This is a genomic window from Leucobacter muris, assembly GCF_004028235.1.
Taxonomy (GTDB): Bacteria; Actinomycetota; Actinomycetes; order Actinomycetales; family Microbacteriaceae; genus Leucobacter; species Leucobacter muris.
Genome location: NZ_CP035037.1, coordinates 2,537,786 through 2,767,002, shown reverse-complemented (window position 1 = coordinate 2,767,002; position 229,217 = coordinate 2,537,786). Strand labels below are relative to the sequence as shown.

Below are 229,217 nucleotides of genomic sequence, written 5' to 3'. Positions count from 1 at the left end.
GCCGCACCACGACGATGAGCGATCGGAGCGCTTCGACCCCTTCGACCTCGACGCGTCTGATCCCGAGCTGCTGAACACGGGCAGGATCCCCGATCCGCGGCCCGAGCACACCGCGCTCTTCCGATGGCTCGCCGGCGTGCTCACGGCCGTCGAGGCCCGCCTGCGGGCGGTCGGCGGCGTCTCGCTGCGATGGGTGATCCGGCTCGCGTGCGGGCTGATCGCGGCGATCGGCGTCTTCTTGCTCGTCGGGCCGGTCATCAACGAGCCCCTCGACTTCGACGACGTGATCGCGTCGGCGAAGGTCGACGAGGTCGACTGGATCGCGCGCGATGTCGAGGTCGACTACGTCGTCGAGCGCGACGACCAGGGTGCGTTCGTCGCGCGCGTCGAGGAGAGCTACACCGCCGATTTCAGGAACGGGCCCGAGGCGGCGGTCGAGCGCACCATCGTCACGGAGTTCGAGGGCCACGACGTCGAGTTCGCCCTGCACGCCGCCACCGTCGACGGCGAAGCGGCCACGGCAGCGGTCGAACCGGCGGCGACCACCACCACGGTGCGCCTCACGAGGCCCGACGGCGAGCGCTTCGCGGGGCAGCAGCGCATCACGATCGCCTACGACCTGCACCACCTCATCGCCCCCGAACTCGACGAGGCGACCGGCCGCACCGTCGATGCGCTGTCGTGGCCGCTCTTCGCGCCCACGTGGCCGCAGGCGACGAAGGGCATCGAGGTCTCGCTCGCGCTCGCCCCCGAACTCGATGATGCCCTCGTGCGTCAGCCGCGGGCCTACGTCGGCTGGCTGCTCATCAGCGACACCGAGTGGCTGACGCCCGAGGGCGAGTCTGCCGAGGGCGTGCGCTACTCCTTCACGAACGACGACACGCTGCCGCCCAACGCCGACATCTGGGTCGACGCGAGCTTCCGCGAGGGCACCTTCGAGTTGCCGCCGAAGACGACGCTGTTCTGGGTGCAGAGCTACGGACCGCTGCTGCCGCTCGCCCTGCTCGCCGTGCTGCTGCTCTTCTCCCTCGCAGCGCGCCGCGTCGTCTGGGCCGACAGCGCCGGAGACCCCTGGTATCTGTCGCGCAGCGAGCCGCCCGAGCGCATCACCCCCGAGTTCGCGGCGCAGCTGCTGCGACGGCCGCGGCACGCCGAGCTGATGAACGCGCTCGAGCGCCCGCCCGCGTCGGCCAGCCGCGGCCGTTCGAGGCCCAAGACCGGGGGTGCGGCTCGCGCGCGCTGGATCGCCCGTGCAGCCCGGGCCGGGCATCGCGCAGGGCGCCTCGGCAACCTGCCGTCGATGTGGAAGTGGAGGGCGCGCTGGAGGCTGAGCGGCGCCGTCGAGGCCCGTGGCCTGCGCTGGGCTCCCGACAGCTACGTGCGAGACGTGTTCCTGTTCGCGCCCGTCGCCATCGCGCTCGTGCAGTGGGGGCTGCTGCGGCAGCTGTCGCATCAGGTCGTCCTGCTGGTCGTGTGGTGGCCGTTCGCGTTCGTGATGGCCTCGACGCTGCTCGCCGTCGTCACCGTTGCGGCCGTGTGGCGGCCCCGGCCGCTCACCCGCGACGGCGCGCTCGCGGTGCAGCAGCTCAAAGGCATCGATGTCTTCGCACGGGCGACCCGGCTGCGGGATCGCGGCCCGCTCGACGACCCGCTGCTGCCGTACGCGCTGCTCTTCGAGGGAGCCCGCGACGCCGGCCGAGCGGTCGTGCTGCACGCCGCCGGCGAGACCGGAGACGACGAGCCCGGCCGCGGATGGCGCACCGACCACTTCATCTCGGCCCCGGCCCTGCTCGCGATCGTCGCCGCGATCTTCGTGCTCGCCGGATCCATCTTCACGGTCTCCGCGCAACCGCCCCCGTACGACAGCTCGATCGATCGTGTCACCAGGCACGATGAGCTGCCGGGCACCTTCTACTCCGAGGTGCAGGGCTTCGAGATCGAGGCGGAGCTCTCACGAGACGAATCGGGCCGCGCGCGGCTGAGCGTCACCGAGACGAACACCGTGCGCTTCGACGGCTCGGCCTCGCGAGTGCCGCAGTTCGCCCGCGAGTGGCCCAGCGCGCGCCTCGGCCAGCGGCTCGGCGTCGAGGTCGGGTCCGTGCGCATCGACGGCGACCCCGCTCCGTTCCGCGAGGTGCCGCAGCGCGAGAGCCTGGCGGTCGTGACCCAATTCGAGCAGGTGCTCGACGGCACGCACGAGATCGAGATCGAGTACACGCTCTCGGACGCCGCCGTCGAGGCCCCGAAGGCGGGCGGCCCGGTCGAGCAGGTGCGCTGGACCGCCCTCTACTCCTTCTGGGACGACGAGTACTACACCACGGCCGGCGCCTACTTCGACGGCAGATCGCCGGTGCGGCCCATCCGGGTGCAGCTCGTGGTCGCACCGGATCTCGTCGACGAGATCGTCGACGCCGGCTGGATCGTCTCCGACCACGACCTGCGCAAGCAGCCGGGCGAGCACGGCAACTGGATGCGGCCCTGGGTCTACGAGAACCGCGTCTACGACGACCGCAGCGGCGCGCACGAACTGCGGATCGGCTCGCAGCAGCGGCGCGACGACGCGGCCCTCGTCGTCGAACTCGACGTCGACGAGGTCAAGTCGCGCCCCGGCTCTTCGAGCGCGCTCGAAGAGCCCGCCGAGCCGTTCGCAGTCGACCCCGACCTCAACTCCTGGCTCGGCAAACACGAGCTCAACCAGAACACCGACCTCGGCGCCAGACTCGACTTCGCACCCGGCACCTTCGCGCGGGTCGACGCGGGGGCCTACGGGCGATACCTCAACTCCTACCGGCTGCCGTTCACCGCGCTGCTCGCCCTGGCCGGAGCAGTCGTCGCCGCCTCGGTCGGCGTGATCGCCTTCCTCGTGCGCACCGGCCGCCGCACCAGCCTCTCCCTGGCCGCGATCTCCTTCGTCGCGATCCCAGTCGCGGCGCTCGCGCAGTGCGTGCTCTTCTTCTGGGTGGTGCCCACCATGAGCGGTAGCGATGTCCGCGGCGGGCTCGGTGTCGCGATGGGCGGTCTCATGCTCGCCGCCGTGATCGTGCAGCTCGTGTTCGCACTCAGGCGCCGCACCGCCGAAACCGACCCCGCGGTGAGCGTGCGGCGACCCGAAACCGGCTTCCGGCCCGCGTCGCGCCGCGCATCCCGGTCGAGGGGCTGAAGAGAAGGGCAGAATAGTGACCATGACCGACATCGACGCCACGCGCGCATTCTTCGACGCCCGCGACCAACTGCTCGACCTCGCAGGCGACCCGGCCCGCGCCCGCGCCGAATTCCGATGGCCCGACGTCGGGCCGAGCTTCAACTGGGCGCACGACGTCTTCGATGTGATCGCCGAGGGCAACGACGACACCGCGCTGTGGATCGTCGACGCCGACGGCGGCGAGCAGAAGCGCAGCTTCGCGCAGATGAAGCGACGCTCCGACCAGGTCGCCAACTGGATGCGCGGCATCGGCGCGCGCAAGGGCGACGTCGCGATGCTGATGCTCGACAACCGCATCGAGCTCTGGGAGATCATGCTCGCCGCCCTGAAACTCGGCGTCGTGATCCTGCCCACCTCCGTGGTGCTCGGCGCGCACGAACTGCGCGACCGCATCGAGCGCGGCCGCGTGCGCTGGGTGTTCGCCGCGGCCGACGACGCCCTCAAATTCGCCGACGTGCCCGGCGACTACGGGCGCGTCGGCGTCGGTCTCGAGCAGGCGCACCGCGACCAGCGCGCCGCCCTCTTCGACTGGCTGCGCTACGAGGAGTCGAGCGCCGCCTCGCTCGCGGTGATCCCGCACACCACCGCCAGCGCTGATCCCTCGCTCATCTACTTCACCTCGGGCACCACGAGCCTGCCCAAGATCGTCGAGCACTCCCACACCAGCTACCCGCTCGGGCACCTCACCACCACGGCCTGGATCGGGGTGCGCCCCGGCGACGTGCACTCCGTGGTGAGCGCACCCGGCTGGGGCAAGCGCGCCTGGTCGAGCTTCTTCTCGCCCTGGAACGTGGGCGCCACCATCTTCGTGCTCGGCTACACGCGCTTCGACGCCGAGCACTTCGTCTCCGAACTCGACCGCGCAGGGGTCAACACCTTCTGCGCGCCGCCCACCGTGTGGCGCATGCTCATCCAGCACCGCCTCGACCGCAAGCCGCGCGCGCTCCGAGAACTGCTCTCGGCAGGCGAGCCGCTCAACCCAGAGGTGATCGCCCGCATCCGAGAATGGTGGGGCCTCGACATCCGCGACGGCTACGGCCAGACCGAGACCACCGCCCTGATCGCCAACATGCCGGGTGACCCCATCGTGCCGGGCGCCATGGGCATCCCGCTGCCCGGCGTCGACGCGGTGCTCGTCGACCCGCTCACCGGAGCCGAGACGCAGGAGGGCGAGATCTGCCTGCGGCTCACCCCCGAGCGGCCGAAGAACCTCATGCCCGGCTACTTCGGCAATCCCGAGGCGACCGAGAGAGCGACCTCGGGTGGGCTCTTCCACACGGGTGACGTCGCCCAGCGCGATCCCGAGACGGGGGTGCTCACCTTCGTCGGGCGCACCGACGACATCTTCAAGTCGAGCGACTTCAAGGTGTCCCCCTTCGAGGTCGAGAGCGCGCTCATCGAACACGAGCTCGTGGCCGAGGCCGCCGTGGTCGGCGCCCCCGACGACACCCGGCTCAACGTCACGAAGGCGTACGTCGCGCTCGCCGCCGGGGCCTCCGCCGACGCCGACACCGCCCGCGCGATCCTCGCTCACGCCCGAGCCGCTCTGCCGCCCTACATGCGCGTGCGCCGGGTCGAGTTCTTCGAACTGCCCAAGACCTCGTCGGGCAAGATCCGCCGAGTCGAGCTGCGGGAGCGCGAGCTGGCCGCGCACCGGCAGGGGCAGCGGATCGCCACCGAGTGGCGCGAGGAGGATTTCCCGGGGCTCAAAGGCTGAGCGCCCGCCCGCGGTGCTCGCCGCGCGGTTGCGATCACCGGGAGGCGCTGAGCAGCGCGTGGCAGCGGGCCACGCGCTCCCGCCACCACCGTTCGCGCGCGGCGGGAGCCGCGTAACGGGCGAGCAGTTCGGGATCGAGCTCTGGGCGCCGCACCTCGATCGCGCCGTCGCGCGGCAGCAGCGGATCGGAGCACACGTCGCCCTCGAGCAGCGCCACCGTGCCGAGGCCGCACGCGCCGGCGAGCACCGCACCCTGCGCCCCGTCGCGCTCGGCGAGCGGCAGCCCCGCCGCGAGGTGCAGCCCCATCGCGATGCCGACCGAGGTGTCGAGCGCGCTCGACACGACCACCGGCAGACCGGCCTCGGCCACGATCCCGACCGCGCGTCGGATGCCCCCGAGCGGTTGCGCCTTCACGATCAGCAGATCCGCCGCGCCGGCCCGCGCCACCGCGAGCGGGTCGGCCGCCTTGCGCACGCTCTCATCGGCCGCGATGCGCACGAGGGGTGAGGTGCGGACCGTTGATCCCGAGGTTGCAGTGGCTTCGCCGAGCAGCGGATCGGGTATCTCACCGGCATCGCCCGTGCTCAGCCGCCGCCGCACCTCGACCAGCTCGTCGACGCCTCCGCACGGTTGCTCGGCGTAGTCGAGGTCGAACTCGGCGAGCGCACGCAGCGCCGTCACGGCCTCGTCGACGCCCCAGCCCCCGTTCGCGTCCACGCGCACGAGCGCATCCGGCCCCATCGCCTCGCGCACCGCCCGCACCCGCGCCACGTCGTCGGCGAGATCCTGACTCCGCTCGGCGACCTTCACCTTCGCGGTGCGGCATCCCGGGAAGCGGGCGAGGATCTCGGGCACACGATCCGCCGCCACCGCGGGCACCGTCGCGTTCACCTCGACGCGATCCCGCAACGGCGCCGGCTGCTCGCGCCAGCCGAAGTCGAGGGCGGCCGCGAGCCACGCCGACGCCTCGCCGTCACCGTACTCGGGGAAGGGCGAGAACTCGCTCGCCCCCAGCGGGGAATCGAGGATCGCCGCCTCCCGCACCGAGATGCCGCGGAACCGGGTGCGGGTGGGGATCGCGACCACGCGCAGTGCCGCGAGCACCTCGTCGAGCGGGGGGAGGGCGGCCGTCTCGGGATCGGGGGCATCACTCATGCTCCGATCCTCCCACCTCGTGCGCTCGACGCGCAGTGGATCCGCCGCCGTACGGACGGATGGCGGGGAACTCATCCGAACAGCGGATCATCTACTGCGCGACGGGTGAGGGAGGTACCCTGGCGGCATGAGCACCCGGGCCGAGACCGTCGAGTTCCTCACCGACCAGCTGAGCGCGCTGCCCACCATCCGCAGCCGCAAGATGTTCGGTGAGTACTGCCTGTACTGCGATGACAAGCCCGTCGCCTTCGTGTGCGACGACGAGCTGTTCGTGAAACCCACCGACGCCGGCCGGGGGTACCTCGGCGATCCCGATGAGGCGCCCGCCTATCCGGGATCGAAGCTCTACTTCCGGGTGAGCGGCGACCGCTGGGAGGACCGCGAGTGGCTCACCGCGCTCATCGACCTGACGGCGGCGGCGCTGCCCGCCCCCAGGCCGAAGAAGCCGCGCAAGTAGGCTGGGGGCATGACGCAGCAGCCTCCGCAGAGTTCGTCCGCATCACCCTCCCCGCAGGGCGCGCAGCACGAACCGCCTCGCCCCGTCTCCGACCTCTTCGACCCCGCCGAATGGCAGACCGCACCGGGGGCCGAAGGCTACACCGACATCACCGCGCACCTCAGCCTCGACGGCCGAATCGCGCGCATCGCCTTCGACCGGCCCGAGGTGCGCAACGCGTTCCGCCCCCACACGGTCGACGAGCTCTACGACGCGCTCGAGCGGGTGCGGGTGAACCCCCGTGTGGGCGTGGTGCTGCTCACCGGCAACGGGCCCTCGCCGCGCGACGGCGGCTGGGCGTTCTGCTCGGGCGGCGATCAGCGCATCCGCGGCCGCGACGGCTACAAGTACAGCGACTCCGAGACGACCGTGGGGCCCGAGGCGCAGGCCCGTGCCGGCCGTCTGCACATCCTCGAGGTGCAGCGGCTCATCCGCTTCATGCCGAAGGTCGTCATCGCGCTCGTGCCCGGCTGGGCGGCGGGCGGCGGGCACTCGCTCAACGTGGTGTGCGACCTCACGATCGCGAGCCGCGAGCACGCGAAGTTCAAGCAGACCGACGCCGACGTGGGCTCGTTCGACGCCGGCTACGGCAGCGCCTACTTCGCCCGCCAGGTCGGGCAGAAAAACGCGCGCGAGATCTTCTTCCTCGCCCGCGAGTACGACGCGGATCGCGCCCGCGAGATCGGCGCGGTCAACGAGGTCGTCCCGCACGACGAGCTCGAGCGCACCGGCATCGAGTGGGCGCGCACCATCCTCGGCAAGTCGCCCACCGCGATCCGCATGCTCAAGTACGCGATGAACGCCGTCGACGACGGAATCGTGGGCCAGCAGCTCTTCGCCGGTGAGACCACGCGTCTCGCCTACGGCACCGATGAGGCCGTCGAGGGGCGCGACTCGTTCCTCGAGAAGCGCGAGCCCGACTGGAGCCCGTTCCCGTACCACTACTAGTCCTCGCTGGCGCTCCGGCGCGGTGCTCGCCCGCCCGGGCGCGAGTTGCGTCGGGTTGGCGTGCCGAGCGGGTGCTTCAGGCCCGATGCTCGGAGTCGGCGCTTCAGGTCAGTGCTTCAGGTCGGCGCTCGGAGTCTGCGCTCCAGGCCGGTGTTCTGACCTGCCTCGCGCCCGTCCACCCCCCTGCCGCACCGATCGACCCTCAAGCACCGCTTTCGGGCGGATCGGGGTGTGTGAGCGTCGATGGGTGCGCGTGGGTTGGGAGAGGTCGCGCGGGTCGGCACCGTCGGGGCGTGGAGGTCGGGTCCTGTCGGGTCGCCGCGCCGCCGGGGCCGCTGTGCCCCGGCGCCCCGAACACGCGTGTCGGATCCGCGTCTCGCGTGTCGAACCCGCGCCTCGTGCCCCGGATCCGCGCCCCGGATCCGCGCGTCGGGCCCGCGGATCAGTCTGCCTCCCGCCCGTCCACCGCTCCTGCCGCACCGATCGATCGTCCGGCACCGGTTTCTGGCGAATCGGGGTGTGTGAGCGTCGATCGGTGCACCTGGAGGTGGGGGATCGGGTTGCCACCACCTCCCGCACCCGCCCCCACTCCGGCACCGCAATTCCGATCCGTCCCCCCGCCCCGACCCCGCCCCGACCCCACCCCGCACCCCGTCCCAACCCAACCCACCCCACCCCACCCCACCCCGGCGACCGGGGCGCGAGCAGGCGGTGTAGCCTTGCAGGTGATGACGAGGCTCAGCAGACGACCACCGGGTTGGGCGACTGTCGGCGCACTCGCGTTCGTGGGTCTCACCTCGGCGTTCATGTTCACGCTGGTCGTGCCGTTGCAGGGCGAGCTGCCCGAGCTGTTGCACGCGTCGCGCGAGGACACCACCTGGGTGGTGACGATCACGCTGCTCGTGGCGGCGGTGGCGACGCCCATCTCGGGGCGGCTCGGCGACATGTACGGCAAGCGGCGCGTGGTGTTCGTGCTGCTCGCGGCGCTGATCGTGGGCTCGCTGGTCGCGGCGCTCTCGTCGTCGATCATCGGCGTGATCATCGGGCGCGGCCTGCAGGGCATCACGACCGGTGTGATCCCGCTCGGGATCGCAATCATGCGCGACGTGCTCCCGCCCGCACGGCTCGGCACGGCGGTGGCGCTCATGAGCGCCACGATGGGCGTGGGCGGCGCCGTCGGCATGCCGCTCGCCGCGCTGGTCGCCGAGAACGCCGACTGGCACGCGCTGTTCTGGATGTCGGCGGGGCTCGGTGCGCTCGGCATCGCGGCCGTGGTGGTCGCGGTGCCCGAGGACACGCTCATCTCGGGCGGGCGCCTCGACGTGGTGGGTGCGATCGGGCTGGCGATCGGGCTGACCGGGCTGCTGCTGTTCGTGTCGCGCGGGGCCGACTGGGGGTGGGGCTCGCCGCTCGCGCTCGGCTCGATGGGCGTCGGGGTGGTCGTGCTGCTGGTGTGGGGCGTCTACCAGCTGCGCACGAGCGACCCGCTGGTCGATCTTCGCGTGGCGGCCCGCCCGACGGTGCTGCTGACGAACCTCGCCGCGATCGGCATGGGGTTCTCGCTCTTCGGATCCAACGTGACGTTCCCGCAGCTGCTCGAGATGCCGCGCGAGACCGGTGCGGGCTTCGGCCTCACGATGCTCGAGGCGGCGATCTGCATCATGCCGGCCGGCCTCATCATGATGGTGCTGTCTCCGCTCTCGGGCAAGCTGGAGCGCGTCTTCGGGCCGCGGCCGCTCTTCACGGTCGGCACGTCGTCGATCGTGATCGCCTACGTGTTCGTGCTGCTGTGGTCGAGCGAGGTCTGGCACATCGTGGTCGCGAACGCCATCATCGGCGTGGGGATCGCGTTCTCGTTCGCGGCGATGCCGATGATCATCATGGGGGCGGTGCCGGCGCACGAGACGGGCGTCTCGAACGGTTTGAACGCGCTGTTCCGCTCGGTCGGCACGTCGAGCGCGTCGGCCGTGATGGGCGGTGTGCTCGCGGCGATGAGCGTGGAGCACGAGGGCCGCGCGGTGCCCACGGCGGGCGCGTTCGCGACCTGCTTCTGGATCGCGATCGCGGCGGCGGCGGTGGCGACGGTGCTCACGCTGCTCATCCCCAGGGGGCCGTGCCCCGAGCCGCGCCCGTCCCTGCCCAGGCCGAGCGAGTAGCCTGGAACGGTGACTGCGCCCAACGGACTCCGCACCATCCCCACCGATGATCGAGCCTGGCTCATGGCCGCGCTCGGCGACGCGCTGAGCGGCGGCGCCCCCATCCTCCCGGTCGCAGACGAGCAGGCGGATGCGCAGGCGATCGAAGCGCTGCAGGGCGCCGAGCTGCCCGAGCGCACCGCCGTCGTGGTGCGCACCTCGGGTTCGCGGGGTGTGCCGAAGGCGGTCGCGCTGTCGGCCGGGGCGCTGCGCGCGGGCGCCGAGGCGACGCACGAGCGGCTGGGCGGTGACGGCCAGTGGCTCGTCGCGCTGCCGGCGCACCTGATCTCGGGGTTGCAGATGCTGGTGCGCAGTGAGGTGTCGGGCATCGCGCCGCGCTTCTTCGACGTCGCGGGCGGCTTCGACCCGGCGGCGCTGCTCGAGGCCGCCGACGGGCTCGAGACCCGTCGCCGCTACGTGTCGCTCGTGCCGGTGCAGTTCTCGCGCCTGCTCGACCTGGCCGAGCGGGATCTCGATGCCGCCGATGCGCTGCGCCGCTTCGACGCCGTGCTGGTGGGCGGGCAGGCCGTGACGCTCGAGATGCGCCGACGGGCGCACGAGCTCGGGGTCGCGCTGAAGCGCAGCTACGGCATGACCGAGACGGCGGGCGGCTGCGTCTACGACGGGGTCGAGATCGGCGATACGCGCGTGCGAATCCGAGGGGGCGAGGTGCAGTTGGCCGGTTCGTCGCTGGCACTGGGATACGTGGGCGATCCCGAGCTCACCGCGCAGCGGTTCGTCGAGGATCGGGATCGCGACGGATCGGCGACCCGCTGGTATCGCACGGGCGACGCCGGCGAGCTGCTCGGCGGCATGCTCACGGTCACGGGCCGCATCGACCGGGTGATCATCTCGGGCGGCGTCAACGTGTCGCTCGACGAGGTCGAGCGCGCGGTGCGCGAGTTCGAGGGCTGGGCGAGCGCGGTCGCGGTGGGCACACCGCACCCGGAGTGGGGGGAGCGTGTGAGCCTCGTGGTCGAGACCCCGGCCGTCGAGGCCGCGGGCGCAACGGTTCCGTCGCGCAGCGGCGCCTCGCGCGCTGCCTTCGAGGAGGTGCGCGCCGCGATCCGGGATCGCCTCGGCCCCGCGGCCGCCCCCGAGTGGGCCACCGAGACCGACGAGCTGCCGCGCCTCGCGGGCGGCAAGCCCGATCTGCGGGCGATCGAGGAGTGGCTGAATCGGCTGCGGGCGAGCTTCCGGGAGACCCGGATCGCCGCGGGGGAGGAGCAGGAGTGAACGCGAAGGATCGGCGCAGATCGGGCAACCCCGCGGTGCGGGCGGCCGCCGAACGGCAGGTGAGCTCGGGCGAGGCGCCGCGCATCACGTGGCGCAACTGGGTGGGCGGTGCGCGCCTGCGCACACTCCCGCTGGCGGTCGCCCCGGTGGCGGCCGGCTCGGGCGTCGCGCACATGGTGCAGGGCTTCTCGCTGCCGCTCGCGCTGCTCGCGCTCGCCGTCGCCGTGTTCCTGCAGATCGGCGTGAACTACGCCAACGACTACTCCGACGGCATCCGCGGCACCGACGAGTTCCGGGTCGGCCCGGCCAGGCTCACGGGATCGGGCCTCGTGAACCCGAAGCGGGTGCTCGCGACCGCGCTGGTGTTCTTCGCGCTGGCGGCGGTCGCCGGGCTGGTGGCGGTGGTGCTGAGCGAGCGCTGGTGGTTCCTGGCGCTCGGTGTGCTCGCGATCCTCGCCGCCTGGTTCTACACGGGGGGCAAGCGGCCCTACGGCTATGCCGGTCTCGGCGAGGTGATGGTGTTCATCTTCTTCGGGCTCGTGGCGACCGTGGGCACGGTCTACCTGCAGACCGACGTGCAGACCCAGGAGGCGTGGGTGACCGGCGCAGGCGTCGGTTTCTTCGCGGTGGCCGTGCTCGTGATCAACAACGTGCGCGACATCCCCACCGACCGTCTCGCGGGCAAGAGGACCCTCGCGGTGCGCATGGGCGACCGCGCCTCGCGCGCGCTCTACATCGTCTGCGTGCTGCTGCCGTTCGCGGTGCCGGCGCTCTACGGCTTCGTGAACCCCGGCATGGTGCTCGTGTGGTTCGTGCTGCTGATCGTGGCGCCCTGCGTGCTCATCGCGATCACGGCGAAGACCCCGCGCGAGCTGATCCTCGTGCTGCAGCTCACGAGCCTCGCGGCGCTCGTCTACGGCGTGCTCGTGGGCGTCGCGTTCGCCTTCTGAGGCGCTCTCGCCGCTTCGCCGGCCGGGGTGCTCACTCCTTGCTCGCCCGCTCGGCGACGCGCACGTCGAGCGGGAAGTCGACGGGGGTCTCGCCGAAGAGCAGCCGACCCGCTGCCTCGGCCGAGGCCCGCACGGCGTCTGCGACGGCTTGAGCCTGCTCGCTCGGGGCGTGCACGATGACCTCGTCGTGCAGGAAGAACACGAGGTGCGGGCGGTACTCGAAGACCGGGCCCGACGCCGTCGCGGGGGCGGGCGCCGCGGCGGGCATGGCGGCGAGCCTGAGGCGCAGCTCCGCGAGCCAGGCGAGCGCCCACTCGGCGGCCGTGCCCTGCACCACGAAGTTGCGGGTGAAGCGCCCGAAGTCGCGGGCGGCGCGGCAGGCGCGGGCCTCGTCACGCGGCGTGGCCGAGGGCAGGCTCGCGAGCGACTGCGTCTCGGTCCACTCGGCGCCGGGGACGGGCGACGAGCGACCGAGCCAGGTCGAGACCGTGCCGCCCTGCTCGCCGACCTCGGCGGCCCGATCCACCAGCCGCATCGCGGCGGGGAAGCCGCGCCGCAGTCGAGGCACCAGCCGACCGCTGTCGCCCGTGGTGGAGCCGTACATCGCGCCGAGCACCGCGAACTTCGCCTCCTGCCGCGTCGAGACGAGGCCGCTCTGCACGATGCCGGAGTAGAGATCCTTGCCGGAGCCCGCGGCGGCCATCGCCCGGTCTCCGGACATCGCGGCGAGCACGCGCGGCTCGAGCTGTGCGACGTCGGCCGACACGAGCATCCAGCCGGGGTCGGCGCGCAGGGCGGGGCGCAGCCCGCGCGGCACCTGCAGAGCGCCCCCGCCGCTCGACGCCCATCGTCCGGTGACCACGCCGCCCGGCACGTAGACGGGTCGGTACCTGCCGTCGCGCACCCACTCGTCGATCCACGCCCAGCCGTTGGCGGTCAGCAGGCGCGAGAGCTTCTTGTAGCGCAGCAGCGGTTCGATCGCCGGGTGCTCGATCTCCATGAGCTCCCACTGCGAGGTCGATTCGACGTCGATGCCCGCCCGCTTGAGCGCGCGCAGCAGCTTGGGCGGGGAGTCGAGGCTCGCCTCGGGCTGGGCGAGCGCCGCGCGCACCTCGTCGGCCAGCGCGAGCATCTTCGCCGGCTTCGCGCCGCCGGCGGGGCGCGGGCCCAGCTGCTCGCGCAGCAGGCGGTCGTGCTCGGCGGCGTCCCAGGGCACCCCGGCTGATCGCATCTCGACGGCAACGAGCGCTCCGGCCGATTCGGCGGCGAGCAGCAGGCGCAGCCGGTTCGGGTCGGCGCTGGACGAGATCGCCGCCAGCTGCCGTTCGAACTCGGCGCTCGCCGATTCGGGATCGTGCGGCACGGTGGGCGCGGCCGCGCCTGCCCCCTCGAACTCGAAGAGCGCCGAGTCTTCGGGCGCCTCTTCGGCCTCGAGACCCGGCGCCGCGTCCCACTCCTCTGCCGCGAGCAGGGCTCCGCGCTCGCGCACCAGCTCCGACCGCCGCAGGATGGCGTGCGACAGCCGCAGGTCGTGGCACCGTTCCACCCGCACCCCGGTGGCGAGCAGCTGCGGATACCAGCTCGGGGCGTCGCTCCACACCCAGCGCGGCGGTGAGGCGCTGCGCTCGCGCCGCGCGATGAAGCCGGTCAGGTCGTGCGGCTCGACAGGGACGGGCTCGCCGCGCGACCCGTCGGCGCGCACGTCGATCACGGTCGCGGCGCCGTCGTCGTCGCGACCGAGGACGCTCCACCGGGGCGCCTTCTGCGCCGTCGTCTCGCTCACGGTTCAACGCTACTGCGCACCACCGACGTCGAGGGTGGGCTCGGGGCCGGGCTCGGCTCTCAGCGGTGCCGGCCGGCCGGTGCCGGCCGCGAGTGCCGGTGCGCGTCGCGGGCGGCGACGTCCGACGGCTGCGGACGCTAGGCGCGCTCGGGGCGCGCGGCATCCGTCTCGTCATCGGCGACCGCGGTGCCGGTCGCCTCCGCCGCCCGGGCGTCCGCTGCGGTCTCCGCGACAGGGGTTTCGGTCTCGGCCGGGGTGCCCGCGTCGGAGACGGGGCCGGCGGTCTCCGAGGCCTCGATCGCCTCGTCCTCGACGATGTCGTCGGCGGTGCGCTCGCGGTTGCGCCACTCGTAGATGCTCTCGGACGCCGCCTCGCGCGGCTTCGAGAGCAGCAGCACCGACAGGGACACGCTGATGAGCGCGGACAGCACCGCAGCGATGAGCGCCGACAGCATCATCGAGAACTGCAGCGAGAGCCCCAGCGCGTAGATGAGGGCGAACGGTGCCGCGAAGAACAGCAGGCGCAGTGCGGTGTAGGTGATCCAGGCGGAGCGGGGGGTCTTCACCCGCACGAGTGTACCGGCGGCGGCTGAGCCGTCGCCGAGGGGCCGGCGGGTGCTCCCGTCGATGCGCTCGGATGACGGAGGGGAGACGGGATCGGGAATCGGCAGTGCTCCCGCCGCCCGAATCAAGGGTCGGAATCGACACAGTCGGGATCGGTACCATGGGTGTATGGTGCGATTCGTGATTATCGGGATCGTCATCGCCGTGGCGTTCACGCTGTACGCTCTCGTCGATGCGGCGATGACTGATGGATCGCGCGCGCGCGGCGTCTCGAAGCCCGTGTGGGTCGTGCTCGTGGTGCTGCTGCCGGTGATCGGCGGGGTGCTCTGGTTCATGATCGGCAAGGGGGCGACGCCGGCCAAGCGGCCTGCTGCGCCCGACGATGACCCTCGATTCGCGGGGACCCGCATGTCGTCGGCCGACCTCGACTCGCACATGCGCGATCTCGAACAGCGGCTGCGCGAGCTCGACGACGAGAAGTTCCCGGGCGAAGAGGCATCCGATCCCGATGCCGAGCCGCGCGGTGAGGAGCAGCCGGGCCCCGACGACGACGCGGCGCAGAAGTGAGCGCCGGGCCGCACGGCTCGGGCTCGCCTGGCGGTGACGGGTCGGGAGCCCCCGCGGGGCCGGCCGCGTCTTCGGTGTTCGCGGTGGAACTGCTCGGAGAGCTGATCCGCCGCGGCGTGCGCGACATCGTGGTGTGCCCGGGGTCGCGCTCGCAGGCGCTCGCCCTCGCGGCGGCCGCGGCCGAGCGGGCCGACGCGATCCGTCTGCACGTGCGCCTCGACGAGCGCTCGGCGGCGTTCTTCGCGCTGGGCGTTGCACGTGAAACGGGGGTGCCCGCCCCGGTCATCGTGACGAGCGGCACGGCCGTCGCCAACCTGTCCCCCGCGGTGCTCGAGGCGCATGAGGCCCGGGTGCCGCTGATGCTCATCACCGCGGACCGCCCCGACGAGTTGCGCGGCATCCGCAGCAATCAGACCACGAGCCAGGCCGGCCTCTTCGGCTCAGTCGCCCGCCTGTCACTCGATGTGCCCGCTCCCGAGTTCGAAGCGGGCGGCGACCTGCCGCGGGATCCGGGCCGCGACCCCGGCGCCCTCGCCCAGGCCGCGCTGCGGGCCTCGCTCGGGGCGCCGGGAGCGGCCCCCGCCGGTCCGGTGCAGCTCAACATCGCGTTCCGAGAGCCGCTCTCGGGAACGCGCGGCTTCGACGCGATGATCGGCCGCGGCTTCGAGGTCGCCGCCGACGAGGGGTCGGCGATCCGGGCCGCGTCGGTCACGCCGCGCGACGGTGCAGTCGACTCCGCGGATGCCGACGCCTACGTGCACCGGGGCGACGCACTCGCGGTGGTGATCGCGGGGGAGGGCGCGGGACCCGAGGCCGAGGCCTTCGCCCACGCCGCGGGGCTGCCGCTGCTCGCCGAGGTGGTGAGCGGCTCGCGCTTCGGGCGCGAGACGATCGCGGCCTACGCCACCCTGCTCACCGCTCCGCGCGAGGACGGCCCGCCCCTCGGCGAGCTCGTGGAGCAGGCCGTCGTGTTCGGCCACCCCACGCTCACCCGCCAGGTGCCCGCTCTGCTTCGACGCGACGACGTCGACGTGGTCGTGGTCGATCCGCACCCCCGCGCCGATCACTACGATCCCGCCCGCGCCGCCCGCGTCGTGCCGCGCGTGCGGGTCGCCGATGATCACGATCCGCGCGCGCTGCGCCGCTGGCTGGGGGCCTGGGTGCTGGCCGACCGCGAGCTGCTGCGCGAGCGCACCACCGTGCACGAGCCCGACCTCGAGGCGGCCCTCGCCACCGGCTACAAGGAGCGCAGCGCGTATGCGCGCGCCGAGGTCGCCGCGATGCGCGAGCCGATCTCGCGAGAGCTGCTCGTCGAGAGCGTGTGGCGCGCCACCTGGCCGCACGACCGGTTGGTGCTCGCCGCCTCGCGACTCGTGCGGGTGCTCGACGGCCTCGCCGCCGCGCGCAAGGTCGACGTCCACGCCAACCGCGGCCTCGCCGGCATCGACGGCACGGTCGCGACGGCGCTCGGGATCGCCGCAGCCAGTCAGGGCGACGCGGATCCCGCGCGGGCCGCTGGCACCACGCGCGTGCTGATCGGCGACCTCGCGCTGCTGCACGACGCGGGCTCCCTGCTGCTGCCCGAGGGAGAGCCGACCCCGCGCATCCAGCTCTTCGTCGGCAACGACGGCGGCGGAACCATCTTCGACGGCCTCGAGGTCGCCGGTGCGGCCGATCCCGAGCTCTTCACCCGTGTGATGCGCACGCCGCAGCGGGCCGATCTCGAGTCGCTCGCCCGCGCCTACGGCTGGGAGTACCGCTGCGTCGCCACGCGCGGCGAGCTCGAGAACCTGCTCACGGAGCCGGTGACGGGCCCGAGCCTCGTCGAGATTCCGCTGGCGCCATAGCTCCGTCGGAGCGCGGCTGCGGGCGATACTCCCAGCGGGAGGCGCGCGCCGCGGCGGCGAGGACGGTCCGACGGCGCGGCGGCGAGGACGGTCCGACGGCGCGGCGGGCATACAGTGGAGGGGACGCCGACGGAGGAGGACGCATGACCGGGGGATTCTGGACCGACGATGTGACGCGGCTGCTGCGGGTGGGGCCCGGCTTCGACCTGCGCGACGTGGATCCCGACGCGAAACCCGGCACCGAGGCCCGCAAGCGGGAGGGGATCGAAGAGCTGGTCCGTTCGGCGCAGCAGCTGCGCGGCCTGCAGGAGAAGCTCTTCGCCCAGAGCCGGCTCGGGGCGCGCGACCGGCTGCTCGTGGTGCTGCAGGCGATGGACGCGGCGGGCAAGGGCGGCATCGTGAACCACGTGTTCAGCCAGGTCGAGCCCTACGGGCTCGCGCTCTCGGCGTTCAAGGCCCCCACGGAGGAGGAGCGCGCCCACGACTTCCTGTGGCGGATCGAGCCGCGCGTGCCCGCGCCCGGCATGATCGGCGTGTTCGACCGCTCGCACTACGAGGACGTGCTGATCCAGCGCGTGCGCGGATTCGCGCCTCCCGAGGAGATCGAGCGCCGCTACGGCGCGATCGTCGACTTCGAGCGGCGGCTCGTCGACGACGGCGTGCGCGTCGTGAAGATCATGCTGCACATCTCTCCCGAGGAGCAGGCCGAGCGCCTGCTCGCCCGTCTCGACGACCCCGAGAAGCACTGGAAGTACAACGCGGGCGACGTCGACGAGCGCGAGTTCTGGCCCGAATACATGGACGCCTTCGGCATCGCGATCGAGCGCACCGCCACCGAGCGGGCGCCCTGGTACGTGGTGCCGGCGAACGCGAAGTGGTATGCGCGAGCCGCGGTGCAGCGCATCGTGATCTCGGAGTTGCAGCGGATCGATCCGCGGTGGCCCGAGGCCGACTTCGACGTCGCGGCCGAGCGCGCCCGCATCGAGCGCACCGCCGGCATGCGCTGGCCCGCCTGAGCCTTCCGCACGCCGAGGCGGCCTGACCCCGCCGAGGGGCGAGGCGCGGAGCCTACTCGGCGAAGGCCTCGGTGATGGGGCGCAGCTTCGAGACCGTCTCGCCGAGCTCGTGCTCGGGATCCGAGCCCGCCACGATGCCGCCGCCGGCGCTCGCCACGATCGGGCGCGACCCGTCGGCGGCGGGCTCGCCCAGCTGCGCGCACCGCAGCGCGATCACCCACTCGCCGTCGCCGGCGGCGTCGATCCAGCCGACGGCGCCCGAGTAGCGGCCGCGGTCGAAGGGCTCGAGCTCGGCGATCGACTCGACCGCGGCCGCGGTCGGCGTGCCCGCGACGGCGGCGGTCGGGTGCAGTGCGCCGACCAGCTCGATCGCCGAGCTGAGCTCGTCGAGCGTCGCGCCGAGGTCGGTCGCGAGGTGCCACACGTTCGGCAGGCGCAGCGGGAAGGGCTCCTCGCTCGTGCGCAGATCGCGAACGTGGGGCGACAGCGCCGTCACCACGCTCTGCACGGCGAAGGCGTGCTCGTGCTGCTCCTTCGCGCTCGTCAGCAGCTGGGCGCGGGCGCGGGCGTCGCGCTGCGGGTCGTCGTCGTGCCTGGCGCGGGTGCCGGCGAGCACGCGGGCGGAGACGGCGCCGCCCGTCGAGCGGATCAGCGTCTCGGGGCTCGCGCCGACGAGGCCGTCGACCGCGAAGGTCCAGCAGTCGAGGTAGCGCTCGGCGAGCCGCCGCAGCGGCACCCGCAGATCGGCCCCGGCTTCGACGCGCCCCTCGATCTGGCGGGCGAGCACGATCTTCTCGGCCTCGCCTCGGGTGATGCGCTCCACCGCCTCGTGCACGCCCGAGATGTAGGCGTCGACCGAGTCGCGCGTCGACCGCCCGCTGCCGTGGGGGAGGGCCCGCGGCGCGAAGGCGGTGCCCCGCCACTCGCCTGGCGCGGCAGCGGCGGGGAGCTCGGGCGCCGACGATCGCGCAGGGGAGCCCGGGGCTTCGGCACCGGGCACTTCGACGCCGGGGGCTTCGACGCCCGTGATCTCGGAGCCCCCTGCCTCGTCGACTCTCGAGATCTCGGTGATCCAGGCGGCGTCGCGATGCCGGGCCACGACGAGGCGGGGCACCACCAGCACGCTCTCGGCGGTGCTGCGGTCGTCGAAGGCGAAGGCGCCGAGCGCGACGAGGCCCGTGCCGGGCAGACCCACCGGATCGTCGATCTCGGCGGCCGCGGCGAGGCGGCGCCAGTGCTCGGCGGCGTCGCGGAAGCGGTTCGGCCCGCGGAAGCCGAGGCGCAGCACTTCGCCGAGGCCGACGCTGCCGCGGTCGTCGCGGTGCCAGAGCATGGGCCGCTGCGGGTCGGCGAGGGAGAGCAGATCCGGGATGCCGGCGAGACTGCGGGTCACCGCACGCAGCCGGGGCACCTCGGGATCGCTCGTCACCCGCACCAATCTACCGGCTCGGCCTGGGTGCCGCCGAGGCGCCCGGACCGGGCCGACGCTCTCCGCGGAGACGACGCCACGAGTCGGCCCGGGCGAACGCGCGAGCGCGTGCGGTTCGCGCGGGCATCGCGCGCGGTGTCGGACGGCGGCGGGCTCCATGCCAGTCCCGAGGTGCGAAGGACTAGCATGGAGGGGTGACCCGACCCGACACCGAGACCAAGCATGCGGCCGATGTTTCAGCCATGTTCGACGAGGTGTCCCCTCGCTACGACCTGATCAATGACGTGCTCACCGTCGGCAACGACCGGCTGTGGCGCATCGCCACGACTCGTGCGATCGCCCCGCGCAAGGGCATGCGGATCCTCGACCTCGCCGCGGGCACGGGCACCTCGTCGGCCGCTCTGGCCGCGCACGGCGCGCACGTCACGGCCGCCGACTTCTCGGAGGGCATGCTCGCCGAGGGGCGCCGCCGTCACGCCGATAACGACCTGATCGACTTCGTGTGGGCCGACGCCACGCAGCTGCCCTTCGACGACGACAGCTTCGACGCGGCCACCATCTCCTACGGGCTGCGCAACGTGAGCGATCCGCGCAAGGCGCTCGCCGAGATGAGCCGCGTCGTGAAGCCGGGCGGGCGGGTGGTGATCGCGGAGTTCTCGACGCCTCCGTCGTCGCTGATCCGGAGTCCCTACCAGTGGTACGGCCGCCATGTGCTGCCCCGCATCGCGGGCCTCATCAACCGCGAGGCGGCCGAGGCGTACCGCTATCTCAACGAGTCGATCGAGGCGTGGCCGGATCAGGCCGAGCTCTGCCGGTGGATGCGCGGGGCCGGCCTCGACCGCGTCGCCTACCGCAACCTCACCTTCGGCATCGTGGCGCTGCACCGCGGCTTCGTATCCAGGGCCTCGACCGACGCTTCGAAGACCGACACCCCGAAGGGCGGAGCCACCCAGTGAGCCGTTCCATGGCCGAAGACACTGCGACCCAGGCGTTGCCCATGCGCCTCTTCCGTGGCGTGCAGGATCGCCGGCACGCGAAGGAGCTGCAGCAGCAGCTCGAGCTGATCGAGTCCGAGCTGACCGAGCACCTGCGCTTCGCGTCGCCGGTAGCCGACGCGCCTGCGCGGTACCTCATGGAGGCCGGCGGCAAGCGGATCCGACCCATGCTGACCCTGCTCACGAGCGAGCTCGGCAGCGGCCCGAACGAGCAGGTGCGCCGCGCCGCGCAGGCGGTGGAGATGACGCACCTGGCGTCGCTGTACCACGACGACGTGATGGACGACGCGAAGCTGCGCCGGGGGGTGCCGGCGGCCCAGACGGTGTGGTCGAACTCGGTGGCGATCCTCGCCGGAGATCTGCTCTTCGCGCGAGCCTCGACGCTCGTCTCCGGCATGGGCGAGGAGGCGATCCTGCTGCAGGCGCGCACCTTCGAGCGCCTCTGCCTGGGCCAGCTGCACGAGACGGTGGGACCGCAGCCGGGCGACGAGCCGATCGAGCACTACATCCAGGTGCTCGCCGACAAGACGGGCGCGCTGATCGCGACGGCGGCCCGCATGGGCGTGATGTTCGGCGGTGCTCCGGCCGAGTACGCCGACCCGGTGATGGAGTACGGCGAGCGCATCGGCGTGGCGTTCCAGCTGATCGACGACGTGATCGATCTGTCTCCGAAGAAGGAGCAGACGGGCAAGCGCGCCGGCACCGACCTGCGCGCGGGTGTCGCGACGCTGCCGCTGCTGCTGCTGCAGCAGCGGGCCGCGGCGGGCGGCGCCTCGGACGCCGAGCTGCTGGGCAGGATCGAGACGGGCGTCTCGGCCATCCGCGAGGGCGCGGATCCGGCCATGCTCGACCCCGAGGTCGAAGAGCTGCGGGCCCACGAGGTGACCCGCGAGACGGAGGCCACGGCGCACCGCTGGGCCGAGGATGCGAAGGCCGTGCTCGAGGTGCTGCCGAAGACCTCGGTGCGGCGCGCGCTCGAGCGCATGGCCGATTCGATCGTGAACAGGGAAGGCTGAGAATGAGCAAGATGCGACTGGCGATCGTCGGGGCAGGGCCGGCGGGGATCTACGCCGCCGATCTGCTGCTGAAGGCGGAGCGCGACTTCGAGGTCGAGATCGACCTGTTCGAGCAGCTTCCGGCGCCGTACGGCCTCGTGCGCTACGGCGTCTCGCCCGATCACCCGCGCATCAAGGGCATCATCACCGCGCTGCGCGAGGTGCTCGACAGCGGTGACATCCGCTACTTCGGCAACGTGCGCTACGGCGAGGACATCACGCTGGCAGACCTCAAGAAGCACTACCACGCGGTGATCTTCGCGACGGGCGCGATCCGCGACGCCTCGCTGAACATCCCCGGCATCGACGCCGAGGGCTCCTACGGCGCCGCCGACTTCGTGAGCTGGTTCGACGGGCACCCCGACGTGCCCCGCACCTGGCCGCTCGAGGCGCGCGAGGTGGGCGTCGTCGGCAACGGCAACGTGGCGCTCGACATCTCGCGCATGCTGATCAAGCACGCCGACGACCTGCTGCCCACCGAGATCCCCGACAACGTGTACGCGGGGCTCAAGCAGAACCCGATCGAGGAGCTGCACCTCTTCGGCCGCCGCGGCCCCAAGTACGTGAAGTTCACGCCGCTCGAACTGCGCGAGCTCGGCGAGGTGCGCGACGTCGACATGGTGGTGGACGAGCGCGACTTCGACGTCGACGACGCCTACGCCGACGAGACGCTCTCGAAGAACAAGCAGGTCGTGGTGATGACCCGCATCATGGACAAGTGGCGGGCCGAGCAGCAGCAGCGCGAGGCCGGCGAGGTCGAGCCGGCGTCGCGCCGCCTGCACCTGCACTTCTGGTCGAAGCCGGTCGAGGTGGTCGTCGAAGACGGTCGCGTGGCCGGCCTGCGCGTCGAGCGCACCGCGCCCGACGGGCAGGGCGGCGTGATCGACACGGGCGAGTTCGAGGTGATCCCGATGCAGTCGCTCTACCGCGCGGTCGGCTACTTCGGTTCGCCGCTCGACGAGATCCCCTTCGACGACGCCCGCGGCGTGATCCCGAACGCGCAGGGCCGCGTGCAGGATCTCGAGGGCGAGCAGATCCCCGGCGTCTACGCGACGGGCTGGATCAAGCGCGGACCGGTCGGTCTCATCGGTCACACGAAGAGCGACGCCATGGAGACCCTCGAGTGCCTCATGGAGGATCGGGCGAACTGGTGGCAGCCCGAGGCTCCCGAGGCGGAGGCGATCCCCGAGCTGCTGCACGCGCGCGAGGTGCCGTACACGACGATCGAGGGCTGGCACCGGCTCGACGACCACGAGCTCGGCCTCGGCGAGCAGGCCGGCCGCACCCGCGTCAAGGTGGTGCCGCGCGACGAGATGACGCGCATCGCACGCGCCGAGTAGCGCACCGCGCCCTCGCGGGTTCCTTCGGGTCAGACGGCCCCGACTCCGCAGCGCAGCTGCAGCCACGCTGCGAGCAGCGTATCCGGATCGTAGAGGTCGACGCCGTGGTGCTCGTGCGCCCGCTTCAGGCGGTAGCGCACCGTGTTCTCGTGGATGCCGAGTTCGCGCGCCGTGCGAGCGACGTTGCCGAAGGCGCCGCACCAGGCGATGAGGGTGTCGGCCACGAGGGGGTCGGTCTCGCGCAGGAGCCCGATCGCCGGCGACCCCAGTTCGGAGGCTTCGGCGAAGAGGGCGGCGGCCCGCTCGAAGACGAGCGCGGGTCGCAGGGCCTCGACGGTGAGCAGGCGCGCGTCGGGCGCGTCGGCGGGCGCCGCGGGCGCGACGTCGAAGAGGCGTGTCGCGAGGTCGCGCAGCGGTGCGATCTCGCCGGGCCTCGACGCGACGCCCGGCAGCGCGACGCGCACGCCGGGCCCGAGCAGCCGGTCGATGACCGGCAGTACGGGCTCGACGAGATCTCGCGGCGACCGGGATCCGGCGTGCTCGACGAGCGCGTAGACGCGGCCGCCGCGCACGGCCGTGACCGCCTCGGGGCGCTGGAGCACGAGGTGGCGCTGCAGGAGGGAGCGCAGCTGCGCCGGGAGGGGCGAGTGCTCGCGCTGCTCGGGGAAGAACACGAGGAGCTCTGCGCCGTGCTCTTCGGAGATGCCGAGTTCGGCGAACTCCGAGCCGCCGGCGTCGTCGCCGTCGAGCAGGGTGCGAAACCGGTCCTCGCGGGGCTGCTGGGTGGCGCGTCGCACGCGCAGGTCGTCGAGCATGTGCGATGCGGCGAGGGCTGCGGCGGTGCGCATGCGCTCCTCCTGCTCGGCGGTGAGCTCCGGGGCGCCGCTCGCATCGATCGCCCACACGGTGCCGAGGGGCAGGGTGCCGGCGTGGATGGCGAAGGCGACGCGCGGCTCCTCGTCGTCGAGGCGCGGGTACTTGATCGGCTCCGTCGACCGGAGCACGGTGCGGTACTGGTCGTCGTTGAACGGGGAGTCCGGCACCTTCCGGGTGAGGATGCCCTGGGTGCGGAGGCGGTCGATGACCTGCCCGGGCACTGAGGAGTAGGCGATGATGCGACGGCCGAGGTCTTCGATGGCGACGGATCCGCCGAAGAACTCGGCGAGCTCGTTCGCCAGCGCGAAGAGCGGTTCTGCGCCCTGGTCGCGGTGGGTGTCCTCGCTGTAGCGGTGCTCGCCGAGCAGCTGGGCGATGAGCGCGTCGAAGATGCGCCAGCTCACCCGCTCGCCGACGCGGATGAGGGGGATTCCGGTGCGGCGCGAGATCCCCGCCAGCGCGTCGACGTCGGCGTCGCGGCACTTCAGCGCGATGGCGGCGTAGCCGAGTCGCGCCGCGAGAACGGCGAGCGCCTCGAACTCGGCCGCCGCGGCCTGCGTGGTCGAGGGGGCCAGGAGGAGCGTGTCGGGCTCGTCGGGCAGCTCCTCGAGCGCGTCGTGGAACTCGGCGGCGCGCACGGTGCGGCCGGCCGGGTCTGCGCCGACCGCGGTCGCCGTGTGCGGGCCCAGCTCCGAGACCAGGGCCTCGAGTCGCAGCGCACCGTCCGCAGGACTTGTCGAAATCTTGGATTCCATGCCGTAAATATATAAGAAAACCACAATATAGGCGGGGGCCTAGGTGCCTAAAGTGGGTGTCACGACGACGTGAACGGAGATCCCAGTGGCCCACACACAGACGCTTGCCCGCACCGCCCCCGACGGCACCAGGCTCGATGACCTCTGGAGCATCCTCCCCGAGGAGTCCGCTCGCATCGACGGCCCGCGCGGCGGCGAGCTCGCGATCGGCGGCGTCGGGGTCACCGAGCTCGCCGAGACGTACGGCACCCCGCTGCACATCATGGACGAAGCCGGGCTGCGGCGCCAGATCCGCCGCTTCATCGACGGCCTCGCCGAGCGCTGGCCGAACTCCGAGGTGCTCTTCGCCTCCAAGTCGCTGCCGGTGCCGGGCATGTACCGCATCGCGCACGAGGAGGGCCTCTCGGTCGACGTCGCAGGCGGTGGCGAGCTGCGGCTCGCGCTCGCGGCCGGCGTGCGGCCCGAGAAGCTCCACTTCCACGGCAACGCGAAGACCGACGCCGAACTCCGCATGGCGCTCGAGGCGGGCGTCGGGGCGATCATCGTCGACAACGAGGACGAGCTGGATCGGCTCGAGCGGCTGCTCGAGCGCCCGCAGGCCCTGCTCCTGCGAGTGATCCCCGGCGTCGAGGCCGAGACCCACGCCTCCCAGGCGACCGGCGGCGCGAAGTCGAAGTTCGGCCTGCCGATGGACCAGGCGAAGCGGGCCATCGCCCGGATGCAGGCGCACCCGCTCATGCACTTCGAAGGGGTGCACCTGCACATCGGCTCGCAGATCCTGAACACCCGGCAGTTCGCCGAGGCGGTCGCCAACATCTCGACCGTCGGCACCTTCGGCACCTACGACGTGGGCGGCGGGCTCGGGGTGCAGTACACCTACGACGAGACCCCGCCGTCCGTCGACGAGTACCTCGACGCGATCGTCGCCGCGGCTCGCGAGCACCTGCCGGCAGACGCCCGCCTCATGATCGAGCCGGGCCGATCGGTCGTCGCGCGCGGGGGTCACCCTGTACCGCGTGGTGTCGGTGAAGCGCACGGGCGACGTCTTCGTGGCGATCGACGGAGGCCTCGCCGACAACCTCGACATCGCCCTCACCGCGCAGCGCTACGAGGCGCTGCTCGCCGACCGCATCGACGAGCCGTGGACCGAGACGGTGCAGCTCGTCGGTCGCCAGTGCGAGTCGGGCGACCTGTTCATCGACGGCGCCCCGATGCCCGCGGCGCGGGTGGGCGACCTCGTGGTGATGCCCGGCACGGGCGCCTACAACTACACCCTCGCGAACAACTACAACGGCGCCCTCAAGCCCGCCATCGTGCTCGTGCGAGACGGGGGGCCCGCCTCGTCACCCGACGCGAGACCTACGACGACCTGTTGCGCCTGCACGAGCCGGTGCTCGGCGCGCGCGACTGACGCCGGGCGCGGCGTCCGCCGCGCCCTCCGACCCCCATCCTCCTCCAACGACGAAGGACCCCCATGAAGAAGACATCCCTCACCCTGCTCGCAGCTGCGGCCGCGCTCGCGCTGGTCGTCACCGGCTGCTCGAACACGACGACCTCGGGAGCCGGCGCCGCGAGCGGGTCGGGCGCCGATGACGGTCTGCCCGTCGGCGATGAGATCAGCACGACGACCGACGCTGCGCTCACCGAGCTGCTGCCGGAGGAGATCGTCGAGAAAGGGCGGATCGACATCGCCGTCGACATCCCCTTCCCGCCGATGGCGATGTACGACGAGACCAACCGTGCGGTCGGCTTCGATCCCGAGCTCGGCCGGCTCATCGGGCAGTAGCTCGGCATCGACGTCTCGCTCAACAAGCAGGCCTTCGACTCGGTGATCCCGTCGCTGCAGGCGGGCAAGAACGACATCATCATGTCGGGCATGAACGACACCCCGGAGCGCCAGGAGACCCTGAGCTTCGTCGACTACACCCACGGCGGCTTCGCCATCGCCGTGAAGCACGGCAACCCGGAGGGCATCACCACCCAGCGCGATCTCTGCGGGCTCACGGTGTCGGTGCAGAAGGCGACCATCCAGGGCGAGCTGCTGCGCGCGATGGACTGCGGCATCAACGTCATGGAGCTCCCCTCGGATCTCGACGCGCAGACCGCCCTCCGCGCGGGCAAGAGCCAGGCCTATACCGCCGACGCCGTCGTCGCCGAGTACGTCGTCGCGACGACCGACGACGGGAAGGCGTTCGAGATCGTGCGCGACCCCGAGAACCCCTCCGGCTTCAATCCCGTGTTCAGCGGTATCGGGATCCTCAAGGACGACACCGAGCTCGTCGAGGCCGTGCGCGCCGCACTCCAGGCGCTCATCGAGGAGGGCGCCTACCAGCAGGTGCTCGACCGCAACAACATCGGCGCCTACGCGGTGGAGACCGCCGCGGTGAACCAGGGGAAGGCCGCCTCGTGACCGCGCCGACGATCTCACGAGGCTCGGCTGCGGCAGACCAGGGGTTCTCCACCGACGACGACGTCGAGGCGATTCCGCTCCGGCGCCCCTGGCGCTGGATCAGCGCGGTCGTCGTGCTCGCCCTGATCGTGTGGTTCGTCGGGATCATCGCGACGAACCCGAACCTCGACTTCACGACGGTCGGCGCGTTCCTCTTCGACGCCCGCATCCTCGAGGGGGTCTGGCTCACGATCCTCATCACGGTGATCTCGATGGCGGTGTCGACGGTGCTCGCGATCGTCATCGCCGCGATGCGGCTCTCCTCGAACCCGGTGCTGCTCAGCGTCGCCTGGTTCTACGTGTGGGCGTTCCGCGGCACGCCGGTGCTCGTGCAGATCGTACTCTGGGGCTACCTCGGGCTGCTGTTCGACCAGATCCGCCTCGGCATCCCACTCACCGACGTCGTCTTCTGGTCGATGGACACGAACGCGCTCGTCACGCCGTTCATCGCCGGCCTGCTCGCGCTGACGCTCAACCAGGCGGCCTACTCCTCCGAGATCGTGCGCGCCGGCATGATGTCCGTCGACGAGGGGCAGCGCGAGGCCGCCTACTCGCTCGGCATGTCGCCGCTCTACACCTTCCGGCGGGTGCTCCTGCCGCAGGCGATGCGCGTGATCATCCCGCCGATGGGCAACGAGCTCATCTCGATGCTCAAGAACACGTCGCTGCTGTCGGTGATCGCGGTGATGGAGCTCTACACCCAGGCCTCGGTGATCTCCTCGTCGAACCTCAAGCAGGTCGAGCTGCTCATCGTGGTGAGCATCTGGTATCTGCTCATGACGAGCGTGCTCTCGGTACCGCAGTACTACCTCGAGCGCCGCTTCGGCCGGGGCAGCACCCGCAATCTCCCGCCCACTCCGCTGCAGCGCCTCCGGGCGGCGCTGCAGAGCCGCAAGCCGGGCCCCGCGCCCGCGCCACCCACCCACGCCGTCGAGGTGATCGGAGCATGACCATGACGCAGACCACGACCGCGCCCGAGACTTCGCCGGCCGAAGCCCTCGTGCAGATCCGCCGCGTGCGCAAGAGCTTCGGAGCCCACGAGGTGCTCCGCGACATCTCCCTCGCCGTGCCCGCGGGCTCGGTGACCGTGCTCCTCGGCCCGTCGGGCTCCGGGAAGTCGACGCTGCTGCGCTGCGTGAACCACCTCGAGACGATCGACGGCGGCCGCATCATCGTCGACGGCGAGCTCATCGGCTATCGACAGGCGGGGAACAAGACCCACGAGATGACCCCGCGGCAGATCGCGAGGCAGCGTCAGGGCATCGGCATGGTGTTCCAGCGTTTCAACCTCTTCCCGCACCTGACCGCGCTCGAGAACATCATGGAGGCGCCGGTGGGCGTCGCGGGGCGCTCCCGGGCGATGGCGAAGGGCCGGGCGCTCGAACTGCTCGACCGCGTCGGCCTCGGCGACTTCGCGGGCCACTACCCGGCGCAGCTCTCGGGCGGCCAGCAGCAGCGGATCGCTATCGCACGGGCGCTCGCGATGGATCCGAAGCTGATGCTGTTCGACGAGCCGACCTCGGCGCTGGATCCTGAGCTCGTCGGCGACGTGCTCGACGTGATGCGCGAGCTCGCCCGGGACGGCATGACGATGATCGTCGTGACGCACGAGATCGGCTTCGCGCGAGGCGTGGCGGACCAGGTGGTGTTCATGGACGGCGGCGTCGTCGTCGAGGCCGGACCGCCCCACGAGGTGCTCGACCGCCCGCAGCGGCAGCGGACGCGCAACTTCCTCGAGAGCGTCAAGTGACGGAGGCGGCCCGTGCCGCGGGAACGACTCGCGGGCGGGCCGCCGCCGTCAGACGCGGACGTCGAGTGCGGAGGCCAGAGCGCTGAGCGTCTCGCTCGTGCCCCCCTCGATGCGCACGGCGACCGAGTCGCGGCGGTCGACCGCGGTCGGCCCGCGGTTGATGACCGCGATGGGGATCCCGCGCCGTTCGGCGCGATGCAGCAGCCGCATGCCGGTGTTCACCGCGAGCGAGGTGCCGACGAGCAGCAGCGCGCTCGCGTCGCGCACGAGCGTCTCGGCGGCGCTGAACACCGCCGGCGGCACGGTCTCGCCGAAGTAGACCACGTCGGGGCGCAGCAGCCCGCCGCACGGGGCGCCGCGGCCCGGGCACGACGGCACGACGACACGCTCGGTGCCGGAGACCCTGGCGTCGCCGTCGGGTGCGATCTCGGCGTGCGCGTTGCGCTCCGCGAAGCCGGGGTTGAGGTCGTCGAACCAGCCGAGCACGTCGGCCCGGCTCCAGCGCGCGCCGCACCGCAGGCAGCGGATCACGCGGCCGTTGCCGTGCAGCTCGACGACGGTGCGGGATCCGCTGCGCCGGTGCAGGTCGTCGACGTTCTGGGTGATGACCCCGCCGATGCGGCCCGCCGCCTCGAGCCGCGCGAGGGCGAGGTGGCCGGCGTTGGGGGCGACCCCGCTCGATCGCAGGAAGCCGATGCGGGCCCCGGCCCAGAAGCGGCGCCGGTAGGCCTCGTTGTCCATGAACTGCGCGATGCTCATGGGGGTGCGCGGGGGCGTGCCCGCGCCGCGGTAGTCGGGGATGCCCGAGTCGGTGCTGATCCCCGCGCCCGTCAGCACGGCGGCCGGGCCCTCTGCGAAGAGCCGGGCCAGTTCCGCGGTGGCCTGCGGCTCACCGGCCTGCAGTGGTGACATGAACCCTCCCTGCACTCGAATCTAGGGCACGGGGCTGGGCGCGCCCGCTGCACCGGCGGCGATCCGAGCGCGAGTAGGATCTTCTGCATGACGACTGCGCGCGAACAGCTCATCGACCTCATCAAGAGCGAGGCCGTGTTCCACGGCGATTTCACGCTCACGAGCGGCAAGAAGGCCACGTACTACATCGATCTGCGGAAGCTGAGCCTCGACCATCGCGCGGCTCCGCTCATCGGCCAGGTGATGCTCGACCTCATCGACGACATCGATGGCGTGGTCGCCGTGGGCGGGCTCACGATGGGCGCCGATCCGATCGCGTCGGCGATCATGCACCAGGGCGTCGCGCGCGGCAGGGTCTACGACTCGTTCGTGGTGCGAAAGGAGCCGAAGGATCACGGCCGCGGCCGCCAGGTCGAGGGGCCCGACCTCGAGGGCAAGCGCGTCGTGGTGGTCGAGGACACCTCGACGACCGGCGGTTCGCCGCTCGCGGCCATCGAGGCGCTGAAGAAGGTGGGCGCCGAGGTCGTCGCGGTGGCCGTGGTGGTGGATCGCCAGGCGCCGGCGAAGGCGCGCATCGAGGGCGAGGGATACGAGTACCGCTTCGCGATCGGGCTCGAAGACCTCGGCCTGCAGCCGCAGTAGCCGTCGCTCTCCAGGCTCAGGAGGGGCTCCGCGATGTATCGCGGGGCCCCTCTTCTGCGTGCCCGGGCGGTGCCGAGAGGCGGATTTCGCATGAGACCGGTCTGCGCGGCGTGCGGAACCCGCCTCTCGGCCGCAGGTGCCTCGGTCTCAGGGTGACTCGGGCGCGGGGAGCCGCGGGCGCAAGGCGCTTCCCGAGGGGTGCTGTGTGACGACTTCGTTGCGGTCTCGAAAAATCTCCGCTGAAGGCTTCCCCTTCCGCTTCCGCCGCTATAAGCTCATGGACAGTCGGTCATTCGGTCAGACCAATAGTCCTGACTCAGCCGACACCTCAAGGACGAGAAGAAGGAGAAATATAGTGTCTGTCTCATGCGAAGCCCGCGTGGCCGAGCTTGGTCTCGATATCCCCGACTACAGCGACGGCGGCTACCACGGCACCTACTACGGCACGATGAAGGCGTTCCACAAGACCGGGAACCTGCTCTTCCTCTCGGGCCACGTCGCCGACATCGTGGGCCACAACGGCCAGCCCACCCACGCCGGCCGTCTCGGCGCCGAGGTCACCGTCGAGCAGGGCTACGCCGAGGCTCGGCAGACCGCGCTGAACTGCCTGGGTACGATGCGCCTCGCGCTCGGCTCGCTCGACCGCGTGAAGTGCCTCGTGAACTCTCTGAACTTCGTGGTCGCGGCGCCCGACTTCGTCGACGTGAACCTGGTCTCGTGCGGCGCCACCGACCTCTTCCGCGACGTGTTCGGCGAGGAGAACGGACTCGGCGGCCGCGCCACGATCGGCGTCACGTCGCTCGCCGCGAACCACTGCTTCGAAAACTGGATGACGATCGAGACGGTCGACTGACCTCCGAACCGACGGATGTGATGAGAATGTTGAGCAAGAGAACAGCCAAACTGGCGGTCGTGACGGGCGTTGCGCTCCTCACGCTGAGCGCGTGCTCCTCGGGCGGCTCTGGCGGCTCTGGCGAGGGAGGCGGCTCCGAGGGCGCGATCCCGATCGGATACACGGCGACCCTCTCGGGCGACTTCGCGAGCTACGGGCTCGAGATGCGCGAGGGCATCGACCTGGCGATCGAGGAGATCAACGCCGACGGCGGCGTGCTCGATCGCGACCTCACCCTCGAAGGCGTGGACGACGAGGGCAAGCCCGCCAACGGCCCCGTGGTCGCGCAGGAGTTCTGCGACGACGCCGAAGTGCCGGTCGTTCTCGGCTTCAGCTTCTCGAGCGTCGCGCTGTCGGGCCTGCCCATCTACACGCAGTGCGGCCTGCCGATCATCGCGTCGGCTGTCACGTCTCCCGAGCTGAGCGGCGCGAGCGACATCTTCTTCCGCACCGTGTTCACCGACGCCTACCAAGGCGCCGAGGCGGCGAAGTTCATCGCCGAGAACCGGGGCGTGGAGAAGGTCGCCGTGCTGTATCAGCAGGACGACTACGGCAAGGGCGTCGCCGACGCGTTCAGTGAGGGCTTCGAGGAGGCCGGCGGCACCGTCACCAGCTCCCAGGCCTACCAGCTGGGCACGGTGAACTTCGCGAGCACGGTCGACACCGCACTGCGCGACGACCCCGACGCGGTCTTCATCGGCGGCTTCTACACCGAGGCCGGCAAGATCGTGAACCAGGTGCGCGACGCCGGATCCGACGCGCCGATCTTCGCCTCCGACGGTGCCGCGAGCCCGCTCTTCATCGACCTCGCAGGCGCCAACGCCGAGGGCGTCGAGGTCTACTCGGCCTTCTCGGCGAGCGACGACAGCCCCGAGGCCGCCGCGTTCGTCGAGGCCTTCACGGCCAAGTACGACAAGGAGCCGAGCTCGTGGGCCGCACTCGCCTATGACGCCACGTACATCGCGGCACAGGCGATGGAGACCGCCGGATCGACCGATCGTGCGGCCGTGGCCGAGGCGATCGCGGCCACCGAGGGCTTCCCCGGGGTCTCGGGCGAGATCAGCTTCGACGACGAGGGGAACCGTGTGGGCAACCTCACCTTCCAGCGCATCGAAGACGGCGCCTTCGTGGTCATCAAGGAGTAGCACCGCCCCGGTGGGCGCCGGCGACGGCGCCCACCGGGATCCTCATCCGGTTCCCCAGCAGGCTACGGAGATTAGGCAATGCAGGAAATCATCAACGGGCTCGCCGTCGGCGGCATCTACAGGCTTCTCGCCGTCGCGTTCAGCGTGGTCTACGGCGTCCTCGGCATGGTGAACTTCGCCTTCGGCGAGATCTTCATGTTCGGCGCCATCGGAGCCCTCGTCGCGGGCCAGACCAACATCCTCATCGCGGACGCGAGCGTCGACGGCCCGGGCCTCCCCGGCTGGGCGGCGATCCTCTTCGGGCTCGTCGTCGGCTCGCTCATCGGCTGGCTCATCGAGAGGATCGCGTATCGGCCGCTGCGCAACGCGCCGATCCTCTCCATGCTCATCACCGCGATCGCGGTGTCCATGCTGCTGCGCGCGGTCGCGACCTTCCTCTTCGGCGCCGCGCAGCTGCCGGTGCCCCGCCCCGACCTCGGGGAGTCGCTCAACATCCTCGGAGCGAGGGTGCAGCGCATCGACCTCATCGTGCTCGGCGTCGCGGTCGCAGTGACCCTCGCCTTCTGGGCCGTGATCCGCTTCACCCCCATCGGCCGCGCGATCCGCGCGACCGCCGAGGACAAGGACGCGGCGAGGCTCATGGGCATCGGCGTCGACCGGGTCATCTCGACGACGTTCGTGCTCGGCTCGGCGCTGGCCGCGGTCGCCGGCCTCCTCTACTCGCAGCGGTACGGATTCGCGGCCGCCACGATGGGCTTCCTGCCGGGGCTCACAAGGCACTGGTCGCGGCCGTGCTCGGCGGCATCGGCAGCATCCCGGGCGCCTTCGTGGGCGGCCTCGTGCTGGGCGTGAGCGAGGAGCTCGCCGCGTCCTACGTCCCGCAGGGATCTGCCTACCGCGACGTCATCGCGTTCGGGATCCTCGTGATCATCCTGTGGCTGCGCCCGCAGGGGCTGCTCGGCCGCCGAGAGGTACAGAAGGTCTAACGATGTCGAACACGTACACCGCCCCCATCGTCATCCTCAAGCAGGATCACGGCCTCAAGCGCTGGATCTGGCCCGCGGTCTTCCTCTTCGTGGGGTTGCTCGCACCGCTCGCGCTGCCCGGCGACAAGTGGATCCGAGTGGCGGCCCTCGCCCTCGTCTACGTCGCCCTCGCCTCCGGCCTGAACATCCTCGTCGGCATCACCGGCCTGCTCGACCTCGGCTTCATCGCGTTCTTCATCGTGGGCGCCTACACGACGGCCATATTCTGCACGAGAACGTTCGGCGTCGACCTCGCCGACAATCCCGCGGCGCTCGCGTGGGTGCTTCCACTGAGCGTGGTCGCCGCGATCGTGTTCGCGGGGATAGCGGGATCGATCATCGGCTATCCCACGCTGCGCGCCCGCGGCGACTACCTCGCCATCATGACCCTCGCCTTCGGCGAGATCGTGCGCATCGTCTCCATCAACTGGACCGAGTTCACCGGCGGCGCGGTCGGCATCCGCAACATCCCGGCGCTCACGCTCACCGGTAAGATCGTGCGGCCCCTGACGACGTACTACATCGTCTTCCTCATCGTGGTGATCCTCGTCGTGGCGCTCGCCTCGCTCATCGCGTCGCCCGTCGGCCGCGCCTGGGTCGCGATCCGCGAGGACGAGCTCGTCGCCTCGTCGATGGGCATCCGCACCCGCCGCTACAAGCTGCTCGCCTACGTGGTGGGGGCGTCGACCGCCGGTGTCATCGGCGTGTTCTTCGCCCACATGAACCAGTTCGTGAACCCCGACAGCTTCACGCTCGAGGACAACTTCATCGTGCTGAGCCTCGTGATCCTCGGCGGCGCCGGCACCCTGTGGGGGCCGGTGACCGGGGCGGTGCTGTGGATCTTCTTCCAGGCCGTCGCGAAGGACATCCCGCTCATCCAGGCCCACCCCGAGTTCCGCACGGGCTTCCTCGCCCTCATCGTCGTGATCCTCATGATCCTGCGGCCCGGCGGCATCATCTCCAAGCGCCTCGAGCTCACCCGGGCGCGGGGCCGCACCGAGGCGCCCGAGGGCGAGCTCATCGTGAACGAGCGCGACACCCCCGTCGCCGCCGGGGAGCCGGTGCTGAAAGTCGAGAACGTCAAACCGGTCTTCGGCGGCCTCGTCGCCCTCGAAGCGGTGACGTTCGAGCTCAGGCACGGCGAGGTGCTCGGCCTCATGGGCCCGAACGGCGCCGGCAAGTCGACGCTGCTCAACGCGATCTCGGGCGTCACCCGGGCGACCTCCGGCACCATCGAGCTGGGCGGCGAGCAGACGCAGAGCCTCGAGTCGAGCGCGGTATCGATGCGCGGCATCGCGAGAACCTTCCAGACCGTGCGCCTCTTCTGGGACATGACGGTGCTCGAGAACCTGCTCGTGGGCGGGCACTCGCGACTCGCGGGGTTCGCGCCGAAGTTCCTCTCGCCGTTCCCGTTCGTGCGGAAGCCGGAGCGGGCCACGGTCGACGAGGCCGAAGAAGTGCTCGCGTTCATGGACGTGTGGGACAGCCGCGACAAGCGCGCCTCGTCGCTCGACGCCTACCAGCAGCGCCGCGTCGAGATCGCCCGCGCCCTCATGACCCGACCGAACGTACTGCTGCTCGACGAGCCCGCAGCGGGCCTCAACGAGAGCGAGACCCGCGATCTCGCCCGCCTCATCAAGCGGATCCGCGAGCGCGGCATCGACGTGATCCTCATCGAGCACGACATGGATCTGCTCATGGGGGTCTCGGACCGGATCATCGTGCTCGACCACGGCGTGATCATCGCCGACGGCACGCCCGCCGAGATCCGGGTCAATCCGGAAGTGCTCGAGGCCTACCTGGGGAGTGATGCGAAGTGAGAATTCTCGAGGTCGAAGGCCTGAACGTGCGCTACGGCGTCGTCAGGGCGGTCACCGACGTCGACATGCACGTCGACGAGGGCGAACTCGTCGTCGTGGTCGGCGCGAACGGCGCGGGCAAGAGCAGCCTGCTGCGCTCGATCGCCGGGCTCAACAAGAGCCGCGGCAGGATCTCCTTCCTGGAGAAGGACGTGTCGTCGAGTCGAGCCGAGCAGCGCGTGCGCGCGGGGCTGTCGCTCGTGCCCGAGGGCCGGCACATCTTCGGGCGCATGACGGTGTTCGAGAATCTGCAGATCGCCCACTGGGGCGCGTCGACCGATTTCTCCGCCGAGGTCGCGAGCGTCTTCGAGCTCTTCCCGCGGCTCGAGGAGCGCCGGCACCAGACCGCCGCGACGCTCTCGGGCGGCGAGCAGCAGATGCTCGCGCTCTCCCGAGCGCTCATCAGGCGCCCGCGATTGCTTATGCTTGATGAACCGTCGATGGGTCTCGCCCCGAAGGTGGTCGCGCAGATGTTCGAGGTGATCGAGGAGATCAACCGCTCGGGCACGAGTGTGCTGCTCATCGAGCAGAACGCCAGGATGGCGCTCGCGATCGCGCATCGGGGCTACCTCATGGAGACCGGCAGGATCTCGGGCGGCGGCGACGCGAAGGCCATGCTCGAGGACGAGCAGCTGCACGAGGCCTACTTCGGCAAGAGCACGGACACGTGATGATGCTCGGAGTGGACGAGTGCGGCCGGGCGGGCCGGCGGCGAGGCTAGCGAAGTGAGAATGGAAGTGCGCAATGGACTGGGATTCGATCAACAGGGGGGCGACCCTCTCGGTGCCCGACCGGCTCTCGGTCGACCTTGAACGCCTGATCCTCGAGGGCGAGCTCGCGCCGGGCGAGAAGCTTCCGGCCGAGCGCGAGCTCGCGCAGCACCTCGGCGTCTCGCGCGTCTCGATCCGGGAGGCGCTGCGGGAGCTCGAGAACCGCGGGCTCATCGACCGCAAGCCCGGGCGGGGCACGATCGTGCTGCGCCCCGGGGAGCGGGCCACGATCGCCGACGATCTGCTCGACACGGTCGCGGCGCTGCGGCCCGAGATCCACGACATCATGGAGCTGCGCGCCATCGTCGAGCCGCCCATCGCCCGCCTCACCGCCAGCCGGGCGACGCAGCGCGATCTGGCGCAGCTGCGGGAGCTCGTCGAGTCGATGGAGAAGGACGTCACGAAGGAGCGGTACGCCGAACTCGACCGCGCCTTCCACCAGTCCATCGCGCAGTACACCCACAACCCGCTGCTCGCGCTCATCAACGAGCAGATCGCGCAGCAGATCGCTCCGAGCCGTGCGAGCCGCTACCAGACGAAGGAGCGCCGCGAGGCGTCGAGCATCGCGCACCGGCGCATCTTCGAGGCGATCGCGGAGGGCGACGGAGACCTCGCCGAGAGCGAGGCCCGGGCGCACGTGCTCGACATCGCGCAGCAGATCGCCCTGGCCGGGCGAGAGAAGGGAGCGAAGCAGTCATGACCGGAGCAGGCGGAGCGATCTCCACCTCTCACCACCTCGCCACCGAGGCCGGCGCCGCCGCCCTCGAGGCCGGCGGCAACGCGATCGACGCGGCCCTCGCCGCCGCGGCCGCCCTGTGCGTGGTGTACCCGAACAACGTCGCGCTCGGGGGCGACCTCATGGCGCTCGTGCGCAGCCCCGACGGCGAGGTGCGCTTCCTCAACGCCACGGGCACCGCACCGGCGGGGCAGTCGCTCGACGCGCTTCGAGCGTCGTACGGCGAGATGCTTCCGCTGCGCGGCATCGACACCGTGACGGTGCCAGGTGGCGTGCGGGGCTGGGAGGCGCTGCACGAGCTCGGGGCGACGCGCACTTGGGCGCAGCACCTCGAGGCCGCCGTCCGGTACGCCGCAGAGGGGGTGCCCACCGCCCGGTCGGTCGCCGCTGCCATCGTCGAGGAGCGCGAGGTGCTCGAGCTCGACGCGGGCTGCCGCGGCGTGTTCATCCCGGAGGGCCTGCCGCTCGTGCAGGGGCAGCCGCTCGTGCAGCCCGCGCTGGCCGCCTCGCTTCGCCGGCTCGCCGAGCGCGGGGCCTCGGAGTTCTACGAGGGCGAGCTCGCGCAGCGCTGGGTCGCCGGGCTCCAGGAACTCGGGTCGAAGATCGCGCTCGAGGACGCCGCCTCCTACGCCGCCTTCTGGGACGATCCGCTCGAGGGCGACTACGCCGGGCACCGCGTCATCACCGGGCCGCCGAACACCTCGGGGTTCATCCTGCTGCGCGCCCTCGAGGCCATCGCGGGCGGCATCGAGGATCCTCTCGAGTCCGGCGCCGGGGCGCTCGCCGACTCCTTCCGCGGCGGCAACGCCGTGCGGGCGGCGTTCCTCGCGGATCCCACGGCGGGAGGCCCCACCGGCGCCGAGCTCATCGCGATGCGCCGCCCCGAGCACCCGCCGCCGCGCGAGGCGAAGCCGAGCGGCGATACCGTCGGCCTCAGCGCCGTCAGCGCCGACGGCTGGGCGATCTCGCTCATCAACTCGGTGTACTTCGGCTTCGGCGCGGCGGTGCTCGAGCCCGAGACGGGCATCCTGTTCCAGAACCGCGGCACCTCCTTCTCCCTCGACCCCGCCTCGCCCAACGCGTTCGCGCCGGGCCGTCGGCCGCGCCACACCCTCATGCCGGTGCTGATCCTGCGCGACGGCGAGCTCGCGTGGGTGCCGGCGACGATGGGCGGATCGGCGCAGCCCCAGATCCATACCCAGCTGCTGCTGCGCTCGCTCGCGGGCAGCACGCCGCACGAGGCGACGCACGCCCCGCGCTGGATCGTCGAGGAGCCCGGCGCCGACGGGGTGGTGCGCGTGCTCATCGAGGAGGACGTGGCCGTGGAGGCTCGTGACGCCATCGCCGCTGCGGGGTTCCCGCTCAAGACGGTGCCCGCGTACAGCGAGGATCTGGGACACTCGAATCTGATCCGCGTCACGCCGCAGGGGTACGAGGCGGCGAGCGATCCGAGGTCGGACGGGTCGGCGATCGTGGTCGACGGCACCGGCTGAGCCGGGCCGTACGCTCCGCCCGCAGATCAGCCACACCCTCGAGAGAACGAATTCCATGACTCAGCCCAGCCGTCCCAGCATCCTCATCCTCGCCGTCCTCGGGGCGGTCACGGGCCTGCTCTCAGGCCTCTTCGGCATCGGGGGCGGTGTGGTGCTCGTGCCGATGCTGGTGATGTTCCTCGGCTTCCAGCAGCGTCTCGCCGCGGGCACCTCGGTGGCCGCCATCCTGCCGGCGGCGGTCGTGGGCGGCATCGGCTACTCGCTGCAGGGCAACGTCGACTGGTTGGCGGCGCTGCTGCTCGCCGCCGGTATCGTCGTCGGCGCGCAGATCGGCAGCTACCTGCTGTCGCGCATCCCGACGGGCTTCCTGCGCTGGATGTTCATGGCGTTCCTGCTGGGCGTGGTGATCAGCCTGTGGTTCGTGATCCCGCAGCGTGACGCGGTGATCGACGTCACCCTGCTCACCGGTGCACTGCTCGTGGTGACGGGCCTGATCACGGGCGTGCTCTCGGGGCTGCTGGGCGTGGGCGGCGGTGTGGTCGTCGTGCCGGTGCTGATGTTCTTCTTCGGCGCGAGCGACCTCGTCGCGAAGGGCACGTCGCTCATCATGCTCATCCCGGGCTCCATCTCGGGCACGCTCGGCAACGCGCGACGCCGCAACGTCGACCTGCGTTCGGCGGCCGTGCTCGGCATCGCGGCGAGCGTGCTGTCGCCGCTCGGCTCGGTGATCGCCACCCACATTCCGCCGTTCTGGTCGAACGTGGCGTTCTCGGTGCTGCTGGCCTTCATCCTCGGCCAGATGCTGTTCAAGACGCTGCGCTCCGGCAAGAAGTAGCTCGGCGGCACTCTCTCCCGGGTACTGCCCGCCGAAGGGCGCGCACCGTCTCGCGCCGCGGGTGTCGACACCTCCTGCGAGCTGCAGGCGCGGTGACGGGTCAGCCCTTCGGCTTCGCCGGCGCCTTGCCCGTCTGCGGCAGCAGCTCGGCGACCGACGAGAGGATCTCATCCGGCCGGAACGGGAACCTCTCGATCTCGCGGCGGTCCGAGATGCCCGTCATCACGAGCACCGTGTGCAGCCCGGCCTCCATGCCGGCCACCACATCGGTGTCCATGCGGTCGCCGATCATGCCGGTGTTGTGCGAGTGCGCGCCGATCTGGTTGAGCGCCGAGCGGAACATCATCGGGTTCGGCTTGCCCACGATGTAGGGCACCTTGCCGGTCACCTTCGTGATGAGCGCGTTGATCGCGCCCGTCGCGGGCAGCGGGCCGTCGGCGCTCGGGCCGGTCGCGTCGGGGTTCGTCGAGATGAATCGCGCGCCGTTCATGATGAGGCGCACCGCCTTCGTGATCGCCTCGAAGGAGTAGTTGCGGGTCTCGCCCACCACCACGAAGTCGGGGTTCGACTCTGTCATCACGTAGCCCGCGTCGTGCAGGGCGGTCAGGATGCCGGCCTCGCCGATCACGAACGCCGAGCCGCCGGGCTTCTGCTGCTTGAGGAACGCGGCGGTGGCGAGCGCGCTCGTCCAGATCCGCTCCTCGGGCACGTCGATCCCGGAGGCGGCCAGCCGGGCGCTGAGGTCGCGGGCCGTGAAGATCGAGTTGTTGGTGAGCACGAGGTAGGGGATCTCCTGGGTGCGCCAGTGCTGGATCAGCTCCGCGGCGCCCGGGATCGCGCGCTCCTCGTGCACCAGCACGCCGTCCATGTCGGTGAGCCAGCATTCGATCTCGTCGCGCCTGGAGGTGATCACGCTCTCGTCCATGCCTCCAGAGTAGTCGGGGTCTGTGAACGAGCGGTATCGCCGAGTGCCTGCGATCCGGCCCCGCCCGACGCCGGCCTCGCCCGTGCCCGCTCGACGCCGCCTCGCCCGTGCCCGCCGCTCTGCTCGCTTTGCCCCGCTCCCTCCCCACCCCCTGTGCTCAGGGCGGCCCGCTCCGGGCCGCTCCGCTCCCTCTGCCCCGCTCCGCTCTGCCCCTTCTGCTCCGCTCTGCTCCCTCTGCTCCGTTCCCTCCGCTCCCTCCGCCCCGCTCGGCGCACCGATCGAGCTTCAGGCACCCGATCTCCGCCGATCGGGGTGTTTGAACGTCGATCGGTGTCTTTGGAGGTGGGACTGTCTGAATAATGGTGTGTGAGGGTCCGGCCTGATCCGAAAGGAGATGGCCGTGGCTGACACGACCACTGTCGTTGTTGACGACGAGATGATTGATCCCGTGACCGGGGAGATCATCGATCAGAAAGAACTCGCAGAACGCTTGCTCGCGCAGGCGAAGGAGCAGGGCGTGAGCCTGACGGGGCCGGGCGGCCTGCTCAGCCAGCTCACGAAGAACGTCCTCGAGACCGCGCTGAATGCCGAGTTGACCGAGCACCTCGGCCACGAGCACGGCGGGACCCCAATCGGCGAGAACATGCGTAACGGGACGCGGGTCAAGACGGTGCTGACAGAGATCGGCCCCGTCGAGATCGAAGTCCCGCGAGATCGAGACGGGTCGTTCGAGCCGGTGATCGTCCCCAAGCGGAAACGCCGACTGGACGGCATCGATCAGATCGTTCTGTCCCTTTCCGCTCGGGGGTTGACGACCGGTGAGATCGCTGCGCATTTCGACGAGGTCTATGGGGCGAAGGTCTCCAAGGACACGATCAGCCGGATCACCGAGAAGGTCGCCGGGGAACTCGCCGAATGGTCGAGCAGGCCGTTGGATGCGCTCTACCCGGTGATCTTCGTCGACGCGATCGTGGTGAAGGTCCGTGACGGGCAGGTGAGGAACACCCCGTTCTATGTCGTGATGGGCGTCACCGTGAACGGGGAACGCGACATCCTCGGCATCTGGGCCGGTGACGGTCAGGAGGGTGCGAGGTTCTGGCTGCAGGTGTTCACCGAGCTGAAGAACCGGGGTGTCGAGGACGTGCTCATCGCGGTCTGCGACGGGCTGAAGGGTCTCCCGGAGGCGATCAACACCACTTGGGAGCAAACGGTCGTCCAGCAGTGCATCGTCCATCTGATCCGCAACAGCTTCCGCTACGCCGGGCGGCAACACCGCGACGCGATCGTCCGTTCCCTCAAACCCGTCTACACGGCCCCGTCGGAGCAGGCGGCGAAGGATCGGTTCGAGGAGTTCGCCGCCGAGTGGGGCGGACGGTATCCGGCGATCGTGCAGCTCTGGAAGAACAGCTGGGCGGAGTTCGTGCCGTTCCTCGAGTATGACGTCGAGATCCGGCGGGTGATCTGCACGACCAACGCGATCGAGTCAATCAACGCTCGCTATCGGCGCGCCGTGAGAGCTCGGGGGCACTTTCCCAACGAGGCCGCCGCGCTGAAATGTCTCTACCTCGTGACGCGGTCGCTTGACCCGACTGGCGGCGGAAGGGCACGCTGGGTGATGAGGTGGAAGCCCGCGCTGAACGCGTTCGCGATCACCTTCGCCGGACGGTTCGAGAAAACCACTCACGAATGAAAACCGCCGGATCCCACACACCGTTTATCGGACAGACCCTTGGAGGTGGCTTTGGAGAAGTCGGGGGTGGGGTTCGGGGAAGAGGGGAAGGGAAGGGGCGGGTTGGGAGAAGCCGGGGCGGAGGTTCGGGGAAGGGCGGGGCGGGGTTCGGTGAAGGGAAGGGGGCGGGCTCGGAGGAGGAAAGCGGATGGGGCGGACCCGGGGCCGGCGGGATACGGCGCGAGGTGGGGCGGGCGGGATGCGGCGCGAGGCGGGGCGGGGAATGCGGCGTGGGGTGAGGTGGTGAAGACGCCACGTGCGGGCCGCCGCGGGGGCTGGCACACTGGAGACATGCATGAGAGAGCAGGGCAGCCCGCGCAGCAGGACGACCTCATCGACGTCGAGGCGCTGCTGGCCGCGTACACCGACGTGGTTCCGGATCCCACCGACGAGTCCCAGCGGGTCGTGTTCGGCACCTCGGGCCACCGGGGCTCGTCGCTGCGGGGCTCCTTCAACGAGGCGCACATCGTCGCGATCAGCGCGGCCATCGCCGAGTATCGCGCGGCGCAGGGCATCGAGGGCCCGCTCTTCATCGGCTCCGACACGCATCCCCTGTCGTCCCCGGCCGAGCACACGGCCCGGGAGGTCCTGTCCGCCGCGGGCGTGAAGGTGCTCGCGAAGGCGGGAACGGGCGACGAGGTCTTCGTGCCGACGCCCGCGGTGAGCCACGCGATCCTCACCCACAACCGCGGCCGCACGGCCGACGACCCCGGCCGCGCCGACGGCATCGTCGTCACCCCGAGCCACAACCCGCCGGCCGACGGGGGCTTCAAGTACAACCCGCCGCACGGCGGGCCCGCCGACACCGACGCGACGAACTGGATCGCCGCCCGCGCCAACGAACTGCTCGCGGGCGGGCCGGCCCCTGCCGCCGACGGCCCGGCTGAGCGGAGCGGCGGGCGGCGCGGCGTCGATGCGATCCCGCGGGCCTCCGAGGACGGCCTCGGCGGAGAGCCGGTGGGGCGCTACGACTTCCTGGGCGAGTACGTCGAGGCGCTCGGCGAGGTCATCGACGTCGACGCGATCCGCGAGGCCGGCGTGCGCATGGCCGCGCACCCGCTCGGCGGCGCGAGCGTGGCCTACTGGGCCGCGATCCGGGATCGCTTCGACCTCGACCTGACCGTGCTCGGCCCGGGCGTCGACCCGCAGTGGGGCTTCATGCACCTCGACTGGGACGGCAAGATCCGCATGGATCCCTCCTCGCGCCACGTCATGTCGACGGTGGCCGACTACCAGCCGCTCTACGACCTCGTCACGGGCAACGACGCCGACGCCGACCGGCACGGCATCGTCACCCGCGACGGCGGGCTCATGAACCCCAACCACTACCTGGCCGTCGCCATCGACTACCTGCTGACGCGCCGGCCCGGCTGGGCGGCGTCGGCCAGGATCGGCAAGACCCTCGTCTCGTCGGCGCTCATCGACCGCGTCGTGGCCTCGCACGGGCGCGAGCTGCTCGAGGTGCCCGTGGGGTTCAAGTGGTTCGTGCCCGGCCTGTCGTCGGGCGAGGTGGTGTTCGGCGGGGAGGAGAGCGCCGGCGCCTCGTTCCAGCGCTTCGACGGCAGCGCGTGGAGCACCGACAAGGACGGCATCCTGCTCGCCCTGCTCGCCGCCGAGATCCGCGCGGTCACCGGCCAGTCGCCGTCCGAGCGCTACCGCGAGCTGACCGAGCGCTTCGGCGATCCCGCCTACGCCCGCGTCGACGCGGCCGCGACGCCCGAGCAGAAGGGCCGCCTCGGCGGGCTCTCGCCCGACGACGTGACCGACACCGAACTGGCGGGCGACCCGATCACGGCGATCCTCACCCGCGCCTCGGGCAACGACGCCCCCATCGGCGGCCTCAAAGTGCAGACCGAGCACGCCTGGTTCGCGGCGCGCCCCTCGGGCACCGAGGACGTCATGAAGATCTACGCCGAGTCGTTCCGCGGCCCCGAGCACCTCGCCGAGGTGCAGCGGGCGGCGCAGCAGCTCGTGCAGCGGGTGCTCGGCTGACCCGAGGCCACAGGCGGCGCCGACCCCGTCGTCAGATCGGGAGCGCGAGATCGTCGAGCTCGGTGACCGTGCCTCCGGACGCGAGGACCTTCTCGTACGCGGCGAGCCGCTCGGCGTCGATCTGCGTATTGGTCGTGCCACGCTTCCAGTAGCCGAACACCGCGACGTCCTCCTTCGCGAGGCCCGCCCCGGTGCGGAAGAACCGCCGCACCTCGCGCATCTCGTCGCGCTCTCCCGCACCCCAGACCACCGCGGCAGACGGATCCGCGACGGTGGCGAGCTGGGAGCCGAATCCGACGCCGGGCCGGATCCGGGAGAGGGGCAGGCCGGGCAGCTGCGGCAGTTCCGCGAACGCCGTCTCGTCGTCGGTCGCGATCCAGCCCCGACCCGTCAGCGACTCATCCGCCTGCTGCAGGATCGCGTACAGCGCGGGAAGCGAGGTCGCGTCCGCGAAGATCAGGGCTTCGCGCCCATCGACGTCGGGGATCGTGAAGTGGGGGCGCGGGCCGCCGAACTGCACGGCGTCCCCGATCTGCAGCGCCTCGAGCCAGCGCATCATCGGGCTCGCGGCGCCGTGCCGCACCACGTCGACCTCCACGGTGCCCGCCGCGGGGTCCGCCGAGCGCACGGTGTACACCCGGGAGGCCGCCTCGAAACGGTCCTCGAGGTAGAACCGCAGCGCCGTGTTCGGTCGCTCCCAGAGCGGCTCGGCGGCGAGGTCGGGGATGCGGAGCACGACCCGGACGAGGTGCGCGGAGATGTCGTGCAGCTCGTGCACCGTGGCGGTGCCCAGCACGAGGCCGCGGTTGTGGTCGTCGGACTGGATCGCGGCGGAGCGGTGCAGCGGGGTCTGGGAAGTCATGGGTTCTCCTGATCTGTCGGGGTCGGTCGAGCCGCGCGCCGGTCGCGCGGGATGATGAGCGGCCGCCCGGTCTCGGGGTCGGGGATGATCCGCGCGCCGAGATCGAAGACGGTGCGCAGGAGCTCGACCGTGATGACCTCGTCGGGCGCGCCCTGGGCGACGATCGCTCCGTCGCGCATCGCCACGACGTGCGATGCGTATCTGCCTGCGAGGTTCAGGTCGTGCAGCACCGCCACCAGCGTGCGACCCTGCTCGTGCAGGCGGGAGCACAGATCCAGCACGTCGATCTGATGGGCCACGTCGAGGTAGGTGGTGGGCTCGTCGAGCAGCAGGATCGGGGTCTCCTGCGCGAGCGCCATCGCGATCCAGGCCCGCTGCCGCTGCCCCCCGCTCAACTCCTCGACGAGGCGGTCGGCGTGAGCGGTCATGCCCACCTCGTCGAGCGCGGCCGCGACGGCGCGCTCGTCATCCCGGCTCCACTGCCGCAGCAGCGTCTGATGAGGGTTCCTGCCGCGCGCGACGAGGTCGGCCACCGTGATCGCGGCCGGCGTGGTCGGCGCCTGCGCGAGCGTGCCGACGCGTCGCGCGATCTGCTTGGCGCGCAGAGCGGCGAGATCCCGCCCGTCGAGCAGCACCGATCCTCGACTCGGGCGGATCATGCGCGAGAGCGATCTCAGCAGCGTCGACTTGCCGCAGCCGTTCGGCCCGATGATCACCGTGAAGCCCCCGGTCGGCACTGCGAGATCCAGCCGGGAGACGACCTCGTGACCGCCGTAGCCGACCGTGAGACCCCGTGCCGAGAGGGCCGCGGGTGCCACGGTGGCCGTGGTCGGAGCGGGCGGCGCGCCGACCGCCGCGGGCGCGCGGCCGAGGTCGGATGGGACGTTCGCCTCCGCGATCGGAGGGGGTGCGGTGAGAGGGTGTTCAGCCATGAGGATCCGTTCAGATGCGGCGGGCCAGCAGCCACAGCAGGTAGAGGCCGCCGAGCACGCTCGTGACGAGCCCCACGGGTGTGCGCAGCCCGACATCGAGGTTCTGCGAGAGGAGGTCGGCGCCCGCGAGCAGCGCGGCGCCGATGAGGGCGGAGAGCCCGAGCAGCACGCCCGGCACCGGGGCGAGGCGTCGGGCGATCTGCCCGGCGGCGAAGGCGATGAAGGCGATGGGGCCCGTCGCAGCGGTCGCGGCCGCTGCGGCGGCGACCGCGACGATCACGGCGACGAACCGGGTGCGCTCGACCTGCACGCCCACGCCGTGCGCGCTGTCGTCGCCCATCTCGATGAGCGCGAGATCGCGGCCGAGCCGTAGCAGCACCGGTCCGACCACCGCGAGCGCCGCGAGGGTCGCCCAGACGTGCGGCCAGCCGCGGCCCGTGAGCGAGCCGGAGCTCCAGAGCTGCGCGAGCAGGGCGTCGTCGATGTCGGCGCGCGCGATGAGCAGCGCCGATATCGCGCTGACGACCGCACCCACCCCGATGCCGACGAGCACGAGGCGCAGCCCGCCCGTGATCCCGTCCCGGCGGGCGAGGAGGTAGACGATCAGCGCCGTGACGATGCCGCCCAGCACCGCCGCGATCGCCGTGGCGATCATGCCGCCGCTGAGCACCACGATCTGGAACACCGCAGCTGTCGCGGCCCCCGAGGTGAATCCGATGATGTCGGGGGAGCCGAGCGGATTGCGGGAGAGCGACTGGAAGGCGGCCCCGCTCATTCCGAGGAGCGCGCCGACGAGCGCGGCGGTGAGCGCGCGCGGCAGCCGTCGCCCCAGCACCGAGCGGGTGAGCGACGGCCGCGCCTCACCCGTGACGACCGCCGCCAGATCGGAGAAGCCGAGCCGTTGCGATCCGATCAGCAGCGACGCGGTGACGATCGCGAGCAGCACGAGGAGCAGGAGCGCGCCGACGAGCAGCACCCGGGGCCGCACGCGCAGCGACAGCGGGCCGACGCGCAGCACCCGACCGCTCGGAACGGAGAGCGCAGCCGCGCTCACAGCGACGCCACCCGTCGCGAACGCACGAGTGCGATGAAGAGCGGGCCGCCGAAGAGGGCGGCCGCGATGCCCGTCTGCAGCTCGGACGGCGCGACGATGGCGCGGCCCGCCGTATCGGCGGCCACGAGCAGCGCGGCGCCGACGAGGGTCGCCGCGGGGATGAGGCGGCGGTGCTCGTTGCCGGTGAAGTGGCGCGAGATGTGCGCCGCGCCGAGGCTGATGAAGCCGATGGGCCCCGCCGCCGCCGTGGCCGATCCGGCGAGCAGCACGACCGCGAGGGCGGTTCCCGCGCGACCGGCGGCGACTCGCGTGCCGAGCGCCGCGGCCGTCTCGTCGCCCAGGCTGATGGCGTTGAGCGGGCCGATCAGCACCAGTGCGGCGAGGATGCCGACCGCGATGAAGGGCAGCACGGTGAGGATGACCTCGGCCCCGCGCCCCTGGAGCGAGCCGACCACCCAGTACCGGTAGGTGTTGAAGGAGGTCTCGTTGCTGATCAGGATCATCTGGGTGACGGCGCCGAGCACGATGCTCACGGCGGTGCCCGCGAGTGCGATCCGCACGGGGGTCGCTGCGCTGCGCCGAGCCGATCCGAGGAGGTAGACCACCACCGCGGCGGCGGCCGCTCCGAGGAACGCGAACCAGATGTACCCGCCGATGCCCGTCACACCGAGATAGGCGATGGCGATGGTCACGAGCAGTGACGCTCCCGCGTTGACGCCGAGGATCCCGGGGTCGGCCAGCGGGTTGCGGGTGACCGACTGCATGAGCGCGCCGGCGAGGCCGAGGGCCGCGCCGACGATGATCCCGAGCACGACTCGGGGCAGTCTCGACTGCACGACGACGAGGTGGGCGTCGTCGGAGGGGTCGTACGCCGTCAGCGCCGCGACCACCGTCGCGGGATCGATCCGGTTCGAGCCGAGTCCCAGGCCGAGCACCGCCGAGACCGCGAGCGCGATCCCCGCGACGGCGATCAGCGCCGCGGTGCGGCGGACCGGAGCGGGGCGGCGCTCGCGCGCCGCCCCGCTCTCGGCTCGAACCGTCAGGGTCATCGGCTCAGCCCGCGAAGGTGTCGACGAGCAGCTCGACGGTCAGCTTGGCGCTGTAGTAGTCGAGGCGGAACGACTGGGTGCCGAGGGAGAAGACGCGGTCGTTCGCGACGGCGGGCTGATTGGCGAGCAGGGGATCCCCGGTGAAGTCGGCGACCGGGTCGCCGCCGCCCATGGCGACCGTGAGAATGGTCTCGGCCCCGGCGAGGCCCGCCGCGGAGTTCTCGCTGGTGAGCACGTCGACGCCTCGACCGCTCTGGTCGTCGGCGCGGTACTCGGCCGCGACCGGCTCGTAGGTGAACCCGAGCGATGTGAGGAGCTCGGCCTGGGGGCTGTCGGCGGTGAAGGCCCACGAGCCGTCGGCCCCCATGTAGACGAGGGCGGTGACGGGCTGCTCCGGCAGCGAGATCTGCTTCGCCTGCTCGGCGACCCAGTCGTCGTACTCGGCGATGCGCTCGGCGGCCTCCGCTTCCATGCCCGTGATCTCGCCGAGCTCGGTGGTGAGCTCCTGCCAGGTGATGCTGCTGTAGTCGAGCATCACGGTGGGTGCGATCTCCGAGAGCTGCTCGTAGGCGTCGCCCGTGGCGTCGCCGCCGTTCGACGAGCCGATGATGAGGTCGGGCTCGAACGCGTCGACGGCGTCGACGTCGAGGGTGAGGTTCTTGTAGGCGACCTCGACGCCGCGCTCCTCGGCGGTCTCCGCCCACTGGGTGAAGAAGCCCTGGTCGTCGGTGAGCGGGGTCACGGTCGCCGCCCCGGATGCGATGAGCGGGGCGTCGATCGCCAGCAGGCTTCCGGTGATCGAGGGCGAGGTGGAGACGATGCGCAGCGGCTTCTCGGGGATCTCGGTGGTGCCGAGCTCGTGCTCGACGGAGCGGGGCCAGCCCGCGGCGTCGGCCGAGCCCGTGGCGGTGTCGGATGCGGGGGTGGCCGCACCGGGTGCGCTGCATCCGGTGAGCAGGGCTGCGACGGCAGCGGCGACGATGAGGGCAGACAGGTGTCTCGCCATGCGGGGACCTCCGGGCGGTGTGGGGTTCTGGGCGCGGTCGGATCACCGCGCGGTACTATCAAGTTAGCCAACCCTTGCTAACGTCTGTTGATTGAGGACGACACCGTGTTACCACCCCGAGCCACTCGGCTTCCGGAGCCCCTGCTCTACGCCGTCGTGCGCGGTTCGGCGAGGATCATTGCGGACGGCGACCGCCACCTGATCCAGAGCGGGACCGCGCTCTGGGCACCCGCCGGAGCGACGGTCGAGGTGCGCGCCTCGTCGGAGGCGATCGTCATCCCCGTGCCCGCCGCATCGACCGGGCCCGTGAGGCCCGCGAGCGTCAGAGTGGATCCGGCTCACCTCCCCGGCCTCCTCCATGAGTTCTCACGCGCGCTCGGCCACCTGGATGCGGCGCACGAGGACGCGGCCCCCTCCGAGCCGGGCGTGCGGGTGCGGACCGCGACGCGGAGCCGCGCCGGCCACGGCCTCTCCGCTCCGCCCGCTCCCGCCTCACCCGAACTCCAGGACCTCGCCGAGATGCTCGCCGACGACCCCCACCTCGATCTCGCGAGCGCGGTCGAGGCCGCCGTTACCGGCTGGAGCGTGCGCACCGCGCAGCGCCGCTTCGCTGCCGAGACGGGGCTCACGCTGAGCGCGTGGGTGCGCCGCGCACGGGCCTGGACGGCAGCGGAGCTGCTCGCCGAGGGACGCGACATCGAATGGGTGGCCCACCGTGTCGGGTACCACAGCAGCGCGGCGTTCGTGCGCGGCTTCGCCGAGGTCGTGGGGACGACCCCCGGGCGGTGGCGGCGCTCCCCGGACGCCGAGGAGCCCGCGGCCGAGCTCGTCGTCTCCTCGGCGTGGCGTCGCCGCACGCACCGTACCTGGGCCCGCGTGAACGGCGGGCACGTCGCGGTCTGGGTGGCCGTCGGCTCCGCCGCGATCGCGGTCGGCGGCCGAGAGCTGCGCCTCCGCGCCGGAGAGGCCGTCGTGCTGCCCGCGGGGGTGCGCAACGACATCGGCATCGAGCCGGGATCGCTGCTGCTCCCCGTCGGATTCCGCTCGGGGCGCACCGGGGCGATCGGAGCGCCGCTCGCCCCCGCCCAGGTGGGCGGCATCGACTCTTGGCACATGGTGTCCGCCATGCTCGCCGCATACACCGGCACGGGCGGAGGCGGCGCCGACCCCTCACGAGGATTCGACGCGGTGCTGCGGGGGTCGACGCGTGCCGACGTCGGCGACGACGACACGGGGCTCGCCGCGCTCGCGAGCCTCATCGCCCTCGAGCCTCACCTCACCATCGAGGAAGCCGGGCGCCGACTGGGGCGCGGCGAGCGGGACCTGCGCAGGATCGTGCGCGAGCGCAGCGGCGAGACACCGGCCGCGTGGTCGCGGATGGTGCGGATGACTCGGGCCCGCAATCGCCTCGGCCTCGGGGAGACGGCGACCGAGGTGTCGCGGGAGCTCGGATACGCGCACCTCCCCGCATTCTCGCGGGCCTTCCGCGCGGTGCACGGCACGGCCCCGGCCTCGGTCGGATGCCGCGCGCCCTCGGCGCTCCTCCCCGCCCGCTCGGCGCAGCGCGTGCTCGCGCCGCACGAGCGGTAATCTGGTGAGCATGTCGCAGAGCCCCGCCCCCGCCCGCCGCTACTCCTACCTGGGGCCGGTGGGAACCTTCACCGAGGCGGCGCTCAAGCAGGTGCCCGAGGCCGTCGGCCAGCAGTGGAACCCCGTCGCGAACCTCGGCGAGGCGCTGAACGACGTCGTCACCGGCTACAGCGACGCCGCCATGATCGCGATCGAGAACTCGATCGACGGCGGTGTGACGGTCGCGCAGGACGCCCTCGCGACCATCCCGGGCCTGCGCATCATCGGCGAGTACCTCGTGCCCGTGCGCTTCGTGCTCGTCGCCCGCCCGGGCACCGGTCTCGAGGACATCGCGGTCGTCTCGGGGCACCCCGTCGCCTACGGTCAGTGCCGCGCCTGGCTCGACGACCAGGTGCCGAGGCATCGCCACCTGCCCGCGACGTCGAACGTGCAGGCCGCGCGCGACCTCTTCGACCCCGAGAAGGGCATCGACGCGGCCATCGCGCCCCCCGGCATCGAGGAGCACTACGACGTGGAGGTGCTCGCCGAAGGCATCGCCGAGAACCCCGACGCCGTCACCCGCTTCGTGCTCGTCAGCCGCACTCAGCCGGTCGGCGAGCCGACCGGGGCCGACAAGACCAGCCTCATCGTCGAGCTGCCCGAGGATCGCGCCGGTGCGCTGCTCGAGCTGCTCGAGCAGTTCTCCACGCGCGGCGTGAACCTGACGCTGCTCGCCTCGCGTCCCATCGGCGACCGCATGGGGCGCTACCGCTTCGTGATCGACGCCGAGGGGCACGTGGCGGACGAGCGGGTGGCCGATGCCCTGCTCGGGGTGAAGCGGTTCAGCCCCCGCGTCGTCTTCCTCGGCTCGTACCCGCGCGCCGACCGCGTCGTCGCGTCCATCCGCGACGCCCACGACGACGAGACCTTCCGCGACGCGCGCGACTGGCTGAGCAAGATCCGCTCGGGTGAGGACGCGTAGACCCGCGCTCGACGCCGACGCCGCGCGGGATCGGGGGCCGCGCCCGACGGCACGGGCCGGTCGCAGCGGTCCCGCCGCAGGCGAGCGGATCCGGCCCCCACCTCAGCGCGATCCCGCGCCGCGGGCGGATCAGACGGGGGCGTTCCACTCCGGCAGCACGCGCACCGTCAGGGCGCCGGGATCGACGGTGCCGTTCACCGCGAGTGCGAGGCCGAAGTCGTCGCCGTCGAGCTGCACCGGCTCGGGCCGCGGCACCGACAGCGCGTAGCGGGTGGCGCGCAGGTAGTTGACGCTCTTCGTGTCGTTGACGAGGTCGATGATGCGCCGCCCGGCCTTCGTCTTGCGCAGCACCCCGTTCTCCCAGCCGATCTTGTTCCAGATGCGCAGCCACGAGAAGGGACCGAGCGGTCGCAGCGCCACCACGTCGAGCTTGCCGTCGTCGAGCTTCGCGTCGGGGATGAGCAGCACCCCGCCGGGCATCAGGCCGCAGTTGCCGATCATCACGGTGTAGACCGACAGCGATTTCACGGGCGAGCGGTCGACCGAGTAGTGGATCTGCAGCGGACGGTCCTTGAGCATGGTGCGCACGCCCGCGTCCACGTAGGCGAGCCAGCCCAGGCGCTTCTTCAGCGTCGCCCGGGTGGCCGAGATCGCCCGGGCGTCGAGTCCCATACCGGTGAGCACGAGGAACACGTGCTCGTCCTCGCTCTCGTCCTCGCGCACGATCCGCAGCACTCCGAGATCGATGGGGCGCCCGCGCCCGTAGAACGCCGCGCGCACCGCCTCGTCGGGTCGGCCGAGTGGCATGCCCAGGTTGCGGGCGAGCAGGTTGCCGGTGCCCTGCGGCACGATGGCGAGCGGGATCCCCGTTCCCCTCAGCGCCTCGGCCACCGCCCGCACGGTGCCGTCGCCGCCGCTCGCGAGCACGACGCTCGCCCCCTCGGTCAGCGCCCTGCGCGTCGCCGCCGTTCCGGCGTCCTCGGCCGCGGTCTCGTACCAGCGCGTCGGCGCCCAGCCCGACTGGCGCTCGTGATGCGCGATCGCGCTGCGCAGCGCCGCGAGGTCGGTCTTGAACGGGTGGTAGACCACGGCGGCGACGGGCAGGCTGCGCGCGGGGGTCTGAGACATGCAACCAGGGTAGCGGGGGAGTGCGCCGCGCAGCTGACGGCGCGACCTCCGCGCACGGGTAAGCTGGGGGCGTGATCGATCCAGTCCTGCTCCGCACCGATCCCGAGGCCGTCAAGCGCTCCCAGCGCGCGCGAGGAAACGATGAGGCGGTGGTAGACCAGGCGCTCGCCGCGGATGCGGCCCGTCGCGCCGCGCTCACCGAGTTCGAGGGGTTGCGCGCCGAGCAGAAGGAGTTCGGCGGTCGCGTCAAGGCCGCCTCGAAGGACGAGAAGCCCGCGCTCATCGCGCAGGCCCAGCGGCTCGCGGCCGGTGTGAAGGCGGCCGAGGCCCGCGCGAAGGAGGCGGAGGCCGAGTTCGAGGCCGTCGCCGTGCGCATCGAGAACGTCGTGATCGAGGGTGTGCCCGAAGGCGGCGAAGAGAACTTCGTCACACTGCGCGAGGTTGGCGAGCGCGCCGAGTTCGACTTCGAGGCCCGCGATCACCTCGAGCTCGGCGAGCTGCTCGGCGCGATCGACATGGAGCGGGGCGCGAAGGTGTCGGGGGCGCGCTTCTACTTCCTGCGGGGCGTGGGCGCGCGGCTCGAGCTGGCGCTCATGAACCTCGCCCTCGACCGGGCGCTGCAGCACGGCTTCACGCCCCTCATCACGCCCACGCTCGTCAAGCCCGAGGTGATGCGCGGCACCGGCTTCCTCGGCGAGCACGCCGCCGAGGTCTACCACCTGCCCGAAGACGACCTCTTCCTCACCGGCACCAGCGAGGTCGCCCTCGCGGGCTACCACGCCGACGAGATCGTCGACCTGTCGAACGGCCCGCTGCGCTACGCCGGCTGGTCGACCTGCTACCGGCGCGAGGCCGGTTCGCACGGCAAGGACACCCGCGGCATCCTGCGCGTGCACCAGTTCAACAAGCTCGAGATGTTCGTGTACACCGACCCGGCCGAGGCCGAGGCCGAGCACGACCGCCTCGTCGCCTGGCAGGAGGACATGCTGCAGTCGCTCGGCCTGCACTACCGCGTGATCGACGTGGCCGCGGGCGACCTCGGGTCGAGCGCGGCCCGAAAGTTCGACATCGAGGCCTGGGTGCCCACGCAGGGCGCCTACCGCGAGCTCACCTCGACCTCGAACTGCACGACCTACCAGTCGCGACGGCTCGCCACGCGCTTCCGCGGCGAGAACGGCAAGACCGCGCCGGTCGCCACGCTCAACGGCACGCTCGCGACCACCCGCTGGCTCGTCGCGATCCTCGAGACCCACCAGCAGGCCGACGGCAGCGTGATCGTGCCCGAGGCGCTGCGACCTTACCTGGGCGGTCTCGAGCGGCTCACGCCGGTGGTCGGAGCCTGAGATGACCCCCGGATCCGCCTCACCCGTCAAGGTCGCCGCGGAGCAGCGGCACATCATCGCCCTCGATCTCGACGGCACCGTGCTCGACCACGGCTTCCACGGCGCCGGCGACGACCCCGATGGGGGCCGCATCGACCCCGATCTCGCCGAGGCGATCCGCGCCCTCCACGAGGCGGGGCACGAGGTCGTCATCGCGACCGGCCGATCGGTGGACGCGACGCTGCCGATCGTGGAGCGGCTGCGCATCCGCCCCGACTGGGTGATCGCCGCCAACGGCGCGGTGACCCTGCGCCGCGATCCGCTCGCGCACCGCGCCTATCGCCGCGAGTACGTCGAGGCCTTCGACCCGAGCGACGCGCTGCGCAAGATCCGCACCCAGCTCGTCACGGCGCGCTTCGCGGTCGAGCTCGCCGACGGCGGCTTCCTGTACACCGAGCCCATCCCCACCGGCACGCTGCCGTCTCGGCAGCGCATGGTGCCGTTCGAGCAGCTGCTCGGCGTGCAGGCCTCGCGCGTCGTCGTGGTGTCGCCCGACCACCGGCTCGAGGAGTTCCTCGACGCGGTCGAGACGCTCGGCCTCACGCACGTCTCCTACGCGGTCGGCAACACGTCGTGGCTCGACATCGCCCCCGACGGCGTGACGAAGGCGAGCGCGCTCGAGGTGGTCGCCGCGCGCCTCGGCATCGACCGCTCGCGGGTGTTCGCCGCCGGCGACGGCCGCAACGACATCGACATGCTGCGCTGGGCCGCGCACTCGGGCGACTCCGTCGCGATGGGGCAGGCCGTCCCCGAGGTGCAGGCCGCCGCGGGCCGCGTGACCGGCACGGTCGAGCAGGGCGGTCTGCTGTCGGCGCTGCGGGTGCGCTTCCCCGAGCTGCTGGGATAGCGGCCGGGCCCGCCGGGGAGGTGGGCTCGGATGTCGGGCAGACGTGGACGTCGGGCAGACGTGGATGTCGGCCGGGAAGCGCCTTGCGCGAGCTCGGGATCGTCCCGGCCCGCGCCCGCTCGGGGAGCCCGTGCTCGCCCGCGAGCGGTCGAAAAGTGCTGTGCTCTCGGCAATCGCGAACCCTTTTCGACCTCTCGCGCGGCTGCCAGGCCCGCGCGGTCGCCCGGCGCCGCCCCGGTGGCGGCTTTGCTAAGCTCTTCGGCGGAGGGTTGTCCGAGCGGCCGAAGGAACTTGTCTTGAAAACAAGCAGGCGGTAACCCCGTCTCAGGGGTTCAAATCCCCTACCCTCCGCCAGCACGGCAAAGGCCCCCAGCCCGGGCGAACCGGGTCGGGGGCCTCTGCGCAGGAGCCTCGGGTCAGTCCGCGGCGCCCTTGCGGCCGACGATGAGGCCGTAGATCAGCAGCACCACGATGGAGCCGCCGATTGCGAGCAGCCACGTCTGCAGCGACCAGAAGTCCTCGAGGCTCGCCCCGAAGATCACCGAGCCCAGCCAGCCGCCGAGCATCGCTCCCACGACGCCGAGAAGCAGCGTCACGATCCAGCCGCCGCCCTGCCGACCCGGAAGGATCGCCTTCGCGATCGCGCCGGCGATCAGGCCGAGCACGAGAAAAGCAATGAAACCCATGTCCTGCTCCTTTCCATGAGGCGGCCCGCATCTGAGCAGGACCGCTCGTGTGCACTCGACGCTACTCCCGTCGTGGAACACGCTCCAGGGGCTTGCGCAGCGCCTTCGAAGTGCGGTAGATGCACGAGACACGCGAGCGCGGCGGCCGCGAAGGGGGGGGGGAGGAGAGGAGCGGGCAGGGCGGAACGGAAGAGACCCTCGAGCCGCGGGCGCGGATCGAGGGCCTCTTCCGGGATCAGCTGGGCTGCGGCGGTTCCTCGACGAGTCGCAGCCCGCCCTGGGAGTTCGCGAAGGCGAGCAGTTGCTCGATCCAAGCGGGGTTCAGTTCATCGGTCGAGCGCTCGTCGAACTCGAAGTGCACCGGCACCGAGGGGTGCAGCCAGATGCTGTGCTGCTGCTGGTCGTCGCTCCACGTGAAGACGAGGCTCTCCTGCAGGTTCAGCTTTGCGAGGATGACGGTGCGCAGGTGCGTGAGCAGGCGGTCGTCGAAGGTGAACCTCGCGCCGCTGCCGTAGTTCAGATGGCCCATGTGTGCTTCCCCTATTTCTGATCGCTCATGTGCTGCTGGGCCTCTTGCTCGGAGACCACGATGAGCCCCCTCGGAGTGTTCGACAGCTCGTTCAGCACCGCGAGCCACTGCTTGTCGAGCTGCGGTGCGCGGCTGCCGGCGAAGCGGAAGGCCAGCGGGATCGATGGCGTGAGCCAGATCGAGACCCGCCCGCCGCCGCGCTCCGCTGGAACGGTCCAGCTCATGAGGAAGCTCTCCTGCCTGCGCAGCTTGATCGTGATGGCGACTTTGAGGTGCGCGAGCGTGCGATCGTCGAACTCGTACTCCTGCACGCCGCCGTATGTGAGGAAGCCCATACCCCCCATCGTGGCACCTTTCCGGGGCGTACGGGAGCGCCTCGCCGAAAGAAAGTGTCACACCGGTCTCAGCCGAGGGGGTGCGGCACCATCCCGCCCTCGCCCGGGTGCTCATCCTCTTCGGGCTTCGGATCGCGGGCGTCGGCGTAGGCGAACACGATCGAGGCGATGAGGAGCGCGAACGCGAGGATGCCGAGCGGGTTGCAGAGCGCGATCGACATCTCGCCCGAGAACGCGGATCCGGCGGCGAGGCTCAGCACCGACACGAGCCGGTCGTCGACGAGATCTGGCACGGTGAGGCCGAAGCCGATCGCGCAGGCCCAGGAGAGCGCGAGGGAGACGACGGTGCTGCGGCTCGTGCGGCGCCCGCGATCCCGAGTGATCCGCACCCGCCGCGCCATCCAGAGCTGCAGCGCGATGAACACGAGCCCGATGGTGGGCAGGTACCACCAGGTCAGCGGGCCGCCGATGCCGAACAGCCACCGCCCGACGCACATCCACAGGGCGAGCACCACTCCGACGACGGCGAAGACGCGGTTCATCGCAGAGGCTCCCGGCCGGCGCCGCCCAGCTCGCGCAGCCGCTCGACCGCGGTGCGCAGGGTCCGCTCGTCCTTCACGAAGGTGAAGCGCACCCAGGAGGAGAGCGCCTGCGCCGCAGCCGACCCCTCGTGGCAGAACGCGCTGATCGGCACCCCTGCCACGCCGATGCGGCCCGGCAGGGCGCGCGCGAACGCGGCGCCGTCGTCGCCCTCGGCGAGGAACGGCGCCGCGTCGGCGCAGACGAAGTAGGTGCCGCCCGGCACGACCACCTCGAAGCCCGCCTCGCGCAGACCGGCCACGAGCAGGTCGCGGCGGGCGGAGAGCGAGTCGCGCAGCTCGGCGATGTCGGCGTCGCCGTCGACGAGGGCGCGCGCGATCGCGGGCTGGAAGGGTGCGCCGCCGGCGTAGGTGAGGAACTGCTTGATCGCGGTGACCGCCTCGATGAGCTCGGCGGGGCCGGCGATCCAGCCGATCTTCCAGCCCGTCAGCGAGAACGTCTTGCCCGCCGATGAGATGGTGAGGGTGCGCTCGGCCATGCCGGGCAGCGTCGCCACCGGCGTGTGCGCGTCGCCGTCGAAGGTGAGGTGCTCGTAGACCTCGTCGGTCACGAGCAGCGCGTCGGCCCGCCGGGCCGCGTCGGCGACGAGCTGCAGCTCGTCGCGGGAGAGCACGGTGCCGGTCGGGTTGTGCGGGGTGTTGAGCAGGATCAGGCGCGTGCGCTCGGAGACCGCCGCGTCGAGGGCGGCGGAGTCGAGGCGGAAGCCGTCGGGGCCTGGCACGAGGGGCACGGTGACGTGCGCGGCGCCGGCCATCGCGATCGCGGCGGCGTAGGAGTCGTAGAAGGGCTCGAGCGTCACCACCTCGTCGCCCGGGCCCGCGAAGGCGAGCACCGCAGCGGCGATCGCCTCGGTGGCGCCGGCGGTGACGAGCACCTCGCGCTCCGGATCGAGCTCGATGCCGTAGTGGCGCAGCTGGTGCGCCGCGATCGCCTGGCGCAGCTCGGGAATGCCGCGCCCCGGCGGGTACTGGTTGGCCCCGTCGCGGATCGCGGCCGAAGCGATCTCGCGGATCCACTCGGGACCGTCGCCGTCGGGGAAGCCCTGGCCGAGGTTCGCGGCGCCGGTGCTCTGCGCGAGCGCTGTCATCTCGGCGAAGATCGTCGGCCTCGTCGAGCCGTCGGGGGAGGCGAGACCGCTCGCCCGGGCCACATCTCGCCATCTCTGCAACACCCCTCCAGTCTAGGCCGCGGATCGGCGTCGTCTCTGGTCGCGTGTCGTCGCGGGACACGGCCCCGGGCGCCCCGGATCCGGGGCGCCCGGGGGCCGAGCACGAGCGGGATCCGGGCGGGCTCGGGCGGCCCGTGCCGCGGTGAGCCTCAGGCCGCTGCAACGGGGCGTAACGCGTGGGCGGGAGCGCGCGGTGCGGTGGTAGCTTGGCGCATCAGAGTGCACGCTCGCGGGCGGGCGGGTCTCCCGCCGCGAGCCCGGATCCGCAATCCGCTACGTTCCACGGAGGTACGATGCCCGCGACGATTCCAGTGACCGCCGACGCGGTGGTCGTCGACCTCGAGGGGACGACGAGCGCGGCGGGGTTCATCCTGGGCGACCTGTACGACTACGCGCGGCCCCGCCTCGAGGAGGTGCTGGGGCGCGACGACGGAACGGTGCGCGAGGCGCGGAGGCAGGCGATCGCCGAGACCGGGATCGCCGAGGACGCCTCCGACGCCGAGGTCGCCGACGCGCTGCGCGCGCTGATGGCGTCCGACGTGAAGTCGACGCCGCTGAAGACGCTGCAGGGCATCATCTGGGCCGAGGGCTTCGCGGCGGGCGAGATCACGTCGCACTTCTTCGACGACGCGCCCCCGCGGCTGCGCGCCTGGCACGAGCGCGGCATCCGCCTGGCCGTGTACTCGTCGGGGTCGATCGCTTCGCAGAAGCCGTGGTTCCGCCACGCCCCGCAGGGCGACCTCTCGGCCATCGTCGAGGCCTGGTTCGACACCGTCAACGCGGGTCCCAAGAAGGAGCCCGCCTCGTACGAGCGGATCGCAGAGGCGCTCGGCACGGATCCGGGTCGCACCCTCTTCCTCACCGACCACCCCGAGGAGGTCGCCGCCGCGCGGGCCGCGGGCTGGCAGGTCGTCGCCCTCGATCGCGAGGGCGAGCCGTGGGCGGGATCCGACTTCGCCGCCGCCGGGGCGCCGGCGGTCGCGAGCTTCGACGAGATCGAGGTGGCGTCGTGAGCATCATCGCCCCCGAACTGGTCTCGCGCGAGCGCGTGCGCGAGGCGGGCCGAGCCCTGGCCGCCGAGTCGGCGCGCTTCGCCGGCTACGGCTGGATGCGCGGCACCGGCGGCAACCTGTCGGTGGTGGTGGAACGGCACCCGCTGCTGCTCGCCGTCACCGCATCGGGACTCGACAAGTCGGAGCTCACCGAGCGAGACGTGGTGCTCGTGGGCGAGGACGGCGGATCGGCCGATCCCGGCGATCCCCGGCCGCCGTCGGCGGAGGCCGGCCTGCACGCCCACATCGCGGCCCGCACCGGGGCCGAAGCGGTGTTCCACGTGCACGCGATCGACGCCGTCATCGCCGGCCATCGCTGGCCCGACGGCGTGGAGATCCGGGATCTCGAGATGCTGAAGGGCATCGGCCACCCCGCCCACGACGCGGTCGTGCGGATCCCGGTGATCCAGAACCACCAGGACATGGCGGTCGAGGCCGCCCGCTTCGACGAGGTCTACCGCACGCCCACCGACGAGGTGCCCGAGGTGCCCGCGCTCATCGTCGCCGGCCACGGCATGTACGCGTGGGGCGGCAGCATCTCGGCGGCGCGACGCCACCTCGAGGTCGGCGAGTGGCTGCTGCGCTACCTCGTGGACGTCACCGGCTGAGCGCGTCCGCGAAGCGCGGCCCGGGGCGCGCGGCCGCGGCGGGCGCGAGACGCGAGCCGCCCGGGCGGCGACCGGGCGGCGCGCGGCGCGAAGCCCTTCGGAATGTTACGCCGGGGCGTCGTTGTGTTACCTCCTCCGTGCGGGCCGAGGGCGCCGGGTGAGAGGATGGGCCCGGAATCAGCGCTCGTTGGTGGCCATCGGGTGCCCGCACACAGAGGAGACACCATGACGCTGCTCACGGTCTGGAACGAGAACGACCCTGAGACCCCCGTGCTCGAGACCACCGACGACGCCGAGATCCTCGCGGAGCTGACGAAGCTCGGCGCGCGCTTCTCGCACTGGGAGGTCAAGGACTTCGCCGACGACGCGACGCTCGACGAGATCTTCGCGCTCTACACCGACGAGATCGAGGCCGTGAAGCAGCAGGAGGGGTACACCCTCGTCGACATCATGGGTCTGACCCCGGGCCAGCAGGGCTACGACGAGGCGAAGGGCCCCGCCCGCGAGAAGTTCCTCTCGGAGCACCGGCACGACGACGATGAGGACCGCTTCTTCGCGAAGGGCGCGGGGGTGTTCTACCTGCACGTGAACGGCCGGGTGCACGCGCTCTACTGCGAGCCGGGCGACCTCGTGTCGGTGCCCGCCAACACGACCCACTGGTTCGACATGGGCACCGAGCCCGAGTTCACCTCGATCCGCTTCTTCCACGAGCACGACGGCTGGGTCGGCCACTTCACCGGCAGCCCCATCGCCGAGAAGTTCGCGACCTTCGACCAGCTGCACGCGCGCCGCAAGGAGCTGGCCGCCGCCTGAGCGGACGCGCACGCGGAACGGCCGCGGCTCCCCCGAGAGACGGGGAGCCGCGGCCGTTCGCTTCCCTGCCGGAAACGGTGCCGGATCGGGCGCGGGCGCCGACCGGCTCAGGCGCCGGGGGCGGCGATCCGCACCGACGCCAGCTGCTCGGCGCGCGTCGGCGCCGCGTGCACGGTGATGAGCTCGTCGGCGTCGGCGAAGCGCGCGAACGCCTCGAGCTCGTCGCGCACCCGGTCGGGGCCGCCGATGGCCGTGTACTTGAGCATGCCGCGGATCTCGAGCCCCGCGGGGGTGTCGACGAGGGTCGACGCCTCGTCGGCGGTGAGCTCGCGCTCGCGGCCCCGCGACAGGAAGCGCCGCACCCGGTCGACCTCGGCGCGCGCGAACAGCGCCTCGGCCTGTTCGTCGGTCTCGGCCGCGACCACGTTGACACCGGCGCTCACGTAGGGCTCGGGGTGGGCCTCGCTCGGCACGTAGTGCGAGCGGTAGTGCTGCACGGCCGAGGTGAGCTGCTGCGGGGCGAAGTGGGAGGCGAAGGAGTAGGGCAGGCCGAGCTGCGCGGCGAGGCTCGCGCCGAAGAGGCTGGATCCGAGGATCGTGAGGGGCACCCGCGTGCCGCGCCCCGGGTATGCGTTGACCGCGTTTCGGGGCAGGTCGTCCGAGAGGTAGCGCTGCAGCTCGATCACATCGCTCGGGAAGCTCTCGGCGGCCTGGTGGGTGCGGCGCAGCGCGCGGAAGGTGGCGCCGTCGGTGCCCGGCGCCCGCCCGAGGCCGAGATCGATGCGGCCGGGGTGCAGCTCGGCCAGGGTGCCGAACTGCTCGGCGATGACGAGCGGCGAGTGGTTCGGCAGCATGACGCCGCCGGCACCGAGCCCGATCGTGTCGGTGCGCGCCGCGATGTGCGCGATGAGCACGGCCGTGGCGCTCGAAGCGATCGACGGCATGTTGTGGTGCTCGGCGTACCAGATGCGGCGGTAGCCGCTGCGCTCGGCGAGGCGGGCCACCTCGACGGAGTGCCGGAACGCGTCGGCGATGCTGCCGTCGGCCTCCACGGTCGCGAGATCGAGGATCGAGAGCGGGGTGCGTGCCATGAGGGGTGCAACCGCCGGGGGCGCGCTGCTATTCCGGGGACGCGAACGGCGGGGCGGATCCGCTCTCGGGATCCGCCCCGCCGTGGCTCGCGAGACGCGCGTTCGCGCGGCTCGCGCGAAGGGGCCCTAGCGCTTCGCGGGCGTCCAGGTGTGGATGAGGCCGCTGTGCTCGAACTCGGGATCGAGCGGGATGTTCGAGCGGTCCTTGAGCAGCGTGCTCGCCAGCAGACCGAGGCCGGTCATGATGAGCAGGTACACCACGATGGCCCAGGTGGAGCCGAAGGTCTGCAGCAGGATCTGCGCGATCGTGGGCGCGAACGCGCCGCCGATGACGCCGCCGATCGCGTAGCTGATCGAGATGCCCGAGTAGCGGATCGAGGCCGGGAAGGTCTCGGCGTACCAGACCGCGGTGGGGCCGTAGGTGAGGCCGAGGCCGATCGCCAGCAGGCTGGTGCCGATGAGCACGCCGCCCACGCCGCCGTTGAAGACGAACTGGAAGAGTGGGATGACGGCGGCGGCCTGCAGGAACCAGCCGACGGTCATGACCGGCTTGCGGCCGAAGCGGTCGCTCAGCGGGCCGGATACGAAGGTGAAGATCGCCCACACGACCGCCGAGGCGAGCACTGCGAGCTGCACCTGCACGGGGTCGTAGCCGAGGCCGCCGTCGGCCTCGGGGCGCGACGCGAGGCCCTGCACGTAGCCGCCGGTGAGCATGTAGCCCACGGCGTTGTTGCCCGCGAACAGCAGCGCGGCGAGGATCACGAGCGGCGTGTGCGCCTTGAAGACCTGCACGATGGGCGCGGAGGCCTGCTTCTTGGTCTCCTTGATCTCACTGAACACGGGCGACTCGTCGACGGTGCGGCGGATGATGAAGCCCACCACGATAAGCACGACCGAGAAGAGGAACGGCACGCGCCAGCCCCACTCCTCGAACGCCTCGCCGGGGGCGATCACGCGCATGAGCGCCAGCATCGCCGAGGCGAGCAGCATGCCGAACGGCACACCCAGCTGCGGGAACACGCCGAAGAGGCCGCGCTTGCCCTCGGGGGCGTGCTCGACCGACATGAGCACCGCGCCGCCCCACTCGCCGCCGGCCGAGAGGCCCTGCAGGATGCGCAGCACGATGAGGATGATCGGCGCCATGATGCCGATCGACTGGTAGGTGGGCAGCAGGCCGATGCCCACGGTCGCGACGCCCATGAGCAGCAGGGTGATGACGAGCATCGGCTGACGGCCGAGCTTGTCGCCGAAGTGGCCGGCGAGGAACGCGCCGAGCGGGCGGAAGAGGAACGAGAGGCCGATCGTCACGAGCGAGAGGATCTGCATCATGCCGGGGCCGGCGGGCTCGAAGAAGAGCTTCGCGAGCACGAGGTTGGCGGCGAAGGCGTAGATGAAGAAGTCGTACCACTCGATGGTGGTGCCGATGATGGAGGCTGCCACCACCTTGCGGCGCTCGTGCGGGGTGCTCGCGGGTCGAGCTGACGCGGTTGTTGTCATTATTTGACGTCCTTGTCCAAATATCGGATGAAATGATGCCGAGGAGCATTCTACGCCCTTCGAGGCGAGTGTCGCGCATCTCGCTCCGGGGCACAACGCCTCACGGGCCCTCCGCGGTCGGAGGCGCGGCCCGGGCGCCCCGGTTCGGGGCCCGGTTTGAGGCGCTCCCGGTCGGAGGCGATCCCGGCTCGAGGCGCCCCGGACGCGCGAAGGGCCGCCCCGGTACGGGACGGCCCTTCGCGAAGCGGCTGAAGACGCGCAGCGCTACTCGGAGTCGACGATGCTGAGCAGCACATGCCCGTTCGGCACGGTCTGCCCGACCGGCGCGTCGATGTTCACCACGACGCCGTCGCGGTGGGCGTAGAGCGACTGCTCCATCTTCATGGCCTCGAGCACCGCCACGAGGTCGCCCTCGGCGACCTGCTGGCCATCCTCGACGGCCACCTTCACGACCGTGGCCTGCATCGGCGCGGCGACCGCGTCGCCCGTCGCGGTCGCGACGCCGGCGCCCTTCGCGCGCCTCGGCGCCGGCCCGCGGGTGACCTCCTGGTCGACGAGCGGCAGCAGCGTCGCGGGCATCGACACCTCGACGCGTCGGCCGGCGACCTCGACGACCACGGTCTGGCGCTTCGGATCCTGGCCGATCGGCGGCACCTCGCCCTCCCAGGGCTCGATGTCGTTCTCGAACTCGCTCTCGATCCACAGCGTGTACACGCCGAACCTGCCGTCGGGGGCGGTGAACGCGGGATCGCGCACGATCTTGCGATGGAAGGGCAGCACGGTGGGCAGGCCCTGGATCTCGAACTCGTCGAGGGCGCGGCGGGCGCGATCGAGCGCCTCCTCGCGCGTCGAGCCCGTGACGATGAGCTTGCCGAGCATCGAGTCGAAGGAGCCCGAGACCACGTCGCCCGACTGCACGCCCGTGTCGATGCGCACGCCCGGGCCCGCGGCGGGCTTGAACAGCGCGACCGGTCCGGGGGCGGGCAGGAAGCCGTTGCCGGGATCCTCGCCGTTGAGCCGGAACTCGAAGGAGTGGCCCCTGGTCACCGGGTCGTCGTAGTCGATGACGCCGCCCTCGGCGATCCGGAACTGCTCGCGCACCAGGTCGATACCCGTGACCTCCTCGGAGACTGGGTGCTCGACCTGCAGACGCGTGTTCACCTCGAGGAACGAGACCGTGCCGTCTTTCGCCACCAGGAACTCGCAGGTGCCGGCACCCACGTAGCCGACCTCCTTGAGGATCGCCTTCGACGCCGAGTAGAGCTTCTCGTTCTGCGCGTCGGTGAGGAACGGCGCGGGCGCCTCCTCCACGAGCTTCTGGTGCCGGCGCTGCAGCGAGCAGTCGCGGGTCGAGACGACCACGACGTTGCCGTGCTGATCGGCGAGGCACTGGGTCTCGACGTGGCGCGGCTTCTCGAGGTACTTCTCGACGAAGCACTCGCCGCGGCCGAACGCCGCGACCGCCTCGCGGGTGGCTGACTCGAAGAGCTCGGCGACCTCGTCGCGCTCGTAGGCGACCTTGAGGCCGCGGCCGCCACCGCCGAACGCGGCCTTGATGGCGATGGGCAGGCCCACCTCGTCGGCGAACGCGAGCACCTCGTCGGCGTTCGCGACGGGGTCGCTCGTGCCCGCCGCGAGCGGGGCGCCCACCTTCTCGGCGACGTGACGGGCCGAGACCTTGTCGCCCAGCCGCTCGAGCGCCTCGGGGCTCGGTCCGATCCAGGTGAGTCCCGCCTCGGCGACGGCGCGGGCGAAGTCGGCGTTCTCGGCGAGGAAGCCGTAACCCGGGTGCACGGCGTCGGCGCCCGAGCGGCGGGCGACGCCGAGGATCTTGTCGATCACGAGGTAGGTCTCGGCGCTGGTGGTGCCGTTCAGGGCGTACGCCTCGTCGGCGAGCTGCGCGTGCATCGCGTCCCGATCCTGGTCGGCGTAGACGGCGACGGAGGCGATGCCGCTGTCTGCGGCGGCCCGGATGATGCGAACGGCGATTTCGCCACGGTTGGCGATGAGCACTTTACGAATGCGCGACATGGGGTACAGCCTATTCCAGGACCCGGGGCGAGCCTTGGATATAAGGCACAAACCTTTTCCCGTTTCGTTGCCGATGCGCATAGGTCGGCTCGGGATCCGCCGCCCTTCGGGACGTCCGCGATCCGCCCCTCCCCGGCGTCCGCCGCCAGGCGCCCGCCCTGCCTCGGCGCCCGCCCACGGTACCCCGACCCCCGGCCCCACCCCGGCGCCTGCCCCGCGCCCTCAGGCGTCCCCGGCCCTACCCCGGCGCCTGCCACCTTCCCGCGATCGCCCCGGTACCGGTACCTGCCGTCCCTGCTCCCCGCGCCCCGCGCCCCGGCGCCCTCAGGTGCCCGCTCCTGCCGACTCCACCCACCCCTGCACCCGCACCGATCGACGTTCAAGCACCTCGATCCGGGTTGTCGGGGGACTGTCTGAATAATGGTGTGTGAGGGTCCGGCCTGATCCGAAAGGAGATGGCCGTGGCTGACACGACCACTGTCGTTGTTGACGACGAGATGATTGATCCCGTGACCGGGGAGATCATCGATCAGAAAGAACTCGCAGAACGCTTGCTCGCGCAGGCGAAGGAGCAGGGCGTGAGCCTGACGGGGCCGGGCGGCCTGCTCAGCCAGCTCACGAAGAACGTCCTCGAGACCGCGCTGAATGCCGAGTTGACCGAGCACCTCGGCCACGAGCACGGCGGGACCCCAATCGGCGAGAACATGCGTAACGGGACGCGGGTCAAGACGGTGCTGACAGAGATCGGCCCCGTCGAGATCGAAGTCCCGCGAGATCGAGACGGGTCGTTCGAGCCGGTGATCGTCCCCAAGCGGAAACGCCGACTGGACGGCATCGATCAGATCGTTCTGTCCCTTTCCGCTCGGGGGTTGACGACCGGTGAGATCGCTGCGCATTTCGACGAGGTCTATGGGGCGAAGGTCTCCAAGGACACGATCAGCCGGATCACCGAGAAGGTCGCCGGGGAACTCGCCGAATGGTCGAGCAGGCCGTTGGATGCGCTCTACCCGGTGATCTTCGTCGACGCGATCGTGGTGAAGGTCCGTGACGGGCAGGTGAGGAACACCCCGTTCTATGTCGTGATGGGCGTCACCGTGAACGGGGAACGCGACATCCTCGGCATCTGGGCCGGTGACGGTCAGGAGGGTGCGAGGTTCTGGCTGCAGGTGTTCACCGAGCTGAAGAACCGGGGTGTCGAGGACGTGCTCATCGCGGTCTGCGACGGGCTGAAGGGTCTCCCGGAGGCGATCAACACCACTTGGGAGCAAACGGTCGTCCAGCAGTGCATCGTCCATCTGATCCGCAACAGCTTCCGCTACGCCGGGCGGCAACACCGCGACGCGATCGTCCGTTCCCTCAAACCCGTCTACACGGCCCCGTCGGAGCAGGCGGCGAAGGATCGGTTCGAGGAGTTCGCCGCCGAGTGGGGCGGACGGTATCCGGCGATCGTGCAGCTCTGGAAGAACAGCTGGGCGGAGTTCGTGCCGTTCCTCGAGTATGACGTCGAGATCCGGCGGGTGATCTGCACGACCAACGCGATCGAGTCAATCAACGCTCGCTATCGGCGCGCCGTGAGAGCTCGGGGGCACTTTCCCAACGAGGCCGCCGCGCTGAAATGTCTCTACCTCGTGACGCGGTCGCTTGACCCGACTGGCGGCGGAAGGGCACGCTGGGTGATGAGGTGGAAGCCCGCGCTGAACGCGTTCGCGATCACCTTCGCCGGACGGTTCGAGAAAACCACTCACGAATGAAAACCGCCGGATCCCACACACCGTTTATCGGACAGACCCGTTGTCGGGGTGCTTGAACGTCGATCGGTGCGGGTGAGAAGGGGGGGAGGAGAGAAAGCCGGGAAAGGGGAGAGGGATGAGGAGGGCGAGAGGGAAGAGGGGAGAGGGATGAGGAGTGCGAGAGGGCGAGAGGGGAGAGGGGAGAGGGGAGAGAAGGCGGGGAGAAGGGAGAGATGAGGAGGGAGAGCGGCCGGGGCGGGGAATCGAGGAGGGCGGAGGCGGGACGGAGCGAGGAGGGAACGCGGGCCGGGGAGAGAAGGGAGGCAGAGGAGGGGGCGGGAGGAGGGGGCGGGAGGAGCGGCGCTGTAGACTGGCGCCGTGGTGAATCCAGAGATCCAAGGCCGGGTGTACCCGCCGACCGCCCCGTATCTGGTGGGTCGCGAGAAGGTGCGCGAGTTCGCGCGCGCCGTGCAGAGCGACTCCCCGCTGCACCTCGACCCCGAGGCCGCCCGCGCCGCCGGGTACGCCGACGTCGTGGCGCCCCCCACCTTCGCCGTGGTGGTGCAGGAGTCGACGCTGGCCCAGCTGCTCGCCGACGAAGAAGCGGGCGTCGATTTCTCGCGCGTCGTGCACGGGGATCAGCGCTTCAGCTACACCCGCCCGATCGTCGCGGGCGACGAGCTGACCGCGACCCTCACGATCGCCGCGGTCAAGCAGCTCGGCGGCAACTCGATGGTCACGGCGTCGAGCAGCATCTCCGACGCCTCCGGAGCGCACGTGGTCACAGCGATCTCGACGCTCGTGGTGAGAGGGGAAGACGCATGAGCGCGGCACCGGTCTTCGAGCAGCTGAGCGTGGGCGACGTGGTCGCCGAGCGCGAGTCGCGCCTCACCCGCGACAGCCTCGTGCGCTACGCGGGCGCATCGGGCGACTTCAACCCCATCCACTACCGCGACGACGTGGCGCAGTCGGTCGGGCTGCCCGGCGTGCTCGCCCACGGCATGCTCACCATGGGGGCGGCCGGTTCGGTCGTCACCGACTGGCTGGGCGCCGCGGCCTGGGTGGCTGACTTCCAGTCGCGCTTCACGCGCCCCGTTCCCGTCGATGCGAGCGAGGGCGCCGCGATCGCGGTCACCGCGACCGTCGCCGCCATCGACGCCGAGGCGCGCACCGCCCGCATCGACCTCAAGGTCGTCTTCGACGGATCGACGGTGCTGGGCAAGGCCCAGCTGCTGGCGGCGTTCGCGTGACTCGGCCCTCGGCCGCGGATGCGGCGGAATCCGACCCGGGCGCCTCTGAGACGATCGGCGACGACACGCCTCTCTCGCAGCTGACCACGATGCGCGTCGGCGGCCCCGCCGAGCGCATCCTGGTCGCCCGCAGCGGCGACGAGCTCGTGCGCTGCGCGACCGAGCTCTGGCATGGCGACGAGCCCTGGCTGCTGCTCGGTGGCGGATCGAACACGGTGATGAACGACGAGGGATTCCCGGGCGCGGTGCTGCTCGTGCGCAGCACGGGCATGGAGGTCGTGGACGACCCCGAGCAGCCCGAGGGTCGCGTTCGGCTGCGCGTGCAGGCCGGGCACGACTGGGACGCGCTCGTCGCGGCGTGCGTCGAGCGCGGCTGGTCGGGCGTCGAGGCGCTGTCGGGCATCCCCGGCCTCGCGGGAGCGGCTCCCGTGCAGAACATCGGCGCGTACGGCCAGGAGCTCTCCGATGTGCTGCACTCGATCGAGTTCCTCGACCGCGAGAGCGGAGAAGTGCAGCGCCTCGCCGCGGAGCAGCTGCAGCTGGGCTACCGCGACTCCGCGATCAAGCGCGGTCTCGAGGGCGTCGTGCTCTCCATCGACCTGCTGCTCTCGGCGGGTGCGGCCGTCGAGCCGGCCGCACCCGCCGGGCGGCACGCCGCGCCCATCGAGGCCCCCGCGGCGGGCGAGGCGCTCTCCGAGCCCGTGCGCTACGCCCAGCTCGCCGCGGCCCTCGGCGTCGAGACGGGCGACCGCGTGCCGGTGCGGCGGCTCAGGGACGCGGTGCTGCGGCTGCGGGCCTCGAAGGGTGTGGTGCTCGATCCTGACGATCACGACACCTGGAGCGCCGGATCGTTCTTCACCAACCCCATCGTCACCGAGCGCTTCGCGCGTACGCTCCCCGAGAACGCCCCCCGCTTCCCGGTCGGCGACGACGAGCCCGCCCCCGCCGTCACCACGCTCGAGGAGCTGGCCGCGGGGGTGCCGATGCGCTTCCCGCAGCCCGCCCCCGAGCGCCGCATCAAGCTCTCCGCAGCCTGGCTGATCGAGAACTCGGGGGTGCCGCGCGGGTTCCGCCTGCCGGGATCCGGCGCGGCGATCTCGTCGAAGCACACGCTCGCCATCACCAACCGCGGCGGGGCCACCGCCGCGCAGGTGGCCGAGCTCGCGCGCTTCGTGGTGCAGCGGGTGCAGCAGGAGTTCGGCGTGATCCTCGCCCCCGAGCCCAACCTCTACGGGCTGGAGCTGTAGCGGGCATGCGCGTGCAGGTCGTCGGACGCGGCCGCGTGGGCTCAGCGCTCGCGCACGCGCTGGGAGAGGCCGGCATCGACGTGCTGCCCCTCGGGGGCAGGGGCGCCGACGGCACCGATGCCGACGGCCGCCCGGTCGACGCCGTGCTGCTGGCCGTACCCGACGCCGCGATCGCCGAGGCCGCGGGGCTCATCGCCCCCGGCCCCGTGGTGGGGCACTGCTCCGGGGCGACGGGGCTCGACGCGTTGCGGCCCCACCCGGCCTTCTCGCTGCATCCGCTGCTCACCGTGCTGGGGGCGGGTACCTCCTTCTCCGGGGCGCACGCCGCGGTCGACGGCTCCGATGAGCGGGCGCTCGCCGTCGCGCAGCGGCTCGCCGTCGCGCTCGGGCTCGAGGCTTTCCGGGTGCGGGACGAGGATCGCGCCGCGTACCACGCGGCGGCGGCGATCGCCTCGAACTTCCTCGTCGCACTCGAGGGCTTCGCCGAGCAGCTCGCGGCCGGTGCGGGGGTGCCGCGAGACGCCCTGCGGCCGCTCGCGGAGGCGGCGCTGCGCAACTGGGGCGAGCGCGGCGCCGAGGCCGCGCTCACCGGGCCGATCGCGCGCGGAGACGAGGCGACCGTGCAGCTGCAGCGCGCGGCGGTCGCAGAGCGGATGCCGGATCGGCTGCGCCTGTTCGACGCGCTCGCTGCGGAGACGCGCCGACTCGCGGGCCGGCCCGCCGATCCGGATCCCGCTGTCACCGAGGCGTCGTCACCAGGCTCGCCCGATCCCGCGCCCTCCCGTTCGTCGGGTCGCTCCCGTGTCTCGGACGAGGGTCGAGGATCGGATCCGAGGCACGGGGGAGCCCCGACGAACGGCACGCCGCCCGCAGACAAGGAGACACCCGCATGAGGATCGTTCGCACCGTGCGCGAGCTGCGCGAGGCCGTCGCCGCGGCGAGGGCCGCCGGCTCGACCGCGGCCCTCGTGCCGACGATGGGCGCCCTGCACGAGGGGCACCTCTCGCTCGTGCGGGCCGCGCGCTCCGAGCACGGCTTCGTGATGCTCTCGATCTTCGTGAACCCCAAGCAGTTCACCGACGCCGCCGACCTCGCCGCCTACCCGCGGGAGGAGGGGCGCGACGCCGCCCTCGCCGAGGGCGCGGGAGTCGACCTCGTCTTCGCGCCCGACGCGGCCGAGCTCTACCCCGGCGGCTTCGCGACGACCGTGCACGTCTCGGGCGCCATCACCGAGACGCTCGAGGGCGCCGGCCGCGGATCCGCGCACTTCGACGGCGTCGCGACCGTCGTCTCGAAGCTGCTCATCGCCGCGGCGCCGGACGCCGCCTACTTCGGGCAGAAGGACGCGCAGCAGCTCGTCGTCGTGCGCCGCATGGTCGCCGACCTCGGCCTCCCCGTGCGCATCGTCGCCTGCCCCACCTCGCGCGACGAAGACGGTCTCGCGCGCTCCAGCCGCAACGTGCGCCTCGGCGCCGAGCAGCGAATCCGGGCCCTCGCGATCCCGCGCGCGCTCGACGCGATCGCGGAGGCCGCGCGAGCCGGCGAGACCGACGCCGCCGCCCTGCTCGCCCGCGGCGAGGCCGTGCTCGCGCAGAGCGGTGTCGACGCGGAGTACCTCGCCCTCGTGCAGCCCGATACCCTGGAGGCGGTGCAGCGGGTGACGGAGCCGACGCTCTGCGCCATCGCCGCGCGCGTCGGCGACGTGCGGCTCATCGACAACGTGCTGCTGGGCGACGGGCCCGGGCGGCGGTAGGGAGTGCTGAGATGCCCAAGGTGACCATCCCGAGCCTGCTCGAGCGGGGCCGCACCGGCGAGGCGATCGTCATGGTGACGGCCTACGACTTCCCCGGTGCGCGAGCCGCCGAGCGCGCCGGCGTCGACATGGTGCTCGTCGGAGACTCCGGCGCGCAGGTGGTGCTCGGCTACCCGTCGACCGCCGAGGTGACCGTCGACGAGATGCTCACCCTCGCGAAGGCCGTGCGCCGGGGCACCGAGAGCGCCTTCCTCGTGTGCGACGTGCCTTTCGGATCGACCGAACAGAGCGACGCCCAGGCCGTCGCCACCGCGGTGCGCTTCGTCAAGGAGGCCGGCGCCGACGCCGTCAAGCTCGAGGGCGGCGGCGCTGCGCAGCTGAGCCGCATCGGAGCCATCGTCGCCGCGGGCATCCCGGTGGTGGGGCACGTGGGCCTCACCCCGCAGACCGCGACCGCGCTCGGTGGTCTGCGCGCCCAGGGCCGCACCGAGGCGAGCGCCGCACGCGTGGTCGAGGAGGCGATCGGCGTGCAGCGGGCGGGTGCCTTCTGCGTGGTCGCCGAGGCCGTGCCCCACCGAGGTGACCGCGGTGCTGCGCGAGGCGCTCGAGATCCCGGTCATCGGCATCGGCGCGGGGCCCGCGGAGGGGCAGGTGCTCGTGCTGCACGACCTGCTCGGGGTGACCGAGGGGCGCACCGCCAAGTTCGTGAAGCGCTACGGGTCGATCGGGGACGACACGGTCGCCGCCATCTCGGCTTACGCCGACGACGTGCGCTCGGGCGGGTTCCCCGGGCCCGAGCACCAGTACACGGCGAGTCCCGAGGCCGTCGCCGCGGCGCGGGCCGCCGCCCGCGACGCGTAGCGCCCGCGACGCGTCGGGTCCGCGGGCCGATCGCCCCGGGCTCCGGTTACAGCGCGGCGACGCGGTCGAGCGCGCTCCGCAGGTCTCGGATCAGGTCGTCGGCCGACTCGAGCCCGACCGACAGTCGCAGGAGGCCGGGGGTGATCCCGAGCCGCTCGTTGATCTCGGGTGAGAACGTGCCGTGGGTCGAGGTGAGCGGGTGGATGATCATCGAGCGCGTGTCGCCGATGCCGGTCATGCGCGAGAAGACGCGCACCCCGTTGACGAGTGCTCGCGCCCCGTCGACGCCGCCGCGCACGGTCACGCCGAACACCGAGCCGGTGCGGCCGCGGCCCGCGTCGTCGGCGCCGTAGTTGCGCACCGCGAGCTCGTGCAGGGGGCTCGAGGGCAGTCCGGCGTAGTCGACCGAGAGCACCTCGGGCTGCTGCTCCAGCCAGGCGGCGACCCGCAGCGATGAGGTGACGTGGCGCTCCATGCGCAGCGACAGCGTCTCCATGCCCTGGTGCAGCAGGAATCCGTGCAGGGGCGACAGCGTCGGGCCGATGTCGTTGACGACCGACTCGCGTACGGCGCGCGCGTAGGCGCCCCTGCCGAAGCGATCCAGCATCGAGGGCACTCCCGGCCGCGACGACTGCGTGATGAGCGGGTAGCTGCGACCCGCGCGCTCGGCGGCGTCCCAGTCGAAGTTGCCGCCGTCGATCACGGCTCCGCCCACCGCGGCGCCGTGCCCGGTGAGGAACTTCGTCGTCGAGTGCACCACGATGTTCGCGCCGTGCTCGAACGGTCGGATCAGCGCGGGCGTGCCGACGGTGTTGTCGACCACGACCGGCAGGTTGTGGCGGGCTGCGACCTCGGCGATGCGGCGCAGGTCGGTGATGTCGTTGCGGGGGTTCGGGATCGTCTCGGTGTAGATCGCCTTCGTGCTCGGACGGATCGCGCGCTCCCACTCGGCGTCGTCGTCGGCGTCCCACACGTAGTCGAACTCGATGCCGAAGCGCTTGAAGCTGCGGCCGAACAGGATGCGGGTGCCGCCGTAGATCGATCCGGTCGAGACGATGTGTTCGCCCTGCTGCGCGAGTGCGAAGAGCGCCGCCGAGATGGCGGCCTGCCCGCTCGCCACGGCCACCGACACGGTGCCGCCCTCGAGCGAGGCGAGCCGCTCCTCGGCCACCCAGTTGGTAGGGTTGCCCTGCCGCGAGTAGATCGGAGCGTGCTCGCTGGGGGAGAAGCCGCCGGGCTCTCCGTGGCCGGGATGCTCGTCGGATCGCCAGTGGATGCTGCCGTTGAAGCGGTTCACCTGGTCGTCGAAGTCGTCGAAGAGGTATCCGGCGGAGAGCGCGATCGGCGGCACGCGCAGCCCGCTGTTCTTGTCGGGGTACTCGCCGGCGTGCACCTGTCGGGTGTCGAAGCCGAAGCCCTCCCAGTCGTAGATCGGCTGCGCAACGTTCTCGGTCATCGGGGCTCCTTCGAGGAGTGGGGCAGGATCGCCGAGATGCGCGCGACGGCCTCTCGGATCGTGTCGGGGGCGCAGGCGAGGTTGAGGCGCACGTGCCCCGCCCCGCCGGCGCCGAAGTGGCGGCCGTCATTCAGCGCCACCCGCGCCTCCTCGAGGATGCGCGAGCAGGGGTCGCCGCCGAGGTCGGCCTCTCGGAGGTCGAGCCAGGCCAGGTAGCCGGCCCGGGGCCGGGTGAGCCGCACCCCCGGCAGGCGCTCGGCCGCCAGTTCGCCGAGCAGCCGCTCGTTCCGCTCGACCTGCGCGATGGCGCGGTCGAGCCAGTCGCGGGCCTCGGAGAACGCCGCGACCCCGGCGTGGAGGCCGAGGATGCTGGCGCGGGTGACGGTCTCGGGAGGCAGCCCGCGCAGCACCGCGTTCGCGCGCTCGTCGGCGGCCACGATCACCGAGCACTTGGCGCCGGCCAGGTTCCAGCCCTTGCTGGCGGAGGTGGCGATCGCGGCCAGGGCGCCGGCCTCGGCGGCGAGCGGGGCGAACGGTGTGAATGGCTCGCCGGCGAAGGCGAGCGGGGCGTGGATCTCGTCGGAGAGCACGAAGACGTCGTGCTCGGCCGCGAGGCGCGCCAGCGCGGCGAGGTCTTCCGCTCGGTGCGCGAGACCGTGGGGGTTGTGCGGGTTGCAGAGCAGGAAGGCGTCGATGCCGGGATCGTCGGCGAAGGCGCGCTCGATCGCGGCGAGGTCGAGGCGGGGCGCGGTCCCGTTCGCGGTCGGGCTGCCGTGCTCGGGGCGGGGCCCGCGCTCGGGGGCCGGCTCGGGTTCGCGCGACGGCACGAGCGGGATCTCGACGATCTCGAACGGCACCTCCTCGAGCATCTCGAAGAAGCCGGGGTAGACGGGGGTGGGCAGCGCGATGCGGCCGCCGTTCGGTCTGAAGACTCGCAGCGATTCGACGATGCCGGTGGCGACGTCGGTGGCCAGGTGCACGTGATCGTGCGGCACCTCCCAGCCCCAGCGGTCGCGAGCGAAGCCGGCGAAGGCGGGGGCGAGGGGGCCGGGGCCGTCGAGGTAGCCGATGTCGGAGGCCTCGATGCGGGCGGTGAGCGCGTCGCGGATCTCGGGGGCGACGGCGAAGTCCATCTCGGCGACGAAGAGCGGCAGCACGTCGGCGGGGAAGCGGGTCCACTTGATGCTGGTGCGCCGCTCGCGCAGCAGGGCCGGGTCGAGCTCGGCGAAGGGCACCCCGCTGGGGTCGGCCTGCGCGGCTCGGGCGTCGGCGCTGCGGAGACAGTCGGCTGCGGTCATGCCCCCATGCTGCCCCGCGGTGCGGTGGCGGCGCGAGCCGGCGAGTAAAGCGGCGTCACACTCGCCGTCACTGCATGTGGCCGCCTCCGTTGACGTCGGTCGTGGTGCCGGTGATGAAGCCGGACTCCGCGTCGGTGAGGAATGCGACGGCGCGCGCGACGTCGGCGGCGGTGCCGAGGCGGCCCACGGGGATCGAGGCGCGGTAGTCGTCGTTGAACCGCGTCGAGGTCATGGCGACCATGCCTGCGTCGATGCGCCCGGGGGCGACGGCGTTGACGGTGATGCCGCACGCGGCGAGCTCGCGGGCGAAGGATCGAGTGAGGCCGAGCAGGCCGGTCTTGGTGGCGGCGTAGTGGACGCCGCCGATGCGTCCCCCGTTGCGGGCGGCGAGCGAGGCCACGTTGACGATGCGGCCGTAGCCGCCGCGCTGCATGGCGGGGGCGAGTGCGCGGATGCCGAGGAAGGCGCCGGTGAGGTTGACGGCGAGCACGGCGTTCCACTCGTCGAGGGGGGATGTCGACGCCGTCGAGCTTGGCGCCGTCGTGCTTGGGGGAGATGCCGGCGTTGTTGACGAGCACGTCGGGTGCGCCGAAGGTCGTGTCAGCTCGGTGGCGGAGCTCGTCCCATCCCGCCTCGTCGGCGACGTCGTGGGCGACCGTGAGCAGTCGCTCGCGGGCGGGCTCATCTCCGAGCGACGCGGTGACGCGCTCGCCGAGGGTCGCGAGGGCGGCCTCGCTGACGTCGCTCGCGATGACGCGATCACCGCGGCGCAGCAGGGTTTCGACGATGACGGTCCCGAGGCCGCCTGCGGCGCCGGTGACGACTGAGACGTGCGGGGTTCGGGGCATGGGGGCTCCTGTGGGACGGGCCTGCGCGGGGCGCGGCTGATGTGCGGTTCGTTCCGGATCGGCCCGAGGGCCGCCGTAACATTGGTGAGAGTATACTCTCAAGTGAGAGTGCGCTCTCAAACTCTGCGCCCCGCGCTCCGCCGACCGGAGAACGGCCGCGATCAGGGACAATGGGAACCGACAGAGGCTGAGCCGGGGAGCGGAGAAGCGGAATGGCTGAAAAAGCAGTGAACAAGCCCGGAGGTCTCCGTGCCCAGGCGAAGGCCGACGTGACCCGGCGCATCCGAGAGGCTGCCGAGACGCTCTTCATGACCCGCGACTTCGGCGACGTCACGACGCGCGAGATCGCGCAGCAGGCCGGTATCGGGGAGGCCACGCTCTTCCGCTACGTCGCCTCCAAGGACGAACTGCTCACCATGATCTACGGCGATCAGATGCAGACGCTCGTCGATCGGCTCGAGGCCGCGGACGACGCCCTCGCAAAGCTGCCGCTCACCGTCGATCGCGTCCTCCAGCGCATCTACGCCTTCTACGAGGGGCGCTCCGAGTTCTTCCTGCTGCACCCCGACAACGCGGCGCGCTACCTGCGGCAGTCGTACGACCTCTCGAGCTCGGGCCGCGAGCGCGCGATGGCGCTCGGCGACCGGGTCGTCACCCGGGTCACGACAATCCTGGAGAAGGGGCAGCGCGAGGGGCTGGTCAGCGACGTCGTCGAGGCCTCGCTCGTGGCGCTCAACTGCCACGGCGCGTTCCTGCACGAGGTGAACCGCACGCGCACCCGAGGATTCGAACCCGAGACGATCTGGGAGCGGGTGCTGGTGCGTCTCGACGCGCAGCTGCTGCCTCTCATGCGCTCGGAAGAGGCCGGGGAGCGGTGAGCGCCGGATCGGGGCCGACCGCGCCGCCGCCGGGAGGCCTCCGCGCGTGAACTTCTGGCGCCTGCAGTGCTTCGTCGCGCTCGCCGAGGCGCGGCACTTCGGGCGCGCCGCCGACCGGCTCTTCATCTCGCAGCCGGCCCTCTCCGCGCAGATCCGCCAGCTCGAGGAGGCGCTCGGGGTGGTGCTCGTCGTACGGCAGCCGCGGGTGGCGCTTACCGCGGCAGGCACGACGCTCTACGCCGAGGCGCTCAAGATCCTCGAACTCGTGCACCGCGCCGAGCGGCTCGTCTCCCCGGGAGGCACCGCGACCGCGGGCACCCTGCGCCTGCTCTACACCCGCTCCGTGCCCGCTGAGCGAACCTTCGACCTCATCGAGGGGTTCCGCGCCGAGGCGCCGCGCGTGGAGATCGACCCGCACACCGTGTGGACCTCCGACAGCGTGGAGCGCATCCGCGCGGGCTCCGCCGACGCCGCCTTCGTGCGACTGCCGCTCGCCGATCCCGGTTCGCTCGAGGTCGTGGTGCTCGGCTCCGACGTGCAGTGCGTCGCGCTGCGCCGCGGCCATCCGCTCGCGGCGCTCGACCGGCTCGACGTCGACGATCTGCTCGCCTACCCACTCGTGCACTGGCCCCGCCGGGAGGCGCCCGGCAACCACGACGCGGTGCTCGCGCAGTTCTCCGGCGGGCGGCGGCTCGGTCTCGGGTCGCCGCAGCCCGACCAGCACCGCTTCGCCGCGGTGGCCCGCAGCGACGGTTACGCGCTCGCGCACGAGGCGGCGATCCCGCTGCTCCCGGACACGCTCGTCCCGAGGCCCCTCGAGACGCCTCCGCGCAGCGAGTGGGGCCTCGTGTGGGACGGCGCGGCCTCGCACGACGGCGCGCGCATCGCCGCCGCCCTCGGCGACTATCTCAGGCGGACCTCGGAGCAGGCCGATCCGCCTGCCGGATGAGGGCATAAGCCGAACCCCGTTGCCCCGGGCCGAGCGCCCTCCGTAGCGTGAGAGCGTTCACGGCTCGCGGCGGATCCCGCCGCGACGCCGCAGGGAAGCGAAGGAGTGCTCATGTCTCAGACGGTGGTTCAGGCGATCGCGAAGGCGCTGGTGCGTCACGGTGTGACCGAGGTGTTCGGGCAGAGCCTGCCCTCAGCGTTCTTCCTGGAGGCCGAGAAGGCGGGCATCCGCCAGGTGATGTACCGCACGGAGAACGCGGGCGGCGCGATGGCCGACGGCTACGCCCGGGTGAGCAACCGCATCGGCATCATCGGCGCGCAGAACGGGCCCGCGGCGACGCTGCTCGTGCCGCCGATGACCGAGGCCATGCTGAGCTCGGTGCCGATGCTGGCGGTGGTGCAGGACGTGCCGACGCCCACTCGCGACCGCAACGCCTTCCAGGAGCTCGACCACCACGAGCTCTATTCGGGGTGCAGCAAGTGGACCCGCCGCGTCACCGACCTCTCCCGGGTCGACGACTACCTCGACATGGCGCTCACCGCGGCGACCTCGGGCCGCCCCGGCCCCGTCGTGCTGCTGCTGCCGAAGGACGTGATGATCGCCGACGCGCTGCCGCGGCCCCACGCCCGCGACGCTTCGCTCGGGCGGTTCCCGCTCGACCGCCCCCGCCCGGATCGGGCCGCGCTCGCCGAGGCGGCGCGGCTCATCGCCGAGGCGGACGCACCGGTGCTCATCGCGGGCGGCGGCGTGCAGCGCTCGGTCGCGTGCGACGTGCTCGCGAGCCTGCAGGATCGCGCCTCGCTGCCGGTGGCCACGACGAACATGGGCAAGGGGTCGGTCGACGAGCGGCACCCGCTCTCGATCGGAGTGATCGGCAACGTGATGGGCCGTCGCAGTTCCACGGCGTTCCAGCGCGACCTGCTCGCGTCGGCCGATGTCGTGGTGCTCGCAGGCAACCGCACGAACGAGAACGGCACCGACGGCTGGAGCCTCGTGCCGCCCGGAGCGCGGGTGATCCACCTCGACATCGACGGCACCGAGATCGGCCGCACCTACGAGGCGCTGCGACTCGTGGGCGATGTGCGCGCCGGTCTCGAGGATCTGCTCGAGGCCCTCGACGACGACGCGTGGCTCGAGCGCCGATCCGCGGCGCGGCCGGCGGTGGAGCAGCGGATCGCCGCGGCGCGCGAGGCGCACCGCGAGGAGTTCGCTCGGCTCGTCGACCTCGACGCGACCCCCATCCGCCCCGAGCGGGTGATGCGCGAGCTCGACGAGCGCCTCGCCGACGACACGATCGTCGTGGCCGATGCGAGCTACTCGACGATCTGGATGAACAACTACCTGACGGCGCGCCGCCCGGGCCAGCAGTTCCTCTCCCCGCGCGGCATGGCCGGCCTCGGCTGGGGTTTCCCGATGGCCCTGGGAGCGAAGCTCGCCCGGCCCGGCAGCGAGGTCGTGTGCATCAGCGGCGACGGCGGCTTCGGCCACGTGTGGCAGGAGATCGAGACCGCGGTGCGCGAGGAGCTGCCGCTCACCGTGCTGCTGCTGAACAACTCGATCCTGGGGTTTCAGAAGCACTCCGAGCTGGTGCAGTTCTCTGAGACCACCTCGGCGATCCGCTTCGCCGAGGTCGACCACGCCGCGATCGCGCGAGCGTGCGGCGCAGAGGGCGTGCGGGTGTCGAATCCCGATGAGATCGGGGCCGCGCTCGACGCGGCGCTCGGCAGCGGCTCGGTCACGGTGATCGAGATCATCACCGACTCCGACGCGTTCCCTCCCGTGACCGCGTGGGAGAAGCGGGCCGAGGTGCTGCCTGCGGTGGGCGAGCGATGACGATCGCCCACGAGATGCGCGTCGTCGAGCTCGACGGCTTCGGCGGCCCCGAGGTGCTCGGCATCGGGCGGGCTCCCGTGCCCGTGCCCGGAGAGGGGGAGGTGCTGATCCGCGTCGTCGCGGCGGGGTTCAACCGCGCCGACCTCGTGCAGCGCGAGGGCGGGTATCCGCCGCCGCCGGGCATCACCGACGTGCTCGGCCTCGAGTGCTCGGGAACCGTGGTCGCCCTGGGACCCGGCGCCCGGCGTTTCGGCGTGGGCGACGCGGTCTGCGCGCTGCTCGCCGGCGGCGGCTATGCGGAGTACGCGGCCGTGCCCGAGGCCCAGGTGCTGCCCGTGCCCGGCGGCGTCGACCTGGTCGAGGCCGCGGGGCTGCCCGAGGTGGCGTGCACGCTGCTCTCCAACTTCGCGCACCCCGAGCTGCCCCCGGCGGGCAGCTCGCTGCTCGTGCACGGCGGCAGCGGCGGGCTCGGCGGCTTCGCCGTGCAGCTCGGTGCGGCGCTCGGCTGGCGGGTCTTCGCGACCGCGGGCTCGGAGGGCGGCGTCGAGCACAGCCTCGCGGCGGGCGCCGAGGCGGCGTCCAACTACCGCGAGGAGGACTTCGTGGAGTTCGTGCGCGAGCGCACCGGGGGGCGCGGGGTCGACCTCGTGCTCGACGTGGTGGGCGGGTCGTACCTGCAGCGCAACCTCGCCGCGCTCGCCGTCGGGGGACGGCTGGCGATGGTGGCGGCGCTCGGAGGGGCGACGGCGGAGATCGACCTGCGCGTGCTCATGCGGCGACGGCTCACGGTGCACGGCTCGACGCTGCGCGCTCGGCCGGTGCACGGACCGGGCTCGAAGGAGGAGACCGTGCGCGCGGTCGAGCGCACGGTGTGGCCCCTGATCGAGAGCGGAGCGCTCAGGCCGCTGGCGGTGCACCGCGTGCCGTTCGCGCGGGTGCGCGAGCTGCACGAGCGGCACGGCGACCGCACCGTGCCGCCGGGGAAATCGGTGCTCGTGCTGGGGGAGTGACGGGGGGTGACGGCCCGGGGATCCGATGGATCTCCGGGCCGCTGCGCTGCTCGGGGTGCCGCCGTCACCCCTCGTCGTCGAAGCGGATGATCTGGCGGATCGCCTGGCCCGCTTCGAGCCGGTCGAGCGCCTCGTTGAGCTGGCCGAGCCGGATGGTCGACGTGGTGAGCTTCTCGACCGGCAGCGCGCCCGCTCTCCAGAGCCGCTCGTATTCCGGGATGTCGCGCGAGGGCACGGCCGAGCCGAGGTAGCAGCCGACGATCGATCGGGCCTCGGCGGTGATGCCGAGGGGGGCGATCGTAGAGGTGGCGTTCGGCGCGGGCAGCCCGGCGGTGACCGTCACACCGCCGGGCGCGGTCAGGGCGACCGCGGTCTCGAACGCGCGGGGGTGGCCGGCGGCCTCGACGACGACCGGGGCCTTGAGCCCGCGCTCGGCGGCCTGCGCGGGTGAGGCCGTCTCGTGGGCGCCCAGCTCGCGAGCCGTTTCGAGCTTCTCGTCGTTGGCGTCGACGCCGATCACGCGGCCACCGGCGGGCGCGGTGATGGCGATCGCGGTGAGCAGCGCCGCCATGCCGACGCCGCCGAGGCCGACGACGATCACGTCCTGCCCGGGCTCGAGCGATCCCGCGTTCTTCACGGCGCCGCCCCCGGTGAGCACGGCGCAGCCGAGCACCGCCGCGACCTCGGGCGGAACGTCGTCGCCGACCGGCACGACCGAGCGGCGATCGACGACCGCTCGGGTGGCGAAGCCGGAGACGCCGAGGTGATGGTTGACGGCCCCCCGAGCGTCGCGCAGACGGGACGCGCCCGAGGGGAGCACTCCGGCGGTGTTCGTGGCCGTGCCCTCGGTGCAGGGCATCTTGCCGCCGGTACGGCACGCGTCGCAGCGCTCGCAGCGGGGGAGGAAGACGGTGACGACGCGCTGGCCCTCGCGCAGATCGGAGACGCCGCCGCCCACGGCTTCGACGATGCCCGCCGCCTCGTGCCCGAGCAGCATGGGGAGTGGCCGCGGGCGGTTGCCGTTGATCACGGAGAGGTCGGAGTGGCAGAGGCCCGCGGCCTCGACGCGGATGAGCACCTCGCCATCGCCCGGAGGCTCGAGCTCGAGCTCCGTGATCTCGAGCGGGCGCGTCTGCGCGTAGGGCTGGGGAGCGGGTGAGGTGCGGAGCACGGCGCCGGTGATCTTCATCGTCGCTTCCTTGTCTTCTCGGGGCTGGGGTCGGGTGGCCCGGCGCGCTCCGAGTCGCCCCGCTGCAGCGGGAAACGGTTCTCGAACCCGAATTGCGGAGCGCGCCGGAGGGATCTATAGTGAGAGCGTACTCCGATCGGAGTGCACTCTCAATGAGGAGAAAGGCTCCTCATCCTGTGCCGGGCGACAGCCCGCGGAACAGCCCGAGTCAGACAGCGAAAGAGCAGCAGAAGTGAAGCTTCACCCCGACTCCGAAATGGGAGCCGTCGAACACGACGGCCGCACCATCGCCTTCCACGACACCGGCGCGCCGAACGACGGCCGCGTGCCCATCGTGCTCGTGCACGGCACCGGCGGAACCGCGGAGGCGCACTTCCGCACGGTCTACCCCATGCTCGCCGCACGCCACCGCGTGATCGCGCTCGACCTCGTGGTCTCGGACGACGACGAGCTGGATCACCTCATCGCCCAGGTGGTCGCGGTCATCGAGTCGCGCTCGCCCGGCGCGCCCGTGCACCTCGTCGGGTACTCGCTCGGATCCGTCGTCGTCGCCGCACTCGCGGGCCGACGCGCCGACCTCGTCGAGACCCTCACCCTGCTCGCGGGCTGGGTCGCCACCGACAAGCAGCAGCGACTGCGCTACGACGTGTGGGAGGCGCTGCGCGCCTCCGGCGGTCGAGCCCTGCAGGAGTTCCAGACCCTCATGGCCTTCGGATCGCGCTTCCTGCGCTCGCGATCCGACCGCGACCTCGAGCAGCTCATCACGAGCCGCGCCTTCCGCGACGGCATCGACGCCGAGATGCGGATCAACCGCACCGTCGACATCTCCGCCGACATCGCCCGCATCACCGCCCCCACCCTCGTGGTCGGCTGCGCCGGCGACCAGATGGTGCCGATCACCCACGCCTACATGCTGCTCGGCGGCATCGAGAACGCCCGCTTCGTCGAGATCGACTCCGGCCACGCCGTCACGGTCGAGCGCCCCGCGCAGGTCTTCATGCTGATCGACAACTTCGTCAAGAACCCGGACGAGCACGCAGCGGGCGAGACGATCCCGCAGCTCACGATCTGAATCGCAGTCAGGAGAAACACGAGCCATGACCCCCGCACCCTCCAGAACCGATGTCATCATCGTCGGCGCCGGCTTCGCCGGCGTCGGAATCGCCGTGCACCTGCGGCGCGAGACCGAGCAGAGCTTCGTCGTGCTCGAGCGCGGCCGCACCGTCGGCGGCGCCTGGCGCGACAACACCTATCCCGGCGCCGAGTGCGACGTGCCCTCGCACCTGTACTCCTACTCGTTCAGCCTCAACCCCCGCTGGACCAAGATGCACGCCCGCCAGCCCGAGATCCTCGAGTACATCGAGCGCGTGGCCGAGGAGGAGGGCGTCACCCCGCACATCCGCTTCGATCACAACGTCGACGACATCCGCTGGGACGAGGAGCGCTCGCTCTGGATCGCGCGCAGCGGCGACGCCGTCTTCGAGGCTCCGGCCATCGTGATGGCCGTCGGCTACCTCTCGGACGCGAAGTTCCCCGTCATCGAGGGCCTCGACAGCTTCGAGGGCCGCCTCTTCCACTCAGCCGAGTGGGATCACTCGGTCGACCTCGACGGCAAGCGCGTGGCCGTGATCGGCTCGGGCGCGAGCGCCATCCAGGTGATCCCCGAGGTCGCGAAGACCGCCGGCCGCCTCACGGTCTTCCAGCGCTCGGCCGCCTACGTGACCCCGCGCCACGACCCGGCCTACACCGAGGCGGAGAAGCGCATGTTCTCGCGCAATCCCGAACTCATGAAGCAGATCCGCGCCGACCTCTTCTGGGCGAACGAGGAGCGCTACGCGCAGCGCCGCGGCACCGAGACCCTCGTGGCGACCGTCACCAGGCAGGCGCTCGACCACCTCGCCGCGCAGATCCCCGAGGGCGAGCTGCGCGACCGGCTCACCCCCGACTACACGATCGGCTGCAAGCGCATCCTCAAGTCGAACGACTACTACCCCGCGTTCCTGCGCGACAACGTCACGCTCGTCTCCGACGGCATCGCCCGCGTCACGCCCCGCGGCGTCGTCTCCCCCGACGGCACGGAGCACGAGGCCGACGTGATCATCGCCTGCACCGGATTCGAGGCGACCGACATCCCCATGGCGCACCGAACCTTCGGACGCGGCGGCGTGTCGCTCCACGAGCGCTGGGACCGCGGCATGGAGGCCTACAAGACCACGGCCGTGAGCGGCTTCCCGAACCTGTGGTTCATCAAGGGTCCGAACACCGGCCTCGGCCACAACTCGGCCATCTACATCGCCGAGGCGCAGATGGACTACGTGCTCGAAGCGCTGAAGCGTATCGCCGCCGGTGAGACCCTCGAGATCCCGGCCGACGAGCAGGAGGCCTACATGGCCGAGGTCGAGCGCCTGAGCGCGGGCACCGTCTGGCTCTCCGGCGGATGCCGCAGCTGGTACGTCGACCCCCGCAGCAACCGCCTCACGACGCTGTGGCCCGACTTCTCGTTCACGTTCCGCGAGGTCAACAGCACCTTCGACGCCCAGCCCTACCGCCTCGAGACCGCCGAGGCGAACGCGTGAGCGCCGCTCAGCCGCCACTCGTCTCGGTCGTGACCGGCGCGGCCGGCGGGCTCGGAACCGCGATCGTCGAGCAGCTGCTCGACCGCGGAGACCTCGTCGTCGCGGTCGACACCTCCGAGGGGGCCCTGGACGCACTCGTGCAGCGCACGGGTTTCGGGCCCGACCGCCTGCTCGCCCTCGAGGCCGACGTCGCCTCGGCGGCCGACTGGCAGCGCGTGCGCGAGGCCGCGGTCGCTGAGTTCGGGGCACCGACCGTGCTGGTCAACAACGCCGGCATCTCGCCGAAGCACGACGGCGCCAAGCTGCTCGGCGTCGACATCCCGCTCGAGGAGTGGAACGCCGTGCTCGACGTCAACCTGACCGGCCCCTTCCTCGGCATCCAGGAGCTCGCCACCGGCATGGCGGAGGCCGGATTCGGCCGCATCGTCAACATGGCCTCGCTCGCGGCCCGCAGCGGTGGGCTCGTCGCCGGCGTGCACTACGCTGCAACCAAGACCGGACTCCTCGGCGTCACGCGCAGCTTCGCGCGCGAGCTCGCGCCGAGCGGGATCACCGTCAACGCCGTCGCCCCGGGGCGCATCGACAGCGGCATGGCGGGCATGGTCAGCGATCAGGTCAACGCCGACTACGCCGCGCGCATCCCCGCCGGGCGCCTCGGCACCGCCGAGGACATCGCGCGCACGGTGCGATTCCTGAGCGATCGCGACGCCGGCTTCATCACCGGCGCCACGATCGACGTGAACGGCGGATCGCACATGCAGTAGCGCCCCTCGGGTGCGAACGCGCGACGGCAGACGATGACAGACATGCAGAGGAAGAGGCAGACGGTGAAGACCAGCGGGGCAGTGAACTCCGGCGGAGACCGGGTGGTACTCGTCACGGGCGGCGCCAGCGGCATCGGCCTGGAGACCGCGCGTCGCCTCGCGGCGGCCGGGTACCGCGCGGTGCTCGTCGACCGCGATGGCGAGCAGGTGCGCGCCGCGGCCGCAGCGCTCGGGGAGCGGCACCTCGGCGTGGCCGCCGACGTCACCGACGAGGCATCGCTCGAGCGCGCCGTGGAACTCGCCGTGGAGCGCTTCGGCGGCATCGACGCGGTGATCGCCAACGCCGGGATCGGCAGCGCCTCGACGGTGCGCGCCTCGAGCACCGAGCAGCTGCTGCGCATCGTCGACGTCAACCTCTCCGGGCAGATCCGCACCGTGAAGGCCGTGCTCGAGCAGATCATCGCCAGCCGCGGCTACATCGCCTTCACCTGCTCGGCCGCGGTGCTCAAGAACACTCCCAAGTCGTCCGCCTACGCCGCCGCCAAGGCCGGCGTCGAGGCCTTCGCCGGCGCGCTGCGGCAGGAGGTCGCCCACCGCGGCGTCGACGTGGGCGTGTTCTACCCGGGCTGGACCCGCACCCCGCTGATCCAGAACGCTGGCTCCCGTGCTGCCGAGGGCAGCAAGAGCCTGCCCTGGCCCCTCAGCGTCACGAGCGAGGTCGACGAGGTTGCCGATGCGTACGCGCACGCCGTCGAGCAGCGTTCCCGCACCGCCTACTACCCCCGCGCGCACCGCTTCGTGCACTGGCTGCGACCGCTCTACACCGGGGCCGCCTGGGACCGCCGGCTCAGCCGCGACACCGAGCGCAAGGTGCGGGCGTGGGAGGCGGACTTCCTGCGCGAAGCAGGTAGCAGATGAACCGAACGGGATCCGCAGCCGCGGCCCGCGAACCATGGAAGGACCGCGTGCCGATGACGTCACGTAGACACCTCCGGGATAAACCCGGAGCCCAAGAACCGCACACACCAACTTCGATTCCACAGGAAGGAGCCGCCCTATGTGGGACCTGCTCGTTCTCGGCGTGATGGCCGGCGGAGTGCTCGCCCTCATCGCGGTCGGCCTCACCCTCATCTTCGGCGTGATGGACGTGATGAACTTCGCGCACGGCGAGTTCGTCATGCTCGGCATGCTCGCCACGACCGTCATCGTGCTCGGCACCGGGATGAACCCGTATCTGGTGGGCCTGCTCGTGCTGCTCGCCTCGCTGCCGATCTCGTACCTCATCTACATCGGCATCATCAGGCAGACGCTGGGCAAGTCGCTCAACGTGCAGATCTTCACGACGCTGGGTCTCAGCATCGTGCTGCAGGCGTCGGCGCTCATGTTCTTCGGCTCGCGCACCTTCGCGTTCTCCGACCCGTTCGCCTCCGAGCGCATCCGCGTGCTCGGCGTACCCGTCGAGATCGGGCGTGTCATCGCCTTCGTCGGCGGCATCCTGCTCGTCGCCGCGCTGTGGTTCTTCCTGTACCGCACCCGCTTCGGCAAGTCGATCCGCGCGGTCTCCGAGGACAACTACGCGGCGAAGGTCGTCGGCCTGCGCATCAACCGGGCCTACGCGACCGTGTTCGTGCTGGGCAGCGCATTCGCGGTCGCGGCCGGCGTGCTCATCGCGCCCTTCACCGCGGTCTCGTCGACCACGGGCCTCAACTACGTGCTCACGAGCTTCGTGATCGTGGTGCTCGGCGGCTTCGGCTCGGTGGGCGGCGCCTTCCTCGGCGGCCTGCTGGTGGGCATCATCGAAACCTTCGTGGGGTACTACTTCGGAACCCAGTGGATGCAGGCGTCGGTCTTCGTGCTCTTCGTACTCATCCTGGCGCTCCGCCCGCAGGGCTTCTTCGGCAAGAAGTCGCTCGACTCGGCGATGGTGGGTGGTTGATCATGCAGACGATCCGTCCCTACCTGCCGCTGGTCGCCATCGTGGTGCTCGTGATCGGCTACACCCTCACGGGCCCCAGCCGCATGAACCTCGACCTGCTCAACACGATCCTGATCTTCGCGACCTTCGCGACGGCCTGGAACATCGCGGGCGGCATGACCGGCCTCTTCTCGCTGGGCCACGGCGCGCTCTTCGCGATCGGAGCCTTCGGAACGACGATCCTGCGCCTCAGCCTCGGCGTGCCGACGCTGCTGGCGGTCCTCATCTCCGCAGCGGTCGCGGTGCTCGTCGCCCTGTTCATCGGCGCGATCAGCCTGCGCCTGCGCGGCCACTACTTCGGCCTCGCGACGCTCGGTCTCGCCGCGATCATGTTCATCGCCCTGCAGAACCTGTCGGACATCACCGGCGGCGACGAGGGCATCACGATCCCGAAGGACGTCTCGCCCGCGAACCTGATCTTCCAGACGAAGGACCAGTACGTCTTCCTGACGCTCGGCCTGTACGCCGTGACGGCGCTCGTGGTGATCATGCTCAGCCGCTCGAAGCGCGGCTACCAGATGCTCGCCGTGAAGGAGGACGAGGTGAGCGCCCGCTCCATCGGCATCCCCGCCGTGCGGGTGAAGCTGTTCGCCGTGGGGCTCTCGGGCTTCTTCTCGGCGCTGGCGGGCGCCGTGTTCGCGCAGTACACGCTCTACATCACGCCCTCCAACGTGGGATCCATCGCGGTCACCTGGGAACCGGCGCTCATGGCCATCATCGGCGGCATGGTCGGCGTGTTCGGGCCGCTCATCGGCGCCGCGCTGATCACGCTGCTCGAGCACTACGTCATCGAGGCGGTCGGATCGTCGATCCCCGGCCTCTCCAACTTCCTCTACGGCGCGCTGCTCATCATCTGCATCCTGCTGCTGCCGAACGGCGTCATGGGGATCCTGCGATCCGCGGCCGACTGGGTGCGGCGCAAGCTGAAGCGCGAGCCGAAGCCCGCCGACCGGATCGACACCGTGGCCGTGCCCCTGCCCGCCGCGGAGGACCCCATCGAAGCGAAGGAGGAGCACCGTGAGCGATAACGTGCTCGAAGTGCAGGGCGTCAGCATCGCCCTCGGAGGGCTGCAGATCCTCGACGACGTGCACCTCACCGCCGAGCGCGGTCAGATCACCGGTGTGATCGGCCCGAACGGCGCGGGGAAGACGACGCTCTTCAACATCGTCTCCGGCTTCATGAAACCAACCGCGGGCTCCGTGGTGTTCGACGGAGAGGAACTGGTCGGCAAGCTGCCCGAGCAGATCGCCCGCATGGGGCTCGTGCGCACCTTCCAGAAGGTGCGCGGCCTACCGCAGCTCAGCGTGCGCGAGAACGTCATGATCGGCGCTCTCAACCACCGGCACCGGCTGCAGGACACCGACGAGGTCGTGAACCGCCTGCTGAACGACCTCGGACTCACGGCCTACGCCGAGGCCACCGCAGCGTCGCTGCCCATCGGCCTGCGGAAGCGGCTCGAGGTGGCGCGCGTGCTCGCGGCCGAACCGCAGCTCGTGCTGCTGGACGAGGTCATGGGCGGTCTCGTGCCGTCCGAGATCAACGAGATGATGCAGCTCATCCGCCGACTCGCCGACTCGGGCACCTCGGTGGTCCTCATCGAGCACCACATGAAGGCCGTGATGGGGCTCTCGAAGCACGTCATCGTGCTCGAGCGCGGCCGCAACCTCGCAGAGGGCACACCCTCCGAGGTCACGAGCGATCCCGGGGTGCTGACCGCCTACCTCGGAGAGGGGTACCAGCATGTTGCGCATTGAACATCTCGCGGTGTCGTACGGCCGCGCGAAGGTGCTCACCGACCTCAGCCTGAACGTCGAACAGGGTGAGATCGTCGCCCTGCTCGGCGGAAACGGCGTCGGCAAGACCACCACGCTGAAGGCCGTGTCGGGGCTCGTGCGCCCGCGCGGCGGGCGCATCACCTTCGAGGGCAGGCCGATCACGGGCCTCCCCACCCACACGATCGCGCAGATGGGGATCGCCCACTGCCCCGAGGGGAGACGGCTCTTCGGCGGCATGACCGTCGAGGACAACCTGCTGCTCGGCGCCGTGACCCGAGCCGCCCGCGAGAAGCAGCGGGACGGGCTCGAGCGCATCTTCGAGCTCTTCCCGATCCTGCTCGAGCGCCGCAAGCAGCACGCCGGCCTGCTTTCGGGCGGTCAGCAGCAGATGGTCGCCATCGGTCGCGCGCTGATGGCCGACCCTCGGCTGCTGATCCTCGACGAGCCCTCGCTCGGCCTCGCCCCGAAGGTGGTCACCGAGGTGTTCGAGGTGCTCCAGTCGGTGCGCGACACCGGGGTCACCGTGCTGCTCGTGGAACAGAACGTCGCCCAGGCGCTTGGCATGGCCGATCGAGGCTATGTGATCGAGCAGGGCGAGATCGCTCTCCAGGGCGAGGCGCAGGCGCTCCTCGACGACGAAGAGCTGCAAAAGGCCTATCTCGGCATTTGAACCAACACACGAAAGGTTATCGACGAATGAAGAAGAAGTTCCTGACCGGAATGGCGCTCGCGGTGAGCGCCACCCTGGCGGTCGGCCTCGCCGGCTGCTCCTCGGGCGGATCGGAGGGCGCCGATGGCGACGTCATCACGATCGGTCGCATCCTCCCCCTGAGCGGCCCGCTCGCCGGCACCGGCACCCGAGTCGCCGAGGGCAGCGAGATCGCGCGCCAGCTCGTCAACGAGGACGGCGGCATCAACGGCATGCAGGTGGAGTACACCGACATCGACGCCCCCGACGAGGAGGGCGCCCGCCGCGGCGCCGAGCGCCTGCTGAACGAGGACATCGATGTCGTGCTCGGCACCTTCGGCTCGGCGCTCGCGCTCGCCGCGATCCCCGTGATCACCGGCGAGGGCGGCCTCTACTGGGAGACCGGCGCCTCGGCCGTCGCCATCACCAACGGCGACAACGACAACATCTACCGCGTCTCGAGCACCGCCGCGCAGATCGGCAGCGACGCCGTCGACTTCGCCGCCGACGTGCTGGCCGAGAAGCTGGGCAAGGCGCCCGGGGACCTCACCGTCGCCTGGGCCGGGGTCAACAACACCTACGGTTCCGACGTGCTCGCCGGCGTGCAGGAATCGGCCGACGAGAACGGCATGGACATCGTGCTCGAGGAGGCGTATCCGATGGACAGCGCCGACCTCACGAGCGTCGCCCTCAAGATCCGCGACGCCGCGCCCGACGTGCTCGTGCTCACCAGCTACGACGCCGACGCCGCGGCCCTCGGCCGCGCGATGCGCGCCGCCGACGTGGCTCCCCCCCCCGCCGTGATCGGCTCGGGCGGCGGCCACGTCAACGAAGCGTGGATGGAGTCGATGGGCGACAGCGGCAACGGCTTCTTCAACGTCGGCTTCACCTCGCAGCTCAACCCCGAGGGTCTGGAGCCCGAGGCGAAGGAGCTCTACGACCGCTTCGTCGCGCGCTTCGCCGAGGAGAACGACGGCGCCGAGCCGGGCGCGTTCGACATGAACGGCTTCGTGGGCGCCATGGCGCTCTTCGACACCATGCAGCAGGCCGACGAGATCACCCCCGAGGCCATCGCCGCCGCGGCCGACGAGATGTCGCTCGAGGAGCGCACCCTCATCGACGGCACCGGCCTGGCATTCGACGAGAACGGCCAGAACGAGCGGGCGTTCTACTTCGTGAGCCAGTGGCAGAACGGCGAGATCGTGCCCGTCTACCCGGCCGATCTCGCACTCTCCGAGCCGGCGAACGTGCCCCTCCCCGCCTGGGGCGAAGCGCGCTGATCCGCGCTAGGGTGCGACTGGACTGAAAGGCGGCGGCATGTCGAAGCAGGTAACCGATCTCACGCACACGATCCGGGAGGGCATGGCGGGGCACCCCACCCACGGCAGAACCCCGGTGAAGCTCGTGGGATCGCTCAACCACTGGGCCTACGCGCACGCTGAGCGCTTCAACCCCTACGACGGCCGCCGCCTCTCATTCCAGAACGAGCAGTGGGTGATGAACGGCAACACCGGCACCCACATGGACTCGGTCTTCCACGGCGACCCCGACACCGAGTACTCGGCGGAGCGCATGCCGATCGAGTGCGGGTACGGCACCGCCGTGTGGCTCGACTGCACGGCGGTGTTCGGGCCGCGCGGCGAGATCACGCCCGAGGTGCTCGAGCGCGCCGAGCAGGCCTCGGGCGAGCGCATCCGGCCGGGTGACATCGTGCTGATCCACACGGGCTGGTCGCGTTACTACGAGAGCGATCCCCGGAAGTACCTCGATGAGCACATGGGCCTCACGCAGGAGGCCGGCGAGTGGCTGCGCGGGCGCGGCGCCCGCACCGTGGGCATCGACTGCGCGACGGTCGAGACCACGGCCGGCGCGCTCTCCGCCCCCGTGCACATGAACTACCTGCGGCCGGGGTCGCTCGGGCTCGCCCCCGACGACTTCATCGCCATCATCGAGAACCTCACGGGCATCGACCGGATCCCCGCGCACCGCTTCGAGTTCGTGGGGATGCCCCTGCCGCTCGAGGGGTCGAGCGCGAGCCCCATCCGGGCGATCGCGATCACGCAGTAGAGGGGCCGCTCGGCCCGACTCCCGCGCAGAGCGGACGTTCTTCGCCGTGCAAGGCCGCACCGATCCGAGCCGCCGAGGACGACCCGGCTAGGCCCGCACCGCGACGCGCACCGCGCCCGAGAGCACCGCCTCGAGCGGGCCGCGACGGCCGGTCGCCGACAGGATCGCGCCGATCCCGAGCACACCGGCCAGCTGCAGCAGGAAGGCCCCGAGCCCCGCGGTCCACCACGGCAGCCCGTCGAGCAGCAGGCCGGGATCCTCCATCACCGGCCCCAGCAGCCAGCCGGTCGCGATCACGTGCAGCGCGTAGATCGTGAGCGGCGCCGCACCCGCGGCGCGCACGGCGTCGAGCAGGCGCCCCGGCGCGCGCCGGGCGACGGCCGTGCCGGCCCGGCCTCCGCTGTCGCACAGCAGCACGAGCAGGCCGATCACGGCGAACGCGATGCCGAGGGTGCGCAGCAGATCGACGGGCGAACCCGAGTGGGGCGTCGCGAGCAGTTGCGCCCACAGCTCGGGCGCGAGCGGCGCTCCGGAGGCGGACTCGACGAGCAGCTCGGGATCGGCCGCGGCGGCGCCCCCGGTCAGCCCGAACGAGGCCGGCTCCGAGATCACCAGGTTCGAGACCAGCTGGGCCACGACCGCGAGCAGCGCACCGCCCCCGGCGAGCACGGCCGAGACCCGGCCCAGCCGCCCCCGCAGAGCGCCCGCCACGAGCAGCCGGCCGACGAGCGCACCCACCAGCAGGTAGACCGACCAGGTGATCGCCGGGTAGACGCCCGTGAGCAGCAGCGCGCGCACCGCCTCGACCCAGTCGTCGCCGAACGTCTCGAAGGTGACGGACCGGCCCTCGAAGCCGTCGACGTCGAGGGCCGCCCGGGCGGCCGAGTTCCACGTCCCGCCCGCGATCCCGAGCACCGCCGCGACCGCGCCGATCAGCCAGCCGCGCGCCGCGATCAACGGCGCGACCAGCATCATCGCCGCCCCGTAGTAGGCGAGCACCACCACGACGGGGTTCTCGATCATGCCGAGCAGCAGGCCGATGAGCACGAGCAGCGCGCCGCGCAGCGCTACGGCGGCGACCGCCGCCCCCGTGCGGTGCTCGCGCAGCAGCCGGCGCGTCGCGAAGACCGAACTTAGCCCGCCGAGCACGGCGAAGAGCGGCGCGGCGATCCCCTCCGTGAGCGTGTCCGTGAACTCCGCCGCATCGAGTGCGAACTGTGAGGCGGCGGGATCCCAGACGGCGAAGCCGACGAGGTGCGCCGCCATCATGCCGACGATGGCGAGAAAGCGCGCGAGGTCGACGCCGACGTAGCGCACCGGTCGACCCCTAGGCGCGGCCGCGATTGCGGCGCCGGATGCCCCGCGGCGGCTTGCCGCCCAGGAACGACGCGGCCGAGTCGACGACGAACCCCCGGCGCAGCGCCTCGCGGCCGATGAGCATGCGGAACACCATCTCGTCGCGATCCGTCAGCGTCACCTCGGCCTCGATGACCCGGCCCGCGAGGCCGACGTCCATCAGCACCACCGGTCGCAGCTGCGAGTGCCCCGACGAGCTGCGCACCGTGCGGCGGTCGTGCACCGGCAGCTCGACCGCGACCGCGTCCTCCTCGGTGAGCTGCCACGGCTGCACCAGGAATCGTACCCACGACTCGCCGTCGCGCTCGAACTCCTCGATCTCCGTCGCGTGCAGCGCCGAGGTCTGCGCGCCGGTGTCCACCTTCGCCTTGACCCACGGAACGCCGATGCCCGGCAGCGACACCCATTCACGCCAGCCCGTGAGGGTGCTTGAATGGTCGGGTACGGTCACGCATCTATCTTGGCAGGAAATCACGGTGAAACTCGCGATTCTTTCGCGCGCCCCGCAGGCGTACTCGACGCAGCGGCTGCAGGCAGCAGCCGAGCAGCGCGGACACACGGCCAGGGTGCTCAACACGCTGCGCTTCGCCATCGACCTCGCCGGCGACGAGCCCGATCTGCTGTACCGCGGCAAACAGCTGAGCGACTACGACGCGATCCTGCCCCGCATCGGCAGCTCCATCACCTACTTCGGCACCGCGGTCGTGCGCCAGTTCGAGCAGATGGACGTCTACACCCCGAACACCGCGGGCGGCATCTCGAACGCGCGCGACAAGCTGCGCGCCATCCAGATCCTCTCCCGCCACAACATCGACATGCCCGCGACCGCGTTCGTGCGCAACCGCGCCGACGTGCGGGCGGCGATCGAGAGCGTGGGCGGCGCGCCCGTCGTGATCAAGCTGCTCGAGGGCACCCAGGGCATCGGCGTGATCCTCGCGCCGCAGGTGAAGGTGGCCGAGGCCATCATCGAGACGCTCCACTCCACTCGTCAGAACGTGCTCATCCAGCGCTTCGTCGCCGAGAGCCGCGGGCGGGACGTGCGCGCGCTCGTGGTCGGGGATCGTGTCGTCGCCGCCATGCGCCGCCGCGCCAGCGGGGACGAGTTCCGCTCGAACGTGCACCGCGGCGGCACCGTCGAGCCCGTGCAGCTCGACCCCGCCTACGAGCAGGTCGCCGTGCGCGCCGCCCAGATCATGGGGCTGCGCGTGGCGGGCGTCGACATGCTCGAGGGCGATGAGGGCCCGCTCGTGATGGAGGTCAACTCCTCGCCGGGTCTGCAGGGCATCGAGCAGGCCACCGGCCTCGACGTCGCCGGCGCGAACATCGACTACATCGGGGGGGGGGCAGGTCGACTTCCCCGAGATCGACGTGCGGCAGCGCCTGAGCGTCTCCACCGGGTACGGCGTGGCCGAGCTCACCATGCACGGCTCCGAGCACGTCGGCAAGACGCTCGGAGATCTCGGGCTGTGGGATCGCGACATCACCGTGCTCACGCTGCACCGCGGGGTGCAGGTGATCCCGAACCCTCGCAAGCACGTGGTGCTCGAGGCCGAGGACCGTCTGCTGTGCTTCGGCAGGCTCGAGGAGATGCGCTCGATGATCCCCGAGCGCCGCCGGCGGCGCGCCCGCGTGCGCAAGCTGCCGAAGTCGGCGCAGGATCTCGCGGACGGATAGGGCTCACGCGGGGTCGCTCCATCGAGTCGACCTATTCGTATCGAGCCGGCCTGTTCTTCGCGCAAATCATAGGCCGACTCGATACGAATAGGCCGAGTCGGCGAACTCGGGGGAGCGCGATCACCCCTGCTCGGCGGTGAGCTGGAACTCGACGAAGCCCTCGGGCTCCACCTGCACGAAGCCGAGGCTCGGCGCCTCGACGCCGAAGTCGGCGAAGACGATGGGGATGCTGCCCGCGATCTCGGCCACGGCGCCCGCGCCGTCGACTCCCGCGGAGCCCCGCACCTGCACCTCGGCGGTGACGAGCTGCGTGACCCCGGCGATCGTGAGCTCGCCGGTCGCGGTGGCCTGCGCCACGTCGCCCTCCTCGGGGGCCGCGTCGAGGGTGACGGGCTCGGTGAGGGTGAACGTGGCCGTCGGGTGCTTGGAGGCGCGCAGCGCGCTGTCGCGGAAGTACGCGTCGCGCTGCGGGCTGTCGGTGCTGATCGAGGCGACGTCGACCGTGAGCTCGGCGGCCTCGAGGGTGAGGCCGTCCTCGCCGACCGTGAACGTCCCCGAGACGTCGCTCGTGCGCCCGGTCACCGTGACGTCGGTGCCGTTCAGCACCTCGTCGACGCGGTACCCCGCCTCCGAACCGTCTGCGACGCTCCACTCCCCGACCAGGGCGGCGGGGTCGAGCGGTCCGCCGGTCGGCTCCAGCATGCTCGAGTCGCCGCTGAGGCTCGGCGCATCGGCGGCGGGAGGGGCGATGAAGTCGCGGTAGATGATGGGCCCCGCGACGGCCGCGGCCACGGCGAGCGCGAGCACGCCGGCTCCGGCGCCGATGAGGATCTTCTGGGACTTCTGCACGGGCTGCTCCTCTGCGCTGCGGACGATCTGCGATGGGCGGGATGCATCCCACCCTCGCAGCCGCCCCGATGAGGAAGCTCGGAACCGCTGGAGAGCCGGCTGGGAGTCGCGGATCGCCCGGGCTCAGCGCACCCGCAGCGCGGACGGCAGGATCCGCACCTCGAACGCGGTCACCTCGCCCACATCGTCGCCGTCGACCTCGAACGCGAGCGGCTGCGGCAGTTCGGCGCGCACCGTGCGGGCGCGCAGGTGCGCGGTGGATCCCGAGCTCTCGGCCGTGCCCCCGCCCCTGATGAGCCGCTTGAGGCCGTTGTCCCACACCATGTTCTTCATCGTGTCGAGCCACGCGCCGGCGTCGTCGGCGCGCAGCACCAGCAGGTCGAGTTCGCCGTCGTCGGGGAGCGCGTCGGGCAGCAGCGTGATCCCGCCCTGGATGCTGCCGCAGTTCGCGACCAGCACCGTGTGGGCGCTCTCGACGGCGGGCTCGTCGTCGTCGAGCCGCAGCGAGAGCTCCACGACCTCGGTGCCCGTCGCGGCGCGCCCCAGCGACTCGACGTAGGCCAGCCAGCCGGTCTTCGCCTTGAGCTCGTCGTCGGTCTCCACGATCATCTGCGCGTCGATGCCGAAGCCCACCATCACCACGAAGCCGTGGCGCTCGGAAACGACCTCGCGCCCGCCGCCCTCGGCGCGCGCGATGCGCACCTCGCCCAGATCCAGCGGAGATCCGGTGCCGGTCAGCGCCCGCGCGAACGCCGCCCGGGGATTGCCGAGCGGCACCCCCAGGTTGCGGGCGAGCAGGTTTCCGGTGCCGAGGGGCACGACGCCCAGGTCGGCCGCCGGCGATCCGGACTCCCCGAGCCGCTCGGCCACCGCGCGCACCGTGCCGTCGCCGCCGGCCGCGATCACGACCGTGCATCCCGCTTCGAGCGCGGTCGACGCGGCTCCCTGGCCCGGATCCTGCTCGGTCGTCTCGAACCACAGGCACTCGGGGCGCTCGTGCGGCGCCGCGAAGGCGCTCGCGAGGGCGCGGTCGAGCGCCGCGCGCAGCTTCTCGCCCTCGACCTTCGAGGGGTTCCAGACGATCCCGACCTTCTCGCTCATGGGTGTTCTCCTCGGGGTTCGGGGTTTGGGGTTCGGGTGCGGTGTTCGGGTGTGCTCTGCTCGGTGGGGCTGCGGCGCCGGATGCTCGGTCCTCGTGACCCCGGCACCGGGATCCGCAGCCGCGGTCGGGATCGCGACCTCGAGCCTGCGGCTCGGCGCCGACCGTTCGGCGCCTACAGCTCGGCGAGCAGCGACTTCCAGTGCGCCCGCCACTCCTCGATGCGCTCGCCGTCGGCGAGGCCGTCGTGCGACACAGCCAGTGAGGTCTTCTCGCCCTTCGGCGTCGCGGCCACCTCGACGCGGCCCGCCCCGTCGAGATCGAAGCGCAGGAAGCTGCGCTTGTCGGTGCGGGATCGCCGCGGCTCGCCAGCGGCGTGCCCCAGGTGCTCGGCGCGGTCGCCGTGCGCGTCGTCCCAGGCCTCGATCGCGGCGTCCCGGTCGAGGGGGAGCGTGCGACTGGCCCCCACCCGGAAGCCGCCCGACGACGACTGCCCGGGCACGCGCAGTCCGGCGTGCTGCTCGTAGGCGATGGCGGCGCCCTGCGCCCACCAGTCGGGGTTCTGCAGCTCGGCGGGCATCGCGGCCCGGGCGACGCCGACGATCCCGGCGTGCCCGAGGCCGCTCGCGCCCGCCGCCTCGAAGATGCGCAACCACTCGTGCCAGGGGCGGCCGGTCGCCCGTTCGAGGGCGGGCACATTGCCCGCCCGGGTGCGGTTGCCGGGCCGGTCTTCGGCTGCGGAGTCGGTGCGCGCTGCGGCGGTCATGGCATCAGGGTACCGCTGCTCGGCGCGACCGGGGGAGATCTCGGTCGAGAGCGGGCGCCCGTTCCGCGCAGCGACCGGCATCCCGTCGTGCGTCGGCGTTCCGTCGTACGCTCGGCGTGCGCTCGTGCGCTCGTGCGACGGGCGCCCCTCGATGGCGGCGCGGCGCACGGCGGATGCTTGAATGGGGTGCATGACTGAGGAGAGCAACCGCGAGGCGCGCCGGCACGTCGAGCACGTCTCGTCGCAGCACCGCTCGGCGGGCATCGACGACGGCTCCCGCGAGCACGCGGGGGCCCGGCCGGGGCGGGTGCCTGGGCGCCCGGGACGGGCCCCGCCGCCGGAACGCTCGAGGCCGTCGCAGCGGCGGGATCCGCGGCCCCCGCGAGGCCCGACAGCGAGAGCGACGTGCACGGGGTGCAGGGCGGCGATGCCGTCGCCGCCACCGACGCCGTGAGCCCCGAGCTGGCGGGCGCCCAGGAGTACCGCATCGATCTCGAGCGCATCCGCTTCTCCTCCTACTTCGCGCGCCTCTCCGACGTGACCCAGGTCGTGCCGCGATCCGGCGTGGGACCCGTCATGCACAACCGGCTCACGCACTCGCTCAAGGTGAGCGCGGTCGCGCGGGTCATCGCGGCGCAGCTCGCCGGGCACGAGGCCCGGCACCGCGCACACCTGAGCGGGGTGCGCGGCGAAGACGACGCGACGGGTGCGATCGTGGCTCGGCTCGGCGGCTGCGACACGGTGGTCGCGCAGGCCGCGGCGCACGCGCACGACCTCGGACACCCGCCCTTCGGGCACCTGGGGGAGCGGGTGCTGGATCGTGTGGCGCGCGAGCGGCTCGGCCTGCTCGAGGGCTTCGAGGGCAATGCGCAGAGCTTCCGCATCCTCACCCAGCTCGACACGCTCGGGCGCGACTTCCCGGGACTCAACCTCACCGCCGCCACCCGTGCGGCCACCCTCAAGTACCCGTGGACGCGGGCGTCGTGGATCGGTGTCACCGCAGCGCAACGCCCCGTCACCGAGCGACCGCGCGGGGTGGGGGCCGATGCGGTGCACGGCGCCGAGAAGTTCTCGGCCTACGCGCTCGACGCGGTCGAGATGGAGGGCGCGCTCGCCGCGTTCCCGCGGGTCTCCGAGGGGATGCAGACCGTGGAGTGCGCCGTCATGGACCTCGCCGACGACATCGCCTACGCTGTGCACGACCTCGACGACTTCACCCGCGCGGGGGTGCTGCAGCAGGCCGCGGTCGCGGGGGAGTTCCGGGCCTGGCTCGCCGACGTGGGCCGCTTCGCGCGCATGGCGCCGCAGGAGCTCGCCGGGTCGGGGGCGCTGCGCGTGCCCGGCCACGCGCTCGAGCAGCTGTGGCGGCGTCTCGCCCTGAAGGACGCATGGATCGCGGACCGCGAGGCGTTCACCGCCGCGGTGCACCGCGTGAGCGCCGAGGTGGGCGACGCGCTGCTCGGGGTGCCCTACGACGGCGGCATCGACAGCGAGCGCGCGGTCTCCGACTTCACACGGCGCTGGATCGAGCACCTGCGCACCTCGATCGTGGTCGAGGAGCGGCCGCATGTGCGCAGCGGCTACGTGCGGCTCGATCAGCAGGCGTGGCACGAGGTGATGGTGCTCAAGTTCGTGCACGCGCACTTCGTGCTCGAACGGCCCGAGCTGGGTCAGCCGCAGCGCGGGCAGGCCCGCGTGGTCGAGGATCTCGTGCTGGGCTTCGACGCGTGGCTCTCCGACCGGGTCGACGCGGGGCGGGCGCCGCGGCGTCTGCTGGAGTGGGCGGACGAGGCGGTCGCCGCGTACTTCGAGTTGCGCGGCGACCGGCCCGAGCTGCTGTCGGGCGACACGAGCGATCCGGGGCTGCGGCGTCAGGGGCGCACGCGGGCGATTCTCGACTACGTGGCGTCGTTGACCGATCAGCAGGCGATCTCGACGCATCGCGAGCTGACGGGCGCGGCCTGAGCAGAACGCGCCAGCGTTATGCCGGGGCGCGGCGCCGCACACGGCGCGGCCCACGGAGCGCAGCGCGGGGTCGGCCGGAGCGGTGCGCGGGAGGGGTACGGTTGGTGGCATGAGTGCGAAACGTGATCGGGACCGGCTGGTGCAGGAGCTGATCGAGGTGGGGCGCGATGCCTCGCGGCGCGGCCTCGTGCTGGCGAGCGCCGGGAACCTCTCGGCCCGCGTCGCCGACGACCGCTTCGTGGTGTCGGCGAGCGGCGCGTGGTTCGACCGTCTCACCCCGGACGACTTCGTCGAGCTCGGCCTCGACGACCTCGAGACGGGCGCCGCCGTGAACGGCGTGAAGCCCTCGAGCGAGTGGAAGCTGCACCATCGCGCCTACCGCGCTCGCCCCGACGTCGAGTGCGTGCTGCACCTGCATCCGCGCACGGCGATCGTGCTCGCGAGCCTGGGCCGTGAGATCCGGCGCCTCACCCTCGACCACGCCTACTACCTCGGTTCCATCGGGGTCACCCCGTTCTTCCACAACGGCACCGACGAGCTCGCCGACACGGCCGCCGAGCAGCTGCGGCATCACGACTGCGTCGTGATGCGCCATCACGGTTGCTCGGTCGTGGCGGGCACGGTCGAGATGGCCTATCGCCGGGCCCTCAATCTCGAGGACGCGGCCCAGGCCACGGCGCTCGCGCTGCAGCTGGGAGACACCGGCACGGTGTTCCCGGACGACGGCGCCCGCCACGCCTGAACGAGCCGGGCGCGGGGCGCGAGCGCTCGCGGCCGACGGCGCATTGCGGTGGGGCGCGGCCGGGCATCTGCCCGGGGGCGGGCTCAATCGAAGATGTCGTCGAGCAGGCCGCCCAGGATCACCCCGCCGATGACGGGTCCGAGGATCCCGGCGGCCCCGCCGCCCCCGCCCTGGTTCCTGCCGCGGTTGCCCCAGCCCCAGTCGTCGTTGTCGGGGCGGGAGGAGTCGATGTCGCGCTGCGCGAGCTGCACGGCCTCGTTCGCGAGGTGGGCGGTGCGGCGGGCGAGCTGCTGCACGTGCTCGCGGGTCTCCTCGGAGTCGGGCACGCCGCCGATCTCGGCGCGCAGCCGCTGGGCTTCCGCGAGCCGAGTGCGGGCGTCGGCGCCGATCCAGCCGCGGTGCCCGTTGATCAGGCCGGCGGCGACGCCGATCGAGCGGTCGGCGGTGTCGACGTCGTGCTGCACGTGCTGGCGCGACGGGATCGGTCGGGCGGCGCGCTCACGGGCGGCGTCGAGCGCGGCGTTCGCCTCTGAGACCAGGGCCAGGTCGGCGAAGGGGTCGCGGCGCGTTCCCGCGGCCACGCTCGCGAGTGCCGCCTCGAGACGGTTGACGGCGTCGTCGACGGCCCCGGTGCGCGACCCGCGGCGGGCCTCCGCGAGGTCGCCGCGCGAGTCGGCGATGACGTCGGAGAGCGTGGTCTGCGCGCGCAGCGCCTCGATCTCGAATCCGTCGACCTCGTCGATGATCGACTCGGCGCGGCGCACGGTCTCGGTGGCCGCCTCGAGCGCCAGGTTGGCGTCCTCGGGCTTGCCCGCGGCGCGCCGCCGCTCCGAGACGTCGGCCGAGTGCTGCGCGAAGTCGAGCAGCTGCTCGACCTCGCCGGTGGTCATGCGCAGCCGCTGCAGCGCTGCGGTGCTGTAGCGCTCGGCGAGCCGTTCGACGGTCGTGGCGGTCTCGGGCAGCCGTTCGCGCAGCCGAGCGACGTCGGCGCGCACCCGCTGCAGGATCTCGGGCGCCCGCCGCACGCGGGCGATGCGCTCCTGCAGCGCTGAGGTGCGCTCGTCGAGCACCCCCTCGGCCCAGTCGCACAGCTGCACGATACGGGCGTTGCGGGTGCGCAGCTCCTCGGGGGTGTCGGGCACCTCGTCGTGGTTGAGCTGGTGCAGCTGGAAGGCCTCGGTCAGGTGCGTGCGCACGGCTTCGAGGCCGGCGCGCAGGTCGGCGGTGGCCGCGTCGCCCAGTTCGGCGGCGGCGAAGGCGAGCTCGTCGCCGGTGGCGCGGATGCGCTCGTCGGCCGCGACGAACGCGGTGCGCGCGCGGCGCGAGAGCTCGGTGTCCGCCGTGTCCTGCTGCCCCTGCTCTTCGCGCGTCCTGCGCCCCCAGAAAGCCACGTTCTCTCCGATCCTCGAACGGGGTCGCCCCCGATGCTTCTCTGCTCCACACCGCAACGTCGGGATCGAGCCGCGATCCCGACCGGGCCCCGGGCACCGGTCGGGCAGCCCCCCGGTCCCGTCGCACCGCCCTCCGGAACGGCGGCGGGAGGGAGGCGCCGCGCGCCCGCCCTCCCGCCCCGGCCGGCTACTGCTCGATCGCCTGCGCGGTGCGTCCGCTCTTGAGCGCGGCGAGGCGCGCCTCCACCTCGGTGACGGCCTCGAAGTTCTCGAGCTCGTTGAACTGGGCGTCGAGGGTCGAGGCGGCGATCTCCTGCTTGCCGCGGGCGAGGGCCTCCTGGCGGCGGATCTTCTCCTCGAAGCGGCCGAGGTCGCTGGTGGGGTCGAGCACGTCGATCGACTTGACGGCGTCGGCGACGCGGTTCTGGGCCTCGGCGGTCTTGGCGCGGGCGACCAGCTCGGCGCGCTTCGAGTGGAGCTGCTTGAGCTTCTCCTTCATGCCGTTGAGGCCGTCCTTGAGCTTCGCCGTGACCTCCTGCTGGGCGGCGATGGTGGGCTCGGCGGTCTTCGCCTCGTTCTCGGCCGAGATCTGGCGCTGCAGCGCCACCTTGGCGAGGTTGTCGAACTTGTCGGCGTCGACGGTGTTGCCCGCGGTGCGCAGCTCGTCGGCCTTGCCGCTCGCCGCGATCGCCTTGCGGCCCCACTCCTCGGCGGTCTTGACGTCCTCGCGGTAGTCCTGCTCGAGCAGCCGCAGGTTGCCGATGGTCTCGGCGATCGCCGACTCGGCGTCGGCGATGTTGTTGGTGTAGTCGCGGATGAGCTGGTCGATCATCTTCTGCGGATCCTCGGCGGAGTCGAGGATCGAGTTGATGTTCGCGCGCACGAGGGTGGTGATGCGCCCGAAGATGGATTGTTTGGTCATGCTGGGTTCCTTTCGCCGGAGGGCCTTGGGGTGAGTCTAGGGATCGGTGCTCGGAGTTCGCAGAGATCGGATCGGGTGGGCGAGATCGGTGTCAGAAGCGGCCGCCTCCGCTGCTGCGGCGCGAACCGCCGCCGCTGCGGGAACTGCTGCGCCGGGATCCGCCGGAGCTGCTGCGCCTCGATCCGCTGCTGCGGGATCCGCTGCGGGAGCCGCCGCCCCAGGCGCCGCCGCCCCAGGAGCCGCCCGAGCCGCCGTAGCCGCCCCGGCCGCTGCCCAGGATGCCGCCGAGCACTGCGGCGAGATCGGAGCCGAGGTCGCCCGACGAGACGGTTCCCCGACCGCCGAGGCCGTCGTAGCCGTCGTAGCCGCTCACGTCGAGCTGCGCCGAGGTGAGCGCCTCGGCCGCGAGCCGGATCGCGCGCTGGGCCTCGTTCAGCGCTGCGCGCGCGTCGGCGCCCTGCGCCGACCGGGCTTGCGCGAGCGCTGCGCGTGCCTCGGAGACGCGCGTGCGCGCGACGGCCCCGACGGCTCCGCGGCGCGAGGCGATGTAGTGCTCGGCCTGGCGCACGTCGTCGTCGGCCTGCGTGAGCCGGGCTCCGAGCAATTGCCGCGCGCGCTGCTCGTCGCGAGCCGCCTGCAGTACGCCGTCGATGTGCGCGTTCGCCGCCTCGAGCGTCTGCAGGGCGCGGCTCGGACGGCGCGCCGCGCCGTCGAGGTCGGCCCGCGCGCTCGCGAGCTGCTGCTCGGTGGCGAGGGCGGCGGCGGTGATGCCGCCGCTCGTGTCGGTCATGCCGCGGGCCGCTGCCACGTCGCCCTCGAGGTCGGCGATCAGCTCGGCGCAGCGCTGCTCGACCGCGGCGATGGCCTCGCCGTGCGAGGCGACCGCCTGCCGCAGCTGATCGGCCTGCGCCGCTGCTGTCTCGGCCTCGCGGATGGCGACCGCCGCCTCGCCCGAGCGACCCGCGCCGATCGCTCGCTCGGCCGCCGCGGTGCGCTCTCTCGCGAATGCGAGCAGACCCGCGGCCTGCTCGTCGTGCCCGGCGACCGCGAGCATCTCGTCGGCCGCGTAGGTCGAGCCCAGCCGCACCAGCTCGGCTGCGATGGATCCGTCGTCGGCGGTCGCGAGTCGTCCCCTCGCCGCCTCGAGGGCGGCGGGGGCGTCGCGCTCGATGTCGCGCAGCTCGGCGAAGGCCCCGGCCTGCGCGTCGAGTGCGGCGTCGGCCGCCCCGCACAGTTCGATGATGTGGCCCAGCCATTCGCGCCGCTGGGCGTCGGTGTCGGGTACCTCGTCGTCGAGCTGCTGCCGCAGCGAGAAGGCCTCCATGAGCTGCGCCTGGCGCCGTCGAGCGCCGTCGCGAACTCGGCGACGGCCCCGTCCCCGAACTGCGCCCGCGCGAACTCGAGTTCCTGCTCGCTCGTCTTCACCGCGTCGTCGGCGGCCACGAGCGCGAGGCCCGAGGTCTGTTCGAGGTGCGCGAGCTGCTGCTGCGCCTCCTGTCTGGCGCGCTTGCCGCGGCGCATCTTCACGACGCCGAACGAGGCGCCCGCGATCCCTGCCGCGCCCACGACCGAGCCGACCACGATCGCCGCCGTCCGGCCGCCGGCGCCGTGCTCCGACTCCAGCCGGTCGGCCGCGGCCTCGACCGCGCCGAGCCAGTCGCTGTCGCGCAGCTCGGGCAGGATCTCCTCCTCGATCCGGCCGACCTGCGCGTCGCTGAGCGGCCCGCCGTCGAGGGCCGAGATGAAGTACTGCCGGCCCTCGGTCGACACCGCGAGCAGGTACTGCGACTCGCCGAGCCCGTTCAGGTCGGCGGTCTGGTTCGCCCACGCGATGCGGTCTGCGGGGTCGGTGAACTCGTCGACGAAGACCACGTAGAGGTCGCTGCCGGTCTGATCGAAGGCTTCGGCGAGGCGGGCGTTCGCGCGCTGCTCGTCCGAAGCGTCGAGCACGTCGGCGGTGTCGGTCACGTACGTGTCGCCGAGGGTCACGGGGGAGGTCGCCCACGCCGCGGCTCCCGAGAGCAGCCCCCATGTCGCACCGAGGGCCGCCCCGACCAGCCATCTTCGAGCTCGGATCCGCGCGCTGTCCACACTCGGAGTGTATTGCGGCTCGCCTGCGAGGTCCATGGGTCGGGGCAGGCGGCTCCGCCCTCACCCGTCCCCGACCTCGCCCACCCCCGCCCCCGCCGAGCTGACGCGTGCGGTCGCTCCCGCAGCGCGCGGCGACCACACGCGTCAGCTCGGCAGGGGTGGGGGTGCAGGTGGGGTGCGGGGTGCGGGGCAGGCGGGGTGCCGGGTAGGCGGGACAGGAGGCGGGCGCGCTCAGGGGTCGACGGCGAACACCTGTCGGGCGTCCCACGGCACGGCCCAGCCCAGCTCCTCGAAGAGCGCGGCGAGCAGGATCCCCGTGAAGCCCCACACGACGTGGCCGCCGAGGCGGTCGTGCAGCCGGAACGCGGGGCCCCGGTAGGTGGAGGCGCCCCGCCGCAGCACCGAGGTGCCGCGCGCCGCTGGGTCCAGCAGCTCCGCGACGGGCGCGCGGAATACGTCGACCGACTCCGTGCGATCGGCCGCGACGTCGCTCGGCAGCCGCCACCATCCGACCACCGGCGTCACGAGGTTGTTGCTCACGGGGATGTGCACCTGCTGCAGCGAGCCCAGCACCTCGACTCCTTCGGGCACGAGACCCGTCTCCTCGACGGCCTCGCGCAGGGCGGTGCGCGCGGGATCGCCGCGGTCGGCCGGCTCGGCGCCGCCGCCGGGAAAAGCGATCTCGCCGGCGTGGTGACGCATGCCGGTGGCGCGTCTGATGAGCAGCACGTCGAGCTCGGCGGGCATGCCGCTCGCCTCCGCGCCGGTGTGCGACGCGGGGGTGCGGTCGAGGGCGCCGAACAGGATGAGCACGGCCGAGCGGCGCAGCGGGCGGTCGGAGAGTGCGCCCTGGGGGTCGAAGGGGAACGAGAAGCCGCGGAGCATCAGCTCGCGCAGCTCGCGCTCCGCGTCGGCGACCGTCCTTCCCATGCCTGCCGCGCCCCTGTTCCGGTCAGCCCTCGAACAGCAGCTCGGCGATGCCCTCGGGCACCCGCTGGGAGCGCGACCACGGCTCGCGGTCCCGCCGTGCCACGCGCTTGCGCCGCTGGGTCTCCTCGCTGCGCACCCGCGTGAGCACCGCGATCACCGCGGCCCGCTCGTCGTCGCTCACCCGGCGGGTCGCGAAGCGGATGTCGTCGCCGTGCAGCGCGTCGTCGAGCTCTCCGAGCGCCTGGCGTCGGGCGGCGTCGCGCGCCGCGGCGTCGGGCGGCAGCAGGGGATCGTTCACGGTGGGTTCCTCTCGGTCGAGGGCGCGGCTGAGCGCGATCCCTCGAGAATACCTGGATGAGGCGCGGCGCGCTGCCGCGTGCGGCCCTACAGCGGGATGTTGCCGTGCTTCTTGGCCGGCAGCTCGTCGCGCTTGCCGCGCAGACCGCGCAGGGCCTTGATGACCGCGAGGCGGGTGCCGGCGGGTTCGAGCACGTTGTCGAGCTCGCCGCGCTCGGCCGCGAGGAACGGCGACGACACGTCGGCCGTGTACTTCGCGGTGAGCTCGGCGCGCAGCGCCTCGACGTCCTCGCCGCGCTCGGCGGCCGCGGCCAGCTCCTTGCGGTAGAGGATGTTCACGGCGCCCGCACCGCCCATGACGGCGATCTCGGCGGTGGGCCACGCGATGTTGAAGTCGGCGCCCATCTCCTTCGAGCCCATCACGATGTACGCGCCGCCGTAGGCCTTGCGCGTGATGATCGTGACGAGCGGCACCGTGGCCTCGGCGTAGGCGTAGAGCAGTTTCGCGCCGCGTCGGATGACGCCCTGGAACTCCTGATCGGTGCCGGGAAGGTAGCCGGGCACGTCGACGAGGGTGAGGATGGGGATCGAGAACGCGTCGCAGAAGCGCACGAAGCGGGCGGCCTTCTCGCTGGCGTCGATGTTGAGGGTGCCCGCCATCTGGTTGGGCTGGTTGGCGACGACGCCCACGGTGCGGCCCTCGACGCGGCCGAAGCCGATGAGGATGTTGGGCGCGAACAGCGGCTGCACCTCGAGGAAGTCGCCGCCGTCGAGGATCGCCTCGATGATCACCTTCATGTCGTACGGCTGGTTGGGGCTGTCCGGGATGATGGTGTTGAGCCTGCGGTCGGCGCTCGTGATCTCGAGCGCGGTGTCGCTGTCGTAGACCGGGGCCTCGGCGAGATTGTTGTCGGGCAGGTAGCTGATGAGCGTGCGCGCGTAGTCGAGCGCGTCGAGCTCGTCGCTGGCGAGGTAGTGGCTCACGCCGCTCGTCTTGTTGTGGGTGAGCGCGCCGCCGAGCTCCTCGAAGCCGACGTCCTCGCCGGTGACGGTCTTGATGACGTCGGGGCCGGTGACGAACATGTGGCTGGTCTTGTCGACCATGATGACGAAGTCGGTGAGGGCGGGGGAGTAGACCGCGCCGCCGGCCGACGGGCCCATCACGATGGAGATTTGCGGGATCACGCCCGAGCACGCGGTGTTGAGGCGGAAGATCTTCGCGTACTTGCTGAGCGCGACGACCCCCTCCTGGATGCGGGCGCCGCCCGAGTCGAGGATGCCGAGCAGCGGTGCGCCCGTCTTGAGGGCGAACTCCATCGCCTTCACGATCTTCTCGCCGGCGACCTCGCCGAGCGAGCCGCCGAAAGTGGTGAAGTCCTGCGAGAACACGACCACCTGGCGGCCGTGGATGGTGCCGGCTCCCGTGACGACCGAGTCGCCGAAGGGGCGGCTGTTCTCCATGCCGAAGCCCTGGGTGCGGTGCTTCACGTACTTGTCGAACTCGACGAAGGAGCCCGGGTCGAGCAGCGCCGAGATGCGCTCGCGCGCCGTCATCTTGCCGCGGGGGTGCTGCTTCGCGGCGGCGGCGGCGTCGCGGTCTCCCACGGCCTCCTGGTACTTGCGGCGGTGGTCTGCGATGCGGCCCGCGGTGGTCGCGAGCGAGTCTGCTCCCGGCGAGGCGGGCGCAGCTGCGGTGGCGTTCTCTTCGATCACGCCTGCCAGCCTAGCGCGGGCCTCTGACGGATGGTTCATGGACACCTCCAACTGAGCTGGAAATTCGTAGTCGATTCCATACGAAACGCGGCGGTGTTGGGCGGTGTTGCTTGCGGGGGAGCGGCTCGCGGGCGGGGGTGCGGGCCGGGCGGGGCGAGGGGGTAGCGTGGTGCGCATGGAACTGCGGCGCACGCGCGAACTTCTGCCCGAGGTGATCTGGCGGGAGAGCTCGCCCTCGACGAACGCCGAGCTGCGCGCGCTCGCGACCGGCGCCGGAGGCGGCGCGCTGCCCCACGGCACCCTGCTGGCGACCTCGGATCAGACGGCGGGCCGCGGTCGGCTCGACCGCGGCTGGGTGACACCGCCCGACACCGCGATCGCGGCCTCGCTGCTGATCCGGAGCTTCGAGGGGCTCGGGATCGGCTGGCTGCCGCTGATCACCGGGTCCGCCGCCACGGCGGCCCTGCAGCCGTTCTTCGGCGAGGGCCTGCGCGTCGGCGTGAAGTGGCCGAACGACGTGCACGTGCGCGACGAGGACGACGCGATCGCAGGCCGCCCGGGGAAGAAGCTCTGCGGGATCCTCTGCGAGATGCTGCCCGACGGGGCGGTGGTGGTGGGCACCGGCATCAACCTGCTCATCCCCGAGTGGGAGCTGCCTACGGAGCGGGCCACCTCGCTGCTGGCCGCGGGCGCCGATGTGACTGCGGGCGCCGATTTGAGCGCGGGCGCCGACGGGCGCGGCGGGGCGGGTGCGGATCCGACCCTCGCCGACGAGGTGGGCCGCGACCTCGCGGATCGTGTGCTGGCCGCCTACGCGGCCGAGCTGCTGCGGCTGATCGCGCTCGCCGCGAGCGACCCCGACACCGCCCGCGCCCGCGTGGCGCGGCACTCCCTGACGCTCGGCACCGAGGTGCGGGTGCATCTGCCCGGCGGCGAGGTGGTGGACGGCCGGGCGCGACGGCTCGCGGAGGACGGTTCGCTGGTGGTGGATCTGCCGACGGGCGGCGTGCTCACGGTCTCCGCGGGAGACGTCGAACACCTGCGCTGACCGCAGAGGGGCGGTCGCGGGGGAGAACCCCCGCGACCGCCCCTCTGGCCGGCGACGCGTCAGCGGCGCGGGTCGATCGGGTACTCCTCGCCGAGCTGGTCGATCTGCTCGGTGGTGGGGTCGTTCTCGGAGAAGTCCATCTTGGGCACGGGCCGCTTGAAGCCCCCGGTCACGATCGCGATGATGATGACGCCGACCACGAGCCAGATGCCGCCCACGAGCCAGGTGCCCGGCTCGAGCGAGGTCCACAGCCAGATGGTGAGGCCGAAGCCGATGAGGGGTGCGACGCCGTGCGTCAGGATCTCGCGCGCGGTGAGGGGCTGCTTGCGGCCGCCCTTCGGGAACAGGTAGGTGCGGATCACCGACAGGTTGACCATCGCGAACGCCGCGAGCGCGCCGAAGCTGATCATGAACGCCACGGTGTCGAGCGAGAGGAAGAGGCTCGACAGCGCGAACACCGACACGGTGACGGCGGCGACGATCGGGGTGCCGAAGCGGCGGTGCAGACGCGAGAGGGGCTTCGGCAGCATGCCGTCGCGGCCCATCGCGTAGAGGATGCGCGAGACCGACACCTGGCCGGTCATGCCCGAGCCGAACGCTCCCACCACGTAGACCGCGACGAAGAACGCGGTGAACGCCTCGCCGCCGATGTTGTTCATCACCGTGACGCCGGCGGCGTCGACCTCGCCCGCGGTGAGCGACTCCCAGTCCGGCTGGTAGGCCATGGCGCCGGCCCACGAGACGAGGATGAAGAAGAGGCCTCCCACCATCGTCGCGAGCACGATCGCGCGCGGGATGTCCTTGCGGGGCCGCTTGGCCTCCTCGGAGAGCGTGGAGACCGCGTCGAAGCCGAGGAACGAGAGCGCGAGGATCGCGGCGCCGGAGGCGACCGCGCCGATCCCGCCCTCTCCGAAGGTGAAAGGCTCGATGAGGCTGATCTCGGTGTTGCCGCCGAGCGAGTGCTTGAAGGCGAGCACCATGAACAGCACCACGAGCACCACGGAGAGCGCGATGATCACCATGTTGGCCCGGTTCACGAGCGTGATGCCGAGCACGTTGAAGAGGAGCACGATGAGCAGCGCCGCGAGGGTGAAGATCCACGCGGGGATCGCGGGGAACTGCGTGTTCAGGTAGATGCCGATGAGCATGAAGTTGATCATCGGGATGAACAGGTAGTCGAGCAGCATGACCCAGCCGGTGAGGAAGCCCGCGGCACCGCCGAACGACTGCTGCGAGTAGGTGTAGGCGGAGCCCGCCACGGGGTAGCGGCGCACCATCGCACCGTAGCTGGCGGCGGTGAAGAGCATCGTGACGACCGCGACGACGTAGGCCGCGGGGAGGTGGCCGTCGGTGACCTGGTTGACGATGCCGTAGGTCGTGAAGACCGTGATCACCGTCATGTAGGTCACGCCGAACAGCGTGAGGCCGGTGAGGCCGAGTGCCCGCTTGAGATGCGGCTGGGATGAATCGCTCACAGTGTCTCCTTTGAATCGAGTGAAGCGGTTGTGATGAAGATTACGCCCGATATGTTTCGTCGCCCGCGAGCCACGTGCCGTGCACGGCGAGGTCGGCGATCGCCTCGGGGGCGATCGAGAGCGGATCGGCGGAGAGCCACACGGCGTCGGCGATGCGGCCGGTCTCGAGGGTGCCGCGATCCGCGCCCGCAAGGGCCTGGCGGGCGATGCCGGAGGTGTACGCCGCGTAGGCGGTACCCGCGTCGACGCGCTCGGCGGGCAGCCAGGCGGGGGCGCCGGGCTCCGCGTGGCTGTGCCGCGTGATCGCGGTCGAGAGCGCGGGGCGCCAGTCGCGCGTGGTCACGGGCCAGTCGCTGCCGAACGACACGGTGGCGCCGCTGCGGTGCACCGAACCGATGAGGTACTGCCACTCGTCGCGGGGATGGCCGAGATGCGGAATCGTGAGGTCGCGCATCACGGCGTCGCACTGCGCCCAGTAGGGCTCGAAGTTGGCGATGACGCCGAGCTCGGCGAAGCGTGCGATGTCGGCGGGATCGAGCACGGCGACGTGCGCGACGACGTGGTGCCGTTCGCGGGCGGGATCGTCTCGGATCGCCGCCTCGAGCGCGTCGAGGGCGTCGCGGTTCGCGGCGTCGCCGATGGCGTGGATGTGGAGCTGGAACCCCTCGGCGTCGAACGCGGCGGCGGCCTCTGCGAGCTCCGAGGCCGTCCAGTTCGGCAGGCCGCGCTCGTCGGGACGGTCGGCGTAGGGGGCGATCATGGCGGCCGTGTGGCTCTCGATCACCCCATCGGCGAAGAACTTGACGGTCTCCGCGGTGAGGCGATCCGCGCCCAGCGCCCGCACCTCGGCGCGGGCCGCGACGAACTCCTCGACCTGCCGGCGCCAGCGGGCCGGGTCGGCGCGGAAGGCCAGATTGAGGCGCGTGTGCAGGCGGCCGGATTCGGCTGCGGCGACGTAGACGGGCAGGGTGTCGAGCTCGACCCACGCGTCCTGCACCCAGGTGGTGCCCTGGGCGGCGTACCCGAGGGTGGCCTGCTCGAGGGCGGCGACCCGCTGCGCGAGCGAGAACGGGGGCACGACGTCGGCGAGGAAGTCGTTCGCCGCGGCCTCCTGCAGGGTGCCGAGCGGCGCGCCGTCCTCGCGTCGCACGATGCGTCCGAGGGCGGGGTCCGGGGTCTCGGCGGTGATGCCGCCCGCCCGCAGCGCTGCGGAGTTGGCCCACGCGGTGTGGTAGTCCCAGGCGCGCAGGATCGTGGGGGTGTCGCCCGTCGCCTCGTCGAGCCATCGGGCGTCGAAGAGGCCGCCCTCGGCGAAGGTGGCGTCGTAGCTGCCGCCCACGATCCATTCGGTCTCGGGATGCTCGGCCTTCCACGCCGCCACGGCCTCGAGGATGCCCGCGAGATCGGAGGCGTCGCGCACGTTCGGCCCGAGCGCCTCGAGCCCGCCGAGCAGCGGGTGGGCGTGGCCGTCACCGGGCGCCGGCGCCAGCACGCCGCCCGCGAGGTCGACGCGCACCGCGCCCGGCTCCGAGGCCAGCGCCTCGGCCGCCGCGCCGTGGGCCGCGACTCGGTCCTCTCTGAACGCGATCGCGGTGGTCGTGACGGGGCCGTGCTCGCCCGCGGGGTCGACGATCACGGTGCCGCCGGTGAAGATCGTGAGGCTCATGGGTGCGTCCTTCTCTGCGTGGGGGCTGCGAAGGCGAGAGCGGCGCGCCGAGCGGCGGTGCCGGCGTCGGGGGCAGCGGCCACGGGATCTCCTTCGATGTGTGCTCGGCCTCGCGACGAATCGCTCTCGCCGCGACGCGGCACGCAAAATGAACGGGGTTCTTTTCGGGTGCCGCGTCGAGAATAGTACGGAACGGGGCGTTGCGCTAGCGTGAACCGGGACCGGTGCGCGGCAGCCGCGGGGCGCCGCGGCTCACCGCCGCGAACGGGCGGCTCGGAGCGGCGCCGGCGACGGAGGGGGAGTGCGATGGCAGCAGCAGCCGACGGGGCGGGATCCCCCCAACGGCCCGCTCCGGCGCGACGCAGGGCCGGACGGCCGAGCGTGCGCGTGCTCTCGCGACGCCTCATCATCGAGACCGGCCTGCGGCTCATCGACGAACGCGGTGCCGACGGCGCCGGCATGCGCGCGATCGCCGCCGAGCTCGGCGTGCGGCCCTCCGCGCTGTACAACCACGTCGCCGGCCGCGCCGAGCTCATCGCCGGGGTGCGGGAGCTGCTCAGCGACCGCATTCCCACCGGCGTGTTCGAGCACGAGCCGTGGGACGAGGCGCTCGAGGAATGGGCCCACCACTACCGCGTCGCCTTCGCCGCCCACCCCTCGACGGTCGCGCTGCTCGCGGTGCTGCCCCTCGCCGAGGAGTCGGCGACGACGCGCATGTACGAGGCCGTCATCGCCGCGATGCTGCGGGCCGGTTGGCCGCGGGATCGCGCGCTCACGGCGCTCGTCGCGCTCGAATCGTTCATACTCGGCTCGGCCCTCGATCTCGCCGCCGCCGACGACATGCTCGATCCCGGCCCCCGCACCGACGTGCCCGCGTTCGCCGTCGCCTACGAAGCGCGGCGTGCGGCGCTCGCGGCCGCCGGGCAGCGGCCCGCGGACGCGGCGTTTGAGCTGGGTCTCCGCGCGCTGCTCGCAGGTCTGCGGGCCGAACTCGCAGCCGTGCGCGAGGAGGCCGGATCCGGACCGGCGAGGCCGTCGGCGCCGAACGCGCCGCGACCCGCTACTGGAAGATGATGGTGCGGTCGCCGTCGGCCAGAATGCGGTTCTCGGCGAACCAGTTGACCGCGTGCCGCAGCACGCGCGCCTCGATGTCCTGCCCCAGCTGCACGAGCTCGCGCGGCGAATAGGAGTGGTCGACGCGGGTGGTGTCCTGCTCGATGATCGGGCCCTCGTCGAGGTCGGTGGTGACGAAGTGCGCGGTCGCGCCGATGAGTTTCACGCCGCGCTGATGCGCCTGCTTGTAGGGGTTGGCGCCCTTGAACCCGGGCAGGAACGAGTGGTGGATGTTGATCGCGCGCCCCTCGAGCGCCTCGCACAGCTCCGGCGACAGGATCTGCATGTAGCGGGCCAGCACCACGAGCTCGATGTCGAGTTCTTCGACGGCCTCGAGCACGCGACGCTCGAACGCGGCCTTGTCGTCGGCGCCCGCGATGGGGCGGTGCTCGAAGGGCACCCCGTAGAACTCGGCGATGTCGCGCATGGTCTCGTGGTTCGAGAGCACGAGGGGCACCTCGATCGGCAGCTGGCCCGCGCGGCGGCGGTAGAGCAGATCGTTGACGCAGTGGGTCGCGGTGGAGGCGAGGAGCAGCGTGCGCACGGGACGGCCCACCGTGTCGAGGCGCCAGGTCATGTGGTAGCGCTCGGTGACGGGCGCGAGGGCGCCCGTGAACCGCTGCTCGAAGGTCTCGGGCTGCGCCACCGCCTCGACCTGCAGGCGCATGAAGAACCGACCCGTGTCCGCCGAGGCGAACTGCTGGCTCTCGGCGATGTTGCCGCCGGCGGCGACGATTGCCCCGCTGATCGCGTGCACGATGCCCGGACCGTCGATGCACGAGAGGGTGAGCACCCACTGGGTGCTGTCGGTGGTCTCTGCGGGGGCGATCGTGTTGGTGCTCACGGAGTACAAGGGTAGTGGATCCGCGCTAAACTGATGGCTGTCGTGACTGGCGTGCAGATGGGACACCATCGGGGAACGACGTTTCGCATCAATTGGCCGCTCGCCTGGGTCGTATTTCTCTGGAATCTCCGTGTGCCACGGAGACGAAGACAGAAGGAGCACACAATGTCCACCCAGTCCGCATTCTTCAACGAGCCGCTCGAGGCGGTCGATCCCGAGATCGCCGAGGTGCTCAAGAACGAGCTCGGCCGCCAGCGCGGCACCCTCGAGATGATCGCCAGCGAGAACTTCGTGCCCCGCGCCGTGCTCGAGGCGCAGGGCTCCGTGCTCACCAACAAGTACGCCGAGGGCTACCCGGGCCGCCGCTACTACGGCGGCTGCGAGTTCGTCGACGTCGCCGAGGATCTGGCCCGCGAGCGCGCCAAGTCGCTGTTCGGCGCGAAGTACGCGAACGTGCAGCCCCACTCGGGCGCGAGCGCCAACGCCGCCGTGCTCAGCGCCATCGCCGAGCCCGGCGACACCATCCTGGGCCTCGAGCTCGCCCACGGCGGCCACCTCACCCACGGCATGAAGCTCAACTTCTCGGGCAAGCTCTACAACGTCGCGCACTACGGCGTCGACCCCGAGACCTTCCTCATCGACATGGACGTCGTGCGCGAGCAGGCGCTCGAGCACAAGCCGAAGGTGATCATCGCCGGCTGGTCGGCCTATCCCCGCACGCTCGACTTCGCGAAGTTCCGCGAGATCGCCGACGAGGTGGGCGCGACCCTGTGGGTCGACATGGCGCACTTCGCGGGCCTCGTCGCCGCGGGCCTCTACCCCAACCCGGTGCCGCACGCCCACGTCGTCTCGTCGACTGTGCACAAGACCATCGGCGGCCCCCGCTCGGGCTTCATCCTCACGAACGACCTCGAGATCTACAAGCGTCTCAACTCGAACGTGTTCCCCGGCCAGCAGGGCGGCCCGCTCATGCACGTGATCGCCGCCAAGGCGACCGCCTTCAAGCTCGCCGCCACCGACGAGTTCAAGGATCGCCAGGTGCGCACCCTCTCGGGCGCCAAGCTCGTGGCCGAGTCCCTGACGAGCGAGGCCTCGAAGAGCGCCGGCGTCGACGTGCTGACCGGCGGCACCGACGTGCACCTGGTGCTCGCCGACCTGCGCCACAGCGAGCTCGACGGCCAGCAGGCCGAGGACGCGCTGCACGCGGTGGGCATCACCGTCAACCGCAACGCCGTGCCCTTCGACCCGCGGCCCCCGATGGTCACGAGCGGCCTGCGCATCGGCACGCCCGCGCTCGCGACCCGCGGCTTCGGCGACGCCGAGTTCGCCGAGGTGGCCGACATCATCGCGCAGACCCTGCAGCAGTCCGGCGACATCGAGGCCCTCAAGGCCCGGGTCACCGCGCTCGCAGAGGCCTTCCCGCTGTACCCCGGCCTCGAGACCTGGTAAACCCGTTCGCCGGGCCCGTCGAAGCGGGCGGCGCTCGCCGCCCATCGACGGGCCCGGACACGGCTCACAAGAGGAGTCAGTCATGTCTGCAAACATCCTCGACGGCACGGCCGCGGCCGCCGCGATCAAGAGCGAGCTGACGCAGCGGGTGGCCGCGCTGCGCGAGCGCGGCATCGTGCCCGGTCTCGCCACCGTGCTCGTGGGCGAGGATCCCGGCTCGCAGTGGTACGTGGCGGGCAAGCACCGCGACTGCGCCGAGGTCGGCATCGCCTCGATCAAGCGCGAGCTGCCCGAGACGGTGACCCAGCAGGAGCTGGAGGCGGTGCTCGACGAGCTCAACGCCGATCCCGAGTGCACGGGCTACATCGTGCAGCTGCCGCTGCCGAAGCACATCGACACCGACCGCATCCTCGAGCGCATCGATCCCGGCAAGGACGCCGACGGTCTGCACCCGACGAACCTCGGGCGTCTCGTGCTCAACGCTAACACCGAGATCACGAGCCCCCTCCCCTGCACCCCGCGCGGCGTGATCGAGCTGGTCGAGCGCAACGGCCTGTCGTGGGCCGGTCAGCACGTGGTGGTCGTGGGTCGGGGCGTGACCGTCGGCCGGCCGATCGGCCCCCTGCTCACGCGCCGCGAGTACAACGCGACCGTCACGCTGACGCACACCGGCACGAAGGATCTCGCCGCCGAGCTGCGCCGCGCCGACGTGATCGTCGCCGCAGCCGGCGTCGAGGGCATCGTCGCCGCCGAGCACGTGAAGCCCGGCGCGATCGTGCTCGACGTGGGAGTCTCGCGCAAGACCGACCCCGAGACCGGCAAGAGCCGCGTGGTGGGCGATGTCGACCCGGGCGTCGCCAAGGTGGCGGGCTGGGTCTCGCCGAACCCCGGGGGGGTCGGCCCCATGACGCGCGCGCTGCTGCTGCAGAACGTGGTGGAGATGGCCGAGCGGGCCTGACCGCCGCGCGTCCGACGGAGGCCCCGGAGCGTACGCGATCCGGGGCCTCCGTCGGTTCGGCGGCGCGGGCGCTTCCGCATCGGGAGTGGTCGTACAGCAGCGGCGGGCATACTAGAAGGCGTCGTGCCCGCCTGATCCGATCGAAAGCAGAGCCCCACACGTGACTCTCACCTCCTCTTCGCTGAGCGCACTCGTCGTCCCCGCGCTGCTCGGCATCGACTGGCTCGACCCCGAGACGCTGCTGGAGGCGGGGGGCTGGGCCGCGCTCGTGCTCGCGTGCCTGTTCGTGTTCCTCGAGACCGGCGTGGTGGTGCTCGCCTTCCTGCCCGGCGACTCGCTGCTGTTCACCGTGGGGCTCTTCAGCGCGACCGGGCCGGGCGGCGTGCCGATCATCGACATCCCGATCTGGATCACCTGCACGGTGCTGTTCATCTGCGCGTTCCTGGGCGACCAGATGGGCTTCATGCTCGGCCGCAAGATCGGCCCGGCCATCTTCAACCGCCCGAAGAGTCGGCTCTTCAACCCCGAGAACGTGGCGCGCACGCACGCGTTCTTCGAGAAGCACGGCCCGAAGGCGATCATCATCGCGCGCTTCCTGCCGATCATCCGCGGGTTCGTGCCCGCCGCGGCGGGCGTCGGCAACATGACGTACCGCCGCTTCGTCGTCTACAACGCGGTCGGCGGGCTGCTCTGGGCGGTGGGGGTGACGCTGCTCGGCTACTTCCTCGGGCAGATCCCGTTCGTGCAGCAGTACAGCGAGGTCTTCATCATCGTGCTGGTGCTGATCCCGGGCATCCCGATCCTGGTCGAGATGTGGCGCGCGTTCTCGTCGTGGCGGGCGAAGCGCCGGGCGGCGAAGAGCGGAACCGCCCCCGAGTCCCCCCAGGCGCCGGCCGCCGAGTAGCGACGCGCCCGAACAGCCCCGCACGAGGCGGGTGCCGAGTTCGCTTGCGCAAGCGGGAGCCGCGGGGAGCCCGGGGTTGACCCGGGCGCCCGCGTGACTTAATATGCAACTAAATGGTTTCATATTGAGGAGGCGCTCATAAAGACCGCTCCCGACCGCCAGCCCACCGCCATCGGCGAACTCGACGACGCCGAGGTCGACCGCGTCTTCCGGGCGCTCGCCGACGCCACGCGCCGCGACATCGTGCGCCGCACGCTCGGCGCAGAGGCGTCGATCTCGCAACTCGCCGACCGCTACGAGATGTCGTTCGCGGCCGTGCAGAAGCACATCGCCGTGCTCGAGGCCGCCGACCTCGTCGAACGCATCCCCCGAGGAAGGGAGCGCATCATCCGAGGCAACCCCGACACCATCCGCCGCGCCCAGCAGCTGCTGGGCCGCTTCGAGCAGATCTGGCGCGGGCGCATCGAACGTCTCGACGCGCTCCTCGCCGAGGATCCGCCCGCCAGCTGACCCCGGGCCGGCGCAACGCGGCGCCGACCCCCACCCGCGTCCCGCACGGCGCACCACGAAAGGCCCGAATCATGCCCATCACCGCAGTCACCACCGATCCCGAAGCGCTCACCCTCACCGTGATCGCCGACTTCACCGTCCCCGTGCGCAGACTCTGGGACGCCTACACCGACCCGCGCCAGATCGAGCGCTTCTGGGGGCCGCCCGAGTATCCCGCCACCTTCCTGCGTCACGACGCCCACCCCGGCGGGCTCAGCCAGTACTACATGACCGGCCCCGAGGGCGACCGCAGCTGCGGCTACTGGGAGTGGGACGCCGTCGACGCGCCGCACTCGTTCGAGGTGCGCGACGGCTTCGCCCACGAGGACGGCACGCCCAACCCCGACCTGCCGAGCATGCGCATGGTGTTCGAGTTCGCCGAGACCGCGCTCGGCTCGCGACTCACCACGACCACGCACTTCGGCTCGCTCGACGAGCTCGAGCAGCTGCAGGGCATGGGCATGGTCGAGGGCATGAGCGCCGCGATGGGGCAGATCGACGCCGTGGTCGAGGATCTCGCGTCGTTCGCCGCCGGACGCGGCACCGAGCTGCAGCTGATCGGCGACCGCCAGGCCCGCGTCTCTCGGGTGATCCGAGGCACGGTCGAGCAGGTGTGGCGGGCGCACATGGACCCCGAACTGCTGCGGCGCTGGCAGCTCGGCCCCGACGGCTGGACCATGCCGATCTGCGAGGTCGCCGCCGAAGCCGGCGAGCGGTACCGCAGCGGCTGGGAGAACACGGCCGACGGCCAGCGGTTCGGGTTCACCGGCGTCGCCCGCGAGGTGTCGGCGCCGTACCGCTCGGTCACGACCGAGGCGATGTGGACGCCCGACGACCCCGATGCGGCGAACAGCGCCGAGACGATCAACGAGATGACGCTCACCCCCGTCGAGGGCGGCACCCTGCTGTCGCTGCTCATCACCTACCCCGACGAGGCGACCCGCGAGATGATCCTCGCCACCGGCATGGTCGACGGCATGGAGACGAGCTACGCGCGCCTCGAGGGCCAGGTGCTCGGGGTCTAGGCCGTGCGCGGAGAGCCCGCGCCTAGACGACCTTCACGAAGCGGGTGACGGCGTCGACCAGCACGTCGGCCAGCCCGGTCTCCTGCTGCATCTCGGCGCGCAGGGCGAGCACCCGGTCGGGGTGATCGGTGATGATGCCATCGGCGCTGCGCCGCAGCTGCTCTCGCATGCCGGCCTCGTCGTTCAGGGTCCACACCATGAAGCCGAGGCCCGACTCGGCAGCCGACCGCTGCAGCTGCTCGGTCGCGCTCCACTCCTCGGGCACGATGAAGTCGGCCGGGGTGTCGGGCGCCGCGACAGCGGCGAACGCCATCGTGTAGCCGACCGTGAGGTCGGGGCGCAGCTGCTTCAGGCGGGCCACGCTCGGGGCGTCGAGCGAGTGGTAGATGTTGCTCTCGAGCGCGTCGAGCGCCTCGAGCTCGGCCACCAGCCGTTCGACGTGGTCGGGGGTGTCGGCGCCGCCGAGCTTGATCTCGATGAGCAGCGGCATGCCGAGCTGCTGCGCACGCGTCACGTAGTCGGCGAAGCTCGGAATGAGATCCTCGTGCCCGTGCTGATCGTGCACGGTGATCGCGGTCAGCTCGGCGAGGGTGAGATCCTTCACGGCGTCGGGCCGCCCGGCGAGACGGCCGAGGGTCGCGTCGTGCATCGCGACGAACTCGCCGTCGGCCGTCTGCATGACGTCCATCTCGACGAGGTCGGCGCCCGCGGCGTGCGCGGCATCGAGCCCGCCGAGGGTGTTCTCCACGCCGCCGTCCGAGAAGCCGCGGTGCGCGAGCACGAGGGTCTCGGGGGCGTCGGAGAGCCGCTGCATGGTGTCGACGGCCACCGTGCCGAGACCGAGCGCGGTGACGAGGGCGATCGCGCCGGCGAGCAGCGCCGGGCGCCGCGATCGACGCGCGGGCCGGCCCTCGGGGGAGGGGGCGGGCCGCGTCCGATCCACGAGCGTTACGCCCGGCGCGAGCCGATCGGCTCGCCGCCGCACGCTCATGATCAGGATCGACGCGACGAACGCCGTCGCCAGGCCGCTGAGCAGGAAGCCGATCACCTGCGCCGCCCCGAGCGAGTAGGCCGCGACGAACGGTGAGGCGCCGGGTGCGAGCTCGTCGGTCAGCGCGGTCGGCACGACGGCGGCCACGGTCAGCGCGAGCGCCGCGAGCCCGGCGAGCAGCATCACGGCGGCGACCGCCAGCACGAGCGGCAGCCAGCTCCGAACGCCGCGGGTGAGGCGCCAACTGCACCGCGACGCCCGCCCGCCGTCGGTCAGCACGAAGACGGGCACGGTGAGCGAGAGGCGCACGTTGAGCACCGCGAGCACCAGCAGGAAGGCTCCGAGCGCGACCGCGCTCGACGCGCTCTTGAGCAGCTCGCCCGAGACGAACGAGGGGATCGCGATGCCCCGGGTGAAGGTCGAGGTGAAGCCGAAGCCTGTGAGGGGCAGCAGCAGGAACAGGTAGCAGAGCAGCGGGAGGGAGCTCGGTCGCAGCAGCTTGCGCGCGACCCGGCCGAGTTCGGCCGCGAAGCCCCGCCAGCCGATGCCGGGCCACTGCAGCAGCACCACGAGAGCGGTGAACTGCAGCGAGATCAGCCAGAACGCGAGGGCGATGATCACCGCGATCAGCCCGATCGTGAGCGGGAGCCCCCGGCCGGGCGCGAGGGCGCCCAGATCGAGGCCCGTCATGCCGCTCGCGCGCAGTGCCTCGCGGAACAGCCACCCGATCACGGGCAGCGCGATTCCCAGGATGACGAGCTGGGAGACGAGGATCAGCCCGAGCAGCCGCGTCCCGCCCGAGCGCACGAGACCCCACCCCAGGGCGAACAGCGTCGCGCTCTCGCGCCAGATGCCGGGTTTGGACGGTGTCTCGATTTGCATGGTCTCAGTGTATGGCGATGCGGGTGCGCGGGCCCGGCGCCCCGTGCGCGGACTGCGGCTGCGGCGCCGCCGTTCTCGCGGGGCTCACGGTCGTCGCGGGGCGATGCCGATAAGTCGACCAGGGGGGTGCGGGCCCGGAGCGGGGGATCAGCGCCGGCGCACCTTGCGATAGGGGTGGGTCTGCACGCGCTCGGCCACCTCGGAGATCAGGTCCTCGCTCGAGCGCCCCGCGCGGGCTGCGGCGGTGAGCCGCCGCGTCACGCGCGCGGCGGCGCGCAGGCTCATGGGGCGTCCCTCGACGCCGAACAGCAGCCGCGCCCAGTCGGGCAGCAGGGAGAGGATGCCGTCCTGGATGTTGACCGCGGCCCACACCTTGACCGGGTTTCCGCGGAGCGCGGGTGCGCGCAGCTCTCGGGAGAGCTCGGCGGCGGGCAGCGTGAGCGCCATCCACCCGCGGTTGTCGTCGATGTAGCGGTCGAGCTCGAAACGGCTGCCCGGCAGCAGCGATGCGTCGGTGATGCCGACGATGCGAGCCGCCTCGTGCTGCTCGACCACGAATCGATCCTGCTCGGCCACGGTGAGCGTCGGACCGAAGGCGTCGGAGGCGCGCAGCACGCCGTAGACGATCGCGTTGTGGGTCCAGGCGAGCCACTCCTGGGTGTCTGCGCGCAGCTCCTCGCCGGTGCGCGGGTCGGTCCAGACGCTCGCCGCGTGCAGCCGCTGCACCGCTTCGCCCGCCGCGTCGGCGTGGGCCCGATCGCCGAAGACGGTCGTGTCGATGTACCTGCCGGTGCGCTCGGCGCGGCCCTCCGCGTCCGAGGCGTACCCGCTCGTCCCGTCGAACACGCGCATCATCATCGGGTTGAGCGACTGGAGCAGCAGCGCGGCGACGCCGCCGAGCTTCGAACTGGGGTCGGAGAAGAGCCGCCAGCTGACGCTGCCCGGGCCGAAGTAGCCGTCGTCGGCGGGGGGAGTGCTCGCGGTGGCTCCCGCAGCGGCTCCGGAGGTGCTCGCCGCGCTCGTGCCGCCCGCGTGCGCGACGGGGCAGCCGCCGGGTCGTGGGCCGTCGGCCGTCGATTCGGCGGTGTCGATGCCGGTGCCGGTGATGCTCATGGTGCTCCCCTGTCGTGCGCGGGTCCGGGAGGTGATCTCCGGACAACTCTTGGATAGTGTCCAATGTTAACCATGATTCGATGTGCGGGGAAGCTGCGGATCGGCGGCGCTCGGACTCGATGCGGGGAACCGCCGCCGGGGTCGGTGGCCCGGACGCCGGCCGGTGCGTCTCGCCCCCGATGCTGCGAAGTCGCCGAGGCCGCTTGGGGGCGCGCTGCGGAGATGCCACACTGATGCCATGAGAACGAAGAACTGGGCCGCTCTCGGAGCCGCCGCCCTGCTGGCACTGACGCTCGCCGGCTGCGGCGGGAGCGCCGAGACCGCCGACGACTCGGGCGGCGGCACCGCCTCCGAGCCGATCGGCAAGGACACGATCGCGCCCGTCACGATGAGCGCGAACGACCTGCAGGGCGCGCGCGTCGAGCTCGTGGTCGGCCAGGTGCTCAACATCAACACCGACAGCCTCGCGGTCGACAGCTACGCGGGCGAGGTCGCCGATCCCGGGATCGCCGAGTTCACCCCCGGCCGCGTGGGCGACAGCGCCGAGTTCAATCCGGGCGTCACCGCGCTCTCGCCCGGTTCGACCGAGGTCACCATGACGAACGAGCAGGGCGGCATCCAGCCGCTCACCTTCACGGTCGAGGTGACGGAGCGCGACTGAGCCCGGCCGGTCGGGCGGGGGCCGGGGCCGGCGCCCGTGAGTTCCCAGGCACGCAGGGTACCCTGATGCACTGTGCTGAGTGAGCTGGAACACTACTCGACGATCGCGCTGTATTCCGCAATGATCGTGTACTCGATCGCGTTCGTCTTCTACGCGGTCGACCTCGCCAACCGCAGCGGCGACGCCTCGCAGCAGGCGGTGCGCGGCGATGCGCGGCAGGCGGCAGCGGGGGCCGGCGGCGTCGCGACGCTCACCCGCACCGCGTCCGCCGCCCGCACCGCGACGAAGCAGCCCCGCTCCCGCTCGCTGCGCATCGGCTTCTCGCTCACCGTGCTCGCCTTCCTGCTGCACCTCGGCGCCACCGTGCTGCGCGGCATCGCCGCCGAGCGCGTGCCGTGGGCCAACATGTACGAGTTCGCGCTGACGGCGACGTGCGCGATCGTGCTCGTCTTCCTGCTGGTGCAGTTCTTCGTCGACCTGCGCTTCCTCGGCACGCTCATCACGGGCATGACGGTGCTGTTCCTCGGCATCACCAAGATCAACTACTACGTCGAGATCGTGCCCCTGCAGCCCGCGCTCGACTCGTACTGGCTGGTGATCCACATCCTCGTCGCCGTGCTGGCCGTCGCGTTCCTCACGCTGTCGTTCGGGCTCTCGATCCTGCAGCTGCTGCAAACCCGTCGCGACAGCCGCGTCGCCGCGGGGGAGCCCGGCGGATTCGCCTTCATGGGCAGCCTGCCCGGGGCGGTGCGGCTCGAGGATCTGGCCTACCGCCTCGCGATCATCGGCTTCGTGTTCTGGACCTTCACGCTCATCGCGGGTGCGATCTGGGCCGAGCGCGCCTGGAGCCGCTACTGGGGCTGGGACACGAAGGAGGTCTGGACGTTCGTGATCTGGGTGCTCTACGCCGGCTTCATCCACGCGCGTGCGACGCGCGGCTGGCGCGGCACCCGCTCGGCGTGGCTGAACGTCATCGCCTACGCCGCGGTGATCTTCAACTTCACGATCGTGAACGTCTTCTTCAAGGGCCTGCACGCCTACTCGGGGTTGTGACCCCGTGTCGGGCGACGGCGCCGACGCACCGCCCCTGGCGGTGAGCGGCGCCGCCCCGCCCGCGACTCGATCCGCGGTCGCCCCGCGCCGGCCGGCGGTCACCGCCCGAGTGTGGGCCGGGATCCTCGGCCTGCTCGCCGGAGCGACGCTCGTGACGGCGGTCACACTGAACCCGGCTCCCGTCGATCGCGGCCACCGGGCGCTGGTGCGGGAGGCGCTCGCTCTGCTGCACGGCCTCGGCGTGCCCGAGAGGTTCGGCTACGCGGAGCTCGAGTTCACCGCGAACATCGTGATGTTCGTGCCGCTCGGATTCTTCGCGGCGCTGCTGCTGCCGCTCGGCCGCGCCTGGCTCGCCGCGCTGCTCGGCGCGGGGTTCTCGGCGGCGGTCGAGATCGCGCAGTTCGCACTGCTGCCCGAGCGGTTCGCCAGCGTGCTCGACGTGGTCGCGAACACGACCGGCGCCGGCGTCGGCGTGGGCCTCGCGGTGCTGCTGCGCGTCTGCGTCGCCGCCCGCGACAGGCGTCTGCTGCGCGAAGCGGGGATCCCCGAGGCCGCCCCGCCCCCGCCCAGCGCCCCCTCGCACTCGAACTGACGCGCGCGGTCGCTCCCGCCCGCGCGGAACGACCGCGCGCGTCAGCTCGTCGCGGGCTGTGTCGAGAAGAGCTGCGGCTCCGCCTCGCGCAGCGCCTCGAGCAGCGCCGGCTCGGTGGTGCGGGCGTAGGTGCTCGTCATGTGCCCGTCATCGCGGTAGACGAGCACGTTGCCGACGATCGGCTCGCAGACGGCCGGCCCGCACAGCGCGTCGGAGAGGTCGAGGATGCTGAGGTTCGCCGGCAGATCGGCCGCCAGCGTCTCGAAGAAGTCGGAGGCGAGCTTCTGCGACCGGGGCAGGGAGCAGGCCTCGGGATCGCCCCCGTGCTCGACGAGGCACTCGGGCACGTCGAAGGGGAACTTCGGGGTGCCCCGGATCCCCACCACCTCGATGCCGAGCTCGCCGAGCTTCTCGACCTGCTCGACCATGCCCGTCGGAATCTCCTCCGGGGTGTCCGCCTCGAAGGAGACGACGCTGCCGAGAGTGAAGACGAGGTCGGGATCATACGACGCGATCGTGCGGATGACGTCGCCGTTCCAGTCGCTGCAGGTGTCCCCGGTCTGCTCGGTGGTGAGCCGGCAGCCGTCCTTCTCGATGACGATCAGGCGCCAGTGGTGCTGCTCGGCGATGCTGCGCAGCGCGGGATACCACTGCACCGAGAACGACCCGCCGGTGAGCACCACCGTGCGCTCGGCGCCGAAGTCGTCGACGTCGCAGACCAGCACCTCGCCCGCCCCGGGCTCGTCGCGGTGCGACTGGATGCAGCCCTCGTGGTAGATCGGGGCGAGATCGATGAAGGCCGATGTGGGCGTGGGCAGGAAGCGCGCCTCGGGATCGACCCGCACCGCCGGGTGCGGGCCGGCGAGCGCGCCCGCCCCGACCTGCTCGGGCGAGAGCTGAGCGGCCGCCGCGAGATCCGCCTTGCGCTGCTGGTTCACGGCCTGCGCCCACCCCACGGTCACCGTCGAGAGCAGCATGAGGGGCACCAGGGGCACGGCGGCGGCCCGCGGCCACGACCACTCCTGCAGCGATCGTCGCGAGACCGACGAGACGAGCCGCTCGGTGAGGATCGAGAGCACGAACGACACGGCCGCCACGAAGATCGCGACGTCCCAGCCCACCGACGTCTCGTCCCGCGCGCGCATGGTGAAGACCAGCACGGGCCAGTGCCAGAGGTACAGCTGGTAGGTGATCCTGGCGAGGAACTTGACGGGGCCCACGCTGAGCGCCCGCGCGGCCCACCCGTCGGGGGCGCCGCGAGTCGCGCCGAAGAGCACGAGCAGCGACGCCCCCACCGGCCAGAGGGCCGGCACCCCCGGGAACTCGCGCGCGCCGTCGAAGATGAAGCCGCACACGAGGATCATGCCGAGCCCGACCCAGATGCCGCCCTCCCGCACCCACGACCGAGCGCAGAAGGCAGCGGGGATGAACGCGATCAGCGCCCCCGCACCCAGCTCCCAGAACCGGCTGAACGTGTTGAAGTAGGCGACGGTCTGATCGGCATCGACCAGGATGAGCGCCCAGACGAACGACACGACCGTCAGCACGACGGTCGTCGCGAGGAACACCGCTCGGAACGAGAAGCCGCCCGCACCCGCGGCACGGGCATCGCCGGCGCCGGCGCCCCTGCGGCGCCCGAAGGCCGCGTAGAGCGCGAGCGCCAGGAACGGCCAGACCAGGAAGAACTGCCCCTGCACGGCCAGCGACCAGAAATGCTGCACGGGGCTCGAATCGGGCCCCGCGGCGCCGTACGAGAGCTGCGACGAGATGAGCTCCCAGTTCTCGTAATACAGCGCCGAGGCGAACACCTCGCGGAAGGTCTGCAGGTACCGGGTCGCCGGAACCCACAGCCAGGTGCCGATCAGCACCGCGGAGAGCACGATGACCGAGCTCGGGATCAGCCGCGTCGAGACGCCGATGAAGTGCTTGCGCAGCCAGGCCGCAGGTCGCTTGCGCCCGCCGCCCGGCTCGGGCCGGTCGAAGTAGCCGAGCAGCTTGCGCGTGAGGAAGTAGGCCGACAGCACGAGGAAGACGTCGACCCCGCCCGAGACCCGGCCGTTGCCGAAGACGTGGAACAGCATGACGAGCGTGAGCGCGATGCCGCGCACACCGTCGATCTCGTGCATGTACCCGGCCTTGGCGCCGGGGCGCACGGCCGTCTGCTGCTGTACTGCGAATGCTCCCACACGCCAGATGGTAGGTCGCGTGCCCGGCGGGGGCGGACAAAAGCCGTGATTCCTACTCACCCCGCTCGGGGCGGAGCGCAGTCGCTACTGCAGCACCTCGACGATCTCGACGGTCTCGATGCGCCGACCCGTGTAGAACGGGGTCTCGAGGTGCACGTAGTTGCGGGCGTCCACGCCGCGCAGATCCCGCATCATGTCCACCAGCTCGGTGAGGTCGTCGGCCTCCATCGGCAGCAGCCACTCGTAGTCGCCGAGTGCGAAGGCCGACACCGTGTTCGACACGACGCCCGCGTGCTGCGCGCCCGCGCGGCCGTGCTCGGCGAGCATTGTGCGCCGATCCTCGGGAGGCAGCAGGTACCATTCAGGCGACCGCACGAACGGGTAGACGGCGAGCCACTGCTGAGCCGGCACGCCGCGCACGAAGCCCGGCAGATGGCCGCGGTTGAACTCGGCGTCGCGGTGCACGCCGACGGCGCTCCACGTGCGGATGAGCGGGCTGAGCAGCGTCGAGCGGCGCAGCTCGCGCAGGGCCCACTGCAGATCCTCGGCCGCAGTGCCGTGCAGCCAGACCATGAGGTCGGCGTCGGACCGCATGCCGCTGACGTCGTACCAGCCGCGCAGGGCGACGCCCTCCTCCTCGATGACCTCGACCACGCCCTCGAGCTCCTGCACCGCGTCCGGCACGTCGCGGCCGTCGATCGTGACGGGGTGCGACGAGCTGACGCGGAACACCGCGAAGAGGGTGAAGGCGGGGTCTTCGGCGCTGTTCTCGAAGTCGACGTCGATGGCGGTGCTGCGGTCGGGGACGGCGTGGAGCGGCGAGGAGTTCATGCTCTCATCGTGGTGCCTCGCCCGTGCGGATGCAAGGGCGTCAGGCGATCGGCGAGGCGAATTCGACGATCCGGCGCCACGCGTCGGCCCAGGTGGGCACCCGCTGGGGGGCCGCGTCGCCGCCGCGTTCGATCGCGGCGATCGCCGCCTCGGCGACCGATGCCGCGTCGTCGAGCGGCACGGTGTGCTGCGCGATCCCGTCGGGGAGCGCCAGCCCGAGGGTGAGCACCGGGCGACGGCTGGCGAGCGAGTTCCAGATCTTCGCCGGCACGAGGGTCTCCCTGCGGTCGCCCACGCGGTAGGGGAGCAGGATCGCGCTCCAGCGGTCGATGATCGGCGGCAGCTCGGCGACGGGCACCGGAGCGGCGAGAATCGCGCCGGCATCGCGCAGCACGGCCCGCGAGGCCTCGTCGACCTCGCCCACGACCTCGACGGGGTGCGCCCGCGCGACGGCGGCGACGGCGGGCAGGTCGATGATGCCCTCCTGCACCGTGCCGAAGTAGCCGATCGGGGCGTCGGCGCGCGGGCTCGACCAGGGGTGCCGGGTGAACTCGTCGTCGGCGGCGGGCAGCACGAGGATCGAGTCGAGGCCTCGCTCGGCCCACTTCCGTTGCATGGCGGCGGAGTCGGTGACGAGGCGCGCCTCGCGCTCGAGGGCGTTCTCGACCCGGCGCCAGCCGCGCGGCGGGAACCAGTTCGCGGGCACCCTCGACCAGTCGAGCACGCGGTCGTAGACGTGCCGGCCCCGGCCGAGCCGCCGGGCCAGCGCCAGACCTCGTCGCGAGGGCACGTACTGCAGCACCATCGTCTCGTCGGCCGCAGCGGAGCCCAGCAGCCGACGGATGCGGCGCAGGGTCGCGCCGGGCAGCAGGTCGACCGGCGACCAGCGCAGGATCCGCACGCCCTCGGGCACCTGCTGCGTCGGGGGAGCGGCACCGCTGCCGCGCCGCAGCCGGGCCACGACCTGCCGCGCGTCTCTGAGCTGCGGCTCGACGAACACGACCGCCGTGCCCGACGCCGCCGCCGCGCGAGCGAGCGAGTGGTGGCGCTGCCAGGCGAAGTTCCACTTCACGGAGCTGAGGATCACGAGGGCCGCGGGAGGCCGCGCGGAGCCCGCCGCGTGAGCGGGGCGGTGCGACGCCGCCTCGCGCGCGGCGGCGGAGCCGGCCTGCTCGGCGCTCGCGGCCCCCTCGCCGCTGTCTGCGTGCTGGGCCATGACTCTCCTTCGAATCGTGATGACCGGGCCCTCATCTTTGCATGTCCGCCCACCGTTGGCTGCGAAAGCATGACGCATTTATCACATAGTTAACAATTTCCCAAAACCCCCATTGACGTGTCGCGAGTTCCGGGCGGAGACTTACGTACGTGCGAAACACGTAATGTCGAGTGCAGGGTGAAAAAACTCGGCCTACTCTGAGGGGGCTTTCGGGCGGCAGTGGGGGCCGACTGGCTCCCCTGGGGGAGTCGAGTGATGGAACTATTCAATGCAGACGGGGTGGAGCGCGAATTCACGATCTCAGCTGAATCGCGCGCGACGGTCGAGGAGAGCAGCACTCCCGAACGTCTCGAGATGCTGCTGGAGGCCCTCGGGCCGCCCGGCAGCGTCGCACTGCTGATCGGCGAGGCCGGAACGGGCAAGAACCGGCTCGCCCAGGAGGCGGCGGGCGCCCTGGCGGGACGGCTCGGCGAGCCGGTCTCGGTGATCGCGCTGGAGCCGCCGCCGAGCCCGCTCACGGGTATCGCCACCCACTTCGGCTTCCACTTCCCCGAACTCTTCGGCGCCTCCGACGCGCTCGAGAACAGCGACCACTTCAACATCGAGGAGCCCGAGGTGCTGGCCGCCCGGCTCATCGAGGCGGTCGAGCGCGACAGCGAGAACGGCACGCCGCTGCTCATCGCGCAGGGCCTCGACCAGTACTCGCCGATGGCGTCCATGATGCTCGACCGGCTCGTGCGTTCGCATCGGATCCGCGTCGTCGGCACCACCCGCCAGCTCAGCGGCGCCGCGGGTCAGCTCGCCCGCGACCCCCAGGTGCGCAAGATCTCCGTGCCCCCGCTCTCGGTGGCCGAGGCGCAGCGCTTCATCGTGCAGCTGCTCGGGGCCGAGTACGTCGAACTGCAGACGCTGCGCCGCTGGTACCGGGTGACCGAGGGCAACTCGCTGTCGCTCACGCTGCTCGCGCTCACCCTCGACCGTCGCGGCCTCGTGGGCCGCAAGCGGGGAGTCGTCTACGAGCTGCCGGGCGCCGAGGCGGTGCCGACGGAGTTCCGCGAGTTCCTGCACAGCACGTGCACCGCAGCCGAACTGCGCACGCTCGAGCTGGTCGCGCACGTCGAGCCCATGTTCGAGAACGCCTTCATCCAGCTGCTCGACCCGGTGCACGTGGCGCACCTCACCGAGCAGGGACTGCTGGTCGCGGGCACCGGGCCGAGCGGCCGGCTGACGCTCAGCCTCAAGCACCAGCTGCTCACCAAGGCGGTGCGGGAGCAGATGACCCCCGCGCGTCTGGTCGAGGTGAGCAATCAGCTGTTCGACGCGCTGCACGACGAGCTGGGGTCCGAGGATCCGTACCGCTCGCCCCGCCTGCTGTTCCGCATGGTGGCGATGGGGCTCGACGCCGATCGCAGCGTGCCCCTCGGCTGGCTGTGGGAGGCGCTCGAGATCCTGCGCAGCGGGCACGAGCTGCAGCTGCGGCTGCGCGTCGCGCTCGCGGTCGCCGCGCACCCCGACGCGTCCACCCTGCAGCTGACCATCGGCGCACAGCAGGCGAGCCAGATCGCGCGCTTCATCGGGGATCGCGCCCGTCTCGCCGAGGCCCTCGACCACGTGCGCACCGCGGTCGAACGCACGCGACGCGTCTCGGGTGTGCCCGCGCTGCTGCGCGCGAAGCTGCGGCTCGCGCTCGTCGAGCACCTCACGCTCGACCGGGAGGACGCCGAGGGCGCCGAGGTGCTGCTCGACGAGCTCGAACGGGAGTTCGCCGAGGCCGACGCGCGCGTGGTGGAGATCGTGCGCAACGCCCGCGTGCTCTTCCTGGGACGCTCGGGACGCCTGCGCGAAGCGGCCGAGCTGGTGCCGGATCCCGGCCGCTTCGGCACGATGCCGATCGAGTGGGAGCGCACCTTCGGACGCGCGATCTCGTCGCTGATCCTCGCGCAGCGCGGGCGGCAGGAGGACGCGGTTCAGGTGGCGGAGTACGCCGAGTCGTTCGCGTCGCTCGGCGAGCAGCCGCAGATCGACAGCGCCGACCTGCTGCGCTTCTGCGGCTTCATCGGCGCGTGGGGCTGCGGCGCCCTCGAGTCGGCGCGGCAGATGCTCGGCGAGGCCGTGCGGCAGTCGTTCTCGGACGTGCACTACTCGGGGCTCGTCGACACCTGCGCGGTGCTGATGAGCCTCTCCGACGGCAAGTGGCGGCTGGCCGCGCAGCGGGCGGAGCGCCTGCGCGAGCGGCTCGCGGCGTACGATCGGCACGGCGTCGCGGCGCTCGTGAACGCCGCCCTCTCGCTGGCGCTCGCCGCCCTCGGCGAGCACGCGGCGAGCCGCCGGGCGATCCGCCTCGCCGAGAGCCGGCACTCCGGCATCTCTCAGGCCGTGACCGGGTACCTGCGGCTGCTGACCCTGCAGGCCCGCCAGTGGAACGGCGACGAGGAGAAGGCGGAGCTCGCGCTGCGACTCGCCTCGTGGGCGCGCACGCAGCAGCTCGAGGCGATCGAACTGCGCGCGCTGCGCCTGCTCGCGGTCGAGGATCGCGCCGAGGCGGCGCCCTACCGGGGGCGCATCGAGGCTCTCGCGGCCTCGATGGACCCCCCCGTTCGGCGAGGCCCTGCTCGCCCACTGCGAGGAGCTGCTGGACGGGCGGGACGGGTGGGACACCCCCGCGTCGAGACGGCTCACGGAATACGGCATCTGGATGCCGCTGCCCCTCACCGAGGAGCTGTCGTCGCGGGAGCGGGAGATCGCGCTCTTCGCCTCGCTGGGCTACTCGAGCCGATGGATCGCCGAGCAGTTCCACCTCTCGGTGCGCACGGTCGACACGCACCTGCGGCACGTGTTCACGAAGCTGCGGGTGAGCGGTCGCGACGAACTGCGGCAGTGGTTCCGACGCGAGCACGTCTCCCGGTAGGCGCGGGCCGGTCGCAGGGCCAGGCCGGGGGATTGCGTAGCTGGAGGAGGTTTCCGCGAGAGGCCCCGGGAACCGCGCCGAACCCCTCCGTAGGGCTTGCGTAACTTCCCCCCGCGACGGCCCCCGATCTTCTTAGCCTGACTCCACATTCACGATGGAGTGCAAGCTAGGGGAGTCGGCATGCTGGTGGAGAGCGGGCTGGATACGTTCACGGGAGCGGTGGCGCTGTCGCCGCGGCGCACGCCCACGCTGGAGCGCAGGCGGCGCTGGGAGCGGAACTTCCGGTGGTGCCTGCGCACGTCCGACACGCTGGTGATCCTCGCCTCGGTGGGGGCCTCGCTGCTGCTGCAGTCGCTGCTCGTGGGCACGAGCCGCTCGACCCCGATCGTGGCGGTCGCGCTCGTGACGCTCTGGATCCTCGCCCTCACCGGCATGCGCAGCCGCGACCTCGGCTGCCTCGGAGCGGGCGCGCTCGAGTACCGCCGGGTGGCGCACGGCACCGGCCTCGCCTTCGGCGCGGTCGCCATCGCCGCGCTCATCGCCGACTGGAGCGGCGACCGGGTGCTCATCTTCGCCGCGCTGCCGATCGGGCTCGTCGCGCTGCTCGTCTCGCGCTGGGAGTGGCGGCGCTGGCTGCGCGAGCAGCGCCGCATCGGCCACTACGCCTCGCGCACCCTCGTCGTGGGGGAGCGGGCCGACGTCGAGTACGTGATCCGCACGCTGCAGGCGGATCGCGGCAGCGGCTACCAGGTGGTCGCGGCCACGCTCTTCGGCGCCGACCGGGGCCCGCTCGTCGTGGGCGGCCGGCGCTACCAGGTGCGCGGCAGCGCCGACCAGGTGGCCGCGGTCGCCTCGCAGGCGGGGGCCGACACGATCATCGTCGCCAGTCAGCCGGAGAACGCGCCCTCCTTCGTGCGCGAGCTCAGCTGGCGGCTCGAGGGCACGGCGGCGAACCTCGTGCTCTCGAACCGGGTCACCGACGTGGTCGGCCCGCGCATCTCGTTCCGCCCGGTCGAGGGGCTGCCGATGCTGCAGATCAAGATCCCCTCCTACGAGGGCGGGCACCACCTGCTGAAGCGAGGCCTAGACGTGAGCGTCGCCGCGCTCGCGCTCGCCGCGATCGCGCTCATCACCCCCGTGCTGGCGCTGCTGATCAAGCTCGACTCGCCCGGCTCCGTGTTCTTCTCCCAGCAGCGGGTGGGGCGCGACGGGCGCGTGTTCACCATGTTCAAGTTCCGCACCATGGCGGTCGACGCCGAGCAGCGCCTCTCGGAGCTGCGGGAGCGGAACGAGGGATCCGGCCCGCTCTTCAAGATGAAGCAGGATCCGCGCGTCACCCGCGTGGGGCGGGTGCTGCGCAAGCTCTCGCTCGATGAGCTGCCCCAGTTCTGGAACGTGCTGCGCGGCGACATGAGCGTGGTCGGCCCGCGGCCGCCGCTGCCCGCCGAGGTCACCGCCTACGACGGCACCGTCGTGCGCCGGCTCTATGTGAAGCCGGGCATCACGGGCCTCTGGCAGGTGAGCGGTCGCAGCGACCTCTCGTGGGACGAGAGCGTGCGGCTCGACCTCAGCTACGTCGAGAACTGGTCGCTGATGAACGACCTGCAGATCATGTGGCGCACCGCGCGCGTCATGGTGCACCGCGAAGGAGCGTACTGATCATGTCGCACCTCAACGTGCACCCGCACGGCAGCGCCTCGGTCGAGGTGGCGGGCGTGGCGGTCGACTCGTTCACGGAGCGCTCGTTCGCCGAGACCGTCATCGAGTGGGCCGGCAAGCCGGGCGTCGATGTCGCCGTGGGCGTGAACGCCCACGTCTGCAACCTGGCCCGCAAGGACGCGCAACTGCGCGGCTTCCTGCAGCGGCACACCACGTACGCCGACGGGCAGTCGATCGTGTGGGGGGCGCGTCTGCTCGGCCGTCGCCTGCCCGAGCGCCTCGCGACCACCGACGTCGCGGAGCCCGTGCTGCGGGCCGCCGCCGACGCCGGCATCCCCGTCTACTTCCTCGGCGCGGCCGAAGGGGTGGCTGAGGCGGCGGCCGAACGGTTGCGCGCCCGCATCCCGGGCGCGCGGATCCGCACCCACCACGGCTACTTCGGCGAGCACGACGTGCCGCGCATCGCGGCCGACATCGCCGACCACGGCACGGGCATCCTCTTCGTCGGCATGGGCGACCCGGTGCAGGAGCGCTGGGTGCAGGAGCACGAGGAGCTGCTGCCGCCGGCCGTGCTCACCTGCGGCGGGCTGTTCGACTGGCTGAGCGGCTCGAACCGCCGCGCGCCTCGGTGGATGATCCGCGCCGGGCTCGAGTGGTTCTGGCGGCTGGGCCTCGAACCGAGGCGTCTGGCCAAGCGCTACCTGCTCGGCAACGTGCAGTTCATCGCCGCACTCGCGCGGCAGCGCCTGACTGCGAGCATCGCATGACCGCCGTCGCGGCCCCCCTGCGCGAGGAGCGGACCCTGGGCCGCCGCAGCATGCTCAGCTTCGCGGGCTCGGCGACGAGCGCCCTGCTCGGCTTCCTGCTGGTCGTGGTGCTCGCCCGCTTCCTCGGCGACGCCGACTCCGGGATCGTGCTGCAGGCCATCGCGGTCCTCATGATCGCGCTCGGCTTCGCGCGCTTCGGCATGGACTCGACCGCGGTGTGGCTGCTGCCGCGCCTCGCCGACGACCAGCCGCAGCAGGTGCGCGCCACCTCCTGGTTCCTCATCGCGGTCTCGGGAGTCGCGGGCACGGTCTGCGCCGCGGCGGTGTGGATCGGCGCCGCGCTCGCCGCCGAGGCGAACCCCTCGGACCCGCTGCCCGCCGCGATCCGGATCAGCGCCGTCCTCCTGCCCTTCGCGGCGATGCTGCTGACGTCGCTCGCCGTGAGCCGAGCGCTGGGACGCATCGCCGAGTACGTGCTGATCGGCAGCGTCGGGCTGCCCGCCGCCCGGCTGCTGGCGGTGCTCGCGGCGATGCTGCTCGGCCTCACGCTGAGCGGCGTCGTGCTGGCGTGGGCGCTGCCCGCGGCGGCCGCGCTCGCCATCGCACTCGCGGTCGTGGCGCGCCAGATGCGCGGCCTCGGCTACGGGCGGGGCGCGCGCTTCTTCGGCACCGCGCTGCCGGCCCGCACCCTCGGCTTCGCCGGCCCGCGCGTGATCTCGGCCGCGCTCGAGCAGATGCTGCTCTGGATCTCCGTGCTCGTCGTGGGCGCCGTCGCCGGTCCGGCCGCCGCCGGCGTCTACGGCGCCGCGAGCCGCTTCGTCGCCGCCGGCATGATCGTCGACTCGGCGATCCGCGTGGTCTTCGCCCCGATCTTCAGCCGCATGCAGCACCGCGGAGCCGAGCACGACGTGCGCGAGCTGCACCGCACCGCCACGAGCTGGCTCGTGCTCTTCAGCGCCCCCGTCTTCATACTGCTCGCCGTCTTCGCCCCCGTCGCCCTCGCGGTGCTCGGCCCCGACTTCGTCTCGGGCGCCTCGACGCTCGCCGTGATGTGCCTCGGCGCGCTGGTCGCCTTCCTGGCGGGCAACGTGCAGACGATCCTGCTCACCGCAGGACGCAGCGGCCTCGCCGCCATCAACAAGGCCGTGGTCGTCGCCATCAACGTGGCGCTGATCCCGCCGTTCGTCGCGGCCTGGGGCATCGTCGGAGCCGCGTGGGCCTGGACCATCGCGTGCGTCGTCGACGCGCTGCTCGCCTGGTGCGAGATCCGGTTCGTGCTGCGGCTGCGCATCGCCCCCGCCGCGGGGCTCTTCGCCTTCGTCGTCTGCCTGGGCAGCGTCGGCGCCCCCGCCCTGCTCGCCAGGCTGCTGCTCGGACCGGGCTTCGTCGGCCTCGTCGTCGCAGCGGGCGTCGGTCTCGCGCTCTTCGCCGCCTGCGGCCGCCTCGCCCGAGCCCGGCTCAGACTGCCGGGGGGCCCCAGAGCTCCGGAGTGAACCTCTCCGGAATCCACCGCCGGCGATCCGCTCGCCCGGCACCACCACACGCAGAGATCAGGGACACCATGAACCACGAACCAGCAGGCCCGGCAGGGCCCCCGCGCAGGCGGTGGGCACTGACCGCGACCATTGCGGCCGCACTCGCCGTCGCAGCCGGAGGCATCTGGCTGAGCACGGCAGGGGCAGAGCAGCCGGACGGATCCGCCTCACCCGTCGACGGGATCGAGCGCGAGACCGAGGGCACCGCCTCGCCCACCGAAGCCCCCGCATCCTCCGAGACGCCGAACTCCCCTGAAACTGCGGGCGGCTCGGGGGATGCGGGTTCAATCACCGAGGATACCGCGAGCGAGCTCATCGCGGCAGCCATCAGCGCACCTCTGACCCGCAGCGGGGACGACGGAGCCCTCGCCAAGCAGATCGAGGGGTTCGCGGCCGGCGCCTACGCCGCCGAACTCGAAGCGCAGTGGCAGGAGCTCGTGGTCAACGGCTGGAGCATCTCCGGCGCGCCCGAAATCGTCAAGACCTCGGTCGAGACCGCCGCCGACGAGCGCAGCGCCGTCGCCGTGAGCTGCGTCGACGCCACCGCGGTGCGCATGCTCGACTCGGCCGGAGTCCCCATCGGCGCAGACGCCGCGAGCACCAACCGCGCCCTGCACCGCTTCACCCTCACACGCGGAGACGACGACGTCTGGCGCGTGACGAACCACGACTTCCCCGACGATCCGGCCTGCTGAGCCGCAGCAAGGAAAGAGACACGACGATGTTCGACAACCGCACACCGCTGACAGGCTCAGCCCCGGGGCAGCGCCTGCTCCGCCACTCCGCGCACGGCCGCGGAGCCCCGCCGGTGAATCCGGCGGTTCCCCGGCCGGGCTGGAGGACGGGAAGGCTCACCGCAGCCCTCGCACTGGCCGGCGCGCTCGCCGCGAGCCTGCTCGCGGCCCCGACCGCCGCAGCAGCGGCCGACCCCACTCCGCCCGTCATCGACGGGCTGAGCGAGGCGACCGCCGCCGCGTCCTGCTGGGAGATCAAGCAGACCACACCCTCGGCTCCGAGCGGCGTCTACTGGCTCGCGACACCGGCCATGGGCGGAGCGCAGCAGTTCTACTGCGACCAGGAGCGGGCCGGCGGCGGCTGGGTGCTCGTCGGTCGCGGCAGGGACGGCTGGGGTGTGGCGAACGCCGGATCCGGCACCCCGGAGCAGGTGCGCAGCGCCGTCACCGGCACCGAGGCGTTCCTCCCCCGGCAGCTCTCGTCCGAGCTCATCGGACAGCTCGCGAACAACACCCCCATCAAGAACCTGCCCGACGGCATCCGCCTCGTGCGCGCCACCAACCAGCAGGGCACCTCGTGGCAGGAGCTCACCTTCACCTTCGCGAGCCCCCGCGCCGACTGGACCTGGCAGTTCAACAACAAGCAGCGCGTCGCCAGCTACAAGATCGGCAGCACGACCCGCACCGGCGGCGAGACGAGCAACTTCGGCAGTGACAACTCGTACAACCGGGTGCGCACCGTCACCGGCAGCAACGAGGGATGGAAGATGGGCTTCGGCTTCGGGTCCCAGATCCGCGGCAACCCGGCCGCCACGAGCTACCTCTGGTCGAAGGACACCTCCACCGGCTACGCGCGGCCCTTCACCCAGGTCTTCATCAGGCCCCAGCTCAAGAGCAGCGACATCTACCAGGCGATCCCCGACACCGGCACCCCCGCCGTCACCACCACGTCGGTCGCCGACAGCTTCGCGCTGCCGCAGCCGTGGAGCGTCGCCGGGATCGGCAACGGTCCCAGTTCGATCGAGGGCAACAACGAGGTGGCCGCCTTCACCGAGGACAACGGCAAGGTCTACGTCGGGGGCAACTTCACCACCGTGCAGAAGACCGCGGCCGGAGGCAGCGCCCAGCAGCAGTCCTACCTCGCCGCGTTCAACCGCGACACGGGCGAGTGGGATCCCGCGTTCAGGCCGACGTTCAACAACGCGATCCGGGCCCTCGCGACCCTGCCGGGCAACCGCATCGCCGTCGGCGGCTTCTTCACCGAGGTGAACGGCGAGCCCCGCGACGGCCTCGCGGTGCTCAACGGCACCACGGGCCAGCTCGACCCTCAGTTCACCGGGCGGCTCATCAACCACCTGAGCGGGGGCTTCCCGCTCGTGCGCGCCCTCGACGTGCAGGACGGCTGGCTGTACGTCGGCGGATCCTTCACCCACGGCACCGGCGGCTCCACCACCCAGGAGCGCTATATGCGGGCCGGCGGGCGCCTCTCGGTGACCGACGGCACCCCCGACCTCTGGAACCCCGAGTTCAACGGCACCGTGATGGCAGTCGACGCCTCCCCGAGGGGCGACCGCGCCTACTTCGCCGGCCACTTCAACAAGTCGCGCGGACGCGACTCCGACAAGGCCGCCGCGATCTCGGCCACGAGCACCGACCTCTTCACCTGGAACGTGCTCTTCTCGAACCGCAGCGGCGGCCGCACCGGCTACCAGCAGGCGGTCAAAGAGGTGGGCGACCGGGTGTGGCTCGGTGGCGCCGAGCACTCGCTCTTCAGCTACTCGCGCGACGACTTCTCGCTGCTGAGCACCACGATCGGCAACGCGGGCGGCGACTTCCAGGCCATCGCCGAGTACAACGGCGTCGTCTACGGCGGCTGCCACTGCTTCGAGACGCAGTACGAGGGCGAGACCCGGTGGCCCGAGATCGGCACCGGCTGGACCTCGGCCAACGCGGTCTGGGGCACGGGCGCGTGGAGCGCGAGCACGGGCGAGCGGATCCCCCAGTTCAACGGAACGTTCAGCACCTATCGCGGCGCCGGTTCCTGGGCGCTCATGGTCGACTCGAACGGCACCCTCTGGCAGGGCGGCGACTGGTCGTACTCGACGCGGGCCGGCTACGTGCGGCAGTGGACGAGCGGCTTCACGCGGCACGGTCAGCGAGACGTCACGCCGCCCGAGACACCCACGGCGCTCACCGCGACCGGCGACGTCACCGCGGTCTCCCTCAGCTGGCAGGCGGCGGCCGACAACACCGGCGTCACCGGCTACGAGGTGATGCGCGACGACCGGGTCGTCGCGACGGTCACCGGCACGAGCGCCGAGCTGCCGCCGTCGGCGTCGGGGGCGAAGTACTTCGTGCGAGCCGTCGACGCGGCGGGCAACAAGTCGGCCTCGACCGCGGCCGTGCTGGCGCAGGAGCCCCCCGAGACGCCGGACACCGTCAACTACATCAACTCCGGCGACGAGTGGGCCTACCTCTTCAACGCGGCGGGCCCGAGCGCGGGCTGGACGGGCATCTCGGCCGACACGACGGGCTGGTCGACGGGGCTCGCCCCGTTCGGCTGGGGGCACGCCGGCATCGCGACGCCGCTGTCGGCGCCGGCTCCGATGCCCTACGCCTCCTTCTACCGCAAGGCCTTCGAAGTCGAGGACGCGACGCGGGTCGAGTCGATGGAGATCACCACGCGCGCCGACGACGGCATCGTGGTCTACGTGAACGGCACCGAAGTGGGGCGGCAGAACGTCTCGGCGAACCCTGCGGGCGTGAACAACTACGCGACGAGCTCGCCGAACGCCGCGACCGCGCTGGCGAACCCGGTGACGATCACCGTTCCGGGCGAGCTGCTGGTCGCGGGCGCCAACGTGGTCTCGGTGTCGATGCACTCGGGCTACCGCACGACGCCGAGCCACAGCTTCGACCTGCAGGCGATCGGCACGCTGAGCACCGAGCCGGTGCGCAACGAGACGGTCTCGTACGTGGCGCCCGCCTCCGAGTGGGCGTACCTGTACAGCGCGGCCGGGCCGAGCGGCGACTGGGTGAGCGCCGGAGCCGACACGACGGGCTGGTCGACGGGACTCGCCCCGTTCGGCTGGGGGCACGCCGGCATCGCGACGCCGCTGTCGTCGCCGGCTCCGATGCCCTACGCCTCCTTCTACCGCAAGGCCTTCGAGGTGGCCGACGCGACCAGGGTGGAGTCCATGCAGGTCACCACCCGGGCCGACGACGGCATCGTGGTCTACGTGAACGGCACCGAAGTGGGGCGGCAGAACGTCACCGCGAACCCGGCCGGTGTGAACAACTACGCGACGAGCTCGCCGAACGCGGCGACCGCGCTGGCGAACCCGGTGACGATCACCGTTCCGGGCGAGCTGCTGGTCACCGGCACCAACGTGATCGCCGTGTCCGTGCACTCGGGCTACCGCACGACGCCGAGTCACAGTTTCGAGCTGCAGGCCATCGGCACCGTGAGCCCGACCCCGCTGCGGGCGGCCGTCGCGCCGCCCGCGCCGCTCGAGGTCCCGGCCGAGGCCCCGGTCGAGGCGCCCGCCGAGGTCGCGCCCGACGCGACGCAGGGCGGCGAACCCGCCCCCGTCGCGCCCCAGGCCGAAACCCCGACCACCCCGACCCCTCGGGTCCCCCAATCACCCGAGGAGACAGAGGATCCCGCCGCATCTTCCCCAGCCGTACCCCCGGTTGCCGGCGGACCCTCGCCCGAGGGCTGGGGGCGATTCCTGATCGCCCCCGCCCCCGCGGTTCCCGAAGAGGAGTGAGATGATGCTCGAACGCAGCCCGCTGAGGTACCGCGAGAGCGTCGCGACCCTGCGGAGCGCGCAGAAGAGCGGCGCCGGGGTGCCCGCCTACATGCGCTGGGTGAACCGCTGGCTCGGGCGCCGGATCGCGGCCGCCGCCGCGGTGATCGGCCTCACCCCCAACGGGGTGACGGCGGTCAGCGCGCTCTGCTCGCTGGCGGGGCTCGTGCTGCTCGTCGTCGCCGAGCCCGGCCTCGGGGTCGGCGTCGCGGTGGCGCTGCTGCTGGCGCTCGGCTTCGCCTGCGACTCGGCGGACGGGCAGCTCGCCCGACTGACGGGTGCGGGCGGACCGGCCGGGGAGTGGGTGGATCACGTCGTCGATGCGATCCGCACGCCGCTCACCCACGTCGCGGTGGCGGTCGCCATCGCGGCGCACCGGCCCGAACTGATCTGGCTGGCCGGCGTCGCCCTCGCCTACGCGGTGGTCTCGGCCGGACAGTTCATGAGTCAGATCCTCGCCGAGCAGCTGGTGCGCCAGCGCGGCGGCGAGGCCCCCGAGCCGTAGGGGGTGCGCAAGTCGATCGCCCTCATCCCGACCGACACCGGCACGCTCTGCTGGAGCTTCGCGCTGTGGGGCCTGCCCGCCGTGTTCGCAGCCGTCTACGCGGTGCTGTTCGCGGTGAACGCCGTGTACGCGGCCGTGTCGATGCGGCGCAAGTACCGCAAGCTGCGCGCGCTCTGAGGCCCGTCACCCGGGCCGGCACCGCGGCGAGGCCGCGTGATCCGGGACGCCGGATCGGGCGGCCTCGCCGCCGCGTCGGCTGCGCGGCGGCCGTCCCCGAGCCTCGGCTGCGCGGTCACGCCTCTGAGACGAAGCCGACCACCGGGGCGCCCGCGCGCTGCGCCTCCTGAGCGATCCAGCGCAGATCCTCGACCAGCGCGGTGCGATGCGAGCAGAGCACCAGCACGGCCGCCGCCTCCCGCAGCATCGCGAGGCCGTCGGCGCGACTCGCGCCCGCATCGATCCGCTCGAACTCGACCGCGCCGTCCGAGATCTGCCGCAGCTGCCGCAGCGCGCGCGACTCGTCCGAGGAGCGTCGCGCATCGAACACCATCACCGGGCCGCCGGACGAGTCGAGGCTGCGCAGCCGCTCGTAGATGACGCGCATCTGCTCGTGAGCGTCGTCGTCGGACACCTCGCCCTTGCGCGGCTCGAGGTCGGCGAGCAGGGGCGCCCCCAGCACCTCCGCGACGTCGGTCGAGGAACGCAGCCGCCGATCGAAGGGGTTGCGCGCGAAGGCCGCGACGATCCCGAGCACCAGCCCGCCCGCGAGCCCGGTCGCGAGCGCCATCCTGCTCGACGGGCTCCGCTCGAACTGGCTGTCGCGCGCGGAGGTGAGCACGATGCCCCCGGTCGTGTCGACACTGGTGAGGGCGTTGCGCTGCGAGAGCAGGCTGTCGAGCTCGACCTGGATCTGCTGCTGCTGCGAGACGGCCTGCGCGTAGTCGGTCGTGCCGGGTTCGGCCGACACGAGTTCGCGGTTGGCCTGCAGCAGGGCCTCGTTGAGCTTCTCGATGCGCGTGTTCATGCTGGTCAGCATCGTGTCGATGCGCTGCTCGGCCTGATCGCTGCGGAACTCGAGATAGGCCTGCGCGATCGCGTCGGCGCCGCGCACCGCCTCCTGCTCGGTCGGCGCCGTGAACGCGACGCGCACCACCGACGCGCCGCCCGAGGACGAGACCTGCGACGACTGCCGCACCTGTGAGGCCGTCAGCTCGCCGCCCAGCAGCTCGGCCGCCCCCTCGGCGACCGCGTGCGAGCTCGCGATGTCGGCCTCGGTCGGGGCGTCGAGCAGCCCCGAGGCGGGCCGCTGCTGGTTGAAGGGCTCGGTGGTGATCACGTTGAGGTTCACCGCCGTGGTCGCCGTGACCGTGTGCGGGGCGATCAGCAGGTAGAGGCAGGCCGCGAGCACCCCGAAGACGACGCCCGCGACGGCCACCCGGCGCTGCCGGCGCAGCACCGAGAGATACCGCGAGACCCCGAGGGTCTGCTCGTACGCTGCGCTGCCGCCCATTGACTCTCCGCCTCCTTCGGCAGGGGATCTCGGGGCAAACCGCCCGAGAACCCGATGGTGTGCTTATCCTAAGGGAAAGCAGCGGAATGGGAAGAGCATGCGATCAGGGGCCGTGAGCGGGGGCGGGGCGAGCGCCGACCGCGCTCTGCTGCCGAGATGGCCCCTCACCGCGATGATCGTCTGGTTCCCCCTCTGGTGGGTGCTCGGCATCGCCGAGATGGCGTGGATCCCGCTCGCCGCCTGCATGCTGCTGCTCATGATCCGGCGGGGCGGCATCCGGGCGCCGCGCGGGTTCGGGATCTGGCTGCTCTTCCTCGTGCTCATGCTCGTGTCGGTGATCGGCATCGACACGAGCGGGCGTCTGATCGGCTTCGTCTACCGGGCGATGCTCTACCTCGTGGTGACGCTGGTGTTCGTGTACGTCTACAACGCGCGCGAGCAGCTCACGAGGCGCTACGTGCTCGGCGTCTTCACCGCGTTCTGGATCTACACGTGGCTCGGCGGCTACGCCGGGGTGTTCTTCCCCGAGTTCTCCTTCAAGTCGCCGCTCGCCTACGTGCTGCCGCAGTCGCTGCTGCAGAACGAGCTGATCGACGAGATGGCCGTGCGGCGCACCGCCCAGTACAACCCCGACGGCTGGCTGGAGCTCGCGCCCCGACCCTCCGCCCCCTTCCTCTACACGAACGCGTGGGGCAACGTGTACTCCATCACGCTGCCGCTCGCGATCGCCTACCTCGACGAGGTGCGGCGCGGCTGGCGGTTCTGGTGCGTGCTCATCGCCGTGCCGGTGTCGCTCGTGCCCGCGATCCTCTCGCTCAACCGGGGCATGTTCATCGGCCTCGCCGTCGGGGGCGTCTACTGCTTCGTGCGCTTCGTGCTGGCCGGCCGCACGCGCGAGGTGCTGGCGCTCGGTGCGCTCGGCGTGCTCGGCATCGGCCTCGCGGTGGGCCTCGACCTGTTCTCCCGCCTCTCCGACAGGGTCGAGGTGAGCGCATCGACCACGACGCGCTCGATGATCTACGAGGAGACGTGGGTGCGCACGCTCGACTCGCCCCTCTTCGGCTACGGCGCCCCGCGCCCCTCCTTCACCTCGCCGCCGTCGGTGGGCACCCAGGGGCACGTGTGGATGGTGATGTTCTCGCACGGCCTCCCCGCGCTGCTCTGCTTCATGCTCGCGCTCACCTGGCTGGTCGTGGCGACCGCTCGATGGCGCGGCCCCGTGGTGCTCGTGCTGCACACCGTGCAGCTCGTGACCCTGGTCGAGAGCGCCTATTACGGTCTGCTGCCGAACGGGCTCATCGTCTCGTTCGCGGTGGCGGCGCTCGCGCTGCGGGAGCGGGACGACGAGGTCGACGGCGGAGGCGACGCCGCGAGGGAGGAGCCGTCGGCGGTGGCGCGCCTCGGCGGAGGCGCGCCCAGCGCCGCGATCGAGCCCAGCGCCGCGATCGAGCCCAGCGCCGCGATCGAGCCCCGCGCCGCGATCGAGTCCCGCGCCGCGATCGAGCCCCGCGCCGCGAACGAGCCCCGCGCCGCGGGCGGAGGTTACGTAGTTCCCGCCGATGCGGAACGGCCGTCGTCGAACCTACGCTGACGTGAAGCGCGCGGTACGCGACGGGGCGGCCGGCGCTCGGCGAAGGGGAGCACCATGACGCGCATCGGTTATGCAGCGGGAGCATTCGACCTGTTCCACATCGGCCACCTGAACCTGCTGCGGCACGCGAAGCAGCACTGCGACTACCTCGTCGCGGGAGTGGTGAGCGACGAGATGCTGCGCGAGGTGAAGGGCAGCGAGCCCGTGATCCCCACGGCCGAGCGCGAGGAGATCGTGCGCCACGTCGACTTCGTCGACGAGGTCTACGTCGAGCGGGTGCCCGACAAGCTCGAGGTGTGGCGCGAGGTGGGATTCACCCACTTCTTCAAGGGCGACGACTGGCGCGGCACCGAGCAGGGGCTGCAGCTCGAGTGCCGCTTCGCCCGGGTGGGCGTCGAGGTCGTCTACTTCCCCTACACCGCGCACACCTCGAGCACCGCGCTGCGTCGCGCCCTCGAACTGCTCGAGACGCCGGCGGCGCGCCTCGAACCGGCCCCGGTCGCCGTGCTGCAGGGATAGCGTTCGTCCGTCGGGACGGCCTCCTCGTGCCGAGTCGGCCTATTCGTGCCGAGAGGGCCTGCTTTTCGCGCGAATCATAGGCCGACTCGGTACGAAGGGGCCGACTGAACGAGCGCGGGGGAGTGCCGGTGAGGCGCCGCCTCAGCTCTGCGGCAGCTCGGACCCCGCCGCGCGCGTCGCCGCGTACTCGTCGAGGGTGCCGCTCTGGAACGCGGCCCGCACGTTCGCCATCTCGGCCCAATCGGGCAGCACGATCGACTGCCCGTCGGCCGAGGTGCCGGTGCCGAGTGTGGGACTCGTGAAGAACTCGATGTCGTCGCTGCGCAGATCGCGCATGTCGTAGCCGAGGGCGACGGCGGCGCCGAGGTCGAGGCCCTGATCGAGGATGAGGTGGGGCTTCAGCGCCTGGAAGGTGTCGACGAGCCGCCCGGGATTGCGCAGCGTCTCCGAACTCATCACCTTCTGCGTGAGCCCCTTGAGGTAGGCCTGCTGATTGCGGGCCCGCTGGTAGTCCCCGTCGGCGAACGCGTAGCGCTCCCGCACGAATCCGAGGGCCTGCTCGCCGTTCAGCTCGACGTCGCCCTGCTCGAACGCGAAGCCGCCGTGCCGCGAGGTGAACGCGACGTCGTTGCGCACGGTGACGCCGCCGACCGCGTCGGTGAGACCCTTGAACGACTCGAAGTCGATGAGCGCGACGTGGTCGATGCGCGCCCCGATGAAGTTCTCGACGGTGTTGACCGCGAGCGGCAGTCCGCCGTACGCGACCGCGGCGTTGATCTTCGCCTCGCCGTGGCCCTGGATCTCGACCCAGTTGTCGCGCATGATCGACATCACGGTGAGGTGCCGCCGATCGGGCGAGATCTGCGCGACCATGATGGCGTCGCTGCGGAAGCCCTGGAGATCCTCGGCCACCGCGTTCCGATCCGTGGTCTCGCGCGAGTCGGAGCCGAGCAGCAGGATGTTGATCGGCGCCTGCTCCCCGGCCGCGAGCTGCACCGCGGCCGGCCGTTCGAGCGACGGATCCTGCTCGATGCTGACGCGCTGCACCTCGTTGAAGGTGCTCGCGAGCAGGGCGTAGGCGACGCCCGCGGCGATGCCGAGCAGCACGACGAGCGTGCCGAGCGCGATGAGCGTGTTGCGCAGGCCGCGGCGCCTCCGCCGGGGAGCGGCTGTGCGCCGGCCGGATTGCGTTGACGATGCGGGGGTTCGATCATCGGTCATGTGGCCTGCTCCTCGGGTGCTAGCGGGCGCCGAGTGAGCGAGCTCGGCTACCTCGGCGAGCCCACCACCGGGAAGGTGCCGGTGGGAGTCTCACCCTCATCGTAAACCGTGGCGGGCGAGCCGATGATCTTGGAATCGGGATCGCCGACGAGCTTGAAATCCTTGTCGGGGTAGTCGAAGCGCGAGAGCACCCAGCGCATCGCCTCGAGACGGGCCCGCTTCTTGTCGTTCGACTTCACGACGGTCCAGGGCGCGTGCGGCGTATCGGTGTAGAAGAACATCGCCTCCTTCGCCTCGGTGTACGCGTCCCACTTGTCGAGCGAGGCGAGGTCGGTGGGCGACAGCTTCCACTGCTTCACCTCGTCGGAGGAGCGCGAGACGAAGCGATCGTGCTGCTCGGCCTTGCCGACCGAGAACCAGAACTTGATGAGGTGCACGCCCGAGTTCACGAGCATGCGCTCGAACTCGGGGGCCGAGCGGGTGAACTCGAGGTACTGCTGCGGCGTGCAGTACCCCATGACGCGCTCGACGCCGGCCCGGTTGTACCAGGAGCGGTCGAACATCACGATCTCGCCGGCCGCGGGCAGGTGCGCGACGTAGCGCTGGAAGTACCACTGGGTCTGCTCGCGCTCGGTGGGGATCTCGAGCGCCACGACCCGGGCGCCGCGGGGGTTCATGTGCTCGGTGAAGCGCTTGATCGCGCCGCCCTTGCCGGCGGCGTCGCGGCCCTCGAAGAGGATCACGATCTTCTGGCCCGTCTCTTTCACCCAGGCCTGCAGCTTGAGCAGCTCGATCTGCAGCTTGCGCTTCTCGCGCTCGTAGCTGCGCCGGGAGATCTTCGTGTCGTACGGGTAGCCCTGCCGCCACGGCGCCTCGGGGCCGTCGTCGGCTCTCGCCCCGCGGCCCGTGCGCCTGAGCTCCGCGATCTCGTCGATCTCGGGCGTGACGTCGACCTGGCCGGGCGCGGCCATCTCGAAGCTCTCGTCTGCGGGCGCGTGTTCGGGGCCGTTGACCATAGGGGTTCCTTCGGGTTGAGCGGATCAGCGCGGGCGCGCTTCCCAGTCTACGCCGCTCATGGCGACCTCACAGATGCCTCCGAAGATACCTCCAACGCGCACCCCTGCAGGGCCGCGCCGCTTGTAGGGGAGCCGCAGACGGATCAGCGCACGAGGCGCGCGATCGCCGCCGAGGCCTCGTGCAGCTTCTCGGCAGCCACCTCGCCGCCCTCCGCGGCGGCCGAGGCGACGCAGTGCGCCAGGTGGTCGTCGAGCAGCGCGAGGGCCACCCGCTCGAGCGCCTTCGTCGCCGCCGACACCTGCGTGAGGATGTCGATGCAGTACTCGTCGTTCTCGACCATGCGGTGCACGCCGCGCACCTGCCCCTCGGCGCGACGCAGCCGCTTCAGCAGATCGTCCTTGTGGTCGATGTAGCCGTGGGTCTCGTGCTCGCAGGAGGCGCCGGTCGCTTCGCTCATGCGAGAACCTTACACGCGATCTCGCGGGGGCTCCGAGGACCCCGATCCCCGGTTCGCTCTCAGCTGCGCGATCCCGCCCGTCACGAGCACGAGCACCGCCACCCAGATGGCGCCGTAGATGACGAGCTCCCCGGCCGCGATCCGCTCGCCGTTCAGCATCGACGCCACCATCAGCAGTGCCGGTTCGAGGTAGCTCAGCAGGCCGAACAGGCTCATCGTGAGCAGCCGCGACGCGGCGAGGTAGAACATGAGCGCCACCCCCGAGGCGACGGCGAACAGCGGGGCGGCCCACCACAGGGCGGGGTTCGCGGCCGTCGCGGAACCGTCGGCGATCTCGAGCCCCAGCAGCACGACCGCCACGGGCGCGAGGGCCAGGAACTCCCAGAACATGCCGCCCAGGTGGCCGATCCCGAGCGCGCGCCGCAGCACGAAGTAGAGAGGATAGCCGAGCGCCACGAGCAGCGTCTCCCACGAGACGCCGCCCACGCGGATCAGCTCGAAGCCGACGCCCACGGCCGCGCAGCCCGCGGCGAGCCACTGCCACCACGCCAGGCGATCCTTGTAGAGGAGACGGCCCACCACCACGAGCACGAGCGGCAGCAGGAAGTAACCGAGCGCGACCTGCATGCCGCGGCCGTGCAGCGGCGCCCAGCTGAACACCCACAGCTGCGCCGCGACGAGCACCCCGCAGACGAGGATCCCGAGCAGCAGCACCGGCTTGCGCCGGATGCGGCGACCCACCTCGGTGATGAGGTGCCATTGCCGGATCGCCAGCAGCGCGAGGGCGATCACCGGGATCGTGATGAGGTTGCGGATGCCCCAGATCGACTCGGCCGACGCCGGTGCGAGCATCGGCGTGACGAAGTAGATGCCGCCGAAGAGCACCGACGACGCGACCGACGTCAGAATGCCGCGCCCGCCCGAGCCGAGCGGGCCCGAGCGGAGCGGGCGGGTCAATCTGCGAGGTCGATTGCGCCGATGACCTCGCCGTACGGCGTCTCGCCGATCGGGCTGAAGCCCATGTGCAGGAAGAAGCCCTCGGGGCCGTCCTCGCCCGGCTCCCACAGCACGGTGAGGCGACCGACGCCGCGGCGTCGCGCCTCCTCGACGAGCGCGTTCACCGCGAAGGTGCCGACGCCCATGCCCTGCGCCTCGGCGTCGACGTTGATGCGCCAGAGCGCGGCCCGGAACTCCTCCTGCGGGGCGTCGGGATCGAAGTTGCCGTGGATGAAGCCGACCACGCGGTCGCCGTCGAGCACGACGCGCTGCCACGCGGTGTGCGCCGGGGTGACGGCGGCGGCTGCAGCGTAGGAGACGGGAGTGATGAACTGCTCCTGGCCGGGCTTCAGGCCGAGCGTGTTCACGGCCACGATGGTCGCAGCGGAAAGTTCTTCGAGTCTCAGAGCGCTCATGGTCCCAGGCTAGCGCCTCCGGCCTTCGCTGGCGAGTGCTGCCCCGACCGCGGCCGCCGAGGAGTCGGCGGCGAGCAGCTGCACCCGCCCGGAGAGCTCGAGCATGTCGATGAAGGGGGACTGGGTGGCCCACGAATCGAGTGCGGTGCGGATGCCGTCGAGCAGGCGCGGGCCCAGCAGACGCAGGCCGCCGCCCACGATCACGGTGTGCGGATCGAGCGTCAGGGCGAGCAGGCGCACGCAGCTCGCAGCCCCGCGCACGAGCTGTTCGAACGCGTGCTCGGCCTCGGCGTCTCCGGCGTCGATCGCGGCGAGCAGCAGGCGGCCGGGGTGGTCGCCGCCGGCCGGCCAGTACCGCTTCAGCGCCGAACCGCTCGCCACCGTCTCGAGACAGCCGCGCTGCCCGCACGGGCAGGGGCGCTCGAGCGGGTCGACCGGCAGGTGGCCGATCTCGCCCGTGACGCCGTGCGCCCCGCGGATCGGAGTGCCGTCGATCACGAGCCCCGCCGCGAGGCCGGTGCCGAGGTTCAGGTAGGCCACCACACCGTCGAGGCCCATGAGGTGCGCGGCGCCGATGGCGGCCGCCGTCACGTCGTTGTCGAGGGCCACGGGGAGCCCCGTGGCCTCGGCGAGCCGCCGCGCCAGAGGCAGCCGCTCCACGCCGATGTTGTAGGCGTTGTGCACCTCGCCCCGCTCGCGGTCGATGCGGCCCGGGATGCCGACGCCCACCGAGGCGAACTCGGCGGTGCGGCGGCCCGTCTGCTCGGCGAGGCGGGCGATCACGCGCTCGGCCGTGCTCACGACGCCGTCGGCCCCGGCCTCGGTCGGGATCCGCGCTCCGGCGACGACCCGCCCCTCGCGGTCGAGGGCCACTGCCTCGGTCTTCGTGCCGCCGATGTCCATGCCGATCCGCAGCGTCCCGTTCATGCGGCACCCCCGTCGGGGGTGTCGCCCGGTTCGCGGGCGTCGCCCGCTTCGCCGGGCTCGCTCTGCCGGAGCAGCTCGAGCAGCGCCGCGCCGGCGAGCGCCGACGAGCCGTAGCAGGCGACGTCGGCGTAGCGGCGGCGGTCGGCCTCGGGAGCCTCCGGCCAACCCGTCTCGACCAGCAGCACGGGGATCCCCGCCTCGCGCAGGGCGTCGACGCCGTCGCGCGCGAACTCGTGCCGGTGCAGCTCGCGCCCGATCACGATCAGGCCGTTCCACGCGTCGGAGCGCAGCGGCCACGGCATCGGCGACGACGCGTCGACCCGGGCGCTCACGCGCTCCGAGAAGGCGCGCGCAGCCGCCCGCTGATGGGGGAGCGGGTGCGCGGCGGCCGCGAACGGCCCCCAGGGCGCAAAGCCGACCGCCATGTTCGCCTCGGCGTCGACGCGCAGCACCGTCGACGCCGGGTGGGCGCGCAGCCAGTCGCGCGCCGCGGCGACGCCGTCGAAGGAGGCGACGATCCGGGCGACCTCCTCGGCGGACGGCTCGACGGGCGACTGCTCCGCCGAGGTCTCCCAGGATCCGGAGCCCGCGAGGCTCCGCACGCGCTCGGCGGCCTCGAGCACCCGCGCCTCCGCGAGCCGGCCCTCCCGAACCGCGGCGAGCACGTGCTCCTCGATCTCCCGCAGCTGCTCGAACGTGGTGTCAGTGCCGAGGCAGAGCAGGTCGCAGCCCGCGACGAGCGCCCGCACCGCCGATTCCGGCATGCCGATCCCGCCGCTCGCGCCGCGCATGTCGAGCGCATCGGAGACGATCGCGCCCTCGAAGCCGAGCCGCTCGCGCAGCAGCCCCTGCAGGATGGGGCGGCTGAACGTCGCCGGAGCCTCGGGGTCGAGCCGCGGCAGCAGGATGTGGGAGGTCATGATCGCCTCCGCGCCCGCGGCGACGGCCGCCGCGAACGGCGGCAGATCCCGCGCCTCGACGACTGCGGGCTCGGCGTCGACCACGGGCAGCGCCAGGTGCGAGTCCTGCGCCGTGTCGCCGTGGCCCGGGAAGTGCTTCGGGCAGGCGCGGGCGCCCGTGCCCCGCAGCCCGCGCACCCACGCCGCGACGTGCTGCGCGACGGTCGCCGGATCCTCGCCGAAGCTGCGCGTGCCGATCACGGGGTTGCTGGGATTGCTGTTCACATCGGCGTCGGGGGCGAGCGTCAGATTGAACCCCGAGGCGAGGATGTCGCCGCCCACGCGGCGCCCGATCTCCTCGGTGTACGAGAGATCCCCGATCCTGCCGAGGATCGCGGCGCCCGGATACGGCGCGCCCTCCAGGTAGTGCAGGCGGGTGACCTCGCCGCCCTCCTCGTCGATCGCGACCAGCGCCCCCGGCGCCGCAGCGCGCAGCTCGCCGCCGAGCGCCGACAGCTGCGCGCGATCCCGCACGTTGCCGCCGTACACGCAGACCGAGAGCAGGCCGTCGCGCAGAGCCCGCAGCACCCACTCGGGCGCCGAGTAGCCCGAGAAGCCCGGCATGAGCGTCGCGCGCACCTCGCGCGCGAGCCCGGCAAGCCCGCTCATCCCTTCACCGCCCCGCTCACGAGACCGCTCGTCATGCGGCCCTGCACGAAGAGGAAGAAGATGATCACCGGCACCGCGACGAGCGTCGAAGCCGCCATCACGTCGCCCCAGTCGATGGCGCGCGACGCCGACTGCTGGATGAAGCCCCGCAGCCAGAGCGGCAGCGTCTGCGACCCCGAGTCCTGCAGGATCACGAGCGCGACGGTGAACTCGTTCCAGGCCTGCAGGAAGGCGTACACGCCGCTCGCCACGAGCCCCGGGGCGAGCAGCGGGAACGTGATGCGCAGGAACGCCTGGGTGCGGCTGAGGCCGTCGACCATGGCCGCCTCCTCGAGGTCGGCCGGCACGCCCGCGACGAAGCCGCGCAGCATCCAGATCGTGAACGGCACGACCGCCGCGATGTAGATGATGCTCACGCCGATCACCGAGTTGAGCAGGTTGAGCGAGCCCATCAGCTTGTACTGCGCGATGAACATGCCCTCGGCTGGCAGCATCTGGATGAACAGCACCGCCAGCACGAAGCTGCGGCGCCCCTTGAACCGGAAGCGGCTGATCGACAGCGCCGCGAGGAACGCGAAGACGAGGCAGCACGAGACCGCGATCCCCGCCACCGCGAGGCTGATCCCGAGCGCACTGAAGAACGACCCGTCGGCGAGCACCGACTGGAAGTTCTTGAGGGAGCCCCCGAACGGCAGCAGCGTCGGCGTCGTCTTCTCGAGCACCGCGTTCGGCAGCAGCGACGAGTTGAGCATCCAGTAGACGGGGAACGCCCAGACGGCCGCCAGGATCAGGGCGAGCGCCCCGAACAGCGCCCTCGCGGCGCGCCCTCCCGGGCGGCCCCGGCCGCGCCGGCGCACGACCTCGACGGGAGCGGTCATCGACGCGGTTTCCGTACGAGTCATCGTTCCTCATCCTCCTGCAGCAGATTGCGCACGTAGGCCCAGCTCAGCGCGATCGTGAGCAGCAGCACGAAGATCGACATCGCACTCGCCATGGCGAAGTCGCTCGACCCCACGCCGAGCTGATAGATGTAGGTGCCCAGCACGTCGGTCTGGCTGGCGATGGAGCCGCGATCCTGCAGCAGCTTGATCTGCGCGAACACCCGCAGATCCCAGATGATCTGCAGCAGCATCACGATGCCGAGCACGGGTTTGATGATCGGGATGATGATGAAGCGCAGCCGCTGCCGACGGTTCGCGCCGTCCATCTGCGCCGCCTCGAGCACCTCGCCCGAGACCTGGGTGAGTCCCGCGTACACCGCGAACGCGACGAACGGCACGCTCATCCAGACCACGATGATGAGCGCCACCGCGAAGAAGCTCAGCGGGTGCTGCAGCCAGTTGTGGCCCTGCATCGGCAGGCCCATTCCCGAGAGCATCCAGTTCGCCAGGCCGCGACGCCAGTCGAAGATCCAGTTCCAGATCGTCATCGCCGCGACCACCGGGGTGGCCCACGCGAGTAGCAGTGAGATCTGCAGCGTGAGTCGGATCGGCGTCGCGACCGCCTGCATGAGCAGCGCCAGGCCGACCCCGGCCACCATCGTGACCGCGGCCGTGATGAGGCAGAACGCGACCGAGCGGATCACCACGAGCCACGTCGTCGAACTCGAGAAGAGCTCGACGTAGTTCGAGAACCACACCCACTCCGCCGGTTGCCCGAACTGCTGGGCGAGGCCGAACTGCTGCATCGACGTGACGAGCTGCCAGACGATCGGGTAGCCGAGCGCGAGCAGCACGATCAGCGTGGCGGGCAGCAGCAGCGCGTACGGGGTGAGGCGGATCCTGCGCCGTCTCGGAGTCTGCGGGGTGCCGGTGGTGGTCATCGCCGGCCTTTCTGATCGGGGTGGGCGGAGCGTCTCGTCGGTGCCGCGAGGGGCGAGTCGCAGGATCGGGCCGTCGGGAGGCGGATCCTGCGACTCGCGAGCCGCGCAGGGCGACGCGCGGGCCTACGCCCTCGGCATCACTTCTGGTTGAGCAGCGGATCGAGCTTGGCGTTCGTGTCCTCGGCCAGCTGCTCGAGGTCGTCGGCGTCGCGGATCTGCGCGAAGAACTCCTCCATGATGTTCTTCGACTCGATCGCGGCCCAGCCCGGGGCGGCGGGGGTGAGCTTCGAGTTCGACGCGGACTCGATGAGCGCCTCCGCGAACTGGTCGTCGCCGAGCGACGACGTGTACTGCTGGTTCGCGGGGCCGAGCCCGTTCTCGCCGAGCATCGTCTGGTACTCCTCGGAGAAGATGATGCGCATGAGCTCCTTCGCGAGTTCGGGCTCCTTCGACTTCGCCGAGACCGCGATGTTCGAGCCGCCGGCGAACACCGGTGCCGGCTTGCCGTCGTTGCCCGGCAGCACGAAGGTGCCGAACACGTCGTCGTTCCACTCGCGGGCGGGCTCGCCGTCCTCGCCCTCGACGAGGTCGCCGATCGACCAGTGCGCCCAGCCCGGGGCCATGATCGTGGCGGCGGCCAGTGAGAGATCATCGGTGACGTTGCCGTCCTCGTCCTTCACCTGGTCGGAGTCGTTCAGGAACTGGTACTGGTTCGCGTCCTTCGCGTCGTTCGGCGCATTGGAGGCGGCGCGGTAGATCTGCTGCAGCTGCTCGAGGCCCTTGAGCGACTCGGGCGAGTCGAGCGTCGCCTTCCACTCGCCGCCCTCGAACTCTGCGATGTCGCCGCCGTTGGCGAAGATCCACGAGATGCCGTCGCGCCAGTCCTGGCCGCCGAGGTAGAAGCCCGAGAACTTCTCGATCGACTTCGGGTTCTTCTCGGTGATGGTGGCGACCGCCGCGTTGAACTCGTCGAGGGTCTGGGGCACCTGCACGCCTGCGGCGTCCCAGACGTCCTTGCGGTAGAACATGTAGCGCGAGCCGAAGTAGTAGGGCAGCGCGTACTGCTTGCCCTCGACGCTGCCCGCCTCGACGAACGACTGCAGCAGGTCGCCGCCGCCCAGCTCGTCGTACATGTCGCTGAGGTCGAGGAAGGCGCCCACGTTCGTGAAGGTGGGCGACTGCGTGTTGCCGATCTCGGTGACGTCGGGGGTGTTGTTCTCGTCGGGCAGCGCGGTCGTGAGCTTCGTCACGAGGTCGCCCCAGCCCTGCTCCTCGATCTTGAGGGTCGCCCCGGTGCGCTCGGCGAACTCGTCCTTGAGGTACTCGCGCAGCTCGTCGGGGGTGTCGCCGCCCGCGAGCCACAGCGTGATCGACTTGCCGTCGCCGCCCTGCTCGCCCCCGCCGCCCTGGCTGCAGCCGGTGAACAGCAGAACCGAGGCCACGGCCGCCGCGGTGAGGCCGGTGAGCTTTCTCTTCATGGTGCTTTCCTTTCGGTGTGCTCCGCGGGCCTGCGGGCCCGAGGTGCGCGGGATGCGGTCCGGCTGCTGCCGGCTCGCGATCGATGTGGGGTTGTGGTTCGGGATGCGGATCGTGCGGCTCAGCTGACGCCGAGCCGATCCTTCAGCACGGTCGCCGTGGCGCCGCGCAGGATGAGGTCGTCGCCCTGGGTGCTCGTGCGCAGCACGAGGCCGTCGTGGGTGTCGGGCATGGTGCGGCGGCGCAGGATCTCGAGCGTCGCGTCGGCGAGCGTGCCCTCGATCAGCTCGGTCGGGCCGGCGAGCACGATCTCGGCGAGGTTGAGCGCGCCCACCACGGGTGCGAGCGCGACGCCGAGACGCTGTCCGGCCTCGCGCAGCACCCGGTCGCGGCCCTCGGGGCCGGCGGCCTCGAGCGAGCGGGTGAGGGGCGGCACCGAGAGCCAGTGCTCGAGCACCTGCTCGCGCGAGTAGGGGGCCTCGAGCCCGAGGTCGGTGCCGACCATGACCTGCCCGATCTCGCCGGAGGCGAAGCGGCTGCCCGCGACGGGCTGGCCGCCGATGATGAGGCCCGAGCCGACGCCGTGCCCGATCGTGATGAGGATGAAGTTGTCGCTCGAGTCGCCGAAGCTGTACTCGGCGAGGGCCGCGACGTTCGCGTCGTTGGCGACGACCGCGGGCAGCCCCGTGCGCTCCTCGAGGATGCGCAGCAGCGGGAAGTCCTGCCACCCGAGATTCGGCGCCGTGCGCACCGTGCCGGCGTCGTCGACGACGCCCGGCGTGCCGACTCCGAGGCCGAGCACGGGCACGGCGGCGCGGTCGCGCAGGTCGGTCGCGAGGCCGACGGCGAGTTCGCACGCCGCGTCGCCGGTGGCGTCGCCGAGTTCGATCTCGGCTCGCAGCACGATGTCGCCGTCGATGCTCATGAGGGCGCCGCGCAGCAGGCGGTGGTCGCTCAGGTCGAGCGCGACCACGACGAAGGCGTCGCGGGCGAGATCGACGAGGATCGCCGGTTTGCCCGGCCGCTGCGACTCCTGCGGGCCGAGCTCGTGCAGCAGCCCCTCGGCCATGAGCTCGGCCACGATGGCGGAGATCGTGACCTTCGTGAGGCCGGTCGTGCGGGCGATCTCGGCTCGGCTGAGCGGGCCGGAGACGTAGAGGGTCTGCAGGACGAGCGTGCGGTTGTGCTGCTTGGCGTCGCCCGGGGTGGCCTTGAGGCCGGTGCGCAGCGCGCGGGAGCCGAATGCCGCCGAGGTGTGGCCGCCGGTCGAGGCGCCGGGGGCGGGGCGGGGGGACGCGGGGGCGCCCTGCGTGCTGGAAGGCGGCTCGGGAGCGAACTCGGAGCGCGGCATTGCGACCGTCATGTGAGTTAGTAAAGCTAACGAACTAAATATTCGCAACCCCGGATCCCGCGGATTCGGCGCCCGTGACCGAACCGTGACCTGCGGTGGCGCCGTCGCGCGGCGTCAACCGCGCGCGGTGCTCGCGCGGAAGCGGAAGCGATCGCCGCGGAAGGCCGAGCGCGTGAACTCGGCCGGCGCGCCGTCGGCGCGCCTGGCCGTGCGGCGCACGACGAGCAGCGGCCGGCCCACGTCGATGCCGAGCAGGCCGGCCTCGGCGGGGCCGGCGAGCTCGGTGCCGATCTCGTCGTCGGCCGAGACGAGCTCGACGCCGTAGGCCTCCCGCAGCGTGCGGTAGAGCGATCCGCGCCGGGCGAGCTCCGCGGCGATGCCCGGGTAGGCCCCGGGCAGGTGCGCGGTCTCGCGCGCGAGGGCGACCCCGTCGCGGCGGCGCAGGCGGTCGATGCGGGTGATCCCGGCTCCCGCGGGCACCTCGAGGGCCCGCGCGACCTCGGCGTCTGCGGGCTGCGCGGCGATCCCGAGCACCTCGTCGTCGAGCCCGGCCTCGCCGAGATCCTCGCTGAACGAGGTGAGCTGACGCACGGTGATCGGCGGCGGGTGGCTGACGAAGGTGCCGCGGCCCTGGGTGCGCTCGATGCGGCCCTCGGCGACGAGCTCGGTGAGCGCCTGGCGGATCGTGGTGCGCGAGGTGCGGAAGTGCTCGGCGAGTTCGCGTTCGGCGGGCAGCGGATCACCGGGCTGCGCTCCCTCGATGAGGTCGAGGATGCGCAGCTTCTGCGTGTAGTACTTCGGCGTGTTGGTCATCTGCTTGACACCTCGATTGGTCTACGCCTATCTTAGGCCTCATAGATTGGTCTAGTCCTTTTCTCGCGCGCCGCGTCCGAGCCCGGTCAGCGTCGGCTTCGCCGCTGAGATCCACCCTCCCGAGCCCTCCAGGAGCCGCCGTGCAGATCACCATCGTTCCCGACGCGCACGCCGTCGCGGAGTGCGCCGCCGATCGGATCGCCGATGCGATCCGATCCAGCGCCGCGCGCGGCCGCCCGGCGGTGCTGGGCGTCGCCACCGGATCCTCGCCCCTCGGCACCTACGCCGCACTCGCCGCGCGGGTGCGCGCGGGCGAACTCGACGTCTCGGGCGTGGCCGCCTTCGCACTCGACGAGTACGTCGGCCTCGACCCGCACCACCCCGAGAGCTACCACTCCGTGATCCGCCGCACCGTGACCGAACCGCTCGGCCTCGACCCCGAGCGCGTGCACGTGCCGGACGGGGCCGCGGCCGACCTCGAAGTAGCCTGCGCTGACTACGAGCGGATGATCGAGGAGGCCGGCGGCGTCGACCTCCAGCTGCTCGGCATCGGCGCCAACGGGCACATCGGGTTCAACGAACCCACCTCGTCGTTCGCCTCGCGCACCCGCGTCAAGACGCTCGCGCCGCAGACCCGCGCCGACAACGCCCGCTTCTTCGACGCGCCCGACCGGGTGCCGGTGCACTGCGTGACGCAGGGGCTCGGCACGATCCTCGACGCTCGGCGGCTGCTGCTCGTAGCGCAGGGGGAGGGCAAGGCCGACGCCGTGGCGCGGATGGTCGAGGGCCCGCTCGCGAGCGTCTGCCCCGCGAGCGCTCTGCAGCTGCACCGGCGCGCGGACGTGGTGATCGACCGCGCCGCCGCGTCGCAGCTGCGGCTCTCCGACTACTACGAGTACGTGCAGGAGCATCTGCCGGGCGGTGCGGCGTGATCGCGCTTCCCGACACCGGAACCGTGGCGGCCGACCGCGTCGTGACCGCCGCGGCCGTGCACGCGCCGGGCTGGGTGTCGTTCGAGCGCGGCGCGATCACCGGGGTCGGCGGCGGGCGGCCCGCCGTGCGGCCCGACCGCGAGCTGGCCGGGGCGACGCTCGTTCCCGGCTTCGTCGACGTGCACGTGCACGGGGGCGGCCGGGCCGGGTACACGGAGGGGTCGGAGACGCTCGCGCGCCGGGCGCGCGCCGCGCACCTCGCCCACGGCACGACGACCAGCATGGCGAGCCTCGTGACCGACACCCCTGCGGGGCTGCTCGCGGGCGTCGAGACGCTCGCGGCGCTCGTCGCCGCCGGCGAGATCAGGGGGATCCACCTGGAGGGGCCGTGGCTGAGCCCGGCGCGGGCGGGCGCTCACGACCCCGGGCTGCTGCGCCACCCGGACCCCGCCGAGATCGAGGCGCTGCTGCGCGCGGGGTCGCTCCCGGCCGCAGAGCAGACGAACGCGGCAGGCGGACGGGCCGGGGCGGCCCCGGACGGCGGATCGAGCGCGACCCCGAACGCGATCGCGATGGTGACGATCGCACCCGAGCTGCCCGGCGCCCTCGAAGCCATCGAGCGGTTCGCGCGCGCGGGCGTCGTGGTGGCGATCGGGCACACCGACGCCGACTACGAGCGCGTCGTGCGCGCGATCGACGCCGGCGCCACGGTCGCCACGCACCTCTTCAACGCGATGCGCCCGCTGCACCACCGCGAGCCGGGACCGGTGCTCGCGCTGCTCGAGGATCCGCGGGTCGCGATCGAGCTGATCGCCGACGGCACCCACCTGCACCCGGCGCTCGCCCGATGGGCCGCGGGTCGAGCGGGCGAGGGGCGGGCGCTGCTCGTGACCGACGCGATGGGGGCCGCCGGCTGCGGCGACGGCGCCTACCGCCTGGGCGCGCTCGACGTCGAGGTCGCGGGGGGCGTCGCGCGCGTGGCCGGCACCGACACGATCGCGGGCAGCACCGCCACCATGGACGGGCTGTTCCGCCGATGGGCCGGCGACTGCGCGGGCGACGCCGAGCTGATCGACGCGGTGCGGCTGACCGCCGCGAACCCGGCGCGCGCGATGGGCTGGCACGACGTGGGCGACCTCGCCGTCGGCAGGCGCATGCACGCCGTCGCGCTGGATGCCGATCTGCGCGTCGCCGAGGTGCTGCGCGCTGGGTGAGCCCCGATTTATCTCGATGTCGAGAGATCCCAGCCGCTCTCGGGTAGGATGGACGGCGGCTTCATACATACGAATACGAGAGTGGGAGAAGCGTTGGCGAAGATCAAGGTTGAAGGTACGGTCGTCGAACTCGACGGCGACGAGATGACGCGCATCATCTGGCAGTTCATCAAGGACTGCCTGATCCACCCCTACCTCGACGTCACGCTCGACTACTACGACCTCGGCATGGAGAACCGCGACGCGACCGACGACCAGGTCACGATCGACGCCGCCCACGCCATCCAGAAGCACGGCGTCGGCGTCAAGTGCGCGACGATCACCCCCGACGAGGCCCGCGTCGAGGAGTTCGGCCTCAAGAAGATGTGGCGCAGCCCGAACGGCACGATCCGCAACATCCTCGGCGGCGTCATCTTCCGCGAGCCCATCATCATCTCCAACATTCCGCGCCTCGTGCCCGGCTGGAACAAGCCGATCATCATCGGCCGCCACGCCTTCGGCGACCAGTACCGCGCCACCGACTTCCGCTTCCAGGGCGAGGGCACGCTGACCGTCGAGTTCACCCCGAAGGACGGCGGCGAGCCGCAGAAGTTCGAGGTCTTCCAGTCGCCGGGCGACGGCATCGCCCAGGTGCAGTACAACCTCGACGCCTCGATCCGCGACTTCGCGCGCGCCTCGCTCAACTACGGCCTCTCGCGCAACTATCCGGTGTACCTCTCCACGAAGAACACCATCCTCAAGGCCTACGACGGCCGCTTCAAAGACATCTTCCAGGACATCTACGACACCGAGTTCAAGGAGCAGTTCGAGGCCGCGGGCCTCACCTACGAGCACCGCCTCATCGACGACATGGTCGCCTCGGCCATGAAGTGGGAGGGCGGCTACGTCTGGGCCTGCAAGAACTACGACGGCGATGTGCAGTCGGACACCGTGGCGCAGGGCTTCGGCTCGCTCGGCCTCATGACCTCGGTGCTCGCGACGCCCGACGGCAAGGTCGTCGAGGCCGAGGCCGCCCACGGCACCGTGACCCGGCACTACCGCCAGCACCAGCAGGGCAAGCCCACCTCGACCAACCCGATCGCCTCGATCTTCGCCTGGACGCGCGGCCTCGCGCACCGCGGCAAGCTCGACGGGAACCAGGATCTGATCGACTTCGCGAACACCCTCGAGGACGTGGTCATCAAGACCGTCGAGTCGGGCAAGATGACGAAGGACCTCGCGCTGCTGGTCGGCCCGGATCAGGGCTTCCTCACCACCGAGGAGTTCCTCGCCGCGATCGACGAGAACCTGCAGGCCCGCTTGGCCTGAGCCTCCGCGCTCCGCGATTCGCAGAGGGGGTCGGCGCTTCGGCGCCGGCCCCCTCTGCGCGTTCGATGCTGCTTCCGCGCGGGTGCTGCTTCCGCGCGGGTGCTGCTTCCGCGCGGGCGCTGCTTCCGCATCGATCGACGTTTACGCACCCGTTGGGCGGAGAACGCGGTGCTCGAACGTCGATCGGTGCGTTAGCGATGCCGGGTGGCTACCGCGCGCGGCCAGGCGGCTATCGCGCGCGGCCGGGTGCGCGGGTGGTCGACTCGCGGATGTCGAGCCGCGCGGTCGGGGTGGCGAGCGGCTCCTGCACCGGGCGGCCCTCGGCGAGCGCGACCGCCACCTCGACCGCGAGCTGCGCGGTCTCCTCGGGGCGCAGGTCGAGGGTGGTGACGGTGGGACTCGAGGTGCGGTTCTGCATGGCCCCGGAGCCGGCGGCGACGAGCAGGTCCTCGGGCACGCGGATGCCCCGCCGGATCGCCGCCTCGGTCACGCCGGCGGCGTGGCGGCCGGTGAGGCAGAAGACGGCGTCGGGGCGCTCGGCCGGGTCGCCCGAGAAGAAGTGGTCGATGACCCGCTCGCCGACCTGCTCGCCCTCCGCCTCGGGCAGGGCCAGCACGAGCGGCTGCTGCCCGCGCGCCTCGCACCAGTCGACGAGGGCCTGCCGCGAGCCGAGGTTCCAGTCGTTGCGGTCGGTGCCCGTGACGAGGGCGATGCGATGCGCTCCGGCCTGCGAGAGGTGGTCGATCATGGTCATGGCCTGCTGCCCGGCGGCCTCGTCGATGGAGGGGAAGAGGTCGCGTCGCGCGGGGTCGGCGCCCACCGTGACGAACGGGATGCGCTGCTCGGAGAGCATAGTGAGCACGGGGTCGTTCTCGAAGGGCTCGGTCACGATGTAGGCGTCGGCGGCGAGTGCGCTGAACGGCACCCCCGGGCGGGTGGGGTCGTCGATGAGCATCATGCTGTACCCGCGCTCCATGGCGCTGAGCGATGCAGCGCCCGCGATGCGGAGGAAGTAGTCGACGCCCTCGGGCAGGAACGTGTCGAGACTGTGGAAGGGGCGGATCACGAGCGCGAGGAGCCCGAGCCGCGAGTTCTGCAGGCCGCGGGCGATGGCGCTCGGGCGGTAGCCGATCTCGGCGGCGATGCGCTCGATGCGTTCGACGGTCTCGCGGCGCACGACGCCCTTGCCGTTGAGGGCGTGCGAGACGGTGGTGGGGGAGACGCCTGCGGCCCTCGCCACGTCTTTGATCGTCGGTCTGCCGCTGTGCTGCACTCCGTCAGGATAGCCCGGCCCTGGCCCGGCACCCGCCCCGAAAGCCCCGCGAAGGCCCCGGACCGTTACCGAAAAGTTGCACCCAAACCGTTTTTCACAAATCGTTTTGGGTGCTAGCATCCTCGGTGGGTCTTCGTCCAGCGCTGTGCCGGACCAAGGGGATTCAAAGATGAAACTTCGAATGGAGAACAACGTGAAACTCGCAAAGACACGGGCATCGATCGCCCTGCTTGCCATCACGGGTCTGGCCCTCGCGGGCTGCGCGTCGGGAAGCCGGGGCGGCGGCGAGAGCGGCGGCGCCGACCTCGAGCTGCTGCAGACCACGCCCGCCGCCACGAGCGAGGCCGACAAGGTCACCTGGAACTCGACCTACGGCGAGCTCGCGAGCCTCGACCCCGCCAAGGCGTTCAACTACTCCGAGAACACGGTCGTCACGAACCTCTGCGAGCCGCTCTTCCAGATGCAGCCCGACTTCTCGATCGAGCCCAACCTCGCGACGGGGGCCGAGACCGAGGACGGCCTCACCTGGAGGATCGGCATCCGCGACGACGTCACCTTCTGGGACGGCACGCCGATGACCGTCGAGGACGTCGTCTACTCGCTCGAGCGCCACAACGATCCCGCCGAGGGCAGCTACTGGACCGGCGGCGTCACCGCGAACATCGCCGACGTCGTCAAGAGCGGCGACTCGGAGGTCACCGTCACGCTGAACACCCCCGACCAGCTGCTGCCCTCCTCGTTCTCGACCGTGCTCGGCGTGGTCGTGCAGGAGCAGCAGCGCAAGGCTGCCGGCGAGAACTACGGCAACCCCGACACCGGCGTGATGTGCACCGGCCCCTTCCAGTACACCCCCGGCAACTGGAAGCAGGGGCAGTCGATCACCCTCGACCGCTACGACGGCTACTGGAACGCCGAGAAGCAGGCCAAGGCCAAGCAGGTCGAGATCGGCTTCGTGGTCGACCCCACCGCGATCTCCACGGCGCTGGCCGCCGGTGAGATCCAGGGCTCCTACGACGTGCCGCTCCCCGCGCTGAGCGAGCTCTCGAACAGCACCTCGGGCAGCCTCTACTTCGGTGAGGGCATGCAGATCATGGCGATCATCTCGACCGGCAACGGCATCTTCGGCGATCCCGACGTGCGCCGCGCCATCACCCGCGCCACCGATCGCCAGGCCATCGCCGACACCGTCTTCGAGGGCACCGGCACGCCGTCGCGCTCGGTGGTGCCGCAGGCGCCCTGGGACGCGATCGACGGCGTCGCCGAGCTGCGCGACGAGGAGCTGCCCGACCTGGGCTACGACCTCGAGGCCGCCAAGGCCGAGCTCGAGAAGAGCGACGCGGATCTCTCGCAGCCCATCAAGATCGCGTACCCGAGCGAGCGCAGCTTCTACGCCGACATCCTCAACGAGATGGCGAACGGCGCCAAGGAGCTCGGCATCACCCTCGAGCCCGTCGGCGTGCCGAGCGCGCAGTTCGGCGTCTTCTTCTCGGACCCCGCCGCCCGCGAGGGCTACGACGGCTTCGTCACGACGAACTACCTGAGCGCTCCCGACCCGCTGCTGCACCTCATCAGCGTGGCCAAGACCGGCAGCGACCAGAACTACTCCGAGTTCTCCGACCCCGCGGTCGACGCGGCCCTCGACGCGGCGCTCGCCGAGAGCGACCCGCAGAAGCGCGCCGAGCTCACGGTCGAGGCCGAGGCGCTGATCATGGATCAGCAGCCGTGGGTGCCCGTCACCGATCTCGCGGTGCGCATGTACATGGACGACAGCATCACCGGCGCCCCCGCCTCGTTCGTGTACCTCTACTACCCGTGGGCCGCTGACCTCGGCTCCGCCGAGTAGTCGGTGACTCCGGCAGGAAGGGATCGTCCATGATCTACGTGCTGAAACGGATCGGAGCGCTCATCGCGGTGCTCGTCGTGTCCAGCTTCATCGTGTTCGCCGGCATGTACCTCGCTCCGGGCAGCCCGGAGCAGTTCCTGGTGCAGGGCCGCACGGTGAGCCCCGAGGTGCTCGCCACGATCCGCGCCCAGTACGGTCTGGACGATCCCTTCCTGCTGCGCTACTGGCACTGGCTCGTCGAGGTGGTGCAGGGCGACCTCGGCCGCTCCCTGCTCACCCAGCAGGACGTGTCGACCCTCGTCATGTCGCGCCAGCCGACCACGCTGTTCCTCGCGGCCTTCGCCGCGATCCTCATCATCGTCTTCGGAGTGGGCCTCGGGGTGCTCGCCGCCACCCGCTCGGGCGTCTTCGAGAAGCTCGTGGTCTTCGGCTCGAACCTCGGCTTCGCGGTTCCCACCTTCTTCGCCGCGCTCATCCTGATGGCGATCTTCGGTTCGAACCTCGGCTGGTTCCCGGTGTCGGGGTCCGGCGAGGGCTTCGCCGACAGGCTCTGGCACCTCACCCTCCCCGCGCTCGCGCTCGCCTTCCCCGGCATCTCCGTCGTGGCGCGCATCACGCGCACCGCCGTGCGAGAGGAGCAGGGATCCGAGCACGTCATCATGGCCATCGCCCGGGGCGTGCCGAAGCAGTTCGTACTCTGGCGACATACGATCCGCAACTCCATGCTGCCCGTCTCGACGGTGCTCGGCACCCAGATCGCGGGCCTGCTCGCGAGCGCCTTCGTCATCGAGTACGCCTTCACCCTCGACGGCATCGGCTCGCTGCTCGTCAACTCGGTGCAGAAGAAGGACTTCGCGGTGGTGCAGGCGATCGCGCTCATCATGGTGCTGGCCTTCGGCCTCATCAACCTCATCGTCGACCTGCTCTACGCGGTGATCGACCCCCGGGTCCGGCTGAGCAAGGGAGCGGCACGATGACGCAGCAGAAGTTCACGCGCAAACCGTCCACCAACACCACGTCGCAGGACACCGTCGCGGTGCAGCTGCTGCGCAAGCAACGGGGCGACGTGCCGGTCACGGGCTGGCGCGTCGTCGCGAAGCGGCTCGGCCCCATCGGCATCGTCTGCCTCGGCGTGATCCTGGTCGTCGTGCTGATGGCGGCGCTCGCACCCGTCATCGCCCCCTACGACCCGTACGAGGGCAGCGTCACCGCGCGCCACGAGGCCTGGAGCCTCGCGCACCTCATGGGCACCGACCAGTCGGGGCGCGACATCCTCTCGCGCATCATCTGGGGCGCCCGCACGAGCCTCATCGGGCCGCTGCTCGTGATCGTGATCACCGCCGTGCTGGCCACGGTGCTCGCGCTCACCGCCGTCTGGTTCGGCGGCCGGGTCGACGCGTTCATCAGCCGGATCCTCGACATCCTCTTCGCGTTCCCCAACATGCTGCTCGCGATCCTCGCGGTCGCCATCTTCGGCCCCTCGCTGCTCACCGCCTCGATCGCGCTGGCGATCGGCTTCACGCCCTACTCGGCGCGCGTCATCCGCTCGGTCGCCCTGCGGGAGCGCAACCTGCCCTACGTCTCCTCCGCGCAGCTGCAGGGCATCTCGGGCTTCATCATCACGGCGCGGCACATCCTGCCGAACGTGCGCACCCAGATCCTCACCGGTATGACGATCAACTTCGGCTACGCGATGATCGAGCTGGCGGCGCTGTCGTTCCTCGGGCTCGGCGTGCAGCCGCCGACGGCCGACTGGGGACTCATGGTCTCGAACGGCCAGGCATCGCTGCAGCAGGGCTACTGGGAGCAGAGCATCTTCGCGGGTCTCGCCATCGTGATCACCGTGGCCGCATTCGGCTACGTCGGCGAACAGCTCGGCGGTCGCCGGGCGGCAGGGAGGACCCGCTGATGCTGAACATCGAGAACCTCGTGCTCACGGTGTCCGACCCCGAGACCGGGGCCGAGACCGAGATCCTGCACGGCAACTCGTTCGCGCTCGCGCAGGGCGAGGCCCTCGGCCTCGTCGGCGAGTCGGGATCGGGCAAGTCGATGACGCTGAAGTGCATCCTCGGCATCGAACCCTCCGGCGCGCGCGTCGACGGCCGGATCGAGCTCGACGGCACCGATCTGCTCGCCTCGAGCGGCGAGCAGCTGCGGCGGATCCGCGCGAACGATCTCGCGCTCATCGCCCAGAACCCGCACGGCGCGCTCAACCCCGTGCTGCCGGTCAGCCGCTTCCTCGTCGAGGGCATGAGCGACGCCCGCACCATGAGCCGGGCCGACGCCGAGGCGAAGGCCGCGGAACTGCTGCACCAGGTCGGCATCACCGACACCGAACGCGTGCTGCGCTCCTACCCGCACCAGCTCTCCGGCGGCATGCTGCAGCGCGTGGTGATCGCGGGCGCGATCTCGGGCAGCCCGAAGCTGCTGCTCGCCGACGAGCCGACCACCGCGCTCGACGTCACCACCCAGGCCGAGGTCGTCGCGATCCTCGACGAGATGCGGCGCGAGCACGGCCTCTCGATGATCTTCGTCACCCACGACCTCGACCTCGCCGCCGCGGTGTGCGATCGGCTGGCCGTGATGAAGGACGGCGAGATCCTCGAGATCGGCACACCCGAGCAGATCCGGGATCACCCCGAGACCGAGTACACCCGGGCGCTCATGGCCGCCCGGCCCATGCTCTACCCCGCGGGGCACCCCGCGCAGGAGGAGGGCGCGCACGCCGCGGGCGCTGCGGGCCGCCCGGGCTCCGGGGACGCGAACGACGAGGAGGCAGGCGCATGAGCGAGCAGCCGATCATCGAGGTCGAGCACCTCAAGCGCACGTTCCATCTCGGCCGCAGGGCCAGCGTCGCCGCGCTCGACGACGTCTCCTGCGAGCTGCGCGCGGGCACCTGCCTCGCGGTCGTCGGGGAGTCGGGGTCTGGCAAGTCGACGCTCGCACGCGTCATCGTCGGGCTCGAGTCGGCCGACTCGGGCACCGTGCGCATCGCCGGTACCGACGTGAAGCCGACCACGGCGCGGCGGGCGCTGCGCGAGCGGGCGAAGCTCGTGCAGATGGTGTTCCAGGATCCGCAGGGCTCGCTCAACCGATCCCTGCCAGTGTCGGCCACGATCGACGAGATGCTGCGCGCGCACCGCCCCGACCTCGACAAGGCCGGGCGCCGGGCGCGCGTGCTCGAACTCTTCACCGAGGTCGGGCTCACCGAGCGGCACGCCGACGCGAAACCGGCCGCGCTCTCCGGCGGCCAGAAGCAGCGCGTCGCCATCGCCCGCGCCCTCGCGGCCGAGCCCCAGATCATCGTGCTCGACGAGGCCGTCTCGGCCCTCGACGTGTCGGTGCAGGCCCAGGTGCTCGACCTGCTCAAGAGGCTGCGCGCCGAGCACGGCCTCTCGTACCTCTTCATCACCCACGACCTCTCGGTGGTGCGCGACATCGCCGACGACGTGGTGGTGATGCGGAAGGGCCGCATCATCGAGCGCGGCACCGTGAGCGCCGTGCTCGACGCGCCCGAGCAGCCGTACACGCGTCTCCTCATCGCCTCGGCGCCCCGGCCGGGCTGGCGCCCCCGGCGCGGCCTGCGCGAGGCGCTGCTCGCCGGCGAGGGCTGAGCGCCCCCCCCGCGGCGGCGGGGCCGCACCCGGTCTCGCCGCCGGCACGGTGACCGGCCCCGCCGCCGGCCCCGGGCGCTCGAACGCCCCGATCCCGGTTCGCCGGCACCCGCAGCACCCGACTCCGCACCCACTCAGAAGGAACCCCCATGACGACCACACCCGAACGCCTCCACCTCGACGTCTCGGGCGCCACCCCGCGCGAGCTGGGGCTCAGCCGCGGCACCGCGCTGCGGGCCACGCTGCCGGCCGCCTACGCGAAGTACGCCGAGCTGTTCCGGGTGCTCGGCGTGAGCGAGGCGCACGAGCGGGAGGGCGTCGAGCGCGTCATCGCGGCGCTCGAAGGCTGGCGCCCGCAGCTGGTCGAGCAGCTCGCCGGCGTCGCCGAGGGCGCCGGGATCGAGCTCGCGCAGGTGGTCGCGCTCAACGCCCGCACCGAGATCATCGCCCTCGGCGGCCGCGGCTCGAGCGAGTGCTCGACGCTCACCGCGCAGATCGGGGGGCACCGCGTCGGTGTGCAGACCTGGGACTGGCACATCGAGCTCGACCCCTTCTGGCACACGCACACCGTCACCGGCCCCGGGCTGCGCTACGCCGGGCTCACCGAGCAGGGCATCCTCTCGAAGATCGGCGTCAACGAGGCCGGCCTCGCCCTGCACTTCAACATCCTCGGCCATCGCGGCGACGGCCCAGACGGGGTGCCCATGCATCTGCTCTCGAGCGTGGTGCTCTCGGAGTGCCGCTCCGTCGACGAGGCGATCGAGCTGATCCGAGAGGCGCCCGTCGCGTCGTCGTCGGCGTTCACCATGCTCGACGCGCAGCGCGCCGTCTCGGTCGAGATGAGCCCCGCCGGAGTCTTCCCCATCGAGGAGGTGGACGGATCCGTGCAGCGCACCAACCACTTCCAGCACGGCACGCCGCTCGCCGAGCAGAAGTCGGAGATCTACGAGCCCGACTCCTCGGAGCGGCTCGCGCTCGTGCGCGAGCGGCTCGCCGAGGGCGCGCCGGCCGCTGCCGACGAGCTGGTGCGGGTGCTGCTGAGCGGCGAGGGGGAGCCGCCCCTCACCTGCCGCGCCGACATGTCGAAGACGTACGGCGAGCGGTGGGCGACGCTCGCCACGATCATCACCGACCCCGACGCGCGCACGATCCGCATCCTCGACGGCATGCCCACCGATGCCGAGACCGGGGCGTGGCGCACGCTTGTCGCGTAGACGCTGAGCGCGGGCCGTCCGCGGTTCGGCACCGATCGACGTTCGAGCACCTGTTTCTCGCGAAACGGGGTGCTCGAACGTCGATCGGTGCGTGTGCGTGGCTGGGTGGGGCGGGGCGGGCGCCGGGTCGCGCGAGAGATCGGGGCGGCGCCGCGACGGTCCCGCCCCGCGGCCCGAGAGCAGACCCTGCACCGCGGTCCGCGAGCAGACCCTGCACCGCGGTCCGCGAGCAGATCACGCCCCGCGGCTCAGTCCGCGAGCAGCTGCCGCACCCGCGGGATCACCTTGCGCCCGTAGAGTTCGATGCTCGCGCACAGCAGCTCGTGCGGCATGGTGCCGTTGGCGTACTTGAGGTCGAATCGGTCGGCGGCGAGCAGTCGCACCGTGCGCGCGATGCGCTGCGCCACGGTCTCGGGCGAACCGACGTACAGCGACCCCTCATCGGCCTCGCGCTCGAATTCCGCCCGCGTCGTGCGCGGCCAGCCCCGCTCGGCGCCGATGCGGTTGCGATTCGCCTCGAAGTGCGGCCACAGCTGATCGCGGGCCTCGGCATCGGTCTCGGCGATGTGGCCGGGGGAGTGCACGCCGAGCGGCATCGCATCCCGGCCCAGCTCGTCCTGGGCCTGCCGGTAGAGATTCGCGAACGGCAGGAAGCGCGAGGGATCCCCGCCGATGATCGCGAGCATCATGGGGATGCCCACCTGCACCGTGCGCAGCACGGAGTGCGGGCTTCCGCCGACGCCGATCCACGCGCGCACCCCGTCGGGCTGCTCGGTCTTCGGGAAGACCTCCTGCTCCACGAGCCGGCTGCGGTGGCTGCCCGACCAGGTCACCGCGCCCTCGCCGCGCAGCCGGGAGAAGAGGTCGAGCTTCTCGCTGAAGAGCGCGTCGTGGTCCTCGAGTCGGAAGCCGAAGAGCGGGAACGACTCCGTGAAGGAGCCGCGGCCCAGGATCACCTCGGCCCGGCCGCTGCTCACGGCGTCGAGCGTCGCGAACCGCTCGTACACCCGCACCGGGTCGTCGCTCGACAGCACCGTCACCCCGGTGCCGAGCAGGATGCGCTCGGTGCGGCCGGCGATGGCGGCGAGCGCGATCTCGGGGCTGCTCAGCGCGAAGTCGTCCCGGTGATGCTCGCCGAGGGTGATCGCGTCGACCCCGGAGCGTTCGGCGAGCGCGGCCTGCTCGACCACGTCGCGGATCACCTGCGCGTGGTGCACGGGCGCGCCGTCGGCGGTGCGGGTGACATCGCCGAAGGTGTCGAGGCCGAGGATGAGCTGGTGCGCGTCGGCTCCGGCGACCGCCCGCAGCGGGGTCGGAGCGGAGCGCGGCGCGGGCGTGGTGTGGGGCATGCGCCTCTCAACCGAGAACGATCGGGCGGTATTCCTCGGCCGCGCCGGTCACCGCGCCATCGGCGGCATCGGGATCGCGGCTGACCGAGCAGGCGCTGGATCTCGCGGATGCTCTCGCCCCGCAACGCAAGATCCGGGATCGCGGGTCCCGCCGGATCGGAGTCGACAGGTTCTCCGCCCGACGGAGCCGTCTCGACCTCCCGATCCGGCTGTCCCCGCCTGGAGCGGGAGCGCGGCGAGTCGGGTGCGCTGCGGTCCGGTCGCCGCCGCTTGTGCGAGGGAGGACCGGCGCGATAGTGAGACTGAATAATTATTCAGTATATCTGCAATGCGCCCGGCGATTCTGTGTGAGGGCTGCCGTGTGATCCGTATGATTTCGCGGATGCGCCATCTTTCTTGAGATATAACTGAATCGTCACTGTATAAAACTTAACCAGTCATGTAGTCTCGTGGTGTTCGTGAGATCGAGTTTCTGCAGTGAGGCAATGCACGTGAGCAATGAAGACATCGGGCCGGTGCTCCGGCGCATGCGTCGCGGCGCCGCGATGACGTTGCAGCAGATGTCCGCCGCCACCGGTCTCTCGCAGAGCTTCCTCAGCCAGTTCGAGCGCGGTCGCACCCAGGCCAGCATCAGTTCGCTCCGGCTCATCACCGACGCGCTCGGCATGAACATCCACGATGTCTTCGGCGCCGTCGGCAACGACGGCTACTCCGCGGTCGTGCGCGCGGCCGAACGACCGCTCCTCCCCTTCGGCGACCGGGCGATCAAATCCATCGTCGGCTCGCGCGGCCTCAGCCGTTTCGAAATGCTCGAGGTCGTGTTCGAGGCCGGCGGCTCCACCGGTCACGGGCAGTACGCGCACGGGCACCACGAAGAGATGATCGTGGTGCTCAGCGGCTGCGTCGGCGTCGAACTGGGCGAGGACCGTCACCTCCTCGACTCCGGGGACTCGCTCTCGTTCCACTCGGAGACTCCGCACCGCGTGGTCAACGCGGGCGGGGAGAGCGCTCGGGTGCTCTGGGTCGTGAGCCCTCCGGGGGCGCACGGGCCCGCATCGCTCGACACCGACGACGGAACTCGTCGGCAAGAACTTTCACCCCTCCCGTAGCAAAAAGATCAAGAAAGGCGTGAAGCGTAATGAAATCAAAGAAGATTCAACGTCGGCTGGGGCTCGGCGGAGTGGTCGCACTCGGCCTGGCCGCATCCCTCGGTCTCGTGTCCTGCTCCAGCGGGGGCGGAACCTCCGACGGCGGAGCCGATAACGGAGAGAATCCGTCACTCGTCATCGCGAGCTGGGGCGACCCCTTCACCTCTGCCACGCAGGAGTTCCTCGTGGACCCGTTCGTGGAGGAGACCGGCTACGATGTGCAGATCGTCGATGCTCCGGGCAAGTACGTCGCCAGCCTGGAAGCGCAGCAGCAGGCGAACAACATCGAGTGGGATCTGCTCGACTCGACTTCGGCGCCCGACGCGTACATCGCGTACGACAAGGGTCTCATCGAGAAGATGCCGGACGACGTGAGGGAACGCATCTCCGAGGTGCTGCCGGAGGACGCCGTCACCGACTTCGGCATCACCTGGTCGATCCTCGGATACATCACCGCCTGCAACGCGGCTGCCGCGCAGGTCTGCCCGCAGAACACCACGGAGATGTTCGATACCGAGCAGTTCCCGGGATCCCGCACCAGCATCTCAACCTCGCCGCTGGTGAATCTGAGCCTCGCTGAGGTCGCCTCCGGCGTGGATGTGGCCGATCTCGCCACTCACGAGATCGATATGGAGCGCGCGTTCGCGAAGCTGGAGGAATTCAAAGCCGCCGGCGGCACCTGGTGGAACAGCGGCGACCAGTTCATGCAGGTGCTCTCGACCAACGAGGTCGACATGGGCTTCGGCTACAGCGGTCGCTCGTACGCCGTGGCGGAGGACATGGAGAACCTCGAGATCAACTGGGAGGGCGGGCTCTACAACCCCGGCTTCTGGAACGTCGTCGAGGGCTCTGAGGACTCGGAGGCCGCGTGGGAGTTCGTCGAGTGGATCGCAACGCACCCCGAGGCCGCTGCGAATTGGGGGCAGGCGCTCGGCTACTCGGTGCCGAACCCCGATTCGTTCGACTACATCGAGCCCGAGGTCGCCGAGACGCTCGCCGACTTCCCGGCCAACCGCGAGTTGCTGGGCGGCATGAACTTCAACTGGTACGTCGAGAACTACCAGGAAGTGAACGACCGCTGGCAGGAGTTCCTCCGCGGCTGATCCGGGCGCGCGAAGGAGAGGAGAACGAGTATGTCCAACCCCAGCAGCACTCAGCTTCTGGCCACCGTGAGCGGAGGTCGGAAGAGGAGACCGTGGTCGGCGAGCCTGCCGAGACCGACGGCGATCCTGATGGTGATTCCGCTCGTCATCCTCGTTCTCCTCTTCGTGGTGTACCCCCTGGTGAAACTGACCGTCGACGCCTTCACCCAGGGCGAGGGGGGATTCTCCAACTTCGCCGCGGTGTTCCTCTCCGGTGCGATCCGCAACTCGATGGTCAACACCCTGGTGATGTCGGTCATCGTGACGGCGCTATGCCTGGTGATCGGCGGTACGCTCGCCTGGATCCTCGCCACTCCGCAGCGCGCGTGGGTGAAGGGCCTCGTGTGGGCTGCGATTCTGCTGCCGTTCTGGATGGGGGTGATCGTCAAGACCTACGCCTGGGCGGTACTGCTGGCCAAGAACGGCGTGATCAACTCGCTCCTGATCTCGATCGGCGTGATAGATCAACCGCTGTCGCTGCTCTACACGCCTTTCGCCGTGGTGCTCGGCATGACCTACACGATGCTGCCCTACGCGGTGCTCGCGATGTATCCCACGATCTCCGGCTTCAATCGGGAGCTCCTCAATTCATCGAGGATCCTCGGTTCTTCGCGCACCGGCGCGATGCTGAAGATCTGGCTGCCCAATGTGATGCCGGGTCTCGCCGCCGCCGCAGCCATCGTGTTCGCGATCAGCATCGGCTTCTACATCACCCCGGTGCTGCTGGGCGGCGCGCAGGTGCCGTTCATGGCCTCGGTGATCGGCGACGACATCTTCAGCTTCTTCAACTACCCGCGAGCCGCCGCGTCGTCCGTCGTGCTGCTCGTGACCGCGCTCGTCGTGCTGCTCGTGACGCTGCGCGCGGTCGGCGCCCGAGCGCTGAAGGGAGGACTCGGAGGATGAGCGCTGCAACCACACGTCACAGCCTGCGTCGCGCTCCGCGCGTCATCGACCAGATCAGCAGGTGGCTCGGCAGGGTCGTCGCGCTCATCGGCCTGGTGTTCCTGCTCGCCCCGGCGCTCGCGATCGTCGTGATGTCGTTCGCCAACGACGCGAGGATCTCGTTCCCGCCGAAGCGGTGGGGGTTCGAACGGTACGTCGAGGTCTTCACCTCAGGCACCTGGGGCCGGCCGACGATGCTCTCGATCGAGATCGGCCTCTGGGCCGGTGCGCTCGCACTGCTCGTCGCGCTACCGCTCGTCTTCGCACTCAAGCGCAGTACGCTCCCGGGCAAGGGCCTGTTCGAGGGCTCCGCGATCGCGCCCCTCGTGATTCCGGTCGCCGCCTACGCCGTCGGCCTGTACGGCGTGTTCGCGCAGCTCGGGCTGCTCGGAGAGAAGGTCGGCGTGATCCTCGCCCACTCGGTATATGCGCTGCCGCTCGTGGTGATCGTGCTCTCGACGTCACTCGAACAGATCGCACCGGATCTCGAGCTCGCCGCGATGACGATGGGCGCCTCCCGGCTCAAGGCCTGGCTCACGATCACGCTCCGGTTGCTGATGCCCTCGCTGCTCGCCGGCTTCCTGATGGGGTTCATCACCAGCTTCGATGAAGCGGTGCTCATCACCTTCCTCGGCGGAGTCGGGCTCGTGACGCTGCCCAAGTACATCTTCGATTCGGTGCAGTACGCCGTCGACCCCGCGATCACCGCGATCGCCACTCTGCTCATGTTCGTGACGACCGCGCTGATGCTGCTCGCCACCACGCTTCGAAAGGGAAAGAAATGACTGCTGCGCGCGGAACGATCGCTGACCAGGCGGTGGACGTGAAGCTGCACATCCGCAGGCTGGTCAAGAACTTCGGTGATACCGAGGTGCTGAAAGCACTGGACCTCGACGTCAGCGACGGTGAGTTCCTCACCCTGCTCGGCCCTTCCGGCTCGGGCAAGACAACGCTGCTGCGGATCATCGCCGGTTTCGAGAACGTGACGAGCGGCGAGATGCGCATCGGAGACACCGATCTGCGGAGCCTCACGCCATCGGAGCGCCAGCTCGGCATGGTGTTCCAGAACTACGCGCTCTTCCCGCACATGACCGTCGCCGACAACGTCGCTTACGGATTGAACGTGCGCAAGGTGCGCGGCCCCAAGCGTGATCGCCGTGTGGCCGAGATGCTCGAGATCGTGGGCCTCGAGCATCTGCGCGATCGCAAGCCTGCGCAGCTCTCGGGCGGGCAGCAGCAGCGCGTCGCCCTTGCCAGAGCGCTCGCGTACGAACCCGAGATCCTGCTCATGGACGAGCCGCTCGGCGCGCTCGACCGCAGTCTGCGGCTGCAGATGGAAACCGAGATCAAGCGCGTGCACCGCCAGATCGGCACGACTGTGATCTACGTGACCCACGATCAGGAGGAGGCGCTCGTGCTCTCCGACCGGGTCGCGATCATGAGCCAGGGGAACTTCGCCGGCCTCGACACCCCGATGCAGCTGTTCAGGAATCCGCCCAACTCCTTCGTCGCCAAGTTCTTCTCGGACTCGAACATCTTCGAGGGCGAACTCTCGGGCGGCGTGCTCCGGGCCTTCTCGCAGGCCGCGCAGGTGGAGTCGGCCCTGAGCGGAGAGGTGAAGCTGGCCGCGCGTCCGGCATTGACGAGGATCGGGGAGCTTCCGAAGGGCACCCCCGGTTTCCAGTTGCAGGGCACGGTCGAGGAGGTCAACCTGCTCGGCGAGAACGAGCAACTCGAGTTGGCGATTCCCGGTACCGGAGGAGTCGTCGTGCGGCGCGCGCTGGGGAGCGGCAGCAGCGTGAGTCTCGGTGAGACGGTGCCTGTGCACCTGGCGGTGGCCGACATCACCGTCATGGCCGACTGAGGAGACCGGTTTCCCGGTTCGAGCCACCACGACACCCCGGATTCGCCGGGGTTCAGAAGACCATTCAGAGGAGAGAGAAGACAATGACGAAACACATCGCCGTCGCGGGCGGCGGCATCGCAGGGCTTGCAGCCGCCGCCTCGTTCGCGAAGTTCGGCTTCGACGTCGATGTCTACGAGCAGGGAGACAACCTGCGCGAGATCGGTGCGGGCATCTACATCAAGGAGAACATATTCGACGTGCTCGACGAGCTCGAGCTCAGCGAGCGCATCCAGCAGGTAGGCGTGCGCATCGACGCCGCCCGCATCGTCGATCAGGATCGGGCGATCGTCACCAGCCGCGACGTGAGCGGCGAGCGCCTCGTCGTCGCGCTCCGCTCCGAACTGCACAACGCGCTGCGCGATAAGGCCCTCGAGCTGGGCGCCAAGGTGCATACCGGGCGCCGCGTGGTGGGAGCGGATCCCAAGGGTGCGCTGCTCTTCGCCGACGGCGAACGCGTCGAGGCCGACCTCGTGATCGGCGCCGACGGCCTCCACTCGCGCGTGCGCGACTCGCTGCAGCTCGCACGCCTCAAGGTGGGTCTCGGTGACGGCGCCACTCGCGTGCTCGTTCCCAAGCACCCCAACGAGGGCGCCTACAGCACCGAGCACTGGTCGGGCCAGCTGCGGGTGGGCATCGCCCCCTGTTCCGACGAGTACACCTACATGTTCATCATCGGTCCCGAGAAGGATCGCCGCGCCACCCGCGTACCCCTGGACAAGGCGTACTGGAAGCGGCACTTCCCGCACCTCGCCCAGTACTTCGACGCGGTCACCCCCGAGATGTCGGTCCATCACCGCCACGAGGTCGTCTACTGCGACAGGTGGGTGAAAGGCAACGTCGCCATCATCGGCGACGCGGCGCACGCGCAACCGCCGAACTTCGGTCAAGGCGCCGGCGTGGCGATCTGCGCCGCATGGGAGCTGGCAGAGTGCCTGGCCGCCGAAGACGATGTGCGCGACGCGCTGCACGACTGGGAGATGTCGACGCGCCCGCGCATCAACATGGTGCAGGGGCTGACCACCGCCTATGACATCCTCAACTACAAGTGGCCGCGACCCCTCACGCCGCTCCGCTCGAAGCTCTTCTCGGCGATCTCCCACTCGAAGACGCTCAGCAAGCCGTGGGAGTTCTACTGGCGCGGCGGCCGCGTCGAGCCGCGCGAACTCGGCAACCACGCCATCGGGGATCCGCGGCCATGACCGCCGGCACCGATGCGTACATCCTGCGGAACTGCCGCGTCATCACCATGGACGAGGAGCGTCCCCGTGCCGAGGCGATCGCCGTCTCAGCCGGGGAGATCCTCGCGGTGGGCAGCCTCGCCGAGGTGCGTGCGGCTGCGGCGGATGCGCCCGAACACGATCTCGGGGGAGCCTCGGTGCTCCCCGGCTTCATCGACGCGCACACGCACGTCGAGATGATCGCGCTCTCACGGCACTTCTGGATCGACGTGCGGGACCTCACCGCTCCCGCCGCGATCGTGGCACGCCTCGTGGAACGCTCGGCGGGCCTCTCCGCCGAGGACTGGGTGATCGGCCAGGGCACCTTCGGCCAGAACCTGCCGAGCAAGGAGCAGTTGGACGCCGCGTTCCCGGATCGCCCGGCCGCGGTGCGATGGACGATGCACAAGTATGTGGTCAATCAGGCCGCGCTCGACGCGAGCGGAATCGATGCGGGCACCGCCGTCGGGCCGGGCGTGCGCATTCAACGCGATGCCGAGGGGCGCCTCAACGGTGTGCTCGAGGAGGCGTGGGATCTGCTCGCGATCCCCGCGTACTCGCGAGATCGCCTCGCCCCGGCGATCCGCGAGTCGCTGCGTGAGCTGTTCTTGAAGAACGGCGTCACCACAGTGCACGAGATCGGCTGCACCGCGGACGGTTTGCGCGCCATGCAGGAGCTTGCGAATGAGCGCGAGATCCCGCGCCTCGGCGTGCTGCTCACCGCGAAGCCGGGTCACCAGCCGCTCGTCGAGACCTCGCAGCGCGTGATGCAGGTGCTCGGCGGGCAGCTGGGCGACGACCGCTACTGGGTGCAGGGCATCAAGATCTTCATGGACGGCGGCCGTGACGGCGCCTTCCGCACCGACGATCTCTCCGGGCCGGCCGACGGGTGGGGGCTGCTCACGCGGCTCTACCCGACTCTCGTCGACGAGCTCGTCACCGCGGTGCGGGCCGGCATGCAGGTGTGCACGCACGCGATAGGCGACCTCGCGCAGGAGATCGCGGTATCCGCGGTGGAGCGAGTGCACCAGGTGTTCCCGGATCTCGACCATCGTCTGCGCATCGAGCACTTCTTCAACGAGAGCTTCGGCACCGTCAACCTCGAGCGTCTTGTCGCGGCGGGGGGACTCGCAGTGCCGAACCCGGGATTCGTATTCGCCGAGCCCGACGATCCGGCCCGACGACAGCCGTCCGGGGCCGCGAAGTACGCGCTGCGGACGCTCGAGCGGATTCAGGGTCGCATCCCGGGCAATTCCGATACCGCCGGAGCTCAGCCGTTCACCACGAATCCGTGGTTCACCATGCGGTGCATGCTGCAGCTGCAGAACAAGAACGGGGTCGAGGTCAATCCCGCAGAGACCGTGGACGTGGAGACGGCGCTGCGCGCATTCACGGTCGACGCCGCCTACGCGACCAAGCAGGAGACGCGGAAGGGCCGCATCGCACCGGGGCTCCTCGCCGACCTGGCGATCATCGATCGAGATCCGTTCGCGATCGACCCCGAGAAGTTCGACCAGGTCGCGACCCTTGCCACCGTGGTCGGTGGCGACGTGCTGCACGGCTCGTTCGCCGTCGGCACCCCGACACCGATTCCGGCCCAGTGAGGACGATACTCGATGCTCCGTAGCGAATCCCCGGTCGACACCGTCACCCTTGCCGATGCGATCGCCCGCCGGCTCACGCAGTACGGCGTGGAACACGTGTTCGGCATCCCCGGTACGCACAACCTCGAGCTCTTCCGCTCGCTCGGCACGGCCGGCATCGAGGTGATATCCGCCCATCACGAGCAGGGGCTCGGTTACGCGGCCGACGCCTACTCCCGGGTCAGCAGCAGACCCGCTGTGGTGGTCACGACGACGGGACCCGGAATCACGAACCTCATCACCGCCCTCGCCACGTCGCTCGCAGCGTCGGTGCCGGTGCTGGCGATCGCCCCCGGGATCCCGGAGGGCGGCGCGGACGGAAGAGCGGGCTGGCTGCACGATCTGCCGTCGCAGCTGGGGCTCATGAGCCGGCTCGTGCGCAGCCGCCGGGCGCAGAGTGGAGCCGCAGCCGTCTCGTTCATCGACGAAGTCGCGCGATCCTGGCAGACAGAGCGCCCCCTGCCGGCCTACCTCGAGGTGCCCTTCGATCGTTTCACCGCGGAGGAGGAACTGATCTCCGGCGAGCTTCCGGCGTTCGACACGGGGAGCGGCTGGCCCGCCCAGGCGGAGATCAATCGAGCAGCGCAGCGGCTCGTCGAAGCCGAACGCCCCGTGATCGTCGCGGGGCGAGGCGGCGCCAATCCTGAAGCAGCGGGCTCGGTGCGCCAGATCGCGGAAGCGCTGGGGGCGCCCGTGGTGACGACCGCGAACGCGAAGGGGGTGCTCGACGAGACGCACCCGCTGTCGCTCGGGGTGTCGCTTCGCGTGAACGCGGCGAAGCAGATGCTCGAGCGATCCGACGCGGTGCTCGTCGTCGGGTCCGATCTCGGGAGCTCCGAGTTCTGGGGGCCCTGCCCCGCGCTGGGCGAGACGATGATCCGGGTGGATGTCGACGCGCAGATGATGCACGCGAACGCCCGGGCCCCGTTTCCGCTGCTCGGACGCTCGGAACTCGTCATGCCGAGACTTGCCGCTGCGGTAGCGGAACGGCGGGGTGCGGGATCCGCTTCGAATGCGTGGGATGCCGCGGACCTGGAGGCTGTCGCCGCCGACCTCGCCGCCTATGGGGATGGCTACCGAAGATTTCACGAGCATGTGCAGGACCTCACCGATCCCCTCGACGTCGCGATCGCGGGCGACTCGTCGCAGGTGACCTACTTCGGTACGGCGACTTATTGGAAGGCTCAGAGGCCCAACCGCTTCCTCTACCCCGCGGGCTACGGCACGCTCGGGTACGCGATCCCCGCGGCGATCGGGGCCGTTCTCACCGGAGAGGTGGATCGGGTCGTGGCGATCACCGGTGAGGGCGGGATGCTCTTCAGCGTGCAGGAACTCGCGACCGCTGCGGAGCTCGGCCTGCCCGTCGTCACCATCGTGTTCACGAATGGCGGATACCAGGAGATCCGTGACGGCATGGACAGTGCTGGCATCGCGCCCGTGGGGGTCAGTTTCACCGCTCCTGATTTCGTGTCGCTCGCCCGCGGGTTCCGCATCGAAGCACGATCCGTCGTCGCCGACGGCATGAACGAGATCGGCTTCCGCGAGGCGCTCGAGTGGGCGCTCGCGAAGAACGAACCGACACTCATCGAGGTCGATGTCACCGGCACCATGCGCCGGTGATGGATCAGATGTCGCTTCGGGCGGGGGAGATGATCCACATCACTACGGCGCTGCGGTCGGTGATGTTGGCGAAGGAGTGCCCGACCTTCGGATCGATGAGGATCGCGTCGCCCGAGTGCAGGTCGTAGGTCGTGCCGTTCCACTGAAACTGGAGCGAGCCCTCCAGCACGTGGACGCACTCCTCTTCGCCCTCGTGGGTGTAGGGCTCGGGGCCCGAGGTCCGACCCGGCGCGACGACGTTGTGGTGGATCTCCAGATGTCGGGCGAGCGGCGGCGTGAGGAGGTAGTCGGCGCTGCCGTCGGGTCTGAATATCCTGCGACGGTCTGCGACTCGCACGAGCCGGTCGTCGGCTTCGCTCGAATCGAACTCCTCTGCGAAGAGCGCCCCCATGTTCTCTCCGAGCGCCAGGCAGATGCGGCGGAGCGACGCGATCGACGGGCTCGTGAGACCGCGTTCGACCTGGGAGAGGAAACTCTCGGAGACCTGGGCATCCGCGGCGATGCTCTTGAGCGACCGCTGCTTGCTCTTTCGCAGTTTGCGCAGTCGGATCCCCAGCGAGCGCTGCTCGTCTGAAGCGGCAGCGGCACCCTCCTGGTGCGGACCATGATCTGCCACGTTCGGCGACTCCCAACAGCATCGATAGAGCGGGCTGCTGTGCGGCTGCAGCCAGTTCGTAACCTATCGCATAGCCCCTGCCGCTGCCAAGGTTGTCGCGCGAGGGCGCCGCGTCTAGCCGCGGCGGTTCGAGGCGAGGTAGCCCACCACCGCGCCGGCCACGCCGTAGATCGCCGGTGCGACCCAGAAGACGCCCAGCGCGAGCAGCGCCGCGACGGCGGCCGCGAGCAGCAGCAGCTCGAAGAGGGCCTGCGCGAAGCGGTCGGTGCGCAGCACGGGGCGCGGCGAGAGGAACAGCGCCCACAGCAGCACCGAGAGCGCGAGGAACCCAAAGCCGGTGAGTAGACCCGGCAGCGGCAGCGGCCAGGCGACGAAGCCCCACACGGTCACCGATGCGACGGCGACGAGGTGGAAGAGTCCGCGCACGAGCTGCAGGGTTGCGGCGGCGGGGGTGGGCTGAACGTCGGAGGTGCTGGTCACCGCACCATTCTATTCGACCCCGCACGCGCGCTCGGCCGCGGGCGCCCAGGGTCCACGCGGGAACGCGGCTGCGCGGCTGCGCTGCTGCGCGGCTTCGCGTGAACGCTGCTGCGCGGCAGCCGAGCCTCCCCCGAATCGGGAGTGCTAGATTGCTGCTGCGATCGCGGGCGGTGGCGATTCGCCGTCTCGGATCGGCGGCGCAGCCCGTGCGAGCGCCGTTCGTGAGCGGCGCGAGCGTGCTGCGGGTGTGGTGCGATGGCAACGGGATGGAGTGAGCGTGAGCAGTGGGACGGTGCCATCCGCGAGCGGCGGCGACGCGGTGCGCGGGATCCGGATCCTCGATGAGCGCGGCGGCTTCACCGCGCCGTGCCGCGTCTCGTGGGGCGCCGGCGTCTTCTCGCTCGGGGGACGCGAGCGCGAGACCGATCTCGCCCCGACGAGCTGGGGCGCCGACGAGCTCTGGCTGATCCCGGGCCTCGTCGACGCCCACCTGCACGCCGCGTGGCACGCCTTCGACGCCGACGACCGCGCTCGTCTGAGCGAGGCGCAGACGCTCGCCGCCACGGAGCGGGCCCTCGCTCTGACGCTCGCGGCGGGGTTCACGAGCGCGCGCGACGCCGGAGGTCTCGCGGCCGACGCGCTGCGCACGATCCCGCCTTCCGCGCGGCCCCGGACCCAACTCTCGGTCCGCATCATCGACCGGCGGGCCGCAGACGAAGCGGGCGGCCTCGACCGCGCCGTCGAAGCCGTGCTCGAGGCGGGCGCGCGCTGGGTGAAGCTCTACGGCACGGCGGGCATCGGATCGCCGCCCGGCGCGGGGCTCGATCCCGTGTTCACCGCGACCGAGGTGCGCGATGCCGCGGTGCGGGCCGAGCGAGCGGGCGCCGGCGTGATGGTGCACGCGTGGGGCGGCCGGGCGATCGACGACGCGATCGAGGCCGGGGCGCTGAGCATCGAGCACGGGATCTTCCTCAGCGACCAGCAGGCCGCGCGGGCCGCGGAGCGCGACATGACGCTCGTGCCGACGCTGCGCATCTACAGGCTCGTGCAGCGCATGATCGATGCCGGCTCGCTGCCCGCGGCGCTCCGGGCGCGGGTCGACGAGGCGGTCGGCGCGCACCCGCGCGCCGTGCTGCGCGCCCGCGATGCGGGGCTGCGGGTCGCGCTCGGCACCGACTACGGCACCCCGCAGCAGCACGGCGCCAACGCCCGCGAGTTCGACGCGCTCGTCGGTGCGGGGCTCACGCCGGGGGAGGCGCTGCTGGCGGCCACGCGCTCGGGTGCGCAACTGCTCGCGCGGGTCGCGCCGCCGGATCCCGCTGCGGTTCGGGAGCGCACTGGTGCGCCGGATCCCGCTGCGCTCGCCGGGCGGATCGTCGAGGGCGCCGTCGCCGACGGTGTGATCCTGCGCCGAGACCCCTCGCAGCCCGGCGCGCTGAGCGATCCCGAGTCCATCGCCGCGGTGCTGCTCGGCGGCAGTGCGATCGACCCCGCTGCGCTGCGCGCGCGGCTGATCGGCCCCGCTGCGCCCAGCGCGGTCTGATCGCCCGCCCGGCTCCCGCACGGCTCCCGCCCCGCCGCAACCGCCCGGCTCGGAGGGCTGCTCCTCAGTGTGCGCTGTCGATGCCTTCGCCCCGTCGGAATCGGGTCCCTTCCGGCCCCGTGCCGGGGAGACACACGGTCGAGAGTCACCCCGTCGTGATTGGAAGCGCGCGAGGGCGGGGAGGCTCGGGGCGAGGGTGGTTCTGCGACGTCGCGCAGAAGTGGTCCATTGATAAGCGCTCGGTTAGCGTATTGAGATAGACCACGATGCGGCGCGCCAGCGCCCGATCCCGAATCGCACCCCGAGGAGCCCCCGTGCCCAGACAGCCCCACACCGAGACGCGCCGACGCCTCGCGCTCGCGACCGCCTCGCTCGCCGCCGCGGCCCTGCTGCTCAGCGCCTGCGCCGGAGGCGCGAGCCCGCAGGGCGAGGGCGACTCCGCCACCCCGGTCACAGGCGGCACCCTCACCTTCGGCCGGGTCGCCTCGGTGAACGACCTCGATCTCAACCAGCAGATCACCGCGAACAACGCCTTCGCGATCGACAAGATCTTCGAGCCGCTCGTCGCGTTCGACGAGCACGGCGAGATCGGCCCCTGGCTGGCCGAGTACGACGAGAGCGACGACGGCCTCGTCTACACCTTCACGCTGCGCGAGGGCCTCGCCTTCTCGAACGGCGACGACGTCACCCCCGACGACGTCGTGTTCTCGCTGAACCGCCACCTCGAGGTGGGCGGCCCGCTGCCGCTGACCGCGCCCATCGCGAGCATCGAGGCCACCGGCGAGCGCGAGGTGACGATCACGCTCGAGACGCCGTACACGCCGTTCCTGTCGGAGCTGTCGGGCTTCTCGAACGGCATCCTCCCCGCCGACTTCGGCGGCGCGACCGAGGAGGAGTTCTTCCAGAATCCGGTCGGCACCGGCCCCTTCGCGGTCGACGAGTGGGATCCCAACGGCGACATCTCGTTTGTGAAGAACGAGCACTACTGGCAGGAGGGCAAGCCCTACCTCGACGGGCTCGTCTACAAGTTCATCGCCGACGACACGCAGCTGCGGCAGCAGCTGGCCGCCGGCCAGATCGACGCGATCGACACCGTCCCGGCCGCGAACGCCGCCGAGGTCGACGCGGCAGCCGACACGGTGCTCTCGCAGACCGACGGCTGGTCGACTGAGCAGATCTTCTTCAACACACAGCGCGAGCAGTTCGCCGATCCCCATGTGCGCCGCGCCATCGCGCACGCGCTCGACCGCGAGGGCATCACCTCGGCGACCACCTTCGGCACCGCCGAGGTCGCGAACGCGCTGCTGCCGCCCACCATCACCTACTCGGCGAACGACACGGTCGAGGCGCTCGACTTCGACGTCGACGCCGCGAAGGCCGAGCTCGCCCAGTCGGCCTATCCCGACGGGTTCGAGACGACGCTGCTCATCGCGAGCGGCAACTCGCAGCGCGCCCAGATCGCGCAGATCGTGCAGGAGTCACTGGCGCAGATCGGCATCGACGTCGAGATCGAGCAGCTCGACATCGCGGTCTTCCGCGAGCGCTTCTTCGCCTACGACTACGACTTCATGATCAACAGCGGCCAGTCGGACGCCCCGGACCCCAACGGCTTCATCACCTTCCAGGCCGATCCCGAGGGCTTCAGCAAGTCGTACTGGACGCACTACACGGACGACCGGGTCACCGAGCTGATGCACGAGGGCCGCACGATGCCCGCCGGCGACGAGCGGGAGGCCGTGTACCGCGAGATCCAGCAGATCCTCGCCGACGACGCGCCCTACATTCCGCTGTTTTTCCCCGCCAACCTGAAGGCCACGACCGGCGACGTGCACGGCTTCACCGTGCTGCCGAACTCGAGCGTGCGCTTCGAGGACGTCTGGCTGACCGGCGGCGGGCAGTAGGGCGCCTCTGGCGCCCGAGGCGCGAGCCGCGAGGCCCCGTCTCGTGCGAGGCGGGGCATCGCGGCTCCGCTGCGGTCTTCGGGCGCGCCGCTGCGGGGCGGAGCCCGCGGGCGGGCCGCGTCGGCAGGCCGAGTCGATGTCGGAGGTCGCAAGTAGGGTGAGACCGTGAAGAACCAGCGGGCGCGACGGGTGCTGCGAGCGGCGGGCAGGATCGCCGCTCGCATCGTGCCGGTCGTGCTCGGGGTGGTGGTCGCGGTCTTCTTCCTGCTGCGCATGGTGCCGGGCGATCCCGCGGCCATGATCCTCGGCGAGCGGGCCACCCCCGAGTCGGTCGCGCAGCTGCGCGCGCAGCTCGGGCTCGATCAGCCGCTGTGGCGGCAGTTCACCGACTTCGCGGTGCAGGTGGCCACCCGCTTCGACACCGGCGACTCGCTCGTCACCGGGGTTCCGACGCGCGACCTGATCCTCGCCAAGGCGCCGGTGAGCCTCGGCATCGTGGTGCTCGCCGTCGCGCTCGCGGTGCTCATCGCGGTGCCGCTCGCGCTCGCGGCCGCGCTGCGCCGCGACAGCTGGGTGGACCACGCGGTGCGCGTGCTGCCCGCCGTCGGCATGGGCATGCCCCTCTTCTGGATCGGCCTGCTGCTCATCATCGTGTTCGGGGTGCAGCTGCGGTGGTTCCCGGTGGGCGGCGTCGGATCCGGCCCCGGCGAGCCGCTGCGCAGCCTCTTCCTGCCCGCGCTCGCCGTCGCCCTCGGCATGGCCCCGCCGCTCATCCGCTCGCTGCGAGCCCAGCTGCTCGAGGTGCTGGGCGCCGACTTCGTGACGACGCTGCGCGCGGCGCGCGTGCCCGAGCGCCGCATCCTCTGGCGGCACGTGGTGCGCGGGGCGGCGCTGCCCACGCTCACGCTGCTGAGCGTCAACACGGCGTACCTCATCGGCGGCACCCTGGTGGTCGAGAAGGTGTTCGGCATCGACGGGCTCGGCACGCTGCTGTTCCAGTCGATCGGCAGCCGCGACTTCCCGGTGGTGCAGGGCGTGGCACTCACCTGCGCCGTGCTGGTGGTGCTGGTCACCACGTTGGCGGGGGTGCTCGCGGCGCTGCTCGATCCGCGCCTGCGCGTGGGCGAGCAGCCCGAGGCGACGCGGTCGGCCGCCGAGGGGGCCGCGCGATGAACGCCCTGCGCCGCCTGCGACGGTCACCCGCATTCGTGGCGGGGGCGACGCTGTTCGCGCTGATCCTGCTCGCCGCGCTGCTCGCCCCCGCGCTGGCGCCGTACCCTCCGAACGCGCAGAACCTCACCGGAGGTCTACTGCCGCCCTCGCCCGAGCACTGGTTCGGCACCGACCAGCTGGGCCGCGACGTGCTCTCGCGCATGCTCTTCGCCGCGCAGACCGACCTGCGCGTGGCGGTGCTCGCCGCGCTCGCGCCGTTCGCGATCGGGGTGACGGTCGGCCTCGTCACCGGCTACTTCGGCGGCGCGGTCGACTGGGTCGGCTCCCGCGTCATCGACACCGTGATCGCCTTCCCCTTCTACGTGATCGTCATCGCGATCGTCTTCGCGGTGGGCGCCGGCGAGGGCGGCATCATCGTCGCCTTCGCTCTGGTGGGGTGGGTGGGATACGCCCGGGTGCTGCGCGCGATGACCGCGTCGCTGCGCGAGGCGGGCTGGGTGCAGGCGGCGCGCGGCGGCGGGCTGTCTCACGCGCGCGTGCTGCTGCGGCACCTGCTGCCGAACGTGCTGCCGCAGGCGATCGTGCTGCTCGCCACCGAGATCGTGCTCATCATGGTGGCGATCGTCACCCTCGGCTACCTCGGCCTCGGCATCCAACCGCCCACGCCCGACTGGGGCACCATGATCTCCGACGGGCAGGCCTTCATCACCACCCACTGGTGGTTGTCGGCGCTGCCCGGCCTCGCGGTCGTGCTGACGGGGGTGGCCCTCTCGCTGCTCGGCGACGGGGTCGGCGACGCGCTGCGCATCGGCGACGAGGGCGTCGCCCGCCGCGGCGAGCGGGGCGACGGGCGCGGCGGTCTCCCGCTCGGCGGGCAGCGGCTCGCGACCCGTCTTCGAAGGTCGGGGCCGTCGGCCCCGCACGGTGCGGGACGGCTCGAGCCGGGCGAGGTGCGCGTGCGCGGCCTCCGGGTGGAGGCGGTCGGGCACGGCGCGCGCGACTCGGGGGGCCGCAGGCCCGCGCTCGTCGACGGCGTCTCGTTCGAGGTGCGGCCCGGCGAGGCGCTCGGCATCGTCGGCGAGTCGGGATCGGGCAAGAGCCTCACCCTCCGCGCCCTGCTCGGCATGCTGCCCGCCGGCACGCGCGTCGCGGAGGGCGCGGCCGCCGCCGGCGGGCCGGTGCGCATGGTCTTCCAGGACCCGCTCACGGCCCTCGACCCCCTGACGCGCGTCGGCGTGCAACTGCGCGAGGCGGTCGAGGCCTCGGACGGCGGGCCCCGCGGGGCGGCACGCAGGCGCGTGCTCGAACTGCTCGAGCAGGTGCGCCTGCCCGACCCGCAGCGCATCGCGCGCGCCTACCCGCATCAGCTCTCGGGCGGTCAGCGGCAGCGGGTGGTGATCGCCATGGCCCTCGCCGGAGACCCGGCGGTGCTGCTCTGCGACGAGCCCACCACCGCACTCGACGTGACCGTGCAGCGCCGGGTGCTCGATCTGCTCGACGAGCTGCGCCGCACCCGCGGCATCACGCTCGTGTTCGTGAGCCACGACCTCGCCGTCGTCGCCTCGATGTGCGAGCGGATCGTCGTGATGCGCGGCGGGCGCGCCGTCGAGACGGGTGCGACGCAGCAGGTGGTGCGAAGCCCCCGCGACCCCTATACCCGCAGCCTGCTCGAGGCCGTGCCGACGCTGCCCGATCCCGCCCCCGATCCCGCGGATGCGGCCGAGCCCCTGGAGGCGGAACCCGCGGGGCGCGAAGACGGGCAGCGGTCGCAGCCCGCGCTCGAGGTGCGCGGCGCGCAGGTGAGGTACGGTCGGTCGGTCGCCGTCGACGGCGTCTCGCTGGCGGTCGCGCGAGGCGGCGCGCTCGGCATCGTGGGGGAGTCGGGGTCGGGCAAGACGACGCTCGCCCGCGCCATCGTCGGGCAGCTGCCGCTGACCGAGGGCGAGATCCTGCTCGACGGCCGCCCCCAGCCGCCTCGGCGGAGCCGCGCGGAGCTGCGGGCGGTGCAGCTCGTGCCGCAGGACCCATACTCGTCCCTCGACCCGCGCATGACCGTGGCGCAGACGCTGGAGGAGCTGCTGCGCGTGCACGGGCTCGTCCGCCGCGCCGCGCCGCGCCGCGCCCGCATCGCCGAACTGCTCGAGTCGGTGCGCCTCGATCCCGCGCTCGCGCATGCGTACCCGCACGAGCTCTCCGGCGGTCAGCGCCAGCGGGTCGCGCTCGCCCGCGCGCTCGCGGTGCAGCCGCGGGTGATCGTCGCCGACGAGCCGACGAGCGCGCTCGACGTGTCGGTGCAGGCGAGTGTGGTCGCGCTGCTGCAGGAGCTGCGGCGCGAGCCCGGGGTGACGCTCGTGCTCGTCTCGCACGACCTCGCCGTCGTGCACGAGCTGTGCGAGGCGGTGCTGGTGATGCGCGGGGGCGAGGCCGTCGAGAGCGGCGGATCCGCCTTCTTCACCGCCCCCCCGCACCGCGTACGGTCGCGAACTGATCGGCGCGGTGCCGCGGTTGCACGGCGCCGCGCGACACCCGTCCGTGACGCCCCGCCGGGCGCCTTGATACGCTGCCAGTACCGGACCGCATGAGAGGAGGCCCTCGATGGACGGCATCATGAACTGGTTCGAGCGACTGCTCGACGGCTCGTTGGTCACGGGCGGCATCTTCTTCATCATCGGCATCGTCGGCGGCGTGCTGCTGCTCGTGTCCCTGCTGCTCGACGGCATCTTCGACGCCTTCGACTTCGGCGACGGCCCCCTCAGCCTCACCACCATCGCCGCGTTCACCGCGATCTTCGGCTTCACCTCGTTCGCGAGCGTGGGCGCCGGCATGGCGACGCCGATGGCCGCGATCGTCGGCTCCCTGGCGGGCGTGGTCGGAGGCGCGGCCGCCTGGTGGCTGTCGCGCATGATCCGCGGAGCCGAGTCGAGCACAGCCGTGAGCGGCGTCGACCTGGTGGGATCCGAGGGCGCGGTCGTGCTCGCGATCCCCGAGGGCGGGCTCGGCGAGGTCGCGATCACGCGCCACGGCGAGCGCATCTCGCTGGCCGCATCTGCCGACACCGCGATCCCGCGCGGGGCGGCGGTGCGCGTCACCCAGACCGTCACCTCCACATCGGTGCGCGTCGAGCCGCTCGTGCCGCCCGCCGCTCCGGAGCAGGCGCCCGGCCCGTCCGGCCCCGATCCCGCAGCAGACCCCCCTCAATGAACGGAGAATGAATGTTGCTCGCAAGCCCGGCGATCATCGGTATCTTCGGCGCGGTCATCGCGCTGGTACTGGTGGCACTCGTCATCATCAAGCGGTACCGCATCGCCAAACCGGATGAGGCGATCATCGTCACCGGAGGCAAGGGCAAGGAGGTCGTCGACGCCGCAGGGCACAAGTCGCGCGACCTGTCGGGGCAGAAGGTCGTCACGGGCGGCGGCGTGTTCGTCGTGCCGTTCGTGCAGAAGTCGTTCACCATCTCGCTGCGCTCGCGCCGCCTCTCCATCACCACTGAGGCGCAGACCACCGACGGCATCACCATCCAGGCGCAGGCCGTCGCCGTCGTGAAGGTGGGCGGCACGCAGGAGATGATCCGCGCCGCCGCCCAGCGATTCCTCTCGAACTCCGACGAGATCGACGAGTCGACGCAGGAGGTGCTGTCGGGCTCGCTGCGCTCGATCATCGGCGGGCTGACGGTGCTGCAGATCATTCGCGACCGCGCGGTTGTGGCCCAGAGCGTGCTCGAGGCCGCCGAGGAAGCGCTCACCAAGCAGGGCCTCGTGGTCGACACCCTGCAGATCCAGGAGATCCGCGACGCCGCCGACTACATCGCGAACATCGGTCGTCCCGAGGCGGCGAAGGTGCGCCAGGCGGCCGACATCGCCGAGACCAACGCCTACCAGGCCTCGCAGGAGGCGAAGATCTCGGCCGAGAAGGTGCTGCTCGACCGCAATCGCGAGCTGAAGCTGCGCCAGGCCGAGATCCAGGCCGAGACCGACAAGGCGACGGCGCAGGCCTCGGCGGCCGAGCCCCTCGAGCAGGCCATCCAGCAGCAGGCCATCGTCGAGCAGCAGCAGATCACCGCGCAGAAGGAGGTGGCGCTGCGCACCGAGAAGCTGAACGCCGACGTGCGCGCCGTCGCCGAGGCCGAGGCCTACCGGGTCGAGGCGCTCGCGAAGGCCGAGGCCACCGCCTCGGTGTCCGCGGCGGAGGGCCGCGCCAAGGCGATCGAGCGCGAGGGTCTCGCGAACCGGGCCGCCCGTATCGCGGCGTCCGAGGCGCTCGAGGCGGAAGGTCGCGCCGAGGCCGCGGCGCTCGAGGCGAAGGGCACGGCCGAGGCCGCGGCCATCGACGCCCGCGCCCGCGCGCTCGAGACGCAGTCGCAGGCGGTGCTCGCGCAGGAGCTCATCCACCTGCTGCCCGAGATCGCCGGCGAGTACGCGCAGGCGATCGGCGCGATCGACAACATGACCGTGGTCTCGGCCGACGGCTCGTCGAAGGTGACCGGCGACGCCATGGGCAACATCAAGGGCATGCTCGAGATGGCGCGCGAGACCGTGGGCATCGATCTCGTCGGCATGCTCAACGGCGTGGTCGCGGGCGGCGCCGCGGGCGCCGCCGCCGGGCGCGCCTCCCAGGCGAAGCCGCAGGCCGACCGGGCCGAGTCGGATCCCGCGCAGCGGGAGGAGGCCGTCTCCGGTCGCGGCTCGGGCAGCGACCCCCGCACTGCCGAGCGCCTGGCCGACGCGGCTCAGGATCTCGCGGCTACGGCATCCCGCACCGCGTCGGAGGCCGCCGACGCCGCGGGCTCCGTCGCCGAAGCCGCGGGCGGCGCCGCGCAGCGCGCGGGGGGCACCGCGGTGAACGGCCTCGACGGCCTCGGCGCCGCGCCTCAGCAGAACCCGGCAGAATAGGGGTATGCCCTCCCGCAGCCCACGATCGATGACGGCGGAGGTCGAGTCGGTGCTCGGCCCCGCTCCGGCGAGCTACTCGCAGCCGGAGGTCGTGGTGCTGCGGTTCCGGCGGCACGGGCGGCGTCTCGTGTGGCCGGTGCTCGCGCTGCTCGCGATCGCCGGCGCCGCCGGCTTCTGGGTGGGTGCGCTCCCCGCCGCGTGGATGAACCTCGCGGCCGCCGCGGGCGGGATCCTGCTCGCCCTGCTGCTCGGGGTGCTGCCCGTCTTCTCCTGGCTCGCCCACCGCACCACGGTGACCACGCGGCGCGTGATCCGGCGTCAGGGCCTCTTCTCGCGGCAGCGCAGCGAGGTGTCGCTCGGTCGGGTGCGCGAGGTGCGCTCGCGCCGCGGGCTGGGCCAGCGCGTGTGGGGCGCGGGCGACATCGAGCTGCTGCACGGGGCCGAGAGCCTCACGCTCGTGGACGTGCCGGGCGGCGAGCGAGTCGCCGACGCCCTGCAAGAGCTGATGGAGCGCAACTACGAGCACTCGGCGCGGGTCGAGCAGCGGCTCGCGAACCTGCCGGGCGCTGCGGCGGCCCCCGCGGCCGCGATCCCGCAGGATCAGGCCGGGCCGGTCTCGTTCTGGTGAGCCGCGCCCGTCGATGAGCTGCGCGGCCCGGCCTCTCGGGGATCAGCGGTTCGCGAGGCGACCGCGGGGCGTCCGCGATCTCAGGTCGTGCGGGTGATGAGCACGTCGATCAGTTGGCCGGCGAGATTCACGAGCCGCTCGATCTCGCTCTCGTCGCGATCCACCCAGCGGCACTCCGGATCGCCGACGGGCACGAAGTTCTCGTGCCGCTCCCACACCACGAGTGTGCGCTCGGCGCCGAGCACGTACTGCTGCCACCAGACCTGACGCAGATAGTTGCGGGGGATCGAGCGCCACTCCTTGTTGGTGGTCTTGATCTCGGCGAGCTCGACGGCGCCGCGGTCCCGATGGGCGAGCCCGTCCGGGGTGGCGAGGTGCCGCAGATCGGTCTCGGCGTGGAAGAGGGCCTGGCTCGGCGAGATCTCGTGCTCCCGTAGCACCCACGCGGCGATCTCGGGTTCGCGCGCCTTGCCGTGCGCCGTGTAGGCGTTGCCGGTGAAGCGGCTGCCGTGCAGCTTCTCGTGGGCGGCGGCCTCGATCGAGCGCCGGCTGGTCAGCTTCGCCACATCGGTCGCGGTGATGCCGCGAGCGCGAGCGCGCATCCAGGCCATGCGATCCGTGCCGTCGGTCACCATCCGGTGCAGGTAGGCGGGGAGCAGATCGGTCACCGCACCAGTCTTCCATGTCTCGCCCGAGACGACGATCCAGGCTCGCCCGAGAGCCCTGAAAACCCCCTACTGTCGCGCAAAAGCCCTGAACAGGCCGGATTACCTGCTGCGAATCGGAAAGTTCGCTGACAATACAGCGAGAGAGCTGGATGCTCATCAGCTGTTGGGTGCAAGTGGGGAAAGGAAAGCACTAGGCTCGTGAAGACAAGTTCCCCGAGTGCACACATGAATTCGGGTCTCGGGGGGAAATATCGATCTGGTGCGCTTCGGCGTTGACTTCTTCTCAGCGCGATTCGTGCCAGATGAGAAGGGCACTCAGAACATGGAATCTCAGGCATTGAAGCGCGCCGATGGTGGGAAAGTGCGCGCTCTCGTCGTCGATGACGAGGAATCGATCACGCAGCTCGTCGCAATGGCGCTGCGGTACGAGGGGTGGGATGTCGAGACCGCCGTGAACGGCGAGGAAGCGCTCCAGAAGATCCGCTCCTTCGAGCCCGATGTCGCTGTGTTCGACATTCTGCTGCCCGACTTCGACGGGATGCAACTGCTGTCCCGGGTGCGCTCGGACGGGCGCATGTTCCCGGTGCTGTTCCTCACGGCGCTCGACTCGGTCGAGGATCGCGTGAACGGACTCACCGCAGGCGGAGACGACTACGTGGTGAAGCCGTTCAGCCTCGAGGAGCTCATCGCCCGCCTGCGCGGTCTGGTGCGCCGTTCTCAGGTGGCGCTTGCGCAGGAACCCGATCCGGTGCTGCGCGTGGGCGATCTCACCCTCAACGAGGACAGCTATGAGGTGGAGCGCGCAGGCGAGCCGATCACGGTCACGAACACCGAGTTCGAGCTGCTGCGCTACCTGATGCGCAACCCGAACCGCGTGCTGTCGAAGGCGCAGATCCTCGACCGCGTGTGGGCCTACGACTTCAACGGCAAGTCGACGGTGGTCGAGCTCTACATCTCCTATCTGCGCAAGAAGGTGGATGCGGGTCGCGACCCGATGGTGCACACGGTGCGGGGTGCGGGCTACATGCTGAAGCCGGCGAACTGATCTCTCGGGGATCGGGGTGCGGGAGCCGAGGATCGCCCGGGTGTTCGCCCTGGTTCCGGTCCCGCGCCCCGAATCGCCGATCGTCGGTTCGTGTGATAGAGTTACCGACGGCCAAAGACCGTCGGTAGGGTCCGTGAGGATCCCGGAACGTTCGCGAGAGCGAAGACCTGCGCAGGTACGAACTCCTTGAGAGTGGGATCGGATCCCGTTCTTCACAGAAGCTCCGTGCGTGCGCGCCGGAGCTTTTCCCGTTTCAGGGGAGCATCCGAGCGGCACGGCCCCCGAGCGGCAGCCGCCGCACGGGTACGACAAGCTAGGGAGCGCCATGGCTACGAAGGACGCTACGGTTGCCGATCTTCAGCAGAAGTTTGAAGAGTCGACCGCCGTTCTGCTGACTGAGTACCGCGGTCTCACGGTTGCCGAGTTGCGGAATCTCCGCAACAGCATCCGCGAGCACGCGACGTACGCTGTGGCGAAGAACACGCTGACCAAGATTGCGGCCAACAACGCCGGGATCACCGCTTTCGATGACGAGCTCGCCGGTCCTTCGGCGCTCGCCTTCGTGCACGGTGACACCGTCTCGGTCGCCAAGGCTCTGCGTGACTTCGCCAAGGCAAACCCTCTTTTGGTGGTGAAGGCGGGCTACTTCGATGGCAACGCCCTGACCGCCGCTGAGGTAGGCAAGCTTGCCGATCTCGAGAGCCGCGAGGTGCTGCTGGCCAAGGCCGCCGGCGCCATGCAGGCTGCTCTGGTCGGTGCGGCACAGCTGTTCAACGCTCTGCCCGCCAAGGCCGCACGCGGCTTCGGCGCGCTGCAGGAGAAGCAGGACGCGTAAGGATTCGGCGCACGCCGGTTCGATACACATACACCCGCCTCTCGCGCACCGCGTGAGGGCAAACATCAAGGAGATACACAATGGCTAAGCTTTCGACTGAAGAGCTGCTCGAGCAGTTCAAGGAGCTCACCCTCATCGAGCTCTCGGAGTTCGTGAAGGCGTTCGAGGAGACCTTCGACGTTTCGGCTGCCGCCCCGGTCGCCGTCGCCGCTGCTCCGGCCGCCGGTGGCGCTGCCGAGGCCGTCGAGGAGAAGGACGAGTTCGACGTCGTCCTCGAGTCGGCTGGCGACAAGAAGATCCAGGTCATCAAGGTCGTGCGCGAGCTGACCGGCCTGGGCCTGGGCGAGGCGAAGGCCCTCGTCGAGGAGGCTCCCAAGAACGTGCTCGAGGGCGCGAAGAAGGAGGACGCCGAGGCGGCCAAGGCCAAGCTCGAGGAGGCCGGCGCGGGCGTCAAGCTCGCCTAAGTCTTCCGAGACTGCCGCTCTTCGCAACGCGAAGCAACGCAGGGGCGGGATCACCTTCGGGTGATCCCGCCCCTGCTGCGTGTCGGGGGAGGGAGCGGATCCGGCGTCCGGTCGGGGTGCGGTGCCCGGGTCTCGATTCGGTTTCAGACCTTGAAGAAAATTGGATCCCGTCTACTATGGCTTGCGGGGGCGCCGCGGGCGGTATCGACGATGCCCTCGTTCGAACGCAGACCTGGGGGACTGAACCACATGAAACTGAAGCGCGCACTGTCCGCGGTGACCGCCATCGGACTCACCGTCTCGGCGCTCGCGCTCGGGGGCGCCGCAGCGACGGCCGTTCCGAGCAGCGACGTCTACTTGCCGGCGGCGGAGATCGTCACGACCACCGATGCAGCGACCGAGTCCCAGTTCTACAATCAGTGGCACTTCGATCCCGAGCCGGGCAGCAACGGGGTAGCCGCGCAGCACCCGAACGGCTTCACGGTCGGGGCGGGCAGCGTCGTGCACGCGATCAAGGGCAACTATAACGACCTCGTCGGGCCGGGCGAGGCGCTCGCGGATCCCGCCTCCATCGCCGAGCTGGCGGCGAGCCTCTCGCTCTCCATCTCGGACCCGTCGCGCACGACCTACCAGATCCCGGTGTTCTACGGCCACGACGGCGCCGCCTGGAAGTTCACCATGCTGCGCAAGAACGTCGCGCACGACGACAACCGGTGGATCTCGTCCGCCACGATCCCGGCCGAGGGGTCCGCCTCCGAGATCAGGGCGGAGTACGAGTACCCGCTCGCGCAGATCATCGCCGCGCTCGAGGCGAACGGCGATCCGCGGGCGATCGGCGCGGGCTTCTTCGTCGACCGGCCGACGAGCGAGCTCATCGTCTCGTCGTTCACCGCGGGCGGCGTCACCACCCGCTTCTACGCCGCACCGCCGGCGAGCGCCGATCCGCGCGGAACCGACACCGGCTTCGTGCACGCCGACAGCATCTACGTGCGCGCCGAGCTGAGCGAGGACGCCTACGCCGGCTGGCACGAAGAGGTCGAGGATGCCGCGGCGCGCGGAACCTTCGAGTCGGTCGTCGCGCCGAGCGGCGATCACGTCAGCGGTCTGCGGGTCACCGGCAAGTCGCAGCTGATCAACGGCTACGCCGACGATGCCCGCCCCCGCAACTCGCTGCCGCAGATCCTCGACGAGGGCTTCGTCATCGACGGCGCCGCCGAGGCGGGCGCCCGGGGCTTCGAAGCCCAGATCCCCGTCTTCTTCCGGCAGGAGGGACGGATCGGCCAGCAGTTCACCACGCTGCGCGCCGCGGTGCCGGCCGACGGCCGGCTGACCTCGGGCTTGCCGTGGGCCTCATCGCGCGACCTCGGCGCCGTGCCGGCGAACACCTACACCGATCTGAACGCGATCATCGCCGCGCTCGGCGACTACGAGATCATCGGTCACGGGTTCACCGTCGAAGCGGGGGCGGCGCTCGTGAAGAACGTCTCGTTCAACGGGCACGCGACCACCTTCGCCACCGCGCCGGCCCCGATCGTGCCGGCTCCGAATCCGTCCGATCTGACCCCCGAGACCGAGGGGCTCATCAGCGCCGCGCCGACCGCCGCTCCGGGCGCCACGATCACGATCGAGGTCGGCACCGAGTGGGCGGGCCAGACCGTCGACGTCTACATCTTCTCCGAGCCCCGACATCTCGGCGCGCACCTCGTGAGCGCGGCCGGCACGGTCGAGGTCGTGCTGCCGGCCGACATGAGCGGGGTGCACAGCCTCGCGGTCTACGCCGCGGACGGGACGCTCATCGGGTGGCAGACCATCACGCTCGCATCGGGCGGCGGGGCCGGGGGCGCGAAGCTCGCCCGCACCGGCGCCGAGGAGACCGCGGTGCTCGGGACCGGGATCGCGGCGCTCGCGGCGATCGTGCTGGGCGGCGCGGCGATCGGCTCGCAGGCACTGCGCCGCCGCTCGCTCTAGCGGCGCCCGCTGCCGTTCGGGGGAGGGGCGGGATCACCTTCGGGTGATCCCGCCCCCTCCCGTCTTCGGACGCCCGGTGCCCGGGTAGTGCCGGGCGTCCGGGTGGCGCCCGCGGCTCGAAGCTGGTACAGTTGCCCGGCTGTTCTGATCCGATCCGGGATCCCCTCCGCCGCGCTCCGGATCCTCTCGCCGCCTCCGGGCGACCGCGAATGTCGGTGGTGCGCATCAGAATGGCACACGACGAAAGGATCCTCGTGGCCCTCATCTCCCTCACGCTTCGGCACGCGAAGAAGTATTGGCCGTTCATCGCGGCCGTGCTCGTGCTGCAGCTGCTCTCCACCATCGCCGCGCTGTGGCTGCCCAGCCTCAACGCGCAGATCATCGACCGCGGCATCGCCCAGGGCGATACCGACTTCATCTGGCGCACGGGCGGCTTCATGCTGATCGTGTCGCTCGGGCAGCTCTTCACGGCGGCGGCCGCCGTCTACTTCGGTGCACGCACCTCGATGGGCGTGGGCCGCGATCTGCGCCGCGAGGTCTATCGCAAGGTCGACTCGCTCAGCACGCTCGAGGCGACGAAGTTCGGCGCGGGCACGCTCATCACACGCGGCACCAACGACGTGCAGCAGGTGCAGATGCTCGTGCTGATGACCCTCAACTTCATGGTCTCGGCGCCGATCATGGCGATCGGTGGCATCATCATGGCGCTGCGCGAAGACGCCGGGTCTGTCCGATAAACGGTGTGTGGGATCCGGCGGTTTTCATTCGTGAGTGGTTTTCTCGAACCGTCCGGCGAAGGTGATCGCGAACGCGTTCAGCGCGGGCTTCCACCTCATCACCCAGCGTGCCCTTCCGCCGCCAGTCGGGTCAAGCGACCGCGTCACGAGGTAGAGACATTTCAGCGCGGCGGCCTCGTTGGGAAAGTGCCCCCGAGCTCTCACGGCGCGCCGATAGCGAGCGTTGATTGACTCGATCGCGTTGGTCGTGCAGATCACCCGCCGGATCTCGACGTCATACTCGAGGAACGGCACGAACTCCGCCCAGCTGTTCTTCCAGAGCTGCACGATCGCCGGATACCGTCCGCCCCACTCGGCGGCGAACTCCTCGAACCGATCCTTCGCCGCCTGCTCCGACGGGGCCGTGTAGACGGGTTTGAGGGAACGGACGATCGCGTCGCGGTGTTGCCGCCCGGCGTAGCGGAAGCTGTTGCGGATCAGATGGACGATGCACTGCTGGACGACCGTTTGCTCCCAAGTGGTGTTGATCGCCTCCGGGAGACCCTTCAGCCCGTCGCAGACCGCGATGAGCACGTCCTCGACACCCCGGTTCTTCAGCTCGGTGAACACCTGCAGCCAGAACCTCGCACCCTCCTGACCGTCACCGGCCCAGATGCCGAGGATGTCGCGTTCCCCGTTCACGGTGACGCCCATCACGACATAGAACGGGGTGTTCCTCACCTGCCCGTCACGGACCTTCACCACGATCGCGTCGACGAAGATCACCGGGTAGAGCGCATCCAACGGCCTGCTCGACCATTCGGCGAGTTCCCCGGCGACCTTCTCGGTGATCCGGCTGATCGTGTCCTTGGAGACCTTCGCCCCATAGACCTCGTCGAAATGCGCAGCGATCTCACCGGTCGTCAACCCCCGAGCGGAAAGGGACAGAACGATCTGATCGATGCCGTCCAGTCGGCGTTTCCGCTTGGGGACGATCACCGGCTCGAACGACCCGTCTCGATCTCGCGGGACTTCGATCTCGACGGGGCCGATCTCTGTCAGCACCGTCTTGACCCGCGTCCCGTTACGCATGTTCTCGCCGATTGGGGTCCCGCCGTGCTCGTGGCCGAGGTGCTCGGTCAACTCGGCATTCAGCGCGGTCTCGAGGACGTTCTTCGTGAGCTGGCTGAGCAGGCCGCCCGGCCCCGTCAGGCTCACGCCCTGCTCCTTCGCCTGCGCGAGCAAGCGTTCTGCGAGTTCTTTCTGATCGATGATCTCCCCGGTCACGGGATCAATCATCTCGTCGTCAACAACGACAGTGGTCGTGTCAGCCACGGCCATCTCCTTTCGGATCAGGCCGGACCCTCACACACCATTATTCAGACAGTCCCAAGACGCCGGCCTGTCGTGGCTCGTATGGGTCTCGGTGGCGGTGCTCGCGGTCATCGTGAGCTTCCTGGTGTGGCTGCTGCTGCCCCTGTTCCGCACGATGCAGGATCGCGTCGACGCGATCAACGGCGTGCTCCGCGAGCAGATCATGGGCATCAGGGTCGTGCGCGCCTTCGTGCGCGAGAACTTCGAGGCCGATCGATACGAGGTAGCCAACCGCAACATCACCGACGTCTCGGTCAAGGTGGGCAACATCTTCGTGCTCATGTTCCCCGTCATCATGATGGTGCTGCACTGCGCCACGGCCGCCGTGCTGTGGTTCGGCGGGCACCGGGTCGATCAGGGCCTCGTCGAGGTCGGTTCGCTCACCGCGTTCCTGCAGTACCTGCTGCAGATCCTCATGGCGGTGATGATGGGCGTCTTCATGACGATGATGATCCCGCGAGCCGTGGTCTGCGCCGAGCGCATCCGCGAGCTCCTCGACACCGAGTCGACGCTCTCCTTCCCGACCGCCGAGACGATGCCGACGCCCGCCAGGGGTCGCGTCGAGTTCGATCACGTCACCTTCGGCTTCCCCGGCGCCGAGAAGCCGGTCATCAAGAACGTGAGCTTCGTCGCCGAGTCGGGCCAGACCACGGCGATCATCGGCTCCACCGGCGCGGGCAAGACGATTCTGCTCAATCTGATGCTGCGCCTCTACGATCCGCAGCAGGGATCCATCACGGTCGACGGCGCTCCCATCTCGGCGCTCACGCGCGCGCAGCTCGCCGAGGCACTGAGCCTCGTGCCGCAGCGACCCTACCTGTTCTCCGGCACGATCGCCTCCAATCTGCGCTTCGGCCGGTCCGATGCCAGCGACGACGAGCTGTGGGAGGCGCTCCGCGTCGCCCAGGGCGATGACTTCGTGCGCGCCAAAGAGCTGCAGCTCGAAGAGCCCGTCTCGCAGGGCGGCACAAGCGTCTCGGGCGGCCAGCGCCAGCGCCTGTCGATCGCCCGCGCGCTCGTGGCGAAGCCCCGCGTGTATCTGTTCGACGACTCGTTCTCGGCGCTCGACGTGGCGACCGATGCGAAGCTGCGGGCGGCTCTGCCCGACGCCACGAGGGGCGCCACGACGATCATCGTGGCGCAGCGGGTGTCGACCATCACCGACGCGGATCAGATCCTCGTCGTCGAAGACGGCGAGATCGTGGGGCGCGGCAGTCATGAGCAGCTGCTCGAGACCAGCGAGGTGTACCAGGAGATCGTGCGATCGCAGCTCGAAGAGGCGGAGGCGGCCTGATGGCTGAGAAGAAGAACGCGCAGGCCGAGGCCGCGGTGCAGGCCGACGAGTTCGAGCTGCCCGACGACTACCAGCCCGACGCCGACGACTGGTCGGGTTCGCAGCCGGTCAAGAAGGCCAAGCACTTCTGGCCGTCGGCGAAGCGGCTCGTCGGCCTCCTCGCGCCCGAGAAGTGGCTCTTCTCGCTCGTGGTGCTGCTCGTCGTGGGCTCGGTCGTGCTCACGGTGGTCGCGCCGAAGGTGCTCGGCCAGGCGATGGATGTCATCTTCAACGGCATCCTCGGCAAGCAGCTACCCGCCGGAGTGCCGATCGAGCAGATCATCCAGGGCGCGCGCGACGAGGGCAACACGCAGTTCGCCGACATGCTCGAGGGGGCGAACGTGGTGCCCGGCGAGGGCATCGACTTCGGCCTGCTGAGCCGCCTCATCCTCGCGGTGCTGGCGCTCTACCTCGTGGCGTCGTTCCTCATGTGGCTGCAGGGCTACATCCTCAACCGCATGGTGATGCGCATCGTCTACCAGCTGCGCCGCGACATCGAGCACAAGATCAACCGGCTGCCCCTCAGCTACTTCGACGGGCGTCAGCGCGGCGACGTGCTCTCGCGGGTCACGAACGACGTCGACAACATCCAACAGGCGCTGCAGCAGGCGTTCTCGCAGCTGGTGCAGTCGCTGCTCACGGTGATCGGCATCACCGCGATGATGTTCATCGTGTCGTGGCAGCTCGCGCTGACCGCGCTCATCGCGCTGCCCCTCTCGGGCATCATCGCGGGGGTGGTCGGCGTGCGGGCCCAGAAGCTGTTCGTCGCGCAGTGGAAGCACACGGGCGACCTCAACGGGCACATCGAGGAGTCGTTCACCGGGCACGAGCTCGTGCGCATCTTCAACCGCGACGCCGAGATGGCCGAGGAGTTCGACCGCCGCAACGAGGGGCTCTTCGACGCCGCCTACAAGGCGCAGGCGCTGTCCGGCACCATCATGCCGGCCATGCAGTTCGTGCAGTACCTCAGCTACGTGCTCATCGCCGTCGTCGGCGCCCTGCGCGTCACCGCGGGGCAGATGACCCTGGGCGACGTCACGGCGTTCATCCAGTACTCGCGCGAGTTCTCGCAGCCGATCAGCGAGATGGCGAGCATGGCGAACATGCTGCAGTCGGGCGTGGCCTCGGCCGAGCGCACCTTCGAGCTGCTCGACGCCGACGAGCAGCAGCCCGACACCGCCTCCGAGCGGCTGCCCGAGCGCACCGACGGGCACGTCGAGTTCGACGACGTCTCGTTCAGCTACGATCCCGAGACCCCGCTCATCGAGGGTCTCTCGCTCGAGGCCAGGCCCGGGCACACGATCGCGATCGTGGGCCCGACCGGCGCCGGCAAGACCACCCTCGTCAACCTCATCATGCGGTTCTACGAGCTGAACAGCGGGCGCATCCTGCTCGACGGCGTCGACATCACGCGACTCTCGCGCGCCGAACTGCGCGGCCAGGTGGGCATGGTGCTGCAGGACGCGTGGCTGTTCGACGGCACGATCCGCGAGAACATCCGCTACGGACGGCTCGACGCCACCGACGACGAGGTCGTCGAGGCGGCCAAGGCGACAATGGTCGACCGCTTCGTGCGGCAGCTGCCCGACGGCTACGACACGGTGATCTCCGAGAACGCCTCGTCGCTGTCGGCCGGCGAGCGGCAGCTGCTCACGATCGCCCGCGCCTTCATCGCGAACCCGTCGCTGCTGATCCTCGATGAGGCCACCTCCTCGGTCGACACGCGCACCGAGGTGCTCGTGCAGCAGGCCATGCGCGCGCTGCGCACCGACCGCACGTCGTTCGTGATCGCGCACCGCCTCTCGACCATCCGCGACGCCGACACGATCCTCATGATGGAGAACGGCAGCATCGTCGAGCAGGGCTCCCACGAGCAGCTGCTGGCGAGGCGCGAGGCGTACTACCGCCTCTATCAGGCGCAGTTCGCCGGCGAGGTCGACGAGGCGCACGCCGAAGAACTGCTGACGGGATCCATTCCCACGGTGCAGCCGGAGCAGCCCGAGGGCTGATCCCGGCCTCAGCGCTGATCGTGCGGCCCGGGAGGGCGACCGGAAACGGTCGCCCTCCCGGACCGTTGCCGATCCGGGGCCGTGTCCCGCCCGGTCCGCCGCTCGGCGTTCCCCGGAAAGCTCCGCCCCGGTGGGATGGGCATTACCTCCCTTTGTGATGGACGGTGTGCAAATATTCCGATAGCCTCTCCCTCGTCGGGTGCCGAGCGGCATCCGCGGAAAAGGGGAGACCATGCGCGCATCGATGCGCCGAGGGATCGCAGCGTGCGCCGCGATCCCGCTGCTGATACTGTTCGCGGCACCCGCCGCACACGCGGAGGGCGAGGAGCAGGATCCCGCAAGCACCCTCTCCGGGCGCATCGCCGAGGCCGCCGCATCGGGGGCCGCCACACCCGAGGAGATCGCCGAAGCCGCGGCCCTGCCGGTCGACGGCGAAGGCAGCCTCACCTTCGACAGCGCCGAGCGCATCACCGGCTCCGTGATGTTCGATGCCGCTCCCGACGAAGCGCAGCTGGCGGCGGTCCGAGCGAGCGGCGCCGAGATCGAGACCGTGCTCGAGATGTTCGCCGCGGCCACCGTCAAGATCGCGCCCGAGCACCTCGAAGCGCTCGCGGCGGTGCCGGGCGTCGCGAGTGCGATCCCCGCGCTGAAGCCCTTCACCGGAACGGACCGCTCCACCGCCGTCGTCGGCCTGCGCGGTGAGATCGCGGCCCTCACCGGTGCCGCGCCCGCTGTGGCTCCGGCCGCCGCGACGCCCGCCGGAGCCCCGTGTGGGCCGATCCCCATCGAGGCCGACGCGCCCCTGAACGCCGACGACGCCCGCAGCGGCTTCGGCGTTGACGGCACCGGCGTCACCATCGGCATCATCTCCGACTCCTTCGCCAAGACTACGGCGCCCACGTCCTGGCAGAACGACGTGGAGTCGGGGGCCCTGCCCGGGCCCGAAAACCCCTGCGGGCGCACCCTTCCCGTCGAGATCGTCTCCGACCAGCAGTCCGGTTCGGACGAGGGCCGCGCCATGGCCCAGCTCGTGCACGGCATCGCCCCCGGGGCGAAGCTGCTCTTCGCCGACGCCGGTTCGAGCGACATCGGGATGGCCCAGAACATCTTCAATCTGGCTCAGGCGGGCGCCGACATCATCGTCGACGACATCACCTGGCCGTCCGAGACCTACTACCAGCAGGGCTTCATCTCCGTCGCGATCGAAGAGGTGAAGGCGCAGGGCATCACGTACTTCACCTCGGCCGGCAACTCCACCGGCATCGGCTCGAGCGGCGCGAGCACGGGCAAGCCGATCTCGTCCTGGCAGACCACCGCCTACCGGCCGACCGCGTGCCCCGCATGGCTGCTCGACCCCAGCGGCGATCCCCTCGACGGACAGACCGTCGACTGCCTCGACTTCGACCCCGACCCCGCGGCCGACACCCCCTACGACACACTGCAGATCAGGGACAACCTCTACAACGGGCAAGCCCAGCTCCAGCCCATCGGTTCGATCGGCGAGCCGCTGCACGGCGTCACCACCGGCTACGTGCTGCGCTTCTACGAGGTGGTCGACGCTGCGACCGACGATGTCGAGCTCATCGGGCAGGTCGGGCAGTTCGGCCCCACGCACCCCGGTTTCATGGGCGCTGTGACGGTCGACGAGAACACCGAGGTGCGCATGGTAATGGTGCGCACCGCGCACGACCCCGACCCCGCCGCGCGCCAGCCCGCCGTGTTCCTCTCCTTCATCCGCGGCGGCGGCGCCATCGCGGACCGCGCCCACCTCGGCAACGCCGAGCTCGGCGCGGCCGCCACCGACTGGGTCGGCGAGACCGTGTTCGGCCACGGCGCAGACGGCTCGGCCATCAGCGTCGCCTCGCTGCACTGGGACGACCCCGCGCAGGTGCGCGACTACAGCTCGCTCGGCCCGGGCACCCTGCTCTACGAGCCGGTGCGCACCGATGCGGCAGCCCCCTCGGCGCGCCTGCCGCAACCCGTGATCGTGCCCACTCCCCATGTCGCGGCGGTCGACGGCACCCAGACCACCTTCTTCGGCGAGGACGAAGGCGCGCCCGGAGCTCCCGAATACCGCTTCTACGGCACCTCAGCCGCAGCGCCGAACGCGGCCGCCGTGGCGGCGCTCGGCCTCTCCTACGCGCCCGGACTCCGCGGAGCGGCGCTCGGACAGCTCGTACTCGAGACGGCGCGCGGCACCGCCGCGGGCGGGCCCGTGAACCCCTACGCGCCCGGCTTCTCCGACGCCGAGGTGTTCGGCGCGGGCATCGTCGACGCGAACGCCCTGCTCGAACGGATCTACGCCGACTCGCCGACACCCGGCCAGATCGCCGGGTTCGCCACCACCGCGGTCACCCACACCTCGCTCACCCTCGGATGGCAGGCGGCGATCGACGCCGACCGCTACGTGATCGAACTCTTCACCGGAGAGCCGGTACCCGCCAACGCCGTCGAAGCGTCTCAGCTCGCAGCCGACCAGCTGAGCCACGCCTTCACCGGGCTGAGCCCAGCAACCGCCTACACGGTGCGCCTCACCCCATTCTCCGTGCTCGGCAAAGCGGGCACCGCCGCCGTGCTCCCCGTCACCACCGCGAACGCTCCCGTGGTGCCCACACCCCAGCCGGTGCCCCAGCCCGCACCCGACCCGCAATCCGCCGGAGCGAAGAACCTGCGCCAGACCGGCGGAGAGAGCAGCACCCCGCTCATCATCGGGGCCGTCGCCCTCGTGGTGCTCGGCGGAGCCGCCGTCGCACTGGCCGTCGCACAGCGCCGCAAGCGCGCCGCCGCGAACGGCATGGACGAAGCAGGCGACGACATCGGCTAGACTAGTGAGGCCCCCCATGCGGTGGCATCTCGGCGAACTCCCCCAGGTCGGAAACGAAGCAAGGGTAGTCGGGCTCTGCCAGGTGCATGGGGGGTCTTTCTCTGCTTATTCGCCTACTGGCGTCGGTGGGCCCGGCGCTGTATTAGGCGTGCATGCGAGGCCTGTCTATGCCTATTTGCCTGGGCTGATGTAAGTCCCTAACGCTACGCTGGGCGCATGACCTCAGCCGGCGCCGCCGTCATCGGGGCAGGGCCCAACGGCCTCGCCGCGGCGGTCACCCTCGCCCGCGCGGGAGTTCCCGTCACCGTGTACGAGGCGGCCGAGACCATCGGCGGCGGCGCCCGCACCCAGCACCTCGTGCGCCCGGGCGTGCTGCACGACGTCTGCTCGGCGATCCACCCCATGGCCCTCGCCACCGGCTTCTTCCGCGCCTTCGAACTCGAGCGGCGCATGGGCTTCGTGGTGCCCGAGGCCTCCTACGCCAACCCGCTCGACGGTGCAGCCGGCGGCGGCGATGGCCGGGCCGCCGTGGCCTACCGCGACCTCCAGCGCACCGCCGCGGAACTGGGCCGCGACGGGACAGCCTACTCTCGCCTCTACCGCCCTCTCCTGCGCCGACTGGAGGGGGTCGTCGACTTCGCCCTCGGCGGCTCCATGCTGCGCTGGCCGAGCGACCTACCAGCCGCGATCCTCACCGGCCTGCGCACCCTCGAGCAGGGCACACCGCTCTGGAACGCCCGCTTCCGCGAGCAGGCTGCGCCGGCGCTGCTCTCCGGGGTCGCCGCGCACAGCATCGGCCGCATGCCCGGCCTCGCATCCGCCGGGGTCGGTCTGGTGCTCGGCGCGCTCGGTCACGCGAGCGGCTGGCCGGTGCCGGTGGGCGGATCCCGGGCCATCACCGACGCGCTCGCGGCCGATCTGCTCGCTCACGGCGGGCGGATCGAGACCGGGCACCCCGTCTCCGATGTGCGCGAGCTGAGCGGCTTCCGGGTCAAGCTCTTCGACACCTCGGCTCGCGGCCTGATGCGGATCGCGGGATCGGCACTGCCCGGCCGCTACCGGCGAGCGCTCGGCCGCTTCAGGTACGGAGACGGGGCCGCCAAGGTCGACTTCGTGCTCGACGGGCCGATCCCGTGGCGGGATCACCGTGTCGCGGAGGCCCCCACGGTGCACCTCGGCGGCACCCGGGCCGAGGTGGCCGCGACCGAGCTCGAGGTGTCGCGGGGCCGGCACCCGCAGCACCCGTACGTGCTGCTCGCGCAGGCCGCCGCATTCGATCCCGCGCGCGCGCCGGTGCGCGAGGGCGACCTCGAACTCACCCCCGTCTGGAGCTACACGCACGTGCCGAGCGGGTCGACGGTCGACATGGCGCAGCCCGTGATCGACCAGATCGAACGGTTCGCCCCCGGGTTCCGCGACCGGATCCTCGACGTGCGCGTGATCACGGCCGCGGAGTTCGCGGGCTACAACCGCAACTACGTCGGCGGCGACTTCACCGCGGGGGCCGTGACTCCCTGGCAGCTGCTCTCGCGCCCGGTGATCTCGACGGAACCGTGGCGCACCCCCGCGGCCGGCATCTACCTCTGCTCGTCGTCCACGGCGCCGGGGCCGGGCGTGCACGGGCTCTCGGGCTGGTACGCGGCCCGCTCGGCGCTGAAGCACGAGTACGGGCTGCCGGATCCCGAACTGGGCCTCGACGCATAGCGACCCCACACCCACCCCCAATCCGATCCGATCCGACCCCGGCCTCCGCCGTTGGTATGGGATCTGCCGAAGATATGGGGATATCGGAGCGGGAGGCCATACCTACGGCAGATCCCATATCGAGGGCATGCTCGGGAGCGGCGAGCCCCAGGCGGATCCCGGGGCATAGGGTGGGAGCGTGGCTGCAAGCATCTATCTCACCTCGGCCGAGGGGCGCACCGGCAAGAGCGCCGTGGCCCTCGGCGTGCTCGATGCGCTGCGCGCCGACGCTCCCCGGGTGGGGGTGTTCCGCCCCCTGATCCGATCGGCGGGCGAGCGCGACCGGGTGCTCGACCTGCTGCACTCCCGCACGACGGCCGACGTGCCGTACGAGGCGTGCGTGGGCGTCACCTACGAAGAGGCCCACTCAGACCCCGAGGCCGCGATGACGCGCATCGTCGCGGCGTACCGTCAGCTTCGCGATCGCTGCGACGCCGTGGTGGTGGTGGGCTCCGACTTCAGCGACGTGGCCGCTCCCACCGAGCTCTCGTTCAACGCTCGGATCGCCGCGAACCTCGACACGCCGGTGCTGCTCGTGCTCGGCGGCCGATCGAACGAGCAGGCCGAGCACCTGGGCCAGCAGCCGGCTCGCACGCCTGGCGAGATCGCGCAGCTCGCCGAGCTCGGCATCGCCGAACTGCGGGCCGAGCACGCCGACGTGCTCGCGGCGCTCGTGAACCGCGCCGATCCGCACCGCCTCGCCGAGATCGAGCGCGAGGTGGCCGCGGCCCTGCCGGACGGCATGCCGGTCTGGGCGGTGCCCGAGGAGCTGCTGCTGGTCGCGCCCCCGGTCGCCGGGCTCATCGAGGCGGTCGAGGGCGAACTGGTGCGCGGTTCCGAGGAGCTGCTGGCCCGCGAGGTGCGCGACGTGGTGATCGCCGGCATGTCGATGGAGAACGTGCTGCCGAGACTGCTCGAGGGCGCGGCGGTGGTGATCGCGGCGGATCGCGCCGAGACCCTGCTCGCGGTGACGATGGCGCACGAGGCCCCCACCTTCCCCACCATCGCAGCGGTCGTGCTCAACGGGGGCTTCGAGCTGCCGCGCTCCGTCGAGCAGCTGCTCGACGGCATCGACTCGACCCTGCCCGTCGTGCGCACGGGCTTCGGAACCTTCGACACCGCACGACGCATCTCGCGCGCCCGCGGACTGCTGACGGAGGAGTCGCCCGCGAAGTTCGACACGGCGCTCGCGCTCTTCGACCAGCACGTCGACGGGACCGTGCTGCGGGAGCGACTGCGACTGCATCGCGGGGGCGTTCGCACACCCGTCATGTTCGCCTACGAGCTCTTCGACCGGGCCGCCGCGGCGCACGCGCACATCGTGCTCCCCGAGGGTGACGACGATCGCATCCTGCGCGCCGCGAGCACGCTCCTCGCGCGCGGCACCGCGAAGCTCACGATCCTCGGCGACGAGGCGGCCGTGCGCAAGCGCGGCGGCGAGCTCGGCCTCTCGATCGACGCGGCAGACGTGATCGACCCGGCCGTCTCGCCCCTGCGCGAGCGCTTCGCCGCCGAGTACGCCCGGCTGCGCGCCCACAAGGGCGCGACACTCGAGCAGGCGCGCGACGTGATGCGCGACGTCAGCTACTTCGGCACCATGATGGTGCACCTCGATCTCGCCGACGGCATGGTCTCCGGGGCCGCGCACACGACCGCGCACACGATCCGGCCGAGTCTCGAGATCATCAAGACCCGGCCCGGCGTCTCGGTGGTGTCGAGCGTGTTCTTCATGGCACTGGCCGACCGGGTGCTCGTCTACGGCGACTGCGCCGTGAACCCCGACCCCACCGCGGCGCAGCTCGCCGACATCGCGGTCTCGTCGGCAGACACCGCGGCGCAGTTCGGGGTCGAGCCCCGGGTAGCGATGCTGTCGTACTCGACGGGGGAATCCGGATCGGGCGCCGACGTCGACAAGGTGCGCGAGGCGACCGCCCTCGCCCGCGCCGCGCGACCGGAACTGCTCATCGAGGGCCCGCTGCAGTACGACGCCGCGAGCGATCCCGTCATCGGCGCGGCCAAGCTGCCCGGGTCGGCGGTGGCGGGTCGGGCGACGGTCTTCATATTCCCCGACCTGAATACCGGCAACAACACGTACAAGGCCGTGCAGCGCTCCGCCGGCGCCGTGGCCGTGGGCCCGGTGCTGCAGGGGCTCGCCAAGCCCGTCAACGACCTCTCCCGAGGGGCGACGGTCGAAGACATCCTCAACACGGTGGCGATCACCGCCGTGCAGGCGGGAATGGAGTAGTGGCCGTGAGCAGCATTCTGGTGATCAACGCGGGCTCGTCGTCCGTGAAGTACCAGCTGATCGACCCGCAGACCGAGGCGCGCCTGGCGTCGGGGCTCATCGAGCGCATCGGCGAGCCCGAGGGGCGCCTCGTGCATCGCGGGGGCGACGGGCGCGAAGAGGAGCGGCGGGTGCGGGTCGCCGACCACACCGCGGCGTTCGCCCAGATGGTCGAGGCCTTCGCGCGTGCGGGCACACCGGTCGCCGAGCTCGGCATCGCGGCGGTCGGGCACCGGGTGGTGCAGGGCGGCAGCGTGTTCGCCGCACCGACGCGCATCGACGACGTCGTGGCCGAGCAGATCCTCGAAATGGGCGCCCTCGCCCCGCTGCACAACCCCGGCCAGCACCAGGCCATCGTCGCGGCGCGTGCGCTGTTCCCCGACGTGCCGCACGTCGCCGTCTTCGACACCGCCTTCCACCAGACCATGCCGCAAGCGGCATACAGCTACGCGATCGACACCCGCGTCGCCGAGCGCTACGGCATCCGGCGCTACGGGTTCCACGGCACCTCGCACCAGGTCGTGTCGCGCCGGGCGGCCGAGTTCCTCGGTCGGCCCGTGGAGTCGCTGCGTCAGATCGTGCTGCACCTCGGCAACGGGGCCTCGGCGTGCGCGATCGAGGCCGGTCGCTCGGTCGACACGTCGATGGGCTTCACCCCGCTCGAGGGGCTCGTGATGGGCACCCGCAGCGGCGACCTCGACCCGAGCGTGCTGCTGCACCTGCTGCGCGAGGGCTCCTCCATCGACGACCTCGATCGGCTGCTGAACCACGAGTCCGGCCTGGTCGGGTTCACCGGCACCGGTGACTTCCGCGACGTGCGCACCGCCGCCGACGCGGGCGACGCGGCGGCGGCTCTGGCCATCGAGGTGTACGTGCACCGCATCCGCCGCTACCTCGGCGCCTACCTCGTCGAACTGGGCGGAGCCGATGCGATCGTGTTCACCGCCGGTGTGGGCGAGAACAACGCGGCCGTGCGCGCCGAGGTCTGCGCCGGGCTCGAGTGGTTCGGCATCCGCATCGACCCGGCCCGCAACGCCTCGGGGGCCGGGGGAGCCCGCCGCATCAGCTCCGACGACTCCCGCGTCGACGTGCTCGTCGTGCCCACCGACGAGGAGGCCGAGATCGCGCGCCAGACCCGGGGGCTCGTCGGCTGACACCCCGACCCAGCCCAATGTCGGTGGTCGCCGGTAGCATGGACCCCGTGGTTGCCGCACTGTATCGCCGTTATCGGCCAGAATCGTTCGCCGAGATGATCGGTCAGTCCCAGGTGACCGAACCGCTCATGACCGCCCTGCGCACGGGGCGCATCGGCCACGCGTATCTCTTCAGCGGCCCTCGCGGCTGCGGCAAGACGACCTCGGCCCGCATTCTCGCCCGCTGCCTCAACTGCGCCGAGGGCCCCACCGACACGCCCTGCGGCGAATGCGCGAGCTGCCGCGAGTTGAGCCGCGACGGCGGCGGATCGCTCGACGTGGTCGAGATCGACGCGGCCAGCCACGGCGGCGTCGACGACGCCCGAGACCTGCGGGAGCGGGCGGTCTTCGCCCCCGCCCGCGACCGCTTCAAGATCTTCATCATCGACGAGGCGCACATGGTGACGCTAGGCGGCTTCAACGCACTGCTGAAGATCGTCGAAGAGCCGCCGCCGCACGTCAAGTTCGTGTTCGCCACCACCGAGCCCGACAAGGTCATCGGCACGATCCGCTCGCGCACCCACCACTACCCGTTCCGCCTCATCGCCCCCGGCACCCTCATCGACTACGTGCAGTCGCTCTGCGACAGCGAGGGAGTGAGGGTCGAGCCGGGGGTGCTGCCGCTCGTGGTGCGGGCCGGCGGCGGATCGGTGCGCGACACGCTCTCCATCCTCGACCAGCTCATCGCCGGCTCCGAGGGCGATCTCGTCACCGCGCAGCGGGCGGCCGGTCTGCTGGGCTTCACCCACACCGAGCTGCTCGACGACGTCGTGGCCGCACTGGGCGCCCACGACTCGGCCGCGGCCTTCCGCGCGACCGATCGTGTGGTGCAGACGGGGCAGGATCCGCGCCGCTTCGTCGAGGATCTGCTCGAGCGGCTGCGCGACCTCATCGTCGTGAGCGCGACCACGGTCGACGGCGCCGCCGCCGTGTTCAGGGGCGTTCCGCAAGACCAGCTCACGCGCATGTTCGAGCAGGCGCAGAGCTTCGGGCCGGGCGAGCTGTCGCGCATCGCCGACGTGGTGAGCGGCGCGTTCGACAAGATGGCGGGCGCCACGGCGCCCCGGCTGCAGCTCGAGCTCATGATCGCCCGTGCGCTGGTCGAGCGGGCCTCCCAGGCGGTGGCGCCCCCGCCGCAGCGGGCCGGTGGCGCCCCCGCGCAGCGGCCCGCGGCCTCGACTCCGACCGCGGCCGCTTCGCAGCGCACCGATACGGCGACCGCCCCGGCCCCTGCGGCCCCCGCGGCTCAGCAGGCGCCGGCGACGCGGGAACCGCGGCCGGATCCGCTCGCCGCCGTCGCCGCGGCGCGAGGGGCGCTCGACGCATCGCAGCCGGCAGCCGCGAAGCCGAGCGATGAGGCGAGCGGCGCCTCGCCCGTTGCCGAGCAGTCCGGCGACGCCGCTTCGGGCGGCGCGCAGCCGAACGCAGCCGAGACCGCGGCGTCGATCCGGGAGTTCCTGCGCGACGATCCGGCCGGCGCGGGCGACGCGGCGGCGCCCGAGCCGCAGAACTCGGACTCGTCGGAGACCCACCCCAACGCGGGCGCCGCGGGGTTCGGCCGCCCCATCTCCGATGTGCTGAGCGTAGCCCAGCTCGAGGGGATCGGGCGCGACTCGGCGTTCCGGGCTCCCGCCGAGCCCGAGCCCGCGCCCGCGCCCCGACAGAGTGAGCCCGCCCAGCCGAAGAGTCGACAGCCCGAGCAGGCCGCTCAGCCCGAGCAGGCCGCTCAGGCGAGCGAGAGCCGACCCGAGCAGACCGACCCGGACACCTCGCCCGCCTCCGACGCGACGGCGGGTCAACCGGCAGCGGCCGCCGCGGCCGAGCCGCAGCCGTCGGCCGCCCCGCAGCCCGATGCCGAGTCGGCCGCGCCCGGCGGCTTCGACGACCTGGTCGAGCTGTGGCCCGAACTGCTCGAGGAGATCCTGCACGCGGACCGCGAGGCGTGGAACGCGGTGCGCGTGGTCACGCCGATGGGCCTCGACGGCGACGTGCTCACCGTCGGGCTCGCCTCCCAGTCCGATCTCGCCGCGTTCAAATCGTCCGGCGCGGGACCGCTGCGCGAGACCATTCAGGCAGCCATCGGCATCAACGTGAAGTACGTGCCCAAGCGCATTGCCCCAGGAACCGGCAGCCGCGAGACCGCGCCCCAGGGCGAGGGCGGGCAGAGCGAACCGCAGCGGGAGCCCGACTCAGAGGAGCCCCACCGAGCGGGCCAGGCGACCCCCTCATCGCAAGACTCCGACACGCAGCCCTCGGGGCCCGCCCCGAGTTCCGCCGCTTCGGCGTCGTCCGCCGCGTCGCAGGGCGACGATCCCGACGACCCCGTCGCCCGGGCCGCCGCCCGCCTCAGCGGCCTCGGCCCGGCGCTCGCCGCGCCGGCCTGGGCCGACCCCCCGCCCGAGCCCCCGACCGACACGAGGCCGCTCGCGAGTTCCGCGCCCGAGGCCGGCGCGCCAGCCGCTGCGCGGAGCGCCACCGATGGCGGCGCCTCCGGAGGCGCCGCCGCGGCGCCTGCACCCGGCGCCGCACCCGTGGCGTCGACCACTGCTCCGGCCTCGAATGCTTCGGTCGCGACCGCGAGGCAGGCGTCCGAGCCGCGAGCCGCCTCCGACGACGACTACATCCCGGCGTCGTACGACCCCGACGGCGACCCCTACGCGGGCATGGGGAACGACCCCTACGCCGGCGCGGATCCCGCACCCACCGCCCCGCAGTCAGATCCCGCGCCGGGCCGGCGCAGCGGTGAAACGGCCCCGCCCCGCCCTTCCGCGGCGGCCGGCACCGATCCGGCTGCCCCGGCGCCTGCGGCCGCCTCCGCCCCCGCGGCCACCCCCGCCCACGTCCCCGCGGCTGCGGCGGCCGGCGCGGACGTTCCCGACGACGCTCCCGACCGGGCCGGCGCCAAACGCGCCGCCCCCGCCTTCACCCGGTACGGCGAGGCCGTGGTGCGCGAGGTGCTCGGCGCGCGCTTCGTCGAAGAGCGCCCGCTGCCCCCGCGCGCACCCTGACCCGACTCGCACCAGACCCCCATCTCGAGGAGACACCACTCGTGTACGACGGCATCGTCCAAGACCTGATCGACGAGTTCGGTCGGCTGCCCGGCATCGGCCCGAAGTCGGCGCAGCGCATCGCGTTCCACATCCTCCAGACCCAGAACTTCGACGTCTCCCGCCTCGCCGAACTGCTCTCCGAGGTGCGCGAGAAGGTGCGCTTCTGCGAGGTGTGCGGCAATATCACCGAGCAGGAGCGGTGCTCGATCTGCCGCGATCCCCGCCGCGACCAGACCCTCATCTGCGTGGTCGAGGAGCCCAAAGACGTGGTCGCCATCGAGCGTACGCGCCAGTACCGAGGCCTCTATCACGTGCTCGGCGGCGCCATCAGCCCCATCGACGGCATCGGCCCCGACGACCTCAGCATTCCCGCCCTCATGCGGCGGCTGGGGGAGGCCGAGGTGCGCGAGGTCATCATCGCCACCGATCCGAACCTCGAGGGAGAGGCGACCTCCGCCTACCTCTCGCGGCTGCTCACGAGCATCGAGGTGCCGGCGTCGCGCCTCGCCTCGGGTCTGCCGGTGGGCGGCGACCTCGAGTTCGCCGACGAGGTCACCCTCGGCCGCGCCTTCGAGGGGCGCCGCAGCATCGACTAGGGTTGCGGCTGCAGGCAGGCGTCGGCATCGACGGGAGGCCCGTCTCGCGCGTCCGCGGACCCACAGGATACCCGCGTGTCCTCCCTCCGGCCACCCCCTGGCTTCGGGCGGCCCCGAGAGCGATCCTGGAAGGGCGGGGCGAGAGCGCAGCCGCCGCGGCGGCTCGGCTCGACCGGCCCCCGAGAGGAGACCGATGATGTCCATCTGCGATACCTGCGGCAACGACTATGACAAGACTTTCACAGTGACGAAGGGCGACGAGACGCGCACCTTCGACAGCTTCGAGTGCGCGGTGACTCTCATCGCCCCGGAGTGCGCCCACTGCGGGTGCCGCGTCCTCGGCCACGGGGTCGAGGCCGACGGCACCATCTACTGCTGCGCGCACTGCGCACGCCACTCGGCCGACGATGCGGCGAGCGCCGAGCGCGAGCTCGTCGACCGGGCCTGAGCTCGCGACCGAGCGAACCGAGGCAGCGCCATGAGCGAGCACGATCCGACATCGGCGGAGGAGCGCCGCCGCCGCGACCCCATGAGCATGAGCAACCAGCCCGCGCTGCAGACCTCGACCGGATTGATCTGGATCGTGGTGGGCGGCTGCTTCGCGGTCGCGAGCCTCATCCCGCTCGTGATGCTCGCGGTCGCGGGCGGCGCCTCCTCGCCGATCGCGATCGTTACGATTGCGGCGGTGGTCCTGCTCTACGCGGCCCTGGTCGTGCTGCGATTCGCGATCCGGCGCCGCCCGACACGGCTGTGGTGGATGGCCGCCTGCATGCTCATGATGGCGGCGGTCGCCCTCGTCGGCATCTGGGTGTCTGCGATCGCGGAGGCCCGCTGAGCGGCGCACCCCGGCGCGGGGCGCCGCGCGTCATTGCAGGGCGGCTCCTCGGCAGCGCCTCGCACCTCTCCGAGCCGTGCAGTCAGATAGACTGGACTTTCGCGTAGTTTTGAGGAGGACCCGCGTGGCGTTGATCGTGCAGAAATTCGGGGGTTCGTCGGTCGCGGATGCCGAGAGCATCAAGCGCGTCGCCAAGCGCATCGTCGAGACCCGCCGGGCGGGCAACGAGGTCGTCGTCGCGGTGAGCGCCATGGGCGACACCACCGACGAACTGCTCGACCTCGCAGCCGCGTGCACGCCGATCCCGGCCCCCCGCGAACTCGACATGCTGCTCACAGCGGGCGAGCGCATCTCGATGGCGCTGCTCGCCATGACGATCAAGGGCATGGGCATCGAGGCGCTGTCGTTCACCGGTAGCCAGGCCGGCATGATCACGACTGCCGAGCACGGCTCGGCCAAGATCGTCGACGTCACCCCCGGCCGGGTGCGCGAGGCCCTCGATCAGGGCGCCATCGCGATCGTCGCCGGCTTCCAGGGCTTCAGCCGCGACTCCCGGGACATCACCACCCTCGGGCGCGGCGGATCCGACACCACCGCGGTCGCGCTCGCCGCCGCGCTCGGGGCCGACGTCTGCGAGATCTACACCGACGTCGACGGCATCTTCACCACGGATCCCCGCATCGTGCCCCAGGCCCGCAAGATCGACGCGATCTCGGCCGAGGAGATGCTCGAACTCGCCGCCGCCGGCGCCAAGGTGCTGCACCTGCGCGCCGTCGAGTACGCGCGCCGCCACGGCGTCGCACTGCACGTCCGCTCCTCGTTCTCGGACGAGCAGGGCACCATCGTCTACGACCCCCAGAAGGGGCATCCGAAGGGAGAGCAGGTGGAAGAGCCGGTCATCACAGGTATCGCCACTGAGAAGAGCGAGGCCAAGGTCACCGTCGGCGGCGTGCCCGACGCCCCGGGCAAGGCCGCCCAGATCTTCGAGATCGTGGCGAAGACCCACGCCAACGTCGACATGATCGTGCAGAACGTATCGGCCGCCGATACGAACCGCACCGATATCTCGTTCACCATCCCGCTGGGCGACGGACGCCGCGTGATCGACGCCCTCGAGGCCGAGCGCGAGACCCTCGAGTTCGAGAGCCTGCAGTACGACGACCAGATCGCGAAGGTCGCGGTCGTCGGCGCGGGCATGCGCACCAGCACCGGCGTCTCGGCGCAGCTCTTCCGCGCGCTGTACGAGGCCGACATCAACATCGAGATGATCTCGACCTCCGAGATCCGCATCTCGGTGGTCACCCGAGCCGACCTCATGGACAAGGCCGTGCGCGTGCTCCACACCGCCTTCGGCCTCGACTCCGACACCGAGGCCACGGTCTACGCCGGCACCGGCCGCTAGAAGGAGAACCCAGACATGGCAGAGCAGCAGAGCTTCAACGTCGCCGTCGTCGGCGCCACCGGCCAGGTAGGGGCGGTCATGCGCCGCCTGCTCGACGAGCGCGACTTCCCGATCAAGAGCCTCCGACTCTTCTCGAGCGCCCGCTCGGCGGGCAGCGTGCTCGAGTTCCGCGGCGAGTCGATCACGGTCGAAGACGTCGACACCGCCGACAAGAGCGGCATCGACATCGCCCTCTTCTCGGCGGGCGGCACCGCCTCCAGGAAGTACGCGCCGGCGTTCGCCGAGGCGGGGGCGATCGTCATCGACAACTCGAGCGCGTGGCGTCTCGATCCCGACGTGCCGCTCGTGGTGAGCGAGGTCAACCCCCACGCGATCGACGACATCGTGGCGGCGGGCAAGGGCATCATCGCCAACCCCAACTGCACCACGATGGCCGCCATGCCGGTCATGAAGGCGCTCGACGGCGAGGCCGGGCTCGAGCGCCTGATCGTCACCACCTTCCAGGCCGTCTCGGGCTCGGGGCTCGCCGGGGCCCGCGAGCTCGCGGGCCAAGCGGTCGCCGCGGTCGAGGCGGGCGGCATCGAGCGCCTCGTGCACGACGGCTCGGCGGTGGCGTTCCCCGACCCCGAGGTCTACGTGAAGCCCATCGCCTTCGACGTGCTGCCGCTCGCCGGCTCGATCGTCGAAGACGGCGAGGGCGAGACCGACGAGGAGAAGAAGCTGCGCAACGAGAGCCGCAAGATCCTCGAGCTGCCCGAGCTGCGCGTCGCGGGCACCTGCGTACGCGTTCCGGTCTTCACCGGTCACTCGCTGTCGATCAACGCCGAGTTCGCTCGGCCCATCTCGGCGGAGCGCGCCCGAGAGGTGCTCGCCGAGGCGCCCGGCGTCGAGCTGAACGACGTGCCGACGCCGCTCGAGGCGGCGGGGCAGGACCCCTCGTTCGTGGGCCGCATCCGCGAGGATCAGTCGGCGCCCGAGGGGCGGGGTCTCGCGCTCTTCATCTCGAACGACAACCTCCGCAAGGGCGCGGCGCTCAACGCCGTGCAGATCGCCGAGACGGTCGCAGCCAAGCTCGCCGCATAGCCTCGCGGCAGCGGCAGCGGCAGCAGCAGAGGGGCGGGGATCCGGGTCGGATCTCCGCCCCTCTGCTCGCGCGCGGGCGTCTGCTCAGCGCCGACGGACGCTCATCCGCACCGGGGGAGCGCGCAGGCGGGCTGAGGAGGCCCGCCCCGCATGCGGGCTAGTGGGACGCCTCGAGCGTGATGAGCGACGCCTCGGGGCGGCAGGCGAACCTGACGGGCGCGTAGATCGAGTTGCCGAGCCCGGCGCTCACGTTCAGGAACGCGGCTCGGTGCGCGTCGTACCAGACGCTGAGACCGCGCGCCTGCGCGGTGGGCAGGTCGCAATTGGCGGTCAGCGCGCCCACACCGGGAACGCGCACCTGGCCGCCGTGCGTGTGACCGGCGAGGATCAACTCCGCGCCGTCGTCGAGCAGTTCCCCCAGCGCCTCCTGGTAGGGGGCGTGCACCACTCCGAGGCGCAGGGGAGAGCCGGCCTCGGAGGCGGCGTGCCGCCCGCTGTGCGGCTCGCGGCCCTCGGCCCGCTGCGGCGGCGCGGCTGGCTCGGCCCGCTCGGGGCGTTCATCCGCGCCCTCGTCAGGGAGCGCGTGAAGCGCCTCCCGCATCGCGCTCGCGTCGTGGTAGCGGATGTGCGGGTCGTTCAGGCCGAGCAACTCGATTCGCGTGCCGCGCAGCTCGAGCCGAGCCGCCGAGTTGTTGAGGTTGATCGCCCCGAGCCCTTCGAGGCCTCGGGTGAGCGCGACGATGTCGATGTCGGGCTTGCGCGTGCTGAGCCCGCTGGGCTCCATGAGGTACCTGGCCGGGTTCTTGAAGATCGGACCGTAGTAGTCGTTGGAGCCGTGCACGAAGGCCGCGGGGGTGCGCTCGAGCAGGGGGCGCAGCGCCCGCAGCAGTGCGGGACGGGCCTGCAGATGGCCCATGAGGTCGCCGGTGAGCACGACGAGGTCGGGGTGCAGCTCGACGAGCGAGCGCACCCAGTCGATCTTGCGGGACTGCCACGGGGCGAGGTGCAGGTCGGAGAGCTGCAGCACCCGGATCGGGGCGGCTCCCTCCGAGAGCAGCGGCACGGTGTGTCGCCGAACCGTGAAGAGCCGGCGCTCGATCAGGGTCGACCAGACGGCGACCCCCGCTGCGGCCGTTCCGAGAACGGCCGCAGCGGAGCGCTGCGCAGACGCCACCGTCAGTCCTTGTCTTCGCAGGCCAGCGTCAGCGTCACCTGGGCGCTCACACGGGCTTCGGCGCCGCTCGCCGGAGCACTCGACACGACCAGATCCTTGCGGGGATTCGTCTTGCCCTCGCCCTCGCAGACGAAGCCGACCGAGGAGAATCCGGCTCTCGTCAGCGTCGCCTTCGCGTCGTCGCCGGTCGCCCCGACGAGCCCGTCGGGCACGGCAGCGGCCTGGCCATTGCTGCGGTACAGGGTGACACCGGAGCCGAGGCCCACTTCGGCGCCGCCCTCGGGGTCAGTGCGGGCGACGAGGCCCTGCGCGACCGAGGAATCGATCTCGCCGCCGTCCGAGACGGAGAACCCGACATCGGTGAGCAGCTTCGACGCCTCGTCGAAGGGCTTGCCCTTCACATCGGGCACGGCGACCATCGTCTGGCGGATCGAGGCCGCGGAAGGCTCGGGGAACGCGGTGCCGCCGTATTTCTGGTCGGCGACGTTCATCATCGCGGGCCAGATGGTCTGGTCGGCGAACATCAGGCCGCCGAAGGGTTGCGTCGACACGCGCTCGCACACGCCGTTGTCGTAGCAGATCGGGTCGGCGTTGCCCACCCAGGTGGCCGTCGCCACCGTGGTGCTCGCGCCCACCGTCCAGTTGTCGATCACGTCGTCGGTGGTGCCGGTCTTCGCGAGGTGCGGCACCCCGTAGGGCGAGCGCGCGTGGTCGGCGAGGCCGGTTCTCACCGTCTCCTCGAGCGCGTAGGCCACGCCGGCCGCGACCTCCGGCGCGACGCCCTCGGTGCACTTGCTCGGGGTGAACGGCACGGGTTTGTCGTCCGAATCGAGGATCCGGTCGATCGGCACCGGCGTGCAGACCGTGCCGTCGCCCGCGAACGCGGCGAAGGCCGACGCCATGGTGATGGGCGCGATCTCGTCGGTGCCGGCGAAGGTGCCCGAAGGCACGCGTGTGAGCCTGGTCGTACCGTAGTTGTCGAAGTTGGGATCGTGCTCCTGCTTCGCCGCGCGGTGGATGCCGAGCTTCTCGGCGAGCTTGTAGGTGTCGCAGAGATCCATCTTCTGCTGCATCGACACGATGCCGCCGTTCACCGACTGGGTGATGGCCGTCAGCACCGGTCGGTTGCCCCGCACGCCGAGGTTGTCGTTCGAGAACGTCCACGGGCCGTAGCCGTAGACGCCGTCGGGCGAGCACGAGTCGCGGAACGACTGCAGCTGCACGGTGCGGCCGTCCATCTGCACCACGTCTCGAATCGAGTGACCGGTGCGGATCCACTCGGCGAGCGTGACGGGCTTGAACGTCGAGCCGACCTGGAAGCCGTGGGAGCCGCCGTAGTCGTAGTCGGTGTTGTAGTTCACGGTGGTGTACTCGGGGTTCACCGACAGGAAGGACTCGGCGTCGTTGAACGGGCGGTTCTGCACCATCGCGAGCACCCTGCCGGTGCCCACCTGGGTGCTGACGCTCGCCCCGCCCACCTTGATGCCGTCCATGAGCGCGGGCACGGTCTCGCGCATCGCCGTGAGACCCGCCCCCTGCATGTCGAGGTCGATGGTGGTGTAGATCTGGAACCCGCCACGGCTGAACCGGAACTCGCGCTCGGCCGGGGTATCGCCGAAGTTGGGATCCTGCTTGATGTAGCGCAGCACGTAGTCGCAGAAGTGGCCCAGGCCGAAGTTCTGCTCGGCGACGAAGCAGCCGGCCACGCGAGGTGTGATGTTCGGCTCGATCGGGGTGGCGACGGCCTCGTCGTGCTGGGCCTGCGTGATCTTGCCGTGGCGCAGCATGCTGCCGAGGATCTTGTCGCGGCGCTCCTGGTTGGCGGGGATGTTCTCGGGGACGTCGAGCTGGTACAGCGACGGGTTGTTCACGATCGCCACGAGGCTCGCGGCCTCGGCCAGCGTGACCTCCTTAGCCGACTTGCCGTAGTAGTACTGGGCCGCCGACTCGATGCCGTAGATCTGACGGCCGAAGAGCGCGATGTTGAGGTAGCCGAGCAGGATCTCGTCCTTCGGATACTGCTTCTCGATGCTGATCGCGTAGCGCATCTCCTTGAGCTTGCGGTCGGCATCCTGGCGCATCGCATCTTCGTAGGCCTTGTCGCGCTCCTCCTCGTCGAGGATGGAGTACGCCTCCTGCACGAGCACGTTGCGCACGTACTGCATGGTGATCGTCGAGGCGCCCGACAGGTTCTGCCCGGCGGCGTTCTGCAGCACGGCGCGGCTCGTGGCGAGGATGTCGACACCGCCGTGGGTGTAGAAGCGCGGATCCTCCTCGGCCACCGCGGCGTCCTTCACGAACTGCGAGATGCTGTCCCAGTCGACCGACTCGCGGTTCTGATCGTAGAACGTGGCGAGCTCGTACACGGTGGTGTCGGCCGCGGTCGCGTAGAGGGTGGACGGCTCTGCGAGCTGGCCCGGATCGAGATGCGCGGGCAGCTTCTCGAAGATGTCGACGGCGGTCTTGGCCGTGTGGCCGCTCAGCGCGACGACCGGGGTCACCGCGGCGGTGACGAGCACTCCGGCGATGACGCTCATGGCGAGGGCGCCGAGAATGCCCCCGAGGGCCCCACTCGCGCTGCGCGGCTTGAAGGTGCGCACGCGCGCGGACCTTGATGTCTGACGGGTCATAGAATCTAGGGTAAGCGACATAGCTGACAAAACAGCAAAGCGCGGGGCCCCTGCGGCCCACGGCGCCGTCGCCCGCAACGAATTCGTCACCGTATACCGAGGGAGATCCGCACGTGAGTGAATCGACCGAAGCACCTCGCTGGGAGTACTTCGTCACGCCGCTGCTGCTGCACAACGAGGCCCAGATCCTCAACAACTGGGGCGCCCAGGGCTGGGAGCTCGTGCAGATCATCGAGGGACCGGCGGGCGGCAACGTCGCATATCTGAAGAGAAAGGCCTGAAATGACGTCTGTGATCGAGGAGCGCCTGAACGATCTCGGCTACGAGATCCCCGAGGTGGCCGCGGCGGTCGCCGCATACGTGCCCGCCCTGCGCGACGGCAACTACGTGTACACCGCGGGGCAGCTCCCGTTCGTGAGCGGCCAGCTGCCCGTCACCGGCAAGGTGGGCGAGGGGGAGGGGCTCGTCTCCCCCGAGCAGGCGGAGGAGCTCGCACGGCTCTGCGCGCTCAACGCGCTCGCCGCGGCTCGCGGCGTGATCGGCTCGCTCGACAAGATCACCCAGGTCGTCAAGGTCACGGCGTTCGTGGCCTCCGATCCCTCCTTCACGGGTCAGCCCGGCGTTGCGAACGGCGCGTCGGTGTTCCTGGGCCGCGTCTTCGGCGACCTCGGCATCCACGTGCGCTCCGCGGTGGGCGTCACCGTGCTGCCGCTCGACGCCCCCGTCGAGATCGAGTTCGTGTTCAAGGTCGAGGACTGACACCGGGCGCCATGTGCACGAACGGCGCCGGGAGACTCCGGAGCCGTCGCCCGCAAGAAGCCGAGGGGCGGATCCGCATCGCGGGTCCGCCCCTCGGCTCGTTCGCGGGCTCTCCGACAGCGACAGAGCCCGGCCTCCCCGAGGGGGAACGCCGGGCTCTGCTCGTGCTCGGGAGCGGACTAGCTACCTGCGGAGCTGGTCCTGGATCGTCGACATCACCTTCGTATCGGCGAGGGTGGTGGTGTCGCCCACCTCCTTGCCCTCGGCCACGTCTTTGAGCAGCCGTCGCATGATCTTGCCGGAGCGGGTCTTCGGCAGCTCGGACACCACGAGCACCTGGCGCGGGCGTGCGATGGCCCCGATCTGCGCGGCGACGTGCTGCTTGAGCTCGGCCTCGGCCTGCTCGGGGGTGAGCAGGGTCTGCCGCGACTTCAGGATCACGAAGGCGACGACGGCCTGCCCCGTGGTCTCGTCGTGGGCGCCCACCACCGCCGATTCGGCGACGGCATGGTGCTCGACGAGGGCCGACTCGATCTCGGCCGTCGAGAGCCGGTGACCCGACACGTTCAGCACGTCGTCGACCCGGCCGAGCAGCCAGATGTCGCCGTCGTCGTCGAAACGGGCGCCGTCGCCGGCGAAGTACTGATCCCCGAACCGGGCCCAGTAGGTGTCGATGAAGCGTTGATCGTCGCCCCAGATGGTGCGCACCATCGAGGGCCACGGGCGCTGCACGACCAGCAGGCCGCCCTGGCCGTGGTCGACCTGCTCGCCCTGGTCGTTCACGACCGTCGCGGTAACGCCGGGCTGCGGCACCTGCGCGCTGCCGGGCTTCAACGCCGTGAGACCGGGAAGCGGCGCGATCATGATGGCGCCGGTCTCGGTCTGCCACCAGGTGTCGACGATGGGGGCCGACCCGCCGCCGATCACCTCGCGGTACCAGCGCCACGCCTCGGGGTTGATCGGCTCGCCCACGCTGCCGAGCACGCGGATCGACGACAGGTCGTACTGCTCGGGCACCTGGCGGCCGACCTTCATGCAGGCGCGGATCGCGGTGGGGGCGGTGTAGAAGATGGTGACGCCGTACTTCTGGATGATGCTCCACCAGCGCCCCAGTCGGGGGTCTCGGGGGTGCCCTCGTACATCACCTGCGTGGCGCCGTTGGCGAGCGGGCCGTAGACGACGTAGCTGTGGCCGGTGATCCAGCCCACATCGGCGGTGCACCAGTAGACGTCGGTCTCGGGCTTGAGATCGAAGACGTCGCTGTGCGTGGCGGAGACCTGCGCGAGGTAGCCGCCGGAGGTGTGCAGAATGCCCTTCGGCCTGCCGGTGGTTCCCGAGGTGTAGAGGATGAACAGCGGGTTCTCGGCGGGGAAGCCCTTGGCTTCGTGCTGGCCGTCGAAGGCCGTGATCTCGTCGTGCCACCAGAGGTCGCGCCCCTCCTGCATCACGACCTCGTTGCCGCCGCGCTGCACGACGAGCACCCGCTCGACCGAGAGCGGCGTGCCGGTGTCGAGCGCGAGGGCGTCGTCGACGGTCGGTTTGAGCGCCGAGACGCGGCCCTTCCGGTAACCGCCGTCGGCGGTGATGACGAGCTCGGCCTGGGCGTCGTCGATGCGGGCGCGCAGGCTCTCGGCGCTGAAGCCGCCGAACACGACCGAGTGGGCTGCGCCGAGTCGCGCGACCGCGAGCATCGCGATCACGGTCTCGGGGATCATCGGCATGTAGATCGCGACCCGGTCGCCCGCCGAGACGCCGAGGCTCGTGAGCATGTTCGCGGCGCGCTTCACTTCGTGAGTGAGCTCGGAGTAGGTGATCGTGCGGGTGTCGCCCGGCTCGCCCTCGAAGTGGATCGCGACGCGATCCCCGATCCCCGCGGCGACGTGCCGATCGAGGCAGTTGGCGGCGACGTTCAGCTCGCCGTCGGCGAACCACCGGGCGAACGGCGGGTTCGACCAGTCGAGGATCTCGGTGAACGGCTTCGACCACTTGAGCTGCCGGGCGCGCTCGGCCCAGTAGGCTTCGGGATCCTGCGCAGCGTGCCAGTAGACGGCCGGATCGTTCACATTCGCCTGTGCGCGGAACTCGGCCGATGGCGGGTACGCCTCCACCTCCTCGCCGTGCTGCAGCGGGTGGCTTTCGATGGTGCCGTTCTGATCAGTCATGGACGCCCTTATCCGTATCGCGGGTGCGCTGCCCGGGGTCGCGGCCGAGGCCGTCGATCCCGCGAGCGCGCGAGTGAATGCGGTTTCAAGCTATACCTTTCCAGCGGTCACCGTCGCCCGATACTTCGCTCACAATCCAGTCGTGTGCATGGATTGCGCAGCTTGTCCACAATTCGCTCCCCCGCGGGCCCGGGAGGGTCGGGATGATGCTTGGGTGGGGGCATGACCGCCGATTCCGCCCTCGCGCTCAGCGCATCGCCCGCGCGCACGCAGATGCTCGGGATCGCGGCGCGGCGGGCCCTCGGCGGGCTGCTGCCGCTGCTCGACGACCCGGCTCTGCGCGACCTGCTGGTGCAGGTGCGCGCGGGCGAGGGGCGGCTCTGGATCGACCGCAGCGGCGCGCTGCAACCGGTCGTCGGGTGGCGGGCGACCCCGCACGCCGTGCACCGCCTGGCATGCGAGCTGATCGCGGCTGGCGGGCGGCACGTCGACGAGCTGCACCCGTGCGCCGACGTGCGGATCGGCGACGGCATCCGGGTGCACGCCGTGCTGCCGCCGGTGGCGGTGGAGGGCGCTGCGGTGTCGATCCGCGTGCCGCGGATCTCGCCGCCGCGCTTCGACGCGCTCGCGAGCGGCGGGCTCTGCGACGAGGCGATGGCCCGCGCGCTGCGCGACGCCGTCGCCGCGCGGCGCAACCTGCTGGTGACGGGCGGAACGGGGAGCGGCAAGACGACGGTGCTCGGGGCGCTGCTCGACCTCGCCCGCCCCGCCGAGCGGATTCTAGTGATCGAGGACGTCGCCGAGCTGCGGCTGCGACACCCCCACGCGATCTCGCTCGAGGCGCGGCGATCGAGCGCCGAGGGCGTCGGAGAGGTGCCGCTCGACCGCCTGCTGCGCGAGGCGCTGCGCATGCGCCCCGACCGCATCGTGCTGGGGGAGTGCCGGGGCGCAGAGGTGGCCACGCTGCTCTCGGCGCTCAACACGGGGCACGACGGCAGCGCGGGCACGCTGCACGCGAGCCGGATCGCGCACGTGCCGGCCCGGCTCGAAGCTCTCGGGGCGCTCGCCGGTCTCGACCCGCGGGCGCTGGCCAGGCAGGCGGCCTCGGCGCTGCACGGCGTCATCCACCTCGAGCGCGGCGGCTCCGGTCACCGCGTGGTGGCGGTCGGCAGGCTGAGACTCGACCGCGACGGGCTGCTCGGCATCGAGGAGGTGCGGCTGTGAGAGACGGAGTGCGTGGCCGCGGCGAGGGAGGCGTCACCGGGGCGAGCACCGCCGCGGCGGTCACGCTGCGCTGCGCGTCGCTGCTGCGCGGAGGCGTGACGGCGAACCGCTCGGTCGAACTGGTCGCGGCGGAGGCGGGCTCGTCTCCCGAACTTGCATGGGAAGCGCGCGCGTCTCCCCGCCTGCCGCGCGCCTCTCCTCGCCGGTCGAGCGCCGCTCGCGCATCGGCAGGAGTCCCTCCCGATGCGGCGGGCACCCGGGCGCGTGCGAATGTCGGGGGCCCCTCCGCTCCGGGTGCCGCCGGAACCGAGTTCGAGGGCGCCGCCGCGCGCATCGCGGCCGGAACCCCCGTAGCGGAGGCGCTCGCGGAATGCGCGGCGCCGGAGTGGCGGGTGCTCGCGATCGCCTGGCGGCTCGCCGAGCAGAGCGGTGCGCCCCTGGCCCCGGCGCTGCAGCGCATCGGTGCGGCGCTGCGGGCGCTGGAGCAGTTGAGGGAGCGCCGAGCGGTGCTGCTGTCGGGCCCGCGCGCGACGGTGCGCCTCGTCTCTGCGCTGCCGCCTCTCGCGCTGCTGCTCGGTGCGCTGCTGGGCTTCGACCCCGTCCCGGTGCTGCTGAGCCCGCTGGGCGTGGCCCTGCTCGGGGCGGGAGTGCTACTGCTCACCGCGGGGATCGCCTGGTGCCGCGCGCTGTTGCGAAACCTCGAACGGCAGGACTGCGTGGCCGGGCTCGAACTCGAGCTCGCGTGGATCGCGCTGGGGGGAGGGGCGCCGCCCGGCTCGGCGCTGCTGCGCACCGTCGACGCCGTCGACGCGTTCGGTGCGGAGTGGGTGCCCTTCTCGGCCTTCGAACGCTCGCAACTGCTCGCGACGACCATCGCTGCCTCGACCGGTACCGGCGCTCCGCTGCGACCGCTGCTGCTGGAGGAGGCCGCGGCCGCGCGCACCCGGGCGCAGGCCGAGCTGGAGCAGGAGGCGGAGCGCATGGGCGTGCGGGTGCTCGTGCCGCTGGGGGTGTGCGTGCTGCCCGCCTTCATCGTGCTCGGGGTCGTACCCGTGCTCATCGCGATGCTGGGCGGGTGAGCGGGCGCGACCGTCACCGTTCACTCCGCTCACAAGCGACCATTCGAAGCTGTCCGGCGTTGCTTCTCCACAGATCGCTCATTCCGGCGAGGTCGCCTCCCTCCGACACCGCATGATGGGGGAACCGGCACCCGCCGGGCCGTGCGCGACGAAGGGAGAACCCCATGAAGACCAGACTCGAACTCGTATCCGACCGCGGCGTCGCGGTGCGGCACCGGCCGGCTCGACGGACGCCGCCCGAGGGGAGCCTCGAGTCCACCGAGCACGCCGACCGCGCCGCACCGGCCTGCGGCGCGGCGCGCGAGCTGCTCGAAGACGATCGCGGGGCGATCACCGCCGAGTACGCGGTCGTCATCATGGCGGCCGTCGCCTTCGCCGGGCTCCTCGTCGCGATCATGCGCTCGAATGAGATCCGCACCATGCTCGTGCAGCTGGTCGAGAATGCCCTGGGCACCGGCGGCTAGCGCCCGCGTCGCGGCCGTGGGCGCCCGCGTCGCGGCCGTGGGCGCCCGCCCCACGCGGGCGCGCGAGCTGCTCGCATCGCTGCGCGGCGACGAGCGCGGCACCGTCACGGCCGAGTTCGCCGTGGTGATGCCCGCGGTGCTCGTCGTGCTCGGTCTCGCGATCGGCGGCATCTTCATCGCGGCCCACCGCATCACGCTCGTCACGCTGGCGGCCGAGGTGGCCCGGCTCGAGGCGCGGGGCGACATGGACCGGGCGCGCGCCCGGCTCGATGACGCTGCGGCCGGCGTTTCGGTGCGGAGGGAGCGCACCGGACCGCTGCACTGCGTGACCCTCGGGGCCCATCCCGGCGGCGGGATGCTCTCGGCGATCGGCATCGAGAGCCGGGCCTGCGCGGCGGTGAGCGGCGAGCACGAGGGCACGCCGTGAGCGCCCCCGCGCTGCTGGCCTGCGCCGCCGCCGCGCTCGCCGCTGCTGACGCGGCGTCCGGGTGGATCGACGGCGAGCCCTGCGCTCTGGCGCAGCGGGTCGTCGTGGAGGCGAGGGGCGAGATCTCGGAGTGCGAGGTGTCGAGCGCTACCGCCGAAGCGCGTGTGGAGGTGCGGGTCCCGGCACCGCTCGGCGGTGCGCTCGCCGTCGCGCGCGCGGGGCTGCTGCCCCGCGCGGCGTCGGCACCCGACGGGGCGGTCGGTGCGAACGGCTGGGCCTGGCCGTCGGACCTGCGGGCGATCTCGCAGGGCTTCCACGACGGCCTCTCCATCGATCTCGCGGTGACAGGCGAGGGCGCGCTCTACGCACCGTACGAGGGCGTCGTGGTGCGAGCGGGGCCCGACGGCGGAGACGTACCCGAGGCGTGTCTCGCGAGGCCCGAGTGGTGGCGCGGCGCGAACCACACCGTGCTCATGCGTCACGAGGTCGGGGGACGCACGATCTACAGCTCCCACAACCACGTGTCCCCGGGCTCGCCGCAGCGCTTCGGCGTCGCACCTGGCGAGCGGGTGCGGGCGGGGCAGCGGGTCGCGAGCGCCGGGATGAGCGGCTGCACCTCGGGCCCTCACACCCACTTCACGCTCTCCTCGTCGCCGTCGAACGCCTACCCCGATATCGATCCGTTCGCCTACCTCGGGCGGCCCTGAGCGCACCGGATCATCGGATGATGGGGATGCGCTCGGCGCGCGGGGCCGGTGGTATGAATAGAGGATCGCCGGGAATCGCCGATAGTGGTTTCTTACGCGAGAGTGTGTATCGTGTCGGTGCAGAACCGCGTGTCGGTGCATGAACCGTCAGTCGCCGCGAAGGCGACCCGCCAGCCGTGAGCTCGGAGCAACGAAGGAGACCCGTGGAGGGTACGAAGAAACTCGTGATCGTCGAGTCGCCGACCAAGGCGCGCACGATCGGCGCCTACCTCGGCGACGACTACGAGGTCATCGCGTCGGTCGGCCACATCCGCGACCTCGCCGAACCGTCGGAGCTGCCGAGCGAGCTCAAGAAGGGCCCCTTCGGCAAGTTCGCCGTCGACGTCGAGAACGACTTCGCTCCCTACTACGTGGTCAACGACAACAAGAAGAAGACGGTCTCCGAGCTCAAGCGGGCGCTGAAGGGAGCCGACGAGCTCTGGCTCGCCACCGATGAGGACCGCGAGGGGGAGGCCATCGCGTGGCACCTGCTCGAGGTGCTCAAGCCCAAGGTGCCCGTGCGCCGCATGGTCTTCCACGAGATCACCCGCGAGGCCATCGAGCAGGCGAAGCAGAACACGCGCGACCTCGACATCTCGCTCGTCGACGCCCAGGAGACCCGTCGCATCCTCGACCGCCTCTACGGCTACGACATCTCGCCGGTGCTGTGGCGCAAGGTCGCCCCCAAGCTGTCGGCCGGCCGCGTGCAGTCGGCTGCGACCCGCCTCGTCGTCGACCGCGAGCGCGAGCGGCAGGTGTTCCGCTCCGCGGAGTACTGGGATCTCACCGCCACGTTCCGCCCCGGAACCGACGCCGCCGACCCCACCGCCTTCGAGGCGCGGCTCGTGCGCCTCGGCGACCAGCGTCTCGCCTCCGGCGGCGACTTCGGCGATGACGGCGAGCTCACCGCCAGGGCGCTGAAGGCGAACGTCGTCGCTCTCGAGCAGCAGCGCGCCGAGCGCCTCGCCGCGCTGCTCACCCCCGAGACCCCCGCGACGGTGCTCTCGATCGAGACGAAGCCGCACACCCGGCGCCCCGCCGCGCCCTTCACCACCTCCACCCTGCAGCAGGAGGCCTCGCGCAAGCTGCGCTACAGCTCGCGCCAGACCATGTCGTTCGCGCAGTCGCTCTACGAGAACGGCTACATCACCTATATGCGCACCGACTCGCCGACGCTGTCGAGCCAGGCCATCCAGGCGGCCCGCAAGCAGGCGGCCGAGCTCTACGGCGGCGAAACGCTGCCCGAGAAGCCCCGCGTCTTCACGGGCAAGTCGAAGGGTGCGCAGGAGGCGCACGAGGCCATCCGGCCCGCCGGCGACGTCTTCCAGCGCCCCAGCTCGCTGAAGGGCAAGCTCACCCAGGGCGAGTATGCGCTCTACGAGCTGATCTGGAAGCGCACCGTCGCGAGCCAGATGGCCGACGCCAAGGGATCGACCGACACCGTCACCGTCGGCGCCTCGGTGGCCGAGCCCGGCGCGAACGCGCCCACCGCGCTCGAGTTCACCGCCAGCGGCACCGTCATCACCTTCCCCGGCTTTCTGCTCGCCTACGAGGAGGGGCGCGACGAGAAGCGCGGCGACGCCGAGCAGAACGTGTCGCTGCCGCAGCTCTCCGAACGACAGCGTCTCGGTGTCGCCGACCCCGAGGCCAAGGGGCACGAGACCAGCCCGCCCCCGCGCTACACCGAGGCGAGCCTCACCAAGCGCCTCGAGGAGCTCGGCATCGGCCGACCCTCGACGTACGCCGCGATCATCAGCACCATCATGGATCGCGGATACGTGACGAAGAAGGGCCAGGCCCTCGTTCCGAGCTGGATCGCCTTCTCGGTCGTGCGCCTGCTCGAGGAGCACTTCAGCGAGCTCGTCGACTACGACTTCACCGCCGAGATGGAGAACGACCTCGACCGCATCGCCGCCGGCGAGGCCGCGCGCGGCAAGTGGCTCGGCGAGTTCTACTTCGGCACCGAGACCCACCCGGGTCTGCGCGGCGTCGTCGACAACCTCGGCGAGATCGACGCCCGCGCGATCAACACGATCAAGATCGACGACCAGATCTCGCTGCGCAACGGCAAGTACGGCCCGTACCTCGAGGTCTTCGACGAGAAGTGCGAGGTCGGCGACGACGGCGCGCTCAAACCGCGCAGCGTCAACATCCCCGACGGCATGGCCCCCGACGAGCTGACCCCCGAGAAAGCCCACGAACTGGCCGACGCCGAGCCCGCCGAAGACCGGGTCGTCGGAACGCACCCTCAGACCGGTAAGCGCATCGTCGCCAAGAACGGCCGATTCGGGCCCTACGTCACCGAACTCCCCGACGACGGCGAAGAGCTGCCCAAGGGTCAGAAGCCTCGCACCGCGTCGCTCTTCAAGAGCATGGACCCGGCGACCGTCGATCTCGACACCGCCGTCGCGCTGCTCGAACTGCCCCGCACCGTGGGGCAGGATCCCGAGTCGGGCGCCGACATCACCGCGCAGAACGGCCGCTACGGCCCGTACCTCAAGAAGGGCGCCGACACCCGCACGCTGCCCAGCGAGGACGCCATCTTCTCGATCGACCTCGCCGGTGCGCAAGAGCTGTTCGCGCAGCCCAAGTACGGAGCGCGCCGGGCCTCCAGCGCGCTCAAGGAGATCGACGCCGACCCCGTGAGCGGCAAGCCGGTGCGCGTGCGCGACGGCCGCTTCGGGCCCTACGTGACCGATGGTGAGACCAACGCGACGATCCCGCGCGGCGACAGCGTCGATGACATCACCTTCGAGCGCGCGACCGAACTGCTCGCCATCAGGCGGGCCAAGGGCCCCGCCAAGAAGAAGGCCCCGGCGCGCAAGACGGCGGCGAAGAAGACCGCGGCTTCGGGAGCGAAAACGACGACGGCCAAGAAGCCCGCGGCCAAGAAGAGCGCCGCGAAGAAGGCCGTCGACCCGGCTCGGTCGGCCGCCGCGAAGAAGGCCGCCGAGACGCGCAAGGCGAACGCCGCGAAGAAGGCCGCCCAGGCGCAGTAGCCGATCCCGCCCGAGGCCGCCCGGGGCTTCGGGTCCGGGCCCGTGCGGGGCCCGTCGAGAGGCGGAAAACGCACGCGATGACCAGGGGAGGCATGCGATTTCCGCCTCTCGAGGCCGGTGGCGGAGCCGGGCGTTCCGTGCACAGGAGCGGCCTCCGCGAGAGCAGGGCCAGGGCGCGGGGTTCGCGCCGGGCGCTGAGGAGTGGAAGAGTGGAACCATGAGCGGAATCTTCATCACCCTCGAGGGCGGCGACGGCGCCGGCAAGAGCACGCAGGCCGAACTGCTCGGCGCCTGGCTCGAAGCGCGCGGGCACGAGGTCGTGCGCACCCGCGAGCCGGGGGGCACACGACTCGGCGTCGAGATACGCCGGCTGCTGCTGCACGGCGGCGAGGAGGTCGGCGAGGTCGATCCGCGGGCCGAGGCGCTGCTCTACGCCGCGGATCGTGCGCAGCACGTCGCGAGAGTGGTGCGTCCGGCGCTCGAGCGCGGCGCCGTGGTGGTGCAGGACCGCTACATCGACTCCTCGCTCGCGTACCAGGGCGCGGGCCGCGTGCTCGACGTCGTCGACGTGCGTCGGATCAGCGAGTGGGCGACCGAGGGGCTGCGCCCGGCGCTCACCGTGCTGCTCGACCTCGACCCGGCAGACGCGGCCGCGCGACTCGAATCGCGCGGAGGCACCGACCGGCTCGAGTCCGAGGCCGATGACTTCCACCGGGCCGTCCGAGCCGGGTTCCTGGGGCTCGCGGAGGCCGATCCGCACCGCTTCCTCGTGCTCGACGCCGCCCAGCCGCCCGAGGATCTGAACGCCGCGGTCATCGCGCGCGTGGCGCCCCTGCTCACCGCCCTGTAGAGACCGGCCCCGAGCGGTGCGCGTGCGCGGCGCCGTCAGACGGTGAGCCTGTCGTAGAGCGCTGTGAGGCGGTCGCCGGAGATGCTGACGGTTCGGCCGGTGAGCTCGTCCATGACCGCGGGCATCGCCACGACCTCGCCCTCCACCGCGATCACCAGCAGATTGCGCGGTGACGACTGCTCGGCGAGTGCCGCCGTGAGTTCCCGGAGCCGTTCCGAGGAGGCGTCCTCGAGCACGAGCTCGATCGACTGCGGCACATCGGGAGTCTGCTCGCTCGCCGCGACGAGCGCGACGCTGCCGCTCTCGGCCTCGACGACCGCATCGGGGTCGATGACAACGCACTGCGCCCCGCTGAGGCGTGATTCGTAGGTGTTCGGCCGGTCCGCGGGGCACGCCCCCTCGTCGACGCTCGCAACCGCGGCGAAGACGATCGGGGTGGTGAGTTCGGCCCCCGTCCGATCGACGCCTTCGCCCCCGGATTGCGCGCACCCCGATGCGGCGAGTGCGATCGCGGCGAGCATCACGGTCGGCCGCCCCCATCGGAGAGACATGATCTCACCCTAACAAGCGGGGTCGCGGTTCGGCGAGACTCCGCTCATCAGGAGCCCCGCTCGTCAGGAGCCCTGCTTGTCAGGCGCGCCGCTTCGCCGTGCGCCGCCTTGCGGCGCCCAGCTCTGCGGCGTCCGACCCTCGGCGCCCCGATCCGCAGCGCCCCGTGCCGGCGGCGCCCCGCTCACTCCGCGATGACGGCGCCGAAGCGCGACGGCAGGGTCTCCTGCGAGGCGCCGCGCAGCTCGGCGAGCGGCAGCGTGAAGCGATCCTGCACCTCGATCACGGCGTCGGGCCCGACGCCGTCGGTGACGCCGATGCGCAGCACGGGGAAGCCCCGGCCCGAGCACAGGCCGCGGAACTTCACCTCCTCCTCGTGGGGCACCGCGACGAGCACGCGCGCCTGCGATTCCGAGAAGAGCGCGGCGGTGTCGTCGACCTCGTCGCGCGACACGATCTCGTCGATCCAGACGCGCGCGCCCACGCCGAAGCGCAGCGCGCCGTCGGCGAGCGCCTGCGCCAGGCCGCCTTC

194 protein-coding genes, 1 tRNA gene, 1 other RNA gene, 8 pseudogenes and 1 riboswitch (2 of these 205 running past the window's edge) are annotated in these 229,217 nt (G+C 71.4%); of the genes and pseudogenes, 134 read left to right on the top strand and 70 right to left on the bottom strand.

The window, feature by feature from the left end:
- Together Leucomu_RS12855 and Leucomu_RS12850 are read left to right on the top strand one after the other, a co-directional pair.
- On the top strand, positions 1–3,160 hold the 3' portion of the coding sequence (locus tag Leucomu_RS12855) for a hypothetical protein (protein WP_128387459.1). Its footprint begins 11 nt before the window's first position; only the last 3,160 of its 3,171 coding nucleotides appear in the window; its start codon lies off the left edge, out of view; the stop codon is at positions 3,158–3,160.
- Positions 3,161–3,182: 22 nt separating this feature from the next.
- Positions 3,183–4,919 (top strand): AMP-binding protein, encoded by a 1,737-nt coding sequence (locus Leucomu_RS12850; RefSeq protein ID WP_128387458.1) that lies wholly within the window; start codon positions 3,183–3,185, stop codon positions 4,917–4,919.
- A 34-nt stretch (positions 4,920–4,953) separates the two neighbouring features.
- On the opposite strand, the gene Leucomu_RS12845 is transcribed toward Leucomu_RS12850, so the two are convergent.
- The gene (locus Leucomu_RS12845) at positions 4,954–6,075 is read right to left on the bottom strand and encodes an o-succinylbenzoate synthase (protein WP_128387457.1); all 1,122 of its coding nucleotides are present in this window, start codon (positions 6,073–6,075) and stop codon (positions 4,954–4,956) included.
- 127 nt (positions 6,076–6,202) lie between these two features.
- On the opposite strand from Leucomu_RS12845, the gene Leucomu_RS12840 reads away from it, so the two are divergent.
- The 5 genes from Leucomu_RS12840 to Leucomu_RS12820 all read left to right on the top strand — a co-directional run bounded on the left by Leucomu_RS12840 (position 6,203) and on the right by Leucomu_RS12820 (position 11,900).
- Positions 6,203–6,532 carry a TfoX/Sxy family protein gene (locus Leucomu_RS12840; RefSeq protein WP_128387456.1) on the top strand — a complete coding sequence of 110 codons (330 nt, stop codon included), beginning with the start codon at positions 6,203–6,205 and terminating at the stop codon, positions 6,530–6,532.
- 9 nt (positions 6,533–6,541) lie between these two features.
- Complete coding sequence (locus Leucomu_RS12835; RefSeq protein WP_017883784.1) at positions 6,542–7,519, top strand: 1,4-dihydroxy-2-naphthoyl-CoA synthase; 978 nt, start codon at positions 6,542–6,544, stop codon at positions 7,517–7,519.
- 728 nt (positions 7,520–8,247) lie between these two features.
- Positions 8,248–9,675: an MFS transporter gene (locus Leucomu_RS12830; protein ID WP_128387455.1), complete on the top strand. Its 1,428-nt coding sequence runs from the start codon at positions 8,248–8,250 to the stop codon at positions 9,673–9,675.
- A 9-nt stretch (positions 9,676–9,684) separates the two neighbouring features.
- Positions 9,685–10,950: an AMP-binding protein gene (locus Leucomu_RS12825; protein WP_228407112.1), complete on the top strand. Its 1,266-nt coding sequence runs from the start codon at positions 9,685–9,687 to the stop codon at positions 10,948–10,950.
- Entirely contained in the window at positions 10,947–11,900 is a 954-nt protein-coding gene (locus Leucomu_RS12820; RefSeq protein WP_164884565.1) for a 1,4-dihydroxy-2-naphthoate polyprenyltransferase, read from the top strand. The genes Leucomu_RS12825 and Leucomu_RS12820 overlap by 4 nt, the downstream gene beginning before the upstream one ends.
- A 31-nt stretch (positions 11,901–11,931) precedes the next feature.
- Here Leucomu_RS12820 and Leucomu_RS12815 read toward each other — a convergent pair whose 3' ends face one another.
- Both Leucomu_RS12815 and Leucomu_RS12810 read right to left on the bottom strand, forming a co-directional pair.
- Positions 11,932–13,683: a bifunctional 3'-5' exonuclease/DNA polymerase gene (locus Leucomu_RS12815; protein ID WP_128387453.1), complete on the bottom strand. Its 1,752-nt coding sequence runs from the start codon at positions 13,681–13,683 to the stop codon at positions 11,932–11,934.
- Between the two features lie 137 nt (positions 13,684–13,820).
- On the bottom strand, positions 13,821–14,249 hold the full coding sequence (locus Leucomu_RS12810; RefSeq protein ID WP_164884564.1) for a DUF4229 domain-containing protein: 429 nt from the start codon (positions 14,247–14,249) through the stop codon (positions 13,821–13,823).
- 166 nt (positions 14,250–14,415) lie between these two features.
- On the opposite strand from Leucomu_RS12810, the gene Leucomu_RS12805 reads away from it, so the two are divergent.
- The 3 genes from Leucomu_RS12805 (at position 14,416) to Leucomu_RS12795 (ending at position 17,677) form a co-directional block, all read left to right on the top strand.
- The gene (locus Leucomu_RS12805) at positions 14,416–14,814 is read left to right on the top strand and encodes a PLDc N-terminal domain-containing protein (protein WP_017883778.1); all 399 of its coding nucleotides are present in this window, start codon (positions 14,416–14,418) and stop codon (positions 14,812–14,814) included.
- A gap of 74 nt (positions 14,815–14,888) precedes the next feature.
- Positions 14,889–16,661: a 2-succinyl-5-enolpyruvyl-6-hydroxy-3-cyclohexene-1-carboxylic-acid synthase gene (gene menD, locus Leucomu_RS12800; protein WP_128387877.1), complete on the top strand. Its 1,773-nt coding sequence runs from the start codon at positions 14,889–14,891 to the stop codon at positions 16,659–16,661.
- A gap of 143 nt (positions 16,662–16,804) precedes the next feature.
- Positions 16,805–17,677, top strand: coding sequence for a PPK2 family polyphosphate kinase (locus Leucomu_RS12795; protein WP_017883776.1), 873 nt, complete (start codon positions 16,805–16,807; stop codon positions 17,675–17,677).
- Between the two features lie 52 nt (positions 17,678–17,729).
- On the opposite strand, the gene Leucomu_RS12790 is transcribed toward Leucomu_RS12795, so the two are convergent.
- A complete protein-coding gene (locus Leucomu_RS12790) occupies positions 17,730–19,106 on the bottom strand; it encodes an isochorismate synthase (RefSeq protein WP_017883775.1) in 1,377 nt (458 codons plus the stop codon).
- Positions 19,107–19,300: 194 nt separating this feature from the next.
- On the opposite strand from Leucomu_RS12790, the gene ubiE reads away from it, so the two are divergent.
- Genes ubiE through Leucomu_RS12775 form a run of 3 tightly spaced genes read left to right on the top strand, consistent with a single transcriptional unit; the run spans position 19,301 to position 22,496 of the window.
- Positions 19,301–20,062, top strand: coding sequence for a bifunctional demethylmenaquinone methyltransferase/2-methoxy-6-polyprenyl-1,4-benzoquinol methylase UbiE (gene ubiE / locus Leucomu_RS12785; protein WP_128387452.1), 762 nt, complete (start codon positions 19,301–19,303; stop codon positions 20,060–20,062).
- Positions 20,063–20,070: 8 nt separating this feature from the next.
- Positions 20,071–21,117, top strand: coding sequence for a polyprenyl synthetase family protein (locus Leucomu_RS12780; protein ID WP_128387451.1), 1,047 nt, complete (start codon positions 20,071–20,073; stop codon positions 21,115–21,117).
- A gap of 2 nt (positions 21,118–21,119) precedes the next feature.
- Positions 21,120–22,496, top strand: a complete 1,377-nt coding sequence (locus Leucomu_RS12775) for an FAD-dependent oxidoreductase (RefSeq protein ID WP_128387450.1) — start codon at positions 21,120–21,122, stop codon at positions 22,494–22,496.
- A 29-nt stretch (positions 22,497–22,525) separates the two neighbouring features.
- On the opposite strand, the gene Leucomu_RS12770 is transcribed toward Leucomu_RS12775, so the two are convergent.
- Positions 22,526–24,127, bottom strand: coding sequence for a PucR family transcriptional regulator (locus Leucomu_RS12770; RefSeq protein ID WP_128387449.1), 1,602 nt, complete (start codon positions 24,125–24,127; stop codon positions 22,526–22,528).
- Positions 24,128–24,389: 262 nt separating this feature from the next.
- Between Leucomu_RS12770 and Leucomu_RS15615 the strand changes: the two are divergent.
- The 6 genes and pseudogenes from Leucomu_RS15615 to Leucomu_RS12750 all read left to right on the top strand — a co-directional run.
- Positions 24,390–25,061: pseudogene (locus Leucomu_RS15615) on the top strand (diaminopimelate decarboxylase family protein); the annotation flags it as partial.
- 82 nt (positions 25,062–25,143) lie between these two features.
- Positions 25,144–25,605: a hypothetical protein gene (locus Leucomu_RS15610; protein ID WP_323368323.1), complete on the top strand. Its 462-nt coding sequence runs from the start codon at positions 25,144–25,146 to the stop codon at positions 25,603–25,605.
- Complete coding sequence (locus Leucomu_RS15605; RefSeq protein ID WP_228407111.1) at positions 25,602–25,913, top strand: transporter substrate-binding domain-containing protein; 312 nt, start codon at positions 25,602–25,604, stop codon at positions 25,911–25,913. The genes Leucomu_RS15610 and Leucomu_RS15605 overlap by 4 nt, the downstream gene beginning before the upstream one ends.
- A 42-nt stretch (positions 25,914–25,955) precedes the next feature.
- Positions 25,956–26,537 carry a transporter substrate-binding domain-containing protein gene (locus tag Leucomu_RS12760; protein ID WP_267128425.1) on the top strand — a complete coding sequence of 194 codons (582 nt, stop codon included), beginning with the start codon at positions 25,956–25,958 and terminating at the stop codon, positions 26,535–26,537.
- The gene (locus Leucomu_RS12755) at positions 26,534–27,526 is read left to right on the top strand and encodes an amino acid ABC transporter permease (protein ID WP_128387448.1); all 993 of its coding nucleotides are present in this window, start codon (positions 26,534–26,536) and stop codon (positions 27,524–27,526) included. The genes Leucomu_RS12760 and Leucomu_RS12755 overlap by 4 nt, the downstream gene beginning before the upstream one ends.
- Positions 27,523–28,326: an amino acid ABC transporter ATP-binding protein gene (locus tag Leucomu_RS12750; RefSeq protein WP_017883767.1), complete on the top strand. Its 804-nt coding sequence runs from the start codon at positions 27,523–27,525 to the stop codon at positions 28,324–28,326. Before Leucomu_RS12755 ends, Leucomu_RS12750 begins: the two co-directional genes overlap by 4 nt.
- Positions 28,327–28,374: 48 nt before the next feature.
- Here the strand turns inward: Leucomu_RS12750 and Leucomu_RS12745 are convergent, their stop codons facing one another.
- Positions 28,375–29,238: a Sir2 family NAD-dependent protein deacetylase gene (locus tag Leucomu_RS12745; RefSeq protein ID WP_128387447.1), complete on the bottom strand. Its 864-nt coding sequence runs from the start codon at positions 29,236–29,238 to the stop codon at positions 28,375–28,377.
- Between the two features lie 87 nt (positions 29,239–29,325).
- Between Leucomu_RS12745 and pyrE the strand changes: the two genes are divergently transcribed.
- From pyrE to Leucomu_RS12695, 10 genes are all read left to right on the top strand, one after another.
- The gene (gene pyrE, locus Leucomu_RS12740) at positions 29,326–29,880 is read left to right on the top strand and encodes an orotate phosphoribosyltransferase (RefSeq protein ID WP_017883765.1); all 555 of its coding nucleotides are present in this window, start codon (positions 29,326–29,328) and stop codon (positions 29,878–29,880) included.
- 355 nt (positions 29,881–30,235) lie between these two features.
- Entirely contained in the window at positions 30,236–30,733 is a 498-nt protein-coding gene (locus Leucomu_RS12735; protein WP_228407110.1) for a RidA family protein, read from the top strand.
- A gap of 29 nt (positions 30,734–30,762) precedes the next feature.
- Complete coding sequence (locus Leucomu_RS12730) at positions 30,763–31,917, top strand: ABC transporter substrate-binding protein (protein WP_164884563.1); 1,155 nt, start codon at positions 30,763–30,765, stop codon at positions 31,915–31,917.
- A 78-nt stretch (positions 31,918–31,995) separates the two neighbouring features.
- On the top strand, positions 31,996–32,769 hold the full coding sequence (locus tag Leucomu_RS12725; protein WP_128387445.1) for a branched-chain amino acid ABC transporter permease: 774 nt from the start codon (positions 31,996–31,998) through the stop codon (positions 32,767–32,769).
- Positions 32,745–32,903 carry a hypothetical protein gene (locus Leucomu_RS15780; RefSeq protein ID WP_267128424.1) on the top strand — a complete coding sequence of 53 codons (159 nt, stop codon included), beginning with the start codon at positions 32,745–32,747 and terminating at the stop codon, positions 32,901–32,903. The genes Leucomu_RS12725 and Leucomu_RS15780 overlap by 25 nt, the downstream gene beginning before the upstream one ends.
- A 2-nt stretch (positions 32,904–32,905) precedes the next feature.
- Positions 32,906–34,762 carry a branched-chain amino acid ABC transporter ATP-binding protein/permease gene (locus tag Leucomu_RS12715; protein WP_128387443.1) on the top strand — a complete coding sequence of 619 codons (1,857 nt, stop codon included), beginning with the start codon at positions 32,906–32,908 and terminating at the stop codon, positions 34,760–34,762.
- Positions 34,759–35,472: an ABC transporter ATP-binding protein gene (locus Leucomu_RS12710; RefSeq protein ID WP_128387442.1), complete on the top strand. Its 714-nt coding sequence runs from the start codon at positions 34,759–34,761 to the stop codon at positions 35,470–35,472. The genes Leucomu_RS12715 and Leucomu_RS12710 overlap by 4 nt, the downstream gene beginning before the upstream one ends.
- Before the next feature lie 73 nt (positions 35,473–35,545).
- A complete protein-coding gene (locus tag Leucomu_RS12705) occupies positions 35,546–36,271 on the top strand; it encodes a FadR/GntR family transcriptional regulator (protein WP_128387441.1) in 726 nt (241 codons plus the stop codon).
- A complete protein-coding gene (locus tag Leucomu_RS12700) occupies positions 36,268–37,800 on the top strand; it encodes a gamma-glutamyltransferase family protein (protein ID WP_128387440.1) in 1,533 nt (510 codons plus the stop codon). The genes Leucomu_RS12705 and Leucomu_RS12700 overlap by 4 nt, the downstream gene beginning before the upstream one ends.
- A gap of 55 nt (positions 37,801–37,855) precedes the next feature.
- Entirely contained in the window at positions 37,856–38,635 is a 780-nt protein-coding gene (locus Leucomu_RS12695; RefSeq protein WP_128387439.1) for a sulfite exporter TauE/SafE family protein, read from the top strand.
- A 100-nt stretch (positions 38,636–38,735) separates the two neighbouring features.
- Here the strand turns inward: Leucomu_RS12695 and Leucomu_RS12690 are convergent, their stop codons facing one another.
- Positions 38,736–39,560: an HAD-IIA family hydrolase gene (locus tag Leucomu_RS12690; RefSeq protein WP_017883756.1), complete on the bottom strand. Its 825-nt coding sequence runs from the start codon at positions 39,558–39,560 to the stop codon at positions 38,736–38,738.
- A 436-nt stretch (positions 39,561–39,996) separates the two neighbouring features.
- Here Leucomu_RS12690 and Leucomu_RS12685 point away from each other — a divergent pair, with 436 nt between their 5' ends.
- Together Leucomu_RS12685 and pgm are read left to right on the top strand one after the other, a co-directional pair.
- Positions 39,997–41,250 carry an IS256 family transposase gene (locus tag Leucomu_RS12685; protein WP_228407350.1) on the top strand — a complete coding sequence of 418 codons (1,254 nt, stop codon included), beginning with the start codon at positions 39,997–39,999 and terminating at the stop codon, positions 41,248–41,250.
- A gap of 330 nt (positions 41,251–41,580) precedes the next feature.
- Positions 41,581–43,281: a phosphoglucomutase (alpha-D-glucose-1,6-bisphosphate-dependent) gene (pgm, locus tag Leucomu_RS12680; RefSeq protein WP_128387438.1), complete on the top strand. Its 1,701-nt coding sequence runs from the start codon at positions 41,581–41,583 to the stop codon at positions 43,279–43,281.
- Positions 43,282–43,312: 31 nt separating this feature from the next.
- Here pgm and Leucomu_RS12675 read toward each other — a convergent pair whose 3' ends face one another.
- From Leucomu_RS12675 to fepB, 5 genes are read right to left on the bottom strand one after another with little or no spacing between them, the layout of a single operon-like run.
- The gene (locus Leucomu_RS12675; protein WP_017883754.1) at positions 43,313–44,143 is read right to left on the bottom strand and encodes a siderophore-interacting protein; all 831 of its coding nucleotides are present in this window, start codon (positions 44,141–44,143) and stop codon (positions 43,313–43,315) included.
- The gene (locus tag Leucomu_RS12670) at positions 44,140–45,075 is read right to left on the bottom strand and encodes an ABC transporter ATP-binding protein (protein WP_128387437.1); all 936 of its coding nucleotides are present in this window, start codon (positions 45,073–45,075) and stop codon (positions 44,140–44,142) included. The genes Leucomu_RS12675 and Leucomu_RS12670 overlap by 4 nt, the downstream gene beginning before the upstream one ends.
- A 10-nt stretch (positions 45,076–45,085) precedes the next feature.
- Positions 45,086–46,129 carry a FecCD family ABC transporter permease gene (locus tag Leucomu_RS12665; protein ID WP_164884561.1) on the bottom strand — a complete coding sequence of 348 codons (1,044 nt, stop codon included), beginning with the start codon at positions 46,127–46,129 and terminating at the stop codon, positions 45,086–45,088.
- Positions 46,126–47,178 (bottom strand): FecCD family ABC transporter permease, encoded by a 1,053-nt coding sequence (locus Leucomu_RS12660; RefSeq protein ID WP_128387436.1) that lies wholly within the window; start codon positions 47,176–47,178, stop codon positions 46,126–46,128. Before Leucomu_RS12660 ends, Leucomu_RS12665 begins: the two co-directional genes overlap by 4 nt.
- 4 nt (positions 47,179–47,182) lie before the next feature.
- Positions 47,183–48,184, bottom strand: coding sequence for a Fe2+-enterobactin ABC transporter substrate-binding protein (gene fepB / locus Leucomu_RS12655; protein WP_017883750.1), 1,002 nt, complete (start codon positions 48,182–48,184; stop codon positions 47,183–47,185).
- A gap of 105 nt (positions 48,185–48,289) precedes the next feature.
- Between fepB and Leucomu_RS12650 the strand changes: the two genes are divergently transcribed.
- Complete coding sequence (locus Leucomu_RS12650) at positions 48,290–49,774, top strand: AraC family transcriptional regulator (protein WP_128387435.1); 1,485 nt, start codon at positions 48,290–48,292, stop codon at positions 49,772–49,774.
- Positions 49,775–49,784: 10 nt separating this feature from the next.
- Positions 49,785–50,735: a prephenate dehydratase gene (gene pheA / locus Leucomu_RS12645; protein WP_017883748.1), complete on the top strand. Its 951-nt coding sequence runs from the start codon at positions 49,785–49,787 to the stop codon at positions 50,733–50,735.
- A 129-nt stretch (positions 50,736–50,864) separates the two neighbouring features.
- Here pheA and Leucomu_RS12640 read toward each other — a convergent pair whose 3' ends face one another.
- Entirely contained in the window at positions 50,865–51,863 is a 999-nt protein-coding gene (locus Leucomu_RS12640; protein ID WP_017883747.1) for a diacylglycerol/lipid kinase family protein, read from the bottom strand.
- A 71-nt stretch (positions 51,864–51,934) separates the two neighbouring features.
- On the opposite strand from Leucomu_RS12640, the gene serS reads away from it, so the two are divergent.
- The 3 genes from serS (at position 51,935) to Leucomu_RS12625 (ending at position 54,446) form a co-directional block, all read left to right on the top strand.
- Entirely contained in the window at positions 51,935–53,206 is a 1,272-nt protein-coding gene (gene serS, locus Leucomu_RS12635) for a serine--tRNA ligase (protein WP_017883746.1), read from the top strand.
- A 1-nt stretch (position 53,207) separates the two neighbouring features.
- A complete protein-coding gene (locus tag Leucomu_RS12630) occupies positions 53,208–54,092 on the top strand; it encodes an HAD family hydrolase (RefSeq protein WP_017883745.1) in 885 nt (294 codons plus the stop codon).
- Between the two features lie 263 nt (positions 54,093–54,355).
- Positions 54,356–54,446 (top strand) — tRNA-Ser (locus Leucomu_RS12625).
- Between the two features lie 62 nt (positions 54,447–54,508).
- On the opposite strand, the gene Leucomu_RS12620 is transcribed toward Leucomu_RS12625, so the two are convergent.
- The 5 genes from Leucomu_RS12620 to Leucomu_RS12600 form a co-directional block, all read right to left on the bottom strand.
- Complete coding sequence (locus Leucomu_RS12620) at positions 54,509–54,778, bottom strand: GlsB/YeaQ/YmgE family stress response membrane protein (RefSeq protein ID WP_017883744.1); 270 nt, start codon at positions 54,776–54,778, stop codon at positions 54,509–54,511.
- 235 nt (positions 54,779–55,013) lie between these two features.
- A complete protein-coding gene (locus Leucomu_RS12615) occupies positions 55,014–55,307 on the bottom strand; it encodes a DUF7882 family protein (protein WP_017883743.1) in 294 nt (97 codons plus the stop codon).
- Between the two features lie 11 nt (positions 55,308–55,318).
- Positions 55,319–55,642, bottom strand: coding sequence for a DUF7882 family protein (locus Leucomu_RS12610; RefSeq protein ID WP_128387434.1), 324 nt, complete (start codon positions 55,640–55,642; stop codon positions 55,319–55,321).
- A gap of 68 nt (positions 55,643–55,710) precedes the next feature.
- Positions 55,711–56,184, bottom strand: a complete 474-nt coding sequence (locus Leucomu_RS12605; RefSeq protein ID WP_017883741.1) for a hypothetical protein — start codon at positions 56,182–56,184, stop codon at positions 55,711–55,713.
- A complete protein-coding gene (locus tag Leucomu_RS12600; RefSeq protein ID WP_228407109.1) occupies positions 56,181–57,413 on the bottom strand; it encodes a pyridoxal phosphate-dependent aminotransferase in 1,233 nt (410 codons plus the stop codon). The genes Leucomu_RS12605 and Leucomu_RS12600 overlap by 4 nt, the downstream gene beginning before the upstream one ends.
- 290 nt (positions 57,414–57,703) lie before the next feature.
- Between Leucomu_RS12600 and mtnC the strand changes: the two genes are divergently transcribed.
- The 3 genes from mtnC to Leucomu_RS12585 all read left to right on the top strand — a co-directional run bounded on the left by mtnC (position 57,704) and on the right by Leucomu_RS12585 (position 59,883).
- Positions 57,704–58,423: an acireductone synthase gene (mtnC, locus tag Leucomu_RS12595; protein ID WP_128387433.1), complete on the top strand. Its 720-nt coding sequence runs from the start codon at positions 57,704–57,706 to the stop codon at positions 58,421–58,423.
- Positions 58,420–59,070, top strand: coding sequence for a methylthioribulose 1-phosphate dehydratase (gene mtnB / locus Leucomu_RS12590; protein ID WP_128387432.1), 651 nt, complete (start codon positions 58,420–58,422; stop codon positions 59,068–59,070). Before mtnC ends, mtnB begins: the two co-directional genes overlap by 4 nt.
- 225 nt (positions 59,071–59,295) lie before the next feature.
- Complete coding sequence (locus Leucomu_RS12585; RefSeq protein WP_017883737.1) at positions 59,296–59,883, top strand: 1,2-dihydroxy-3-keto-5-methylthiopentene dioxygenase; 588 nt, start codon at positions 59,296–59,298, stop codon at positions 59,881–59,883.
- A 107-nt stretch (positions 59,884–59,990) separates the two neighbouring features.
- On the opposite strand, the gene Leucomu_RS12580 is transcribed toward Leucomu_RS12585, so the two are convergent.
- From Leucomu_RS12580 to Leucomu_RS12570, 3 genes are all read right to left on the bottom strand, one after another.
- The gene (locus tag Leucomu_RS12580; protein WP_017883736.1) at positions 59,991–60,974 is read right to left on the bottom strand and encodes an LLM class flavin-dependent oxidoreductase; all 984 of its coding nucleotides are present in this window, start codon (positions 60,972–60,974) and stop codon (positions 59,991–59,993) included.
- 126 nt (positions 60,975–61,100) lie between these two features.
- Positions 61,101–62,471, bottom strand: a complete 1,371-nt coding sequence (locus Leucomu_RS12575; protein ID WP_194294557.1) for an MFS transporter — start codon at positions 62,469–62,471, stop codon at positions 61,101–61,103.
- Between the two features lie 264 nt (positions 62,472–62,735).
- Complete coding sequence (locus Leucomu_RS12570; protein WP_128387431.1) at positions 62,736–64,502, bottom strand: acetyl/propionyl/methylcrotonyl-CoA carboxylase subunit alpha; 1,767 nt, start codon at positions 64,500–64,502, stop codon at positions 62,736–62,738.
- Between the two features lie 497 nt (positions 64,503–64,999).
- On the opposite strand from Leucomu_RS12570, the gene Leucomu_RS12565 reads away from it, so the two are divergent.
- The 7 genes and pseudogenes from Leucomu_RS12565 (at position 65,000) to panB (ending at position 71,343) form a co-directional block, all read left to right on the top strand.
- Entirely contained in the window at positions 65,000–66,253 is a 1,254-nt protein-coding gene (locus Leucomu_RS12565; protein ID WP_228407350.1) for an IS256 family transposase, read from the top strand.
- Between the two features lie 357 nt (positions 66,254–66,610).
- Positions 66,611–67,057: a MaoC family dehydratase N-terminal domain-containing protein gene (locus tag Leucomu_RS12555; RefSeq protein ID WP_017883733.1), complete on the top strand. Its 447-nt coding sequence runs from the start codon at positions 66,611–66,613 to the stop codon at positions 67,055–67,057.
- Positions 67,054–67,482, top strand: a complete 429-nt coding sequence (locus tag Leucomu_RS12550; protein ID WP_017883732.1) for a MaoC/PaaZ C-terminal domain-containing protein — start codon at positions 67,054–67,056, stop codon at positions 67,480–67,482. Before Leucomu_RS12555 ends, Leucomu_RS12550 begins: the two co-directional genes overlap by 4 nt.
- 89 nt (positions 67,483–67,571) lie before the next feature.
- Complete coding sequence (locus Leucomu_RS12545) at positions 67,572–68,729, top strand: UDP-N-acetylmuramate dehydrogenase (protein ID WP_267128496.1); 1,158 nt, start codon at positions 67,572–67,574, stop codon at positions 68,727–68,729.
- 5 nt (positions 68,730–68,734) lie between these two features.
- Entirely contained in the window at positions 68,735–69,622 is an 888-nt protein-coding gene (locus tag Leucomu_RS12540) for a Rossmann-like and DUF2520 domain-containing protein (RefSeq protein ID WP_128387429.1), read from the top strand.
- The gene (gene panC, locus Leucomu_RS12535; RefSeq protein WP_128387428.1) at positions 69,619–70,482 is read left to right on the top strand and encodes a pantoate--beta-alanine ligase; all 864 of its coding nucleotides are present in this window, start codon (positions 69,619–69,621) and stop codon (positions 70,480–70,482) included. Before Leucomu_RS12540 ends, panC begins: the two co-directional genes overlap by 4 nt.
- Positions 70,483–70,493: 11 nt before the next feature.
- Positions 70,494–71,343: pseudogene (gene panB, locus Leucomu_RS12530) on the top strand (3-methyl-2-oxobutanoate hydroxymethyltransferase).
- 46 nt (positions 71,344–71,389) lie between these two features.
- On the opposite strand, the gene Leucomu_RS12525 reads toward panB, so the two are convergent.
- From Leucomu_RS12525 to Leucomu_RS15995, 4 genes and pseudogenes are all read right to left on the bottom strand, one after another.
- Complete coding sequence (locus Leucomu_RS12525; RefSeq protein ID WP_128387427.1) at positions 71,390–72,799, bottom strand: O-acetylhomoserine aminocarboxypropyltransferase/cysteine synthase family protein; 1,410 nt, start codon at positions 72,797–72,799, stop codon at positions 71,390–71,392.
- Positions 72,796–74,097, bottom strand: coding sequence for a MalY/PatB family protein (locus Leucomu_RS12520; protein WP_128387426.1), 1,302 nt, complete (start codon positions 74,095–74,097; stop codon positions 72,796–72,798). Before Leucomu_RS12520 ends, Leucomu_RS12525 begins: the two co-directional genes overlap by 4 nt.
- Before the next feature lie 67 nt (positions 74,098–74,164).
- Complete coding sequence (locus Leucomu_RS15775; protein WP_164884560.1) at positions 74,165–74,587, bottom strand: SDR family oxidoreductase; 423 nt, start codon at positions 74,585–74,587, stop codon at positions 74,165–74,167.
- Between the two features lie 106 nt (positions 74,588–74,693).
- Positions 74,694–74,945: pseudogene (locus Leucomu_RS15995) on the bottom strand (SDR family NAD(P)-dependent oxidoreductase); the annotation flags it as partial.
- 212 nt (positions 74,946–75,157) lie between these two features.
- On the opposite strand from Leucomu_RS15995, the gene Leucomu_RS12505 reads away from it, so the two are divergent.
- The 4 genes from Leucomu_RS12505 (at position 75,158) to Leucomu_RS12490 (ending at position 79,615) form a co-directional block, all read left to right on the top strand.
- A complete protein-coding gene (locus tag Leucomu_RS12505) occupies positions 75,158–75,823 on the top strand; it encodes a TetR/AcrR family transcriptional regulator (RefSeq protein WP_128387424.1) in 666 nt (221 codons plus the stop codon).
- Between the two features lie 46 nt (positions 75,824–75,869).
- Entirely contained in the window at positions 75,870–76,772 is a 903-nt protein-coding gene (locus tag Leucomu_RS12500; RefSeq protein WP_128387423.1) for a LysR family transcriptional regulator, read from the top strand.
- Positions 76,773–76,883: 111 nt separating this feature from the next.
- Positions 76,884–78,605, top strand: coding sequence for an acetolactate synthase catalytic subunit (locus Leucomu_RS12495; RefSeq protein ID WP_128387422.1), 1,722 nt, complete (start codon positions 76,884–76,886; stop codon positions 78,603–78,605).
- Positions 78,602–79,615 carry an NAD(P)H-quinone oxidoreductase gene (locus Leucomu_RS12490; RefSeq protein WP_228407107.1) on the top strand — a complete coding sequence of 338 codons (1,014 nt, stop codon included), beginning with the start codon at positions 78,602–78,604 and terminating at the stop codon, positions 79,613–79,615. Before Leucomu_RS12495 ends, Leucomu_RS12490 begins: the two co-directional genes overlap by 4 nt.
- A gap of 64 nt (positions 79,616–79,679) precedes the next feature.
- Here Leucomu_RS12490 and Leucomu_RS12485 read toward each other — a convergent pair whose 3' ends face one another.
- Entirely contained in the window at positions 79,680–80,804 is a 1,125-nt protein-coding gene (locus Leucomu_RS12485) for an alcohol dehydrogenase catalytic domain-containing protein (RefSeq protein ID WP_128387421.1), read from the bottom strand.
- Between the two features lie 256 nt (positions 80,805–81,060).
- Here Leucomu_RS12485 and Leucomu_RS12480 point away from each other — a divergent pair, with 256 nt between their 5' ends.
- The 10 genes from Leucomu_RS12480 to Leucomu_RS12435 all read left to right on the top strand — a co-directional run bounded on the left by Leucomu_RS12480 (position 81,061) and on the right by Leucomu_RS12435 (position 90,650).
- The gene (locus tag Leucomu_RS12480) at positions 81,061–81,876 is read left to right on the top strand and encodes an alpha/beta fold hydrolase (protein ID WP_128387420.1); all 816 of its coding nucleotides are present in this window, start codon (positions 81,061–81,063) and stop codon (positions 81,874–81,876) included.
- A gap of 25 nt (positions 81,877–81,901) precedes the next feature.
- Positions 81,902–83,380, top strand: a complete 1,479-nt coding sequence (locus tag Leucomu_RS12475) for a flavin-containing monooxygenase (RefSeq protein WP_128387419.1) — start codon at positions 81,902–81,904, stop codon at positions 83,378–83,380.
- Positions 83,377–84,144, top strand: a complete 768-nt coding sequence (locus tag Leucomu_RS12470; protein WP_164884559.1) for an SDR family NAD(P)-dependent oxidoreductase — start codon at positions 83,377–83,379, stop codon at positions 84,142–84,144. The genes Leucomu_RS12475 and Leucomu_RS12470 overlap by 4 nt, the downstream gene beginning before the upstream one ends.
- A 42-nt stretch (positions 84,145–84,186) precedes the next feature.
- Entirely contained in the window at positions 84,187–85,062 is an 876-nt protein-coding gene (locus tag Leucomu_RS12465; protein WP_164884558.1) for an SDR family NAD(P)-dependent oxidoreductase, read from the top strand.
- A gap of 139 nt (positions 85,063–85,201) precedes the next feature.
- A complete protein-coding gene (locus tag Leucomu_RS12460; RefSeq protein ID WP_128387416.1) occupies positions 85,202–86,080 on the top strand; it encodes a branched-chain amino acid ABC transporter permease in 879 nt (292 codons plus the stop codon).
- Between the two features lie 2 nt (positions 86,081–86,082).
- The gene (locus tag Leucomu_RS12455; protein WP_128387415.1) at positions 86,083–87,147 is read left to right on the top strand and encodes a branched-chain amino acid ABC transporter permease; all 1,065 of its coding nucleotides are present in this window, start codon (positions 86,083–86,085) and stop codon (positions 87,145–87,147) included.
- Entirely contained in the window at positions 87,137–87,874 is a 738-nt protein-coding gene (locus Leucomu_RS12450; RefSeq protein WP_128387414.1) for an ABC transporter ATP-binding protein, read from the top strand. Before Leucomu_RS12455 ends, Leucomu_RS12450 begins: the two co-directional genes overlap by 11 nt.
- A complete protein-coding gene (locus Leucomu_RS12445; RefSeq protein ID WP_128387413.1) occupies positions 87,861–88,565 on the top strand; it encodes an ABC transporter ATP-binding protein in 705 nt (234 codons plus the stop codon). Before Leucomu_RS12450 ends, Leucomu_RS12445 begins: the two co-directional genes overlap by 14 nt.
- Before the next feature lie 26 nt (positions 88,566–88,591).
- The gene (locus Leucomu_RS12440; RefSeq protein ID WP_128387412.1) at positions 88,592–89,863 is read left to right on the top strand and encodes an ABC transporter substrate-binding protein; all 1,272 of its coding nucleotides are present in this window, start codon (positions 88,592–88,594) and stop codon (positions 89,861–89,863) included.
- A 37-nt stretch (positions 89,864–89,900) separates the two neighbouring features.
- Entirely contained in the window at positions 89,901–90,650 is a 750-nt protein-coding gene (locus Leucomu_RS12435; protein ID WP_128387411.1) for a cyclase family protein, read from the top strand.
- Positions 90,651–90,737: 87 nt separating this feature from the next.
- Here the strand turns inward: Leucomu_RS12435 and Leucomu_RS12430 are convergent, their stop codons facing one another.
- A complete protein-coding gene (locus tag Leucomu_RS12430; protein WP_128387410.1) occupies positions 90,738–91,967 on the bottom strand; it encodes a heparan-alpha-glucosaminide N-acetyltransferase domain-containing protein in 1,230 nt (409 codons plus the stop codon).
- A gap of 10 nt (positions 91,968–91,977) precedes the next feature.
- Positions 91,978–92,457, bottom strand: coding sequence for an ATP-dependent zinc protease family protein (locus Leucomu_RS12425; RefSeq protein WP_128387409.1), 480 nt, complete (start codon positions 92,455–92,457; stop codon positions 91,978–91,980).
- Between the two features lie 25 nt (positions 92,458–92,482).
- On the opposite strand from Leucomu_RS12425, the pseudogene Leucomu_RS12420 reads away from it, so the two are divergent.
- Positions 92,483–93,680 (top strand): annotated as a pseudogene (locus Leucomu_RS12420) (RimK family alpha-L-glutamate ligase).
- 120 nt (positions 93,681–93,800) lie between these two features.
- On the opposite strand, the gene Leucomu_RS12415 reads toward Leucomu_RS12420, so the two are convergent.
- The 3 genes from Leucomu_RS12415 to Leucomu_RS12405 form a co-directional block, all read right to left on the bottom strand.
- Positions 93,801–94,529: a YceI family protein gene (locus Leucomu_RS12415; protein WP_128387408.1), complete on the bottom strand. Its 729-nt coding sequence runs from the start codon at positions 94,527–94,529 to the stop codon at positions 93,801–93,803.
- Between the two features lie 123 nt (positions 94,530–94,652).
- Positions 94,653–95,630, bottom strand: coding sequence for a diacylglycerol/lipid kinase family protein (locus Leucomu_RS12410; protein WP_128387407.1), 978 nt, complete (start codon positions 95,628–95,630; stop codon positions 94,653–94,655).
- Positions 95,631–95,803: 173 nt separating this feature from the next.
- The gene (locus Leucomu_RS12405) at positions 95,804–96,394 is read right to left on the bottom strand and encodes a hypothetical protein (RefSeq protein WP_228407106.1); all 591 of its coding nucleotides are present in this window, start codon (positions 96,392–96,394) and stop codon (positions 95,804–95,806) included.
- A gap of 405 nt (positions 96,395–96,799) precedes the next feature.
- Between Leucomu_RS12405 and Leucomu_RS12400 the strand changes: the two genes are divergently transcribed.
- Together Leucomu_RS12400 and Leucomu_RS12395 are read left to right on the top strand one after the other, a co-directional pair.
- Positions 96,800–98,359, top strand: a complete 1,560-nt coding sequence (locus Leucomu_RS12400) for a deoxyguanosinetriphosphate triphosphohydrolase family protein (RefSeq protein ID WP_128387406.1) — start codon at positions 96,800–96,802, stop codon at positions 98,357–98,359.
- A 109-nt stretch (positions 98,360–98,468) separates the two neighbouring features.
- On the top strand, positions 98,469–99,101 hold the full coding sequence (locus tag Leucomu_RS12395) for a class II aldolase/adducin family protein (protein WP_128387405.1): 633 nt from the start codon (positions 98,469–98,471) through the stop codon (positions 99,099–99,101).
- 83 nt (positions 99,102–99,184) lie between these two features.
- On the opposite strand, the gene Leucomu_RS12390 is transcribed toward Leucomu_RS12395, so the two are convergent.
- The 7 genes and pseudogenes from Leucomu_RS12390 to Leucomu_RS12360 form a co-directional block, all read right to left on the bottom strand.
- Positions 99,185–100,492, bottom strand: coding sequence for a coiled-coil domain-containing protein (locus Leucomu_RS12390; protein ID WP_128387404.1), 1,308 nt, complete (start codon positions 100,490–100,492; stop codon positions 99,185–99,187).
- Positions 100,493–100,679: 187 nt separating this feature from the next.
- A complete protein-coding gene (locus Leucomu_RS12385; protein WP_017883714.1) occupies positions 100,680–101,414 on the bottom strand; it encodes a PspA/IM30 family protein in 735 nt (244 codons plus the stop codon).
- Positions 101,415–101,505: 91 nt separating this feature from the next.
- Positions 101,506–102,738, bottom strand: coding sequence for a hypothetical protein (locus Leucomu_RS15595; RefSeq protein WP_228407105.1), 1,233 nt, complete (start codon positions 102,736–102,738; stop codon positions 101,506–101,508).
- A 353-nt stretch (positions 102,739–103,091) separates the two neighbouring features.
- Positions 103,092–103,541: pseudogene (locus Leucomu_RS15990) on the bottom strand (TPM domain-containing protein); the annotation flags it as partial.
- A 195-nt stretch (positions 103,542–103,736) separates the two neighbouring features.
- Positions 103,737–104,435, bottom strand: coding sequence for an NUDIX hydrolase (locus Leucomu_RS12370; RefSeq protein ID WP_128387401.1), 699 nt, complete (start codon positions 104,433–104,435; stop codon positions 103,737–103,739).
- Between the two features lie 22 nt (positions 104,436–104,457).
- The gene (locus Leucomu_RS12365) at positions 104,458–104,733 is read right to left on the bottom strand and encodes a hypothetical protein (RefSeq protein WP_128387400.1); all 276 of its coding nucleotides are present in this window, start codon (positions 104,731–104,733) and stop codon (positions 104,458–104,460) included.
- 86 nt (positions 104,734–104,819) lie between these two features.
- Positions 104,820–106,445 (bottom strand): acyl-CoA carboxylase subunit beta, encoded by a 1,626-nt coding sequence (locus Leucomu_RS12360; RefSeq protein WP_194294556.1) that lies wholly within the window; start codon positions 106,443–106,445, stop codon positions 104,820–104,822.
- Positions 106,446–106,620: 175 nt separating this feature from the next.
- Between Leucomu_RS12360 and Leucomu_RS12355 the strand changes: the two genes are divergently transcribed.
- Positions 106,621–107,493: a biotin--[acetyl-CoA-carboxylase] ligase gene (locus Leucomu_RS12355; RefSeq protein ID WP_128387399.1), complete on the top strand. Its 873-nt coding sequence runs from the start codon at positions 106,621–106,623 to the stop codon at positions 107,491–107,493.
- 59 nt (positions 107,494–107,552) lie between these two features.
- Here Leucomu_RS12355 and Leucomu_RS12350 read toward each other — a convergent pair whose 3' ends face one another.
- Together Leucomu_RS12350 and Leucomu_RS12345 are read right to left on the bottom strand one after the other, a co-directional pair.
- Positions 107,553–108,968, bottom strand: coding sequence for an APC family permease (locus Leucomu_RS12350; protein WP_128387398.1), 1,416 nt, complete (start codon positions 108,966–108,968; stop codon positions 107,553–107,555).
- Between the two features lie 40 nt (positions 108,969–109,008).
- Entirely contained in the window at positions 109,009–110,634 is a 1,626-nt protein-coding gene (locus Leucomu_RS12345; protein WP_128387397.1) for an amidohydrolase, read from the bottom strand.
- A 306-nt stretch (positions 110,635–110,940) separates the two neighbouring features.
- Between Leucomu_RS12345 and Leucomu_RS12340 the strand changes: the two genes are divergently transcribed.
- Positions 110,941–111,708, top strand: a complete 768-nt coding sequence (locus Leucomu_RS12340; protein WP_228407103.1) for a TetR/AcrR family transcriptional regulator — start codon at positions 110,941–110,943, stop codon at positions 111,706–111,708.
- On the opposite strand, the gene purU is transcribed toward Leucomu_RS12340, so the two are convergent.
- On the bottom strand, positions 111,695–112,600 hold the full coding sequence (purU, locus tag Leucomu_RS12335; protein ID WP_017883700.1) for a formyltetrahydrofolate deformylase: 906 nt from the start codon (positions 112,598–112,600) through the stop codon (positions 111,695–111,697). The two genes, Leucomu_RS12340 and purU, sit on opposite strands and share 14 nt — an antisense overlap.
- Before the next feature lie 23 nt (positions 112,601–112,623).
- Positions 112,624–112,708, top strand: a riboswitch (ZMP/ZTP riboswitch).
- A gap of 48 nt (positions 112,709–112,756) precedes the next feature.
- On the opposite strand from purU, the gene glyA reads away from it, so the two are divergent.
- The 5 genes from glyA to Leucomu_RS12310 all read left to right on the top strand — a co-directional run bounded on the left by glyA (position 112,757) and on the right by Leucomu_RS12310 (position 117,476).
- On the top strand, positions 112,757–114,040 hold the full coding sequence (glyA, locus tag Leucomu_RS12330; RefSeq protein ID WP_128387396.1) for a serine hydroxymethyltransferase: 1,284 nt from the start codon (positions 112,757–112,759) through the stop codon (positions 114,038–114,040).
- An 82-nt stretch (positions 114,041–114,122) separates the two neighbouring features.
- Positions 114,123–114,998 (top strand): bifunctional methylenetetrahydrofolate dehydrogenase/methenyltetrahydrofolate cyclohydrolase, encoded by an 876-nt coding sequence (locus tag Leucomu_RS12325; RefSeq protein WP_128387395.1) that lies wholly within the window; start codon positions 114,123–114,125, stop codon positions 114,996–114,998.
- 160 nt (positions 114,999–115,158) lie between these two features.
- A complete protein-coding gene (locus Leucomu_RS12320; protein ID WP_017883697.1) occupies positions 115,159–115,902 on the top strand; it encodes a VTT domain-containing protein in 744 nt (247 codons plus the stop codon).
- A 138-nt stretch (positions 115,903–116,040) separates the two neighbouring features.
- Entirely contained in the window at positions 116,041–116,412 is a 372-nt protein-coding gene (locus Leucomu_RS12315; RefSeq protein WP_017883696.1) for an ArsR/SmtB family transcription factor, read from the top strand.
- 71 nt (positions 116,413–116,483) lie between these two features.
- Positions 116,484–117,476 (top strand): SRPBCC family protein, encoded by a 993-nt coding sequence (locus Leucomu_RS12310; protein ID WP_017883695.1) that lies wholly within the window; start codon positions 116,484–116,486, stop codon positions 117,474–117,476.
- Positions 117,477–117,498: 22 nt separating this feature from the next.
- On the opposite strand, the gene Leucomu_RS12305 is transcribed toward Leucomu_RS12310, so the two are convergent.
- Together Leucomu_RS12305 and Leucomu_RS12300 are read right to left on the bottom strand one after the other, a co-directional pair.
- Positions 117,499–119,349 (bottom strand): glycerophosphodiester phosphodiesterase family protein, encoded by a 1,851-nt coding sequence (locus Leucomu_RS12305; RefSeq protein WP_128387394.1) that lies wholly within the window; start codon positions 119,347–119,349, stop codon positions 117,499–117,501.
- A 147-nt stretch (positions 119,350–119,496) separates the two neighbouring features.
- Positions 119,497–120,462: an oxygenase MpaB family protein gene (locus Leucomu_RS12300; RefSeq protein ID WP_128387393.1), complete on the bottom strand. Its 966-nt coding sequence runs from the start codon at positions 120,460–120,462 to the stop codon at positions 119,497–119,499.
- 238 nt (positions 120,463–120,700) lie between these two features.
- On the opposite strand from Leucomu_RS12300, the gene Leucomu_RS12295 reads away from it, so the two are divergent.
- From Leucomu_RS12295 to Leucomu_RS12285, 3 genes are all read left to right on the top strand, one after another.
- Positions 120,701–121,123 carry a hypothetical protein gene (locus tag Leucomu_RS12295; protein ID WP_128387392.1) on the top strand — a complete coding sequence of 141 codons (423 nt, stop codon included), beginning with the start codon at positions 120,701–120,703 and terminating at the stop codon, positions 121,121–121,123.
- A gap of 120 nt (positions 121,124–121,243) precedes the next feature.
- A complete protein-coding gene (gene ccsB, locus Leucomu_RS12290) occupies positions 121,244–122,176 on the top strand; it encodes a c-type cytochrome biogenesis protein CcsB (protein WP_128387868.1) in 933 nt (310 codons plus the stop codon).
- 4 nt (positions 122,177–122,180) lie between these two features.
- The gene (locus Leucomu_RS12285; RefSeq protein WP_128387391.1) at positions 122,181–122,768 is read left to right on the top strand and encodes a VanZ family protein; all 588 of its coding nucleotides are present in this window, start codon (positions 122,181–122,183) and stop codon (positions 122,766–122,768) included.
- Between the two features lie 41 nt (positions 122,769–122,809).
- Here Leucomu_RS12285 and Leucomu_RS12280 read toward each other — a convergent pair whose 3' ends face one another.
- The 3 genes from Leucomu_RS12280 to Leucomu_RS12270 form a co-directional block, all read right to left on the bottom strand.
- The gene (locus Leucomu_RS12280) at positions 122,810–124,954 is read right to left on the bottom strand and encodes an acyltransferase family protein (protein WP_128387390.1); all 2,145 of its coding nucleotides are present in this window, start codon (positions 124,952–124,954) and stop codon (positions 122,810–122,812) included.
- 84 nt (positions 124,955–125,038) lie between these two features.
- Positions 125,039–125,785 (bottom strand): hydrogen peroxide-dependent heme synthase, encoded by a 747-nt coding sequence (gene hemQ, locus Leucomu_RS12275; protein ID WP_017883688.1) that lies wholly within the window; start codon positions 125,783–125,785, stop codon positions 125,039–125,041.
- Between the two features lie 40 nt (positions 125,786–125,825).
- On the bottom strand, positions 125,826–127,001 hold the full coding sequence (locus Leucomu_RS12270) for a glycosyltransferase family protein (protein ID WP_017883687.1): 1,176 nt from the start codon (positions 126,999–127,001) through the stop codon (positions 125,826–125,828).
- A gap of 2,695 nt (positions 127,002–129,696) precedes the next feature.
- Here Leucomu_RS12270 and Leucomu_RS15985 point away from each other — a divergent pair.
- The 8 genes from Leucomu_RS15985 (at position 129,697) to Leucomu_RS15580 (ending at position 139,095) form a co-directional block, all read left to right on the top strand.
- Positions 129,697–129,909, top strand: a complete 213-nt coding sequence (locus Leucomu_RS15985) for a response regulator transcription factor (protein ID WP_128387867.1) — start codon at positions 129,697–129,699, stop codon at positions 129,907–129,909.
- A 180-nt stretch (positions 129,910–130,089) separates the two neighbouring features.
- Positions 130,090–131,568: a sugar transferase gene (locus Leucomu_RS12260; protein WP_128387389.1), complete on the top strand. Its 1,479-nt coding sequence runs from the start codon at positions 130,090–130,092 to the stop codon at positions 131,566–131,568.
- Positions 131,569–131,570: 2 nt separating this feature from the next.
- Complete coding sequence (locus Leucomu_RS12255) at positions 131,571–132,335, top strand: WecB/TagA/CpsF family glycosyltransferase (RefSeq protein ID WP_017883684.1); 765 nt, start codon at positions 131,571–131,573, stop codon at positions 132,333–132,335.
- Entirely contained in the window at positions 132,332–133,828 is a 1,497-nt protein-coding gene (locus tag Leucomu_RS12250) for a lipopolysaccharide biosynthesis protein (protein ID WP_017883683.1), read from the top strand. The genes Leucomu_RS12255 and Leucomu_RS12250 overlap by 4 nt, the downstream gene beginning before the upstream one ends.
- A gap of 68 nt (positions 133,829–133,896) precedes the next feature.
- A complete protein-coding gene (locus Leucomu_RS12245; RefSeq protein WP_128387388.1) occupies positions 133,897–134,565 on the top strand; it encodes a hypothetical protein in 669 nt (222 codons plus the stop codon).
- Between the two features lie 26 nt (positions 134,566–134,591).
- Positions 134,592–138,374, top strand: a complete 3,783-nt coding sequence (locus tag Leucomu_RS15225; RefSeq protein ID WP_164884556.1) for a fibrinogen-like YCDxxxxGGGW domain-containing protein — start codon at positions 134,592–134,594, stop codon at positions 138,372–138,374.
- 4 nt (positions 138,375–138,378) lie between these two features.
- The gene (locus Leucomu_RS12235) at positions 138,379–138,918 is read left to right on the top strand and encodes a CDP-alcohol phosphatidyltransferase family protein (protein WP_228407100.1); all 540 of its coding nucleotides are present in this window, start codon (positions 138,379–138,381) and stop codon (positions 138,916–138,918) included.
- A gap of 3 nt (positions 138,919–138,921) precedes the next feature.
- Entirely contained in the window at positions 138,922–139,095 is a 174-nt protein-coding gene (locus Leucomu_RS15580; RefSeq protein WP_228407099.1) for a hypothetical protein, read from the top strand.
- Positions 139,096–139,210: 115 nt separating this feature from the next.
- Here Leucomu_RS15580 and Leucomu_RS12230 read toward each other — a convergent pair whose 3' ends face one another.
- Entirely contained in the window at positions 139,211–140,428 is a 1,218-nt protein-coding gene (locus Leucomu_RS12230; protein WP_017883679.1) for a YveK family protein, read from the bottom strand.
- Positions 140,429–140,540: 112 nt separating this feature from the next.
- On the opposite strand from Leucomu_RS12230, the gene Leucomu_RS12225 reads away from it, so the two are divergent.
- Together Leucomu_RS12225 and Leucomu_RS12220 are read left to right on the top strand one after the other, a co-directional pair.
- On the top strand, positions 140,541–142,019 hold the full coding sequence (locus tag Leucomu_RS12225; RefSeq protein ID WP_164884555.1) for an O-antigen ligase family protein: 1,479 nt from the start codon (positions 140,541–140,543) through the stop codon (positions 142,017–142,019).
- 54 nt (positions 142,020–142,073) lie between these two features.
- Complete coding sequence (locus tag Leucomu_RS12220; protein WP_128387386.1) at positions 142,074–142,538, top strand: adenylyltransferase/cytidyltransferase family protein; 465 nt, start codon at positions 142,074–142,076, stop codon at positions 142,536–142,538.
- A 141-nt stretch (positions 142,539–142,679) separates the two neighbouring features.
- Here Leucomu_RS12220 and Leucomu_RS12215 read toward each other — a convergent pair whose 3' ends face one another.
- The 12 genes from Leucomu_RS12215 to Leucomu_RS12160 form a co-directional block, all read right to left on the bottom strand.
- Complete coding sequence (locus Leucomu_RS12215; RefSeq protein WP_017883676.1) at positions 142,680–143,759, bottom strand: LCP family protein; 1,080 nt, start codon at positions 143,757–143,759, stop codon at positions 142,680–142,682.
- A 47-nt stretch (positions 143,760–143,806) separates the two neighbouring features.
- Complete coding sequence (gene ppk2 / locus Leucomu_RS12210; protein WP_017883675.1) at positions 143,807–144,775, bottom strand: polyphosphate kinase 2; 969 nt, start codon at positions 144,773–144,775, stop codon at positions 143,807–143,809.
- Positions 144,776–144,918: 143 nt separating this feature from the next.
- Entirely contained in the window at positions 144,919–145,233 is a 315-nt protein-coding gene (locus tag Leucomu_RS12205; RefSeq protein ID WP_017883674.1) for a metal-sensitive transcriptional regulator, read from the bottom strand.
- Positions 145,234–145,242: 9 nt separating this feature from the next.
- Entirely contained in the window at positions 145,243–146,190 is a 948-nt protein-coding gene (gene rarD / locus Leucomu_RS12200) for an EamA family transporter RarD (RefSeq protein ID WP_017883673.1), read from the bottom strand.
- The gene (locus Leucomu_RS12195) at positions 146,187–146,645 is read right to left on the bottom strand and encodes a GNAT family N-acetyltransferase (RefSeq protein ID WP_017883672.1); all 459 of its coding nucleotides are present in this window, start codon (positions 146,643–146,645) and stop codon (positions 146,187–146,189) included. The genes rarD and Leucomu_RS12195 overlap by 4 nt, the downstream gene beginning before the upstream one ends.
- 9 nt (positions 146,646–146,654) lie before the next feature.
- The gene (locus Leucomu_RS12190) at positions 146,655–147,572 is read right to left on the bottom strand and encodes an ROK family protein (protein WP_228407098.1); all 918 of its coding nucleotides are present in this window, start codon (positions 147,570–147,572) and stop codon (positions 146,655–146,657) included.
- Positions 147,569–149,140: a glycoside hydrolase family 3 N-terminal domain-containing protein gene (locus tag Leucomu_RS12185; RefSeq protein WP_128387385.1), complete on the bottom strand. Its 1,572-nt coding sequence runs from the start codon at positions 149,138–149,140 to the stop codon at positions 147,569–147,571. Before Leucomu_RS12185 ends, Leucomu_RS12190 begins: the two co-directional genes overlap by 4 nt.
- A complete protein-coding gene (locus Leucomu_RS12180; protein ID WP_017883669.1) occupies positions 149,137–150,042 on the bottom strand; it encodes a carbohydrate ABC transporter permease in 906 nt (301 codons plus the stop codon). Before Leucomu_RS12180 ends, Leucomu_RS12185 begins: the two co-directional genes overlap by 4 nt.
- Complete coding sequence (locus tag Leucomu_RS12175; RefSeq protein ID WP_017883668.1) at positions 150,039–150,962, bottom strand: carbohydrate ABC transporter permease; 924 nt, start codon at positions 150,960–150,962, stop codon at positions 150,039–150,041. Before Leucomu_RS12175 ends, Leucomu_RS12180 begins: the two co-directional genes overlap by 4 nt.
- 137 nt (positions 150,963–151,099) lie before the next feature.
- Positions 151,100–152,440: an extracellular solute-binding protein gene (locus tag Leucomu_RS12170; protein ID WP_128387384.1), complete on the bottom strand. Its 1,341-nt coding sequence runs from the start codon at positions 152,438–152,440 to the stop codon at positions 151,100–151,102.
- Between the two features lie 119 nt (positions 152,441–152,559).
- A complete protein-coding gene (locus Leucomu_RS12165) occupies positions 152,560–153,801 on the bottom strand; it encodes an ROK family transcriptional regulator (protein WP_228407097.1) in 1,242 nt (413 codons plus the stop codon).
- 102 nt (positions 153,802–153,903) lie between these two features.
- Positions 153,904–154,602, bottom strand: a complete 699-nt coding sequence (locus Leucomu_RS12160) for a GntR family transcriptional regulator (protein ID WP_128387383.1) — start codon at positions 154,600–154,602, stop codon at positions 153,904–153,906.
- 140 nt (positions 154,603–154,742) lie between these two features.
- Between Leucomu_RS12160 and nagB the strand changes: the two genes are divergently transcribed.
- From nagB to Leucomu_RS12145, 3 genes are all read left to right on the top strand, one after another.
- A complete protein-coding gene (nagB, locus tag Leucomu_RS12155; protein WP_128387382.1) occupies positions 154,743–155,534 on the top strand; it encodes a glucosamine-6-phosphate deaminase in 792 nt (263 codons plus the stop codon).
- On the top strand, positions 155,531–156,748 hold the full coding sequence (locus Leucomu_RS12150; protein WP_128387381.1) for an N-acetylglucosamine-6-phosphate deacetylase: 1,218 nt from the start codon (positions 155,531–155,533) through the stop codon (positions 156,746–156,748). Before nagB ends, Leucomu_RS12150 begins: the two co-directional genes overlap by 4 nt.
- Before the next feature lie 93 nt (positions 156,749–156,841).
- Positions 156,842–158,056: an NADP-dependent isocitrate dehydrogenase gene (locus tag Leucomu_RS12145; RefSeq protein ID WP_128387864.1), complete on the top strand. Its 1,215-nt coding sequence runs from the start codon at positions 156,842–156,844 to the stop codon at positions 158,054–158,056.
- A gap of 229 nt (positions 158,057–158,285) precedes the next feature.
- Here Leucomu_RS12145 and Leucomu_RS12140 read toward each other — a convergent pair whose 3' ends face one another.
- On the bottom strand, positions 158,286–159,296 hold the full coding sequence (locus tag Leucomu_RS12140; protein ID WP_128387863.1) for a LacI family DNA-binding transcriptional regulator: 1,011 nt from the start codon (positions 159,294–159,296) through the stop codon (positions 158,286–158,288).
- 226 nt (positions 159,297–159,522) lie between these two features.
- Here Leucomu_RS12140 and Leucomu_RS12135 point away from each other — a divergent pair, with 226 nt between their 5' ends.
- The 6 genes from Leucomu_RS12135 (at position 159,523) to Leucomu_RS12110 (ending at position 166,000) form a co-directional block, all read left to right on the top strand.
- The gene (locus Leucomu_RS12135; RefSeq protein WP_228407096.1) at positions 159,523–161,172 is read left to right on the top strand and encodes an ABC transporter substrate-binding protein; all 1,650 of its coding nucleotides are present in this window, start codon (positions 159,523–159,525) and stop codon (positions 161,170–161,172) included.
- A 29-nt stretch (positions 161,173–161,201) separates the two neighbouring features.
- Entirely contained in the window at positions 161,202–162,149 is a 948-nt protein-coding gene (locus Leucomu_RS12130; RefSeq protein ID WP_128387380.1) for an ABC transporter permease, read from the top strand.
- Positions 162,146–163,081, top strand: a complete 936-nt coding sequence (locus Leucomu_RS12125; protein ID WP_017883658.1) for an ABC transporter permease — start codon at positions 162,146–162,148, stop codon at positions 163,079–163,081. The genes Leucomu_RS12130 and Leucomu_RS12125 overlap by 4 nt, the downstream gene beginning before the upstream one ends.
- Complete coding sequence (locus Leucomu_RS12120) at positions 163,081–163,959, top strand: ABC transporter ATP-binding protein (RefSeq protein WP_017883657.1); 879 nt, start codon at positions 163,081–163,083, stop codon at positions 163,957–163,959. The genes Leucomu_RS12125 and Leucomu_RS12120 overlap by 1 nt, the downstream gene beginning before the upstream one ends.
- Positions 163,956–164,786 (top strand): ABC transporter ATP-binding protein, encoded by an 831-nt coding sequence (locus tag Leucomu_RS12115; protein WP_017883656.1) that lies wholly within the window; start codon positions 163,956–163,958, stop codon positions 164,784–164,786. The genes Leucomu_RS12120 and Leucomu_RS12115 overlap by 4 nt, the downstream gene beginning before the upstream one ends.
- A gap of 149 nt (positions 164,787–164,935) precedes the next feature.
- Positions 164,936–166,000 (top strand): C45 family autoproteolytic acyltransferase/hydolase, encoded by a 1,065-nt coding sequence (locus tag Leucomu_RS12110; RefSeq protein WP_017883655.1) that lies wholly within the window; start codon positions 164,936–164,938, stop codon positions 165,998–166,000.
- A 248-nt stretch (positions 166,001–166,248) separates the two neighbouring features.
- Here the strand turns inward: Leucomu_RS12110 and Leucomu_RS12105 are convergent, their stop codons facing one another.
- A complete protein-coding gene (locus Leucomu_RS12105; protein WP_128387379.1) occupies positions 166,249–167,349 on the bottom strand; it encodes an Atu2307/SP_0267 family LLM class monooxygenase in 1,101 nt (366 codons plus the stop codon).
- Between the two features lie 491 nt (positions 167,350–167,840).
- On the opposite strand from Leucomu_RS12105, the gene Leucomu_RS12100 reads away from it, so the two are divergent.
- The 8 genes from Leucomu_RS12100 (at position 167,841) to Leucomu_RS12065 (ending at position 176,967) form a co-directional block, all read left to right on the top strand.
- Positions 167,841–168,458, top strand: a complete 618-nt coding sequence (locus Leucomu_RS12100) for a helix-turn-helix domain-containing protein (protein ID WP_164884554.1) — start codon at positions 167,841–167,843, stop codon at positions 168,456–168,458.
- Positions 168,459–168,487: 29 nt separating this feature from the next.
- Positions 168,488–169,600 carry an extracellular solute-binding protein gene (locus Leucomu_RS12095; protein WP_128387377.1) on the top strand — a complete coding sequence of 371 codons (1,113 nt, stop codon included), beginning with the start codon at positions 168,488–168,490 and terminating at the stop codon, positions 169,598–169,600.
- 129 nt (positions 169,601–169,729) lie between these two features.
- Positions 169,730–170,542, top strand: a complete 813-nt coding sequence (locus tag Leucomu_RS12090) for an ABC transporter permease (protein ID WP_128387376.1) — start codon at positions 169,730–169,732, stop codon at positions 170,540–170,542.
- On the top strand, positions 170,539–171,366 hold the full coding sequence (locus tag Leucomu_RS12085; RefSeq protein ID WP_128387375.1) for an ABC transporter permease: 828 nt from the start codon (positions 170,539–170,541) through the stop codon (positions 171,364–171,366). The genes Leucomu_RS12090 and Leucomu_RS12085 overlap by 4 nt, the downstream gene beginning before the upstream one ends.
- Complete coding sequence (locus tag Leucomu_RS12080) at positions 171,363–172,445, top strand: ABC transporter ATP-binding protein (RefSeq protein ID WP_128387374.1); 1,083 nt, start codon at positions 171,363–171,365, stop codon at positions 172,443–172,445. The genes Leucomu_RS12085 and Leucomu_RS12080 overlap by 4 nt, the downstream gene beginning before the upstream one ends.
- An 83-nt stretch (positions 172,446–172,528) precedes the next feature.
- The gene (locus Leucomu_RS12075; RefSeq protein WP_128387373.1) at positions 172,529–173,686 is read left to right on the top strand and encodes an FAD-dependent oxidoreductase; all 1,158 of its coding nucleotides are present in this window, start codon (positions 172,529–172,531) and stop codon (positions 173,684–173,686) included.
- On the top strand, positions 173,683–175,308 hold the full coding sequence (locus tag Leucomu_RS12070) for an amidohydrolase (protein ID WP_128387372.1): 1,626 nt from the start codon (positions 173,683–173,685) through the stop codon (positions 175,306–175,308). The genes Leucomu_RS12075 and Leucomu_RS12070 overlap by 4 nt, the downstream gene beginning before the upstream one ends.
- A gap of 12 nt (positions 175,309–175,320) precedes the next feature.
- Positions 175,321–176,967: a thiamine pyrophosphate-binding protein gene (locus Leucomu_RS12065; RefSeq protein ID WP_128387371.1), complete on the top strand. Its 1,647-nt coding sequence runs from the start codon at positions 175,321–175,323 to the stop codon at positions 176,965–176,967.
- A 4-nt stretch (positions 176,968–176,971) separates the two neighbouring features.
- On the opposite strand, the gene Leucomu_RS12060 is transcribed toward Leucomu_RS12065, so the two are convergent.
- Positions 176,972–177,583: a cupin domain-containing protein gene (locus tag Leucomu_RS12060; protein ID WP_017883645.1), complete on the bottom strand. Its 612-nt coding sequence runs from the start codon at positions 177,581–177,583 to the stop codon at positions 176,972–176,974.
- Positions 177,584–177,697: 114 nt separating this feature from the next.
- Complete coding sequence (locus tag Leucomu_RS12055; RefSeq protein WP_017883644.1) at positions 177,698–178,063, bottom strand: DUF2568 domain-containing protein; 366 nt, start codon at positions 178,061–178,063, stop codon at positions 177,698–177,700.
- A 277-nt stretch (positions 178,064–178,340) separates the two neighbouring features.
- Between Leucomu_RS12055 and Leucomu_RS12050 the strand changes: the two genes are divergently transcribed.
- The 7 genes from Leucomu_RS12050 (at position 178,341) to Leucomu_RS12020 (ending at position 188,200) form a co-directional block, all read left to right on the top strand.
- Positions 178,341–179,606, top strand: a complete 1,266-nt coding sequence (locus Leucomu_RS12050) for an amidohydrolase family protein (RefSeq protein ID WP_228407095.1) — start codon at positions 178,341–178,343, stop codon at positions 179,604–179,606.
- Between the two features lie 314 nt (positions 179,607–179,920).
- Positions 179,921–181,507 carry an ABC transporter substrate-binding protein gene (locus tag Leucomu_RS12045; RefSeq protein ID WP_017883641.1) on the top strand — a complete coding sequence of 529 codons (1,587 nt, stop codon included), beginning with the start codon at positions 179,921–179,923 and terminating at the stop codon, positions 181,505–181,507.
- Between the two features lie 165 nt (positions 181,508–181,672).
- Entirely contained in the window at positions 181,673–182,680 is a 1,008-nt protein-coding gene (locus Leucomu_RS12040) for an ABC transporter permease (RefSeq protein ID WP_017883640.1), read from the top strand.
- Entirely contained in the window at positions 182,677–185,262 is a 2,586-nt protein-coding gene (locus tag Leucomu_RS12035) for an ABC transporter ATP-binding protein/permease (protein ID WP_228407094.1), read from the top strand. The genes Leucomu_RS12040 and Leucomu_RS12035 overlap by 4 nt, the downstream gene beginning before the upstream one ends.
- Before the next feature lie 13 nt (positions 185,263–185,275).
- Positions 185,276–185,881, top strand: a complete 606-nt coding sequence (locus tag Leucomu_RS12030; protein ID WP_128387368.1) for an NfeD family protein — start codon at positions 185,276–185,278, stop codon at positions 185,879–185,881.
- An 11-nt stretch (positions 185,882–185,892) separates the two neighbouring features.
- Positions 185,893–187,572, top strand: coding sequence for an SPFH domain-containing protein (locus Leucomu_RS12025; RefSeq protein WP_128387367.1), 1,680 nt, complete (start codon positions 185,893–185,895; stop codon positions 187,570–187,572).
- 4 nt (positions 187,573–187,576) lie between these two features.
- Complete coding sequence (locus Leucomu_RS12020; RefSeq protein WP_228407093.1) at positions 187,577–188,200, top strand: PH domain-containing protein; 624 nt, start codon at positions 187,577–187,579, stop codon at positions 188,198–188,200.
- 80 nt (positions 188,201–188,280) lie between these two features.
- Here Leucomu_RS12020 and Leucomu_RS12015 read toward each other — a convergent pair whose 3' ends face one another.
- Positions 188,281–188,835, bottom strand: coding sequence for a YqaJ viral recombinase family protein (locus Leucomu_RS12015; RefSeq protein ID WP_228407382.1), 555 nt, complete (start codon positions 188,833–188,835; stop codon positions 188,281–188,283).
- Positions 188,836–189,190: 355 nt separating this feature from the next.
- Between Leucomu_RS12015 and Leucomu_RS12010 the strand changes: the two genes are divergently transcribed.
- The 5 genes and pseudogenes from Leucomu_RS12010 to Leucomu_RS11990 all read left to right on the top strand — a co-directional run.
- Positions 189,191–189,913 carry a response regulator transcription factor gene (locus tag Leucomu_RS12010; protein WP_031289882.1) on the top strand — a complete coding sequence of 241 codons (723 nt, stop codon included), beginning with the start codon at positions 189,191–189,193 and terminating at the stop codon, positions 189,911–189,913.
- A 325-nt stretch (positions 189,914–190,238) separates the two neighbouring features.
- A complete protein-coding gene (rplJ, locus tag Leucomu_RS12005) occupies positions 190,239–190,748 on the top strand; it encodes a 50S ribosomal protein L10 (RefSeq protein ID WP_017883633.1) in 510 nt (169 codons plus the stop codon).
- 80 nt (positions 190,749–190,828) lie between these two features.
- Complete coding sequence (gene rplL / locus Leucomu_RS12000) at positions 190,829–191,212, top strand: 50S ribosomal protein L7/L12 (RefSeq protein ID WP_017883632.1); 384 nt, start codon at positions 190,829–190,831, stop codon at positions 191,210–191,212.
- Between the two features lie 249 nt (positions 191,213–191,461).
- On the top strand, positions 191,462–193,180 hold the full coding sequence (locus Leucomu_RS11995; RefSeq protein ID WP_128387365.1) for a hypothetical protein: 1,719 nt from the start codon (positions 191,462–191,464) through the stop codon (positions 193,178–193,180).
- A 230-nt stretch (positions 193,181–193,410) separates the two neighbouring features.
- Positions 193,411–193,905, top strand: a pseudogene (locus Leucomu_RS11990) (ABC transporter transmembrane domain-containing protein); the annotation flags it as partial.
- 36 nt (positions 193,906–193,941) lie between these two features.
- Here the strand turns inward: Leucomu_RS11990 and Leucomu_RS11985 are convergent.
- Positions 193,942–195,195 (bottom strand): IS256 family transposase, encoded by a 1,254-nt coding sequence (locus Leucomu_RS11985; protein WP_228407350.1) that lies wholly within the window; start codon positions 195,193–195,195, stop codon positions 193,942–193,944.
- Positions 195,196–195,286: 91 nt separating this feature from the next.
- On the opposite strand from Leucomu_RS11985, the pseudogene Leucomu_RS11980 reads away from it, so the two are divergent.
- The 13 genes and pseudogenes from Leucomu_RS11980 to Leucomu_RS11920 all read left to right on the top strand — a co-directional run.
- A pseudogene (locus tag Leucomu_RS11980) lies at positions 195,287–196,564 on the top strand (ABC transporter ATP-binding protein); the annotation flags it as partial.
- Positions 196,564–198,612, top strand: coding sequence for an ABC transporter ATP-binding protein (locus tag Leucomu_RS11975; RefSeq protein WP_128387364.1), 2,049 nt, complete (start codon positions 196,564–196,566; stop codon positions 198,610–198,612). The pseudogene Leucomu_RS11980 and the gene Leucomu_RS11975, both read left to right, overlap by 1 nt.
- 232 nt (positions 198,613–198,844) lie before the next feature.
- A complete protein-coding gene (locus Leucomu_RS11970; RefSeq protein WP_128387363.1) occupies positions 198,845–201,436 on the top strand; it encodes a S8 family serine peptidase in 2,592 nt (863 codons plus the stop codon).
- 5 nt (positions 201,437–201,441) lie between these two features.
- Positions 201,442–201,538, top strand: an RNA gene (gene ffs / locus Leucomu_RS11965) — signal recognition particle sRNA small type.
- Between the two features lie 114 nt (positions 201,539–201,652).
- Entirely contained in the window at positions 201,653–203,140 is a 1,488-nt protein-coding gene (locus tag Leucomu_RS11960; protein ID WP_128387362.1) for a phytoene desaturase family protein, read from the top strand.
- A 178-nt stretch (positions 203,141–203,318) separates the two neighbouring features.
- Complete coding sequence (gene pta / locus Leucomu_RS11955; protein ID WP_017883626.1) at positions 203,319–205,424, top strand: phosphate acetyltransferase; 2,106 nt, start codon at positions 203,319–203,321, stop codon at positions 205,422–205,424.
- Between the two features lie 5 nt (positions 205,425–205,429).
- Entirely contained in the window at positions 205,430–206,617 is a 1,188-nt protein-coding gene (locus tag Leucomu_RS11950; protein WP_128387361.1) for an acetate/propionate family kinase, read from the top strand.
- A gap of 95 nt (positions 206,618–206,712) precedes the next feature.
- Positions 206,713–209,664, top strand: coding sequence for a DNA polymerase III subunit gamma and tau (locus Leucomu_RS11945; protein WP_267128421.1), 2,952 nt, complete (start codon positions 206,713–206,715; stop codon positions 209,662–209,664).
- A gap of 41 nt (positions 209,665–209,705) precedes the next feature.
- Positions 209,706–210,302 (top strand): recombination mediator RecR, encoded by a 597-nt coding sequence (gene recR / locus Leucomu_RS11940; protein WP_128387359.1) that lies wholly within the window; start codon positions 209,706–209,708, stop codon positions 210,300–210,302.
- Positions 210,303–210,498: 196 nt separating this feature from the next.
- Positions 210,499–210,750, top strand: coding sequence for a hypothetical protein (locus tag Leucomu_RS11935; RefSeq protein WP_041205221.1), 252 nt, complete (start codon positions 210,499–210,501; stop codon positions 210,748–210,750).
- Positions 210,751–210,780: 30 nt separating this feature from the next.
- Positions 210,781–211,137 (top strand): hypothetical protein, encoded by a 357-nt coding sequence (locus tag Leucomu_RS11930; RefSeq protein ID WP_017883621.1) that lies wholly within the window; start codon positions 210,781–210,783, stop codon positions 211,135–211,137.
- A 124-nt stretch (positions 211,138–211,261) separates the two neighbouring features.
- Entirely contained in the window at positions 211,262–212,539 is a 1,278-nt protein-coding gene (locus tag Leucomu_RS11925) for an aspartate kinase (protein WP_128387358.1), read from the top strand.
- Between the two features lie 15 nt (positions 212,540–212,554).
- Positions 212,555–213,622 carry an aspartate-semialdehyde dehydrogenase gene (locus tag Leucomu_RS11920; protein ID WP_017883619.1) on the top strand — a complete coding sequence of 356 codons (1,068 nt, stop codon included), beginning with the start codon at positions 212,555–212,557 and terminating at the stop codon, positions 213,620–213,622.
- Between the two features lie 157 nt (positions 213,623–213,779).
- Here the strand turns inward: Leucomu_RS11920 and Leucomu_RS11915 are convergent, their stop codons facing one another.
- Together Leucomu_RS11915 and Leucomu_RS11910 are read right to left on the bottom strand one after the other, a co-directional pair.
- Positions 213,780–214,796 carry a metallophosphoesterase gene (locus tag Leucomu_RS11915; RefSeq protein WP_128387357.1) on the bottom strand — a complete coding sequence of 339 codons (1,017 nt, stop codon included), beginning with the start codon at positions 214,794–214,796 and terminating at the stop codon, positions 213,780–213,782.
- Positions 214,797–214,798: 2 nt separating this feature from the next.
- Positions 214,799–217,426, bottom strand: coding sequence for a transglycosylase domain-containing protein (locus Leucomu_RS11910; RefSeq protein WP_069187457.1), 2,628 nt, complete (start codon positions 217,424–217,426; stop codon positions 214,799–214,801).
- Positions 217,427–217,539: 113 nt separating this feature from the next.
- Between Leucomu_RS11910 and Leucomu_RS11905 the strand changes: the two genes are divergently transcribed.
- Positions 217,540–217,707, top strand: coding sequence for a DUF4177 domain-containing protein (locus tag Leucomu_RS11905; RefSeq protein WP_017883616.1), 168 nt, complete (start codon positions 217,540–217,542; stop codon positions 217,705–217,707).
- 1 nt (position 217,708) lies between these two features.
- Positions 217,709–218,185, top strand: coding sequence for a RidA family protein (locus Leucomu_RS11900; RefSeq protein WP_128387356.1), 477 nt, complete (start codon positions 217,709–217,711; stop codon positions 218,183–218,185).
- A gap of 183 nt (positions 218,186–218,368) precedes the next feature.
- Here Leucomu_RS11900 and acs read toward each other — a convergent pair.
- Positions 218,369–220,198, bottom strand: a pseudogene (gene acs, locus Leucomu_RS11895) (acetate--CoA ligase); the annotation flags it as partial.
- A gap of 371 nt (positions 220,199–220,569) precedes the next feature.
- On the opposite strand from acs, the gene Leucomu_RS11890 reads away from it, so the two are divergent.
- From Leucomu_RS11890 to tmk, 7 genes are all read left to right on the top strand, one after another.
- Positions 220,570–221,571, top strand: a complete 1,002-nt coding sequence (locus Leucomu_RS11890; RefSeq protein WP_017883613.1) for a CpaF family protein — start codon at positions 220,570–220,572, stop codon at positions 221,569–221,571.
- Complete coding sequence (locus Leucomu_RS11885) at positions 221,568–222,650, top strand: type II secretion system F family protein (protein WP_128387355.1); 1,083 nt, start codon at positions 221,568–221,570, stop codon at positions 222,648–222,650. Before Leucomu_RS11890 ends, Leucomu_RS11885 begins: the two co-directional genes overlap by 4 nt.
- 164 nt (positions 222,651–222,814) lie before the next feature.
- The gene (locus tag Leucomu_RS15575) at positions 222,815–223,114 is read left to right on the top strand and encodes a DUF4244 domain-containing protein (RefSeq protein WP_017883611.1); all 300 of its coding nucleotides are present in this window, start codon (positions 222,815–222,817) and stop codon (positions 223,112–223,114) included.
- Positions 223,092–223,541, top strand: a complete 450-nt coding sequence (locus tag Leucomu_RS11875) for a TadE/TadG family type IV pilus assembly protein (RefSeq protein ID WP_017883610.1) — start codon at positions 223,092–223,094, stop codon at positions 223,539–223,541. Before Leucomu_RS15575 ends, Leucomu_RS11875 begins: the two co-directional genes overlap by 23 nt.
- On the top strand, positions 223,538–224,248 hold the full coding sequence (locus Leucomu_RS11870) for a M23 family metallopeptidase (protein WP_228407092.1): 711 nt from the start codon (positions 223,538–223,540) through the stop codon (positions 224,246–224,248). The genes Leucomu_RS11875 and Leucomu_RS11870 overlap by 4 nt, the downstream gene beginning before the upstream one ends.
- A 203-nt stretch (positions 224,249–224,451) precedes the next feature.
- Positions 224,452–227,286 carry a type I DNA topoisomerase gene (gene topA / locus Leucomu_RS11865; protein WP_128387353.1) on the top strand — a complete coding sequence of 945 codons (2,835 nt, stop codon included), beginning with the start codon at positions 224,452–224,454 and terminating at the stop codon, positions 227,284–227,286.
- Positions 227,287–227,503: 217 nt separating this feature from the next.
- Positions 227,504–228,136, top strand: a complete 633-nt coding sequence (gene tmk, locus Leucomu_RS11860; RefSeq protein ID WP_128387352.1) for a dTMP kinase — start codon at positions 227,504–227,506, stop codon at positions 228,134–228,136.
- A 35-nt stretch (positions 228,137–228,171) separates the two neighbouring features.
- Here the strand turns inward: tmk and Leucomu_RS11855 are convergent, their stop codons facing one another.
- Both Leucomu_RS11855 and purL read right to left on the bottom strand, forming a co-directional pair.
- The gene (locus tag Leucomu_RS11855; protein ID WP_128387351.1) at positions 228,172–228,687 is read right to left on the bottom strand and encodes a hypothetical protein; all 516 of its coding nucleotides are present in this window, start codon (positions 228,685–228,687) and stop codon (positions 228,172–228,174) included.
- 182 nt (positions 228,688–228,869) lie between these two features.
- Positions 228,870–229,217, bottom strand: partial view of a phosphoribosylformylglycinamidine synthase subunit PurL gene (gene purL, locus Leucomu_RS11850; RefSeq protein WP_128387350.1) — the end only. It continues 1,986 nt past the right edge of the window; the window shows 348 of its 2,334 coding nt (coding positions 1,987–2,334); its start codon lies off the right edge, out of view — the gene reads right to left on this strand; the stop codon is at positions 228,870–228,872.

Excerpts from the sequence above, each read along its gene's own strand:
- Leucomu_RS12850 (WP_128387458.1), top strand. The coding sequence starts at position 3,183 with ATGACCGACATCGACGCCACGCGCGCATTCTTCGACGCCCGCGACCAA.
- Leucomu_RS12845 (WP_128387457.1), bottom strand. The coding sequence starts at position 6,075 with ATGAGTGATGCCCCCGATCCCGAGACGGCCGCCCTCCCCCCGCTCGAC.
- Leucomu_RS12840 (WP_128387456.1), top strand. The coding sequence starts at position 6,203 with ATGAGCACCCGGGCCGAGACCGTCGAGTTCCTCACCGACCAGCTGAGC.
- Leucomu_RS12835 (WP_017883784.1), top strand. The coding sequence starts at position 6,542 with ATGACGCAGCAGCCTCCGCAGAGTTCGTCCGCATCACCCTCCCCGCAG.
- Leucomu_RS12830 (WP_128387455.1), top strand. The coding sequence starts at position 8,248 with ATGACGAGGCTCAGCAGACGACCACCGGGTTGGGCGACTGTCGGCGCA.
- Leucomu_RS12805 (WP_017883778.1), top strand. The coding sequence starts at position 14,416 with ATGGTGCGATTCGTGATTATCGGGATCGTCATCGCCGTGGCGTTCACG.
- Leucomu_RS12795 (WP_017883776.1), top strand. The coding sequence starts at position 16,805 with ATGACCGGGGGATTCTGGACCGACGATGTGACGCGGCTGCTGCGGGTG.
- Leucomu_RS12780 (WP_128387451.1), top strand. The coding sequence starts at position 20,071 with ATGGCCGAAGACACTGCGACCCAGGCGTTGCCCATGCGCCTCTTCCGT.
- Leucomu_RS12775 (WP_128387450.1), top strand. The coding sequence starts at position 21,120 with ATGAGCAAGATGCGACTGGCGATCGTCGGGGCAGGGCCGGCGGGGATC.
- Leucomu_RS12770 (WP_128387449.1), bottom strand. The coding sequence starts at position 24,127 with ATGGAATCCAAGATTTCGACAAGTCCTGCGGACGGTGCGCTGCGACTC.
- Leucomu_RS15605 (WP_228407111.1), top strand. The coding sequence starts at position 25,602 with ATGAAGAAGACATCCCTCACCCTGCTCGCAGCTGCGGCCGCGCTCGCG.
- Leucomu_RS12750 (WP_017883767.1), top strand. The coding sequence starts at position 27,523 with ATGACCATGACGCAGACCACGACCGCGCCCGAGACTTCGCCGGCCGAA.
- Leucomu_RS12745 (WP_128387447.1), bottom strand. The coding sequence starts at position 29,238 with ATGTCACCACTGCAGGCCGGTGAGCCGCAGGCCACCGCGGAACTGGCC.
- pyrE (WP_017883765.1), top strand. The coding sequence starts at position 29,326 with ATGACGACTGCGCGCGAACAGCTCATCGACCTCATCAAGAGCGAGGCC.
- Leucomu_RS12725 (WP_128387445.1), top strand. The coding sequence starts at position 31,996 with ATGCAGGAAATCATCAACGGGCTCGCCGTCGGCGGCATCTACAGGCTT.
- Leucomu_RS12715 (WP_128387443.1), top strand. The coding sequence starts at position 32,906 with ATGTCGAACACGTACACCGCCCCCATCGTCATCCTCAAGCAGGATCAC.
- Leucomu_RS12705 (WP_128387441.1), top strand. The coding sequence starts at position 35,546 with ATGGACTGGGATTCGATCAACAGGGGGGCGACCCTCTCGGTGCCCGAC.
- Leucomu_RS12700 (WP_128387440.1), top strand. The coding sequence starts at position 36,268 with ATGACCGGAGCAGGCGGAGCGATCTCCACCTCTCACCACCTCGCCACC.
- Leucomu_RS12695 (WP_128387439.1), top strand. The coding sequence starts at position 37,856 with ATGACTCAGCCCAGCCGTCCCAGCATCCTCATCCTCGCCGTCCTCGGG.
- Leucomu_RS12690 (WP_017883756.1), bottom strand. The coding sequence starts at position 39,560 with ATGGACGAGAGCGTGATCACCTCCAGGCGCGACGAGATCGAATGCTGG.
- Leucomu_RS12685 (WP_228407350.1), top strand. The coding sequence starts at position 39,997 with ATGATTGATCCCGTGACCGGGGAGATCATCGATCAGAAAGAACTCGCA.
- pgm (WP_128387438.1), top strand. The coding sequence starts at position 41,581 with ATGCATGAGAGAGCAGGGCAGCCCGCGCAGCAGGACGACCTCATCGAC.
- Leucomu_RS12675 (WP_017883754.1), bottom strand. The coding sequence starts at position 44,143 with ATGACTTCCCAGACCCCGCTGCACCGCTCCGCCGCGATCCAGTCCGAC.
- Leucomu_RS12670 (WP_128387437.1), bottom strand. The coding sequence starts at position 45,075 with ATGGCTGAACACCCTCTCACCGCACCCCCTCCGATCGCGGAGGCGAAC.
- Leucomu_RS12660 (WP_128387436.1), bottom strand. The coding sequence starts at position 47,178 with ATGACCCTGACGGTTCGAGCCGAGAGCGGGGCGGCGCGCGAGCGCCGC.
- fepB (WP_017883750.1), bottom strand. The coding sequence starts at position 48,184 with ATGGCGAGACACCTGTCTGCCCTCATCGTCGCCGCTGCCGTCGCAGCC.
- pheA (WP_017883748.1), top strand. The coding sequence starts at position 49,785 with ATGTCGCAGAGCCCCGCCCCCGCCCGCCGCTACTCCTACCTGGGGCCG.
- Leucomu_RS12640 (WP_017883747.1), bottom strand. The coding sequence starts at position 51,863 with ATGTCTCAGACCCCCGCGCGCAGCCTGCCCGTCGCCGCCGTGGTCTAC.
- Leucomu_RS12630 (WP_017883745.1), top strand. The coding sequence starts at position 53,208 with ATGACCCCCGGATCCGCCTCACCCGTCAAGGTCGCCGCGGAGCAGCGG.
- Leucomu_RS12620 (WP_017883744.1), bottom strand. The coding sequence starts at position 54,778 with ATGGGTTTCATTGCTTTTCTCGTGCTCGGCCTGATCGCCGGCGCGATC.
- Leucomu_RS12615 (WP_017883743.1), bottom strand. The coding sequence starts at position 55,307 with ATGGGCCATCTGAACTACGGCAGCGGCGCGAGGTTCACCTTCGACGAC.
- Leucomu_RS12610 (WP_128387434.1), bottom strand. The coding sequence starts at position 55,642 with ATGGGCTTCCTCACATACGGCGGCGTGCAGGAGTACGAGTTCGACGAT.
- Leucomu_RS12605 (WP_017883741.1), bottom strand. The coding sequence starts at position 56,184 with ATGAACCGCGTCTTCGCCGTCGTCGGAGTGGTGCTCGCCCTGTGGATG.
- mtnC (WP_128387433.1), top strand. The coding sequence starts at position 57,704 with ATGCCCGCGACGATTCCAGTGACCGCCGACGCGGTGGTCGTCGACCTC.
- Leucomu_RS12585 (WP_017883737.1), top strand. The coding sequence starts at position 59,296 with ATGACGCTGCTCACGGTCTGGAACGAGAACGACCCTGAGACCCCCGTG.
- Leucomu_RS12580 (WP_017883736.1), bottom strand. The coding sequence starts at position 60,974 with ATGGCACGCACCCCGCTCTCGATCCTCGATCTCGCGACCGTGGAGGCC.
- Leucomu_RS12575 (WP_194294557.1), bottom strand. The coding sequence starts at position 62,471 with ATGACAACAACCGCGTCAGCTCGACCCGCGAGCACCCCGCACGAGCGC.
- Leucomu_RS12570 (WP_128387431.1), bottom strand. The coding sequence starts at position 64,502 with ATGTCGCGCATTCGTAAAGTGCTCATCGCCAACCGTGGCGAAATCGCC.
- Leucomu_RS12565 (WP_228407350.1), top strand. The coding sequence starts at position 65,000 with ATGATTGATCCCGTGACCGGGGAGATCATCGATCAGAAAGAACTCGCA.
- Leucomu_RS12550 (WP_017883732.1), top strand. The coding sequence starts at position 67,054 with ATGAGCGCGGCACCGGTCTTCGAGCAGCTGAGCGTGGGCGACGTGGTC.
- Leucomu_RS12545 (WP_267128496.1), top strand. The coding sequence starts at position 67,572 with ATGCGCGTCGGCGGCCCCGCCGAGCGCATCCTGGTCGCCCGCAGCGGC.
- Leucomu_RS12540 (WP_128387429.1), top strand. The coding sequence starts at position 68,735 with ATGCGCGTGCAGGTCGTCGGACGCGGCCGCGTGGGCTCAGCGCTCGCG.
- panC (WP_128387428.1), top strand. The coding sequence starts at position 69,619 with ATGAGGATCGTTCGCACCGTGCGCGAGCTGCGCGAGGCCGTCGCCGCG.
- Leucomu_RS12525 (WP_128387427.1), bottom strand. The coding sequence starts at position 72,799 with ATGACCGAGAACGTTGCGCAGCCGATCTACGACTGGGAGGGCTTCGGC.
- Leucomu_RS12520 (WP_128387426.1), bottom strand. The coding sequence starts at position 74,097 with ATGACCGCAGCCGACTGTCTCCGCAGCGCCGACGCCCGAGCCGCGCAG.
- Leucomu_RS12505 (WP_128387424.1), top strand. The coding sequence starts at position 75,158 with ATGGCTGAAAAAGCAGTGAACAAGCCCGGAGGTCTCCGTGCCCAGGCG.
- Leucomu_RS12495 (WP_128387422.1), top strand. The coding sequence starts at position 76,884 with ATGTCTCAGACGGTGGTTCAGGCGATCGCGAAGGCGCTGGTGCGTCAC.
- Leucomu_RS12490 (WP_228407107.1), top strand. The coding sequence starts at position 78,602 with ATGACGATCGCCCACGAGATGCGCGTCGTCGAGCTCGACGGCTTCGGC.
- Leucomu_RS12485 (WP_128387421.1), bottom strand. The coding sequence starts at position 80,804 with ATGAAGATCACCGGCGCCGTGCTCCGCACCTCACCCGCTCCCCAGCCC.
- Leucomu_RS12480 (WP_128387420.1), top strand. The coding sequence starts at position 81,061 with ATGGGAGCCGTCGAACACGACGGCCGCACCATCGCCTTCCACGACACC.
- Leucomu_RS12475 (WP_128387419.1), top strand. The coding sequence starts at position 81,902 with ATGACCCCCGCACCCTCCAGAACCGATGTCATCATCGTCGGCGCCGGC.
- Leucomu_RS12465 (WP_164884558.1), top strand. The coding sequence starts at position 84,187 with ATGCAGAGGAAGAGGCAGACGGTGAAGACCAGCGGGGCAGTGAACTCC.
- Leucomu_RS12460 (WP_128387416.1), top strand. The coding sequence starts at position 85,202 with ATGTGGGACCTGCTCGTTCTCGGCGTGATGGCCGGCGGAGTGCTCGCC.
- Leucomu_RS12455 (WP_128387415.1), top strand. The coding sequence starts at position 86,083 with ATGCAGACGATCCGTCCCTACCTGCCGCTGGTCGCCATCGTGGTGCTC.
- Leucomu_RS12445 (WP_128387413.1), top strand. The coding sequence starts at position 87,861 with ATGTTGCGCATTGAACATCTCGCGGTGTCGTACGGCCGCGCGAAGGTG.
- Leucomu_RS12440 (WP_128387412.1), top strand. The coding sequence starts at position 88,592 with ATGAAGAAGAAGTTCCTGACCGGAATGGCGCTCGCGGTGAGCGCCACC.
- Leucomu_RS12435 (WP_128387411.1), top strand. The coding sequence starts at position 89,901 with ATGTCGAAGCAGGTAACCGATCTCACGCACACGATCCGGGAGGGCATG.
- Leucomu_RS12410 (WP_128387407.1), bottom strand. The coding sequence starts at position 95,630 with ATGAGCGAGAAGGTCGGGATCGTCTGGAACCCCTCGAAGGTCGAGGGC.
- Leucomu_RS12405 (WP_228407106.1), bottom strand. The coding sequence starts at position 96,394 with ATGACCGCCGCAGCGCGCACCGACTCCGCAGCCGAAGACCGGCCCGGC.
- Leucomu_RS12395 (WP_128387405.1), top strand. The coding sequence starts at position 98,469 with ATGAGTGCGAAACGTGATCGGGACCGGCTGGTGCAGGAGCTGATCGAG.
- Leucomu_RS12385 (WP_017883714.1), bottom strand. The coding sequence starts at position 101,414 with ATGACCAAACAATCCATCTTCGGGCGCATCACCACCCTCGTGCGCGCG.
- Leucomu_RS15595 (WP_228407105.1), bottom strand. The coding sequence starts at position 102,738 with ATGGAGGCCTTCTCGCTGCGGCAGCAGCTCGACGACGAGGTACCCGAC.
- Leucomu_RS12370 (WP_128387401.1), bottom strand. The coding sequence starts at position 104,435 with ATGGGAAGGACGGTCGCCGACGCGGAGCGCGAGCTGCGCGAGCTGATG.
- Leucomu_RS12355 (WP_128387399.1), top strand. The coding sequence starts at position 106,621 with ATGGAACTGCGGCGCACGCGCGAACTTCTGCCCGAGGTGATCTGGCGG.
- Leucomu_RS12345 (WP_128387397.1), bottom strand. The coding sequence starts at position 110,634 with ATGAGCCTCACGATCTTCACCGGCGGCACCGTGATCGTCGACCCCGCG.
- Leucomu_RS12340 (WP_228407103.1), top strand. The coding sequence starts at position 110,941 with ATGGCAGCAGCAGCCGACGGGGCGGGATCCCCCCAACGGCCCGCTCCG.
- glyA (WP_128387396.1), top strand. The coding sequence starts at position 112,757 with ATGTCCACCCAGTCCGCATTCTTCAACGAGCCGCTCGAGGCGGTCGAT.
- Leucomu_RS12325 (WP_128387395.1), top strand. The coding sequence starts at position 114,123 with ATGTCTGCAAACATCCTCGACGGCACGGCCGCGGCCGCCGCGATCAAG.
- Leucomu_RS12310 (WP_017883695.1), top strand. The coding sequence starts at position 116,484 with ATGCCCATCACCGCAGTCACCACCGATCCCGAAGCGCTCACCCTCACC.
- Leucomu_RS12305 (WP_128387394.1), bottom strand. The coding sequence starts at position 119,349 with ATGCAAATCGAGACACCGTCCAAACCCGGCATCTGGCGCGAGAGCGCG.
- Leucomu_RS12300 (WP_128387393.1), bottom strand. The coding sequence starts at position 120,462 with ATGAGCATCACCGGCACCGGCATCGACACCGCCGAATCGACGGCCGAC.
- Leucomu_RS12295 (WP_128387392.1), top strand. The coding sequence starts at position 120,701 with ATGAGAACGAAGAACTGGGCCGCTCTCGGAGCCGCCGCCCTGCTGGCA.
- ccsB (WP_128387868.1), top strand. The coding sequence starts at position 121,244 with ATGATCGTGTACTCGATCGCGTTCGTCTTCTACGCGGTCGACCTCGCC.
- hemQ (WP_017883688.1), bottom strand. The coding sequence starts at position 125,785 with ATGAACTCCTCGCCGCTCCACGCCGTCCCCGACCGCAGCACCGCCATC.
- Leucomu_RS12270 (WP_017883687.1), bottom strand. The coding sequence starts at position 127,001 with ATGGCCCAGCACGCAGACAGCGGCGAGGGGGCCGCGAGCGCCGAGCAG.
- Leucomu_RS15985 (WP_128387867.1), top strand. The coding sequence starts at position 129,697 with ATGCCGCTGCCCCTCACCGAGGAGCTGTCGTCGCGGGAGCGGGAGATC.
- Leucomu_RS12260 (WP_128387389.1), top strand. The coding sequence starts at position 130,090 with ATGCTGGTGGAGAGCGGGCTGGATACGTTCACGGGAGCGGTGGCGCTG.
- Leucomu_RS12255 (WP_017883684.1), top strand. The coding sequence starts at position 131,571 with ATGTCGCACCTCAACGTGCACCCGCACGGCAGCGCCTCGGTCGAGGTG.
- Leucomu_RS12250 (WP_017883683.1), top strand. The coding sequence starts at position 132,332 with ATGACCGCCGTCGCGGCCCCCCTGCGCGAGGAGCGGACCCTGGGCCGC.
- Leucomu_RS12245 (WP_128387388.1), top strand. The coding sequence starts at position 133,897 with ATGAACCACGAACCAGCAGGCCCGGCAGGGCCCCCGCGCAGGCGGTGG.
- Leucomu_RS15225 (WP_164884556.1), top strand. The coding sequence starts at position 134,592 with ATGTTCGACAACCGCACACCGCTGACAGGCTCAGCCCCGGGGCAGCGC.
- Leucomu_RS12235 (WP_228407100.1), top strand. The coding sequence starts at position 138,379 with ATGCTCGAACGCAGCCCGCTGAGGTACCGCGAGAGCGTCGCGACCCTG.
- Leucomu_RS12230 (WP_017883679.1), bottom strand. The coding sequence starts at position 140,428 with ATGGGCGGCAGCGCAGCGTACGAGCAGACCCTCGGGGTCTCGCGGTAT.
- Leucomu_RS12220 (WP_128387386.1), top strand. The coding sequence starts at position 142,074 with ATGACGCGCATCGGTTATGCAGCGGGAGCATTCGACCTGTTCCACATC.
- Leucomu_RS12215 (WP_017883676.1), bottom strand. The coding sequence starts at position 143,759 with ATGACCGATGATCGAACCCCCGCATCGTCAACGCAATCCGGCCGGCGC.
- ppk2 (WP_017883675.1), bottom strand. The coding sequence starts at position 144,775 with ATGGTCAACGGCCCCGAACACGCGCCCGCAGACGAGAGCTTCGAGATG.
- Leucomu_RS12205 (WP_017883674.1), bottom strand. The coding sequence starts at position 145,233 with ATGAGCGAAGCGACCGGCGCCTCCTGCGAGCACGAGACCCACGGCTAC.
- Leucomu_RS12195 (WP_017883672.1), bottom strand. The coding sequence starts at position 146,645 with ATGAGCGCTCTGAGACTCGAAGAACTTTCCGCTGCGACCATCGTGGCC.
- Leucomu_RS12190 (WP_228407098.1), bottom strand. The coding sequence starts at position 147,572 with ATGAACGGGACGCTGCGGATCGGCATGGACATCGGCGGCACGAAGACC.
- Leucomu_RS12185 (WP_128387385.1), bottom strand. The coding sequence starts at position 149,140 with ATGAGCGGGCTTGCCGGGCTCGCGCGCGAGGTGCGCGCGACGCTCATG.
- Leucomu_RS12180 (WP_017883669.1), bottom strand. The coding sequence starts at position 150,042 with ATGACTCGTACGGAAACCGCGTCGATGACCGCTCCCGTCGAGGTCGTG.
- Leucomu_RS12175 (WP_017883668.1), bottom strand. The coding sequence starts at position 150,962 with ATGACCACCACCGGCACCCCGCAGACTCCGAGACGGCGCAGGATCCGC.
- Leucomu_RS12170 (WP_128387384.1), bottom strand. The coding sequence starts at position 152,440 with ATGAAGAGAAAGCTCACCGGCCTCACCGCGGCGGCCGTGGCCTCGGTT.
- Leucomu_RS12165 (WP_228407097.1), bottom strand. The coding sequence starts at position 153,801 with ATGACGGTCGCAATGCCGCGCTCCGAGTTCGCTCCCGAGCCGCCTTCC.
- Leucomu_RS12160 (WP_128387383.1), bottom strand. The coding sequence starts at position 154,602 with ATGACCAACACGCCGAAGTACTACACGCAGAAGCTGCGCATCCTCGAC.
- Leucomu_RS12130 (WP_128387380.1), top strand. The coding sequence starts at position 161,202 with ATGATCTACGTGCTGAAACGGATCGGAGCGCTCATCGCGGTGCTCGTC.
- Leucomu_RS12125 (WP_017883658.1), top strand. The coding sequence starts at position 162,146 with ATGACGCAGCAGAAGTTCACGCGCAAACCGTCCACCAACACCACGTCG.
- Leucomu_RS12120 (WP_017883657.1), top strand. The coding sequence starts at position 163,081 with ATGCTGAACATCGAGAACCTCGTGCTCACGGTGTCCGACCCCGAGACC.
- Leucomu_RS12115 (WP_017883656.1), top strand. The coding sequence starts at position 163,956 with ATGAGCGAGCAGCCGATCATCGAGGTCGAGCACCTCAAGCGCACGTTC.
- Leucomu_RS12110 (WP_017883655.1), top strand. The coding sequence starts at position 164,936 with ATGACGACCACACCCGAACGCCTCCACCTCGACGTCTCGGGCGCCACC.
- Leucomu_RS12105 (WP_128387379.1), bottom strand. The coding sequence starts at position 167,349 with ATGCCCCACACCACGCCCGCGCCGCGCTCCGCTCCGACCCCGCTGCGG.
- Leucomu_RS12095 (WP_128387377.1), top strand. The coding sequence starts at position 168,488 with ATGAAATCAAAGAAGATTCAACGTCGGCTGGGGCTCGGCGGAGTGGTC.
- Leucomu_RS12090 (WP_128387376.1), top strand. The coding sequence starts at position 169,730 with ATGGTGATTCCGCTCGTCATCCTCGTTCTCCTCTTCGTGGTGTACCCC.
- Leucomu_RS12085 (WP_128387375.1), top strand. The coding sequence starts at position 170,539 with ATGAGCGCTGCAACCACACGTCACAGCCTGCGTCGCGCTCCGCGCGTC.
- Leucomu_RS12080 (WP_128387374.1), top strand. The coding sequence starts at position 171,363 with ATGACTGCTGCGCGCGGAACGATCGCTGACCAGGCGGTGGACGTGAAG.
- Leucomu_RS12075 (WP_128387373.1), top strand. The coding sequence starts at position 172,529 with ATGACGAAACACATCGCCGTCGCGGGCGGCGGCATCGCAGGGCTTGCA.
- Leucomu_RS12070 (WP_128387372.1), top strand. The coding sequence starts at position 173,683 with ATGACCGCCGGCACCGATGCGTACATCCTGCGGAACTGCCGCGTCATC.
- Leucomu_RS12065 (WP_128387371.1), top strand. The coding sequence starts at position 175,321 with ATGCTCCGTAGCGAATCCCCGGTCGACACCGTCACCCTTGCCGATGCG.
- Leucomu_RS12035 (WP_228407094.1), top strand. The coding sequence starts at position 182,677 with ATGAACGCCCTGCGCCGCCTGCGACGGTCACCCGCATTCGTGGCGGGG.
- Leucomu_RS12030 (WP_128387368.1), top strand. The coding sequence starts at position 185,276 with ATGGACGGCATCATGAACTGGTTCGAGCGACTGCTCGACGGCTCGTTG.
- Leucomu_RS12025 (WP_128387367.1), top strand. The coding sequence starts at position 185,893 with ATGTTGCTCGCAAGCCCGGCGATCATCGGTATCTTCGGCGCGGTCATC.
- Leucomu_RS12020 (WP_228407093.1), top strand. The coding sequence starts at position 187,577 with ATGCCCTCCCGCAGCCCACGATCGATGACGGCGGAGGTCGAGTCGGTG.
- Leucomu_RS12015 (WP_228407382.1), bottom strand. The coding sequence starts at position 188,835 with ATGGTGACCGACGGCACGGATCGCATGGCCTGGATGCGCGCTCGCGCT.
- Leucomu_RS12010 (WP_031289882.1), top strand. The coding sequence starts at position 189,191 with ATGGAATCTCAGGCATTGAAGCGCGCCGATGGTGGGAAAGTGCGCGCT.
- rplJ (WP_017883633.1), top strand. The coding sequence starts at position 190,239 with ATGGCTACGAAGGACGCTACGGTTGCCGATCTTCAGCAGAAGTTTGAA.
- rplL (WP_017883632.1), top strand. The coding sequence starts at position 190,829 with ATGGCTAAGCTTTCGACTGAAGAGCTGCTCGAGCAGTTCAAGGAGCTC.
- Leucomu_RS11995 (WP_128387365.1), top strand. The coding sequence starts at position 191,462 with ATGAAACTGAAGCGCGCACTGTCCGCGGTGACCGCCATCGGACTCACC.
- Leucomu_RS11985 (WP_228407350.1), bottom strand. The coding sequence starts at position 195,195 with ATGATTGATCCCGTGACCGGGGAGATCATCGATCAGAAAGAACTCGCA.
- Leucomu_RS11975 (WP_128387364.1), top strand. The coding sequence starts at position 196,564 with ATGGCTGAGAAGAAGAACGCGCAGGCCGAGGCCGCGGTGCAGGCCGAC.
- Leucomu_RS11970 (WP_128387363.1), top strand. The coding sequence starts at position 198,845 with ATGCGCGCATCGATGCGCCGAGGGATCGCAGCGTGCGCCGCGATCCCG.
- Leucomu_RS11960 (WP_128387362.1), top strand. The coding sequence starts at position 201,653 with ATGACCTCAGCCGGCGCCGCCGTCATCGGGGCAGGGCCCAACGGCCTC.
- Leucomu_RS11945 (WP_267128421.1), top strand. The coding sequence starts at position 206,713 with ATGATCGGTCAGTCCCAGGTGACCGAACCGCTCATGACCGCCCTGCGC.
- Leucomu_RS11935 (WP_041205221.1), top strand. The coding sequence starts at position 210,499 with ATGTCCATCTGCGATACCTGCGGCAACGACTATGACAAGACTTTCACA.
- Leucomu_RS11930 (WP_017883621.1), top strand. The coding sequence starts at position 210,781 with ATGAGCGAGCACGATCCGACATCGGCGGAGGAGCGCCGCCGCCGCGAC.
- Leucomu_RS11920 (WP_017883619.1), top strand. The coding sequence starts at position 212,555 with ATGGCAGAGCAGCAGAGCTTCAACGTCGCCGTCGTCGGCGCCACCGGC.
- Leucomu_RS11910 (WP_069187457.1), bottom strand. The coding sequence starts at position 217,426 with ATGACCCGTCAGACATCAAGGTCCGCGCGCGTGCGCACCTTCAAGCCG.
- Leucomu_RS11900 (WP_128387356.1), top strand. The coding sequence starts at position 217,709 with ATGACGTCTGTGATCGAGGAGCGCCTGAACGATCTCGGCTACGAGATC.
- Leucomu_RS11890 (WP_017883613.1), top strand. The coding sequence starts at position 220,570 with ATGACCGCCGATTCCGCCCTCGCGCTCAGCGCATCGCCCGCGCGCACG.
- Leucomu_RS15575 (WP_017883611.1), top strand. The coding sequence starts at position 222,815 with ATGAAGACCAGACTCGAACTCGTATCCGACCGCGGCGTCGCGGTGCGG.
- Leucomu_RS11875 (WP_017883610.1), top strand. The coding sequence starts at position 223,092 with ATGCCCTGGGCACCGGCGGCTAGCGCCCGCGTCGCGGCCGTGGGCGCC.
- tmk (WP_128387352.1), top strand. The coding sequence starts at position 227,504 with ATGAGCGGAATCTTCATCACCCTCGAGGGCGGCGACGGCGCCGGCAAG.
- Leucomu_RS11855 (WP_128387351.1), bottom strand. The coding sequence starts at position 228,687 with ATGTCTCTCCGATGGGGGCGGCCGACCGTGATGCTCGCCGCGATCGCA.